The 230,686-nt window shown below is 50.2% G+C and carries 194 protein-coding genes, 27 pseudogenes and 2 riboswitches (1 of these 223 cut by a window edge); of the genes and pseudogenes, 48 read left to right on the top strand and 173 right to left on the bottom strand.

Translation table 11 applies throughout. The annotated features are described in order from the left end of the window. The 14 genes and pseudogenes from XI25_RS20100 to XI25_RS20045 all read right to left on the bottom strand — a co-directional run. On the bottom strand, positions 1–629 hold the 5' portion of the coding sequence (locus XI25_RS20100; RefSeq protein WP_046679921.1) for a nitroreductase family protein. The gene continues 7 nt to the left of window position 1, outside the view; the window shows 629 of its 636 coding nt (coding positions 1–629); the start codon lies at positions 627–629; its stop codon lies off the left edge, out of view. Between the two features lie 101 nt (positions 630–730). Beyond that, a complete protein-coding gene (locus tag XI25_RS20095) occupies positions 731–1,183 on the bottom strand; it encodes an RrF2 family transcriptional regulator (protein ID WP_235440005.1) in 453 nt (150 codons plus the stop codon). Between the two features lie 152 nt (positions 1,184–1,335). After that, positions 1,336–2,121 carry a hypothetical protein gene (locus XI25_RS20090; RefSeq protein WP_046679920.1) on the bottom strand — a complete coding sequence of 262 codons (786 nt, stop codon included), beginning with the start codon at positions 2,119–2,121 and terminating at the stop codon, positions 1,336–1,338. Further along, positions 2,121–2,288, bottom strand: coding sequence for a hypothetical protein (locus tag XI25_RS33450; RefSeq protein ID WP_160308939.1), 168 nt, complete (start codon positions 2,286–2,288; stop codon positions 2,121–2,123). The genes XI25_RS20090 and XI25_RS33450 overlap by 1 nt, the downstream gene beginning before the upstream one ends. 4 nt (positions 2,289–2,292) lie before the next feature. Beyond that, positions 2,293–2,826, bottom strand: a complete 534-nt coding sequence (locus XI25_RS20085; RefSeq protein WP_046679919.1) for an RNA polymerase sigma factor — start codon at positions 2,824–2,826, stop codon at positions 2,293–2,295. A 250-nt stretch (positions 2,827–3,076) separates the two neighbouring features. Beyond that, positions 3,077–4,357, bottom strand: a pseudogene (locus tag XI25_RS20080) (Gfo/Idh/MocA family protein). Between the two features lie 85 nt (positions 4,358–4,442). Further along, the gene (locus XI25_RS20075) at positions 4,443–6,110 is read right to left on the bottom strand and encodes a response regulator transcription factor (RefSeq protein WP_046679918.1); all 1,668 of its coding nucleotides are present in this window, start codon (positions 6,108–6,110) and stop codon (positions 4,443–4,445) included. Positions 6,111–6,123: 13 nt separating this feature from the next. Then, the gene (locus XI25_RS36450; RefSeq protein WP_327204833.1) at positions 6,124–6,561 is read right to left on the bottom strand and encodes a sensor histidine kinase; all 438 of its coding nucleotides are present in this window, start codon (positions 6,559–6,561) and stop codon (positions 6,124–6,126) included. After that, positions 6,546–7,853, bottom strand: a complete 1,308-nt coding sequence (locus tag XI25_RS20070; RefSeq protein ID WP_327204832.1) for a sensor histidine kinase — start codon at positions 7,851–7,853, stop codon at positions 6,546–6,548. The genes XI25_RS36450 and XI25_RS20070 overlap by 16 nt, the downstream gene beginning before the upstream one ends. A 39-nt stretch (positions 7,854–7,892) precedes the next feature. Next, positions 7,893–8,771 carry a carbohydrate ABC transporter permease gene (locus XI25_RS20065; RefSeq protein WP_046679917.1) on the bottom strand — a complete coding sequence of 293 codons (879 nt, stop codon included), beginning with the start codon at positions 8,769–8,771 and terminating at the stop codon, positions 7,893–7,895. Between the two features lie 18 nt (positions 8,772–8,789). Then, the gene (locus XI25_RS20060) at positions 8,790–9,695 is read right to left on the bottom strand and encodes an ABC transporter permease (RefSeq protein ID WP_235440004.1); all 906 of its coding nucleotides are present in this window, start codon (positions 9,693–9,695) and stop codon (positions 8,790–8,792) included. Positions 9,696–9,810: 115 nt separating this feature from the next. Next, positions 9,811–11,484: an extracellular solute-binding protein gene (locus XI25_RS20055; RefSeq protein WP_046679916.1), complete on the bottom strand. Its 1,674-nt coding sequence runs from the start codon at positions 11,482–11,484 to the stop codon at positions 9,811–9,813. 294 nt (positions 11,485–11,778) lie between these two features. Beyond that, positions 11,779–13,844 (bottom strand): annotated as a pseudogene (locus tag XI25_RS20050) (copper amine oxidase N-terminal domain-containing protein). 216 nt (positions 13,845–14,060) lie between these two features. Continuing rightward, positions 14,061–15,041, bottom strand: coding sequence for a copper amine oxidase N-terminal domain-containing protein (locus XI25_RS20045; protein WP_046679915.1), 981 nt, complete (start codon positions 15,039–15,041; stop codon positions 14,061–14,063). Positions 15,042–15,232: 191 nt separating this feature from the next. Here XI25_RS20045 and XI25_RS20040 point away from each other — a divergent pair, with 191 nt between their 5' ends. Further along, complete coding sequence (locus XI25_RS20040; RefSeq protein ID WP_046680001.1) at positions 15,233–16,438, top strand: cytochrome P450 family protein; 1,206 nt, start codon at positions 15,233–15,235, stop codon at positions 16,436–16,438. A 193-nt stretch (positions 16,439–16,631) separates the two neighbouring features. Here XI25_RS20040 and arcC read toward each other — a convergent pair whose 3' ends face one another. The 6 genes from arcC to XI25_RS20010 form a co-directional block, all read right to left on the bottom strand. Further along, positions 16,632–17,585: a carbamate kinase gene (gene arcC / locus XI25_RS20035; RefSeq protein WP_046679914.1), complete on the bottom strand. Its 954-nt coding sequence runs from the start codon at positions 17,583–17,585 to the stop codon at positions 16,632–16,634. Further along, a complete protein-coding gene (locus tag XI25_RS32365; protein ID WP_082112443.1) occupies positions 17,582–18,967 on the bottom strand; it encodes a tetratricopeptide repeat protein in 1,386 nt (461 codons plus the stop codon). Before XI25_RS32365 ends, arcC begins: the two co-directional genes overlap by 4 nt. A 31-nt stretch (positions 18,968–18,998) precedes the next feature. Beyond that, positions 18,999–20,570, bottom strand: coding sequence for a xanthine permease (locus tag XI25_RS20025; protein WP_046679913.1), 1,572 nt, complete (start codon positions 20,568–20,570; stop codon positions 18,999–19,001). Between the two features lie 83 nt (positions 20,571–20,653). After that, complete coding sequence (locus XI25_RS20020) at positions 20,654–22,081, bottom strand: DUF1116 domain-containing protein (protein WP_046679912.1); 1,428 nt, start codon at positions 22,079–22,081, stop codon at positions 20,654–20,656. A 1-nt stretch (position 22,082) separates the two neighbouring features. After that, the gene (gene fdrA / locus XI25_RS20015) at positions 22,083–23,627 is read right to left on the bottom strand and encodes an acyl-CoA synthetase FdrA (protein WP_046679911.1); all 1,545 of its coding nucleotides are present in this window, start codon (positions 23,625–23,627) and stop codon (positions 22,083–22,085) included. A gap of 3 nt (positions 23,628–23,630) precedes the next feature. Next, positions 23,631–24,611 carry a DUF2877 domain-containing protein gene (locus XI25_RS20010; protein WP_052759688.1) on the bottom strand — a complete coding sequence of 327 codons (981 nt, stop codon included), beginning with the start codon at positions 24,609–24,611 and terminating at the stop codon, positions 23,631–23,633. A 263-nt stretch (positions 24,612–24,874) separates the two neighbouring features. Here XI25_RS20010 and XI25_RS20005 point away from each other — a divergent pair, with 263 nt between their 5' ends. After that, positions 24,875–26,569 (top strand): PucR family transcriptional regulator, encoded by a 1,695-nt coding sequence (locus XI25_RS20005; protein WP_046679910.1) that lies wholly within the window; start codon positions 24,875–24,877, stop codon positions 26,567–26,569. Between the two features lie 115 nt (positions 26,570–26,684). On the opposite strand, the gene XI25_RS35060 is transcribed toward XI25_RS20005, so the two are convergent. The 5 genes from XI25_RS35060 to XI25_RS19990 form a co-directional block, all read right to left on the bottom strand. After that, on the bottom strand, positions 26,685–27,029 hold the full coding sequence (locus XI25_RS35060) for a sugar phosphate isomerase/epimerase family protein (protein WP_235440002.1): 345 nt from the start codon (positions 27,027–27,029) through the stop codon (positions 26,685–26,687). Next, positions 27,002–27,466, bottom strand: a complete 465-nt coding sequence (locus tag XI25_RS35055) for a sugar phosphate isomerase/epimerase family protein (RefSeq protein ID WP_235440001.1) — start codon at positions 27,464–27,466, stop codon at positions 27,002–27,004. The genes XI25_RS35060 and XI25_RS35055 overlap by 28 nt, the downstream gene beginning before the upstream one ends. A gap of 309 nt (positions 27,467–27,775) precedes the next feature. Beyond that, on the bottom strand, positions 27,776–27,943 hold the full coding sequence (locus tag XI25_RS33445) for a hypothetical protein (RefSeq protein ID WP_160308938.1): 168 nt from the start codon (positions 27,941–27,943) through the stop codon (positions 27,776–27,778). Between the two features lie 121 nt (positions 27,944–28,064). Then, the gene (locus tag XI25_RS19995) at positions 28,065–28,829 is read right to left on the bottom strand and encodes a phosphosulfolactate synthase (RefSeq protein ID WP_046679909.1); all 765 of its coding nucleotides are present in this window, start codon (positions 28,827–28,829) and stop codon (positions 28,065–28,067) included. Continuing rightward, on the bottom strand, positions 28,826–29,518 hold the full coding sequence (locus tag XI25_RS19990; RefSeq protein WP_235440000.1) for a 2-phosphosulfolactate phosphatase: 693 nt from the start codon (positions 29,516–29,518) through the stop codon (positions 28,826–28,828). Before XI25_RS19990 ends, XI25_RS19995 begins: the two co-directional genes overlap by 4 nt. Positions 29,519–29,743: 225 nt before the next feature. On the opposite strand from XI25_RS19990, the pseudogene XI25_RS19980 reads away from it, so the two are divergent. The 3 genes and pseudogenes from XI25_RS19980 to XI25_RS19970 all read left to right on the top strand — a co-directional run bounded on the left by XI25_RS19980 (position 29,744) and on the right by XI25_RS19970 (position 33,417). Then, positions 29,744–31,167, top strand: a pseudogene (locus XI25_RS19980) (spore germination protein). Between the two features lie 31 nt (positions 31,168–31,198). Continuing rightward, positions 31,199–32,296, top strand: coding sequence for a GerAB/ArcD/ProY family transporter (locus XI25_RS19975; protein WP_046679906.1), 1,098 nt, complete (start codon positions 31,199–31,201; stop codon positions 32,294–32,296). After that, on the top strand, positions 32,293–33,417 hold the full coding sequence (locus tag XI25_RS19970) for a Ger(x)C family spore germination protein (protein WP_046679905.1): 1,125 nt from the start codon (positions 32,293–32,295) through the stop codon (positions 33,415–33,417). Before XI25_RS19975 ends, XI25_RS19970 begins: the two co-directional genes overlap by 4 nt. An 88-nt stretch (positions 33,418–33,505) precedes the next feature. On the opposite strand, the gene purT is transcribed toward XI25_RS19970, so the two are convergent. Further along, complete coding sequence (purT, locus tag XI25_RS19965) at positions 33,506–34,666, bottom strand: phosphoribosylglycinamide formyltransferase 2 (protein ID WP_046679999.1); 1,161 nt, start codon at positions 34,664–34,666, stop codon at positions 33,506–33,508. A gap of 80 nt (positions 34,667–34,746) precedes the next feature. Further along, positions 34,747–34,826: riboswitch (ZMP/ZTP riboswitch) on the bottom strand. Positions 34,827–34,998: 172 nt separating this feature from the next. Between purT and XI25_RS19960 the strand changes: the two genes are divergently transcribed. Together XI25_RS19960 and XI25_RS19955 are read left to right on the top strand one after the other, a co-directional pair. After that, on the top strand, positions 34,999–35,235 hold the full coding sequence (locus XI25_RS19960; RefSeq protein ID WP_046679904.1) for a helix-turn-helix transcriptional regulator: 237 nt from the start codon (positions 34,999–35,001) through the stop codon (positions 35,233–35,235). Beyond that, positions 35,228–35,557 carry a hypothetical protein gene (locus XI25_RS19955; protein ID WP_046679903.1) on the top strand — a complete coding sequence of 110 codons (330 nt, stop codon included), beginning with the start codon at positions 35,228–35,230 and terminating at the stop codon, positions 35,555–35,557. Before XI25_RS19960 ends, XI25_RS19955 begins: the two co-directional genes overlap by 8 nt. 183 nt (positions 35,558–35,740) lie before the next feature. On the opposite strand, the gene XI25_RS19950 is transcribed toward XI25_RS19955, so the two are convergent. From XI25_RS19950 to XI25_RS19860, 19 genes and pseudogenes are all read right to left on the bottom strand, one after another. Continuing rightward, the gene (locus XI25_RS19950) at positions 35,741–36,460 is read right to left on the bottom strand and encodes a YebC/PmpR family DNA-binding transcriptional regulator (protein WP_046679902.1); all 720 of its coding nucleotides are present in this window, start codon (positions 36,458–36,460) and stop codon (positions 35,741–35,743) included. Between the two features lie 113 nt (positions 36,461–36,573). Then, positions 36,574–37,311 (bottom strand): hypothetical protein, encoded by a 738-nt coding sequence (locus XI25_RS31495; RefSeq protein ID WP_052759685.1) that lies wholly within the window; start codon positions 37,309–37,311, stop codon positions 36,574–36,576. A 112-nt stretch (positions 37,312–37,423) separates the two neighbouring features. Further along, the gene (locus XI25_RS19940) at positions 37,424–38,842 is read right to left on the bottom strand and encodes a sensor histidine kinase (RefSeq protein WP_046679901.1); all 1,419 of its coding nucleotides are present in this window, start codon (positions 38,840–38,842) and stop codon (positions 37,424–37,426) included. A gap of 1 nt (position 38,843) precedes the next feature. Beyond that, positions 38,844–39,503, bottom strand: a complete 660-nt coding sequence (locus tag XI25_RS19935; protein ID WP_046679900.1) for a response regulator transcription factor — start codon at positions 39,501–39,503, stop codon at positions 38,844–38,846. Between the two features lie 193 nt (positions 39,504–39,696). Beyond that, a complete protein-coding gene (gene ptsP / locus XI25_RS19930; protein WP_046679899.1) occupies positions 39,697–41,454 on the bottom strand; it encodes a phosphoenolpyruvate--protein phosphotransferase in 1,758 nt (585 codons plus the stop codon). Beyond that, positions 41,454–41,723 carry an HPr family phosphocarrier protein gene (locus tag XI25_RS19925; RefSeq protein WP_046679898.1) on the bottom strand — a complete coding sequence of 90 codons (270 nt, stop codon included), beginning with the start codon at positions 41,721–41,723 and terminating at the stop codon, positions 41,454–41,456. The genes ptsP and XI25_RS19925 overlap by 1 nt, the downstream gene beginning before the upstream one ends. Positions 41,724–41,786: 63 nt before the next feature. Further along, entirely contained in the window at positions 41,787–42,521 is a 735-nt protein-coding gene (locus tag XI25_RS19920; RefSeq protein WP_046679897.1) for an SIS domain-containing protein, read from the bottom strand. Between the two features lie 67 nt (positions 42,522–42,588). Then, positions 42,589–43,324: pseudogene (locus XI25_RS19915) on the bottom strand (creatininase family protein). Positions 43,325–43,336: 12 nt separating this feature from the next. After that, entirely contained in the window at positions 43,337–44,329 is a 993-nt protein-coding gene (locus tag XI25_RS19910) for a phosphotriesterase family protein (protein WP_046679896.1), read from the bottom strand. A 101-nt stretch (positions 44,330–44,430) separates the two neighbouring features. Further along, positions 44,431–45,726 carry a PTS ascorbate transporter subunit IIC gene (locus XI25_RS19905; RefSeq protein ID WP_046679895.1) on the bottom strand — a complete coding sequence of 432 codons (1,296 nt, stop codon included), beginning with the start codon at positions 45,724–45,726 and terminating at the stop codon, positions 44,431–44,433. Positions 45,727–45,749: 23 nt separating this feature from the next. Further along, on the bottom strand, positions 45,750–46,013 hold the full coding sequence (locus tag XI25_RS19900) for a PTS sugar transporter subunit IIB (protein ID WP_046679894.1): 264 nt from the start codon (positions 46,011–46,013) through the stop codon (positions 45,750–45,752). Next, positions 46,010–46,453: a PTS sugar transporter subunit IIA gene (locus tag XI25_RS19895; protein ID WP_046679893.1), complete on the bottom strand. Its 444-nt coding sequence runs from the start codon at positions 46,451–46,453 to the stop codon at positions 46,010–46,012. The genes XI25_RS19900 and XI25_RS19895 overlap by 4 nt, the downstream gene beginning before the upstream one ends. Positions 46,454–46,482: 29 nt before the next feature. Continuing rightward, entirely contained in the window at positions 46,483–48,597 is a 2,115-nt protein-coding gene (locus XI25_RS19890; RefSeq protein ID WP_268794545.1) for a BglG family transcription antiterminator, read from the bottom strand. A 408-nt stretch (positions 48,598–49,005) separates the two neighbouring features. After that, a complete protein-coding gene (locus XI25_RS19885; RefSeq protein ID WP_046679891.1) occupies positions 49,006–50,181 on the bottom strand; it encodes an MFS transporter in 1,176 nt (391 codons plus the stop codon). A 325-nt stretch (positions 50,182–50,506) separates the two neighbouring features. Then, entirely contained in the window at positions 50,507–50,977 is a 471-nt protein-coding gene (locus XI25_RS19880) for a DinB family protein (protein ID WP_052759684.1), read from the bottom strand. Next, positions 50,934–51,512 (bottom strand): HugZ family pyridoxamine 5'-phosphate oxidase, encoded by a 579-nt coding sequence (locus XI25_RS19875; RefSeq protein ID WP_327204831.1) that lies wholly within the window; start codon positions 51,510–51,512, stop codon positions 50,934–50,936. Before XI25_RS19875 ends, XI25_RS19880 begins: the two co-directional genes overlap by 44 nt. Then, positions 51,496–52,307, bottom strand: a pseudogene (locus tag XI25_RS19870) (ABC transporter ATP-binding protein). The gene XI25_RS19875 and the pseudogene XI25_RS19870 overlap by 17 nt, the downstream one beginning before the upstream one ends. A 3-nt stretch (positions 52,308–52,310) precedes the next feature. Then, positions 52,311–53,309 (bottom strand): iron ABC transporter permease, encoded by a 999-nt coding sequence (locus tag XI25_RS19865; RefSeq protein WP_082112442.1) that lies wholly within the window; start codon positions 53,307–53,309, stop codon positions 52,311–52,313. 19 nt (positions 53,310–53,328) lie between these two features. Further along, on the bottom strand, positions 53,329–54,369 hold the full coding sequence (locus tag XI25_RS19860) for a helical backbone metal receptor (protein WP_046679889.1): 1,041 nt from the start codon (positions 54,367–54,369) through the stop codon (positions 53,329–53,331). 193 nt (positions 54,370–54,562) lie between these two features. On the opposite strand from XI25_RS19860, the gene XI25_RS19855 reads away from it, so the two are divergent. Further along, on the top strand, positions 54,563–55,306 hold the full coding sequence (locus XI25_RS19855) for a spermidine synthase (protein WP_046679888.1): 744 nt from the start codon (positions 54,563–54,565) through the stop codon (positions 55,304–55,306). 73 nt (positions 55,307–55,379) lie between these two features. On the opposite strand, the pseudogene XI25_RS19850 reads toward XI25_RS19855, so the two are convergent. The 15 genes and pseudogenes from XI25_RS19850 to XI25_RS19780 form a co-directional block, all read right to left on the bottom strand. Beyond that, a pseudogene (locus XI25_RS19850) lies at positions 55,380–55,580 on the bottom strand (class I SAM-dependent methyltransferase); the annotation flags it as partial. Positions 55,581–55,766: 186 nt separating this feature from the next. Further along, on the bottom strand, positions 55,767–56,186 hold the full coding sequence (locus XI25_RS19845; RefSeq protein WP_046679886.1) for a VOC family protein: 420 nt from the start codon (positions 56,184–56,186) through the stop codon (positions 55,767–55,769). A 134-nt stretch (positions 56,187–56,320) separates the two neighbouring features. Beyond that, positions 56,321–57,124: a helix-turn-helix domain-containing protein gene (locus XI25_RS19840; protein WP_046679885.1), complete on the bottom strand. Its 804-nt coding sequence runs from the start codon at positions 57,122–57,124 to the stop codon at positions 56,321–56,323. A gap of 192 nt (positions 57,125–57,316) precedes the next feature. Beyond that, complete coding sequence (locus tag XI25_RS19835) at positions 57,317–58,807, bottom strand: DHA2 family efflux MFS transporter permease subunit (protein WP_046679884.1); 1,491 nt, start codon at positions 58,805–58,807, stop codon at positions 57,317–57,319. A 144-nt stretch (positions 58,808–58,951) separates the two neighbouring features. Then, positions 58,952–59,608 (bottom strand): bacillithiol biosynthesis deacetylase BshB2, encoded by a 657-nt coding sequence (bshB2, locus tag XI25_RS19830; protein WP_046679883.1) that lies wholly within the window; start codon positions 59,606–59,608, stop codon positions 58,952–58,954. Positions 59,609–59,630: 22 nt separating this feature from the next. Continuing rightward, the gene (locus tag XI25_RS19825; protein ID WP_046679882.1) at positions 59,631–59,975 is read right to left on the bottom strand and encodes a YojF family protein; all 345 of its coding nucleotides are present in this window, start codon (positions 59,973–59,975) and stop codon (positions 59,631–59,633) included. 175 nt (positions 59,976–60,150) lie between these two features. Next, a complete protein-coding gene (locus XI25_RS19820) occupies positions 60,151–60,531 on the bottom strand; it encodes a hypothetical protein (RefSeq protein ID WP_046679881.1) in 381 nt (126 codons plus the stop codon). A 136-nt stretch (positions 60,532–60,667) separates the two neighbouring features. Then, positions 60,668–61,066 carry a VOC family protein gene (locus XI25_RS19815; protein WP_046679996.1) on the bottom strand — a complete coding sequence of 133 codons (399 nt, stop codon included), beginning with the start codon at positions 61,064–61,066 and terminating at the stop codon, positions 60,668–60,670. 33 nt (positions 61,067–61,099) lie between these two features. Beyond that, positions 61,100–62,173: an AI-2E family transporter gene (locus XI25_RS19810; protein ID WP_046679880.1), complete on the bottom strand. Its 1,074-nt coding sequence runs from the start codon at positions 62,171–62,173 to the stop codon at positions 61,100–61,102. Positions 62,174–62,349: 176 nt separating this feature from the next. Next, a complete protein-coding gene (locus XI25_RS19805) occupies positions 62,350–63,312 on the bottom strand; it encodes a helix-turn-helix transcriptional regulator (protein ID WP_046679879.1) in 963 nt (320 codons plus the stop codon). 57 nt (positions 63,313–63,369) lie between these two features. After that, positions 63,370–64,902 (bottom strand): ABC-F family ATP-binding cassette domain-containing protein, encoded by a 1,533-nt coding sequence (locus XI25_RS19800; RefSeq protein ID WP_046679878.1) that lies wholly within the window; start codon positions 64,900–64,902, stop codon positions 63,370–63,372. Between the two features lie 375 nt (positions 64,903–65,277). Then, positions 65,278–66,324, bottom strand: a complete 1,047-nt coding sequence (locus tag XI25_RS19795; protein ID WP_046679877.1) for an ATP synthase subunit B — start codon at positions 66,322–66,324, stop codon at positions 65,278–65,280. Between the two features lie 320 nt (positions 66,325–66,644). Then, complete coding sequence (arsC, locus tag XI25_RS19790) at positions 66,645–67,064, bottom strand: arsenate reductase (thioredoxin) (RefSeq protein WP_046679876.1); 420 nt, start codon at positions 67,062–67,064, stop codon at positions 66,645–66,647. 29 nt (positions 67,065–67,093) lie between these two features. After that, positions 67,094–68,374 (bottom strand): arsenic transporter, encoded by a 1,281-nt coding sequence (locus XI25_RS19785; RefSeq protein WP_442950422.1) that lies wholly within the window; start codon positions 68,372–68,374, stop codon positions 67,094–67,096. A gap of 368 nt (positions 68,375–68,742) precedes the next feature. Then, on the bottom strand, positions 68,743–70,881 hold the full coding sequence (locus XI25_RS19780) for an Ig-like domain-containing protein (protein WP_046679874.1): 2,139 nt from the start codon (positions 70,879–70,881) through the stop codon (positions 68,743–68,745). Positions 70,882–71,191: 310 nt separating this feature from the next. Between XI25_RS19780 and XI25_RS19775 the strand changes: the two genes are divergently transcribed. Further along, on the top strand, positions 71,192–72,325 hold the full coding sequence (locus XI25_RS19775; RefSeq protein ID WP_046679995.1) for a phosphodiester glycosidase family protein: 1,134 nt from the start codon (positions 71,192–71,194) through the stop codon (positions 72,323–72,325). A 244-nt stretch (positions 72,326–72,569) separates the two neighbouring features. On the opposite strand, the gene XI25_RS19770 is transcribed toward XI25_RS19775, so the two are convergent. From XI25_RS19770 to XI25_RS19725, 12 genes and pseudogenes are all read right to left on the bottom strand, one after another. Beyond that, positions 72,570–73,208: a pyroglutamyl-peptidase I gene (locus XI25_RS19770; protein WP_046679873.1), complete on the bottom strand. Its 639-nt coding sequence runs from the start codon at positions 73,206–73,208 to the stop codon at positions 72,570–72,572. A gap of 120 nt (positions 73,209–73,328) precedes the next feature. Next, entirely contained in the window at positions 73,329–74,099 is a 771-nt protein-coding gene (locus XI25_RS19765) for a LamB/YcsF family protein (RefSeq protein ID WP_046679872.1), read from the bottom strand. Next, entirely contained in the window at positions 74,092–75,099 is a 1,008-nt protein-coding gene (locus tag XI25_RS19760) for a biotin-dependent carboxyltransferase family protein (protein WP_046679871.1), read from the bottom strand. Before XI25_RS19760 ends, XI25_RS19765 begins: the two co-directional genes overlap by 8 nt. Continuing rightward, a pseudogene (gene pxpB / locus XI25_RS19755) lies at positions 75,096–75,814 on the bottom strand (5-oxoprolinase subunit PxpB). Before pxpB ends, XI25_RS19760 begins: the two are co-directional and overlap by 4 nt. Positions 75,815–76,017: 203 nt before the next feature. After that, positions 76,018–76,389, bottom strand: a complete 372-nt coding sequence (locus XI25_RS19750; protein ID WP_052759683.1) for an inositol monophosphatase family protein — start codon at positions 76,387–76,389, stop codon at positions 76,018–76,020. Continuing rightward, positions 76,325–76,546, bottom strand: a complete 222-nt coding sequence (locus XI25_RS36995) for an inositol monophosphatase family protein (protein WP_442950419.1) — start codon at positions 76,544–76,546, stop codon at positions 76,325–76,327. Before XI25_RS36995 ends, XI25_RS19750 begins: the two co-directional genes overlap by 65 nt. Beyond that, on the bottom strand, positions 76,498–76,821 hold the full coding sequence (locus XI25_RS32995) for a hypothetical protein (RefSeq protein ID WP_052759682.1): 324 nt from the start codon (positions 76,819–76,821) through the stop codon (positions 76,498–76,500). The genes XI25_RS36995 and XI25_RS32995 overlap by 49 nt, the downstream gene beginning before the upstream one ends. A 54-nt stretch (positions 76,822–76,875) precedes the next feature. Beyond that, positions 76,876–77,964, bottom strand: coding sequence for an MFS transporter (locus XI25_RS19745; protein WP_160308937.1), 1,089 nt, complete (start codon positions 77,962–77,964; stop codon positions 76,876–76,878). A gap of 66 nt (positions 77,965–78,030) precedes the next feature. After that, on the bottom strand, positions 78,031–78,813 hold the full coding sequence (locus XI25_RS19740) for a TrmB family transcriptional regulator (RefSeq protein ID WP_046679869.1): 783 nt from the start codon (positions 78,811–78,813) through the stop codon (positions 78,031–78,033). Positions 78,814–78,919: 106 nt separating this feature from the next. After that, entirely contained in the window at positions 78,920–79,642 is a 723-nt protein-coding gene (locus XI25_RS19735) for a 2OG-Fe(II) oxygenase (RefSeq protein WP_046679868.1), read from the bottom strand. Further along, positions 79,635–80,204, bottom strand: a complete 570-nt coding sequence (locus tag XI25_RS19730; protein WP_046679867.1) for a methylated-DNA--[protein]-cysteine S-methyltransferase — start codon at positions 80,202–80,204, stop codon at positions 79,635–79,637. Before XI25_RS19730 ends, XI25_RS19735 begins: the two co-directional genes overlap by 8 nt. Position 80,205: 1 nt before the next feature. Beyond that, positions 80,206–80,874, bottom strand: a complete 669-nt coding sequence (locus XI25_RS19725) for a bifunctional transcriptional activator/DNA repair enzyme AdaA (RefSeq protein ID WP_046679866.1) — start codon at positions 80,872–80,874, stop codon at positions 80,206–80,208. A 149-nt stretch (positions 80,875–81,023) separates the two neighbouring features. Between XI25_RS19725 and XI25_RS19720 the strand changes: the two genes are divergently transcribed. From XI25_RS19720 to XI25_RS19705, 5 genes are all read left to right on the top strand, one after another. Continuing rightward, positions 81,024–81,956 carry a DNA-3-methyladenine glycosylase family protein gene (locus tag XI25_RS19720; RefSeq protein ID WP_046679865.1) on the top strand — a complete coding sequence of 311 codons (933 nt, stop codon included), beginning with the start codon at positions 81,024–81,026 and terminating at the stop codon, positions 81,954–81,956. Positions 81,957–82,069: 113 nt separating this feature from the next. Further along, complete coding sequence (locus tag XI25_RS33770; RefSeq protein ID WP_200901450.1) at positions 82,070–82,243, top strand: hypothetical protein; 174 nt, start codon at positions 82,070–82,072, stop codon at positions 82,241–82,243. Between the two features lie 261 nt (positions 82,244–82,504). After that, positions 82,505–83,761: an ABC transporter substrate-binding protein gene (locus XI25_RS19715; protein WP_046679864.1), complete on the top strand. Its 1,257-nt coding sequence runs from the start codon at positions 82,505–82,507 to the stop codon at positions 83,759–83,761. Positions 83,762–83,837: 76 nt separating this feature from the next. Further along, complete coding sequence (locus tag XI25_RS19710) at positions 83,838–84,713, top strand: carbohydrate ABC transporter permease (RefSeq protein WP_082112450.1); 876 nt, start codon at positions 83,838–83,840, stop codon at positions 84,711–84,713. Between the two features lie 65 nt (positions 84,714–84,778). Beyond that, a complete protein-coding gene (locus XI25_RS19705; RefSeq protein WP_235440024.1) occupies positions 84,779–85,549 on the top strand; it encodes a carbohydrate ABC transporter permease in 771 nt (256 codons plus the stop codon). Positions 85,550–85,610: 61 nt separating this feature from the next. On the opposite strand, the gene XI25_RS19700 is transcribed toward XI25_RS19705, so the two are convergent. After that, entirely contained in the window at positions 85,611–86,861 is a 1,251-nt protein-coding gene (locus tag XI25_RS19700) for an anaerobic sulfatase maturase (protein ID WP_046679861.1), read from the bottom strand. Between the two features lie 218 nt (positions 86,862–87,079). Between XI25_RS19700 and XI25_RS19695 the strand changes: the two are divergent. Together XI25_RS19695 and XI25_RS19690 are read left to right on the top strand one after the other, a co-directional pair. Further along, positions 87,080–88,305: pseudogene (locus XI25_RS19695) on the top strand (aminopeptidase). A gap of 186 nt (positions 88,306–88,491) precedes the next feature. Next, on the top strand, positions 88,492–89,343 hold the full coding sequence (locus XI25_RS19690; RefSeq protein WP_046679860.1) for an SDR family NAD(P)-dependent oxidoreductase: 852 nt from the start codon (positions 88,492–88,494) through the stop codon (positions 89,341–89,343). Between the two features lie 514 nt (positions 89,344–89,857). Here XI25_RS19690 and XI25_RS19685 read toward each other — a convergent pair. The 3 genes from XI25_RS19685 to XI25_RS19675 form a co-directional block, all read right to left on the bottom strand. Then, complete coding sequence (locus tag XI25_RS19685) at positions 89,858–91,015, bottom strand: PAS domain-containing sensor histidine kinase (protein ID WP_046679859.1); 1,158 nt, start codon at positions 91,013–91,015, stop codon at positions 89,858–89,860. Beyond that, complete coding sequence (locus tag XI25_RS19680; protein ID WP_046679858.1) at positions 91,008–91,661, bottom strand: response regulator transcription factor; 654 nt, start codon at positions 91,659–91,661, stop codon at positions 91,008–91,010. Before XI25_RS19680 ends, XI25_RS19685 begins: the two co-directional genes overlap by 8 nt. A 98-nt stretch (positions 91,662–91,759) precedes the next feature. Further along, positions 91,760–92,191, bottom strand: coding sequence for a GAF domain-containing protein (locus tag XI25_RS19675; RefSeq protein WP_046679857.1), 432 nt, complete (start codon positions 92,189–92,191; stop codon positions 91,760–91,762). Positions 92,192–92,471: 280 nt separating this feature from the next. Between XI25_RS19675 and XI25_RS19670 the strand changes: the two genes are divergently transcribed. Beyond that, a complete protein-coding gene (locus XI25_RS19670) occupies positions 92,472–93,254 on the top strand; it encodes a Crp/Fnr family transcriptional regulator (protein ID WP_235439998.1) in 783 nt (260 codons plus the stop codon). 210 nt (positions 93,255–93,464) lie between these two features. Here the strand turns inward: XI25_RS19670 and hemG are convergent. From hemG to XI25_RS19655, 3 genes and pseudogenes are all read right to left on the bottom strand, one after another. Further along, positions 93,465–94,862, bottom strand: a pseudogene (gene hemG / locus XI25_RS19665) (protoporphyrinogen oxidase); the annotation flags it as partial. A gap of 648 nt (positions 94,863–95,510) precedes the next feature. Beyond that, positions 95,511–96,251: a GTP pyrophosphokinase gene (locus XI25_RS19660; RefSeq protein ID WP_046679856.1), complete on the bottom strand. Its 741-nt coding sequence runs from the start codon at positions 96,249–96,251 to the stop codon at positions 95,511–95,513. A 116-nt stretch (positions 96,252–96,367) separates the two neighbouring features. Further along, positions 96,368–97,261: an EamA family transporter gene (locus XI25_RS19655; protein ID WP_052759681.1), complete on the bottom strand. Its 894-nt coding sequence runs from the start codon at positions 97,259–97,261 to the stop codon at positions 96,368–96,370. A 277-nt stretch (positions 97,262–97,538) separates the two neighbouring features. On the opposite strand from XI25_RS19655, the gene pdxR (XI25_RS19650) reads away from it, so the two are divergent. Together pdxR (XI25_RS19650) and XI25_RS19645 are read left to right on the top strand one after the other, a co-directional pair. Beyond that, positions 97,539–98,924 carry a MocR-like pyridoxine biosynthesis transcription factor PdxR gene (gene pdxR / locus XI25_RS19650; RefSeq protein WP_046679855.1) on the top strand — a complete coding sequence of 462 codons (1,386 nt, stop codon included), beginning with the start codon at positions 97,539–97,541 and terminating at the stop codon, positions 98,922–98,924. 109 nt (positions 98,925–99,033) lie between these two features. Further along, positions 99,034–99,795, top strand: a complete 762-nt coding sequence (locus XI25_RS19645; protein WP_046679854.1) for an HAD family hydrolase — start codon at positions 99,034–99,036, stop codon at positions 99,793–99,795. A gap of 31 nt (positions 99,796–99,826) precedes the next feature. Here XI25_RS19645 and XI25_RS19640 read toward each other — a convergent pair whose 3' ends face one another. The 18 genes from XI25_RS19640 to XI25_RS19555 form a co-directional block, all read right to left on the bottom strand. Then, positions 99,827–100,453: a TetR family transcriptional regulator gene (locus tag XI25_RS19640; protein WP_046679853.1), complete on the bottom strand. Its 627-nt coding sequence runs from the start codon at positions 100,451–100,453 to the stop codon at positions 99,827–99,829. A gap of 272 nt (positions 100,454–100,725) precedes the next feature. Further along, a complete protein-coding gene (locus XI25_RS19635; protein ID WP_235439997.1) occupies positions 100,726–101,679 on the bottom strand; it encodes a hypothetical protein in 954 nt (317 codons plus the stop codon). A gap of 114 nt (positions 101,680–101,793) precedes the next feature. Next, on the bottom strand, positions 101,794–103,542 hold the full coding sequence (locus tag XI25_RS19630; protein ID WP_046679852.1) for an RNA polymerase sigma factor: 1,749 nt from the start codon (positions 103,540–103,542) through the stop codon (positions 101,794–101,796). A gap of 107 nt (positions 103,543–103,649) precedes the next feature. Continuing rightward, positions 103,650–105,029 carry a polysaccharide lyase 6 family protein gene (locus tag XI25_RS19625; RefSeq protein ID WP_046679851.1) on the bottom strand — a complete coding sequence of 460 codons (1,380 nt, stop codon included), beginning with the start codon at positions 105,027–105,029 and terminating at the stop codon, positions 103,650–103,652. Further along, a complete protein-coding gene (locus tag XI25_RS19620; RefSeq protein ID WP_046679850.1) occupies positions 105,020–105,568 on the bottom strand; it encodes a discoidin domain-containing protein in 549 nt (182 codons plus the stop codon). Before XI25_RS19620 ends, XI25_RS19625 begins: the two co-directional genes overlap by 10 nt. A 30-nt stretch (positions 105,569–105,598) precedes the next feature. Continuing rightward, complete coding sequence (locus XI25_RS19615; RefSeq protein ID WP_046679849.1) at positions 105,599–106,612, bottom strand: glycoside hydrolase family protein; 1,014 nt, start codon at positions 106,610–106,612, stop codon at positions 105,599–105,601. Between the two features lie 17 nt (positions 106,613–106,629). Then, positions 106,630–108,945: a chondroitinase-B domain-containing protein gene (locus XI25_RS19610; protein WP_046679848.1), complete on the bottom strand. Its 2,316-nt coding sequence runs from the start codon at positions 108,943–108,945 to the stop codon at positions 106,630–106,632. A 42-nt stretch (positions 108,946–108,987) separates the two neighbouring features. After that, the gene (locus tag XI25_RS19605; RefSeq protein WP_052759691.1) at positions 108,988–110,115 is read right to left on the bottom strand and encodes a glycoside hydrolase family 88 protein; all 1,128 of its coding nucleotides are present in this window, start codon (positions 110,113–110,115) and stop codon (positions 108,988–108,990) included. 42 nt (positions 110,116–110,157) lie between these two features. Then, positions 110,158–111,048, bottom strand: a complete 891-nt coding sequence (locus XI25_RS19600) for a carbohydrate ABC transporter permease (RefSeq protein WP_046679847.1) — start codon at positions 111,046–111,048, stop codon at positions 110,158–110,160. Between the two features lie 11 nt (positions 111,049–111,059). Beyond that, positions 111,060–112,031, bottom strand: coding sequence for an ABC transporter permease (locus XI25_RS19595; RefSeq protein ID WP_046679846.1), 972 nt, complete (start codon positions 112,029–112,031; stop codon positions 111,060–111,062). A 91-nt stretch (positions 112,032–112,122) separates the two neighbouring features. Further along, positions 112,123–113,778, bottom strand: a complete 1,656-nt coding sequence (locus XI25_RS19590; RefSeq protein ID WP_046679990.1) for an extracellular solute-binding protein — start codon at positions 113,776–113,778, stop codon at positions 112,123–112,125. A gap of 117 nt (positions 113,779–113,895) precedes the next feature. After that, positions 113,896–116,262 (bottom strand): helix-turn-helix domain-containing protein, encoded by a 2,367-nt coding sequence (locus XI25_RS19585; protein ID WP_046679845.1) that lies wholly within the window; start codon positions 116,260–116,262, stop codon positions 113,896–113,898. A 151-nt stretch (positions 116,263–116,413) separates the two neighbouring features. After that, on the bottom strand, positions 116,414–118,675 hold the full coding sequence (locus XI25_RS19580) for a glycosyl hydrolase family 95 catalytic domain-containing protein (RefSeq protein WP_046679844.1): 2,262 nt from the start codon (positions 118,673–118,675) through the stop codon (positions 116,414–116,416). A 14-nt stretch (positions 118,676–118,689) separates the two neighbouring features. Continuing rightward, on the bottom strand, positions 118,690–120,318 hold the full coding sequence (locus XI25_RS19575; protein ID WP_046679843.1) for a response regulator: 1,629 nt from the start codon (positions 120,316–120,318) through the stop codon (positions 118,690–118,692). 2 nt (positions 120,319–120,320) lie between these two features. After that, entirely contained in the window at positions 120,321–122,108 is a 1,788-nt protein-coding gene (locus XI25_RS19570; protein ID WP_052759680.1) for a sensor histidine kinase, read from the bottom strand. After that, a complete protein-coding gene (locus XI25_RS19565) occupies positions 122,105–123,508 on the bottom strand; it encodes an ABC transporter substrate-binding protein (RefSeq protein ID WP_046679842.1) in 1,404 nt (467 codons plus the stop codon). Before XI25_RS19565 ends, XI25_RS19570 begins: the two co-directional genes overlap by 4 nt. A gap of 205 nt (positions 123,509–123,713) precedes the next feature. Next, positions 123,714–124,046, bottom strand: a complete 333-nt coding sequence (locus XI25_RS19560; RefSeq protein ID WP_046679841.1) for a DUF952 domain-containing protein — start codon at positions 124,044–124,046, stop codon at positions 123,714–123,716. A gap of 40 nt (positions 124,047–124,086) precedes the next feature. Further along, positions 124,087–124,980, bottom strand: coding sequence for a LysR family transcriptional regulator (locus XI25_RS19555; protein ID WP_046679840.1), 894 nt, complete (start codon positions 124,978–124,980; stop codon positions 124,087–124,089). Between the two features lie 125 nt (positions 124,981–125,105). On the opposite strand from XI25_RS19555, the gene XI25_RS19550 reads away from it, so the two are divergent. Continuing rightward, entirely contained in the window at positions 125,106–126,188 is a 1,083-nt protein-coding gene (locus XI25_RS19550; RefSeq protein ID WP_046679839.1) for a branched-chain amino acid aminotransferase, read from the top strand. 184 nt (positions 126,189–126,372) lie between these two features. Here XI25_RS19550 and XI25_RS19545 read toward each other — a convergent pair whose 3' ends face one another. From XI25_RS19545 to XI25_RS19535, 4 genes are all read right to left on the bottom strand, one after another. Further along, positions 126,373–126,714 carry a hypothetical protein gene (locus XI25_RS19545; protein WP_046679838.1) on the bottom strand — a complete coding sequence of 114 codons (342 nt, stop codon included), beginning with the start codon at positions 126,712–126,714 and terminating at the stop codon, positions 126,373–126,375. A gap of 42 nt (positions 126,715–126,756) precedes the next feature. Next, complete coding sequence (locus tag XI25_RS33440) at positions 126,757–126,924, bottom strand: hypothetical protein (RefSeq protein WP_160308936.1); 168 nt, start codon at positions 126,922–126,924, stop codon at positions 126,757–126,759. Between the two features lie 42 nt (positions 126,925–126,966). After that, positions 126,967–127,581: a GNAT family N-acetyltransferase gene (locus XI25_RS19540; RefSeq protein ID WP_046679837.1), complete on the bottom strand. Its 615-nt coding sequence runs from the start codon at positions 127,579–127,581 to the stop codon at positions 126,967–126,969. Positions 127,582–127,712: 131 nt separating this feature from the next. Beyond that, positions 127,713–128,597, bottom strand: coding sequence for a LysR family transcriptional regulator (locus XI25_RS19535; RefSeq protein WP_046679836.1), 885 nt, complete (start codon positions 128,595–128,597; stop codon positions 127,713–127,715). 130 nt (positions 128,598–128,727) lie between these two features. Between XI25_RS19535 and hutG the strand changes: the two genes are divergently transcribed. Together hutG and gltS are read left to right on the top strand one after the other, a co-directional pair. Further along, entirely contained in the window at positions 128,728–129,705 is a 978-nt protein-coding gene (hutG, locus tag XI25_RS19530) for a formimidoylglutamase (protein WP_152669179.1), read from the top strand. Then, the gene (gltS, locus tag XI25_RS19525) at positions 129,689–130,876 is read left to right on the top strand and encodes a sodium/glutamate symporter (protein ID WP_046679834.1); all 1,188 of its coding nucleotides are present in this window, start codon (positions 129,689–129,691) and stop codon (positions 130,874–130,876) included. Before hutG ends, gltS begins: the two co-directional genes overlap by 17 nt. A 112-nt stretch (positions 130,877–130,988) precedes the next feature. Here gltS and XI25_RS19520 read toward each other — a convergent pair whose 3' ends face one another. After that, complete coding sequence (locus XI25_RS19520; RefSeq protein ID WP_327204830.1) at positions 130,989–132,563, bottom strand: ATP-binding protein; 1,575 nt, start codon at positions 132,561–132,563, stop codon at positions 130,989–130,991. 326 nt (positions 132,564–132,889) lie between these two features. Between XI25_RS19520 and XI25_RS19515 the strand changes: the two genes are divergently transcribed. The 3 genes from XI25_RS19515 (at position 132,890) to XI25_RS19505 (ending at position 134,163) form a co-directional block, all read left to right on the top strand. After that, positions 132,890–133,186, top strand: coding sequence for a hypothetical protein (locus XI25_RS19515; RefSeq protein WP_152669178.1), 297 nt, complete (start codon positions 132,890–132,892; stop codon positions 133,184–133,186). A gap of 151 nt (positions 133,187–133,337) precedes the next feature. After that, positions 133,338–133,907: a thymidine kinase gene (locus XI25_RS19510; RefSeq protein ID WP_046679988.1), complete on the top strand. Its 570-nt coding sequence runs from the start codon at positions 133,338–133,340 to the stop codon at positions 133,905–133,907. Between the two features lie 43 nt (positions 133,908–133,950). Next, entirely contained in the window at positions 133,951–134,163 is a 213-nt protein-coding gene (locus XI25_RS19505; protein WP_046679831.1) for a hypothetical protein, read from the top strand. Positions 134,164–134,252: 89 nt separating this feature from the next. On the opposite strand, the pseudogene XI25_RS19500 reads toward XI25_RS19505, so the two are convergent. After that, positions 134,253–135,117: pseudogene (locus tag XI25_RS19500) on the bottom strand (YitT family protein). 313 nt (positions 135,118–135,430) lie between these two features. On the opposite strand from XI25_RS19500, the pseudogene XI25_RS19495 reads away from it, so the two are divergent. Further along, a pseudogene (locus XI25_RS19495) lies at positions 135,431–136,083 on the top strand (TVP38/TMEM64 family protein). A 103-nt stretch (positions 136,084–136,186) separates the two neighbouring features. On the opposite strand, the gene XI25_RS19490 reads toward XI25_RS19495, so the two are convergent. From XI25_RS19490 to XI25_RS19460, 7 genes are all read right to left on the bottom strand, one after another. Continuing rightward, complete coding sequence (locus tag XI25_RS19490) at positions 136,187–136,705, bottom strand: hypothetical protein (RefSeq protein WP_152669177.1); 519 nt, start codon at positions 136,703–136,705, stop codon at positions 136,187–136,189. An 81-nt stretch (positions 136,706–136,786) separates the two neighbouring features. Continuing rightward, positions 136,787–137,170 carry a monovalent cation/H(+) antiporter subunit G gene (gene mnhG, locus XI25_RS19485; protein WP_046679829.1) on the bottom strand — a complete coding sequence of 128 codons (384 nt, stop codon included), beginning with the start codon at positions 137,168–137,170 and terminating at the stop codon, positions 136,787–136,789. After that, complete coding sequence (locus tag XI25_RS19480) at positions 137,163–137,447, bottom strand: Na(+)/H(+) antiporter subunit F1 (RefSeq protein WP_046679828.1); 285 nt, start codon at positions 137,445–137,447, stop codon at positions 137,163–137,165. The genes mnhG and XI25_RS19480 overlap by 8 nt, the downstream gene beginning before the upstream one ends. Further along, on the bottom strand, positions 137,444–137,923 hold the full coding sequence (locus XI25_RS19475; RefSeq protein WP_046679827.1) for a Na+/H+ antiporter subunit E: 480 nt from the start codon (positions 137,921–137,923) through the stop codon (positions 137,444–137,446). The genes XI25_RS19480 and XI25_RS19475 overlap by 4 nt, the downstream gene beginning before the upstream one ends. A 5-nt stretch (positions 137,924–137,928) precedes the next feature. Then, positions 137,929–139,410 (bottom strand): Na+/H+ antiporter subunit D, encoded by a 1,482-nt coding sequence (locus XI25_RS19470; RefSeq protein WP_046679826.1) that lies wholly within the window; start codon positions 139,408–139,410, stop codon positions 137,929–137,931. Next, positions 139,403–139,741, bottom strand: a complete 339-nt coding sequence (locus tag XI25_RS19465; RefSeq protein ID WP_046679825.1) for a Na(+)/H(+) antiporter subunit C — start codon at positions 139,739–139,741, stop codon at positions 139,403–139,405. The genes XI25_RS19470 and XI25_RS19465 overlap by 8 nt, the downstream gene beginning before the upstream one ends. A gap of 2 nt (positions 139,742–139,743) precedes the next feature. Continuing rightward, positions 139,744–142,602: a Na+/H+ antiporter subunit A gene (locus XI25_RS19460; RefSeq protein WP_046679824.1), complete on the bottom strand. Its 2,859-nt coding sequence runs from the start codon at positions 142,600–142,602 to the stop codon at positions 139,744–139,746. Positions 142,603–142,864: 262 nt separating this feature from the next. On the opposite strand from XI25_RS19460, the gene XI25_RS19455 reads away from it, so the two are divergent. Then, positions 142,865–143,086: a hypothetical protein gene (locus tag XI25_RS19455; RefSeq protein WP_046679823.1), complete on the top strand. Its 222-nt coding sequence runs from the start codon at positions 142,865–142,867 to the stop codon at positions 143,084–143,086. 2 nt (positions 143,087–143,088) lie between these two features. Here XI25_RS19455 and XI25_RS19450 read toward each other — a convergent pair whose 3' ends face one another. The 11 genes from XI25_RS19450 to XI25_RS36440 all read right to left on the bottom strand — a co-directional run bounded on the left by XI25_RS19450 (position 143,089) and on the right by XI25_RS36440 (position 151,296). After that, the gene (locus tag XI25_RS19450) at positions 143,089–143,568 is read right to left on the bottom strand and encodes a DedA family protein (RefSeq protein WP_052759679.1); all 480 of its coding nucleotides are present in this window, start codon (positions 143,566–143,568) and stop codon (positions 143,089–143,091) included. A gap of 175 nt (positions 143,569–143,743) precedes the next feature. Then, positions 143,744–144,019 (bottom strand): hypothetical protein, encoded by a 276-nt coding sequence (locus XI25_RS19445; RefSeq protein ID WP_046679822.1) that lies wholly within the window; start codon positions 144,017–144,019, stop codon positions 143,744–143,746. Between the two features lie 22 nt (positions 144,020–144,041). Then, the gene (locus XI25_RS19440) at positions 144,042–144,266 is read right to left on the bottom strand and encodes a hypothetical protein (RefSeq protein ID WP_046679821.1); all 225 of its coding nucleotides are present in this window, start codon (positions 144,264–144,266) and stop codon (positions 144,042–144,044) included. A 157-nt stretch (positions 144,267–144,423) separates the two neighbouring features. Beyond that, positions 144,424–145,272, bottom strand: a complete 849-nt coding sequence (locus tag XI25_RS19435; protein ID WP_046679986.1) for a bifunctional 5,10-methylenetetrahydrofolate dehydrogenase/5,10-methenyltetrahydrofolate cyclohydrolase — start codon at positions 145,270–145,272, stop codon at positions 144,424–144,426. Positions 145,273–145,340: 68 nt separating this feature from the next. Beyond that, positions 145,341–145,419: riboswitch (ZMP/ZTP riboswitch) on the bottom strand. Positions 145,420–145,515: 96 nt separating this feature from the next. Continuing rightward, positions 145,516–145,701: a hypothetical protein gene (locus tag XI25_RS19430; protein ID WP_046679820.1), complete on the bottom strand. Its 186-nt coding sequence runs from the start codon at positions 145,699–145,701 to the stop codon at positions 145,516–145,518. Positions 145,702–145,815: 114 nt separating this feature from the next. Further along, positions 145,816–147,225, bottom strand: a complete 1,410-nt coding sequence (locus tag XI25_RS19425; protein ID WP_046679819.1) for a sucrose-specific PTS transporter subunit IIBC — start codon at positions 147,223–147,225, stop codon at positions 145,816–145,818. Between the two features lie 2 nt (positions 147,226–147,227). Then, positions 147,228–148,724, bottom strand: a complete 1,497-nt coding sequence (locus XI25_RS19420) for a glycoside hydrolase family 32 protein (RefSeq protein ID WP_046679818.1) — start codon at positions 148,722–148,724, stop codon at positions 147,228–147,230. 162 nt (positions 148,725–148,886) lie between these two features. Continuing rightward, on the bottom strand, positions 148,887–149,876 hold the full coding sequence (locus XI25_RS19415; protein ID WP_046679817.1) for a LacI family DNA-binding transcriptional regulator: 990 nt from the start codon (positions 149,874–149,876) through the stop codon (positions 148,887–148,889). A gap of 176 nt (positions 149,877–150,052) precedes the next feature. Then, complete coding sequence (locus XI25_RS19410) at positions 150,053–150,415, bottom strand: MmcQ/YjbR family DNA-binding protein (RefSeq protein ID WP_046679816.1); 363 nt, start codon at positions 150,413–150,415, stop codon at positions 150,053–150,055. Positions 150,416–150,496: 81 nt separating this feature from the next. Next, positions 150,497–151,006 (bottom strand): HAD-IIB family hydrolase, encoded by a 510-nt coding sequence (locus XI25_RS36445; protein ID WP_327204829.1) that lies wholly within the window; start codon positions 151,004–151,006, stop codon positions 150,497–150,499. Next, positions 151,006–151,296 (bottom strand): HAD-IIB family hydrolase, encoded by a 291-nt coding sequence (locus XI25_RS36440; RefSeq protein WP_327204828.1) that lies wholly within the window; start codon positions 151,294–151,296, stop codon positions 151,006–151,008. Before XI25_RS36440 ends, XI25_RS36445 begins: the two co-directional genes overlap by 1 nt. A 153-nt stretch (positions 151,297–151,449) precedes the next feature. On the opposite strand from XI25_RS36440, the gene XI25_RS19400 reads away from it, so the two are divergent. After that, positions 151,450–152,487 (top strand): hypothetical protein, encoded by a 1,038-nt coding sequence (locus tag XI25_RS19400; RefSeq protein WP_046679815.1) that lies wholly within the window; start codon positions 151,450–151,452, stop codon positions 152,485–152,487. Between the two features lie 127 nt (positions 152,488–152,614). On the opposite strand, the gene XI25_RS19395 is transcribed toward XI25_RS19400, so the two are convergent. Then, a complete protein-coding gene (locus XI25_RS19395) occupies positions 152,615–153,235 on the bottom strand; it encodes a LysE/ArgO family amino acid transporter (protein ID WP_046679814.1) in 621 nt (206 codons plus the stop codon). Positions 153,236–153,369: 134 nt separating this feature from the next. On the opposite strand from XI25_RS19395, the gene pdxR (XI25_RS19390) reads away from it, so the two are divergent. After that, positions 153,370–154,821: a MocR-like pyridoxine biosynthesis transcription factor PdxR gene (gene pdxR, locus XI25_RS19390; protein WP_046679813.1), complete on the top strand. Its 1,452-nt coding sequence runs from the start codon at positions 153,370–153,372 to the stop codon at positions 154,819–154,821. Positions 154,822–154,971: 150 nt separating this feature from the next. Next, positions 154,972–156,984, top strand: a complete 2,013-nt coding sequence (locus XI25_RS19385) for a S9 family peptidase (RefSeq protein WP_046679812.1) — start codon at positions 154,972–154,974, stop codon at positions 156,982–156,984. Between the two features lie 180 nt (positions 156,985–157,164). Here the strand turns inward: XI25_RS19385 and XI25_RS19380 are convergent, their stop codons facing one another. The 5 genes from XI25_RS19380 to XI25_RS19360 form a co-directional block, all read right to left on the bottom strand. Continuing rightward, positions 157,165–157,629, bottom strand: a complete 465-nt coding sequence (locus XI25_RS19380) for a hypothetical protein (protein ID WP_235439996.1) — start codon at positions 157,627–157,629, stop codon at positions 157,165–157,167. A 310-nt stretch (positions 157,630–157,939) separates the two neighbouring features. Next, positions 157,940–158,944, bottom strand: a complete 1,005-nt coding sequence (locus XI25_RS19375; RefSeq protein WP_046679811.1) for an HAAS signaling domain-containing protein — start codon at positions 158,942–158,944, stop codon at positions 157,940–157,942. Between the two features lie 18 nt (positions 158,945–158,962). Continuing rightward, the gene (locus XI25_RS19370; RefSeq protein ID WP_046679810.1) at positions 158,963–159,304 is read right to left on the bottom strand and encodes a PadR family transcriptional regulator; all 342 of its coding nucleotides are present in this window, start codon (positions 159,302–159,304) and stop codon (positions 158,963–158,965) included. Positions 159,305–159,593: 289 nt separating this feature from the next. Then, a complete protein-coding gene (locus XI25_RS19365) occupies positions 159,594–160,286 on the bottom strand; it encodes an aspartate/glutamate racemase family protein (RefSeq protein WP_046679809.1) in 693 nt (230 codons plus the stop codon). Between the two features lie 33 nt (positions 160,287–160,319). Further along, entirely contained in the window at positions 160,320–161,549 is a 1,230-nt protein-coding gene (locus tag XI25_RS19360) for a GTP-binding protein (protein WP_046679808.1), read from the bottom strand. Positions 161,550–161,770: 221 nt separating this feature from the next. On the opposite strand from XI25_RS19360, the gene XI25_RS33435 reads away from it, so the two are divergent. Both XI25_RS33435 and XI25_RS19350 read left to right on the top strand, forming a co-directional pair. Beyond that, positions 161,771–161,959, top strand: coding sequence for a hypothetical protein (locus XI25_RS33435; RefSeq protein ID WP_046679807.1), 189 nt, complete (start codon positions 161,771–161,773; stop codon positions 161,957–161,959). Beyond that, positions 161,925–162,596, top strand: coding sequence for a hypothetical protein (locus XI25_RS19350; protein WP_152669175.1), 672 nt, complete (start codon positions 161,925–161,927; stop codon positions 162,594–162,596). The genes XI25_RS33435 and XI25_RS19350 overlap by 35 nt, the downstream gene beginning before the upstream one ends. 795 nt (positions 162,597–163,391) lie before the next feature. On the opposite strand, the gene XI25_RS19345 is transcribed toward XI25_RS19350, so the two are convergent. The 12 genes and pseudogenes from XI25_RS19345 to XI25_RS35040 all read right to left on the bottom strand — a co-directional run bounded on the left by XI25_RS19345 (position 163,392) and on the right by XI25_RS35040 (position 176,416). Further along, positions 163,392–163,919 carry a hypothetical protein gene (locus tag XI25_RS19345; protein WP_046679805.1) on the bottom strand — a complete coding sequence of 176 codons (528 nt, stop codon included), beginning with the start codon at positions 163,917–163,919 and terminating at the stop codon, positions 163,392–163,394. Positions 163,920–164,004: 85 nt separating this feature from the next. Next, entirely contained in the window at positions 164,005–165,429 is a 1,425-nt protein-coding gene (locus XI25_RS19340; protein WP_046679984.1) for an amidase family protein, read from the bottom strand. A gap of 372 nt (positions 165,430–165,801) precedes the next feature. Then, a complete protein-coding gene (gene ltrA / locus XI25_RS19335; RefSeq protein WP_046679804.1) occupies positions 165,802–167,040 on the bottom strand; it encodes a group II intron reverse transcriptase/maturase in 1,239 nt (412 codons plus the stop codon). Between the two features lie 724 nt (positions 167,041–167,764). Beyond that, complete coding sequence (locus tag XI25_RS36990; RefSeq protein ID WP_235440031.1) at positions 167,765–167,920, bottom strand: hypothetical protein; 156 nt, start codon at positions 167,918–167,920, stop codon at positions 167,765–167,767. A 35-nt stretch (positions 167,921–167,955) separates the two neighbouring features. Then, positions 167,956–168,102 (bottom strand): annotated as a pseudogene (locus tag XI25_RS36985) (YrdB family protein); the annotation flags it as partial. A gap of 49 nt (positions 168,103–168,151) precedes the next feature. Next, positions 168,152–168,595, bottom strand: coding sequence for a DinB family protein (locus XI25_RS19330; RefSeq protein WP_046679803.1), 444 nt, complete (start codon positions 168,593–168,595; stop codon positions 168,152–168,154). A 20-nt stretch (positions 168,596–168,615) separates the two neighbouring features. Beyond that, positions 168,616–168,849: a DNA glycosylase AlkZ-like family protein gene (locus tag XI25_RS19325; protein ID WP_046679802.1), complete on the bottom strand. Its 234-nt coding sequence runs from the start codon at positions 168,847–168,849 to the stop codon at positions 168,616–168,618. Between the two features lie 297 nt (positions 168,850–169,146). After that, positions 169,147–171,258, bottom strand: coding sequence for an alpha-galactosidase (locus tag XI25_RS19320; protein ID WP_046679801.1), 2,112 nt, complete (start codon positions 171,256–171,258; stop codon positions 169,147–169,149). A 68-nt stretch (positions 171,259–171,326) separates the two neighbouring features. Then, positions 171,327–172,940: an ABC transporter substrate-binding protein gene (locus XI25_RS19315; protein ID WP_046679800.1), complete on the bottom strand. Its 1,614-nt coding sequence runs from the start codon at positions 172,938–172,940 to the stop codon at positions 171,327–171,329. A gap of 122 nt (positions 172,941–173,062) precedes the next feature. Beyond that, the gene (locus XI25_RS19310; RefSeq protein WP_046679799.1) at positions 173,063–174,898 is read right to left on the bottom strand and encodes a cache domain-containing sensor histidine kinase; all 1,836 of its coding nucleotides are present in this window, start codon (positions 174,896–174,898) and stop codon (positions 173,063–173,065) included. Then, positions 174,876–176,210, bottom strand: a complete 1,335-nt coding sequence (locus XI25_RS19305) for a response regulator transcription factor (protein ID WP_235439995.1) — start codon at positions 176,208–176,210, stop codon at positions 174,876–174,878. Before XI25_RS19305 ends, XI25_RS19310 begins: the two co-directional genes overlap by 23 nt. Next, the gene (locus tag XI25_RS35040; RefSeq protein WP_235439994.1) at positions 176,207–176,416 is read right to left on the bottom strand and encodes a response regulator; all 210 of its coding nucleotides are present in this window, start codon (positions 176,414–176,416) and stop codon (positions 176,207–176,209) included. The genes XI25_RS19305 and XI25_RS35040 overlap by 4 nt, the downstream gene beginning before the upstream one ends. 175 nt (positions 176,417–176,591) lie before the next feature. On the opposite strand from XI25_RS35040, the gene XI25_RS19300 reads away from it, so the two are divergent. Further along, the gene (locus XI25_RS19300; protein ID WP_046679798.1) at positions 176,592–177,569 is read left to right on the top strand and encodes an ABC transporter permease; all 978 of its coding nucleotides are present in this window, start codon (positions 176,592–176,594) and stop codon (positions 177,567–177,569) included. A 19-nt stretch (positions 177,570–177,588) separates the two neighbouring features. Beyond that, positions 177,589–178,482 (top strand): carbohydrate ABC transporter permease, encoded by an 894-nt coding sequence (locus tag XI25_RS19295; RefSeq protein ID WP_046679797.1) that lies wholly within the window; start codon positions 177,589–177,591, stop codon positions 178,480–178,482. A 277-nt stretch (positions 178,483–178,759) separates the two neighbouring features. Here the strand turns inward: XI25_RS19295 and XI25_RS19290 are convergent, their stop codons facing one another. From XI25_RS19290 to XI25_RS19220, 17 genes and pseudogenes are all read right to left on the bottom strand, one after another. Then, entirely contained in the window at positions 178,760–179,701 is a 942-nt protein-coding gene (locus XI25_RS19290) for a hypothetical protein (protein ID WP_046679796.1), read from the bottom strand. A 2-nt stretch (positions 179,702–179,703) separates the two neighbouring features. Beyond that, positions 179,704–180,189 carry a hypothetical protein gene (locus XI25_RS19285; protein WP_046679795.1) on the bottom strand — a complete coding sequence of 162 codons (486 nt, stop codon included), beginning with the start codon at positions 180,187–180,189 and terminating at the stop codon, positions 179,704–179,706. 1,060 nt (positions 180,190–181,249) lie between these two features. Continuing rightward, positions 181,250–181,405: a glycoside hydrolase family 95-like protein gene (locus XI25_RS36980; protein WP_442950421.1), complete on the bottom strand. Its 156-nt coding sequence runs from the start codon at positions 181,403–181,405 to the stop codon at positions 181,250–181,252. Positions 181,406–181,513: 108 nt separating this feature from the next. Beyond that, a pseudogene (locus XI25_RS36975) lies at positions 181,514–183,102 on the bottom strand (glycosyl hydrolase family 95 catalytic domain-containing protein); the annotation flags it as partial. Positions 183,103–183,190: 88 nt separating this feature from the next. Continuing rightward, positions 183,191–183,472: pseudogene (locus tag XI25_RS36420) on the bottom strand (glycoside hydrolase N-terminal domain-containing protein); the annotation flags it as partial. 216 nt (positions 183,473–183,688) lie between these two features. Beyond that, entirely contained in the window at positions 183,689–186,298 is a 2,610-nt protein-coding gene (locus XI25_RS19275; protein WP_046679794.1) for a carbohydrate-binding protein, read from the bottom strand. A gap of 16 nt (positions 186,299–186,314) precedes the next feature. Next, entirely contained in the window at positions 186,315–187,631 is a 1,317-nt protein-coding gene (locus tag XI25_RS35035; protein ID WP_235439993.1) for an alpha-galactosidase, read from the bottom strand. 29 nt (positions 187,632–187,660) lie between these two features. After that, positions 187,661–188,374 (bottom strand): hypothetical protein, encoded by a 714-nt coding sequence (locus XI25_RS35030; protein WP_235439992.1) that lies wholly within the window; start codon positions 188,372–188,374, stop codon positions 187,661–187,663. Between the two features lie 796 nt (positions 188,375–189,170). Beyond that, complete coding sequence (locus XI25_RS19260) at positions 189,171–189,947, bottom strand: sulfite exporter TauE/SafE family protein (protein ID WP_046679983.1); 777 nt, start codon at positions 189,945–189,947, stop codon at positions 189,171–189,173. 107 nt (positions 189,948–190,054) lie between these two features. Continuing rightward, positions 190,055–190,282 carry a sulfurtransferase TusA family protein gene (locus XI25_RS19255; protein WP_046679792.1) on the bottom strand — a complete coding sequence of 76 codons (228 nt, stop codon included), beginning with the start codon at positions 190,280–190,282 and terminating at the stop codon, positions 190,055–190,057. A 70-nt stretch (positions 190,283–190,352) separates the two neighbouring features. Beyond that, the gene (locus XI25_RS19250) at positions 190,353–191,480 is read right to left on the bottom strand and encodes an MBL fold metallo-hydrolase (protein WP_046679791.1); all 1,128 of its coding nucleotides are present in this window, start codon (positions 191,478–191,480) and stop codon (positions 190,353–190,355) included. A 94-nt stretch (positions 191,481–191,574) separates the two neighbouring features. Further along, positions 191,575–191,706, bottom strand: a pseudogene (locus XI25_RS32350) (sulfurtransferase TusA family protein); the annotation flags it as partial. A gap of 109 nt (positions 191,707–191,815) precedes the next feature. Then, positions 191,816–192,112 carry a rhodanese-like domain-containing protein gene (locus tag XI25_RS19240; RefSeq protein ID WP_046679789.1) on the bottom strand — a complete coding sequence of 99 codons (297 nt, stop codon included), beginning with the start codon at positions 192,110–192,112 and terminating at the stop codon, positions 191,816–191,818. A 23-nt stretch (positions 192,113–192,135) separates the two neighbouring features. Then, positions 192,136–192,495, bottom strand: a complete 360-nt coding sequence (locus XI25_RS19235) for a rhodanese-like domain-containing protein (protein WP_046679788.1) — start codon at positions 192,493–192,495, stop codon at positions 192,136–192,138. A 34-nt stretch (positions 192,496–192,529) separates the two neighbouring features. Continuing rightward, positions 192,530–192,959: pseudogene (locus XI25_RS19230) on the bottom strand (DsrE/DsrF/DrsH-like family protein). Positions 192,960–193,093: 134 nt separating this feature from the next. Then, positions 193,094–193,321 carry a sulfurtransferase TusA family protein gene (locus tag XI25_RS19225; RefSeq protein ID WP_046679787.1) on the bottom strand — a complete coding sequence of 76 codons (228 nt, stop codon included), beginning with the start codon at positions 193,319–193,321 and terminating at the stop codon, positions 193,094–193,096. Positions 193,322–193,410: 89 nt separating this feature from the next. Further along, positions 193,411–193,671 (bottom strand): metal-sensitive transcriptional regulator, encoded by a 261-nt coding sequence (locus XI25_RS19220; protein WP_046679786.1) that lies wholly within the window; start codon positions 193,669–193,671, stop codon positions 193,411–193,413. A 353-nt stretch (positions 193,672–194,024) separates the two neighbouring features. Between XI25_RS19220 and XI25_RS19210 the strand changes: the two genes are divergently transcribed. Together XI25_RS19210 and XI25_RS19205 are read left to right on the top strand one after the other, a co-directional pair. Next, positions 194,025–195,674 carry a CoA-disulfide reductase gene (locus tag XI25_RS19210; protein WP_046679784.1) on the top strand — a complete coding sequence of 550 codons (1,650 nt, stop codon included), beginning with the start codon at positions 194,025–194,027 and terminating at the stop codon, positions 195,672–195,674. A 219-nt stretch (positions 195,675–195,893) separates the two neighbouring features. After that, positions 195,894–197,646 (top strand): annotated as a pseudogene (locus tag XI25_RS19205) (alpha-glycosidase). Positions 197,647–197,827: 181 nt separating this feature from the next. Here the strand turns inward: XI25_RS19205 and XI25_RS19200 are convergent. From XI25_RS19200 to XI25_RS19180, 5 genes are all read right to left on the bottom strand, one after another. Next, positions 197,828–198,562: an ABC transporter permease gene (locus XI25_RS19200; protein ID WP_046679783.1), complete on the bottom strand. Its 735-nt coding sequence runs from the start codon at positions 198,560–198,562 to the stop codon at positions 197,828–197,830. Between the two features lies 1 nt (position 198,563). Next, positions 198,564–199,280, bottom strand: a complete 717-nt coding sequence (locus XI25_RS19195; protein ID WP_046679782.1) for an ABC transporter permease — start codon at positions 199,278–199,280, stop codon at positions 198,564–198,566. Continuing rightward, complete coding sequence (locus XI25_RS19190) at positions 199,277–200,197, bottom strand: ABC transporter ATP-binding protein (protein ID WP_442950420.1); 921 nt, start codon at positions 200,195–200,197, stop codon at positions 199,277–199,279. Before XI25_RS19190 ends, XI25_RS19195 begins: the two co-directional genes overlap by 4 nt. Positions 200,198–200,286: 89 nt before the next feature. Beyond that, positions 200,287–201,681, bottom strand: coding sequence for a sensor histidine kinase (locus XI25_RS19185; RefSeq protein WP_046679781.1), 1,395 nt, complete (start codon positions 201,679–201,681; stop codon positions 200,287–200,289). Further along, positions 201,678–202,388, bottom strand: coding sequence for a response regulator transcription factor (locus tag XI25_RS19180; RefSeq protein WP_046679780.1), 711 nt, complete (start codon positions 202,386–202,388; stop codon positions 201,678–201,680). The genes XI25_RS19185 and XI25_RS19180 overlap by 4 nt, the downstream gene beginning before the upstream one ends. 155 nt (positions 202,389–202,543) lie before the next feature. Between XI25_RS19180 and XI25_RS33430 the strand changes: the two genes are divergently transcribed. The 9 genes and pseudogenes from XI25_RS33430 to XI25_RS19135 all read left to right on the top strand — a co-directional run bounded on the left by XI25_RS33430 (position 202,544) and on the right by XI25_RS19135 (position 211,217). Continuing rightward, entirely contained in the window at positions 202,544–202,915 is a 372-nt protein-coding gene (locus XI25_RS33430; RefSeq protein WP_046679779.1) for a hypothetical protein, read from the top strand. Next, positions 202,801–203,661, top strand: a pseudogene (locus tag XI25_RS36415) (sensor histidine kinase); the annotation flags it as partial. The gene XI25_RS33430 and the pseudogene XI25_RS36415, both read left to right, overlap by 115 nt. 254 nt (positions 203,662–203,915) lie before the next feature. Beyond that, positions 203,916–204,359, top strand: coding sequence for a sensor histidine kinase (locus XI25_RS36410; protein WP_082112435.1), 444 nt, complete (start codon positions 203,916–203,918; stop codon positions 204,357–204,359). After that, positions 204,356–205,924 carry a response regulator transcription factor gene (locus tag XI25_RS19160; RefSeq protein WP_046679776.1) on the top strand — a complete coding sequence of 523 codons (1,569 nt, stop codon included), beginning with the start codon at positions 204,356–204,358 and terminating at the stop codon, positions 205,922–205,924. The genes XI25_RS36410 and XI25_RS19160 overlap by 4 nt, the downstream gene beginning before the upstream one ends. A 214-nt stretch (positions 205,925–206,138) precedes the next feature. Next, positions 206,139–207,425, top strand: coding sequence for an ABC transporter substrate-binding protein (locus XI25_RS19155; protein WP_052759678.1), 1,287 nt, complete (start codon positions 206,139–206,141; stop codon positions 207,423–207,425). A 78-nt stretch (positions 207,426–207,503) separates the two neighbouring features. Next, positions 207,504–208,385 carry a carbohydrate ABC transporter permease gene (locus XI25_RS19150; RefSeq protein ID WP_046679775.1) on the top strand — a complete coding sequence of 294 codons (882 nt, stop codon included), beginning with the start codon at positions 207,504–207,506 and terminating at the stop codon, positions 208,383–208,385. Further along, the gene (locus XI25_RS19145; protein ID WP_046679774.1) at positions 208,382–209,209 is read left to right on the top strand and encodes a carbohydrate ABC transporter permease; all 828 of its coding nucleotides are present in this window, start codon (positions 208,382–208,384) and stop codon (positions 209,207–209,209) included. Before XI25_RS19150 ends, XI25_RS19145 begins: the two co-directional genes overlap by 4 nt. A 19-nt stretch (positions 209,210–209,228) precedes the next feature. Further along, positions 209,229–210,011 carry an endonuclease/exonuclease/phosphatase family protein gene (locus XI25_RS19140; protein WP_046679773.1) on the top strand — a complete coding sequence of 261 codons (783 nt, stop codon included), beginning with the start codon at positions 209,229–209,231 and terminating at the stop codon, positions 210,009–210,011. 434 nt (positions 210,012–210,445) lie between these two features. Further along, positions 210,446–211,217 (top strand): annotated as a pseudogene (locus XI25_RS19135) (DeoR/GlpR family DNA-binding transcription regulator). 119 nt (positions 211,218–211,336) lie between these two features. Here the strand turns inward: XI25_RS19135 and iolG (XI25_RS19130) are convergent. The 11 genes and pseudogenes from iolG (XI25_RS19130) to XI25_RS36970 all read right to left on the bottom strand — a co-directional run bounded on the left by iolG (XI25_RS19130) (position 211,337) and on the right by XI25_RS36970 (position 225,385). Next, positions 211,337–212,353, bottom strand: coding sequence for an inositol 2-dehydrogenase (gene iolG, locus XI25_RS19130; protein WP_046679772.1), 1,017 nt, complete (start codon positions 212,351–212,353; stop codon positions 211,337–211,339). 29 nt (positions 212,354–212,382) lie between these two features. Then, a pseudogene (locus XI25_RS19125) lies at positions 212,383–213,979 on the bottom strand (solute:sodium symporter family transporter). Positions 213,980–214,031: 52 nt separating this feature from the next. Continuing rightward, complete coding sequence (gene iolE, locus XI25_RS19120; protein WP_268794544.1) at positions 214,032–214,940, bottom strand: myo-inosose-2 dehydratase; 909 nt, start codon at positions 214,938–214,940, stop codon at positions 214,032–214,034. Positions 214,941–215,014: 74 nt separating this feature from the next. Continuing rightward, positions 215,015–216,037 (bottom strand): inositol 2-dehydrogenase, encoded by a 1,023-nt coding sequence (gene iolG, locus XI25_RS19115; protein ID WP_046679770.1) that lies wholly within the window; start codon positions 216,035–216,037, stop codon positions 215,015–215,017. 145 nt (positions 216,038–216,182) lie between these two features. Continuing rightward, positions 216,183–217,023: pseudogene (fba, locus tag XI25_RS19110) on the bottom strand (class II fructose-1,6-bisphosphate aldolase). Positions 217,024–217,133: 110 nt separating this feature from the next. Further along, positions 217,134–219,045 (bottom strand): annotated as a pseudogene (gene iolD, locus XI25_RS19105) (3D-(3,5/4)-trihydroxycyclohexane-1,2-dione acylhydrolase (decyclizing)). A gap of 31 nt (positions 219,046–219,076) precedes the next feature. Next, positions 219,077–219,995: pseudogene (iolC, locus tag XI25_RS19100) on the bottom strand (5-dehydro-2-deoxygluconokinase). A gap of 82 nt (positions 219,996–220,077) precedes the next feature. Further along, on the bottom strand, positions 220,078–220,896 hold the full coding sequence (gene iolB, locus XI25_RS19095; protein ID WP_046679769.1) for a 5-deoxy-glucuronate isomerase: 819 nt from the start codon (positions 220,894–220,896) through the stop codon (positions 220,078–220,080). Between the two features lie 78 nt (positions 220,897–220,974). Next, positions 220,975–222,411: pseudogene (locus tag XI25_RS19090) on the bottom strand (CoA-acylating methylmalonate-semialdehyde dehydrogenase). 403 nt (positions 222,412–222,814) lie between these two features. Further along, positions 222,815–223,205: pseudogene (locus XI25_RS19085) on the bottom strand (tautomerase family protein). Between the two features lie 502 nt (positions 223,206–223,707). Continuing rightward, positions 223,708–225,385: pseudogene (locus XI25_RS36970) on the bottom strand (alpha-amylase family glycosyl hydrolase). Positions 225,386–225,979: 594 nt separating this feature from the next. On the opposite strand from XI25_RS36970, the gene XI25_RS19070 reads away from it, so the two are divergent. The 3 genes from XI25_RS19070 to XI25_RS19060 all read left to right on the top strand — a co-directional run bounded on the left by XI25_RS19070 (position 225,980) and on the right by XI25_RS19060 (position 230,365). Further along, positions 225,980–227,011, top strand: coding sequence for a LacI family DNA-binding transcriptional regulator (locus XI25_RS19070; RefSeq protein WP_046679767.1), 1,032 nt, complete (start codon positions 225,980–225,982; stop codon positions 227,009–227,011). A 300-nt stretch (positions 227,012–227,311) separates the two neighbouring features. After that, entirely contained in the window at positions 227,312–227,965 is a 654-nt protein-coding gene (gene pgmB / locus XI25_RS19065; RefSeq protein ID WP_046679766.1) for a beta-phosphoglucomutase, read from the top strand. A gap of 96 nt (positions 227,966–228,061) precedes the next feature. Then, the gene (locus XI25_RS19060) at positions 228,062–230,365 is read left to right on the top strand and encodes a glycoside hydrolase family 65 protein (RefSeq protein ID WP_046679765.1); all 2,304 of its coding nucleotides are present in this window, start codon (positions 228,062–228,064) and stop codon (positions 230,363–230,365) included. 106 nt (positions 230,366–230,471) lie between these two features. On the opposite strand, the pseudogene XI25_RS19055 reads toward XI25_RS19060, so the two are convergent. Continuing rightward, positions 230,472–230,686: pseudogene (locus tag XI25_RS19055) on the bottom strand (IS3 family transposase); the annotation flags it as partial.

Below are 230,686 nucleotides of genomic sequence, written 5' to 3'. Positions count from 1 at the left end.
TTATTCCAGGATACAACATCCTCCAGCGGAAGCCTTACGGTTGGACGCGCCTCGGAAGCTGCTTTGCCGATAGCGATTAACATGACGCTCCGGTAATGCGACGGAATCTTGAATTCTTCCATGAACTTCGCTTTGTTATATCCCCCCATAGGCACGGTGTCATATCCTCTTGCCCGCGCGATCAGCATCAGCTGCATGGAGATAAGACCGGCATCCACATCGATAATGCTTTCCTTTACGGAATCGTTCATATTTGCATATATATTTTCCGCAGTGTGAATAAAGCGCTGCTTGACTTCTTCCGTCATATATCCCGCTTCTTGAGACAGATTATAGATTTTCTCGCCTTTCTCATACCATTTCGTATCCCCTAATACGGCAATCACCGCCGAAGCCTGAAGAACTTGTTCCTGGTTGTTCGCAATGGGATACAGCTTCTCCTTCAATTCCTGCTCGTCAATGACCAGGAAACGCCAAGGTTGAAGGTTGCTTGAGGATGGAGCCAGGGTGGCATCCGCCAGGATCTCCTTCATCTCTTCTCGTGAAATTTTCACCGTGGGATCGTACTGGCGAACGGAATGGCGCTCCTGTATGACACTATAAAAATCCGGTTTCGTTAACGTTGACATGGATAAACACGCTCCTTCATAAAATGTGTAAAATAATGCACAGTTAAAATCAAAAAAATACTGTGTTTATTTTTGCACAGTATATTGTATATGTCAATACGCTAATTCGTTCTTTCGACCATGTCGGCAATCGTGTACGCTTTAAGAACCTTGAGGGTACTTTCCTCGACCTCGGATAAAATATCCGAAATAACGTTTTTCATCCGGCCTCCATTGCAATTCTGCTTTGCCACGTCGAGCATGCTGTCCGTAATTGCCCGATGAATATGCAGCGCCGTGTAAATTTCGGCCAGCGTGATGGAGTCGGCGCTTTTGGCCAGGTAATATCCGCCGTCCCTGCCTTCGCGCGATTCAAGGATCTTTTCGTTGGACAAGGTTTTTAGTATTCTTCTTAAGGCGGTCGGATCGGAGTCCAGGTAAGCCGCAATGTCGGCGCTCGGGCATTTTCCGGAATTTTTTTCGAGAGCAACGAGTGCTTGGATTGCCAGGCTAAATGTTTTATAGGTAGATGGGCAGGCCATTCCCGGTTTCTTGGAAGAAGAATCTTTACTCACAGAACATGTACCTCCCCTTTTTGTAATGATTCTAATATTGTAACCCAGACCCCGTCACTCTTTCAAGCTGAAACCGAAAGGCCGGAGACAAGCGAACAGGCGGGAAAAACATAATTCTGACCGATGATAAGGGAATCATCCTTATTGCCATTCTACTTATCCATTCGAACGAGTTTGTCCTCCCCCTTTGCGTATCGGAACACCTCAGTGCTCTTATCGCTGCTAAGCTGGAAGCTTTTTTCGTCGTGCAAATAACGAACGGTTTCCCCCGGTTTGGCTTCAAGAGCAGAATTTACATCCGCCCACGCGATATCGTCCCCTCTTTTTTTTATGACAAAGATCTTGTTGTGGAATTTAACGCCGGTTACCGCGATGATCTCCTTTACGCCATCGCCGTCCAAATCGGCTTCATAACCTTCCGAGTTCAACAAATATTTTGCTTTGACCCCATTCATGCCGACGGATAGAAAATAGGTGCATACGATATTCGGACCGCATTGGCCGGTTAATCGGTATAGGTCTTCGCCGAAGGCACCGCTCTTCTCCCATTTCACGTTTTTCATGGAGCCGTAACCCAGTTCAAAGAGCTCTCCAGGCTTCGAAATCCCCTTTAACTGGACGCCCTGATAGATGGTCGCCTCTTTTTCATCGAGCTTGGTATACGCAACGTAATTGCCTGCCCCATTCAGATTCATCGTTTCTATAGGTTGTATCGATGATTTGTTCACTTTGGAAAACAAATAATTTTCTTGATCGTCCCATAATTCGATATTGGTGTTCGTTATAAGGACAGGCTCATTGGTGAACGTTAGCTGTTTTGGTTTCCCGGAAGCCGAGGTTGCCTCATTAGCTTTCAGGGTTGGGGTATCCGCAGCGTTTTGAGAGACAGCGGATTGGAAGTTCCCGCTAAACAGGTTTATGCATACCACCAGCACCATTAGCTTACGCCGGCAGCCATGGCAAGCTTTTGGGTCCTACGACGCTTTCTCACGATATTATCATTCGTTTGAATTTGCTGAATGACGTTCTGTTTCATCTCCGATGTAAAGCTTCCCCTAAAATTTCCTTTGGCCTCCGCATACCAGTCCGGTTTGGCATGGTTCATTCTTTCATTCCTCCCTCTTCTCCAATTCTCTCTCCACGGCTTTACGCGCCCGGAATAACCTGGACTTTACGGTTCCCTCGCTCAGCCCCAACAGTATGGAAATGTCCTTGATCGTTAAATCATGCTCCAGATCAAGGACGAGCACTTCTCGAAGCTTGATGGACAGATTCATTACAATTTCCCATATTTCGGCTGCAGATTGATATTGCAAAAATACGGTTTCCGCGGAAGGGACGGTGTCCCGCAAAGCTACCCTCTCCAACAACAAAATCCTGCGGACATAACTCGACTTCAGCTCGTTGAGAGCCAGGTTTCTCGTAATGGCAAACAGCCACGTTTTAAAAGAGGACTGGCCTCGAAACGTATGAATTTTATAATATGCCTTGATAAAGGCTTCCTGGGCAATGTCCTTCGCCAGCTCGCGGTTCTTGGTAATCGCATAGGCATAGCTCCACACATCATCGCCATATAAAGACATGAGATCGCACAGCTCCGCGGATTCAACCGCGATGACATGATTCAGGTAACCCGTGTCCATTTTTTCACCTCCAACCTATTAGACAGCGCTTTTTGGGTAGAAGTTCCATGCAAACAAAAGAAATCGCCCCTATAGTCTAATGGAAGATCGAGCAACCATTAAAAGGAGCGATTTTCTTTACGCATTCCACATGCCCTGGACCAGCTCTGCCGGACGGTAGATTGGGTTGTCACAGGGGTGACAGAATTGAGTTGAGTTATAAAGATTCAGAGCTCTGGCATACTCCAAACTCATAGAAAAAAATATGAAGCTATGACTTGCTCTTCACCGCAACCCGGTTGACCATATCCCCCAGTTTAACGGGCATACCGCCATGAAGACGAGATTCTTCCGACGCGAAGGCAATCAAATGGCTCTGCAAAGATGCCGTCGCCGAAGTCAGCGCTGCTCTGCCTTGCTCCTTGTGCTCACGCACATGGTGGAGGAATTCAGCCATCATCCGGTCATCCCCGCCTCCATGGCCGTCTCCGGAAACCCCGCAATGAAATTCCACCCGTTCACTGGTGGCAAATCGGTGCAGCGTATATACTCCTTCCTCCATATCTCCGTAAATCTCGCCCTTTGTCCCCATGATGCGCACTTTCCGTACCTCCTTCTCGGTGAATGAAGACAACGTGAAGGTCGCATTGGCACCCCCTTCGAACTCCATGTTGACGATCTGGTGATCAACCACGTTGTTGTCGCAGCGGTAGACGCAGCGTCCAAACGGACCTTCCTTCACCGCCGCCATAATCCCTTCCGGAGATAGATCATGCGTAATATAACGCGCCCATGCGTGATCCGGCGCTTCGATATACAGCTTGAGGGCGGAGAATGGACATTCCCTCTCTACGCTGCAGCCGTCCGTGCATCTTTCGGCTGAGCCCGCGGGGGCATTCTCTTCCCGGAAATGCAGCAGCGAGCCTTAGGAACTGACGCTTGTACATGGCTGATCCATCAGCCATGAGATAATATCCAGATCATGGCATGACTTGGCCAGAATCATGGGGCTCGTCTCTTCCGAATTTCTCCAATTGCCCCGTACATAGCTGTGAGTCATGTGGCGGTAGCCTACATATTCCGAGTGCTGAATGGTTGCGATTGTGCCGACCTCTCCCGCTTCGATGCAGCGTTTGATGCCGGACCAGAACGGAGAATACCGCAGGACATGACTAACCGTCAGCACACGTTGATGAACGCGTGCTGCCTGTTCAATTCGAATGCATTCTTCTGCCAATGGTGACATGGGCTTTTCAAGCAAAATATGATAACCCAATTCAAGAGCCCTCATCGCCGGCTCAAAATGCATCCGATCGAGCGTGCTGATAATCATGACATCGGCGATGCGCCCGTTTTCAAAGGCCTGCTCCCACGAGTCATATACGTGTTCGGAAGGTATATCATGGATTGCCGCGATGCGCTTCCGGCGTTCATCATTGGGCTCCGCCACCGCAACGATCTTTAATTGCTCAGGATACTTCTCCGCATATGGACCGTAAATATATCGTCCTCTGCTGCCGGCTCCAAGCAATACAGCTGTTATTGTCTTCATATAAGTTCCTCCTCATGATGGTGATTGTGTTACCCTGATTGCTAATTCCCCTGGCCAAGAACCAGTAAGAGACTATTCCAAACATTCATAAATGGTCCTTGCCTTCCCTTGTTTGGCTCTGCATCCGGTATTCTTGCGGTGTCGTCTGATTCTGCTTCTTGAAGAAACGAATAAACGCCATAGCCGAATTGTACCCGAGCGCCGCCGCAATCTCATTGACCTTCATCGTGCTGTTCAGCAGCCATTCCTTCGCTTTCAGGTTCCGATATTCGTTGATATAGTCGGACAGGCCGATTCCGGTTAACTGTTTATACAGCCGGGAGAAGTAGGAAGGATTGAGCCCGACATGATCGGCTATGGCGATCAGCGATATATCATGAGCCAAATGATCTTCTATGTACCGGTGCACCCTCTTGACAAGATCACCAGGTACCTGCTCTCCCAGTGCAGCCTGCCTCGAGAAAAAACAGTCGGCCATATTCCAGAAATACTGCTTCACGTCCGGCCAGGAAACCGTTTCATCCTTATGGTACAGCAGCGCTGCATCCAGCCGCTCATATACATCCTGACGGAACAGCTCATTCTGATCCATGTAAGACAGGAAAATAGCCGCCATGGAATGATAGAGCTCCATCTTGCGTCCATAGGCATGCGAGTCGAAGGTCCATGCTGCCGTGAGTTGAAGGTACAGCTTGTTAAACTCTTCCCTCCGGTTATTTTCCATGCATTGCAGAAGCAGCTGCAGCCGGGTATGAAAGCAATAATCGTTTTTCTCTTCCTCGGACTCCTGCAATTTGAGCAGATCCGAATCTGTTACAATGACCGAAGGCAATAATCCCTGCCCGTATACAAAGCAATATTTCAAAATATGAAAACGCTCCGAGAGCGCGGACCAATCCGTCGGCTCACTGCCGAGGGCGAAGGATACCGATACATTCAGCAGCCGTCGGCTCGTCATTTGGATGTTCTCCAGCATAACGCTGATATGGGAGTGCCCTGTCTCCCATTCAACCAAGTCTCCTTGGCCTGTATCCCGTGGCTGCAGCAGCCATACCAAGCGGGAATGGTCATATGCGCAGGAAAAGCATTGCATGTACGACGATGCGTATTCCTCCGTTATATTTTGCACTCCATAAAGTAACAGCGCTTTGTCAAGCGGCGTAAAGGATTCCTTCCATGTGTCCACCCGGCCGAGCAGCAGCAGGATCGGACGTTCCGCGCAAAGCGAAATACCTAATTCCTTTAGATGGCGCCCAAGCTGCACGGGCCCCTCCTGCTTACCCTGAAGCAGCTCCCATATGTATTCCTTTTGCAGCATCGGGAGCGCCTGGCGCATTCGTTCATTGGCGAGCTCCAGCATCCGGAGCTGATCGACTTCTTCATCCAGCTTCGCCATCGCACGTTCGACCGAGCTTATGATTTTATCGTCGCTCTCTACCTTCAATATATAATCGAAGCCGCCGTAAGCCATTGCGCTCCGGATATAGTGGAAATCGTTATAACCCGTAAGGAATATCACTTTGCAAGCAGGCCATTCCGTCTGAATGATCTGAAGCAGCTCGATCCCTTCCAATCCGGGCATTTTGATATCCGAAATAACAATATCGACCCTTTGAGAACGCATCACCTGAAGAGCTTCTTCCCCGGAATACGCTTTCAATACTTCCAATTTCAAATGTTCCGTGCCCTGAAACAAATCCAGCAAACCGTCAACAATGATAGGCAAATCATCAACAATTAAAAGCCGACGCATAGCCGATTCCTCCCTATTTCACGCCAAGATGTATTTGCACTTTAAGTCCGCCAAGCGAAGATCTCGACACTTCAAGCCCATAGTCCGTACCGTAGTGAAGCTGAATCCGGCGATGAACATTGATAAGCCCGGTCGTCTCTTCAATGCGGTCGGTCGAATGCTTTAACAGGGTACGCAATTGCTCCAGTTTGTCATCGTCAAAATTGTTGCCGTTATCCTCCACGCTGATCGTAATCCCGTCTTCCTTGAGTTCGCTGTGCACAAGGAGTTCACCCTGTCCCGCCATGCCTCCGATTCCATGCTTGTAAGCATTCTCGATGATCGGCTGCAGCACGAGTCTCGGAACCCGCAGCGGCGGCGTTTTCACATCGAAGGAGACCCGGATTCGGTCACCGTAGCAGATCGTCTGCATATCGATGTAAGTTCGCGAATGCTTTACCTCCAGCTCCAACGGATGGTGTCCTCATCGTCCCGGGTTATGAATTGAAAATATTCTCCGATGTACAGGCAGAATTGATAGGCCTTTTCCTTATTGTCCGATTTGATGAGCCGGCACAGCACAAAGAAACAGTTGTACAGAAAATGCGGATTAATCTGCGATTGCAGCCGTTTCAGCTCAGAGCGCTGATTGCGGATCTGCTGTTCATAATTTTGTTCAATTAACGTTTTCAAAGATAGTACGGTATCATTGAAGGCCTGATACAAATATCCGAACTCGTCGCGTCTGCGATCGATTGTGACCGGTATCAATTCCAGCTTCTGCACACGCTTAAAACCATTAATCAGTCTCATCAAAGGTCGATACATCAGCTTCACCAGCGAATATGAAAAAAACGTTCCCAAGGCAACCGCTAGAGCGCAAGCCCACAAAAACCATTGCCTGTAGGTATGAATCGGTCCAAGAACCGCTGATTCGGGTATGCAGGTTACGGAATAGGAGTTCCATACTTCCGAATATTTAAATACGGTAAGATAACGCTCGCTTCCAAAATGGACCATCTCATACCCTTGTTTTATGCCGGATTGCTGCTTCTCCTTGATAAAGTTGTTGAGGGCATCCGTCATTTCCGATTTCTCATTGCTTCGAATGGCCCAGCCCCCATCCATATTCAGCAGCATGCTCTCTCCGCTGAGAGACTCCGTAATCTGTTCCAGCGCCTCCTTGATTTTGCCCGTAGACAACTCGACGCCTACTACGTACAACGGTTCCTTAAACGTATTCGCAGGGTAAGACATGGTGAGGAACAAGCGGTCATTCCAATGAATGAACGGCTCATCGTAATAAGGACCGTTCAGCTGTATGGCATCGTATTCCTCTTTGTCGATCCCTGTCTCATACTTCACGCTGAGAAGCGTTCGATTGATTTTGGGTACATAGGCTTTCGCTTCGCGAATGAACGGGCTGGAGTTCTTCATCAGTTCAAGTCTCTTTTGAATGAGCAGGATGCTTTGCGCTCGTTCGTAGAACGTCATGTCCGTCCCAATGGCAGCCAGCTCCATCAAATCATCGTCCATCACATAGTTGGGCAAATACTGCACGATGCGCTCGACTTCCTTATCCAGTGAATTTAAATAGAAGCTGGCCGTATTCAAGGTCGAGCGCGAAATTTCATTCTGAATGCTATCAGCCCCCCGCTCATTGATGAACCACGTAATCATCATGAGGGGGAGCAGCACGATCATAAACACAGCCATCATCTTCATAAAAATCGAGGGGTCTTTCAGCCGAAATAACAGTTTCATCTAAGGTTCCTCCAACATTCTGAGATGTTTAGTGAACTATTATTCTTTGACACTCCCCATGACAATTCCTTTAATGAAGAAGCGCTGCAGGAAAGGATAAATGATTAAAATCGGAAACGCAGCGACGAATATTTGAGCCGCTTTGCTCGTCCGGTCGGACAGCTTCTGCATCAGCTCAATATCCTGAGCCTTCAGGAAACGCAAATCCATCTTAATAATGATCGATTGCAAGAAAGTCTGAAGCGGGTATCGCTCTGGATGATTCATGAGCAGCATGCCGTCAAACCAGCTGTTCCAATGCCATACGATCGTAAAAAGCCCTGTCGTGGCCAGCGCTGCCACGGACAGTGGAGCGTATATTTTCCACAAAGTCGTGAAGTGACCGGCACCGTCGATCTTTGATGATTCCTCCAGCTCTTTGGGCAGGTTTCGATAAAAGTTAAGCAGCAGGATGATGTTGAACACCTGTACGGCGCTCGGAAGCACCATGGCCCAGATGGTATCGACAAGACCGACCGCCTTCACGGTCATATACCACGGAATCAAGCCGCCGTTGAACAAGATCGTGAACACGAATAACCATACATAAATCGTGCGCATGCGGAATTGCGAAGTATCCTTCGCCAACGGATAGGCTGTCAGTATAGTCAAAAACATGCTGATCGACGTGCCTAACACGACCCGCTGAATCGTAATCCAAAAGGCTCGCAGGTATTCCGGCTTACCGAATACGTTCTGATACGCCGCCGTCGTGAATTCCACCGGCCAGAGCGTAACTTTGCCTGCCGACGCCGCTGCGCCCGAGCTGAACGAAACGGCCAATATATGAATGATCGGCATGAGGCATAACAACGAAATGAAGGCGAGAAATACAGCGTTACAGACTAGAAACACGCGTCGGCCTAACGACTTTTTCATAATTGTGAGCCCTCCTTGCTAGAATATGCGATAATTGGCGAAGCGATAGGCCATGACATACGAAACGGATATCATAATGAACGAAACTACGGATTTCAGCAATCCAACGGCTGTTGCGAACCCGTATTGAGATTCGACGACACCCATTCGATACACGAACGTGTCGATAATATCTCCGCTTTCATAGACCTGAGGACTGTACAAGTTGAAAATCTGGTCAAAGCCCGCGTTCAGCACGTTCCCGATACTGAGCGTAAGCATCAAGACGATGATCGGCAGCATTCCCGGCAAGGTGATGTTCAGCGTCTGTTTCCAGCGCCCCGCTCCGTCAATTTCAGCCGCTTCGTACAGCGCCGGATTGATGCCTGTAAGCGCAGCCAAATAGATGATCGTACCGAAGCCGAATTCCTTCCATACGTCCGTAATGACCATGACGTAAGGGAACCAGTTGTTATCCCCAAGGAAAAATATCGGTTTCACGCCGAACAAGCCAAGCAATTGATTTAAAGCTCCTGTTGAAGGAGACAGCACGTCGATGATAATGCCGCTTAACAGTACCCACGACAGGAAGTGAGGCAAATAGACAAGCGTCTGAAACGTGCGCTTTACCCATTCTTTTCGAAGCTCATTTAACAGAATCGCTACCGTAATCGGAACGATCAGGCCAGCGGTAATTTTCATAACGGCAATGTATACGGTATTGAAAAAAATACGGCCGATGTCCGGGTAATCCAAAAGGAATTTAAAGTTTTTCAAACCCACGAACGGGGAACCCAGCAAGCCCTTTGTCGGAATATATTTTTGGAAAGCCATCAGAATGCCGACCATTGGAATGTAACTAAACACGATAATGAACACGAGTGCGGGAATGAGCATCACATGCAGCGGCCATTCGCGCTTCCACATTCGAGACAATCGATTCACAATGCATCACCTGCTTGATGTCAAATTGGAAAAAAAGGGGGGACGGATATGCGTCCGATCCCCCGTAATCGGTTAATTGCTGTCTAACCTCAACTGGCCCTTTTCTTCAAAAAGCTTATTTATTATTCGCATACCATTCGTTGACTTCTTTGGTCATGTCGTCTCCGCCGAGTTTCTTCCAATCGGCAACGTACTTATCGAATTCATCGATGGACACCTGGTTCATGATGATCTTCATGAATATCTCGTCGCGCTTGCGCTCCAAGAGTTCTTTTTTCTCAACCATGGTAGGGGTTGGCGCTCCATAAAATTTGTTCTGATGAAACAACTTGTGTTCTTTTAAATATGGAACGTGAGATACCGCTCCGTTCGGCCCGGAAATGAGCATTTCCCACCACATTGAAATGTCTTCGCCGTTCACGTATTTCATCGCGCGGCTATAACGTGTTTTTTGGTCTTTCGTTTTCAGCAAGCTTTCATCCTTTGTCTCGATCGCCTTTGGAAGCACGGAACCGTTATCGCTTGCCTGGTTGAACGCCATGACCGGGCTAAGCTGCCAATAGTTATTGCCTTTTTCTTTAAGGCCCTTACCGAATCCATAGACTTTTTGCTCTTCTGTCGGGTGATTATCAATGGCAATCCATTGGTTCAGCAGTTTAATCATAGCCTCTGGATGCTTTGCTTTCTTGGATACGACATTATACTTTTCCGTTCCCAACTCAATCTGCGTGGAAGCTTCCGTACCGTCAACCGAAGGAAGGCGATATACGCTCCACTCCTGTACAACCTTGCCGTCCTTCACTGCAGCTTGAGCCAAATGGGCGGGCGTCCATTCCGCGCCGTAAAGCACGCCGATTTGTCCGTTAAAGACTAACTCTGACGCTTTCATCATATCCTTGACGGCAAATTCCGGATCGATCAGCCCTTTCTTGAACATATCCTGCAAGGCGCGCAGGGCTTCTTTCATCTCTGGCTGAATGTCGCTGAACATCAGGCCGCCGTTGCCATCATCCATCCATTGATTCAGGTAAGCGTGATAGCCATTCATAAAACCAACAAGCCCTAGTGCGCCATCATTGAATTTCTTATTGATGGCCAGACCGTAGGCTTTGCCTGTTCCGCCAGGATCCTTCGCCGCAAACGTTTCCATGATTTTCATCAGGTCTTGCATCGTCTTCGGCTCAGGCAGATTCAGCTTCTTCATCCAATCGGAGCGCACCCATACGAATTGCGGCACAATCGGGTTGCCCGTCTCCGGGATGGCCATCAATTTTCCGTCAAACGTACCTGACTTCATCTGGAGGCCGCCGTCTCTCATCATGAACTCCTTCGTTTCATCTGTAGCATGCTTTTCGTAAACTTCCGTAAGGTCCTGAATCATGTCTGCTTCAATCAACTGCTGGACTTGAGTCGGAGTAGCCGGGAAGAAATCGGGCAAATCATCCGTGGCAATCGCCATCTTCAGCTTTTCTTGGAATTGGGGACCGTTCACGTTTCCGTCCACGACCCACTTATTGATGATCTTCACACCGGTGTCTTTCTCGTAGGCATCATACACGGCGTTCTTGTCGAAATTTTCTCCCTCGTCAAACTTTAAATACGGATCCTGCGCACGGACAGTGGAAATTTCCAATACTCCATCCGTTGAACCCGCCGGCTGTTCTGCCGTTTTTTCCGCCGGCTGCTCCGTTTCCGCCGGCTTGCTGCTGCAGGCCGATACTCCAAGACTTAAGACGAGCGTAAGAACCAATCCCATTTTGCGAAATTTTTGCACGTCTGACCCTCCCATTTCGTGATTGATATGATCATGTTTAGCTTTCTACCCCCATTATAGGTAACGGTGTCTTGCGCAGGCTATATACCTGTTTTTACTTCCGTATACACCTGTTGCTAGGCACAAAAAAACCGTGGCTCCCGAAAGAACAACACGGTGAAGGAGGCAATTCATGATGACTGTATTCCTGTTGACGTAAAAAAACGAAACGGTGACATCCTTGAAATTTTAAAAAGTTCCCCCGAAGCCTAACAAAGCCCGCATATCCATACGGGCTTTGTCATCGCTTAGAGGGACCTTCAAAATCGCTTAGTTAAGTTTATTAGGCATAGGCGTAAACAGCAGGTTGAAGGGAAGATTGCTTCCCGGAGCGGCCGTGAGCATAATTTCGACTTTTTGTTCGTAGTCGCCTGTACGGTACAGCACGGCTTGTTCATCCGGCGCTTTGACCTGACCGTTGGAATAGATAGGAACAATCTTTCCATTCACCGACGCGTAGCCGGAATATTTACCGCCGCGTGGATTGAAAGAGATTAGTGTATTGGGCGCTACACGCTCAAGCTGAATTTTATACAGAACCCCGAAGTTCCCTGCATTCGAAACGGTTTCGTTATACATCGGGTCCATGCCGTCCAAGTTCGGATCATCGGAGTTATCGCCGAGGGTAAGTTTCTGCGGCGTTCCTCCTACCTGATCGCTGTACTGGATCACGCGGGTCGAATTCGGGTATGTTCCCCGGTTGTGTATTCCGTCCCAATCCAGAAGCGGCAGCTCGTCCCACACCGTCAATGGATCGGAATTCTCGTCGATCATAATGACGTCGAATTGGATCGGATAGTCGCTGTGCATATCCGAAAACAGGGAAATAACGTCTCCCTGCTTCATTTTTACTTTGCTAAGCTCCGTCATAACCAGCTTGCTCTCGCCGGGCTGAAGGGTAGTGGTGGATTGTTTGGAACCGTCCAACATCGATTCGAAATAATAAAGAACCGACTTTTTACCGGCTGCCGTCGCAATGGGCGAAGGACCTGCAAAACCCAAATTGTCTGTTCTCAAGGTTGCCAGTGAAGCGTTCGTATTCGTTGCCACAACGTACATTTTCACGTTTTTGTTGAGATTGTTTACGTGGTGAATCATAAATCTCATGTTGCCTTCGGCCGTCTCACGGTACACGACGCCTTCGCTGTTGACCGTTTCCGGGCTGTTGCTGCGGATCAACGTGCTTGGTTCGTCGGTATAAGTATAGTTGATTTTGGCCCGGGAAGAGACCTCCGTCCCGTTAAACTCAAATTTTTCCCCTTCCGGTATAAACAATTTATTGAAGTCATCTTTCGAATACAGCGTATCATTCGTAATGTTGATGGTCGTTTCGTACGTCGAGCTAAGTCCTTTATTATCGGTTACGGTCAGCTTGATCGTTTGGGGACCCGGCGCGAAAAAGGCAAAGGCCTTGTTTTCCCACTGCACGGTTTTGATTCCCCCATCATCGGTGCTCTGGTCCGTATACGTGATGAATTCGCCCATTTTATATTCCGTCTTGTCTGTAGTGAACATGGCTACAGGAGGCAAATTGGGTTGAAGCACTTGAATGGTTTGCGTATACGGATCGCTCCAAGCGCCGCTTGCATCCTGCACGGAATAGCTGATTATGTATTCGCCCGGAGCGGCAAAAACCTCTTCCCTTCCTTCCCATTTCTCGTCAACGATCTCCAGGCCTTGAGAGGATGAAGCTTCCGTCTTGTAGGTAACCATGGTTTCGCCCGCATAAATGACCTTGGGTTCCACCGAGAATTTGGCCGTCGGTTTGATTACCAGGTTCATAATTACCCGTTTGCCGACGTTATCCGCTTCATATGGGATGTTCAATGCTTGCGTGATCGCCGTTAACGGAACCATGAAGGTGTTTTTCTCCTGGTAAGAAGTGCCTTTCATGCTTTGGTGACGCCGTTGACTTTATAATTGCTGCTGCCCGTTTTAAATCGAAGCTCCGTGCTCCCTTTTTGGATGACGGTCTCTTTCGTCTTCTTATCGTAAGTGACCTTGAGCCCTACACGGTCAACCAGTGTACGGATCGGCACGTAAGATACCCCTTTTTTCACTTGCATCGGCTGTGGAGCGTTGTAGGTTTTGCCCCCGTGTTCAATCTTTGTGCTGTTAAAGTAAAAAATAAGCTGATTAGGGCTTATGGAAGTGTTGGTTCCAGGAACTCCCTCAAGGGAATCGTCGGCGGGCATCGTAGCGTTGGGATCATAAACATCCTGTGTAACCGTCCCTGGCGGAAGTTCCGTGTTAATTGCCTCCGCTCCCGCCGGCATGGCCGTTGCAATCTGGGTTGCAGCTAGTACTGTGACAATCGATAGTTTCTTAAGTTTCATTACGTAACTCCTTCTGATTCTAGTTTTATTTTTCCAATATGGTCATAGTATTAAACGCGAATCTGTGAAAATAGTTTCTCTATTCATAAAATTATTAAGCAAGCGGCCCGATTTATGGGTATTCTTGGCGAAAATCGCAGAAAAAGGCCGCCAACCGCGATTCGGGAACAACAAAAAAAGCCCGTGCAAGAGATGCCGGGCTTTAGGCGCATTTCTCTATTTTTGCTCTTCCTCATAGACAACAACGGTTTGACTCTCCGGCTCCCATTTCACTGTCGCATCCAGTGCCTCGCTGATGAATCGGACCGGAACATAAGTGCTGCCCTTGGTAACGGTGACAGGCGCGTCCAAAGGCACCTTTTTGCCGTCAACCGTCGCCGTCTTGCTGTTCACGACCAGTTTAAGGGTTACTCCGTCCTTCTTGACGATGATCGAACGTTCTTCCGGGTTCCAGGTTACCTCGGCCTTCAAGGATTCCGCGATGGCACGGAACGGAACAAAGGTATTCCCTTTTTTGAGGAGGGGTTCAGCGTCTTGCGCCTCGCCATTGACATAAAGCTTAATGCCGTTATTTTTGCCGGCTTTGGCTTGGAGCTTGTCCATCGTTTTGTACAGATCCAGGTTTTTAAAGTTGGCTTTTATGGCTTCTTCCTGAACGTATACGGCATCCGTAACGTTCCCCTTGTCCTCAAGCATTTTGGCTGCGGCTTCAAGCGCCTTGTCCTTTTCCACGATGGCTTGGAGTTCTTTTTTCTGCTCATCGGTCAACTGTGCCTCATATTTAGAGAGAAGAATGTCCGCAAGCACGGCGCCGGCCGGTTTGTCCTTTACGTTTTCAATGGCATGAAGCAGGCCTTTATAGCCTTGGGGGCCCTTGTTTTTGGACTCGGTCGGTTCACTTGGTTCGCTCGGTTCTCCGGAATCAGTCTCCTGACTTTCGGTTTTTAATGACTTGGAATCCTCGACGCTTTTGTCTTCAATTTTAACTTCTTTGACTTCTTTGTCCTCTTTGACTCCTTTGTCTTCTTTCTCCGCTTTGTCTTCTTTGTTTTGGGCTTCTTCGGCCCTAGGCTCTTTCTCCGGCTTCGCCTTTTCGGCTGCGGCAGCGGGCATGTCACCCGGTTTGGCTGAGACTGCCCCGGCGGTTGTGCAGAGTACGAGCGCCAGGCTAGCGATGAAAATGGCTGTTTTTTTCACGATTCTTGTCCCTCCTGATGTTCATTTCGAAAGCATATCTTTTTATCGGTAGAAAAACCGGCAATCCGAATAGGAAAATAGTCATTTTGCGTGCTTTATTCTATCCTTATGGCGGTACATTTGGTTATGGCTGGTACAATGCCCTATAATTGAGTTGCATTCATTTTTATTTTCGAGAGGAGATCGGAATGTTGAACATGAATGAATCCCCTGAAGGTTTGCTGTTTACCGAATCCTTTACTCAAAACCCCTATCCGGTTTACGAGAAACTGAGAAAAAGCGACCCGATGCTGAAGCTCATGTTCCCTGACGGCCAGTACGGCTGGCTTGTCAGCAGCTATGAGGATGCCGTTGCCGTATTGAAGGATCCTCGTTTTGTTAAAGACATCAAAAAAATCCATGGTCCGGAACAAAGCGACGCATTCACGAGCAATATGCTGTTTTCCGATCCCCCGGATCATAAGCGTCTGCGCGGACTCGTTCAAAAAGGCTTTACCCCGCAAAGGATTGCCGACATGAGAGATCATATTCAAGACATTGCGGATAAACTCCTGGATGCCGTTTCGGAAAAAGAGACCATGAATCTCATCGACGACTATGCCTTTCCCCTCCCGATTATCGTAATCAGCGAGATTCTCGGCGTCCCGCATGAAGACCGCGATAAATTCAGAGTCTGGTCAAACTCCATTATTGGGGCTTCCAACCAGGAAACGGATGAAGAGGTTTATCGGCATATGAACGAGTTCCTTCAATATTTGAAAGATTGGTTTGCACAGGTCCGGCAAAATCCGGGCGACGATATGATCAGCCAGCTCGTCATTGCCGAGGAGCAGGGCGACCGGTTAACGGAGCAGGAATTGTACGGCGTGGTTACGCTTATGATCATTGCCGGACATGAAACGACGGTAAATCTGATCGGCAACGGAGTCCTCGCACTGCTCGAGCATCCCGGGCAGCGCAAGCTCCTTCAGCAGCAGCCGGAGCTTATACATGGAGCCATCGAGGAGATGCTGCGCTATAACGGCCCCGTCGAATTCAGCACTTCCCGGTGGGCGGGTGAAGATTTGGAGTTCCGGGGACACCGGATGAACAGAGGGGATCTGGTCATTGTTGCGCTGGATTCCGCGAACCGCGATCCCGAACAGTTCAGCGACCCTGATGTTTTCGATATTACGCGGGAGAAGAGCCCGCATTTGGCCTTTGGAAAAGGGATACATTTGTGCCTGGGCGCACCGCTCGCCCGGTTGGAAGGCGAAATCGCGATCAATACCCTGCTTAAAAGGTTTCCGCAGTTTGAACTGCTCGGGACGATGGACGAACTGGAATGGAGACCCGGCATGATCGTCAGGGGCGTTAAAGAAATGCCGTTATCCCTCGGAAAACGGGACGGTTTATAATTTATCGGATCCACGGGATTGCCGCCTCTCTATTCCGAATCGCCTGGGACATTTGCCGGGCCACCAAGGTTTAGCAATACAGGAAACCCGCAAGACAAACAGAGAATCGGAAACGGTTGGCAGTACGATTAAACTGCTCGAACAGATGAAAAAAAGCTCTCCTGCATTTTGAGAGGAGAGCTTTTCGTTCTATCTAGTTGATGATATGAGTGCCGGCTTGTTTATGGATTGCTTCTTTCAGGCTTTCCGGATTCGTGATAATGACTTTTCTGCCCGGTTTATTCAGAAAATTAAGGCTTGCTTCAATTTTCGGCAGCATGCTTCCCTTAGGGAAATGACCCTGATCGGCGTATGTCCGGATTTCGTCCGCCGATACTTCTTCCAGAGCCTTCTGCTCCGGCGTGCCGAAATTCACGAACACCCGGGGTACGCCTGTCGTGATAATAAGTGCCTCGGCGTCAACCTGTTCCGCCAGCAGACTGGTGGCAAAATCCTTGTCGATGACGGCGTCGATGCCCTCATAGGTGTTGTTTTCCGTTTTAATGACGGGAATGCCGCCGCCGCCGACGGCGATGACCACATAACCGGTCTGAATGAGCGACTTGATTGCGTCCTTCTCGACGATATCGATCGGTTGGGGCGAGGGAACGACCCTGCGGTATCCGCGTCCCGAATCCTCTACGAGCACCCATTCCGGATTGGCCTGTTTCATCTCTTCGGCTTGCTCTGCGGTATAGAAGGAGCCGACCGGCTTGGACGGCGCCCCGAAGTTCGGGTCTTCCTTGCTGACTTCGACTTGGGTGATTACCGTCGCAACTTTTTTGGATATGCCCCTCTTGATGAACTCGTTCGTCAGGGCCTGTTGAATCAGATATCCGATGCCGCCTTGGGTATCCGCCACGCAATTCACCAGCGGTACGGCATTCATTCCGGCAACTTCCGAGGCAACCTCGCTTCTTCTCAACTCGAATCCGACCTGCGGCCCGTTGCCGTGGGTCACAACCACGTCAACGCCTTCCTGCACCATATCGGCAATATTGGTAGCGATTTCGCACACCGCCTCATATTGATCGCGAATGGAATCACGGCCGTTGTCTTTTACGAGCGAATTTCCGCCGATGGCTACAACCACGAATTTTTTATTCATTGCGGACCTCCCGAACCGATCGAAGAGATGCCCAATTCCCGTCCCATTCGGCAGGCTCTGCCGTTCGAAGTGCTAATGGAAAGCGCGTGTTCGATCAGCGTCCTGGCTTCTTCGGTCTGTTGGAGGGCCAGCAAGGAGCTTGCCTTCTCGCAGTAAAAATCCGCATTCGAAGAGTTCAAGCCGATGGCCCTGTCAATCGCTCCGACAGCCCCCTCATGTTCCCCAAGCAGGTTAAGGGACTGGCCCTGATGATAATGATATAACGGATTGGAAGGATCGTGGGCGATCGCGTTTTCGATTGCCTCTACCGCTTCCCGGTGACTTCCCAGCGATCTTAAACTGTTCGCTTTATGGAACGAATAATCATAGCGGCCGGGCTGCTGTGCCAAAAGCCGATCCATGGCGGCCACCGCTTCTTCGTGCCTTCCCAGCTCCCTGAGGTAATTGGACTTATGATACAGGTGGAAGGTCTCGCCCGGTGCGAGTTCAATGGCCTTGTCATATTCCGCCAGGGCTTCCTCCGGCCGTTTCATCATCCGCAAAGCGTTTGCCGTATAGAAATAGAAATCAAGATCGTCCGGCTTGTGTTTCAACGCATCCCGGTAAGCCGCAAGCGCCTCTTCATATCTGCCGAGCTCGCCAAGGAAATAACCTTTATAATACAAGAACTCTTCCGTTGGGCCGCCGCCCTCCTGGAGCGCCTGCTCCATGGCGTAAAGGGCTTGTTCAAACTCCCCGGCCCTGGACGCCGCTTTCGCGCTTCGAATCGCCGGATGTTCGGGCGGATTCTCTTTCTTGAGAATATGAACGACTTTGCTTTGGCCTCTCTCCTCCGCATGCTGCAGGGATGATTTGCCGTCATGATCCGTCAAATGGATATCGGCTCCGGCATTCACCAACAGCTCGATGATATCGGAGTACAGTCGTCCCCCGTTACCGAGGATAACCGCTTCCAAAAGCGCGGACCACCCCAGGTTGTTGACATGGTTGACTGCCACTCCTGCCTCCAGGCAGACCTGAACGGTTCTCAGGTACCCTTTTTCGCTGGAAGGCAGCAGAGCCGTTCCCCCAAACCGGTTGACGCTGCCGATGTCCGCGCCCGCCGCAATCGTCAGCGACAGAATTTCATGGAATCCGTTGGCACCGGCGCACAAGTAAGGAGTCAGCATCGTGATGTCTCTGGCGTTAACGTCACTGCCCGCTTCGATCAGCCTGGCAGCGAGAGCGGCATCGTTTTTTTGAACGGCCGCCATTAACGCCGTGCGGCCGCCGGCATCTTGATAAAGAACATCGGCCCCATCGTTCAAAAGCCGTTCGGCGGCGTCCAAATCTCCGCGCTCGGAGGCCAAGATGAGTTGTTCATTCAGGTTCTGAGTATTCATGGATTGCCTCCCTTTCATTGATGGTTTCGGATCATGACTTGGCTTCGTTGGCTGCCGGAGTATCTTGCGGTTGCAATTTATGGGCCGGATCCCGAAGATCGGCAAAGTGCTTATAGACAAACAGCGCGGCTACCATCAGGTAGGCATAAACGAACGGCATTAGCGATGGTTGGGCAAAGCCTACGGTAGGCGCATGGATGATGCCCAATAAAGACAGTCCGGCCGCGATCACCGCGAAAGTTGCGGCCCGAAGCGGCTTGTTGAGGATGGCGAAAATCGTAATCGATCCCCAAATCAAACTGCTCAGCGGTGCCCCGTTGCCAAGGTGCATTAAGCCGTTATAGTAAACGCCCTTGCTTAAGAGCAGGTCGATTCCTACTTTGGAGGTCGAGGTTCCGGCCGCATTGAATATATTATTGGCGAGCGTCAAAGCCCAGTTGGCAATCCACGGGAACAAGGTGATAAAGATAACGGGCACCTCCGGTTTTGGCGTTTCCCGGACGACCTGGTTGGCGGTGACCACCCCGACGTAAACCAGTATCGGCACGATCGCCACAACCGGAATGATTGACAGTAGCAGCGCCCCGATGCCAAACAGGCTGATGATCAGCATGGCAAATCCCGATGCGATCGTATAACCCAATCCCGCACCGATGGATTTCCATCCGGCATGTCCGATATATACGGTCACGGGGAACGGATTTCCGGTAAATGCCCCGATGCTGGAAGCGATGCCATTGGTCATCATGACTTTGCGGGTATTGTAATTATCGCCTGCGGCATGCGCGCTCTCGATATTTTCCAAGTCGAAAATATAGTTGGCAAGTCCAAGCGGAATCGCCGATGCCAAGTAAGGAAGCGCGTGGGGAATTCCTTGAAGCAGGCTCGTAATATGCACTTCCGGCGGGTTGAATCCCAACGTTCCGAGCGCCGTCGAAATCGCTTCCGGATTTTGCAGCCCGAACACCCACGCCAGCAGCGTGCCTGCGAACAACAGCAGGAAACCTGTCGGAATTTTTTTGAATATCGGCGATTTTCCGAACCAGTTAATGAAGATAATGACCAGGACCACAAAAGCGACGATCGGCGTTTCAAAGGATTGCAGCATCGGGTTCATGGCGAGAAGCAGCAAGCCGAGTCCGGACAAACAGGACAAGAGTACGGTTCTCGGTATCAGCCTTCTGAGAAGATCGCCCAGGAAAGAGCCGACGACAAGGATCATCGCCTCGAAGAAACACCATACCAGGCCGATTTGCAGGGCGAATTCCGCATTGTTCGTTTCTCTGAAAACAGGTATCAATACCAGGAAGGTTACGGTAAAAATGGAGGGGGCGCTTGGGCCTGACGGCAGAGCGGTAATATCGGTTCGACCGGTTTTTTTAGCGAGCTGATAACCGAACCAGCCGTAAGCTATGCTCGCAATGAAGATAGCCAGACCGAATGCGGGAACCACTCTTCCGTACACCATATCCTCCGGGAACCCTACCACGAAGATCAACAGCGAGACCATGGTCAGCAAATTAGTCAAATTGTTGGCCAGCAAACCGAAAAATGCAGCCCAATCTCCTTTTTTCCATAACATTTTCTTTAATGCTTGATCCATTCCATTTCCTCCTCAGCTCGTTAGCAATGCAGTTCCGGAATAAGGATCCTCCGGCAGGGGAACTGCCGGATGGATGTCTTCGATTATTGGATATTTTCGCTTAAGGCAAGCAGAGCTTTTTCGAAGCAATCGACAGGAGGGTGCGTGATGCCGGCCCCGATCATTCCGATGCCGGGGGCCTTGTGCGCGATGGCGGTATTGATGACCGGCAGAATGCCGGTTTGAGCCACCTTGCGGATGTCGATCCCCGTAGGAATGCCGCTGAAATTCAACAACGGGATCGTGACATTCGGATTTTCCGCTGTCGTAATTTCCTTCATTTTGACCGAATAGTTCATCGCTTCATCCACGGTGCCGCCTACAAGCGCAACGATTGCGGGGGCCGTAGCCATTGCGAATCCGCCGATCCCGTAGGTCTCGGTAATCGCGCTGTCTCCGATATCCAGTCCCGCATCTTCGGGTTTGTACCCGGCAAACATCGGGCCGATTACTTTCTGGGCCGGCCCCGTAAACCAGGTGTTCCCCGGCATGCCGCTGACGCGGATGCCGAACTCCACCCCGTTGCGGGCCATCGTGGTGACAATCGTGCTGTGCTCGATGCCGTGCGCCGCATCAAGCGCGCATTTGCAGAGCGCCATCCAGGTCGGACCCGAGAAATAATCGCTGCTGGCCACGAATTCGAATACCTCGATTTTTTGCTCGGTCGTAAAACCGGTCTTTAAAATCAACGGCGTCAGTGCCTGTATCAGCAGCGTCGTGCCGGCATTGTTTCGGTTATGGCATTCGTCTCCCATATGAAGCGCCTGCGAGAGCATCAGCCGCAGATCGATGCCGTTCTCGGAATGTCTCATCGCCTCGCGCAGCATCGGCCCGAGCACATCCCGCATCCAGTTAAGGCGGGCGATAACCGTTTCGTCGTTCGCACCCATCCGCAAGATTTTGGACAGCTGCTCGCTCAGGTTGGTGTAGGCAATGTTGCCGTAAGTCCGGTTCTCGACGATATGCATGAACATCGAAGCCGAGGTGACGCCGGCCATGGAGCCTACGCAATTATGCTCGTGGCATGGAGAAAATGTAATTTCGCCCGACGCAGCCAGCGCTTCGGCTTCTTCCAAATCCTTCGCCAAGCCTTCAAAGACCAGCGCGCCGGTCACCGCCCCTTTCATCGGCCCGCTCATGCGATCCCAGGTTATCGGAGGTCCCGCATGGAGTATCGTCGTTTTGGTCATGCCAGGCACGACATTGATCGCCTGATCGAATCCGATCAAGACCGGCTGCGAATTGACGATCCGCTCTACGGCAAGCTTGTTGGCGGCTTCGATCTTCTCGAGTATTTCCGGTTTTTCAAGCCGGTCCAGAGCCGAAATCAGCTCGGGCTTTCCGCCGCCCGGAGGCCTCCATTCGAGATGGGCAACGCTGCCCTTCTGCTTCAGAATATCCTCTTTGAACATTTCCAGGCCGACGTTGATAACGTGAAGATTGCTCTTGAATAGTTCGTTGATTTTGTTCATGTCAAACTCCCTTCTCTACAAAACCCCGGGAAAGAAGACCGGCGTTCGTGCTGCTGCTGGCATAAGTTACCCCGGCCGAAACCAGCTTGGAGAGCTGCTCCTCGACCGACGGAGAATCCAAGTCGGTTCCCAGGACGTAACCCACGATTTCAAGATGCCGTCCTTCCTGCGCAGCCTCTTTCTTGGCTTCGATGATCGCCGGGAGCATAACCCCTACAGGGTCTTCATGTGCCCCGTAACCGAGCACGAAGTCCATCAGAATCACGCCGACCGAAGGATCTTTCGCTTCCTCCTTGAATCTGGCAATCCGCGTGGAAGGGTCGATCATCGGGTGCGGCTTGCCGTTCGTAAATTCGTCGTCCCCGAAATCGATGAAGGTGTGTGCCTGGCTGACATGGATATCGGCAAGCTTATATTCGGGATCTTTCGGAATGTTGCTGTACACATCGCCGTATTTCTCCATGGCAAGATACATGGCCTCGTCGCAGAGCGTGCCGCCGCAGAACAGGCCGCGGATATATTTTTGCTCCGGCTTCAATTTCGCCTTTACTTCCTCGATGAGCGGCAAGTTCAAAGGATGCTTGTCGATCTTGCTCTCATCCACGCCGGATAGGATGACGGCTTTCAGCGCGGCTTCCTTGGTTGTTTTGGCAAAATGTCCGCCCGCGTTCACAACCGCTTCTTCGGAGCCGCCGATAAAGCAGACCACGACAGGCTTGCTCATGTTTTGAATTTCGGCCAGCACCTTTTGTTCCACGCTTTTGGCCGGAGGTTTCGAAATCAGGACGATCACCTTGGTCGCTTCGTCATGGTTAAGCGCTCTCATGGCGTCCAGCATCATGATGCCGCCGACCTTTTCGCTCAGGTCCCTGCCGCCCGTGCCGATCAGTTGGGAGACGCCGCCGCCGAAATCGTGAATGCGGACGCTGATCTCCTGGCTTCCCGTACCGGAAGCGCCGACAATGCCGATACTCCCTTTCCGAACCTTATTGGCAAAGCATAAACCCACATTTCCAATGATTGCGGTTCCGCAATCGGGTCCCATCATGAGCAATCCGCGTTCATGAGCCAGCGTCTTAAGCTCAATCTCCTCCTCCACGCTTACGTTATCGCTAAACATCATGACGTGGAGATCATGTTCCAGCGCTTTTCTGGCCTCTCTGGCCGCAAAAGCACCGTTGACCGAAATCACGGCCAGATTGGCTGACGGGAGATGCTGAACCGCCGAATCGATGGTTGGAAATTGGAGTTCGCCTCCGCCCAAGCCGCTGTCTTTTTTGGCAAACAGCTGTTCAATGCTTTCATAAGCGCTTTCGGCAGCCTCGGGAGACTCCGTTTTGATGACGATCATTAAATCGCTGTTTTTGGCTTCCGCAAGCTCCTCGGTCATCAGACCGACATTTTCCAGGACTTCTTTGTTCATTTGCGTTCCCATGGCGATAAAAGCCTGCTCGACGCCGGCGATCTGGTTCGCTTTCGTCGATAGCGACATGAGGGAAACCGAATCGAAATACGTGTTTTTCTTAATGACTACTTTGGTCGACATATCTTACCTCCTGCTGAGTTTTAAGTTAAGCTCCAGCCCTTTCGCCAGTCCGAGGGCGATATCGCTTCCGGATGAGGACCCGATATCCAAAACCGCGGAAAGGCTGGAAAGCATCCCGTCCCTGCTGCCATGGATCAGGGAATGCGCAAGATCAACGATGGATTCCCTGACTTGGCCGATCGCTGCCTTTTTCATGGCCATGCAGCTGATCTCGTTCGTCATCGAGGCTGCCGCAGCCTCGACATCCCGGCACCAGAAACGCCGTGAATACAGCGGGCTCTTCGGCAGATTCATCGCCGCAAACAATCCCGTCAAAAAATCGTCGCCGGACGGAGTCAAACCGGGTCCAAGTCCGATTAGTCGAATTGCATAAGAAAAGGCTTTCTCCATACGGACTTGGGACAGCTCCCGAAGAAGGTCCGCCGTACGTTCGTTCAACAATCTTGCCGTTTCGATTTCAATGCTCCCGGCATCGGCCGAGCGGATCGTGCCGCCGCCTCTTCCGCGGCTTCCGATCTCCTTTACGGCCTCGGCCAAATTGGATCTCAGCGGCTCATCCGCAGTAGGATAGGCGGGCAATGCACAGCGCCAAACCGCAGCTTGTTCCACTGAAACAGCCAGCTTGGGACCAAGTAGAAGTTGACCATCCGTCAATATAACCGGGTCGCCAATGGCAAGTCCCCTTCCGGCGCAGCTGTCGATATCCGCCACGATCGTATGAGGAGCATTATCCGTTTTACGGCTTGCAACCGTATACAAATCGCGGGTGAAATCACATTTTATGTTTACCGTTCGATCGAAGATACTGTGAATAGTTCCGCGAAAGCCCCGTTCCCTTAGCCTCTTGATGAATACTTCGTCGCCGGAGATGGCAAAACTGGCATAAGGGTTGTCTTTGCTGCACATAAGCTCGGAATACTTCGTTTGATTTCCTCCTTCATCGATGGGATCCGGTTCCGCCGCGGCGCTTGTCTTGTCAGGCATCCTCTCCCCTTCGAGACAGGTTGCTCCAATCTTCTCCGGCTTGTAGATCAACGATCTTGAATGCTACACTGATATTAAAAAAGCGGGGGAACGTTTGTATCCGTAATTTTTGTGAATTATATCACATCTCGAAAGTTATGCCGTACCTGACACCCTTATTGTAGCCCTGGGCCATAAAACGGTCATTATACAGCGAAACTAAAAACCATGACTATTTATTGTGCACCGTGCACAATACAGGAATCGAGTTTGGGGGTATTTTCATGTTAACCGTAAAAGATATATTGAATATCAAAGCCATAGAAGGAATAAAGCTTGTAGCGGGGGCGGCGGGACTCGATAATCAAATCTCTATCGTCAATATCATCGAAAACCCGGACGTTTTCGATTGGCTGACCTCGAACGAGCTGCTATTATCTACGGGATACATTTTCAAAGACAGCGAGGAGCTGCAAAACAAGATCATTCAAGAGCTGGTGGAAAATAATTGTGCCGGCCTATGCATCAAAATCAAACGCTATTTCGACAAAGTTCCCCGGAACATGATCGATCTTGCCGACAAACACGGACTGCCCATCCTTGAGCTGCCTTTTGAGTATACGCTGTCCCGGGTGATTGCCATCATTAACGAGAAAACCAATGCGGACTATGACGCCATGAACCGGAGATCCCTGGATTTGCATAACGCCCTCTTCAAAATCGCGCTTGAGGGCGGCGGCATTGAGCAGATATCGGCGGAATTGGCCGATACCATTCATAATCCCGTCCTGATCCTTGACCGGGACTGGAATTTACTCGGCTACACGGATCATAAAGACAATGAAGCGCCCCTTCGGCAAATGCTTCCGCTCGTGCGCAATCGCCCCGTCTTTCCCGCGGAATTTACGGAAGCGATTCCAAAATACATCAGCGAGATCAAAAAATCGATCAAACGCACCTACCGTTACCGGGATCAAGCCTTCAAATGCCGAATCATGCCCGTTGCCGTGTCCAATCATGTATACGGCTATATCGTCGTGTTCCAAACCATCCGAATACTGGGCGAATTTGACTATATGGCTTTGGAACATGTATCGACCATCCTGGCGCTGGACCGGATCAAAGCCAAGGAGATCGAAGCGGTCAAGCTGAAAATCAAGCAGGATTTCTTTGATGACTTGTTGTCCGGCAACTTTACCTCGGTAGAGACGCTGCATTCGCTGTCGGACCTGCATGGGCTGAAGGTAAAATATGTTTATTACTGTATGGTCGTTCATATTGAAGCCGATAAGCTGGAGGATTATACGGATATCGTTTACAGAAAATATGAACTGGAGCATATCGCCAAAAAATGTGTAGGTCTGATCTACGGCCAATCCCATAAAGCCAACGGAGAGCTTACCTGTTACTACAGAAACCAGCAGATCATCATTCTGATCGGCAGAAACGAGGAGAAGCCGCCCATTGCCGTAAGCGAGACGAAAACATTCGCCCAGGAACTGCTCGAACTGCTGTCCATGGAGATGAGGGAAGTCCGGTTTATGATGGGCATCGGCAGCCAATACAAGACGCTGCCTTCCCTTCACCGAAGCTTTTTTGAAGCCCAGGAGGCCATGAGGCTGATGCAGAGGTTTAACGATAATCGGACGATTTCCCACTTCGAGGATTATTCGGTCTATCATTTCCTCGATTCCAATATCAAACCCGTCGAGATGGAGGCCTTCTTCCATAAGGTTCTAGGTGTGGTCCATAACCATGATCAAACGGCCAACACCCGTTTCATATCCACCTTGGAGTACTATTTTATGTATAATCAAAACATCACCGAAGCGGCGAAAGCCATGTTTATCCATCGCAACACGTTTATCTACCGCATCGATAAAATCAAGGAATTGTTGGGCACGGACTTAAAAAACGCCGACGAGCTGTTCCAAATCCAGTTGGCTCTAAATCTTTACCGGCTTATGGTTAAGGGATAACCGCTTTCAAATTCGCTATCTCATTGGAAACGGAACACGAAAAACATAAAAAACACTGACGACTCGTCAGTGTTTTTTAACGTATCCCAATACTTGGTTTCTACAATTGAACGTTTCAACCCCAAATATATTGATTTTCCAGGATATTCGTTATCCTGCTAACCAAGTTGGCGTAGCTGATGCCTAGGCTATCCATGACGGGCCCTTTGCATTCGTCCTGTTCGACAATGAACCATTCGACGCCGTTCTCCATCCCCCACTTCAGAATCGGATCAAAGTTGATCAAGCCGGTCCCGATCTCCGCGTAATCCCCGGTCCCGTCCTTAGCCATGTCCTTTAAGTGAAGCAACGGAGCTCGTCCAGTATACCGATTCAAATATTCAGCGGGATCGTAACCCGCTTTTCGGATCCAGTATACATCGGTTTCCGCCTTCACCCCTCTTGCATTCGAGTCGTCCAATAAATACTCCAGGGCCGGACGCCTTCGACACAAACATCAAATTCGAATGCATGATTATGGTAACTGAGCATGATTCCCTTGGACTCGAGGATATCGGCAACTTCCTGAAGTTTTTGCTTGACCAGTCGGTATCCTTCGGGGCTGCGGTATTCCATCGGAGTACCCGGACAAACCAGATGTTTTAATTCAAGGATCCAGGCCTCCTCGATCACGGACTGCAGTTCCCCTACGAGCCGTTCGTATCCGACATGCATTCCCGCTGCCTGAAGGTCCGTTTCTCTGAGCCATGCGGCAACTTGCTCGGGAGAATGTCCATGGTATCCCGCCAGTTCGACGCCTGCCCACCCCATGGATTTCAACTGCCGCAGCACGCCGGGAAAATCCAGATCCAATTCATGGCGCAAAGTGTAAAGCTGTACGGCTAATGAAGCCTTCATCTTATTTCCACCCTTCGATTCTGTTTGCGGCTCAGGCCTATATCGTTCCTATGATACAATATAGAAACAGTGGAAGGTTTGGGCTATATATCAGTATTTACTTTCGTATACAACTGTTGATAAGATCACGAATCCGATAAGGATATTGATTTTAAAGCTTCCTGAAGCGGGATCGGATTAAAATATTCGCGCCACAACGTAATACGGCCCTCGTGCAGCCGAAATAGACTGATGTAAGATTGTTCGTACGCGTAACCGCTGCCCGAAACGATGCCTTTGGCCATCATCTCGGCAAACAACAAATCCGGTTCACGGCGGCTGCACGATCACGGCATGTTTTCCCTTCTGCTCCCGATAAAAGGCTTGGTTTGGAGACAAACGCTCCCATTGCGATAATCTGAATGGATTCGCACCCGCTCCTCCGTCGGCAAATACGGGGATTTCAGCAAATGTTGGCACGTTGGCCGGATTATTCATGCCGTTCACCTCTTTTTAGCGTATTTACAAGGATTTGCATTATTAAAAAGCGTAATGCCAGCACTACGCTTTTTAATGATTATATGAATGAATACGTCCCCCTTGTCAATCCTGTTTTTGATTAATCAAAAGTATGGAACGTATCTGACCGAAGGCCCAAACGAAGCGTCTCAAGCCCGATGGGATCGGCGAACGGGATATTCCCCAGATTTACATTGGAACCGGCCAATCGGATAAAGCAAGTCTGGAGCATTTTGTTCGGCGCTTCGAAAATAACCCGGTCCAGGCTTATGCCAGAGCCTATAATCTGGTCTATGATATCCAGCCTGATCTCGCCTTTGGCATTGCATATCCCGCTGGTTCCGCTTTCTCTTGCTTCCGTGATGACCTTGTATGCCCCCGCGTCTAGATCCTCCATGATGGCCTCTGTCCATTCGGCGGAGTTTTGCTTGCACGATACCTCCGCATCTTTGTGCCCCACCTCGCTGAAGACGATGAATTCATGGCTAAAATCCTTGATATACCCCGCTTTTTCCCGGTTTGAAATGGAAAGCGTGCCGTTTGATATTTCAATATGCGAAGCATGACATCGCAAGCAGAAATCCCTAAACTCATCCAGCCTATTCTGGCTTAAAAATTTCTCGAATAAGGTGCCTCCAAAGAAAAATTCAATCTTGAACTCGCGCAAATGAGCAATTTTTTGTTCGAGATGCGGCGAAACGATGGATGTGCCCCAACCGAATTTGACGTAATCGATATACTCCGAAGCGCTTTCGATCGTATCCCTGAAAAAGTTAAGCGGAACTCCGTTATCGATCAGCACCGTCAAACCGTTCCGTCTGGGTTTGAGCTGCCGTTCGGGCAGCACAAGTCCTGTATTGATCATATGGGTACCCTCTCAATCCTTGGTATGTTATCAACGCGAACGACTTTCATGACAAATCCGCACTCCTGTTCCCGGATACAATAAGGAATGTCATCCTTATCAAATTCGGTTATGGTGTCGTCGAGGAACTTTTGGGCGGCTTCAGAAGCTATAATCCGAGCCGCCGTTTCTTCGGAGGTTGGACCGTTTACGTTGAGAAGAATGCTTTTCATGTACTGAGCGCATGCCAGATCATCGTCTCCCGACGGATGTGACGCGATGATTTTGACGGTCAAGCGGGGATCGTTCTTCAAGAGGCGATGCTTGATATGCAAAGCCGTCGTTTTCGCATTGGAAAAACCGGTTACATAGACATGGTCCGCATTCAAGGCATTCAGTACGGCCTTTACGCCATTGGTCGTCTTTTGAATCAAATACCTGCCCTCGACATCACGGCTGTTCAGGCGTGCCGGAGAGTTATCGAGATCAAAACCTTCTATCGGCAAACCTTCCGCTTCGCCGGCCAATAGAAAATCGGGGTTCATCTCTTTCATCCGGAACGCCTCATGAACGGTCCCTGCGAGCTCTATTCCCCGTACCCCTTTCATAAAAGCATAATGCGCTACCGTAAAGGCCCGAAGTACATCGATTACGATATGAACGTTCGAAAAATCCGGAAAGGGACCGCTCCCTTGCACTATCTGAACCACCGGCACTGAACCTCCGCTTCTTTTTTCGTCGTAGTCATCCGCTTAGGGGTGCAATGACAGTATATTCGCCCAGATGACAAACGGTGCCGTTTCTTCATCGCGTAACCTTATCAAGGTTCCCGTAAGAACGTCTCTGATCGGATCATGTTCGGCTAAACCGGAATACTGCTCCGGATTTCTGGAGATATTACCCTTATTAATTACTCCGGAAGGCGTGCTTAAATCATGAAACAAACGTATGGGGCTGATTCATCCTCACTGGATAAAAATGTGGACTTTATAAAGAATGCCTTGTTTCAATCCAATGACCTGAAAATCACCCGGCAGGATTATAAAGGATCGCGCGGAGTTTTGCTTTTTCTCGAGTCGCTGGCGGATCCCGAGCTCATTGAGCGAAATATTCTTACGCCGCTGAACCGGAGCGAGAACAAGGATCTCGATGAGGTTTTTACCACGCTTTCGCATACGCTCGAATCAGACCCGGATAAAGGCGTGCAAGGGCTGCTACAGGGCAGCAGTCTTTATTTGATGGAGGGGAACGAGAAGTTTTACATACTAGCCACGCCGGCTCAATATTCCCGGAGCATTACGGAGCCGGAAAACGAAGCCATCATTCGCGGAGCGCATACCGGATTTATTGAGGATTTAAAAACCAACTTATACCTGATTCGAAAACAGATCAGCAGTCGCAGTCTTACGGTCCGTTATTTATCGGTGGGAAAGACCGCTCCAAAACAAGTTGCTTTGGTTTATATGAACGATCTTGCGGAACAACAAACCATTGAAAAAGTGGAGTCCCGTTTAAAAGAAATCCCTCTCGATAAAATCGTTTCCACTGGATTCATTCAGGAAATGATGGAGGATAACCCTTATTCCATCTTTCCTCAGCATTTGAACACGGAACGTCCCGACCACGCGAGCGCTTATTTGCTTACAGGACATATTGCAATCATGCTGGAAGGAGATCCTACCGCCTTGATTGTGCCCGTCAGTTTTTTTGCATTTTATAAAACCCCCGACGACTATAACAACCGGTGGATGATTGCTTCATTCGTGCGCATTATACGGCTAATCAGTTTTGTCTTGGCCTTTCAATTGCCAGCCATCTATATCGCAACCGTTTCCTTTCATTCCAACGTTTTGCCGCTCCAGCTTTTCTTTACGGTTCAAGGATCGTTAACCCGTATTCCCTATCCGCCTCTGGTCGAGGCGATGTTTCTCGAATTAATATTCGAATTGCTCAGGGAAGCCGGACTTCGTCTACCAAGCCGGGTTGGGCAAACGATCGGGATTGTGGGCGGTCTGGTCATTGGCGATGCCATCGTGAAAGCCGGTTTGATCTCTTACACCATGATTATTGTTGTTGCCTTAACGGCCATCGCATCCTTTCTTATCCCTTCCAATGAAATGGGCGCAGCATCCGCATATTAAGGTTCCCCCTTATGGTAGCCGCCTCCATTTTTGGATATATCGGCATTTCTTTCGGATTAACCATCCTGTTCGTCCATTTATGCAAGCTGGAATCGTTCGGAAAGCCTTACTTAACGCCTCTGTCTCCCCTTCAATTCAGCGGATTAAAGGATACCTTTTTGCGATTTCCCATTTGGAGCATTCGGAAATTCAAGGGAAGACTAAACGCTAAAAAATAGCCACATTCTCAATGTAAAGGATGACGCTCCCATGACCCAAATCCCCAAAAAAATCTCGCTCAGACAATTGTTTTTGTTCATTATCCAGGCGCAAATCGGGGTTGGCGTTTTATCCATTCCTTTTAAACTGAGCGAAGACGCCAAGGGCGGAAGCGGTCTTTCCGTGATTGTGGCGGGAATAATCACCCAAATCCTCATTCTCATGTTATGGGGATTGATGAATCGCTATCCCGGACAAAACTTGTACCGTATTTTCATTCAATTTGCAGGCCCTTTTCTGGGACGGCTTTTGATCGCATTGTACATCGGTTACTTTATCGTGCTCGGCGCCAATATTATGCTCAGCGCGGTGGAAGTCCTTCAACGGTGGATGCTTCAATCAACCCCAAAGTGGATTTTATTGGGCCTGTTCAGCATCATGACGCTCAATCTTGCCCGAGAAAAGTTCAATGTTTTGGCCAGGTTCTATACACTGGCGTCATTCCTGTTTGTTCCCTTGATCCTATTAATCAGTTACGGTTTGACGCAAGCGCGCCTTGAATATACGTTACCCATCTTTGAAGCGGGTTTCCCGGGTATTCTTAAAGGTGCCAAGGATTCTACCATTTCCATGTACGGGTTTGAAATCATGCTCATCATTTTGCCGCTTGTCGAAGGAACGAGTAAACAAAAGGTGTTCAGGATTTGCATGGCAAATGTATTTGTGACGCTTTTCTACTTCTTTGTCGTGACGACCTGCCTTATGGTTTTTAACTCGGAGCAACTAAGGATCATTCCCGAGCCGGTCATTTATCTGATGAAAACTTTGAATTTTTATATCTTTGACCGGGCTGATGTTTTGTTTTTGCCCATATGGTCGATCACGCTGGTTTGTTCCATAGCCAGCTACTGTTATGCGGCATCGGTAGGGTTAACCGAAATGTTCAATCAAAAGAATCACAGAAATTTTGCTCCTTATGTCATCCTTTTGATTTACGGCATTGCGCTAGTCCCGGTAACCCCGACGTCGATACGCATGCTTGATCAAATTGCCGAATATTTGGCTTATTCGTTCATCGGCATTTTACCTGCAGGAATGATGTTGCTTTCTTTTTTAACCAAAAGGAAAGCGGGTGAAATTCCTTCATGAAGGCTGTATTTTGTCTCTTGTCGATGATTCTGGCCGCCGTCTTCTTGGCAGGGTGCTGGGATCGCGAATATCTTAAAGACCTGAATTTGGCCTACAGCGTGGGCTTTGATCTTACCGAAGAAATGAAGATGCAGGAAACCGTGGAAATCATATTTCCTCCCGAAGCCGAGCAGATGAGTACAATCAATGAAATATATACCTGCACAGGGCAGACTCCGCGAGACGCAAGCAACAGAATTCGTAATAAAGTTCGCGGAAATATCAGGTTTATTAAAAATGGGATCCGCTTGATCGGGAAGCCCTTGGCTGAGCATGGCATTTATTCGACGCTTAACGTGAATTTCAGGGATCCAAGCAATCCTACATCGAATGTCAGGGTCATCATTACAGACCAAAAGGCCTCGGATATTCTTTTTATGCAAAAAGTGGGCGAATTAAAAATCGGCGAGTTCATTACGCAGAAAATCAAAAGCCTGGAAGAAATGAGTCTGTTTTATCCGCCGGAAACGGTAGACTCCTTATTTCGCTCCCTGAAGGATCCTGGCCAGGACTTTGCTCTCCCCTATATTGGCCAAGAGGGGAAAGATCTTGCAGCCAAAGGGGTTGCTCTCTTTCATAATGAACATTACACCGGATTGTTGAATACGGATCAAGCCATCATGTTGACCCTGCTCAAGGGAGGATCCGGCGATAATGCACGGTTTACCAAAAAAATCGAAATGAAAGACCCCAACCCCATCCTCGGTTCCATCAGTTTTAATGTCGGCCAAAAAAAAATAAGACGGTCTTTCAAGGTCAAGGTATCGCCGCAAGGCGATATCGATGTCTATCTGGGCATAAAGCTGCATGCGATCATAGAAGAATACACGGGGCAGCATTTGCTGACCGAAAAAAACATAAACAGCATGAACAAAAAACTGTCCGAGATGTTGACGGAACAAGCCGAAGAAGTCATCCGAAAGGTTCAGGAGGCGAATTGCGATATTTTTGGAGTAGGAAGGCATCTCATTGCTTATCACAACAAAATTTGGAGAAGCAAAAACTGGTCTACGGATTATAAAGAGGTTCGCTTTCACGCCAAAGTCGACTTGAATATCGTGGATACCGGAGTGCTGCGTTAAACCAAAGAAAAACCATAAAAACTGCCGTCACGGCAAGCTTTTATGGTTTTTGGCATTTACAGCATCAGCCGGATGTTATGGCGCACGCCTAAACATCCTCTACGGCAAGACAGTCCAAAGCCTGTTTGGCCCGCATCCGTGCCACTTCCGTTGTCTCGCCCGCAGATAACGCAACAGCCATTCGCCGGCCGGGTTTCGTAATCGGTTTGGCGAAAATTCGAAGCTGGGTATTAGGTACCCTCAAAGCCTGTTCCAACCCCGTAATCGAATAATTTTCAAGCTCCCGATCGGCCTTTAGCGGCCGGCTGGACCCGGGCGTTACCAAAAGTATTTCAGGGATCGGGTACCCCAAAATTGCCCGGACATGAAGCGCAAACTCGGACAAATTCTGCGTGGCAAGCGTCACCAATCCGGTATCATGAGGACGCGGTGAAACTTCGCTGAAATAAACCTTGTTCTCCGCGAGAAACAACTCAACCCCGAAAAGCCCGTAACCGCCCAGTTCGTCGGTAATGGCTTGAGCAATATGCTTGGCTTCCGCAATCTGGGCTTCCGTCATGGCATGAGGCTGCCAGGATTCAATATAATCGCCGCTCTCCTGAACATGTCCGATCGGAGCGCAAAAGCTTGTTCCGCTGACCGATCGTACGGTGAGCAGTGTTATCTCCGATTCGAACCGGATGAACTCCTCAACAATGACACGGCCGTTTTGCACCCGTCCGCCTTCCATGGCGATGACCCAGCATTTCTCGATGTCCCCCTCTTCCCGGCAAACGCTCTGCCCTTTCCCCGAAGAGCTCATGAGCGGTTTAATCACGCAAGGGTAGCCGATTTCTTTAACTGCCGCAACAAATTCTTCAAAAGTTTCCGCGAACCTATAACCGGCTGTGAGCAAGCCGAGTTTCTCCGCAGCCAAACGTCGAATCCCTTCCCGATCCATCGTCAGTTTTGCCGCCCGTGCCGTAGGAATAACCCGGTACCCTTCCTCTTCCAGCTTCACCAGTTCCGAGGTGGCAAGCGCTTCGATCTCGGGGACGATCAAGTCCGGGTTCTCAAGCTCGATCACCTCTCTCAACCGCCGGGCATCCAGCATATCGATCACGTGGCTGCGATGGGCAACCTGCATCGCCGGAGCATGGGCATAGCGGTCTACCGCTATCGTCTCAACCCCGAGGCGCTGTGCCTCGATCAAAACTTCCTTCCCTAATTCTCCCGAGCCGAGCAGCAGCAATTTCTTGGTTTGAAACATGGTATCATCCTCCGCTAAATTTAATGGTTCTGCAATGGAAACAATCAAAAAATGAAAAAGAGGCAAGGAAATAAACTCCTTACCTCTGCCCAGGCGTACGGCCGTTTCATTTATGTGCTCCCTCATGGTTGCCCATGCTACGCCAGTCACACATAAATCTTTCTATTGTCACGTAAATCATACTGAAAACCGGATAGGTTTGCAATATGATCGGTTATTTTCTTTGTTGTTTGCGTGCTTAATCCAATCCGCAAAAATTTTGAATATCATTTTCGTATAACTTTACTTTACTTTTTTATAAGAATATTTTATTCTGTTCTTGGGGGTGGCCAATATTGGAAAATAAATCAGACTCCATTGTTAATAAAGTTTATGAATTCAGGGTGTTGAAAAAAATGTCTCAAAGCGATCTTGCCAAGGCTGTGGGAGTATCTAAACAAACCATATTTGTTATGGAAAAAAATAATTACTCTCCATCTTTGCTGCTTGCTTACAGAATCGCTAATTTTTTCGAGGTAAGCATTGAAGAAATTTTCACTTATGAAAAAGGGGGAAGTCAAAATGATTAATCATTTGGATGTGTGGTTGGGCAACAACAGCAACTTTAACTTGTTTGTCGGGATTATTTCTTCTGTTGGATTAATAAGCGCCATTATTTACACTTACTTTCTCAGTAAAATTGGCAAAAAAGATGAATACAGTCTACAGATCAGACTAAATGTAACGAACAAAATGTTTATATCGCTTACCATTTTATTCATTCTTTTTGCCTTGTTCGTTCCAAGTGAAGTGGTGTACGTTAAACAAATCATTTATATGTGTTTTTCAATTACAGTACTGGTTGGCGCTATTTCAGCTGCTTACTATTATATTAGAGACTTCAAAAGTTAAAGAGATCTACCCTATCGGTATCATAGAAACATGAAAATTTTTATTGTTTTTGGCCGCACTCCATACAGCAGCATTTTTTTGTTTCCAATTGAAAAATAAAAGAGGCAAGGAGAAAGAAATCTCCTTACCTCTTTCCAGACGTGCGGTTGCTGCTGAGCACGTAGGATAGTCGCAAACAGACTCCTAATCCTCCAGCTCCACATTATGATAGACTTGCTGCACATCTTCCAGATCTTCGAGTGCATCAATCAATTTCTCGAATTGAGGCACCGCATCCGCCGGAAGCTCGACGTAGTTCTGAGCAAGCATCGTTAATTCCGCAACGGTAAACTCGGTGATGCCTGCGGCGCGGAATGCTTCCTGCACTTCATGGAATTGATCCGGCTCCGCATATACGATGACGGCATCTTCTTCCTCCAGAATATCGCGCACCTCTACGTCCGCTTCCATCAGCAATTCGAACACTTCATCCAACGTCTTGCCCGTAACGCCGATGACGGCCGTCGCATCGAACATGTATGCCACCGATCCGCTTACGCCCATGTTTCCGCCGTTTTTGTTAAAGGCAGCACGTACCGCCGAAGCCGTACGGTTCACGTTGTTGGTCAAAGTATCGACGATGACCATGGCGCCGTTCGGTCCAAAACCTTCGTAACGGAGCTCCGTATACGTTTCTTCGGCGCTTCCTTTCGCTTTATCCAGGGCCCGGTCGATGATCGCTTTAGGTACATTATATGTTTTGGCACGCTCCAGAACGACTTTCAGGGCGCGGTTCGATTCGGGATCCGGCTCGCCCTTCTTGGCAGCCACATAAATTTCAACCCCAAATTTAGCGTATATACGGCTGGTATTTGCGTCCTTCGAGGCTTTCTTCTCTTTAATATTATTCCATTTACGACCCATGTTGTTCCCGCTTTCTATATGAATTTACTTTCCTATTATATCATCATCTCCCCAATTGAAAAAATGCCGGATTGCAGAAAAAGAAAAAGACCGCCGTTCGGCGGTCGTCAACCTTAGTTGGAGCTGCTTGGCAGCAACCAATCCCCCTCTTGAATCGCGCGCACCGTGTCAATCTCTCCGGTTCCGCGGCTCAGATCGGCGTGATTGAAATGTACGAAATATACCGTACCTTCAATCAAATTGACCGGACCGATCCCATCCCAACTGTTCGGATACCAATTGATCTCAACCTCACCCGTGCCTTTTTCAAAATACTTGCTGCTGACCCAGTATCCCTGCTCGGGAACGTTGATTCCCTTCTCTTTTAATGCTTTAAGAGCCGACTGGATGAAAGGGGCAGCTTGTTCGTCCGTCATGCCGGTAGGAAAAATCATTTTGCCTTCTTCGCCGGTAGCCTTTAACTCGGGAGCTGCAGCGGCGGCAGGTTCGCTCTTTCCGCTGGCCGATACAGGCTGCTCTGCGGTTTCATTTCCTTTTTCCGGGATAGGTGCGGATTCGCTGCCATTCTTCGCCGCAGGTTGCGGAGCGGATCCGCTTTCTTTTTGCAAGACAGGGGCAGTCTCGATGCCATTATCCGCCGCGGGTTGCGCAACGAATCCGCTCCCCGGGACCAGTTCGGGCTGCACATCGAACGTTTTGGCTGGCGCCGATTCTGTCAGAACCACGTCCTTTTTGGCATCGATCGGCGTCTGGGCGAACGCCGGGAGCGAGAAGCATGCAACGGCCAAAGCCGCTCCCAGGGAAGTAAGCATAAAACCCGTTTTCTTTTTTCTGGATGGATGGTTATTCATGATATTTCCTCCTTGGCTTATATGTCTCGAAATTCCGGAATTTCGACAAGACCAGAATAGCACCGGGCTGTCAGGAATAAATCTTGGAGATGACAAGAAATTGTAAAAACTTCTAACCCGGAATCTTCACGATCACTGTTGTGCCCAAACCCTCTCGGCTGATTAAGGAAATATTCCCGCCATGCGCTTCCGCAATCGCCCTGCATAACGACAGGCCGAGACCATGCCCGTTCTTCTTGCGGTCGCGCGAGCGGTCCAGCATGAAAAACGGCTGAAACACATCCTCCAGGCGCTCCTCCGGAATACCGTATCCCCGGTCGATCACCCGGAATACGACATATGCGCCTTCACGGTTCGCCCGAAGTTCAATCACGGAGGCTTCCGGCGAAGCTTTAGACGCATTTTCAGCCAGGTTTCCAAGCAGGATCAGCCACAATTCAGGGTCTACGGTCACTTCGGCAACATCGATGTTTACATCCAATCTCTGGCCTTTGCGCGAGAGCACATAGGAGGAGGCCCTCTCCAATTGTCCGGTTATTTCCGTTACCTGAACGGTTCTCCTGGCAACGGTTTTCCCGTCGGATATGCGGAATAGATCCATCAGCTTGACCGCCAGCTCATCCAGGCGTTTGCTTTCCGATCGGATAAAGCCTACTGCCTGTTTCTGGTCTTTTTCATTCAAATTGTAAAGCTCCAACAGACTGGCATATCCCATAATCGAGGTGAGCGGCGTCTTCAATTCGTGCGCAAAACTCGCGATAAACGTCTCTCTTTCATCGATCATTCGCTGGAGCATGCCGGTTTTTACCTGAACCGCCTCGGCCATATCGTTAAAATCAGCTGCAAGGCGGCCAACCTCATCGTCCCGCTCGACCTTGATCCGCTGTTCATATTGTCCTCTCGCAATTGCTTTTGCGTTTTGCCACAGTTGGTCAAGCGGACGGAGCGCGCGTTTCAAAATGATAAACAGGCCTCCGGCGACAACCGTCATGCCCCCCGCGAGCCATATCGAAATTTGGGCTGCGAGTTTTTTCGTATCCTCCTTCACCGCCGTAATGTCCCGCTCATAATCAAGCCGGTATTTGCCGTTTCCCAACTGGACCCATCCGGAAACGAAAATAACCGATCGGCTGCCTACGGAGCGCATGACATAGCTGCGTTCCCCGGTATATGCCGGTTGGAGAGCCATGCTGTTCTCGTCGACTGCAGCCATACTGCTGTAGAGCTTTTTTTCGTCCCGGTTGGTTACGGCGATAAAACTCGACTTGTCCGTATAATAACGGCCGTAATTTTGCACGGCTTTACGGATCAGCTCGCGTTCCAGTTCCGGGTTTCCTTGGTACAGCGCCTCATTCGCATTCGCATAAATCTGCAGCGCGTCATTCAGCATGGCATGCTTGTCCAATGCATTCTCATACTCTTTTTGAAGATTATGTTCCCCGGTAATGGCTACAATCCGGAAGGAAAACACAAAAATAATAAGCATGATCCAGGCAAATACCGTCCAATAGATCTTTAACCATAAAGCCATGTCAAAGCTCCATCCGGTAGCCGAGTTTATGTATGGTATGGATGCAGTCCGACAGCCCCAGTTTCGTTCTCAGGTTTAAAACATGCGTATCCACCGTGCGCGTATTGCCGTAAAAATCGTAGCCCCACACTTCATTCAGCAGGCTCTCCCGGGAAAAAGCAATATTAGGGTTTTTCATTAAAAATTCGAGCAGCTCATACTCTTTAGGCGTAACGGTAACCTGCTGGCCGTTCTTGAATATTTTCCGGCTGCCGGCGTCCAGCGTGACATCTTTTACCGACAGGGTTTCCGTCGGTTCCCGTTCTACCCTGCGCAGGACCACTTCCACTCTGGCCAAAAGCTCCAGCACTTCAAACGGTTTGGTGATATAATCTTCGGCACCCAGGCGCAGCCCCCGTACTTTGTCGGCTACCCCGGCCTTGGCCGTTACGAAAATAACCGGGATTTTCCGGGCTTGGTAAGCCTCCAGAAGGGCGTACCCGTCCATTTCCGGAAGCATGATGTCAAGCAGCGCCAGATCGAATGCTTTTTCGTCCAAGGCCCGCAAGGCCAGACTGCCGTCCTGCACGATGGTGCATTCGTAACCGGAGGAACTCAGCGTCATGTTGATCAGCTCGGATATGGATGGGTCGTCTTCCGCCACAAGGATGGAATAAGCCATCTTCTTCACCTCGATTCATTGTCAAATCATTATATTAGCATATTACCGCAAATTTCTTGTCAAGGAATTGTAAAAGGCTTCACGGCTTCCCGTACCGTTTTGCTCACTTTGATTACAGGCAAAAAGCCGCTCTCCATCAGCTCCGATGAAGAACGGCTCTTCGTATGCATTTTGCCGGTTTTATGTTTCGTCGTTACAGGGAACCGCTGCCGGTAAATTCTGCAAGCGCACTTCGCACTTCTTCCGCCGTTGACAAGCTGAGCACATGCTCCGCCAGCTTTTCGCAGCGGTCGCGATGAAGACCGGAAAGCACCGACTTGATCCGGCTGATCCGTGCGGGTTCCATGCTCCATTCGTCAAGGCCCAGCCCCAGAAGGAGCGGCGTTGCCAGAGGGTCGCCGGCCATGCCGCCGCACATGCCGGTCCATTTGCCCGAGGCATGGGAGGCTTTGATTACGTTTGCGATAAGCTGCAGAACCGCCGGATGGAAATAATCATACAGACCGGCCACGTGCTCGTTCATGCGATCCACAGCAAGCGTATACTGCACGAGATCATTGGTGCCGATGCTGAAGAAATCGACCTCTTTCGCCAATCGGGAGGCCATGATGGCCGCGGAAGGAATTTCGATCATGATGCCCGCTTCGATCTCTTCGTCGAAAGGAACTCCCTCGCTTCGCAATTCCTCCTGCGTCTCCATAAGGATCTGCTCGGCCTGCCGCCACTCGGGCAGCCCGGATATCATCGGAAACATCACTTTCAGCTTGGCCCCAGCGCTGGCTCTCAAAATCGCCCGAAGCTGCGTACGAAGCAGTTCGGGCCGGTCAAGCCCGATCCGGATGGCACGGTACCCGAGGAAAGGATTGGCCTCCTTCGGCAGCTTCAGATACGGCAGCTCTTTATCGCCGCCGATATCCATCGTGCGGATGATGACCGGACGTCCGTCGAAAGCCTTCCCCGCATCCAGGTAGGCAAGGTACTGCTCTTCTTCTCCGGGCAACTCGTCGGCATGAAGAAACAAAAATTCCGTACGGTACAGTCCCGCGCCGTCCGCTCCGCTTTGTACGGCAGCCGCGGCTTCGGCAGCCGATCCGATGTTGGCGGCAAGCTCCACGTATGTACCGTCCGCCGTTGCCGCCCGGCGGCCTTTAAATTGCTCAAGCTGCCGGCTCCGCTCCTGCTCGAGCTCCATGAGGCCGGCGTAACGGGTCTGCTCGTCCTCGCTCGGTCCGGAAACGCAAATGCCGGCCGATCCGTCAAGAATCAGGAGATCCCCATCCGAAATGGCGTCGATACCGTCGCCGGTGCCCACAACGGCCGCAATCCCGAGCGAGCGGGCGAGGATCGCGGTATGCGAGGTGGCCCCGCCCGTTCTGGTTATGAATCCGACCACGGAAGCCGGATCCAGCTGGACCGTATCGGAGGGGGTCAAATCATCCGCCACCAGGATGACCTGGCCGTCAATCCCGGATAATTCTCCGGATGAGGCCGGATCCAGCAGACAAGCCAAGAGCCTTCCCCCCACATCGCGGATATCCGCCGACCGCTCTTTCATATACGGTTGATTCATCCCTTCGAAAAGGGCGGCCACCTGGTTGAAGACCGCCGAAACCGCCAGGTTGGCCGGTTCCAGCTGTTCCCGTATCCTGGCTTCCATTTTAGGATAAAAAGACGGATCATCCAGGAGCATCCGATGTCCTTCCATAATGCCGGCCTGCTCCTCTCCAACGGCAGCTTTGGCTTTTTGAATCAATCGATCCAGCTCGGCGGCACACCGATTTTTCGCCTCCCTCAGCTTGGCGAGTTCGGCTTCCACCTCATCAGATCGAAGACGATGTCGTTCCGCTACATCCGTTCGGTTCGCCCCGTGTCGATGCGGCCTATGCACGAAGGCCCTCGCCATCCGGATTCCTTCGGATACTCCGATGCCTTGGATTCGTAAGCCTCCCATCAGGCTTCACCAAACTTGCTTTCGATGAGCTGGCAAAGCGCTTCAACCGCTTCCTTTTCCCCTTCGCCTTCCGCCTCGACCAACACCGCCATGCCCTTTTCCAAGCCGAGCGTCATCAGATCCAGCATGCTCCTGGCGTCAGCCGTTCTCCCATCTTCCGTCTTGATGCGTACCGCTGCCGCATATTGGCCGGCCGCACTCGCTACAAGCTGCGCCGGACGGACATGAAATCCCTGCTCGTTTTGTATGGTTGCCGTCTGCATAAACATGTTGTCGTTCCTCCTGATCCTAAGTTTATTGTGTTACCCGCGAATGACTGTCTTCGTCCCCGTTTACGTCAACAGCGCAATCCGTGATTTATATTTGTCGATTAGGGCTTGGTTATGATCATCCGCCCCGTCTATGTTCCCGCTCAGAAAAACCGGGGGTTCATATCCGTGAGACAGCATGATATCGATCGATTCGGCAAACACCGCATTCAGAATGGCCGCGCCGATGACCGTGGAGCTTGGCGTAAAAGGAACTTTCATCGCCGGATGGCTTAACACCGCATCCCCTTTGGCGGACATGTTATCGATGACCAGATCAACCGCTTCGGAAAGCCGCTTTCCGCTGACATGCCGGGATGTCTGGCTGCCGGAATATTCGAGGGATGTCACCCCGACGACAAACGCGCCTTTTTCTTTGGCGATCAAGGCCGCATCCACTGGAACCGGGTTGCGTCCCGACGTCGACAGGATAATCACGACTTCGCCCTCCCGGATGTCCTGCTCCGTCATAAAGCGCTCGGCCAGACCGTTTTGCCGCTCCAGGTCCGACGAAGTGACGGCTCCTTCATGCAGCATCAGTTTCTCATAAAAGATGGGATGAATGGGAGCGAGTCCTCCCGCACGGTAAAAAACCTCTTCCGTCAAAATATGCGAATGCCCGCATCCAAACAGATGAATGATGCCGCCCTTTTCAATGCACGAGGCAACTTTTTCGGCGGCTGCACGCATATGTCCGCTTTGTCCGGCCCGAACTTGCTGGAGTTTCTCGTGGATCACGTCAAAATAAGTGTTTATCATGTTCATACTCCTCATCGCTTCATAATTTTCGGTCCAAGAGACTTCAGACTCCCATGAACCTAAAAAATCAAGATTTCGTTAACGCTTCTTTCGCGTTCCGCATCATTTCGGACATCACCTCAAGGCATTTCCGGATGATGACCTCTCCTTTCTCCCTCGTGGCCAGCGTTGCGTCGCCGAGCACGGCCGAAGCGGTTATCTCTTCCCACGCGTCGGCGTGAAGTCGGCATCGGCCGGTATGACGGGCGCGCCGTCAATCGCCTTGCCCATATCCACGTATTCCCCTGCCAGATAAAGCATGTAGGAGGTTTCGATCTCATCCGCGTGCATGTAAACCGCATGCGCGGCAGAGGTTTCCCTGACTTCCGCTATGATCTCTTTGGTTCCAGGGTAAAAGAAATAAAACACTTTCAGCTCGGGAACTCTTTCGTACAATATCCTAGCCGCTTCCTTTAAAGCGACGGCATTCCCCAAATGACCGTTGACCATGGCAAAAATCCGGAATCCCTGATGATACAAGCTCTCCCCGATATCAGACAGAAGCCGGATCAAGGCTTCGTTGGAAACGTTGATGCTTCCGGGAAAATTCCGCAAACTCCACACCTGTCCAAAGGGCAAGGTTGGCAAAACAAAGCTCTGCGTCCGCTCCGCCAATTGCATAGCCAATCGTTCGGCCAGGATGTTGTCCGTACCGAGCGGAAGATGAGGTCCGTGCGCCTCTACAGCCCCGATAGGCAATATTGCGCCCGGTATTGTCGGATTTTTTGCGATACTTCAACTGAATTTTCAAGCTCAAACTTCATGGTGCGCCCCCCTTACTTTTTGAATGAGAAGCAGTTGGCAGGGTTGCTTATGAAAAATTTTTCGATCAGCTTTTGTCCGTCAAACCCGTTCCGTCCCGCCTCATCCACAAAACGCGGTACCCACTTGGCAATGATATATTCCAGTCCGGGACCATAGTCATAATGCTTGTAATACGTTTTGCGGGCCGTATCACCGCTGATAAGGATCTGGTCCTCATATCCTTTGCGGACAAGCTCCAGAATGAGTGCGATGCGCGTGCTTTCGGGTGCATACTTGATTTTGCCGATGCCGTCAAAGCTCAGATAAGCCCCGCTTGAAGCAATCTGTTCATGATAGTAAGGGTCCGGATTCCGGTCCATGTGGCCCAGGCTTAAATAACTCAGGTCCACCCCTTCGCTCTTCAGCAGTTCCAATTGTTCAAGCGCCATGGTCCCCACTTCCGTATGGGAATGAATCGGCGCTTTCGTTTCGTGATGCGCACGGGCTACCGCCCGCAGCGTTTTTTCCTCCAACGGGGTAATCCGGTTGTAACCGGTGCCGAATTTAACCTGGCCTGCTTTGAAGGGAGTGCCTTCCAACCCGTTCTCCACTTCGCGGATGACGAAATCGGCAAGCTCATTAATGCTCTTGGCATCGATCCACTCGGCATAGGTGCGGTAACCGCCGAGAATCGGACGCAGCTCTTCCTTAATGGGAGCATCCCACAGGAAGCTTTTGTTGAATCCGGCAGTGCCGACGATCCGGATCCCCGTTTCCCTTGAAATTTCCTCGACGGCACGCACATCCCGTCCATAATCGACTGCCGTCGCATCAACGATCGCCTGTCCGCCGTGATGTTTAAAATCCAGAACATCCTTCATGGATTTATCCTTGTCGTCGAGCAGGAGATCGTCCTCTCCGCGCACCTGCCAGAAGGATGGCCGGCATACGATATGCTCGTGCGAATAGGTAAATCCGAGTTCCTCTTTCGGTATGTCGCCATGAAACGTCCGTATAAAACCCATATTCCTGCCTCCTTAGGACCGTCTTTATGCCTTTTAATGTTTTTTGAAAAAGGAAGACGGCAGATACGCATCGCCGTCTTTCTAAATGGTGAATCCCTCAATTAAAAGATCAGCTTTGCCAAGAAATGAAGAATCGGACCGATGATGAACATATCCGAGTCTGCCGCCCACATGGCCGTATCCGGCACGGTGGAAGCGATAAAGAATTTAACCATCAGAAACTGTCCCCAAGCCACGATGGTCGACGTGATAAATCCGCCGAACACGGCTCCTCTTACGCCGCCTGTGGAGTTGCCGAAGACGCCCGCCGTCGCGCCGTGGAAGAAAAGCACGATCATGGTCGGGACGAAAATATAGGAAACGGTATTTCCCAATACCAACAGCCAGAGTATGGCACCCGCAAAAGCCCCGATGAAGCCCAGCACCACCGCATTCGGCGCATATGGATACACGATGGGCGCATCCAGGGCAGGCTTCGCGCCGGGAACCAGCTTGGTCGCAATGCCGTTAAAGGCCGGAACCAGCTCGCCGATGAACATCCGAACGCCCATCAGGACAATGGCGATGCCTCCCGCAAACGTGAAGGACTGAATGATGGAATAGATGATAAAGTTCTGATCTCCGGATTTGGCGATCAACTCCGCTGCGGCCGGGGTACCTTTTGCGGACAAAATGAGTGCTCCGATCAGGAACAGAACTCCCATGCTTAAAGCAGTGATGACATTGGAATCCCGCAGGAATTCAAACCCTTTCGGAACTTTGATTTTCTCGGAATCGTTGTTTTTGTTGCCCACGATCTTGCCGGACAGCGCAGCCAACAGAGCCACCGAAGCGGAAGTATGCCCCAGGGCAATGTTGTCGTTGCCGGTGATTTTACGCAGGAACGGCTGCACGATCGCGGGCTGGAAGGTCCAGTAGAAACCAAGCACGACGGATATCATCAGAACCAGCTTCCAGATCGAAACATCCCCCGCGGCATGAACGACGATACCCGCGAAAATGGTCGATGTCCAAAACATCATGTGGCCGGTCAGGTAAATGTACTTAAACCGGGTAAAGCGAGCTAAAGCGACGTTGATCAGGAAGCCGATCAGCATGGCGAGCGTTACCGCGCTGCCGTATTTGGCGCTGAACGCCTCCTGGCCCATAAAGCTGCCCAGAGATTCTGCCGTCAGGCCGAATACTTCTTTCCACATGGGTTCAAAAACCAAAAGCGCTTTGACAATGACATCCGCACCCGCACCGATGATCAGAAAACCGATGACGGCCTTAAAGGTACCGCTTACAAGCTGACTTACGGATTTCTTCTGGAGCATGAGGCCAAGCAGGACGATAATGCCAAGCAGAATGGCCGGCGTTCCAAAAATGTTGGTTGCGATCCAAAAAAGAACATCCACCTAAAGACCCCTCCTAAATAGGTTTACAGCACTTCCTCAAATTTTTGTTTGATCTCGTTCGTGTCAAAGTAATTGTTGACGATCAAGATCTTGGCTTGGTGGTTCCCAAGGCTTTGGGCAAGCTCGTTGCTGGTCACGATATAATCCGCCGCCGAGCCCGAAGCCGTGGAAACGTCCGTGTGCTCAACATCGGCTTGAATGCCCATCCCGGCAAGCACGTTCTCCACGTTCATTCTCAAAATCAGGCTGGTTCCTTGTCCCAGTCCGCATACGCACAAAATTTTCATTGTTCGTTCCTCCTAAGAATTTGTTGAACGCTATCCACGTCGGGCGCGTTTTGAAGGTCTTCCACCACGCCGGGGCTGCTAAGCAGCGTTGTCAGCTTTCGGAGCATTTGGATATGCTCTGAGCTTGTGGAACCGCCCAGTGCAAACACAAGCTGTACAGGGTCATTTACCGTATGGCCGAAAGGCACCGGATGGTTTAATCTCAGCAGGGACACGCAGGGTTCCTTGACTCCGTCCTGGGCCCGTGCATGGGGCAGGGCGATGTGCGGGGCAAGGACGAAGTACGGTCCCTTCTCCCGGTAAGAATCGATCATGGCGTCTATATAACTCTCCTCAATCGCACCGGTATTGCACAGCAGAGAACCGGCCAATCGTATGGCGTCTTCTGCCGATTCGGCTTCCAAATCCAATGCAATGGAAGATGGCTCCAAAAATTTCACTGCGTAACACTCCTTCATCCGTTATCTCTCTAGTTTTTGCTCCCGAACTGTATCTGCTGAAGAATCTGTTGCTTCGTTTTGGCCTGTTTCAGACGGGCCAGGCTTTCCGGTGCTCTTAAAAGGCTGGTCAACTCGGACAACGCTTTCAGGTGAGTCTCGCTGTCTATGGAAGCGAGTACCAAAACGGTATGAACCTGATGCCTCGACTCTTTCGAGAAGGAAACCGGACGGTTCAGCTGCAAAAGGCTGATTCCAAGCCGTAACACCCCATCCTGCGGTTTGGCGTGAGCGATGGCGATCCCTGGCGCTACCACAATGTATGGGCCGAGCACCTCCACCTTCGCAATCATTTCGTCGACATAACGATTCTCTATATAACCCTGATTCAAAAGCGGCCCGGCCGCCGTTCGAATCGCCGCTCGCCAGTCGGCAGCCTGCTCCTTGACGGTAATCATATCGCCGGTCAGCAAATCCGAAAGCGAAGGCTTGGGCTTCTCTAGCATCCAGGCTCTCCCCGCGCTCATATAACAGTTCAGTTCTTCCATGAGACCCGCTTCATCCGTGATTTCGGCATATTTCCGGACGATGTCCAGGACAGCCTGTACGGAGCTTGTCTGGGTTCTCGATTTGCGCCCGGCCAAGGCGTTGATCTGGTTGAGCAGGTGCTCCTTTTCCTTGTCGCTCAAGATCGGATTCACGATAAATACCGGGATATGACTGTCCGGCAAAGGAACCGTCGAGAAAATAAAATCCGCTTCGCCTCGAAAGGTTTCATATTCCCGAAGGGATAATACGGCCGTAATATCCAGCGCTGAAAACAAGCTTTCCAATTGCGATTTAAGCATTCGCGAGGCGGAAATTCCGTTAACGCACACAATAGCCGCCTTTCGCCGTTCGGCCGGTTTTGTATTCTCCCGGCGGAGCCAGCCGCCGAAATGCATCGCCAGATAACCGATCTCGTCATCATTCAGTTTGCGGCCGACCAACTTCTCAAACGGAGCCGCTGCACGCCGGGTCAGATCAAACACTTCCCTGTATTTCGTCCGGATGATGTCAAGCATCGGATTATCCAGTCCGAGGCCGTAAAGAATCCGATAGTAAGCAGGCTTCAAATGGATCATCAGCTGATGTTCCATGTCGTCCTTGTTCGGCAGAAAGACGCAGGCGTGGCGTTGAAAGGCGTCCGTCATTTCTTTGGCCGTCTCCCTCAGCTTTTCGTTCATGCCGTCCGATCCGGTCATCGGCTGTGCCTTGTTTACCCTCGCACCCAGAATGTGCATGGTAAAGTAACAAACTTCTTGCTCCGGAATAACGACGGCAAACAAACGCTCAAGACCTTTGGAGATTCGTTCTACCGCCCCATATTCAGGCATGCGGCATAAAACCCTCTGTTCTTCGCCATCGATGGAAATGATGTCGCCTCTCTGAATCCGACGGACATAAATCAGGAACCGGACGCTTAAGCTGTACACCATCTCATCCGTCATTTGGACGCCAAGCGCTTCTTCGCTTCCGTTAATCAACGTATATAATTGATGGGAACGCTCTTTCGACAACTCCGGCAGAAGGCCTTGCGTAAAGTCGAAGAAAGGAAGGTCCGGATTGTGATAAAGAAGCTGTTTCCAGCCGCCTTCCCCAATGATTTGCCCCAAGTAGTGCGTAACCGTTTTCCGGATATCGCTTTCTTCCCCGGAAACCCCATAGCCGTTTTTTCGATCATAGGTGACTTCGAGATGGAAACTCTTCATTTCCTCCCGCACGTATTGGAGATCCTTAAGCACCGTCCCCCGGCTTACCTGCAGCATGTCGGTATAATGGTATACAAACAACGGGTCTGTGGTGGAGATCATATAAACGGCCATTAAGGCGATCCGCTGTCTTAGCGAAAGGTAAAGCTGCTCCTTCGGCACCCCATCCGCCATGCTTGGAATGTTCTTGCGGCTTTCATCAGGCAGGTAGTAACCAACCGACCGCACGTACTCCACCGCCGGGAGATTGAGGTTTTTGAGCCAATCATTGATTTTATCCATATCGTAATAAACGGTTCGCCTGGAGATCTTAAGTTTCTGCATCACCTCTTCGATGGAGACATGATCGACTGTCTTCTGCAGCATAAACAGTATCTTGGTACAACGTTCATCCAGAATACGGCATCCACTCCTTTTGCCGTGCTGTCGTTTATACTTGTTGGTTCATTTTGATTATAACAATGGACCCAGAATCGAAGACAGTTCAAATAATGGATGCGCTAATGTGCAAAATTGAATGCTGCTTTTTCTTCAGAGGTCCTCACAAAAAAACAGGGAATCCGTTTTTGGATTCCCTGCCTTTATTCATTAAATGTTTACATATTATCAAATAGGTAAACCTTATCTTTCTTATTCATTTCTTGCTCCTTTACGCTATCCGTTTTGATCGGAGGAAACCGGGTGCACCCCGCCCTGATTCTAAGAAAAACGTCTATCGACGTACTTCCTCAGAAGACAGACCGCTTTTAGCGGATGTTTTTCTTGCGAGATAAGGAAGCCTCGTCTTTCGAAGCTTATACTTTCTTATCTCTTAAATAAAGGCGCCAGCAGCGCCATGCCAACCAACATAAGCACACCGCTTGCGGTGAAGACGCCGAATAAGGAAAACGCTCCTTTCAGGTAGCCGGAAAACGACATTCCCAGCACCATCATTCCCATAAAAATCGGTGTGATGGCACCGCCGACCCTCCCGATAAAAGCGGCTTCCGTATTCTTCATAATCATGGTTTGTATCCCCACCTGAATGCACGGGTAAAAGAAACCGGTTAGGGTTTGCAACAGGACCGTTATCAAAACCGACGTCGACACGCCGATTCCAAAGGTCCCGATCCCGCTTACAAAGAGACCGATCGCAAGCAAAACATGGGGCTTTACATTTTTGGCCGCGCTCATGATCACCATTCCTCCCAAGAGCATGGCCGAACCGTTTGCCATTAGCAGCCATTGCAGAAAGTCTTTGTCCCTTCCCAAATTCTCAATGGCAATAAAGAGCATCAGCGGTTGAATCAACCCGACGGCCAACCCGCTGGCGGCAAAAGTGGCGCTAAGCGTTCTTAATGAAGGGTTATCCCACATGTAACGCAGGCCCGCTTTCATTTCGCCCCAGAAACTGCCCGACTCCCCTCGTGCGGTTTCCTTGATATCATTCGGCAAAGTAGTCAAAACAAGGGAAGAGCCCAAGAAAAAGACAGCCGTTAATACCAAAGAAACGTGAATCCCGAATTGAAGAAACACAAAGGTTCCGATAACCGGTCCAAGCACCATGAAAATGCCGACGAGCGTTTGGGTAAGGGCCATGACGCCTTGGATCATCGTTTCGTGCACATGCATTTTATACAGCTTGAATGCCGAAGGTTGCGAAAACTGGGATAAGCTTGCGGATACCAAGGTGCCGAACAGCAATCCATACCAAGCCCCGTCCGCGAGGAGCAGCAGCACAGCCCCGACGGAAAGCGCGGACAGCAAATCACACCACACCATCGTTCGCTTGGGCTGCCAGCGGTCGGCAAACGTGCCGCCGACAAAGGCAAATATAAAGATGGGCGCATATTCAACGGCCGATATGAGAGATACATACATCGGGTCATTGTTTGTCAGGTCGGTTACATACAGCAAAATGGCAAAATTTCGAATCCAGATGCCAAGCTGCAGCATGACCCTGGAAATTAAGACGGTTTTAACGTACCGGTTTTTCAACATTGAACATCATCCTTTTCATCCGGAATTAAAAGCTTTTACCGCTGCCTTCCGGTTCAGAACATAAAACGATATAATCCCCCAATGCACAAACAACACTCCTAATTTTCAATTTAATACCTAGACATTATATTAAATTGTCTATGAAATTACAACGATAGGCCATTGAAAATTTTAAACGAATCCGTTTTTTGTTTGTTTATTAATAAACATTAGTGCCATTGTTTGCTTTTTTAGCATAAGGAGGAAAGAGTTTTCCATATCGCAGAATAAAAAAAGAATCAACCGATCGGTTGATTCCGAAGGTTGATTCTCATCGCCGGCTCTGTTACGTTGCTTGCTCGGCCGTCTTGGCATATTTCTGAATCAAGGAAATCTGGCCGGCATGAAGGCCGGTATGGTATAGCAGACGGCTGGCCGCCTCAAGCGGCGTCGAAGCGCCCATCGGCGAATCGACCGGCACATGCCAAGCCTCCTCGGGCAGCTCTCGCATCGCTTCCGTTACGTGAAGATTCGAGGCGCGCAGCAGGGCCAGCAGCCCTTCCCGGTCCATGAACTCCACGCGGTCCCGGCCTGCCGCCGGTCCCCGGCTTGTCAGGATGTCCAAACCGGGAGGCAAAGCGCGCCCGAAAAACCACTCGGCGAACAAATACTCGACTTCCGCATTATGGCGGAGCATATAGCCGATCGAGGCGGCTCCGATGCGCAAGCCCAAATCTTGCTCCGACAAGCTGTCAGCCATGTTGTAGAAACGTTCATGAAGCGTATTCCACATCACGGCGACGGTTGAATAGGTCATTGCATTCGGCTCCTTCCATTAATCGCCTATGATTTGGCGGCCTGAGTGTGCCCATCCCTGGAGACAAGCTCGTACCGATCGCGCCCAGATCGATGTCGTATGCCTGGCCGAAGCCTGCCACATACCGCCCCTCCAGCAGGGTAAGCTCGAACAGTGAAAAATCGAGCCCCCGAAGCATGCGGATCATCGGAGCGCCGAATGAAGTTTCGAACAACGCGAATAGATCGTCATGGCCTTCATTGCCGATATTAACGGCATGGCACACGAAGCGGGCACGCTCCCGAGCGAACAGGTTCGCGGAATCGGATTCATCTTCAATCAGCATGACATCGACGTCCGGACTAGCCTCCAAATGGCGATAATGATTGGCAATGCGGCTAATGTAAATATACAGCTTTCCTTCCTTCTTCACGAACGGCGCATAAGAGATAAAGGGCCTGCCGTTCTCGTCGATCGTGCTCAGCATCAACGTCTTCACACCATCTGCCAATTTAGTATATTGAAGTTTAATCGTATGGTTATCCAATGGCTTCATGAACATCCCCCGCTTTTCTATTCCATTTTTGCAATACATGTATTCTTGGACAATCACTGTCCGGTCCGTATTGAATCTCGGTGTCCACGCCGTACACGCTGCGGATAAGCTCCTTCGTGAACACGTCCTGAGGCGTGCCGTACAGGCGCAGACTCCCGTCCTTGATCACGCAGACCCGATCGCTGTATGCGCTCGCATGGTTCAAATCATGCAGTACCATCACGACCGTAAGCCCCAATTCGCGATTCAAGGTCCGGACGAGCTCCAGCACTTCCAATTGATGCGCGATGTCCAAATACGTGGTCGGCTCATCAAGCAGCAGTACTTTCGGACGCTGGGCTAATGCCATCGCCAGCCAAGCCCTCTGAGCTTCTCCCCCGGATAAGGAGACGACGAGCCGATCCTTGTACGCCTGCATCCCCGTCTGCTCCAATGCCCATTGAATCACCTCTTCATCCTCCAAGTCGAGGCGCTCATACCATTTTTTATGCGGCATGCGGCCGTAGCGACCAGTTCCCCTACCGTCATGTCCGCCGGGCTGGCGTTTGACTGGCAGAGCATGCACATGAGACGGGATACTTGCTTCGTGCTGAGCGAACGCAGTTCCCGATCGGCAATGCATACCCGACCGCTCGTACAAGGAATGAGCCGGGTCATCGCTTTCAGTATCGTTGATTTGCCCGATCCGTTCGGACCGATAATCGAGACGACTTCACCTTCCTTTACATCGAGGGAAAAGTCATGGACAACCGTTTTATCGACATAACGGATGTTCAGCGACTGCACTTTCAGCATGGATTATGTTCCTCCTTTCCGCATCAGATACAGGAAGTACGGCCCTCCCACCATCGCCATGACGATGCCCGCCGGTATCTCCAACGGGGCGAATGCCGTGCGCCCGATCGTGTCGGCCACGAGCAGGACGAGCGCGCCGAGAACGAGACTCAGTGGCAGGCGATAGCGATAGTCCGAGCCTACCATCATGCGTGCGATATGCGGCACGACAAGTCCGACGAATCCGACCAGACCGACGGTCGATACCGAGATGGCGGCCAGATACACCGCGATGAAAGACAGCACGAACCGGATGCGGTTCAGATTTTGCCCGAGATTATGGGCGGTCTGTTCACCCAAGCGCAGTATATTCGCCTGACGGATGCAGAGCAGCGCGGCCAGCCAGCCAGCTAGCGAATAAGGAAGAAGGACGGCGACGTCCCTCATCCCTGATCCCGACAGGCTGCCGTTCAGCCATTGCAACGCGGATGGCAGCTTATCGCTGTACAAAATCGACAACAGGCCGATGATGCCTCCGAATACGGCATTGACCGCTACCCCCGACAAAATAATTCGAACCGGCGTAAATCCCCCTTGCAGCTTCTTCCAGGCCAATGCATATACCATAACGGCTGCAAACCCGCCGCCAACAATCGCGGCCAGAGGAATCATGAAAGCGTAACCGGGTACGACCAGCATGATGAACAGCACGGCAACGGCGGCGCCGCTGGAAACGCCCGTCAAGCCCGGATCGGCCAGCGGATTCAGCATGACGGCTTGCAGCAGCGCACCGGATACGGCCAAATTGGCGCCAATCAAAAGGGCCATGAAGACACGCGGTATCCGAATGTCCCATAAAATCGTATCGGAGGCGGCATCCCCGCGTCCGAACACGGTCAAGAGCGTGTCGAGCGGAGACATGGCGACGCTCCCGAAGCCGATGGAGATCAGCACAGCCACTCCCAGCAATATGGCCGCTCCCCCCACCAGGGCTGTCTTTCGCATCTGTTTGTTCGCCGTCACAGTCCCGGGAACCTCCGTCTTAGTCATATAAAATGCGCGCCATTTCCTTATAGGCGTCGGGCGCCTTGACAATCGAGGCGATTCCGAACAGTTCGAAGTCAAGGGATATCATCTTCCCGTTTTTGAAGGCGTTCAGCTTCTCCCAGGCACCGTTCTTCTTCGCGTCATCCTCGAACTTTTTCGCGACGGTTTCAGGGTCGCCGTGAGCGACCAGCAGAATGACGTCCGGATTTGCCGCGACGACGCTTTCCATATTGAACGGAACATAGGCCTCTTTAAGCTTCAGCTGTTCGGAGACGACATTGACCGCCCCCAGATTGCGGGCAAAACTTCCTGCGAACGTATTGTCGTTCATCAGCATCAGCGCTTCCGCCGAGCCGAAGAGGAACATCACCTTTGGCGCCGGCTTGCCCTTCACCCGCTCGATCGCTTCTCGCTCCTGCCGATCGACGTCTTGAAGAAAAGCGTTAGCCTGATCTTCACGGTCCAGCAGTCGGCCAAGGGTCTTCGTCGACAGTTTCAGCTCCTCCAAGGAATCGACAGGCAAGTATGCGGTCGGCAGCGAGGCCGGTCCGAGCTTTTTCTCCATGCTGTCCCTGATCGAAGCCGGACCCAGGACGACATCGGGCTTCAGCTTGGCAATCTGCTCGAGATCGGGCTGATGGGATGAACCGATGCGCGGAACATTTGCAAGCGACTCCGGAAGCTTGCTGTTCGTCGTCGGCACCCCGGCAGGCTCGATGCCCAGTTCGTGCAAGATTTCGGTAATCGAGACGGACAAGGTCACGATACGGGCAGGCGGCTGCTCGCCGAACTGTTTCAGCAGCTCTGCCATGGCCCCATCCCCTTCACTCGAAGCTCCACCGCCGCCGGCTCCGCTCTCATTGCCTTCTGTTCTTTCGGCTGTCTTGGCGGTGCCGCCGTTCGAGACGTTTTTATCCTCCGCAACGACTTTCGGCGCCTCGTTTCCCGTTTGATCCGATCCCGCTTTGCCGCAAGCCGCTACGATCAGCACCATAAGCAAGATGATGACGGCCGTTCTTCCTCTTCTATGTATCATTATATGCGCTTCCCTCCTCGTAAATGATAATGAGAATCGTTATCTATTAGGTGATAACGATTCTCATTATATATCGAGTGAGAATCTTTTTCAATTAAAATTTGAAGAAAATTCCTCCTCGTTCGGAATTCGCGTTTTTCTGATATACTCAATGACGCGGCAACAATGAGTTACCAGGGAGGTCGGACCTACTTTGCGCATTCTGTATCAAGTTGCAATTGAGGATCAGGAAGTAACCGTTTGTGATGTAACGAATTTATTCGGAGAAGAGGGGGACTTTCGCGTTCTGCAATTTTCCGACGAAGCGGCTCAAGGGGCAATAGATCGAAGCGATCCGAAACGCATCCTGTTTGAGTATCCAAGAGCTATCCTTCACCTAATGGACTATAACGACCGTGCATACGAGGATGTATTCGTCATCGGACATGGAATTGGGACTCTGGCAGGCTCCGTTCCCGACAAACGAGTTAGCGTGGCGGAAATCAGCAGCGAAATTGTCGAGATAAGCCGAACCTATTTTGGGTACGATCAGGATAATGTGCGGATTGGCGACGGACGCGAACTTTTGGAAGAGGAACCTCCGGAAGCATACGATTATATCGTGGTGGATGCTTTTACGGAGAAGGGAACGCCCCCTCATCTTACATCGCTCGAGTTTTTTCAATCAACCAAGGAAAGGCTCGATCATGAAGGGGCGGTCATCCTGAATCTGATCGGGAAGCATGGGAACGACCGCAGGCTTAATGCCATACATACCACGCTTTCTGCCGTCTACCCTTATACAAAAGCCTTCTCTCTCCCCTCCAATAATGCCAGCGATATCCAAAACCTGATCATCATGGGCCGAAATATCCCGATCGCATACCAGGAACGGAATATGGCCGGATTTATAGAAACCCGTTTGGGCGAGGGGCATTTGATTTCGGATCGAAAATGAAAAGGAGCCCTCGTTTAAGAAGGCTCCTTTTTTTCTATACAGGTCGCGATTTTATGATAAACCGATGCTGTTACAACTTGGCTAAGAACTCGCCGCCGCCGGTTCCCATATCCAAGAGAGAGTTTGCTTTCCGGACAAGGGGAACCGCCATGCTGCCATAGGACCAGGAGAGCAGTTGGCTCCCCATCCGGCCAGTCCCGGTAATATATGAGAAATCCCAACCGGAAAATTCCTGATTGGCGCTTAATAAGTAATCCTGGAATGGCTTATCCATCAACCCGTTACCTCCAATATGATCAGTATTTGCCATTTATCTAGCAAATCCGTAATTAAGGAGGTCCTCTTATAAGGAAATATTGCCCTATCCGGTTCGACCAGCCGCTTCGACGAACATACGCAAGAAAAAAACATCGCATGCGCATGCGATGTTTTTGTTCGATCATACCTGTTGCTCTCGTAATTACTGTTGCCCTTCTACAACGGCAGGGTCCATGTACATGACTTCCCATAAGTGTCCATCGATATCCTGGAAGCTCCATGCATACATAAATCCATGATCCTTCGGATCGTAGGATTTCTTGCCTCCCGCAGCCAGAGCGCGGTTTACCAGCTCATCCACCTGCTCGCGGCTGTCGGCGGACACGGCCAGAATGACCTCGGTGCTCTTGGTTGCATCCGACAGATCTTTTGGGGTAAAGGTTTTGAAGAAATCCTCTACCAGCAGCATGACATAAATATGATCGCTAATTACCATGCAGGTGGCATTTTCATCCGTAAACTGAGGGTTAAATTCGAATCCGATCTTTGAAAAAAACTCGATGGACTTATTCAGATCTTTTACCGGGAGATTCACGAAAATTTTATCCAATTTTACTGCCATTTGTTTTCACCTCTATGTTTTGTTTAATTGCTAATGTTAATGTAACACGATCGGAACCTGGATATTTCTTATCGATTGCTATTCTAATATGTATAAGGCATGAAAGTGAGTTAACGGCCTTTCTTGATCCATCATCAGTGGCTTATGTCCATCTTGGCGGAGATCCGGCTTAAAAATCTTTGCATGAGCAAAGACAAGGAGATCAGAATAGGGGGATCGTCCAGGCTTGGAGGATATAACATGACTTGCTGTTTAGGGACGGTCAATCCCGGCCTGACCACGATAGGATCTCTGGACCTGGTACGCAGGGTGGCTTGCGGCAGTAAAATTTCATTCGTTCCCATTCCCCAGGACACGCTTGTCGCCATCAGGTAATAAGTGCCCGGCTTTACATTGGCGAAGCTGAAATATCCCAACGAGGACAGCAGCGTACCGTATAAGGGAACCCCTTCGGGGATCGGTTTGGGGAACAACCCGATTAAAATAACGCCATGAAAAGGCTCGGCTGCCTGTACGATTCCCTCGATCTTTCCGGCAGAACTGGAAAGCAGGTATTCCGGGGTCCATGACTTCAACTTGTGCAATGTGCTGAAATGATCGGATGCATCTACCGCGGAACACCGAAATTGAGCCGGTGAAATTCCGACGCGCTCCGTGAAACGGGTGGTAAAGGTGCCCAGGCTTTGTTGGCCGATCTCCATCGCAATATCCCGGACGCTGAGACGGGTGTGCAAGAGCAAATGCTTCGCTTTCTGCAGACGGATGGACGAGACATAATATAATGGGGATAGCCCCATCTTTTCCTTAAATAACCGCGAGAAATGATACGGACTGTAAGAAGCATATTCAGCCAGCCGGGACAATGGAAGCGGATCATAGATATGTTCATGTATATATGCAATTACGGCATCGATATCGGAAAATGTCCCGGTTGTCATTTCTGCACCTTCCCTCAAGGTAAATAAGGAACAACTGTTCGCCATTATACTACCATAATCCCCTTCGTTACGGAATAAAAAAATTTAGTTTTTAAAAAATAAAATGCACACGCCTATTTCAGGCATGTGCATTTGTTTTTCGTCAAACGACCTATGAAGTGTCCCAATCTTTCATACCGCAAATTTATATTTTCAGTGAGCTGTCGCGCGCTCAATCTCTACCCCGTCCTCCGGCTCCGGATCGACCGGTTTTTTCAGCAAAAACGCGGCTAGCCACGCGAGAAGAACAAGGATAAAGGCGGCCGTAAACGCGTTTTTCATTCCCGATAAGAGAGCCAGCGATTGGATATCCTGTCCACCGTTCCCTTTCGACGCCCTGCTTAAATAACGCTCGGCTCCCTTGGTCATGATCGTAACGAGAAGCGCCGTGCCGACGGCTCCCGACACCTGCTGGATCGTGCTGATCACAGCCGTGCCGTGAGCGTACAGCATACGCGGCAGCTCATTCAAAGCATTCGTCATCACCGGCATCATTAACATGGACACCCCCAGCATCATAAGCGTATTAAGCACCATAATGAAGCCGTATGAAGTGGCCAACGTAATGGTGGAATACTGCCAGAGGGTATTTGCGATGAGTGTCAGACCGATAACGGCGAGCCATTTTGCACCGAATCTGTCGAATAACCTTCCCGTTACCGGAGACATCACCCCCATAACCAATCCGCCGGGAAGCATGACCAGCCCCGCCTGGAAAGAGCTGTAGCCCATGGCATTTTGCAAAAAAATCGGAAGCAGCATCATCGCGGAAAACATGGCCATCATAACGACGATCATGATCATCGCGGACAATCGGAATATCCGATGCTTGAATACCCTCAAATCCAGAAGCGGCTGCTCAAGGGTTAACTGCCTCCAAGTGAACAAAAGCAAAGAGACGGCTCCAATGATGGCGGGAATGAGCGCCTCGCGGTTTAACCAGCCTGCATGGCCTTCGCCCGCGCTGCTGAATCCATATACGATCCCGCCAAAGCCGATCGTAGACAGCAATAATGACAAAACATCCACCTTCGGCTTCGTCGTTTCGGTCACATTTTTCAGCTTAAAACATGCAAACAGGATGACGAACAACGCGATCGGAAGGACTCCGGCAAAAAGGACGCGCCAGCTGTAATGCTCAACGACAACCCCGGACAGCGTCGGTCCGATGGCGGGTGCAAACGTGATTACGATCCCGATCGTACCCATCGCGGCCCCTCTCTTCTCCATCGGAACCATTGCAAAGACGACATTCGTCAGCAGCGGAAAAAGCAGTCCTGTCCCGGCGGCTTGAAGCGCCCTTCCGGCCAGCAAAAGCCCGAATCCTGGAGCGACGGCCCCCAGAAAGGTTCCCAAGGCAAACAGGATCATGGCCGACAAAAACAATGCCCGCGTCGTAAACCGCTGTATGAGAAATGCGGTAACCGGTATGAGAACACCGATGACCAGCAAATATCCCGTCGCAAGCCACTGGGCCGTAGCCGGCGTTATCCCGGTGTCCTCCATGATTTTCGGCAGCGCCACATTAAGCAGCGTCTCATTCAGAATCGCCACGAACACGCCGAGAATCATGACCATGATGACGAGCGAGTTGCTCTTGCTGCCGAATGTTCCGGTACCCGTACGATTGTCCCGTTTTTCCATCTTCATCTCCTCTCTTTCTTTACAGGTGAACCCCATTCTATCAGCCGCAGAAGCCGAGGATTTCTCTTCAATTGCGATGTTTGGTCCGGTATGCAAGAAAAAACGGCTTCGCTCACCCAATAGAGGTGGCAAAGCCGTTTTCATTTAAGCAAAGGGATAGGTCCAGAATTTTTCCGTCCCGAACCGGTTTCGAATCTGCTCCGGCGACAATTTTTTGCTGCCTACCAGCTCGGCCGCTTGAAATTGGGAGCGATGCGCCTGGATCGACGCCATTTTTTGCTTCAAATAACCGGAAACATCGTTCAAGACGTCGGGCTCCCCGATGAATTTCTCGCATTCGTGGGAGAACGCGATGCAATGGACAAGCGGTCTTTTCTCTACCGGCAGATTTTGAATCGTGCGGATGACCGCAGCCCCGGTCGCATCATGATCGGGGTGCACGCTGTAGCCCGGGTAGAAAGTAATGACGAGTGACGGGTTCAACTCCTCCAGCAGTGCAGAAATAGCACCGTCCAGCACCTCGTGCTCCTCGAACTCCACCATCTTATCATGGAATCCGAGCATTCTTAAATCCTGTATGCCGATGGCACGGCAGGATTCCTCAAGTTCTTTTTTTCGTATCGATGGCAGGGTAACGCGGCTTGCAAAGGGAGGGATGCCCATATTTCGGCCCATCTCCCCCAAGGTCAAACAAGCATATGTAACCGTCGCCCCTTGATCCACCAGCTTCGCCAGCGTACCGGATGCGCCGAAGGCTTCATCATCAGGGTGCGGAAGAACGACCAACACGCGATTTTCCATTTTCTCTCTCCTCTCCTTTACGTCAAAAAGGCTCCGGACTAAGCTGCAGCGCCACAACCAGTTTTCCCTGCGAGTCATGTCCGGCCATGATCAGCCGTACCGTTTCGGACTGTTCATAATGGGTCAAGCCTTCGGCATAAACCCAGCCCAGCTCTGTTTTCAAACCGACGCGGTAAGGACCGGTTCCCGATATTTTTCCGTTGGTATAACGAATCACGGCATTGGTAATAAAATTGGCGGCTGGATGCTTGGAGCTGTCAAAATGGGCGGCATAAGCCCCCGTCGTCAGTTCAAGATGTATATAAAGCTCTTGATTCTCCAGCTTGTTCAGCATTTGTTGCACTTCTGATAGATTGATTGGCTCCATGTTTCCCCTCCGCTTTGCAAACTTAAAGTAATATTAGTTCACGCTAATATGATTATTTTAGCATACTTGTGCCTTTTCCGGATAATCAAACAAGCAGAAGCCTTGCCGATTCGTGACAGGGCTTCTGCTTGTTTTAAAATCAGGATAACCTTATTGCACCGCTTTAATACCAGTCCTAGAAAAAGCAGGAAAACGAACTGATTCTCCTCAAGTCAACCCCGAAATAAAACCAGAACCGGCCGAACCACCTAAATCCGGATACCGAGGTGCGTCCGACAAATACCGGGTAAAACCAGAAATTGTCCCCGTTCGTCAGCCATACGTACGTATACCGGAACAGACAGCCCGAGATCGCACCGGGATCAACGGCCAATAATGACGGCGACTGTTGAGGCGTGAACTGCGGCGGAGGCGAAGCAGGAAACTGGCCCTGTGGCCCCTGAGGGCCTATAGGGCCAAAGGGACCTTGCGGCCCAAACGGACCCGGACCTTGACCCGGACCTCCTGGCGGAAAGAACCCTCCGGGTCCCGATGGTGTTAACGGTTGAAAACCCATTCCCAAACACTCCTTATTCAGTAGGCTAACACACAATATGCCGTAAAGCCTGTTTGTGTCTGGGCGGGAGCCCTTACGGGCCAAAAAAATATGGGTGTTTAACCAGTCGGGCCCATCCTGATTTCGGAAGCGGACATTATTTTTTAGGAAGATTCAATTGCCAGGAAACCCCGTACTTATCCGAAACCCAGGCGAATTTTTCGCTCATGGGCAGCGGAGACAGCGGCATGAGGATCTGTCCGTTGTCCGACAAGGCGCCGTATACTCTCTCGATTTCTTCATCGGTATCGCAGTTTACGTACAGCGACATGGCGGGCGTGAACGTGAAATCGTGTTTAACATTGCTGTCGATGCACATGAACTCTTGTCCTTTCAACGAAAATACGGCATGCATCACGCTGCCCTCGGTTCCCGGTTCTCCGGGCCCGTAGCGCAGTATGTTGACGACCTCGGATTGATCGAACAAAGACGTGTACAGATTCATCGCTTCTTCGGCCTGCCCGTCGAACATTAAAAACGTCGTGATTTTTTGCATGATGATCTCCTCCATAAATGAATTGACGGTGCATCACGCTTCCTCCCATTTTTCCTTGAAAAAACGGATGTAAATGCGGGTTACGACAATCTTGATAATCATATAAACCGGAATGATGACAATGATGCCGATGATGCCGAACAAGTCTCCGCCCGCGAAAACCAGGATAATGGTCATGAGCGGATGGATGTCCAACTGCTTTCCGAAAATATAGGGTCCGATCAGGTTGTCCTGAATTTGCTGGGCAACCAGGATGACCACCAGGGACCAGATGGCCACCGACGGAGACTCTACAAGACCGATAATCACGATCGGCACGGAAGATAGAATGGCCCCCACGAACGGAATAAAGTTCATGATCACCGCGATGATCGTAAGCAGCAGGGCATAAGGCAGCCCGATGATGAGAAATCCGACGTACATGAGGACGCCGAGCGCCAGGTTCACCAGAACTCTTCCGATGATAAAACCGCTGACGGCTTTATCGATGTCATTCATCGTTTCGGTGCCTTCCTCACGGAATCGTTTCGGCAGGAAACTGACGATTTTTTGCCCAAACTTGCTCCCTTCCTTCAGCATGTAGAACAAGAAGATCGGGAAGGTAAACAGAATGAGCGCAAAATTGGAAAAGAACGAAAACAGGCTCGTCAAATAATTGGAGAGAAATACAAAGCCTTGTTGCAAATATTCCGTGATCTGCGTAAATAAGCTTTTGTCCCCGGGGAGCAGATCGGACAGGAACGGGTTGTTTTCCAGCAGCTCCAGCTGCTTCCCCAATGCGATAAACAGGTTTGGAGCATTCTGCGTCAGGGCTTCTACCTGCGTGTTCAACGAGGGCCATACTCCCCAGACGAACCCCGTGATCACGACGGCAATGACTGCGTAAATGAGCAGTATGGCCAGCGAACGGTTCAGCTTATGCCTTTCCAGCAGATCAACAAGCGGCCTGAGCAGGTAATAGAAAAATGCGGCCATCAGGACCGGTACGATGATCAGTACATTGAATAATGAAAGCACCGGTTTGAAAATGAAATCCACCAGCGAGCCCAGGTAAATAATAACGAGCACTAAAATGATTCCGATACAAACTTTATAAAACTTGTTCATGAACTCAGCGCGGCCCCCAAAACATTGATTTGATTCCCCATTTTTTTGTACTAGAACATTATAGCAGAACATGCCCCCCCATCCCTAATTTTTGAATTAACAGAGCCGCAACTTACAATGAATTTACCATACCGCCGGCCTTTGCATTTCTTACGGATTGCCGTCGAAGCCGAGGTTTACCCATGGTCATCGGAATCATAGACGGATAGTATGGATTTGGCCTGTTGTATTATCTTTTCCCGCAGTTCCCCTGGCTCCACGACTTTGACGAATGGACCAAGCCCGAGCAAAATGTCGCAGGCCGATTCGAGCGTATGAAACTCCACCTCGGCCTGCATCCATTCATTCTCCGTTGTGTCGGCATGTGTGATCTTCATATAGCGCTGCTGTTTTATTCTCGAATATACGTTTTTATTAAAACGAAGTTTCGCGGGATAACGCGGAAGATTGGCCTTGAACCGTTGGGTGGATTGTTCCCAATACATCGCAAGATCAAAAGGCTCCGGCCTGTGGAAGGATTCTTCCAGCAGCCGGGCTTCCGCCACCTTCGAAATGCGGTACGTCCGTACTTCTCCTTCGCATGCCGCGGCTAAATACCAGATGCCTCCTTTGGCTACCAAACCGAGAGGCTCGACGATGCGTTCGATCGTCTCCTCTTCTTTGCGGTACAGCATATGCATTTTCTTTTCCCGCCAGACCGCGTCCTGTATCAGAGGCAGATGCGGCAGTTTTTCATGGGACTGATGCCAGCCTGCCCCATCCACATGGATACGTTCGCGGACCATTTCGGCGTCTTTGGAATAGCCGGAGGGGAATGCGGCGAGCAGCTTCTCCAATGCCTGGTGGAACACTTGTTGAAGGCCCAAATCTTTGATGACGGTTGTGGGATGCGCCAGAAGAAGAGTTTGCATTTCTTCGGCTTTCATCCCGGTCAGATTCGTCCGGTAATCCTCCGGCAGCAGCCACCCTCCATTCGCCCCCCGTTCCGAGTAAACCGGGACTCCTGCCATGCTCAGAGCCTCCATATCCCGGTGTATCGTGCGTTCGGATGTTTCCAACTTATCCGCCAGCTCCCGGCTTGTCATCCGGCCGTAATTCTGCAATAGAAGTACAATGGTGATCAGTCTGTCCGCCCGCATATCCATCCTCCTTGCCTTTTTTCAAACAACCCGCTCTTGAATATAGGGTAACCTTTATTAGCTCCAGTCCTCAACGGACCAGATTCGGGTAACCAAGTCTTCATAAAACTCAGGCTCGTGCGAAACCAACAATACAGTCCCTTTATATTGGGCCAGTGCCTGTTTCAAAGACTCCTTGGCATGAACGTCCAGATGATTCGTCGGTTCGTCCAAAACCAATACGTTGGCGGGGGTCAGCATCAGCTTGCTCAGCCGTACCTTGGCTTGTTCGCCGCCGCTAAGCGTGGATATCGGCTGCCGGATATGCTTCTCGGTAAGTCCGGCGCTGGCGAGCGTCTGCCTGATTTCCTTCTGCGTCAAATCCGGACGAAACGACCACACATGCTCCAGCGGAGTTTCGTCCGGAGGCGACTGTTCCTGGGCAAAATAGGCCGTTTTCACGCGATCGCCGGCTTTTATAAGACCGCTTAAAGGCGGCGATACGCCCAACAGCGTTTTGAGCAGGGTCGATTTTCCGATTCCGTTTTGACCGGTAACGGCAATTTTCTCGCCCCGCTTCACCAGAAGATCGACCGGACCGAATAGAACCTTGGAATAACCGACGCGAACTTGACTTGCCTCCATGATTTTATTCACCGGCTCCGCGTGAACGGAAAAAGCAAAACGCGGCTTGGGAGCGGTTCGATGGAGTTCGATGCTTTCCATCCTTTCCAGCGCTTTTTCCCTGCTTTTGGCCTGTTTGGCCTTCCTGTTCCGGTTTTTCTGAATAAAGCTTTCCAGCCGGGATATTTCCTTCTGCTGCCGTACATAAGCATCTTGAACGAATTGCCGGTTTTGTTCGTACTGTTCTCTGAAGGCGGCATAGTTGCCGGTATATCGTTTAACAACTTGATTCTCCAGATGCAGGATGGTTCCGGCCACATCATTCATAAAAACTTCGTCATGCGATATGACGAGAAATGCGTGTTCGTACTGTTTCAGATAACCGGTCAACCACGCAATATGACGGTCATCCAGAAAATTGGTCGGCTCATCCAACAGCAGGATCTCGGGTCTCTTTAAAAGCAGCTTTCCGAGCAGGAGTTTGGTTCGCTGCCCTCCGCTCAACTGGCTCACGTCCCGATCCAAACCGATGTCCGCTAAGCCCAGACCGGCTGCAACCTCCTGGATTCGCATGTCCAGCTGATAGAAGCCGCCGATGTCCAGAGCGGCCTGGCAGTCCGCGTATAATGACAACAGCCGATCAAGATCCTGATCGCCCGAGCCCATCCGGTCCGCGAGATCGTTCATTTCGCGCTCCTTGTCGTATAAATCCCGGAAGACATCGCGCAGCGCCTCCAAAATGCTCGTGCCGGGCTGCAAATGCTGATGCTGCTCCAAAAATCCGGCCTTGATGCCGGGATGCCACCGGACGGAACCGGAGTCCGGCAGGATTTCCCCTGTCAATATGCGGAGCAGAGTCGATTTCCCTGCCCCGTTATTTCCGACTAAAGCGGCATGTTCGCCTTTAAGTAGCCGGAATTCAAGTCCCCGAAACAGCTGTTTATCTCCAAAAGAATGGTTTAGCTGTTCTACGTGTATGATGCTCATCCTCATTCTCTCCTTCGGTTTATATATTGGCAACCAACCGGGAGAGCAATAGGCAAGAACGTTATTCAATTCTTCATTATGGATCCGGCAAAACATACAGGCAATAAAAAAACGGGTAGGTGAATGCACACCTTACCCGTTATCCACGCTCATCGGCATGGTTATCATAAGGAGGAATCACGTTCTTTATCTACTGTTCATCGGTTGGAATAGCTAAAAATGGGCAGACTTCTCCCGTTTATCCCAAATGCCGAATTAAAACAGTAGATAAAAGAACATATCCATCCTCCTTCATCATCGTTATGACACAGCTGAATGCTGCTAAATTAGAGTATATCCCCCTCATTTGGAAAAAGTCAATATATTTCCAACAACTTAGAGAAGTCTGCCTATGAAATACAGGCTCTCAACGGGGGCATCATCCCAACTGCCGTTCAAAATGGCTTGGACATCGTTCAACGTATCCTGAAGGCTGACAGACTCCCCTTTCTTTCCGGTATAAGGTTCGGCTACGGTAAAGGGCTGTGTTAGATATGCCTCCAAACGCTCTCCCCGGTGGTAGGTCTCTACCTCCGAGCCTGGAATGCCCGCAATTCCTTTTACATTCACGAGGGCGCGAAGCTCTCGATAACGGCGCAGCAGCTTCTGTGCTCTCTGTTGAACCGATAAATGATTTTGATCCAGATGGGCGCCTTCAAGCACGGACGAAGTCGAATACAGCGGGTTTAAAGCCGGGAACATCCGTCTGGCCGTAAGATCCGCATCAAAGTACCACAATGTTTCCAGCGGACCATAAGGCATATCTTCATCCATCACATTTCCTTTTAAGTCCACCAGGAAGGTCGTCACGTGAAGAATGCCTTCATTCTGCAGGCGTTCTTGCAGCTCATAGATCTTTCCGGTAAGCACATGCTCGCGGTCGACGGCTAAAACGATCTTTTGGTCCGGATTCGCCCTCGTTATGATGCCGTAAGCCTCTTCCATGGAATGGGCAACCTGTTCTACGTCATCGAGCATATCCTGAAGCTCCGGGTAATTCCCGTTCGGCTTGATCATCATGGTCAAAAAACCGTTCAATTTGAAATGGTGAAACAGTTCACCGAGAATAACCAGCTGTCCCATGCCTGGACGGGCAACCAGACCGACCGTCCCTCCCATGGCTAAAGGAGCAAATAAATCAAGCGTCTTTATCTTCGTTTCAATCATTTCGATTGCCTCCCCTCGAATGATCAGTTCGTCAAGACTGCACTTGGCCAGCGACGCTAACGCCGCGATCGTGCGGACTTCCGCCCGGCCAACGGGTATTTTTCCGGTACAAAGATTGGACACGGTGGCCGGCCGAAGTCCAACGGAACGGGCAGCCGTCGTCAGATTCGGAACCCTCTGTCTTAGTAGTGAAACATTTAATTTTAGCTGATCCATAGCGTATCCCTGCCTTTAAGGTCTTTAATCGTTTTCATGGTGAACCCACTTCGCATTAACCTAAATATCACTCCTCCTTTCTATTCGGATTAGGTTTAAGCCGGGCTGGATTATGAATTTCCATGTTGTTACTTTATAAAGTAATATAAATTACTTTATAAGTCAATATACAATTTACCTTTGAAAGTATTTATTTTTGTCCTCAAGAGAAAAACAAACGTTTGATTACAGCACAAATAAACCATCGACAACCTATCGATGGTTTACTTTAGGCAAAAATATAGGCTAGACGTTGGCACTAAACGCTAGATGACGTTTGATTATTCCCCGGTTTCCGCAAATTTGCGGATCCGTTCCCCGATTTGATCCCTTACTGTTTGGAACACTTCCCACTTTTCTTCTTCCGACCCCTTAGCTTTGGCCGGATCATCGAAGCCCCAGTGCTCCCGGCGCACATGAGGAGGGGTCATGGGGCAGCGGTCCGCGGCATCTCCGCACAAAGTAACGACCAGATCCGCCTGGCTTAACAATCCCGTGTCAATGATATCCGAGGTTTGGTGCGAAATATCAATGCCGGCCTCGTTCATTGCCTTTACCGCGTTAGGGTTCAAGCCATGAGCCTCAATCCCGGCGCTGTAAACGTTCCATTCCTCCGACAAATGCTTTTTGGCCCACCCCTCAGCCATTTGGCTGCGGCAGGAGTTTCCTGTGCATAAGAAATAAATCGTTTTTTTATTCATTTCGGTTTCTCTCCCTCTTCATTCCCGATTTAAATGATCAACAGCCATAGATAAAGGCCGATCAGCGTAATGGCCAAGGTTGGGATCGTCAAGATCAGACCAGTTTTAAAGTAGATGCCCCAACGGATCTTCACGCCTTTCCCGGATAGTACGTGCAGCCATAACAAGGTAGCCAACGATCCGATCGGCGTGATTTTCGGTCCGAGATCGGAGCCGATCACGTTCGCGTAGATGAGCGCTTCTTTTACGGCGGCTGTCGTGTGGGTTGCGTCAATGGCAAGCGCATCGATCATCACGGTCGGCATGTTGTTCATCACGGAAGACAGAATCGCGGCGATAAAGCCCATGCCGAGGGTCGCGGCCATCAAACCTTGGTCGGCCACGGTTTGGATAACGTCTGCAAGCACATCCGTGAGCCCTGCATTACGCAGGCCGTACACGACGACGTACATGCCGATGGAGAAGAACACGATGGCCCACGGCGCCCCCTTGATCACCTCCGCGGTTTGCACGGCCGGGCTCCTTTTGGCCATCAAAAGGAAAAAAACAGCAATAACGCCCGCTACCAAGGAAACCGGAATATTGAAAAACTCGCTTACAAAGTATCCTGCAAGCAATACGGCAAGAACAAGCCAGGATAAACGGAACATCTTATGATCGCGAATCGCGCTATCCGGATGCTTGACCTGTTTACCGTCAAACCGTTTTGGAATACTTCGGCGGAAGAACAAATACAGAACCAGAATGCTTGCCGCCAAAGAAAACAGGTTGGGAATCATCATATGGCCCGCATATTCCATAAACGTAATTCCGAAAAAATCTGCGGATACGATATTAACCAAATTGCTGACCACAAGCGGAAGCGATGTGGTGTCCGCAATAAATCCGCTTGCCATGATGAACGGCAGCACTTTTTTCTCGTCAAAATCGAGTGCCCGTACCATCGCCAGGACGATCGGCGTTAAAATCAATGCCGCCCCGTCATTGGCGAACAAAGCAGCGACAATCGCTCCAAGCAGGGTGACAAAAATAAACATCCGGACTCCGCTGCCCCTTGCGGCTAATGCCATATGCAGCGCCGCCCACTCAAAAAAACCGATCCTGTCCAGAATAAGCGAGATCAAGATAATCGCTATAAATGCAAGCGTTGCGTTCCAGACAATCAACGTGACATCCCATACATCGGTAAAATCCACGACCCCCACGAGCAAAGCCAGTACGGCACCGCCGCAAGCAGACCAACCGATGGATAAATTTCTGGGCTGCCATATCACAAGGATCAGTGTAATCACAAATATCAAACCTGCCATAATCACGGAAACCAATGCGCTGCCCTCCCACTATCGGATTGTATTCATTTCTTGTACGAAACCCATTATATAATCATCCGATTATATATTCAATGAAATTTACCCTGGTTAAAATGAACCTTGTGAGGAAATTGCCGGATCCGTCCGACAGAAGCCAAGCGGGGGATACCGGTATGGTCATAGGTGTCGACATGGCACCGATATGCTCTCCCGTGCCCGCAGAAAGGGAAAAAGGAAGTTTTACCAATACCGAATTCCGCTTGGAGCCTCTATCGATCGATACATCGTCTCGGCCATCATCCAGGCCGTCAAGTCTTAACTATAAATAACAGCCCCGCCTCTGACCAAGCAGAGCGGGGCTGTTCATTTTATTTGACGCTGACTGTGATCGAAACGGTTTTTGAACCGAACTTGGCTTTGATGCGGGCAGTGCCCTTGGCAACCGCTTCGATTTTTCCTTCCGTTACTTTGGCAACGGAAGGTTTACTGCTGGTCCACAGCACGTTGCTAGTGACGCTGTTCGTCTTTCCTGTGTCATACTCTGCTGTCAGCGATACGGTTTTCACCGCGCCTGGCGCCAGAGTTATTTTTTTCTCGCTTGGGATCAGCTTCGTCAGTTTCGGCACGACTTTGACCTGCACACTGGCTTCTTTCCCTTGATAGGAGCCCGTTATGGTTGCGCTGCCCTCGGCAACGGCTTTCACGGAAGATCTAGACGTGGTGGCAACCGACGGATTGGATGAAACCCAGTTCATCTTAGATGACAAATTTATCGTTTTGCCATTGGCAAAATAACCGGTAACTTTAATGGACTTGCTCTTCTTGAGGTTAAGCTCGACGGATTCCGGCTCAACCTTGATTTTTACAATCTCCTGCTCGACAGTGACCGGAATTTTGAGCGATTGATTCAAATAAGTTCCTTTTAAAACCGCGGAACCTTTAACCAATCCCCTGATGCTGCCGTCCTTGACAACAGCCGTTGTTCCGGTCATCGACCATTCAACGGTGGATACTTTTTCTTCGCTCCCATTCTCAAGAACAGCCGTTACTTCCGGCAGGGTAGCCGATTTTCCGGTAATCAGCTGATACTCTTCGACGGAAGGCATCAAAACCAGCACTTTATCGCGAACGGACACCGTGATTCCGGCTACTTTCTTTGAACCGATCGTCCCTGTCAGCACGGCATTCCCTTCGGCTACGGCCTTGACTTTCCCGTCATCGACTACAGCAACCTTCTCGTTATCGGTTGTCCACTGAACCGACTTGCTGAAATCCTGAGTTTCATTGTCCAGCAAAGTGCCGGTAACTTTTGGCGTTGATTTGCTCTCGCCTTTGACCAACTCCAGTTTGTCGACATCGGTTTTGAAAGCAGTAACCGTTGGATGCACCGTGACACGGAATTCCTTGCTGATTCCGCGATAGGAAACCTTGACGCTCGACGTGCCCGTGGCTCTTGCTTTGATCGTTCCGTTATCAACGGTTACCGAAAGAGGGTTGGACGAAGTCCATTCGGCCGTTATCGGAACGGATTCCTCCGGCAAGTTACGCACGGTTGCCTCGACCTTCACTTCATCCTGCAGGAACATGACCGGATTTTTTATAAACTCTTGATTGCTCAAAATCAGCGCTTCGTACGGATTACGTACATAAACGTCGATCGTTGCCTTCGATCCGAGATATGTAGCCGTGATGGTTGCTTTGCCCAATGCTACAGGCTCCAGCTTGCCGTCAACGATCTTGGCCACCGAGGTGTCGGAGGATTTGAGCTCTGCCGAAGCGGTAACATCCGTGCCCTGGCCGACCTCTGAATCCGACGTTTTGGCATAAACCGTAAGCTGAACCGGACTATCGCCGACGAGCATTTCCTGAACATCGCCCGGAGCGATCGAAAGCTTGGTATAAGGGGATACGACTTTGATTTTGTACGAATCTTTGAGTCCCTTATACGTTGCCGTAATGGTAGCCTCGCCTTTGCCTATCAGTTTCAGTTTGCCTTTATCCACCGTGGCTACGCCTTCGTTGGAAGAACTCCATTCGGCAGCCGTCGTCACGTCGTTGGTGGAATCGGCCAGCGCCTTTACTTCGATGCCTTCCGTTCCAAGCTTGTACTCGACCTCTTTAGGCTGATTGATTTTGAACTCTTCCGCAGCATACTTCGAAACGACTTTAATCGTGGTCACGGAAGTTTTGTATTTGGCGGTGATCGTAACCGTACCTTGATCAAGAGGAGTTAGCAGGCCTCCGTCTACCTTGACGATTTTGCTGCTGGAGGAAGTCCAGCTGGCTTCATTGGTTACGTCCTTCTTCGTTGTGGATCCTTCGAATGCCGCCAATACGCGAAGTTGTTTCGTCGTCTCGGCTACGGTTAGTTGAATCTCGCTCTCGCTCGTGTCGAAACCGATGGATGTCAGATCTCCGCTAGCGGCAAAGACCGATGCGGGAAACACCATTGCCAGCATAAGCACGACGGCAAGAAAAAACTTGCCCGTTTTCCTGTTCACGATCATTCATTTCTCTCCTTTGCTCTCCACATTTCATGTTATTTACCAGTACTATACCAGTTTATCGACATTTATCACGCAGAATGTTACCTTTTCACTAAAGTTAGGAAAATAGAACCAAATTAAATGGAGATAATTGTATATTTACAGACCAATATTTTACTTATACTGCTAGCATTTCTCTCGTGTTTTATTCTCATTTTCTGAAAATCTCTTTTTTTATGACTTTAGGCCTACAAAATAAAATGCTGCCAGCCGATATAACGTTTGTTAGTTGTTATTTGACACCGTACATAAAAGGAGACTCCGTATGTTGATGAAACGAATCGCCGCTTTACTTGCCGCAGCCATGCTTGCACTCGTTACCCCCCTCTCTGCCGCTTCCCCTGGCAAAATGGCCGCCTATGTCGACCAGAACAGCCAATCCTTCATACCTGTCGGTTCTTTGAAAAGTTACGAGGGGGTATCCGTAAAGGTTGTTCCAGCCGAGAAGAAAATCGAAATTTCCAAAAACGAGACCCATTTGACGATGTATGTCGGCCGGAAGACAGCCTTGGTTAACGGAAAAAACACTTCCCTGAAAGCCGCCCCCTTCCGCGATAACGGCACGGTATACGTCCCGCTTCCGTTCGTCAGCCGGCACTTAAATCTCGCCCTCGCGTGGCAGAAAGACTCGTCTTCCGTGGATATGACGCTGGATGAAAAGTCGCTTTCGCTTCCGGTACAGAGCGGTAAAATAATTCCCGCATCCGAAAAAGCCATCGTTACCGCACGTAAAACCTTTAAGGTAGGCTCCCGCTCGATGAGCGCGCAAACCGTGACCATCTCGCTTTTGCATCCCAAGGTCGAGCTGGACGTCGCCATGGCAGGCAACAAAGCAGGGAACGTGGAAGACTTGAAAAGCCTGGCCAAATGGAACCACGCCGTCGTTGCCATCAACGGTACTTTTTTTGACGCTTATTCGAAAGGCTCCTATAAAGCCCCGTACGGTTACGTGTTTGGGGGAGGACAGATGCTCAAGGACAGTCCCGGCGACCGGCGTACCGTGTTCACCTTTGATCAGAACCATTTGGCACGGCTGATTCCCGGATTGGATTTCAAGGGGCATTATTCGAAGGATCAGGTTAAAGGCGCTGTTCAAGCCGGACCGCGGCTGCTCGTGGACGGGAAGATATCCCTTAACGTCACGAAGGAAGGGTTCAAAGATCCCAAAATCCTTACGGGCGGAGGCGCACGCAGCGCTTTGGGCATAACCAGAGACCATAAACTCATTCTGCTAACCACGGGCGGCGCCACGATTCCGCAGCTGGCCGAAATGATGAAACAGGCCGGCGCTTACCAGGCCATGAACCTGGACGGCGGGGCCTCCAGCGGACTGTATTGCAACGGGGCATACCTTACCTCGCCCGGCCGCAAGATCAGCAATGCCATTATTGTCAAGTTGAAATAAAGCCCGGCTTTCCACGCTGGCGCGCTTTGCTTATAAGGTGAGGACTTCAACGCTGGCATGTATCATTAGCAGCATAACAAAGAAGGGACTGTCCGCCGAATGAACCACACCCGATTGTTTGTCATGCCTAACAATTGGGTGTAGTTTAATGCCGCTGGACAGCCCCTTATTTTTTACAGGATCACGTTTGGATAACCAACAAGTGCTTTTCCCGGTTTACGATTAAGAAGATGCATCGAAATAATTATTTTGAACGGGCCTTCAGCTCGTCCATCGTCGTTTGAATGATAATCTCCAAGCCTTTGAGCATCGTTTCGTAACTTAACGTCGGCAGGGACGGCTTGCCGGCCGCCATCTCCGTTGATGCCGGAAAGTGCACAAATCCACCGATGGCGTTCGGCTTGCTGGTACGGATTTCATCGAGAAGCGCGTACATGGTGTTGTTGCAAATGAAGGTTCCGGCGGTGTAGGAAATCGATGCGGGAATTCCGCTGGCCGTCATACGGTTCACCATGTCACGTACCGGCAGGCTGGAGAACAGTCCGTCCGGACCACCCGGACGGATCGGCTCGTCTTGGGGTCTGCGGCCTTTATTGTCGGGATATGGCGCATCCGGAGCAATATCCTTGATATTCACGGCGATCTTTTCCGGCGTAATGGCGGTTCGCCCGGCCGCCACGCCGCATGCGATGACGGCATCGGGTTCAAATGACCGGATTTCTTCCAGCAATATTTCGGCGCATTCATCAAAATGAACCGGAAGGAGTTTCGTTTTTATTTCCGCTCCCTCCATGGGAACCTGGACGATATCCTTTATAAGCTGTTCCGTCGGGTTGATGCTGCTGCCTCCGAAGGGCACGAAGCCCGAAATCAATATTTTCATGGTTTCTCCTCCTTATAACGTTAACGCTATCAATATGTACGTAAACGACACTAACAACGTAAGTATGAAGTCATCCTTATGAAAGCGCGTGGTGACTGACTCAGGAATGGCTCATTCCCGTTAATGATCTTTTCGGCGAATCGGTTCAATCGTTATTCCTTCATGCTGCAGCCGAGTCCGCAGCTCGCTTGCAAAGGATACGGCAAAATCCCCATCCCCATGTATGCACACCGTATCGGCCTGAATCGGCAGGCTGCCCCCTGACAAAGTCATGACCTTCCCTTCCCTCACCATACGGAGAACCTGATCGACAGCTTGCCCAAGGTCCGAGATCACTGCACCCGGCATTCGTCTTGGCGTCAGGGTCCCGTCATCCTGATACGTTCGGTCCGCAAACACCTCCGCCGCCGTTTGAAGACCTGCTGCTTTCCCTGCGCGGATCAGCTCGCTGCCGGCCAGCCCGTACAGGATAAGATTACGGTCGAATTGCTGAACAGCTTTAACGATTGCGTCCGCAAGAGGCCTTTGCGCCGACGCCATATTATAAAGGGCTCCATGCGGCTTCACATGATGAAGCGTTCCGCCTTCCTGCCTGATAAAGGCATCAAGGGCACCGATCTGATAGGTAACCATATCGCAGGCTTCGGTTGGCGAAACGTCCATGTTGCGCCTGCCGAAGCCTGCGATATCCGGCAGGCCTGGATGCGCCCCGATCGCTGCTCCGGCCTTCAATGCCTCTCGAACCGTCTTCCTCATGACCGAAGGATCGCCCGCATGGAATCCGCAGGCTATGTTCACGGACGTAACATGGGCAAGGATCTCCTCATCCCTTCCCAACCGGTAAACCCCGAAGCTCTCCCCCAAATCGCAATTCAAATCCACCTTAAGCATGAAAATCCTCCTTTAGCCTGAATCGGATCATGGTTTTCAGGCCGCTGATTTTTCGGTTCCAATCGAGATAAGCGGCTTCCGCCTGCGCCAGCGTAACCGATCGGAAAGTGACGGATGCGCCTGGAGGAATCTGGGCGATGACCGGGATATCGATGGAAGTTACTTGCGCAATTTTGGGATAACCGCCGTGGGTTTGCCGATCCGCCATCAGGATGATCGGCTGTCCATCGGCGGGGACCTGAACCGTACCGAGCGAAACAGCTTCGGAGATGTACTCCCGTTCAGAGCGCAGACGTAATTTCGGGCCGATTAAACGGTAACCCATACGGTCCGATTGCGGACCTACCTTATACGTTTGGCTGAAGAACAAAGCCCGGCTATCCTCATCAAAATTATGATACTGATTTCCGTAGATCGCGCGAATAACCGGAGACTCATCATATTCGGGAAAGAGGGACGGCGGAATGGACCAGTTTACCGCAAAAAAAGACCCACTCCCCTTCCAAGTGTTTTTCCGGGGCGGATTCAAGGCGCTCTTCCCGATAGAAATTTCATCTCCGGCCGCAAGCGCCCTCCCCTTCATTCCGCCGATCCCTGCCCGCATATAGGTACTACGGCTGTTTAATACGACGGGGACATCCATTCCCCCGGCTGCCGCCAAATAAGACCTGAAACCCGAAACCGGCTTCTGAAAAGACAGCATGCTCCCGGAGCGAACGTATACAGGACGCCACATCGGCACGGGCATTCCCGAAATGACCGGACCCAAATTCCCCCCGGTCAGGGCAATCCACATATCCTGCTCAAACCTGGCGGAGAAGCCGGACCAGGTTATCTCTATCGCGGCTTCCGCTTCATCATTTCCGGTCAGCCAGTTTGCGGCGCGGTGCGCGAAGGCGTCCATCGCTCCCGATACGATAACCCCGAGCTTGCCGTATCCGGGTCTCCCCAAATCCTGAATCGTGGACAATATTCCCGGCTTTAAAATCGTGAGGCTCATAAGACACCTCCCCTAAACATTGAGAACTCGGCCTCGGTGATGGGGCGAAAGCGGATGTAATGCCCGCCTTGAACCAGAACCGGTGGCGAGCCTCCGGCCGAAACAAGGTTAAGGGCGTGCGGCCGATAATCTGCCAGCCTCCCGGCGTTTCGATCGGATATATCCCGGTCTGGTTCCCCGCGATGCCCACCGATCCCGGCGGGACTTTAAGCCTCGGCGTTTGCTTCCTCGGCGCCGCAATGGAATCCGGCATTCCCCCGATATAGGGGAACCCTGGCGCAAACCCCAGCGCGTACACCAGGTACGGGCTTTCCGAGTGAAGGCGGATGACTTCTTCCTCCGTCAATCCGTTAAAGGAAGCCACGTATCCCAGATCGGGACCGTACTCGCCGCCGTAACAGACCGGAATATCGATCACCTCGGGACTTCCCGGGTCAACTTGATGAAGCATGACCAGCCTTTCCTGAAGCAGCGAGCAAACATAATCGTGTATCGTATTGAAATCCTCCGTTTTTTCCACCTTAGCAAGGTCATAATGGACGCTGAGGGTTGTGTAAGAGGGGATACATTCGATAAAACCCTGAAAAGGCCGGCTTTCAATCAACCGGACCGCGGCATAGACCCGCCGGTGCGCCTTATCGCTGATTTCCGCGCCCATCCGGATGATTACCGCGGAATCTCCCAACGGCCGAATCTCAAAAAGTTGGCCTGACATGTCTGTCGCCCCTCCTTCTGCGCAGCGATAAATTCGCTTGGATGTTTATTTCCATGATATCAGACCGAAGGCGGTTTAGAGTGAAAAATATACCGGGCCGCAGCGTGATTCCAATCGGACTATTTCATATTAAAAAGCCGAACCCAAGCAGAAACGCCCGTCTTCATAAGACGAGCGCTTTCCACGAGAAATAGGCTTTTGTATTATTGAATGCTATGCAATTGTTCACTTATGCGTCGATGGATGCCGGCGTTTGCGGCAATGATTCCGGATGTTCCCCAGCCAAACCGCTCACCCGAAACGTCGGTTACGACTCCGCCTGCTTCTTTTACCAATAAAGAACCCGCCATCCAGTTATATAACTCAGAGCCGTATTCATAATAGCCATCTACCCTCCCGCAAGCCGCATAGGCGAGCTGAAGCGAGACCGATCCCAGCATTCTTACGGCAAAAGCTTTCGGCAGGACTTGCGAGAGCGCGTTTAAAGTAAGCCGTGTTTGCTCCGTATCTTTACCCGGAAAAGACGGCGGCGTTGTGGCCAGGATCGTATCGCTTAATTTTTTTCTTTTGTGCAACCTGAATGCGGCTCCCGTTCAAAAAGGCCCCTTGACCGGCAACGGCATGAAACAATTCCCGATGTACCGGATCATATACAAAAGCCAGTACGGGCTCCCCGTCGCGAATTAGACATAAATGAATGGCGTAAGATGAAATTCCTTGTAGAATCTGCACCGCCCCATCAATCGCGTCGCATATCCAATACTCCCCCTGGTACTCTGACTCATTCTGGTTTGAACATCAAACTCGGATTCGGACCATGGAATATGCGGATATTTTTCCGCCAAAGCATTCCTGATATGACCCCCGGCCCAATCGTTGGATTCTTTGAATTGTTTGAATAAACCTTCCGCGGTCGAAGCCCGCTCCTCCCGTTTCGAGATCCGGCATAATCGCTCCCCTACCTCTTTAAGCATTTCCTCGCAAAAACGTATATTAATTGAAGTCATTGTATCATCCGCCTTTCAATGTTATTTTGCAGTAATCGATTTTTTTACAAAAAACTAATCAGCCATTTTGACCGGATGCAGCGCTTTGTTATGCCGGACGCGGCCATGCAGGTAAAAAATCAGAATAAAAGTAACGATCGCAAGGGACAGGCTGCAGAGCAGCGACCAGTTAAACGAAGTGAGATGAGATTCGATCCATGAAGGGGAAGGATTTCTTTTTTCCTGCAACGTTATGGAAGAAAAATATACCGTACCGATTAAGGCCACGCCGAATACATTGGCAATCTGCATAAAGGTACTCAAGATGCCGGAAGCCGAACCCGCAAAATTGCTGCGTACCCCGGATAGTATGGTTCCCATTAACGGAGCACCCACTAACCCCTGTCCCAAACCAAGTAAGAGGAACGGCACCACGAGCTGCCCCCAATGGATTTGTTCCCCGGAAGAATAAGTAACGGCAAGAACGGCGATGTATCCCATCGTTAATATGAAAGCCCCCCATTTTAGAACTGCTTCATTATTCCTTCTGGACCACTTGGGAGCGATTAAGCAAGCCATGAAGAATGCGCCGCCGATAGGGGAGAACGCAAGGGCCGAATCCATGGCGGAAAGCGACAACCCATCTTGCAAGGTCAAGGAAACAATTAGGAAAAAGCCGCCGTTTCCTATTTGATACGCTAGAATCGTAAATATCCCGGAACGAAACGAACGCTCCTTGAAAATTTCAACCGGGATTAGAGGGGTTTGCTTACTCCGGTTCAAGCCCTTCTCCTGAAATAAGAAGATAAAAAACAAAAGCAGCGAGCCTGCAAAACTGATGTATACCCATAACGGCCATCCGGATTCCCTTCCCGTAACCAGCGGGTATGTTAGCAGAATCATGCTGCATGTCAGCAGAATCGCGCCGATCCAGTCCATTCCCTTTTCACCCTTTGAACGCATCTCCGGAATCAAAGGAATAATGAGGAGCACCGCCAATAAGCCGATCGGGATGTTAATCAGAAAGACCGATCGCCATCCCAATCCCCACGCGTTCCAATGGATTAACATGCCTCCGATCATTTGCCCGGCAATTAACCCCAGACCGCTTACGGCGCCATATAAACCAATGGCTTTCCCCCTCTCTTCGGGAGGGAAGATCACTTGGATAATGCGAAGTGTTTTTGAATACTACTATTGTTTTGCCAAAAAAAACGGAAATACAGTCGATCAACGAAGTATTTCCATATAGGGTTCTATGATTTTTTTATAATGCTCTCCATACTTCTCATCCAGCTCGCCGGAAAAATCCCGTTCGATTTGCTCCATGACAAGATCGTGATAGAAGCCGTTCTTCAACAGTTCGATGATAGCGGGGTGGTCGGTCTCAAGCGCGGAAAGCTTCAGCCTTCTGCCAAAGCTGCCGATCATCGCGGATCGGGAATCGCAGAGAATGGAAAATTTTCTGGATTCGACATCCTTCCACTCATCGCTCCGTTTATGCGTCAGGACATTTTTCAGACGGCTGTGGCTGTCTCCAATCGTAATCAGCGTCACCGCTGCTCCTCTTCTCTCCGCTTCCAATAAAGACTCCTCGAACCAGTGAACGTCTTCCGCCCAGATGTCAACTATGACGCTCTGATCGGCATTGGACACCAATCGGCGAATCGCCGCTTCCAGCGCCTTGTCGCCCTGCCAGTTATAAAATGAACTCGTATCTCTTGGCGGCGTATTCAATTCCTCCAGCAGAATCTGGGCGCTTTGTTCGAAATCCGATTTCAACAGGCGGACCAGCTGGTCAATCGGAACGGCATTGTACAGAACGGGATTGGCCTCAATCACGCGGCACATGCCCTTATCCGCCAAGGATCTCAGGGCCGCATAAACGTTGGTGCGCGATACGGATACTCTTTTGGCAATTTCATACCCCGACAGATTAGCTTCCCCGTGCAGCGTTAAATAACACCTGGCCTCCAAATCCGACATGCCGATTTTGCGAAGCTGTTCAATCAAGTGTTTCCCCTCCCTTCAGAATCATTTTTAAAAGTAGTATGCTCAAATACTACTTCGATCAAAAGGAAAAGTCAACCCCTCTTTACTCCCGGTTGGGTCCATGGCTTTATTTGGCGTCGTGGAATATAACTCCAAGAGTATACCGGCTTCCCGTCAACAGTGTGCTTACCCCATGTTTCATCGTCGTCCGGTAATACCCGCGTGTCCCCTGAACAGGCCGGTATTGCGTAGGGAAAATAAGCCCCTCCCCTTGTTCGAGCGTAATGGCATGGCCTCTGCTCTGTGCCCGCGGACGCTGCTCCACCAGCAGAAATTCACCGCCGGTATAGTCGGTCCCCCGTTGATTCAACGCAATAACGACCTGAAACGGAAAGTAGACCTCTCCGTACAAATCCTGATGCAAGCAGTTATAGCCGCCCTCTTCATATTTCAGGATTAAAGGCGTTGGTTTGAACTGTCCCCTGCCGTGGCAGATTTCCAAAAACTCCTGCAAGCCGGCCGGATAGGAAGCCTCAAGCCCGAGCCTTTCGAACCAACGGTTCGCTGCCAGAGCCAGCCCTGGATATAAACCTTCTCTCAGCTGCTGCAGGGTCTCCGGGAGCGGAACGTCAAAATATTTGTACTCTCCTTCGCCAAACCGGTACCGGGCCATATCAATCGTATTACGATACTGTATATCGTCCCGGTAGCCTTCAATCAGTTCCGTGCATTCCCCCTTTTCCAGCAGAGCGTTTAGCTTCGCGAATCCCTGTTGGTCCAAGTCCTCATAAACGTTCTCCCAGTCGATGCGGGAAAGCCGATCCTGAATTCCAAGATGGGGTTCAGGCATGCGCAATGCCTCCTCCGTTAATCGACAACGTTACATTGGCGCCCTCGAGTTCCAACAGACTGCTTTTCATGGCAAGTCCTCCCCTGTAACCGGTAAGGGTTCCGTTCTTCCCGATCACCCGGTGGCATGGCGTGACGATGAGCAATGGATTGGCCCCGATCGCTGCCCCGACGGCCCGCACGGAGGCCGGTTTTTGAATGGCATGGGCGATTTCCGAGTAGGTTGCCGTATGGCCGTACGGTATCGCCTCAAGGGCATGCCAAACCTCTTTTTGAAAAGGAGTTCCGCGATCATCCTTGGGCATTGCAAACTCCTTGCGTTTACCCTGCAGATATTCCATGACTTCATCCGCATACGGACGAAGCATAGTGTCATCCCTCCAGATAGAGATTCTAGGAAAACGGACGCCAGCCCATGCCTCGAGCTCTGCCAAGCCTTGGCCGCTCGATCCTACAAAACACAGGCCCGCTGAAGTTGCGGCAATCAGAATATTCCACGGTCCTGTTTCAGTTTGCGTCCAATAGAGGTTTTCAGCCTGATCGGTTGTACGGATAGTTTTCATCTCATTGTACCTCCCCGTTTGATGATATTTTGTAAATTTCTTGTCTCTCATTTAAAGTCTTCAACCGTCCCGAAAAGTTGCGGTTTCCATTCTGCTTGTTGGCCTGTCTGTACTCCTTGGGCGTATAACCGGTCTTTTTCTTGAACAGAGTTATAAAATAAGGGACATTGGACATTCCGACATTAAGCGAAATGTCCGACACGGACTGATCCGTATGGATCAGGTCAAACACCGCCCGTTCCATTCTGATCTGCTGAAGATATTCAACGGGACTTAATCCCGCTACGCGTTTAAAGGTTCGCTGCAAATGATAAGGACTGCCATGGCAAATCTCCGCCAAGTGTTCCAGGGTTATCGCCTGGTCATAATGACTGTCGAGGTAGCTTCGGATCTGTTCCACCCATTCCCTGTCCGGCAACCGTTCCCCGGTAGGCTTACATCGTTTGCAAGGCCGGAAATGGGCGGAAAGCGCCTGCTCGGCATTGTCGAAAATACGCACATTGGATTTATTCGGCGGCTTGGATTTGCAGGACGGCCTGCAAAATATCCTTGTCGTTTTTACCGCATAAATAAACTTCTCGTCGTAACCTGAATCGTTGCTTACAATGGCTTTCCACTGCTCATCCGTCAAATTGCCCTCCGGCCGCCCTTCTTGAAAGTCGCGCTCCATTTCTTGTTCACCTCCACCACCAGTATAACCCCGCAAAGGCACGTATGTACGGATTTTGGAATGGAAAAGCAAGATTTTGAAATTTTTCGAATTTCAATTGTGATACAACTAAGATAAGAACGGACAACCGATGTTGGAGGTTAATCACGATGAATGAAACATGGACATGGCAGGAGCCCGAAAAACAAATCAAGCTTTCCCTGCCCCTGGAATTCAGCTTTTCGCAAAATTTGAACTATTTGGCGGACGCCGCCGGCGAATGTCTGTACCGAATACAGGACAACGCCCTCTATAAAGCTCTTCCGATCGGAGAACAAATTTACGTCGCCAAAATATGCGAGGCCCCCGAATCCCCGGGTATGCTTGTGATTTCATTCCTGGGCGGGACCTATCCGGAGCAGCCGTCCGAACGGGAAGCCGTGGCAAGTTACGTCCGGGACTGGTTTGACCTGAATGCCGATTTGGGTGCATTTTATGAAATGGCTGGACGCGACCCACTGCTCAAAGCAACGGTGGACGCCTTTTACGGGCTCCGCAGCATGGGGATTCCGGATTTGTTCGAAGCGATCTGTTGGGGAATCCTCGGGCAGCAGATTAATTTAAGCTTTGCGTTCACGCTCAAAAGGCGGCTCGTTGAAGCCTACGGCAAAAACGTAACATTGGAAGGCGAGACATATCATGTGTTTCCGACGCCGGAGACCATTGCCGCCCTATCGGTCCTCGAGATGGAGGAACTAAGAATGACCGTGAAAAAAAGAGAGTACCTGATCGGCGTTGCCAAACTATTAATGGAGGGAGAGCTGTCGAAGGAAGCGCTGCTGCAGATGGGAGATCATCAAAAGATCGAAAAAAAACTGGTCGGCATCCGCGGGATCGGACCCTGGACCGCAAATTATGTATTAATGCGCTGCCTGCGCATTCCGACGGCGTTTCCGATCGACGACGTCGGTCTGCAAAATGCGGTAAAGCATGCTCTCGGCTTGGAACAAAAACCGACCAGACAGGAACTGCTTAAACTTGCGGCCGGCTGGAAAAACTGGGAGTCTTACGCTACGTTTTACCTGTGGAGACTGCTGTATTAGAAGGATGACCAAAGGAAGATTCCTCGACAAAGGCGTGCTTTCCCTTTTTTGCATAATATTCCGGCGTTTAACGGAAACTAGGGATGCTGATCGTTACTAAAGGAGGTGTCCATATGAGCAAATCCCATTCCAACGAACCAACGAAATCCGAAGTGTATAGAACCAAACTGAACAGAATGCCTGTACCGGGCGAAGGCCTGGACAACACGGAATTTTCGGCTGAAGAAGCGGCCGAGGTTTTTAAGAACAATCCGTCCGCCGGTAACAATGTTAAGGATCGGGAGTAGTAGGTAGTTATTCCAGATCGTTATACAAAAAGATGGGGGTGCCTCTGAAGGTCCATTAGACCCGGGGCGCCCCTTTGTTCATTCATTCGCTACTTTTCCATCCGATATCTTCAACAAAGAGAAACAAAACCATTCAACTCCTCCTACGGGGGAGTACTTTTTTGGGCGCTCCCATAAACAAGTCAAAAAATTTCACAAACGATTCCGATTCTTTGATCATACACTGTAAAACAGTCACTTTTTCAGATAGGAGGTTCAGCTATGGTCAAATGCCGTTTCGTTTCATGTTTGATCATTTGCATCGCCCTATTTGTAAGCGGTTGCTCAGCGGGTTCGCCAAACCCGGATTCGAAAACGCTTACACTTTGGTATTGGAACCGAAGCCTGGATGACAATCTGATCAAAGCGGTGGAAAAGGAGTTTCCCGGCATCCGGATTCAGGCCCAGAAAATCGGCGGCGATTTTAAATCCAAGCTGAAAACCACGCTCGCCGCGGGAAAAGGCGGTCCGGATATCGTTGCTTTCAACGACTGGGTTGCAGAGCTGTTTACAAGCTCGGACCGGTTCTACGATCTGTATGAGCTTGGCGCGAAGGAGATCGAGAAGGACTATCTCGATTGGAAGTGGCAGCTTGGCGTAACCCCCGAAGGCAAAATGATCGCGATGCCGATCGACACCGGACCTACCGCGCTGTTCTACCGGGCCGACCTGTTCGAACAAGCCGGCCTGCCCAGCGATCCCGAAGAGGTTCACCGCCAGCTCGCAACCTGGGAGGATTACTTGAATGCCGGGATAAAGCTGAATGAGGCTTTCGGCGGCAAGGTTAAGCTCACGGATAACATTACCAACGTTTACAATCAGGTCAACTCGCAATCCGGGCACATTTATTTCAGCAAAGACGGCAGCTTCATCGGCGAGGATACTTCCTCCTCCATGAAAACCGCATGGAATACCGCCGTAAAAGCGTCGCACATGGAATTGCTGGCCAACGCCGGCAGTTTCTCGTCGGAGTGGAACGCAGCGATGAACAACGGAAGAATCGCTTCCTTTGTCGGAGCGGTATGGGCGAAGGAGATCCTTATGGACGCCGCGCCGGATACGGCAGGCAAATGGCGGGTAACGAGGGCGCCCGGGGGCGACGGCAATAACGGAGGGTCTTTCCTGGCCATCATGAAGACAAGTCGTTATCCCGAGGAATCCTTCGAAGTCATGAAATGGCTGCTCAATCCGGAAAACCAGGCCAAATCTTACGAAACCATCAATCTGTTTCCATCGGCATCCGGCGCTTTGGAGTCCCCTGCCATGCTGCGGAAGGACCCTTTTTTCGGCAATCAGCCGACAGGCGAAATTTTCACGGCATCCGCCCGGCATGTTAAATCGGCCTATTTTGGCGGAAAATTTGCCAATCTGAACGGGATTGCGGGCCGTCAGCTCCAGTCCGTGGCCCTTGAGGGCAAAGACCCGGATACGGCCTGGGAAGACGCGATCAAGCGCATAAAGAGAGAGCTGCTGCGTTGAACCTTTTTGGCCCGTCAAATAAAGGATAACTCTGGAGGTGAATTCCTTGGAGAAACGAAAAGGCTTGGCTGCCGCGATGTGGAAACACCGGAAAGAATACCTGGCGATATCGCCTTTTTATATTCTGTTTGCCGTCTTTGGCTTGTTTCCGATCGCTTTCTCCATGTACCTTTCTTTCCAAAAATGGGACGGCATCGGCGAAATGACGTTCAACGGACTGAACAACTACCGATTCATGCTCACCGATCCCGAATTCTGGAAAGCGGTAGGCAACACCTTGGTCATCTGGATTTACTCCACGATCCCCATGCTATTTTCCGCACTGGTTATCGCTTTTTTGCTGAACGCGTCTTTCGTCAGATTCCGGACCTTTTTCCGCATCGGCTACTTTCTCCCGAATGTCACGTCGCTCGTAGCCGTCGCGATCGTATTCGGCACGTTGTTCTCGAACAATTACGGCCTGTTGAATTACGTTCTGAACCTGATCGGCCTGGAATCGGTCGAATGGCTGAACAAAACCTGGGGCATCCAGCTGGCCGTTTCCGTCATGGTCATCTGGCGCTGGGTCGGATATAACGCCATCATCTATCTCGCGGGTCTGCAGAGCATACCGACGGTATTGTATGAAGCCGCCAAAATCGATGGCGCTACCGGAATCCAGGCCTTTTTCCGGATCACCATCCCTAATCTGAAACCGATCATTTTGTTTACCGTGATCACCTCGACGATCGGCGGCATGCAGGTGTTTACGGAACCCCAGGTGCTCGTCGGCAATGACGGCGGCGTCGGCGGGGGCGGAATGACCATCGTTCTTTATTTGTACCGTGAAGCCTTCGTCAACAACTACTTCGGATACGGATCCGCCGTCGGCTGGGGAATGTTCGTGCTGATTGCCCTTTTCTCGCTTTTCAATTGGAGAATGGTCCAGGGCAAGGGTTCAAATGAATCATGACGGGAGGGGAACATAGCGTGAAAGGTAAATCTCTTCTGCTGCATTTGGGGCTGTCTGCGGGTCTTATGGTGTCGATCTTCCCCTTCTACTGGCTTCTGGTCATGTCCACGCGGACCACAGCGGACATTTACAGCTTCCCGCCCAAAATGTGGTTTGGCCCGCATCTATTCGATAACATCGCCGGAGTGCTGGACAGCATTGATTTTTTCGGCGCGTTCTTGAATACCCTATTTGTCGCTTCTGCCTGTACCCTGCTGGTGCTGTTCTTCGATTCGCTTGCCGGGTTTACGTTCGCCAAGTTCAGCTTCCCTGGAAAAAGATGGATGTTCATCGTGCTCCTGGCCACCATGATGGCGCCTGCCCAGCTGTCGCTGGTCCCTTCTTTTGTGATCATGGCCGCTTTTGGTTGGGTCGGCACCTTCAAAGCGCTGATCATCCCGGGGATGGCGAACGCGTTCGGCATTTTCTGGATCCGGCAGTACGCGGAAGAATCGGTTCCTTCGGAGTTGCTGGATGCCGGGAGAATCGACGGCTGCGGATTTTTCCGCCTTTACTGGAATGTGGCGCTGCCGATTCTTCGTCCGGCCCTCTCTTTCCTTGCCGCCTTTACGTTCATCGGGGTGTGGAACGATTACCTGTGGCCGCTGATCATCTTGACCGATGAAAACAAATTCACGCTCCAGATCGCCCTTTCTTCTTTAAACGGGATTTACACGACGGATTATGCCATGGTCATTGCCGGCACGCTGATGGCGGTCATTCCGCTCATCGTCCTTTTTCTCTTCATCAGCAAGCAATTCATATCCGACATCGCGGCAGGCGCGATCAAAAGCTAAAAGCTAGGGTGCTCCGGTTACCAACAGGCAGGCAGCACCCTTTTTTCGTTCGAACCCTTGGCTAATGTATAAGACCGCAGCACTTCTTGAATTTTTTTCCGCTTCCGCAGAAACACTCTTCATTTCTTCCCGGCAACGGGAGGCCCGACAACTTATACCGTTCCAGCTGTTCCTCCCTCAGGCGGTCCGCAATCTTTTTCATGCCCGGGTAAGCATGGCGGTAGAATTCCTGGTAGCTTTCGCAAAAATAATCCTTTTGACTTCGGTCATTGACATCCAGCCAGTTCCGGTTGCGCGGACATCCCCCATGGCAAAACGCAATAAATTCGCATGCCCGGCATGCTTCGTTCACGGCCGGCTTCATCGCGAGGAAGGATTCGTATACCGGATGCTCAAGCAGCTTGTCGAGACCGCTCTCCCCTATGTTCCCTAGTTTGTGCCCCTCATCCATGAAAAAGTCGCAAGGGTACGCATCGCCGTTCGACTCCAGCATCATCATTTTCGGACAGCTCTTGCGATGTACGCAAAGCTCCGGTTCGTGGTTCATCAAGACCGCAAGCATATTATCGAAGATTCGCACGGAAAAGTCGGGCCGGCCATCGTTGTACCATAGATCAAATACGCGGCAGAGAAAGTTTCCATACTGCTGGGGCGTAATGCGAAACCGTCCCGGCAATCCGGATGTCCGGGAATTGAAATCCATGCACGGAATGAACTGAACAAACCCGAATCGATGTTCGCGGTAAAACGAAACAAGCTCTTCCGGTTTGGTTACGTTATCCTCATGGATCACCGACAAAATATTAAAATCAACACCGGCCTCGGTTAAATGCCGGATTCCCCGCATGACCAGATCAAAGCTTCCTTTGCCGGATCCCGTTACGCGGTGGGCGTCATGAATCGTCTTGGGTCCGTCCAGGCTGACGCCGACGAGGAAATTGTAAGTTCGGAAAAACTTCGCCCAGCTCTCGTCGATTAACGTTCCGTTCGTTTGAAGGGCGTTTCCGATGGAGGTATAGGGTGGGGCATAACTCGCTTGAAAAGACACGGCTTGTTCAAAAAACGGAAGCCCCGCCAGCAGCGGCTCCCCTCCCTGCCAGGCAAAAGAGGCGGAGCCGTTCGTCTTTTTCATATACTCTTGGATAAAACGCTCCAAAACCTCAGGCTCCATCGTTCGTGCCGGCTGATGTATCTTTCCCCCGCAGGTGCTGTAATAGCAGTAATCGCAAGCCAGATTACAGTCTTCGGATACGGTTTTCAGCATGACGCCAAAGCCTTTCTGTCCAGGGGATGTTTGTCCGCAGGTGCTCATGGTTAGTCCTTCTTCCTTATGATCGTTGTCTTGAAAATGTTGTTGTTTGTGATATCGGTTGTTATCAACGTTAGAACATCTGCGCCTCTTTCTCCGTGAACAAAGTTACTAGACCTGGAGGAAGTTGAACCATCTCTGGCAGGAACCTAAACCTACTCGCCATATTCATGATAAAATAGGTTCTGTATTGATTTGATTTGCGATGGAGGAACGTACATATGAGCTTTGAGAAAATGTTGGAAAAATATGCGGAGCTTGTGGTTAAAGTGGGCGTTAATGTTCAGCCCGGCCAGGTGCTGCTGGTGCAATCCCCCTTGGAAACCGCCCAGTTCACCCGCCTGGTCGTCGGCAAGGCTTACGAGGCCGGGGCAAAACTCGTCCAGGTCGACTGGGAGGATGAAACGACGACCCGCATCCGCTACGAAAAAGCGCCGGACGATTCATTCGGCTATTATCCGCAGTGGCAGGCCGACACGATGGAACAGCTGGCCGCGGGCGGCGGTGCCCTTCTGCATATCAAGGTGCCTGACCCCGAGCTGTTCCGTGGAATTGACGCCGCTAAAGTATCTACCGCGGTTAAAGCCGCATCCGTGGCCCGGGAGAAGTTTCAGACTTATGTAAGAAACAATAAGATCAGCTGGTCGCTCATCAAGGCCCCTACCAAGGCTTGGGCCGACAAAGTCTTTGCCGACCTCCCGGAAGAACAGCGGATCGACGCGATGTGGGATGCCGTGTTCCGAATGAACCGGGTCGATACAGAAGATCCGGTAGCCGCTTGGCGCGAGCATATCGCGGAATTGAAGAACCGGCAGGAGTTCATGAACCAGAAGCGGTACAAAAGCCTTCGCTACCGCGCACCCGGAACCGATCTGCGGGTCGAAATGCCGGAAGGCACCTCTGGCTTGGGGGTGGCGATTATAACGAGGCGGGCGTCTATTTTGTCGCCAATATGCCGACGGAGGAAATTTATACGATGCCGATGCGGACAGGCGTCAACGGAACCGTCCGCAGCACGCTGCCTTTGAACCTGAACGGCCGGCTCGTGGAAGGCATCACCTTCGCGTTCAAAAACGGCAAAGTGGTGGAATATGACGCCGAATCCGGGCGGGAACATCTGACTTCCCTGCTGGAGACCGATGAAGGAGCTTCGTATCTTGGAGAGATGGCGCTGGTACCATACGGCTCCCCGATATCCTCGCTGAACCGGGTATTTTACAATACGGGCGTCGATGAGAACGCCTCCTGCCATTTCGCGCTCGGCAGCGCCTATCCTGTCAATATCGAAGGCGGGACCAAGCTGTCGAAAGAAGAATTGCTCGCCAAAGGAGCGAATGTCAGCCTGACCCATGTCGACTTCATGATCGGCTCGGCCGAGCTGGAAATCGACGGCGAGCTTCCGGATGGAACCGTGGAGCCGGTATTCCGCGGCGGAAAATGGGCTTGACGAGGTAAAGCACGGCTAACCTGCCAGCCATATATGACATTTTAATGTAGAGGGTGTTTCCAAAGTGGAGTGATTCTGCTGAGGAATCGCCCTCTTGTTTTTTCACAAATGAATTCATCAAATATGACAATAGATGTCATATAAATCCTTGTATACTGAAGTCAATGTAAAGGAGGACTGATATCCATGAAAGCATTGGAAGGGAAAATTGCACTGGTTACCGGCGGAAGCAGAGGCGCCGGCCGCGGAATCGCCATTGAGTTGGGAAAGGCGGGTGCTACCGTGTACGTAACCGGCAGAAGCACACCAGGGAAAACCACCCATGATCGGCCTGAAACGATCGACGAAACCGTTTCCCGAATTGAAGCCTGCGGCGGAAAAGGCATCGCGGTTCGTTGCGATCATACCCAAGACTCGGAGACGCAGGCCCTGATAGATCAAATCCGTTCGGAACAAGGCCGGCTCGATATTCTCGTCAATAATGTATGGGGCGGAAATGAATTGCCGATTGAATATGCCCCCTTTTGGGAACAACCGCTCAAGCATTGGGATCATATGTTTACCTCAGGCGTACGCGCACAATTAGCCATGAACTTTTTTGCGTTGCCCCTAATGCGAGAACATGAACAAGGTGTTATTTTCCACACAACCTTTTGGGATGATCATAAGTATCTAGGAAATTTTTATTATGATCTGGCCAAAAATGCATTGACCCGCATGGCCTATGGATTATCCGTGGAGCTGAAACCGGACAAGATCGCGGTTCTTGCGATATCGCCAGGCTGGATGAGAACCGAATTGGTGCTTAGAAGCCTGAACACGGATGAGGAGCACTGGCAGGAGGTGGATGAGCTAAAAAGAACCGAAAGCCCTTATTATATCGGTCGAGCCATCGCGGCTTTGGCCGGCGATCCCAAGGTCATGGAGAAAAGCGGACAAGTGCTGCTGGTGGGGGATTTGGCAAAAGAGTATCGATTCACGGATATCGATGGCCGGTATATCCCGCCTTTCAAAGCAACTTATACGGATATGCATTAATCCTTCAATACGTACTTTCTCAGAATACAGGCCGCGTTTTGAAGAAGTTTTTCTTGCGAGATAAGGAAGCCGCGTCTCCGAAGCTTATACTTTCTTATCTCTTAAAAAAAGACGCCTCTGGATCATCCTGCGATAAATCCAGAGGCACCCTTATAATCGTGGGAAACGGTTATAGGCATATCGAGCAATCTTGCAAATTGCTAAAGAATTTACCTTGTTATCCGCTGAAGAAGCCGATGGGCTTCCCCAGAATTAGATACTTCAATGGAATCAATCCTTTCGGAAAAAAACGACAACCGTCAACTTTTCGTTCCGTCCACAATGGCTTCAACCGTTTCCCACTTATTTTTTATATACCACTCTCATTCGAGATGAAACGGAAAAATTATAATTCCTATGATTTCTTTAAAACGCCGTCGTGCCTATCACTAACAACATATCGGCCATAAGTCGTTTGCTCCTCTGATGAACGCGGCGGTTAAAAAAATGCCTGCGTTCTGCAGGCATTTTTTGTTTATGGCATAGGAATGGATAAACGTATGAACGTCCCTTCTCCCGGTGCCGACTCTATGCTGAACCGTGCGCCGATTCCACGGGCCCGTTCCTCCATGCTGAATAAGCCGACACCCGTCTTCCCTTCTTTTCTTGTAATTCCCGCTCCCCTGTCCATAATGGCGACATCGATCGAATGCTCGTGCTGATGAATGGTAACTTGAGCCTGATCCACGTCGGCATATTTGCCGGCGTTCAATAAAGCCTCCTGTATGATCCGGTAGACCACCGTCTCCTGCTGATGGCTAAGACGCTTGGTCAGATTGGATTGGAAATCCACCGTGATTCCATAATGCTCGGTAAAATTCTCAATGTAGGTTCGGATGGCGGGCACGACGCCAAGATCGTCCAAAATGGATGGCCTCAGCTCCCAGGCGAGTCCGCGCACATCTTCGATGATGTTGGAAACCTCGCGTCGGATCGCGCTCAGCTCTTCGAACCCCGATTCCCGGCTCGATCCGTCTGATTTCCATGCTTCCTCCGAACGTTCCCGCTCGGCGACAAGCAAACGGTCCATGCCGATCAGGAGGGAGAACAGGCTTTGCCCGATTCCGTCATGCAGCTCGCGCGAGAACCGCTTCCGTTCCTCCTCCTGAATTTCCATGACTTTAACCATCATTTGCTTCAATTCTTCCTCAACCGCTTTCAGGCGGGTCACTTCATGCCGAATGGCCAAAAACTGCTCGGGACGGCCGTCTTCGCCAATGAAAGGAACAATCGTCGTATCGACCCAATAGAAGCTTCCGTCTTTGGCTTTATTCCTTATCTCTCCATGCCAGACGGAACCGGACAGGATGGTTTCCCACAGATTTCGCATGAACGATTTATCATGAAAACCCGAGTTGATAATCCGGTGATCCTTGCCCAGAAGCTCGTCGCGGGAGTACTTGGAAATCTTGCAGAATTTATCGTTGACATAAAGAATGCGGCCTTTACGGTCCGTTACCGCCACAATCGAGGATTCATCCAGCGCGATTTTCAGATCGTTCAGCTGCCGGAGCGAATTTTTCACATTTTCCAAAAGAGCCGGCTCCGCATCGATCCCGTCCAGCCGGTTCAAGAGTGACAATACATGCTGACCGATAACTTCGGGGTAATGTGAAGTTTGATCGTTATTCAAATTGAAGCAGCCCCTTTTTCATGGCGTATTTAATCAGATCGGGACGGGTTTTGAGCCCTAACTTCTCCATCAGGTTGCTTTTGTGGGTTTCGACCGTTTTGACGCTGATAACCAGATTCTCCGCGATTTCCTTATTGGAGTAACCCTTGGCCGTCCAGGTCAGGACCTCCTTTTCACGTTCGGACAAAGTGCTGAACTCATCGGCGCTTTCCCCGTTTTTAACCTTTTCTATGTATTGGCCCATCAAGCGCTTGGTGGCCAGCGGCGTTAAATAAGCATTGCCCGCTGCCACGAAGGAGATCGCCGTCAGCAGCTCCTCATGCGGGGCGTTCTTCAAAATATATCCGGAAGCGCCCGCTTGAATCGCGCGGAATAAATACTGCTCATCATCATGCATCGTTAAAATCAAAATAAAAATATCGGGAAGCAGCTTTTTCAATTCTTCGGTAGCCGTCATGCCGTCTTTGCCATGCGGCATGCTCAGATCCATCAATACTACATCCGGCCGCAGCGCTTCGGCTTGGCGAATGGCCTCGTCTCCGTCCGCTGCCTCCCCGACCACTTCAATGTTCTGTTTCTCTCCGAGCAGCAGCTTGAGCCCGGATCGAACGACAGCGTGATCGTCAACTATCAACAGACGTATCATAATTCCCTCCCATATCCGTTCCACAGGTGTGATTGATATCATAATATAAGAAAAAAACAATCCCGGCAATCGCAGATTGTTTTTTCTGAAGAAAGCTGTTATATTTTAGCGTTTTCATAAATTCGGGCGGCTGCGTCCTCCAAAAGCTCCAGATCGTGCTTCGTATAAGGTAAAGACGTTCTTCGTCCGATCAGGATGACTCCCCTTGCTTCTCCGTCTGCTCCACGCAAGGGAACCGCGACTGCAACCAATAAATGTTCGGCAACCATTATAATATCCGGAATGCCCGGTTGTTCGTCCGGTTTATATGTTCGGTGAATCGTCCGGCCAATTCGAACGGCTTCACCGGCCATCCCCTGTCCCGGGCGGTCGACCATATGGCGATACCGTTGGTTCGTATTGCCCGATGCTGCAACCCACCGGATTTGACGGGTATCTTTATCATATAAAGCGGTAGCACAAAAGTCGCTGTCCGTACTCCCGCGAAGCATTGCCAGACGGCTTTCCCACTCCGTATTTTCGGGATTCATGTGGGTTCCTCCCCTATATACAATGTATCCTTACCTATTGTAGACCTTGGAGGTCGGATTGTATCTCAGGGAATTCCCTGAAAATTAAACTCAGGGAGTCGTCACCATTGAGGTACTGAATCACCGAAAGTTTACGGGAAAACCTCTCCGTTTTCTGTGATATACCTCACAAAGCCTGGGGGTATCCCCGCAGAAAAAGTTCAGCGCGCTCCCCGATGTTCAAGGACTCCCGAATTTACTATGATAAATTTAACAAAAGCGAAAGCGGGAGGCTAATATCATGGCCATGACAATAGAGCATCAGCAAACCTTTAAAACTTGCGGAAAACATACGGGAAACAATAACGGGAGCGGATCGGACCAAAAGGGAATCGGGCAATATTTAACGAAGGATCAGTTCGAATCCTTGAAAAGCATCATGAATATCAGAAAAATTCCCAAGGGCTCCTGCTTGTTCTGGGAAGGCGATGATGCCGACAAGCTGTATTATATCGTCTCAGGCCAGGTAAAACTCCTAAAGTCAAACGAGGACGGCAAAGATCTGATTCTATCGTTTCTTCAAAAAGGTGACCTGATTGCCCAGTTCAACGGCTTTAGCGGCGCCCAATACGGTTACGGCGCTGAAACGGTGACCAATGCAGAACTCGGCGTTATTTTACGAAAGGACCTGGAAGAACTGCTTGTGAACAGCGGGGATATGGCCTTGAAATTCATGTATTGGCTCGGTCTGAACAATCAAATCATCGAGTCGAAACTTCGCGATCTTTTGTTATACGGCAAAACGGGCGCATTGGCGTCGACATTGATCCGGATGAGCAACAGTTATGGGATCCCGGGCATTGACGGCTCGATTCATATTCAGCTTAAACTGACCAACACGGAGCTTGGCGAAATGATCGGATGTACGCGAGAAAGCGTAAACCGTATGCTGGGGGACTGGAAAAACGACGGCACGCTGGATATCGAGCAGGGCAAACTCATCATCCGCCAGATCGAAAATTTGCGCGAATACTGCAGATGCCCTGATTCGCCCCGTTGCCCGGTTCAAGTCTGCCGCCTCTAAAACCTGAATATATTGCACAAAAAGACACCGTCCGAAGACGGCGTCTTTTTTAAGAGATCAGAAAGTATAAACTTCAGAGGTTTGCCATCCTGATCTCGCAAGAAAAACTTCCTGATCTCGCAAGAAAAACTTCCGCTGAATGCGGTTTGTCTTCCGAGAAAGTACGTCGATAGGCGTTTTTCTTAATCTAGAGACCTTATACGAGGAAGTTTAAGCCTTATCCGAATGAAGGCCATGGGAAACCCTGTCTTCCCTTTTATGCTTTAGCCGTTCCGCAATAACATGAGCGGTCCTCTCGCCGTTCGCGATGCAGTCCGGAATCCCTACTCCATAATACGAGCAGCCGGCCAATATGACGTTGGGATAGCCAACCTCCAATTTATGCTCCAATGACTCTACGATCTCGCGATGCTTAAGATGGTAATTCGGCATATTTTCGTGCCATTTGGTCACTTCGGCCGAAACCGGCTCCGCCGTGATTCCGAGGCTTTTCGCAACGTCCTTCAGAGCCACCGACTTCAGCTCTTCATCCGAAAGCTTTGCCAGCCTTCCATATTCCGGATTGGAGCTCTTGTAGAACAGCCGGAGCAGAAGCTTCCGTGCTTTCGACGTATGCTCCCATTTTCGGCTTGTCCATGTGCAGGCGTCGCATGTCAAATCGCTGTCCCGAACCGAAATGAAACCCGTTCCGTCACTCGGCAACCGGGAATCCGGGACATCAAAGCCAAGATAAATGCTGATCATCGATTTGGTATTGAGCTGGTCAAACTCCGCTTCCAGTTCCTTGTCTTTCAGAAGCTCCTGAGCCTGCCTGCTGCTGTTGCTCAGCACGATGTAATCCGCCTCGATGGTTTGCCCATCTCCCATGGTGACGGTATAACGTTCTCCGTTAGACTCGACGGACACCGCCTTGGTTCCCTTGTAAATGTCCGCATCCGTTTTTAGCAGCTCTTCCAGCCGATCGATCAGAACGGACATGCCGTTTTTGAAAGAGATGAACTTTTTGTTTGCAGCGCCCAAATAAAGCTGTTTATTCTCGGACAAGCCTTGAATGATGCTGCCGTATTTGTTTTTGTAATCCAGCAGGTAAGGAAAGGTGGAAGCGATGGTCAAATCGTTCAATTCGCCGGAATAAACGCCGGAAACCACCGGCGCGATTTGCTTCCGGACCAGTTCTTCCCCGAGAAAAGCCTCCAAAAAACGTCCAAGCGAATCATCATGGGTAAACGTTTCGTTTGGGGTATAAAAATCCTTCAGCGCCTCCACTTTTCCCTCGGCGGACACCAACTCGCCCTCCGCCAGGGATTGAAGACCGGTAGGAATGCCGAACACGGCGCCTTCGGGTATTTTTTCAAGCCTTCTTCCGTATAGATGTATGAAGTGCCCGTGGCGTTGTACACGACCTGATCGTTTAAACCCAGCTCTTCCAGCCATGGAGCCACATTGGTTTTACGGGCTACGATGGAATCGGCCCCCGTCTCCATGGTAAATCCGCCTTCGGTCACGGTCCGGATTTTTCCGCCCAGGGTGCCGCTTGCCTCAATCAGCACCAGTTTCGTATCGAGCCGGTGTGCACGGACTTCCTTTTGCAGGTAATACAAGGTTGATAGACCGGTAATGCCTCCTCCAATGACTACGGTTGTTGTCATCATTCATCCACCTCGATCGGTATGTTTCAACATTGAATTTTGTTTTTCGGCTTTAATCCATAACATTCTTTCCAATTTATAAGTATACCATAGGGGAGTGACCCCAGACTCCGCTCTCTCCCTTCAATTATGTGAACATCCTTCATAATCCGTCGTCATGTTTAACACGGGAATAAAGAAAAGGCTCCGCGAAGCCTTCGCGGAGCCCTTAGATCGTGGGAAGCGGTTATATTCTATTCTAAAGCGATCTCTAGATCGCTGAAGCGTTTAGCCGGAACCATTCGATTCAGGACCGAATCCGTTCCTCATTGGTGTCCATGGGTATCAACAACCTTTCGGTAATGACGATCCGTCAGTTATCCGTCTGATGATGATAGGGTTCCACTTCCCACTTGTTATAAGAAAAACGTCTATCGACGTACTTTCTCGGAAGACAGACCGCATTTAGCGGAAGTTTTTCTTGCGAGATAAGGATGACAATCCTCTGAAGTTTATACTTTCTTATCTCTTAAATTTACCCGTACCGGGCCGATTGAAACAGGATAACGGAGAACCTGATGATTTTTACGTTAAATCGGCGACCAATCCGTAGGGAACGATGTATAAATCATTCCTTGGTCAGTACTTCCAGCAGGCCGGCCGGCAGCTTGAACTGGTGATTGCTGATCTGGATGCTCTTAAGCTCCTCCAGCAACGATTCGTCCTGCTGAGCGTCTTTGATCACCTTGATCTCGCGATGGAGTCGCTCCATTTGGTGGTCCAAAGCATTGGCGGTATCCGCGGCCGCTTTCAATTCATGAAGGAGCCGTTCCGGCACGAACTGATTGTATTTGTAGAAAATTTTATGCTCGAGACTTGCCCAGAAGTCCATGGCAATGGTCCGGATCTGAACTTCCACGCACACTTTTTCCACCCGGTCGGACAGGAAAACCGGAACCTCCACCAGCAGGTGCAGGCTTTGATAGCCGTTTGGCTTCGGATTTTTGATGTAGTCCTTTACGTTCAGGATTCTAAGGTCGCTCTGACTAAGAAGCATGTCGCTAACTCTATAAATATCGGAGATGAAGGAGCAAGTGATACGAAGTCCGGCAATATCCTTGATGTGCTCCTCGATCGATTCCAGCGATATTTCCTTGCCCTTCCGGTACAGCTTCTTCAGGATGCTTTCGGGGGATTTCAGGCGCGATTTCGTATGCTCAATGGGACAATAATCATGAAGCGACTGAAACTCTTCTTTTAAAATCTCGATTTTTGTTTCGATTTCATCCAGCGCGAATTTGTATTTCATCATAAACCGTGTAATTTCGGTACGCATAACCTTCAGCTCTTCCAATTGCTGTGTTTTCATGACAAACGTCCTTTCAGTTACTTAGTAAAACGATAAATTTATGAAGTCAGCCATCAACCCTATCTAAATTGTAATCGGTAGAACTTGCAACTGCAAATGGACCGGTGTCCGCATCATCATCCTTTGCCGGATGCCTGCGCTCGGTAACCCGTTATTTGCGGATACGCGATCCCCAGCAAAATGATCAGCACCCCTGCCCACTGCAGCATCGCTAAATGCTCCTGCAGGATGATGACGGATACGATGACGGCCACGGGCAGTTCCCCCGCTCCAAGGATGGTCGCCAGACCCGTGCTGATCTTCGGTGCGCCCAGAGCGAACAGCAACACGGGCAAGACAACCCCGAAAATGCCCAGGATCAGACCGTAAAACCACAAACCATTCGACGGAGTTACCTCGACAAACACTTTGGGCGTGAACAGGACCGTCAGCAAAAGCAGGCCTCCGCATGACATATAGAAACTGCGTGTCACCGAGGGCATTTGGGTCTCCACTCTCCCGCTGAAAAAGACAAACAATGCCATCATCAGCGCGGCGGCGAGTCCCAACAGCGTCCCCTTCCAATTCAGCTGCAGGTGATCCGCTCCGATCACGCCCCCCGCCAAGACCGTCCCGAGAAGCAGGATGGCGACAGAGACAATGGACCGTTTCGACGGCCTCGTCCGGTGGACAATGGCTTCGATGACTACCCCCATCCAGGTAAACTGGAATAAAAGGACAACGGCAATCGAAGCCGGGATGCTTTGCAGCGAGAGGTAGTAAAACACACCGGTTAAACAGGTGCAGCAGCCTACTCCGGCCAGTCGAAAAAATTGCCGCAGCGTGATTTTGACCCTGCCGAACAGGAGCATCAAGGCAAGCAGTATCAACCAACCCGTCCCGATCTGGCTGATCATGACCTCCTGGAACTCAAAACCTTTGCCGTAGGCAACCTTGACGATGGTCGACAAAATGCCGAAGCTGCAGGCGCCCAAAAAAACATACATCGAATTCTTTAACAACTGAAACATGATTCCTCTTCTCCTCCACAAAAAAACCCCGCTTCCTTTTTGTTTTGGATGCCAGAAAACAAAAAAAAGTGGGGTCAAGATTTAAAATATCAAATTACGTTATATTGTAAGTCAAACTAACGGGAAAGTAAACGGTTTGAAACCCGATTGTACGGCTCGGTCATCGGGACCCTGCCGGTCCCTCGATGCACATTCCCTCAAAAAACGGTATCATGGATTAGGATATTTCATGGCATTCCAATGATCATTTTACACAATGAAGAAAAGAGTGAGCGTTATGCGCGAGTTTTCTTTAAACTTGGTACCGGATTCGAAGCAGCAACCGTTATTCGTGCAGATTTACGGTTATTTTAAAGACGAAATCATGCAGGGGAAGCTGTCGGGCGGTGATTTTTTGCCATCCATTCGTTCATGCGCGGCATCTTTGCATGTAAGCAAAAATACGGTCGAGCTTGCCTACCAGCTATTAGTATCGGAAGGTTATGCAATAAGTCTTCCTAAAAAAGGTTATGAGATCATCGGAAGGACAAGCAGCAGCCCATCCTGCAAAGTTCTGTCAGATGCAAAAAACGCGAACGGCGGGTCTGCCGGCATCGATTTTCGCTACGGGAATATCGAGCTTGCCGCGTTTCCTTTTGCCCGATGGAATAAAGTCCGCAATGCCATTATCGCCGACCATCAAAGCAACTATCCGGTGGACGGCGATTCCCAAGGGGAGTACGTTTTAAGGCGCGAACTATCCCGGTTGCTTTTCGAATCGAGGGGGGTGATCTCGACCCCGGAACAAATCATGATCGGGGCAACTCCCCAGCAGCTTGTATCCATGTTATGTCAGCTTCTGGACGCAGCCTCGTACCGCGTTGGAGTTGAGAACCCCGGTTACGACGGAGCGAGAAATACGTTTTTGAACCTTGGTTTTCAAGTCCATCCGATCCCTTTGACCCCGGATGGGGTATCCATGAACATTCTGGAGGCCAGCGGCGCCAATGTTATGTATGTCAGTCCTTCCCAGCAATTCATGAATAAAATGTCCATGTCTCCCGAAAAAAGAAAACAGCTGGTTTCCTGGGTGGATTCAAATCGGTACATTATCGAGGACGACTACGAATGGGAATATAGATACGATGAAGGATATCTGCCTTCGATTCAAAGCATGCGTCCCGAAAAGGTCATCTACCTCGGCCGGATCTCCAGAACGCTGCTGCCCGTGACCAATATCAGTTATATGGTGCTTCCCAATGAGCTGCTGTCACGGTTTTATCGCAACATACCGGAATACGATCAGCCCGTTCCCAGGATCGACCAATTGACTTTTTCGCGGTATTTGTCCGACGGTTACTGGTACAAGCATTTAAAAAAGCAGAGAAATCAATATGAAATGAAACGAAGTTTTTTTAACGAAGCCGTTGCCCGATATATGGGCGAAGTTGCGGATATTCAAAGCAAGGATTCGGGGCTTCACGCATTTCTGACGCTCAGGACGGAGAAAACCGAATCGGAGTTGATCGAACTGGGCTTGCAGCGAGGCGTTAAAGTATACGGAACCGACAGATATTGGGTGAATCGAAACGGCAAGCACCCGACCGTGCTTCTCGGGTACGGGGCTTTAACCATCGATCAAATCCGCCAAGGCATCATTATGCTTGCAGAAGCTTGGGCTTAGCCGGATGCGGCATTTCGGTTGTCCCGCTCACTTTTTCCATTCTGTCCCTACAGCTTTGAACCGGATCCCTTTATGCTTGATTCAGATCATAATGTAAGGTGGGGAATCAATGAATTTTATTTTTGATTTGGATGGGACGATATGTTTCAAGGGACAGCCGATCTCCGCGAATATTCTGGATCTTCTCCTCGAGTTGGAGCGGGCTGGACACAGGGTCGGCTTCGCTTCGGCAAGACCGTGCCGGGATATGATGCCGGTTCTGGATGAACGGTTCAACAACCATCTTCTCATCGGGGCGAACGGGGCCATGACGTATTACCGTGGAGAGCCTCTTGGCTTTACTCCTTTGCCTGCAGCTCTAGCCGAAGAAATCATTCGAGTCCTGAACGACGCCCAAGCCGAATACCTGATTGATGACAAGTGGAATTACGCCCATAATCTGAAAAGCCATCACCCTTTACTGCTCCATGTGGATCCTCTTCAATCGGCCTCCCGGGTCAGCCTGGAACAGATTGAGTCTTTCATCAAGATCGTGGTGCTGTCATGTCCCGACTTTGAACAGTTATCCGAAACCATGAAAGGCTTGGATGTAACGATCCATCATCACTCAACGGAGGGCATTTTGGACATTACTTACAAAGGCGTAAATAAAATGTCCGCTCTGGAGCAATTCGGCCAGTATAGCGAGAAATTTATTTGTTTCGGCAACGACATGAATGATCTTCCGCTGTTCCAAAAAGCGTTTCATTCGGTCCTGATCGGAAATTACGAGCCTTTGCTGCACATTGCTAAAGAGCAAATCATGCTGGATGATCAAATCGAGAAGAACATCGTTTCAAAGCTTCGGGAGCTTCACTCACTGTATGCCTGAGACATGAATGCCGCGGGCACCGTCTGACAGTTTACCCTTGTTCTTCTTTTACCGGGCATAACATCTGTTCCAAAGAATATCGAAAAACGGACAATTGTCCATCCACGTTCGTTGTTTCCGTTTTTAACTGAAAGGTGTTCAGCATTAAACCGTCAATAAAGGAAATGAAGTAGAGCGATATGTGGTCAGCGGGCAAACGGGGCCGGAACTCTCCCCGCTCTACCCCTTTTTCAATAAATCCTTTGATTGTATCTTTCAAATTGTTGTAGCGCTGTTCTAAGAAAGGTACATGATGCTGACGTACATATTTCGAGGTCAGAAAAAACTCGGCTTTGGCCCGAACCAGCGAATCGTTGATCCCTTCTATGCTTTTCCGCTGAACATCCACCCAACGGGTTAACCGATTCCACAGCGGCGAATCGTCATCCGGTTCGAAAAGGAAAATGTCTTCCTGATCGTCAAACTGCAGCACATCGATGAATACGTGATCAATGTGATCAAAATAAGCATACAGCGCGCCTCTGGAGATTCCGGCCTCATCCATAATGTCCTGCATGGTGGTATCCGTGTATCCTTTTCTGACGAACACTCTTCTGGCCGATTGCAGCAGCTCTCTTCTCTTTGCTTGTTTATAGGCCTCGCTTACTCGGGGTGACATTTGATTTAGCTCCTTTTCGTGCACATTCGTTTCATATAAGACATCCATGTCGCTTTTCTTTTGCAAGTATAAACAACTTCGCGGTTCCGATCAAACCGCGAACGCGAGAAAGGTACGGTTACTCGTGGAGATGAGGTAACCGTACCTTTTTTTGTATTATTAAAGCCTGGCGAAGAGGGTGAAGTTCGATAATACAACAACCGGCAACAAACACCGATTTTTTTAACCTGGTTATTCCCAAGGATGTCGGTAAAAATGACCGGTTCACGACACTAACTCCGACTTTCCAGCGCCTCCCTAAGCTTGTCGTATGTCGGCGCGAGTACCCGAAGCGCAGATGCGGCATCCGCATCGTTACCAGTAACCAACGGATACTGCATCGAACCGATCAGCCTTGCCTGCTCCGCCGCAATCCGCGCGGCCCCGGCGTATCCGGCACGTTCTAGGCAGCGCGCGGCGTCCGCTGCACGGCGCGCCCCGACCCGAACCGCAAAGTGAACGAGAAGACCGCGCAGTTCCTGGCCGCAGCCGGACTCGATGAGCCCCGCCAGAGCCTCGGCGGCTTCGCCGTTACCGAGGCTGCCCGGCGGCATGTCGTGGCTGCCGTCCATCGACAGCCACCGGATCGCTGATGGAATCGACGCTTTGATCACGTCCACTTCGGATACTTCCCTGAGCCGTTTGAAGCCGGTCCGCATCGTGAACGGCCCGCCATAGTTGATCGTCTCGGCCCGCCATGCGGTCATGAAATCGTGCAGCGGCAGGGTTGCATAGGGGTAGCCATGCGGGTCATGCATGAGCACAGAGTCGTGATTCAGAGCCAGTACCACGACATAGTGGTCGGATTCGATCGGCCCGGTCATGCCCGGTTGATGCCGCAAATGCCCCATCTCCACCGGACCGATCCATACGGGACCGTCTTGAAGGGATTCTCTGAGGCGCTCAAGAGCGTCTTCGGCATTGCCGCCTCTGAACATCTCCGAGGTCCAGCCCAGCGCCGCCAACGCACCGTCGAAGCCGGCTTCGGGATTCCAGCCGTACGGGTCGAAGAACGGCATCGCGCCCCCGATCAGCTGCATTCCGAACGGGCTGCCTGTAGCGAACTCAATCACTGCCGTGGAAGGCGCAGCTGCGCCAAACATCATCGCAAAGGAATTGGTGTAGCAGTACGGGCCGGAGCCGATATAGGGATAGCCCTGCGTCATCGTTGAATTAATCATCGTCATAGTAAATCTCCTCCTAAAAGAAACGTAGCTAATGGTTTGACTGTCCATAAACCGAGCATTAGTCGCGCATTTTCACGAGCAACGTCTCGAACGATGTGAAAAGATGATGCAGGATTAATTGAGCGCGTTCATGATGTTTCTCAAAATCTCAACCGCCCTGATTTCCTCAGCTTTAATCCGTTCCAAAAGCCGGATCGCCTCCTTGCCGTCTACTTCGTTCGGTGCCCCGCCTTCCGGATAAGGGAAACGTTCGTGCAAACGGTCATAGTCATTGGAAATCCGGCGGTATGCCGCTTCGGCATCTTTGATCAACCCCGTTATTTTCGCATCCCCGTCATGATCTTCCATCCGCCAAAGGTCGGTCAGCTCCTTGAAAAACAAAGCCGCATAATTTCGGGCATCCCGGTAAACGGCTATATTATAGGCATTCCCGTTCGGCTCGATCGCCCCCTTCTCAAAGGAATCCATCCATGCATCATATGCGGCAATTCCCTTCACACTATCTGCAGGAACATTTTTCTCTTTCCCTTCATAATGCTCTATAGTCATGGCCAACGCTTCTTTCAGTTGCTCCCTTAATGTAGTCTCACGGCCGCTGCCAATGCTGAGCACGAATAAATCCTCGCACACGCCGCGCCCCAGATTTTCATAGGATAGCTTATCCTTTCTTCCGCATTCTTCGGTATGGAAAACGCGCTCATGATCATCGTAACCGTAAATGATGCCGAACTCGGGAAAGAAAAGATCCCAGGCCATCACCGGGATTCCACGGTCCAGGGATTGGTGGATCAGGTCGAGCGCCTCGGGAAGAGCCCGATGGATATCCCGTTTTTCCATGGCTTTCACACCCTTTTGCTCCGGCGGAAGCAGGTTGTTGTTCTGCCCGATGTCCGGTTTCATCCCATCCACGAAACTGGCATGGAAGCCGATATGATGAAATCCTTCAACCAGTATTTCCGAAAAATCGTAAGCCGTCGGACCGGCGATATGAACGTTGTCCGGAATGATGTTTATTCGAAAAGCATGGCCTGACAGGCCCATCACCATCGGCATGGATAGAGGCTTATCCGTATATTGAAGCATTTTATACATCGTTTCGGCCGCTGAAGTCCATGTTCTTGCCGCCATTAAAGATTCCTTATAAGTTAATACCGTGCTAGCCATCGTCCCCAAATCCCTTCTCGATTTGATATAAGAGTCAACCGTGAAACGGATCTTTTGCTGAACCACTTTTTTACGGGACCGGGATAACACCTGATACACGTTCGATGGGGAAAGCTGAAAGAGCTTGGAAATTTCCGCAGGCGACAGCTGATCAAAAAAATGGGCTTCGAAGATACGCCGTTCGCGCGGCTTCAAGCATTGAATGATCCCGGTCAAAACCTCCAGGTTTTCCTTTTGGATCAACCGGCTCTCCGGAACATTAACGACTGCGCTCTCTTCATCCCTGTATTTCCGCAGACGGTAAAGTATTTCGTCAAGACGGCTCAAATCGTCCTGCTCATGTTCCTGGGGCGGCATGAAGGAAGAAAGCGTCGTAAACGTCTGTTCCTTCGCAACCGGAGCGCTTTTCATTTTCGTAAACGCCCGGTTACGAACGATCCGGTGAACCCAGGGCAGGAAGCGGTGCTCATCGACCAATTTCCCGAGATGCAAAAATGCGCGCATCAGCGCCTCCTGCACGATATCCTCTGCCAGATAAGCCTCCTGGGTATAGGCTCTGGCATAACCGTACATCTTGGAACGGTGGCGTCTGACGAGCTCGCCGAATGCCTCCCTCTCCCCTGCTTGCGCCAACTTTACCAGCTCGCCGTCTTCAAGCTCATCCCATGCCGTGATCTGTTTCTCTTCCGTCGTGTTCAAACCAAAACCCCGCTTTCAAAAAGTTGACCTGTAGTATAGACTCGGGACGTTTATCATTTCTGACAGAAATCCGTAAAGTTTTCGAAAAAATTTTGAAATCCTATTCATCATGACATAAAAACGCTGCCGCGGCAGCCGTTTGGGAAAGAAAGACGATACAATTGAACAGCTTTATCAATCCGTGCCGCAGCGGAATCATTGGCGGATTCTCCGGTGGACGGAATCACGATGATCCCTTCTGGCGTGTTGGGCGATTGAATGTCAATCCCGCCACCGTATACCATGTTCCTCTCAAACTTGTTCGGCTTAAAAACGAACTTGGCGAGGGGTTCGGCCGTATCCTGTTTCGTGGTCTGAATCGCAATGCCCCCTGAAGGTTTGTAAATGATGTTGCCGCTAATTTGATTATCTTCCGGCAGCAGCACCATCTGATAGCCAGGCCAATGATTTTTATAAAAGAAGCCTAACGATATGTCGGTACCCCGGTTATTCACGAAAACATTGCCCGAGACCAGGCTGTTTTTCACCCAACCATAATGGCCTACATAACCGTAAGGAGATCCGGCCCGGGGCAGGGGCTGAAAGTCGGGCGTTAAATAATCCAGCTGATGGTTCTCATCAAATACATGCTCGCCGGTTGTCAGCCTTAAAGCTCCGTCGGATACTTCCTGAATAAAGTTGCCTTGAACGGTATGATTGTGTCCGCTGATTCGGATTCCTGTGCTCTCCGGATAATCGCCGCCCAGAATGATATTGTTCTCAATCGTATTCGTATTCCCGCTGCGACCCACGATTCCGCCCCGCGACTCGAAAATCGTGTTGTAACGCACCACATTGCGGTTGGATTTAAGCGAAATGATTTCATCGTCGCCGTCCGCATGCTCAAACAGGTTGTATTCGATCGTAAAGAACGCTCCGTCGTCGCCCAACTCGTCATTGCCGCCATATCCCCAGATTCGGAAAGTTTCCATGCCGTTAGGGTTGGTATGCCGGATATTTTTGAAGTAACAATGGTCCACCTTGTTGTATTTCTCGTTCCCGCTTCCGTTATTGCCGATCACCGGCTGCATATGGTTTTTGCCTTCAAAGCGGCTGTTGTCCAACCGGTTATTCGCGCCTTTGAAGAAAACCCAGTAATATTTAACCGACGTATCCCCGGGGTTAAAATCGACCACAGCGGTATTCGTGATTCTGCCGTAATCGCTGTTAAACGTAATGACGGCCTCTTTCCCCGCCGGAGCCCTCCCGTTCGTAAACAGCAGACCGTCCACGATCAGATGCGGCCGGTTCAGGGACAGACCGGATTCCCCGCTTAGAATCACTTTTCCGGGCGTTTCCGCAGCCAGCCTCACGGGACGCTCGGCTGTCGCGTGAGCGGAAAAATCAATATACGTATGATTCCAGATTCCATCCGCCATGATGATGGTGTCCCCGGGCAGCGCTTTTTGAATGGCATCGTTCAGTTCGGATTGGTTAGTTACCCGCATGTTTCCCCTCCCTGAGGGATTTGGCCGTAAATTTCGAACTCATAAACCGATACCCCGCTGCTCGCCGCATCCACGACCAACTTCACGTATCTGGCCTGGATCGGGCTTTCCGGATTGAGCGTCGTGTCCGTATCGGTCGGGCCGGGTGCTTTGGACCCGGATGTTGCGGTCTTCCAGGTCACGGCATCCAGTGAATATTGAATGGAGTAGGAGGTCATCCGGCTCTGATACTCGCGAACGATGAATTGATCCGCCACATGCTCTCGTCCGAGGTCCACCTGCAGCCAATAGGAACCTCCGGAGGTGTCGGCAGCCCATCTGGTAGACGACTGACCGTCCACGGCTTTAGCGGCGCCGTATTTGGGATTGTTTTGATAGACATTGCTGGCCGCAGCCGTCTTGCCCACCGCTAAATTAGTTCGTTCGGCAGCAAGCACCGCATTGTGGCCAATCGTCCATCTATCACCCGCACCCCAAACCATTATCCATGCCAGCACCATAATAGCCGTTTTGATTGGTGCACTCTTGCCGATTCTCATCCTTTCCTCTCCTTACGAACCCTGCGCTTGTCACCCTTTTATCGGTATCACCATGTTCCACGTATGCGTGGCATCGGCGAACCCCTGCTTCCCGTCTGAAACCGCCGCAAACAGATGCGTCGGCACTCCGTCCCGGAATAACAAACATGGTCGTTCCAAACTCCCCATGGTGCGAATGCTCCCGTCATCCCAGGCCACAGTCCTGGAATAAGCCTTTGGGTCCGGGCACAGTTCCCAATGGATACCGTCCGAAGAACGGGCATGAACGCCGCCATGCCGCTCCCCGGTTAAATCCCCGTCCATATCTTTGGCCATCAGCTCGTAACCGTCCCCCGCTTTCCATATAAACGGGTCCTCGATATGGAATTTTCCCGGCGGGAATAAGGGTTCCTGGCTGATCACCCGGTACGGTCCGCTCCAATGGTCGGCGCAAGCCGCTCCTATCGTCATTTCACCATGTACATTGCCCTCATATTGACGGGCCTTGTAAATTAACAGGACCGATCCGTCGTCATGTACGCACGGTGCAGGGTTCGAGGTCAGAAAGCTGTCGAAACGTCCGGGGCGCGTCGGCAGAATCGGCCTGTCGTCACGGGTCCATGGTCCGTATATGCTTGTGGACGTGGCCAACCCGACCCGTTTATTCGAGCGGGAAACGATGCATCGCGGATCTTTAAGCCCATAGCCGTCGCCCGGCACAGGATCCGGCAGCGGGTGCGTTGAACCCGTGTAATATAAAAGATACGTGTTTCCGGACCTCGTGATATGAGGGTTATGGGTCATGCGTCCATCCCAATATTCCGCTCCTCGGGCCGGCAGCACAACTTCCTGAAATTCATATGGTCCTTCCGGCGTTTCCGATACCGCCCGTACGATTTCCGAAGATGACAGCCACCCCGGATGCATGGGCAACCACTTCGGCCAACGTGAGGCAAACATGTGATAACTCCCTTCTTCTCCCCGGATCACCGAGCCGCACCAGACCCAGTAATCCTCCATGCGAAAGCCGCCATTCACCGGCGCAGATAAAAATTCCCCAATCATTACTTTATCCACTCCGATTATTTTTTCGTCAACGCGCCCGGCCCGACATCGCCTGCGGTCAGGGGACGATTTCGATTGGCGTTCCATGGCGCATATTCATCCGCACCAACGTCCGGGATATTTCTCAGTTCGCCGTCCATGTCGTCCGAAGCTGTATAAGGTGAAACCGCTGCGTCAATGGCCGGACTGTTGGCCGACAACCGGAAGAGGCCGTCGTCTTTACAGCGAACCAGCTTCAGCGGCTGCTTCGTCACCGAATCGTTCACGACCGGATTGTTGGAAATCTGAGCTGTACCTTCAACCAGGTTGCCTGCATATACCGGACGCTCATTGGACGGTGCTTGAATAACAGCATTCGTCTCGTTGAACACGGTTCCGGCATTGCTGGAGATCAGGTTGTTGTAGATTTTGGTTCCAACGGGCTGATAGGTTCTACCTCCGAGATTGAAGGTCGTTGTGTTATTGCCTACATCTACAATGGTGTTGTTATAAATTTGAACGTTGTACTGTCTCCAATGACCGCGCAATACCTCCGTTCTCTGATCGGCGGGCAGGTCGTTCAATCGGGCCGACTGTTCATTGCTACCTCCCCAGCGGACGATGGGGTTCTCGCTTCCATCCGGGCCCCCGTCATGCGAGCCACCGTCGAGCCGGATGATTTTATCCGTAAGCCCTTCCATATAGTTGTTGTAAATTTTGTGGTCGTTCCCATAAATCCGGAAGCCGCTGCGCCCCGAGGATTTTCCGTCGCCTATAATGTAGTTTCCGTAAAAGCTGTTACGGTTGCCGTGCCGGGATACAATTCCCCCATAAGAATTGAGGATCGTGTTATAGCGGATGATATTATCGCTGCTCTTTACCGAAATGACTTCGTCCTCTCCGTTAAACCCGTCAAACAAATTGTATTGAACGGTTATATTGCCGGATGAAAGAGAGGTGCTGGAAAGTCCTACACGTATCGCTTCCAAACCGTTCGTCACCCGCGGTCCGATGCCGTGGAAGTAGTTGTATTCGATCATGTCATGCCGGGAAATATATTTTCCACTGTGTCCTTCGCCGTCATTGATTACCACCGCGCCGAAGCCTTTTTTGGGACCGATGTCGTTATACGCAATCCGGTTATGGCTGCCGGTGCCTTCCACGCGAATATAATGCCGATGCGTCCCGTTGTCGGTAACCAGCTTCGGATCTTCAAACGGCGTCGGTCCATTATAAATCTTCCCGTTCGGGTCATAGCTGCTGCCTCCGTATCGGCAGCTGTTCTTTACGTCCAGCAGGCACCACACCTGACCTGAACCGGCCTTGAACGCGTATGGCTGCCCCGTCTCATTCAGGGCAAATGTATTGCCGATGATCGAAACCCGGCTGGAGCTCTGCAATTGAACACCGGGATGAACACCCGTTCGTGCACGGTGGCCTAATCCCCGCTTGATCAGGCTCTCCGTTCCTTTCGCATCGCCGATGCCGTTCCGGAATGCCAGACCGCTTACCTCAATGTAGCTTGAGTTCTCGATATGCATGTAGCTGTTGCCGGTGATGACGGCTTGGCCTGGATTTACCGCCGTAATGCGGATCGGAGAGTTTGCCGTACCCTGCTTATCCTTAACGACAAACGGCCCGTTCTGTTCGTAATTCCCGCTCTTCAGTTCAATGACGGTGCCGGGGGTCACCTGATCTAGCGCCTTTTGAAGCTGTTCCGCCGTGCTTACGGGAACCACTTTCAGGTCGGGATCCGGGACCTTGCCCCCATACAGCTCCACTTCCATGATGGAGTTCCAATTGCCGGAACTTCCGCCGGCATTGTTCCCGTATCCGACAAGCCGTAAATATCTGGACTTCATCGGTTGATCAAGCACGTAGGTCTGCAGGATGCTGTCATCAGGCTTCAGCTGGCGGCTGAACTGTTTCTTCAGAACGACCGTGGGGGAACGGAAATCGGCCGAATTCGACGCCAGAATTTCAAAGCTGGACAGCCTTTCTCTTGCATTCAGGAACGCGATATTGACTGAGGTGACGGTCTGCTCTTTCCCCAAATCAAACTGCAGCCACTGGCCTTGGCCCGAAGCCGACCAACGGCTCAGCTGAGCCTCGGAATCTTCTCCCCAGATCCCGTCCAACACATTGGCCGGGACAAAATTCGTGTTCGGCTGGTAGGTGCTTGCCGTTACCGTGCTTTCGATCCGATCCATGCCGCTCCCTCCAGTCCCGTTTGCATCTCCCATGGCCTCCGAGGACGGTATTGCTACCGAGCCCAGCAGAACCATCAACATCAAACTTAGATAAAAGAGTTTTATCGAACGCTGCCTTAATCCTTTGTTCTTGAACGTGTTCACATTCCCCACCTCTTTTTCGAATATTTATGGTTCACAAATGAATCAAAATACCCGGGTTCTCCAGCCCCGAAGCTTAGCCAGCGCCTCCACGTAATAATAATCGCCATAGATCAGGGACACGCCGACGTTCGTATTTTCCGGTTTATGGCCGGTTCCGCCATGCAGAATCCCGTCGTGCTCCGGCTCGTTGAAAGCCGCGTACTCCGTAGACAGGGCGAAAATAATGCGTTCGGCCGCTTTTTTGTATCCTGCTCCGATTTCCGGCGAGGTCAATGCGGCGAGCTCCAGCAAGCCCGAGGCGGCAATCGCCGCGGCAGAAGTGTCCCGGGGTTCCCCGTCCGGGTTCGGTACGCGGAAATCCCAAGGCGGAACCATACTTTCCGGCAGCGACGCGATAAAATGATTGGCTACGCGTTGGGCGGCAAATAAGTACTTTTCTTGGCCCGTGAACCGGTATGCGTTGGCCATCCCGTATAACGCCCATGCATTTCCCCGCGACCAGCAGGAATCCGGGCCATATCCCTGCCACCCGTTATATCCCTGCAGCTCCCCGCTGGCCGGATCGAATACGGCGACATGGCAGGTCGAGCCGTCGGCTCGGATCATATGCCGCAAAGCCATGTCCGCATGCGCATTCGCAATATGCGAGAACCTGGGGTCCCCTCCCTCGTCCGATGCCCAATGGAGCAAGGACAGGTTCATGAGGCAGTCAATGATGGCCCAGCCCGGCAAGTCCTTATTCCAGGCCCTTATAAATTGTCCTGCTAGATTAAAACGTCCTGCAAGGAAGCCCGCGGCCGCCAGTCCGCGCCTTCTTCCGTCTTGGTCTCCGGTCAGCTTGTATTTCAGCACGGCCGTCGGCAAAAATTGAAACCCGACGTCGTGATGAAACCGGTTCTCCTCCAGGGTCAAGCGCTCCATGCGAATGTCCCAATCCCATGCCGCATCCCGGTATTTCATATCTCCCGTCATTTCATGATAAATCCATAACATGCCCGGCCAAAATCCGGATATCCAGTTATCCAGGGTAATCCCGTCATACTCGCCGGCTTTGGTGGCATGAGGCGCCAGCTCCAATCCCTTGGACAGCATCCGGTCCACTTTCGATTGGGCTTGACTCCACCAGACCTCCAGCTTGGGCTCGGGCTTGGTCACTAGTTTGTCGTTCATAGCTTCCTCCTTATAGGTGTCCGAAATTTGGGCCAACAGCCGTTACCCCTTGATCGCTCCAATTAATGCGCCTTTCACGAAATATTTTTGCAGAAACGGATATACAAGCAGTATCGGCACCGTGGCCACGATAATGGTTGCATGCTTCAGCGTCTCCCCGATGACGGCGACTTCCCCCCCGCTTGCGCCGGATGCCATCGAACTCGCTTCGTTCAGCAGAAGGAGTTCTCTCAAAACCAGCTGAAGCGGATACAAGGAGCGGTCCTGCAAGTAAATCATCGCCTGAAACCAGGCATTCCAATGGCTGACGCCGTAATAAAGCAGCATCACCGCAATGACGGGCATGCATAGCGGCATCATGATGCGGAACAGGATCACGAATTCATTGGCGCCGTCAATCTTGGCCGATTCCTCCAGACTGTCCGGAACCGCCTCAAACGCCGTTCTCATGATGATTAGATTAAAAGCCGATATCGCCTGCGGAATAATGAGCGACCATAAGGTATTCGTAAGTTCAAGACCCTTTACGGTGAAATAAAGGGGGATCAATCCTCCGCTGAAGAACATGGTGAAAACGATAAACAACATAAGCTGCTTGCGGTAACGAAGGCTTTTGCGGGACAGCGCATACGCTCCGAACGCGGTAAGCGTGATATTGATCGCCAATCCGACCGTAACGATGATAAACGTGTTCATATACCCTTGAATGATCATCGGATTGTCAAATACGAGCCTGTAAGCATTCAAGCTGAAATCCAGCGGCTTCCAGAGGACTCCGGAGTGCTGCATGTAAAGCGTCGGATCGCTGAGCGAAGCAAACAGCACATACATTAATGGATACATCGTGCAGATGGTTATCAGGGTCAGCAGCGTGTAGTTAAAAGCGTCAAACAGCTTCTCGCCGAACGACTTTCTCCCGGCTCTCCATTCCATGGTTTAACCTCCTACCATAAGCTGGTTTTGTTCATTCTGCGGCTTAGCCAGTTGGATCCGATAACCAGCGTGAAATTGATCGCAGAGTTGAACAATCCCACCGCCGAGCTGAAGCTGTAATTGAATTCCTGCAGCCCGACGCGGTACACGTAGGAGCTGATCACGTCCGCGGTGTCATAAGTCGACGGATTATACAGAAGGATTATTTTTTCGCTGCCGACATTCATCAGCCTGCCGATCTCCAGAATGAACAGAATCGTAATCGTCGGCATGATCCCCGGCAAAGTCACGCTGAGCATCTGCCTCCAGCGGTTGGCTCCGTCTATTTTTGCGGCTTCATACTGCTCCTGATCGATGCCGGCCAAGGCGGCCAGGTAGATGATCGTCCCCCAGCCGATATTTTGCCAGATGCTGGAAGATACGAATATCGTACGGAAATACTCGGGCTCAAGCAGCAGGGATGCCCGTTCCCGACCGAAAAAAGCCAGGATATCGTTAATCAAACCGTCGCTCATCGTAAATTCCTTGATAATCCCGCAAACGACGACCAGAGAAATAAAATGCGGCATGTACGTGATCGTCTGAACGGTGCGTTTAAACACCGTCTTCCGCACTTCGTTTAACAGCAGGGCCAGAATGATGGGTGCCGGAAAGCCGAACAGCAGCTCGTAAAAGCTGATCAGCAGCGTATTTTTGACGACGCGCCAGAAATGGATGCCGTTAAAGAACGACTCGAAATGCTCCAATCCTGCCCATGGGCTCCCCGTAATGCCAAGTCGCGGGGTGAAATCTTTAAAAGCAATGGACGCGCCGTACATCGGAAAATAATGAAAGACGGTGAAGTACAAAAGTACCGGGATTAACATGACATACAACAAGCGATTTTTGCTGATGTCCTTAAGCAGGCCCCATCTGAGGCGGGTTCCCGATTTTGAAGCGGTTTCCCGAGCTGCTGCAGGCGCCGGAGGCGGAAGCTCAGCCATGCTGTTCTCACTCCTTACTTTACGTCTCAATCTTGATCGTCAAAGGGGAGAGTGGTTCTTCATCACAGCCCCCCTTTGCTTTTCGTTGAATTTATCTCTTGTTATAGCGTTCCATGGCGTTTTGATAAATTTCCACGGCCCGCTCGATGCCAAGCTTTTTGATCTGCTCCACGTAATGGTCATAACTCTCCATCGGCTCTTTGCCGACGATAAACTTAACGAACATTTCCTCTTTGTAGCTGTTCACTTCCGTCATGATCTTGCCAAGCTCCTTGCTCTCTTCCTCGGTCGGGGTAATGAAAGCCGGCAGGATATGCTTCTTGGCATCCGTCTCGCGCCATATTTTCACGGCCTCATCCTGCTCGGGGTACGTGTTCCAGTTCCGCCGCTCATCCGCTTCATAAGGTCCATTCGGCTTCGAATATTGGGAAACCATCTGCTGCAGGCTGTATTTCTCGTTCTTTTTGATCAAATCGGTATATGCCGGCTTCCCGTTTTCCATGGCGTAGCTCTCTCCTTCAATGCCGAAGTTGAAGAGCATCGCGCCCTCGTCGCTGTATGCGTAATCAAGCCACCGCGCTACCAATTCCGGGTTTTTGGCGGCTGTCGTTATCGCTTTGCTCGGGCCGGGATTGTATTTGAAATCGAGCTGTCCCGTAAAAGGGACTTCGCCTTTTTTGAGGGTCGGATAAGGTGTGGCCGCAAGCTTGAACTTCGGATCCTGTTCCTTCATGGCATCCATCCATTTTCCCAAGCCGCCGCTGAGCAGATTCACCGTGGCTCCGGTCTGTCCGGTCAAAATCTTGTTATCCAGCGCTTTCGTATCGGTCAGCGCAAAATCCTTATCGAATAAACCTTCGGCAAACCATTTGCGGAACAAAGACAGAAAATCCTTATACTGCGGATCGATCGGACCGTATTTCACTTTCCCGCTGTCATCGACATAGAACGTATTCGATGTGCGGTAGGCTCCGATAAACGCGTCCCGAATTTCGAAATTCCCGCCGGTGTAAGTAACGCTAAGCGGAGCTTTTGCCCCCTTTTTGTCGCGGAATTCGATCAACGTCTTCTCCCATTCCTCGATGGTAGTCGGGACCGGCAGATTGAGCTCGTCGAGCCAGTCCTTGCGGATCATCGGTCCGCGGAACACAAGACCGGACGGGTTGCGGATCATGGGAAACACGTAGTATTTTCCGCTGTCGGTCTTAACCATCTTGTCGAGCTCAGGATCGGCTTCGAGCTTTTTCTTCAGGTTTGGCGCATATTGATCGATCAGATCATTCAGCTCCAAAATCACGCCGTCTTTTATGGCTTTCTCCGGCCCGCCCGGATAAGAGCCTGCGCTTCTCCCGGTCCAATCGTACTCGATGACGTCCGGAAGCTCATCCGAGGCAATCATGAGATTGAACTGCTCGGCTGTCTGTTGTTCATTCGGGTGAACGTATTCCACCTTAACCCCCGTTTTCTCGGCAAGCGCTTTGCCGAAAGGCGTATCCGCGAGGTTCGAATAAAAAGTTACCGCGTTCATGTTCAGGACTTCCCATGATTTGATCGATTCGTTCGTGTTCAACGGATACGTCGAACCGATCTCCGTGCTTTTTCCTCCCTCCGCCTTTTTGCCGTCCGGCGTCTCCACGGTACCGCCTTGAGAACATCCCGCCATGAAGAGACTCATGAGCATCACGGCGGCCAGCCCCGTTTTCAAATGTCTGGTCAAATGAACTTTGGTCTGTATACGTCGTATCATAATCATCCTCCGATCCGATAAGTAAGCGGACACCTCAAATTCGATGTATCCGCTGTCATTGTTCAGCAAAAACGCCCTCGGTGGATATAGTCAAAATGTAAAAACGCAAGCAAATCCTTAAATCGTTGCCTTTTGCCTGCCGGTTTCAAGTATTGCAAGGCTTTTGGTATACATTCCCGGCGTCATTCCTTCGAATTTCTTAAAGATCCGCATGAAGGTGCTTACATCCGCATACCCTACGCGGCCGGCTATTTCGCTCACGGTCAGGGATTGTTGCGCCAAAAGCCGCTTCGCTTCCGATAAGCGGGAACGGTTGATCGTGTCCAGCAGCGTCTCGCCCGCGTGCTCCTTATACAGCCGGGACAGGTAAGACGGCGTCATTCGGAAAGCTTCCCCGATCATCGAAATATTCAGGTTGGAATCGTACAGATGCTGCTCCAAATATCGTTTGATGTCCTCAATCAGATACCGGTGATGGCTCCGCTTTTCGCTTTGAATCCACTCGCAGACCTCGCGCAGCTTTCGTTTCATCAAATCCTTCATCCGAAAAACATGTTCGCAATCCATCATCTGCTCCACTTCGGCAAAATGGTCCTCCCACAACGGCTTGCTTCCGGTGCTTACTTCTTCCAGCGTATTAAGCAGGGTGCTTCCCAAGTTATAGATAAGGCATTTGGCAATCGGTACGGAGACGGGATGAACCGAAAAATTTTGCTCGAATATGTCTTCAAGCAGCCTTTCCGCTTTGTGATAATTCCCGCTTTTTACCGCATAAATCAGCTGCTGCTCCACTGCCAGCGGATAATAATAGCGATGGGAAAGGGACCTTGAAGCCAGCGTATCCCCGTAAGCGATATATTGGCCGCCACCGAGCACAACCTTGTACTCCAGCGCGTCCAGCGCTTCAGCATAAGACCGCGCGATCCCTTCGATTCCGTGATGGACGCTTCCTCCCCCTATCGTTACCTCCGATTGGATATGCTCCCGCATAAAGCCGATAACCTGATGGGACATTTCCGACAAAAAGCGGCTTTTCTGCTCCCCATCATTCTCTACGTTAAAATTAGCGATGCAGGCCAAAACATCATTCGCTTCCGCGGTGTAAACGACGGCTATATCGGAAGCCGCATCCTGCATCACATTGGTCAGAATAAAATGAATCATCTGCTGTTCGTGCTCCCAATCCCCGCCAGTCCGTCCGGATGGTTCGAACTTCCCATAATGGTCTACCGAGATCAGCATGACGGCGAAGCTGTCGGACGGAAAATACATGTCGTGGGCGGAAAGGGATTCCTGTATAGGAACGTTTTTCTCTGAATATCCCTTTAGAAGCCTGCGGATAAAGTGGGTTCGAATCGTGCTTCGGTGTTTATGGAAAGCCGCAACCATATCTTCTTTTTCCGCAAAAAAATGCCGGATGGCATGCTCCATGAAAGAATACTCGTTCCCTCCCCCGTCATAACGGGTGCCGGAATGTTGGGAAAGGCTCTGAAGCATGGAGCGAACAGGCGTATAATTTTTGCGGAGGAATAGGAAAGCGATCAGGCCGCCCAGCAAAAAACAGACCGAGATGCTGATCCAGGTCAGTCTCCGCATATTCTCCATCTTTTCGTTAAAAACGGCTGCCGGGAGTACGGATATGTATTTCCACCCGGTTACCGGGGAGGTTATAAACGAGACGGCCGCCTCTCCCTTGTCGGAGCTTTTATAGATGACGCCCTGTTCACCCTGCAGCTGATCGTAGGTTAAATTCGCCGGCAAGCTGCCGGCATTGGGCGAAGCGGCGATAAGCCTGTTCCGGTCATCCAGAATAAACAGGCTGCCTTCCTTTTTCTGTTGAGGTACGCTCTCCATTAATTTGCTGTCTTTCATCATAAAAAGAACGGTTGCGGGCGGTTGTCCCGGGGTATTGAACACAAGGGAGTGGGCGAATACGACGACCGGGACGGAACGGGATCCGTCTTTAAACTGCATAGGCGTGTAGCTGTTGATATATTTTTGCTCGAACGGTTCGCTCCACTCCTTGAATGAAGCGGTGTCCTTCTGACGAAGCTTCTGAAACAGCCCTTCCCGGGTAGTGTGGTCAAAGGTGGAGATGACGGTATCGCTATTGCTGTACATGACGTAGATATCCTCGATGTAATCGCTTGCATTTTTGTAAGTGCGAAGGCTTTCCGATATTTGAAACAGGTCGTAATAATGCTCGTTCTGCAGCGGCAGCTCCACGCTTGAGAACCTGGAGATGTTTTTGTTCAGCGCAATTTCGAGGCTTAACCGCTTCAGCCCCTTGAACCGGTTATCGATGGTCATCTCCATTTGCTGCAGCAGCAGCGCATTGGCCCGGTTGCTCTCGGCCTTCACCTGCTCGAAAGTGACGGAATACAGGACGAAGCTGATAAGAATGGGGACAAGCAGCACGGAAACATAGGATAGCAGCCAAGTGACGACTACGCTCCGGTTATACTTGCGTAAATGCTTAAACATTCGTTTTGGCCTCCCTTCGGCTTTGCTTACGCAGGTAATCCATGGACAGATAAAAACGAGTTCATCGTCCTTTTCAAAAGGCGATCGTGTTTCTGAGAGATAAAAAGCAGCCCGTGTATGGGACAGGCTGCCTGGAACAAAAAAGTTTGCGTTATTTCGGCAATCCGTACAATCGCCAAGGCTTTCGTCCGCCGAATACATTGCATTTCCCCTGCTCCGCCGGAACTGGAGCCACTTTAAGCGGCAGTTTCCCGGATAGGCCGGGTGCATATAGCAGGGCCTCTTCGCCCTCCCTCAGCCTTAGGCAGAGAGAGCCGTCCGCTTGCGCTTCACCGGAAGCCGTGCAACTTCCATCCATTTCAAGCACATATCCTTCCGATGATGCGATCAGATCATTCGCGATCCTGCATGGCTCCCCGGCCAGACTCAAAATTCGAATCCATTCCGTACGGCCCTGCTTCCGGACCGCACTGACCAGAAACCCGCCCTCCGCTCGAAGCTGATGAAAAACGGCTTCCTCCCACGCCTCCGGCACGGCGGGAAATATCCGGATCACGTCTCCCCTGCTTTGCAGCAGCATATCGTGAATCGATTCCGCCGCGGCCAGAGGCGTCTCGATAACGGGCCCGGCTTCTTTGTACATCGTGTTCGGCTTGATCATGTGCATCAGGCTTTTGAGATAGGCCAGAGCTTCGTCGCCCATCCCCAGGAATGCCGCGATTGAGGCAGCTCCGGTCAGACTGAACCCCCGAAGGTCGCCCTCCATGCCAATCCAGTGCCGAAGCGTGCGGATAATAAGTTCGCGTTCCTCCTCACGGTCTCCAATCATATGCAGCGGAAAAGCGGCAAGCAGATGGCTGAAATGCCTGTGGCCGAATTCCAGGCTGACCCCGCTTCCAATTCGATATCCGGTTTCATCTACAGGAAACGGAACCAACCGCTCCAGCGTATCCTGCCAACGGCCAGCCAAAGGATCGTTTATACCGAGCCGTTCCGCAGCCTGAAGCAGCGTCCGGCAACCCCAACGCAGCAGTGCAAGATCGTAGTGGGTATCGGGTGCTTTCATCTGCAAAAAAGACCCGTACTCCGGCGAAACCATCGGAGGGAGATGCAGTTTACCGTTCTCAGCCTCTTCCAGCAGATGCAGATACAAGTTGACGCTGCGCCGAAGCAGAGGGAACAAAAACTCGCGCAGCATATGATCGTCCATGGCGTGTCTGTATTGCCGCCAGCAGTTATGCAGCGCCCATGTCAAATTTCCGAACTCATCGGTTACCGGACAGTTTAAATCATAGCTGCAGCTTCTTCCGAGCCCCGCCGAATCGGCACGATAAGGCTCAGGCACGTTTTGGATCAGTTGCGCTTGGTTGCCCCTCAATGATGAAACCAGAGAAAGTCCCAGCTCCAGGCGGTTGGCCGTATATACGGGGGAATAACTCATCTGGACGTTCATGTTGAACCACAGCCCCGGCCACGGGGTTGAAGTCATCCAAGGGCCCTGGTTGTCGATCGGAAGCTGATCCTCCCGCGTTGCCGCGGCAAGCTTATACATCTGTATCCAATAAAAGCTTTCGAGCGGCGTATCCGGTACGGACACAAAGCTGGCGGGATAATAATCGTGCCACCAGTTGCGGTGGGCTTGAATCCACGAGACCCATGCCGGATCGGCCAGAGGCACCTTTTCAATCTCGGTTCGTGCAGCTGCTTGAATTTCTCCGGATATGCCGTTCGACACCGTTACCAGGCAAATCTGTTTCCTATGGATTTCCGGGCCGTCACCATCCGCAGGATTATTGGATGCGGGGCCGGCTTTCCAAACGGTGGTGCAGCCCATATCCTCCCCGTAGCTTTGGACGCCTACCGATAGACCGCCATCCGATACATGTTGTACCTCGATTTCCGGAATAGGCTGGCTCAGGTTGATTCCATCCGAGTTTTTCAGAATCGGGTCCACCTCTGGGTATGCATACCATTGAAATTTGGCTCCTTTCTCTCCTTCGTCCGTTTCGGCTTCGACGGCCAGCACGGGGGACAAGGCATGGATAAACGCCCTTAGCTTAACGTAACCTTTTGTCGTTGGAATCAAGGCCCTCAGCTCGGCTTCCCACAGATCCAGCCGGATTTCGCAGGGCTGATAAATCCAGCCTTCCAGCTCCAATGCCAGCTCGCCGATCGGTACGCGGACGGGAAACCCTTCTCCGCCCGGCCGCTTGGACGTTACATCGCATCTTCCCAAAACGAACCGCAGTACGTTTCGCTTCATGCGATGTTCTTCTCCGTATACCATCGCTCCCAGCATTCCGTTGCCGAGAAAAACGCCGTCGTCCCAGCTCAAAGGCTTGGTTTTCCACAAAGGATCATGCCGGGATAAAAACGAAGGCCAATCGATATCGGTGCGGATCGGGCTATTCATCACGATTTCCCCCCTCACAGGTTTAAACTGTTCCCGACATGAGCCTGCTTGAACTCGGAAGGCGTCAAACCGGTATATTTTTTGAACACGTCGCTGAAGTACCTTCGCTCTAAATATCCCAAGGACTCGGCGATATCCTGAACCTGCCGGTCCTCCAGCAATAAGCGCTTGGCTTGCTCCATCCGTTCCTGGATGACAAACTGATTGAACGTCCGGCCCGTCACTTTCTTGAACAAATGGGCGAAGTAGCTTGTGCTTAGATGAACATGCCTCGCGGCATCGGCGCTATGCAGTTCCCTGTTCAGGTTTTCTCTTACAAAGAGCACGGCTTCTTGAATGATGTTGGCGGCTTGCGACCGGGTTCTGCGTTCGATGAGCCGACACCCCTGGACCGCGATATCCTTTAACATGTGCTCCATATCGTCTACGGAAGCCAGCGAGGCTATCGGCCTCTCGCGGATCATTATGTCCAGGTCTTCAAGATCGCCATAGGGGACTCTCTCCTGAAGCGCCCGCAGCATGATGAAGGAAATTTCATAGAACAGGCTGATCAGGTACTCGGGCTTGGGCAGCGGCTGCTGTAACGACTGTTCGTGAAAAAGCTGGTCCAGTATTTCCAGAGCTTCATCACGGCCCCCCGCCTGAAGCGCCCGGATGAGTTCCTGTTCCTTATTCCGCAGATGGGGAGGCGGAACGGCGGCCGTGAACTTCACGTCGGCGTAAGACATGACCGCGTCTCCACCCGTGTATAAATGGTATGACAAAGCCTGTATGGCTTGTTCGTAGGAAACGGAGAGATCATGGGCATGAGTCGGCAGGCCGATTCCGATCGAAACGGTATAGCGTGTAAACCTCCGGACATTGGAACAGCAATCTTCCGCAAGGTCCATGGCGGTTGCGCCCGAGGGCATGTTCAGAACAGCCGAAAAGCGGGTGGCCGTGTCCCGAAGAATGAAAACTTTGGCGCTAAGCGTTATCGTATCTTCCAGGATATTTTGCAGCGTGAACCGGACCAGCTCGCTTTCGCCAACGGAGATTCGGCTGCTTGCATCCCTGAATCCGTCGATCTCAATCACCATGACGAATAAATGACAGGGGTCCAAAACCGGATTCAAGTACGCCCACCGTCGCTTTGTCTCTTGCGGATCGGCTTTATGATGCAATAAGTAACGAAAGAATTCCTGGCGCAGAATCGGAAGACCCTCCATCACTTTTCGTTCCATCTCGGCCATCCGGTTTTCTTTGCGGCGTTCGTTCTGGATTTTTTCTTTGGCTTTCAGCACGACCTCCTCAATGCCCGACAATGAGAACGGTTTGGTGATAAAATCGAAGGCACCGAGCTGAATGGCCTTTTGGGCATATTCGAAATCGCTGTAGCCTGTCAATAAAATGACTTCGGACTGCGGAAGCAGTTCTTTGACGCGTCTCGTCAATTCCAGGCCATCCAGCTTCGGCATCCGGATGTCGGTCAGAATAATGTCCGGCCTGCAGTCATGGATCAGCGTCATGCCTTCCAGGCCATTGATCGCGGTTCCGCAGACGGTAATCCCGTGCAGGTCCCATCGGATTTGGCGAGCCATTCCCTCGATCACGGTGCGGATATCATCGATAAAACAAATTTTCAGATTCGATTCCGGATTCATGGTTATTCGCCCCCTTCCGCGTTCGTCCAACGGGGAACAACGATTCTTGCCTTGGTAAACAAGCCCGGTTCGCTTTCCAGCTGAAGTCCGGCCTTGTCCCCGTATTCCAGCTTCAACCGCAAAGACACATTATGGAGGGCATAGCCGGATGAAGCAGAGACGGGATCACGGGGCAACTCCGTGCGATCCTTAACGTGACCGGGTTCCGGCAAGCCTACTCCGTTATCCTCCACCTCCAGATATACCGCCCGCTCATCCTGCCAAATATGAATTCGAATCAATCCCCCATCGCTGCGGTCCTTGAATCCGTGCAGAATGCTGTTTTCCACGACCGGCTGAAGCAGTATTTTGAGAACGGGCTGCTGCAAATCAACATCGGCATCGACCTCTATGGAATAGTCAAAAAGGTCCTCGTAACACTTTTTCTGAATTTCAAGATATTGACAGGCATGTGCAAGCTCCTGCTTCAGGGTGGTCATCTCGCTCCCGCGATTCAGTCCGAGCTGAAACATCCGGGATAGGGAAAGAACCATTTCCTGGACATCTTCCAGCTGCTCCAATTGGCATTTCCAATAAATCGTGTTAAGCGTGTTATACAGAAAGTGAGGATTAATTTGGGCCTGCAGCGCTTTCATTTCGGATTTTCGTTTGTCTTTCTCCGCTTGCTTTACAAGATCGAACATCTGTCCGAGTTCTTCCAGCATCCGGTTAAAACGGTATCCGACCTGGGTGATCTCATCCCTGTATTCGCTTTCATAACGGACGTTCAAGTCGTTCATCTCCACCCTTTTCATTAATGATTGAAGATGATTCAGCGGTTTCATGAGAAACCGGGTCAACATTTTGGCGAAAGCAAACGAAATCAATAGGCAGCCGGCAATCACGGCCAGAATGACCATTTTGATTTGGTCCATCTGTTTCATCAGTGCGGATTTCGGGATCAGGCTGAACAGCGTCCATTCTTTGATGCCGGTCAGCTTAGTGAAGTTCACGAGATATTTTTCGGCGACGTCCTTCATCTCAAAGCTTCCGCGTTCCTCCTTTAGCGCCTTACGGTACTCCCCTTCTTGTCTTAATTTCGCGATTAACGAAGACCCGGAGGATAGTACATCCTCACCATCCGCAGCGGCAAGAAAATGCATCCCTCTCCGGTGCCCTGCCGATGAAGACAGAAGGGATTGCAGCGCATTTACTTTCACGTTCGCGGCTACGAAGATATCGTCTGCCGTTCCCGAAGAAATCCCTTCCATGAGAAAGGTGACGACCTGCTCCCGGCTAGCGAACAAAGGGTCTTCGTGGCCCGGTATCCACAGCTTCCGTTCATCGTTCTTCATCAACAGGTCGTATATCCCGGATTGATAAAAGGAATTTTCGAACAGCCGCTGCTGGCTGGTCTGATAATAATCTCCCTCGGGAGTCGCAATAAGAAGGGAGTCGATGAGCGGCTCGTATAATTTGGCTTGGACAAACGCGGCCTGAAGCGCCGATAAATGCGTATAATAGTTGTCCGCTTCCGAATAGCTGCCGTCTATTCCCACAGCCTTCCGGTATGCGGCGCTCACCATGACGGAATACACGGACTGCATCACGTGGTTAAGCTTTTCGTCCAGGACTTGAGAGGTTTTATCGAGGGTTTCCCGGCTGAGCTCATAAGCGTTGCTTTCCACCACTTGTTCGGCAATGGTATAGCTTAAGATGCCTGCGGCCGATACCGCAAAAATGACGAGGAGTATAAATGCGGTCCAGATTTTTTGTCTAAACGAAAATTTGCCCGGCTGGATCGTCATCATTCGAGCACGCCTTTGCCTTGGGGGTTCATCGGGTCAAAGTCTGGTATCGCTTTCATTTTTATCCTGCCTGCCGCCCTTTCCTGCTCCAAAGCCGCATTGTATCGAAAATTCAGGTCGGAGATGATCGAATCGAGATCGCCGCCAACCATAATGTACCTGGCAAACTCCTCCTCCCACTTCCTTCCCTGGGGTTGAACGCCATAAGGGATGGCCGGCCAGATGCCGTCATATCGTCCCGGAAGGAACGGCTCCATGCCTTCAAGTTTCGGTTTTCCCGCTTTGCTTGCCAGCGAATCCACGGACAATATTCCCAGCCCGGCCTCCTGATAGCCGGTAAGCACTTCTTCGCTGTACATGTAGCGGAGAAACTTCCAGGCGGCTTCCTTATGCCGCGACTTGCTGCCGATCGCGAGCCACCTCGTAGCTCCGATTCCTTGGTTGATCACTCCTTTATAGACGCCGTCAACAGATGGGGGCAGCGCCGCGTTCCATCGGATTTTCGCGGGGAACTGAACCTTGTAGATGCTCGGCTCGGATGAATAAGACAAGTACATGCCGATTTTGCCGTCCGCGAACTGCGCCCGCAGCGGATCGATATCAAGCGATTCCGAGCCGGGCAGCGTGCTTCCGTTCTCCATCATGGTTCGGAATGCCTGAATGACGGGTTTTAATCCGGCAAAATCATAGGTTCCGGTCGAATAATCATACCCTCGCCCGCCGATACCGCTGATCTCCGCAATAGGGACGACGGAACGGCCGAGCGCGCTGGAGGGATTTTTATAAGGAAGGGCGAAGCCGTAAATGCCTTCCGACTTTCCGAAACTTGCGATTTTCTTGGCCGCCTCCACTAACGACGGAAGCGATTTCGGAGGAGAATGAATGCCGGCTCTCTCAAACAACTCCTCATTGTAAATGAGCCGCAGCGTGGAACCGCTGCTGGGGAGGCTGTAGATTTTTCCGTCAAACATGTTGTACCCTTCAACAAAATGGTGTTCGGCAAAGCGGGTTTTGTCCTCGGGAGTCATAAATCCGTTCAAAGGAGCCACTTCTTTCCGGTCAACCATGTCCGCCAAATCGATCGGCGTAAATACATCGGGCGACTGTTCGCTGATAAAGGATAAATCCAGCGACTGGGTAAAATCGTCGGCAATGACCGTCATCTCAACCTCTATATGATCCTTGTTCGAGGCATTGAAACGTTTGACGGCCTCAAGAATATATTGGGCGTCGTGCCGTCCGGACGACCAGAACCGCAGCTTCGTTTTTCCCTGATTAAGGGCCGCTTCCGGTGATAACTCCGACCCGGTCTTGCCGAATTTGCCGGCTTCTTCATTCAGGCACCCTGTCAGCGCCAGCACCAGGCAAAACGCAGCCGTTAGCATACATCTCCCTTTTACCATAACGTTTTAACCCTCCTTGGGCTTGTAACGTATCATAACCTATGCCTGAATTACAGGGAGTGGGGAAATTGATCTGTAAAGGGAAGAAAAACAATGTTTTTTCAATTCCCCTCCACTGTAATGCTCGTTAACCTTCATGCTGTACTGCGCTGAAAGTGCGAGATGCGCACTGCGAATTCAAAGTTTCATCCCTGTCGTTGCTCCATCATTGCCGGTCCAGCTTGAAGGTCCCATCCGCCTGGGGCGCAAATTCGACCATACGCTCGATGGCGTCCATGTTCAAGGGGCCGTAGATGTGGGGAAACAGCTTTCCGGTTTCGTATAAATCCTCGTATACGATTTCCGGAACCACCTTACTTTCATCGATACAGAGCAGGAAGAGGCCGCTCTGTCCCTTATAGATGGCGTTGGCGACATCGATTACCTGCTCCGGGGTGGAGCAGTGAATAAAGCCTTCTTTCTCAAGGCTTTCCGGGGCGTATTCCCCCTCTTGCAGAGCTTTTTTCAAATAAGAATAGTGCATGATATGCAGAATCATGAATATGACCGCCTTTCAATTTTGAATGATGATAACCGCTTCAATGCTTGAAGCTGTCGATAAAACGTTTCGCGCTCTTGGACAGATAGTGGTCCTTTAACCAGACGATGCCGACCTCCGATTGAAAGTCCGCGTCCTCGATGTCCAGCATGGTGACCACGCTTCCCGGAAAGGAGGACATGACCGACTTCGGAAAGATGGTGGCGCCGATCCCGCTGGCTACAAGCGACATGATGATGGCTACGCTGGAGCATTCGCAAATGATGTTCGGTTCAAAGCCGTGGCGCCTGCATTCGTTCATCACCTGCTCGTGCATCCGGGTCGTCTTGTCCGTTTTCAGCGTCAAAAAGGGAAACCCCGCGAGATCTTTCATCGGAATGGATTGCCTGCCTTCGTAATGCGAGGTCCAGGAGCTTGGGATAACGGCAACATAGGGGTCCGACGGAAGCGGAAGCACTTCGCAGCGATCCGGGTGAGTCATGGCTTCAAAAGGCAATCTTGCCACAACCAGTTCAATCACCCTTTTTTGCAGCAGCTCTCCCAGGTAAATATGGTCCCCTTCCAAAATCTTAAAGGTAACCTGGGGATACGTTTCTCTGAATAACTCAATTCTGTTAGGCAAAAGGGAGATGCAGGATACCACCGCTCCCAATGAAAGAACGCCCCGTACGCCTTCCTCGGTTTCCTTGACTTCCTTCAGCGTTTCTTCGAACTGCGCCAATAGAATTTCCGTCCGCTGCCTTAAAAGCTCTCCTGCCTCCGTCAACTTTAAACGTTTGGAGGTACGGTCGAACAGCCGGACGCCTAGCTCCTCTTCCATCAGTTTCAACTGTCGGCTTAAAGGGGGCTGCTCCATATTCAGCTGTTTGGCGGCTCTTGTCACCTGCCCTTCCCTTGCAATGGCCAGGAAATATTTCATCTGCCGAATATCCAAAGGCCTCATCCTTCCATATATACCAGAAAGGTATGGTAATTAAACAAAATAGATACTTTAAATATACTTCTTAAAATGGTAGCATTTCAATTAAGAATATTCCGAAACAGGGAGCGATGGGAACGATGGCTAAACAGATTAAACAGATAGATATTCAATTAACCACTCAAAAAAAAGAAAAGCCGCAGCAGGATAAGCTCGGATTCGGCGTTCATTTCTCGGATCATATGTTCATCATGAATTACGCGGCCGACAAGGGCTGGCATGAGCCTCGTATTGTACCGTATCAACCGATTGTTCTGGATCCCGCTGCCAAAGTATTTCATTACGGGCAAACCATATTCGAGGGATTGAAGGCTTTCAAGACTTCGGATGGACGGGTGCTGCTTTTCAGACCGGAGCGCAACTTCGCGCGTTTGAACCGTTCCAATGAACGGCTCGGGATTCCCGCAATCGACGAGGAGCTTGCTTTGGAAGCGTTAAAAGCTTTAATCGCCGTCGATCAGGACTGGATTCCAACGGAAGCCGGCTACTCCCTGTATATCCGTCCTTTCGTCATTGCGACTCAACCGGCGCTGGGCGTGGACGCATCCACCCATTATCAATTTATCATCATCTTGTCGCCGGTCGGCAACTACTATCCGGAAGGCGTCAATCCGGTCAAAATCTACGTTGAAAACCAATACGTGCGTGCCGTAAGAGGCGGTATCGGGGCGGCCAAAACGGCCGGTAACTATGCCGCGAGCCTGAAGGCGCAGGAAACCGCCAAAGAAAAAGGCTATTCCCAGGTGCTTTGGCTGGACGGCGTGCATCAGAAATACATTGAAGAGGTCGGCAGCATGAACGTGTTCTTCAAAATCAACGGCACGGTCTACACGCCCGCATTAAGCGGAAGCATATTGGACGGCATAACGCGCAGCTCCATCATCCAATTGCTTCGGCATTGGGGAATCCCCGTTGAGGAAAGCGTCATTTCGATTGAAGACCTTTTCGCCGCAGCCAAAAACGGTGAACTGGAGGAAGCGTTCGGTACGGGAACGGCCGCCGTCATCTCCCCGATCGGCGAGCTCAACTGGCAAGACGAGCAAGTCCGAATCAACGGCGGGGTAACCGGCGAGATTTCCGGCAAGCTTTACGATACGCTGACGGGCATTCAAAGAGGCATCATCCCGGATCCGTTCGATTGGATGATCGAAGTGGAAATTTAACAAAAAAAGGTTTTCCGGGTCCTCCCCGGAAAACCTTTTTTACGTCCGTCTTGATTTTTCCATGCTTACCCCTTCACGGTTGTGCCTCACCTTAGGTTCAGGTTATAACATATTCCACAAATTGTATAAACAATGCTTTTAATCAAGCGGATTATTTTTATTTATGCGGGGTGCAATGAAAGGTTCATTGAGAGAAAATCGACATCTTGTTCCCCTGCTTTACTCTTGAAAACAATGCCCCTTTTAAAGCCAACGCGTTCATATACCTTGATCGCCCGTTCATTAAATGTAGCCACGGCAAGCTGAAAATCATGAACATCAGCACGCGGGCGGAGTTCCCCTTGCAAATAAACCCGATGAGTTCATTCTCCGGATTGAGCGCGTAGAAATAATCGCCATTCATGAAATCTTCCATCGTTTCTTCGCTGTCTTCCATATTATAAAATGAGTAAGGCCCTTCATAATTCCATTTTGCGATAGCAGATGCATGGGCCTCGATCATTCGAAAAAAACGGTACGTCATCATTTCAGTGAAATATCCTTTCAAAATGTAGTTGATGCCTTGGAGTCAGACCTCTTCTTCCAGGCGATCCCGAGCGGGCAATTCGATGGAGAAGAACAATGAATTTCCCGAAACCGCATATCGACCCTGCGCAAACACTTCACCGTCTTCGCTCTCGTTTATGGGCAGATCGCCGATAGGCGAAATCCAAACCTCATCATTCGTTTCCCGCACCCCCGTAGTTATCATCCATAGCATAAATTTTGACGGGTATTCTCACACAACCGGCCCCTGGGTCAAATATTCTTTAAAGAACCTTTCCTTGATCTCCTTCCATTCCGGCTGAATAATGCTGAAGTACACATCATCCCTGCCTTCGCCGTCCGCATTCACATAGTTGTGCCTAAAAACGCCTTCTTGGGTGGCCCCCAGCTTTAAAACGGCCTTTTGAGATCTTGCATTCTCATGATCCACGCTGAACTGAACCCTATTGAAGTTCATCGTCTCAAAAACATACTTAAGCAATTCGTACTTGCAGGCCTTGTTAATTCCGGTTCCCCGGTATTCGCTGCCGTACCACGTCCAGCCTATTTCCAACCGTTTATTCCCGAAATGAATATTCCCCAGCCTGGTCGTACCGGCGACCCCACCGCGATTCTTATCGATCACGATAAAAGGATAGCCTTGCTTCATGGCTCTTAATTGTTTCATTTCGCGTATATAGTTCTCATAGTCTTCTTCATTTTTCATCCGGTCTCCGGAATACCGCGTAATCTCTTCATCATGCAGGATCATCCGCAGTTCGTCTGTTATGCCTTCGTCAACGGGGATCAACTTTACGCGATCATTTTCCAATACAATATCCTGTCTATAAAAATCGGTATTCATCATTCATCATCCTTCTTATGGGTTGTTTTAAACATACCCCCGAGAAGGCCCGAGCGGAATGGATGGAATGTCCCTTTTTTTGTAATCCGTTACTATTTTCCCGCCCGGTATTTGTCATAGATGACAGTTTGCGTTCAAGAAGCAAAGTTTCGCTGAATATCGTCCAAAAAGCTTTGGACCGCGGGAGCCAAATACCGATTTTTCATATACGTCAAATATACCGTCCTTTTCAGGGCAGGCGAATCTATCGATTTCCGGACAATGGCGGCATCCTGCGGCTCGAACAAATAATTTTCGGGGATGATGGCAATCCCCAAATTTTCTCTGACCAAGGTCAACGCGGTCTCAAACCGTTCAATTTCAAATTTGATGTTCGGGGACGCTTGCTCCAGCCGGAAGGCTTGCAAAATATCCTCCCTCGTCTGGAATCCTTCCATGCTGATGATGAAAGGCTCCCGTTCCAGCTCTTGAAATGTAATGGACTCCTGCCTAAAAAGCGGGTGATCCCTATGCATCACAAGCACCAATCTTTCTTCGTATAAAGGGAGCGATTCAATATCTTCCTCGCAAATAGACTGGTTGGTAATGATGAAATGCGTATGGTATTTCCGCAAGGAATCGATGACGGCCTTTCTGCTCAGCACTTCGATCAACTTGATATGGATGGAAGGAAACCGATTTTGATACTCACGGATCACCTTGGGAACCCAATGCCTTACGGACTCGATCATGCCGATGATAAGCTCGCCGCTGCCCGTCAGCTTTACTTCTTCCATCTCTTTTTTCAGGATGTTCATTTGGGACAGAAGAAGAACCGATTTTTGATACAAAACTTTACCGGCGTCCGTCAGTTCGATTTTCCTCGTGCTTCGTTCAAGCAATGGCGAACCGACCTCACGCTCCAGGTTTTTAATGGCGTTGCTTAAAGAAGGCTGTGATATATGCAGCTTTTGCGCAGCTTTGGAATAACTCAACTGATCGGAGACCGTCACGAAGTAATATAATTGCTTGATGTCCAACTCGATCTTCCTTTCTCGATTTATAACTTAATGCTATAAATTTATTAATATTATATATTTTAAATAATAAGAATGTCATCATATAATAACAACAAAATATAGCTCAGCAAACGCAGAAAGGATGGGGAACATGCTAAAGAAAGTTGGAGCTGATGTATGGACCGGCCGAACGGATCATACGGAAAAAAGAAGCAGCTTTCGCTACCATCAAGTTGTTGAAGAGATAGACCTCGATCAATGGAAGGCTTCCTCTGATCCTACTTGCGCGATCCTCGGTTTTGAATGCGAGGAAGGCGTTCGGCGCAATCAGGGCAGATTGGGTGCGGCGAAGGCTCCGAACGCAATCAGGAAGGCGCTCGCAAGTCTCCCTTGGCGATTACAGGAAGGGAAGCGCATTGTCGATGCCGGGAATGTGATTTGCAACGACGAAGAGCTTGAAGCAGCCCAGGAATCGCTGGGGAATGCCGTATCGCATCTTCTTTCTAAATCGGCGGTTCCCATCATTTTGGGCGGGGGACACGAAACGCTGTACGGGCATTATTTGGGTGTCCGAAAACATATAGGAAGCGAGGCAACGCTTGGAATCGTCAATATCGACGCCCATTTCGATTTGCGCTCTTACGAGCATCAGCCTTCATCGGGCACGATGTTCAGGCAAATCTTGGAGCAGGACAAAAACAGCCGTTATTTCGTGCTTGGCATCCAACGCTTCGGAAACACGCAGGAGCTGTTCGACAAAGCGGACGAGCTCGGTGCCCGTTATATTTTGGAAGAAGATATGCATGAAGGGCGGATGGATGACATCGCTTCTGCATTGCGCGAATTCATAGAACAGCAGGATTATGTCATACTAACCCTGTGTACCGATGTCTTGAATGCGGCTTTTGCGCCGGGAGTCAGTGCTCCATCCCCATTTGGACTAACGCCGATGGTTGTCCGTACCCTGATCCGCGACGTGACAGCCAATGAGAAAACGCTTTCTTTCGATATCTGCGAGGTGAATCCGGCAGTGGACGAGAACGGCAGAACCGCAAAGTTAGGCGCCTACTTGACGAATGAAGCGATTACAGCATTTATGGGGAGGAATCTTGATGACATTAGCCCTTAATCAAGTAACTACGATATTTCTGGCGGTAGCGCTGTTAGCCCTAGGGACCGTCATTGTCAAAAAGGTCGGATTGCTCCAAAAGTTTTGCATTCCGGCCCCGGTCATCGGCGGCCTGCTGTTTGCCATCCTGGCTACAGCCCTGAAATCCGCTGGACTCGTGGAGTTCACCTTGGATACCTCGCTCCAAAGCCTGTTTATGATCACGTTCTTCACAACCGTAGGGTTGGGAGCAAGCTTTCAGCTCATCAAACTGGGCGGCAAGCTGCTTGTCATCTACTGGCTTGCCTGCGGATTCCTGGCCCTGGCGCAAAACGTGATCGGCGTCTCCCTAGCTTCGTTGTTCGGCATCCATCCCTTGATCGGAATGATGGCCGGAGCGGTATCCATGGAAGGCGGCCATGGGGCCGCAACCGCATTTGGACAAACCCTTGAAGACATGGGAATCCATTCAGCGCTGTCCATCGGGGTAGCGGCCGCTACCTTCGGTCTCATTGCCGGCGGCTTGGTTGGCGGTCCAACCGTCAAATATTTGCTCTCCAAATACGATCTGAAGCCGACCGAAACCGTTGAAGAAACCAAAAACGTTGAAGAAAACGTTCAACCGATTACCACGAATACGTTCTTCATCCAGGTACTGCTCATTACGTTCTGTATGGCCCTGGGGACGTATTTGGGAGAGCTGTTCACGTCGGCAACGGGTTTTGTTCTTCCCGGTTATGTCGGGGCCATGTTCGTGGCCGTCATCGTCCGCAACATCATGGATAAACTCAACCCGAATGCCATAGACATGAAAAGCATCAACCTGATTAGCGACGTGACCCTTGGCATTTTCCTGTCCATGGCGCTCATGAGTATCAAATTGTGGGAAGTCGCCGACCTTGCGCTGCCTATACTGGTGATCGTATTCATACAGGTTGTGTTTATCGTTCTGTTCGGCATTTTCATTCTGTTCCGTCTGCTGGGCAAAAACTATGACGCGGCCGTAATGGTTGCGGGTTTCACGGGACACGGACTCGGGGCCACGCCTAATGCCATGGCCAATATGTCCGCGGTCACGGAGCGCTTCGGGCCGTCGCGTAAAGCGTATCTGGTCGTTCCGATTGTCGGCGCTTTCCTGATTGATCTGTTCGCCATGCCCATCATCATTACGACGATCAATTTATTGAAATAACATTCCCTGAGTGTTACATGAAAGGACTTCTTCCTTCGGGCGTTTTGGCGCAGTTGCCCCAAGACTTCAAGTTGGGGAGAAGTCTTTTTTTCGCGCAATCCAAGTTAAACCTTTAAACCTCTTCCTCCGCAACCGGGAGTTTTACGGTAAATATGGTACCTACCCCGAACTCGCTGTGCACGGAGATCGTGCCGCCATGGTCCTCCACGATTTTTTGACACAAAGACAAGCCCAATCCGGTACCATCCTCCTTAGTCGTATAAAACGGGTCGAATATTTGCCCGATTTCGCTCTTGGCAATCCCCTTCCCGGTGTCTTCGACACGGATCATCGCCGCTTGCTGCTCAAGGCTTAAGCTGAAATGGACATTCCCCGTGGTCTCCATTGCCTGAAACGCGTTCCGGATCAAATTGATCAGGACCTGAATCATCTTGTCCCGGTCCATAAAGACCATGACTTGCTGTTCCGGCAGCTCCATCGTGAAAGTATGGCCGCGCGAAGCCGCCTCGGACTCGCATAAGGAGAATACCCTCGTCATGCAGCCGATTAAGGAATCGACCTTCATATTGCTCATATGCGGCTTGGAGAACTGCAAAAATTCGGCCGTCAGCTCTCCGACCCTCGTTATTTCGCCCATGATCACCTCATACCATGGCTCTATGTTATAGTTTTGCAGCTTGGACAGCTGAATGAAACCTTTAATGGCCGTCAGCGGATTCCGTATTTCATGAGCCATGCCGGCAGCCAGCTCCCCAACCGTTTTCATTTTTGCCGAACGCATGAATTCCTCCTGGCTCTTAAGCCAGCTTTCCCTGCGCATCTGAAAGATTCGTTCTTCCGCCATGCTGATGACCTCCTGGAAGGTAGAGGCTTCCTGCGGATAATGCGTAATGCTGTATGTAACCCTGAGACCTAAATCATCGAAAGACCTTAAATCCTTAAACGGCTCCGTTGACGGCAAAAGAACGGCAAAACGATCCCCCGCGTAACGGGCTGCGGCCAGCATGTTGGTGAAATGATTCCGGATGCTGATCGAAAAACTGATGAGTATCTCGTTCGCCGTGGCGATATCCTTGGCGTTCAAGGACTTGAAATTGTTAATGTCCAGCAGAATGAGCTGAAAGCTGCCCGGGCTGTCGGCGAGCCCCCGGACGGCTCGCATATAGCCGTCGTAATTGAGGAATCCGGTGAGCGGATCGTGGTTGATCAGGTACTTGTTTTGCTTGAACAGCGTTTTTTTCTCGGTTTCGATGCGGACGATTATGTGAAACATGAAAATAATGACGATGGAAGAAAGAATATCAAAAACGGCAACGAGTACGGTGTACATATTAAACGGAGTAAACGTAAACCGGATGAGGGAATATTCGCTGATCATCAGTAACGCGTACGGCATCATCTGCCCTAACTTGCTTTTATGCTGGATCACGTTGATGGTCAAAATGTAATACAGCAGTATGCACCAGTTTAAATGGCTTGCATACTGAAAAACCCCCAATATTAAAAACTGAAGCGCTTTAATCCAGGGGTATTTTTTATCGGCAATGACGCTGACGAACAGAAGCAGCGCCGAACCCGCCATAAGCGGAAGATTTGCGCCCTTTCCTAGGGTAACGGAGGAAAGCATGATAAACAGCGAAATGAAAGGAACGAAGACAAGTTTCAATAAATGAATGGACAAGGGCACTCACTCCAGACGGCTTGCGAATGGTTATTCACTACCTTCATCTGTTATAACATAATATGGGGATAATAAGCAGAAAAATCCAACAAAATAAGCCGCGGAATCCGCGGCTTTATGTCTATTTTTGTTTTTTTAGGTAATTGGCTCCATTCCTTCCGTCCCATCTTTTTTTAAAATTTAATATAAAAGCCAGCTATATGCATCGTACGAAACGAAGGAGCCCATTCTTGGCTCCATGGGTATATGCACAGGTACACCCAACCACTTCTTCATAATATAAACCCAGTTAGGCAACACCAAAATCGAAATTGAAGGAGTTGTTGTCAGGCATGGGAGAAAGCAGCAGCATGCCCGGAAAAGGCACGGCATACCATTCAGGCATCAAAGCTGGAGCAATGGAGGTAAAAGTCAATGTCGGCGGGACACCTGGCTATGGCGCATACCCTGGCTTGGGTTACCACTCAGCTCATAACCCTTATCATCATCACCATCTTCAACATTACGCCCATATTCAAGGATACGCCTGCCCGCCTGTCCATTGTTATTCGGGCCGGCCGCGAGTTGTGGCTGCCGAGCTGGTATTGTTCATTCTTTTGGTCATCGTTATCCGCCAGTGGCAGGGCTAAACACAGTTATGATATTCTGGACTGCACCGCATGTTCCGGTCACGGTCGGCGGGTGCAGTCCCTGCTTTCACATGATTTGTTATTTACATATGCCTTCGGATAATGAGACAATAAGATGGATTTTGACTTGCAAACGGGAAAGGAAATGAACATGGCACAACTATTTTTTAAGTATGGATCGATGAACAGCGGTAAATCCATTGAAATCCTGAAGGTAGCCCATAATTATGAAGAGCAGAACAAGCCGGTTCTCATTTTTACATCCGCCGTCGACGACCGGGATGAAGTCGGATTTGTCTCTTCCCGAATCGGTCTTCGGAGACAGGCGATTCCGATCACCGAGAGCACCGATATATTTGGCATTGTACAAAGCCACATTCCCAAGCCCTACTGCGTCCTTGTCGACGAATGCCAGTTTTTATCGAAGGACAGCATTCTTCAACTGGTCCGGATTGTGGACGAGCTCCATGTTCCCGTCATGGGATTCGGCTTGAAGAACGATTTCCGAAACGAACTGTTCGAAGGCAGCCGCTGGATGCTTGTATATGCCGATAAAATCGAAGAAATGAAAACCATCTGCTGGTTCTGCGAGCGCAAGGCCACCATGAATTTGCGTCTGAAGGACGGCAAGCCGGTCTACACCGGCGAACAGATCGTCATCGGCGGGAACGATTCGTATGTCCCGGTCTGCCGCAAATGCCATGCCAATCCTCCGCTTTGATCATGCGTAATCCAATTTCTCGGGAAAAAGGAGATTCAAAAACATGCCAATTGTGCGCCCGCTAATAACGGACCAGGATTTCCAGGAAGCCGTGGATCTTCAGTATCCGATAAGGGTATTCAAAAATGACCATATGATCGATTCGGGAACCAAAGTCATCCGCTTTACGAGCGAAACCATTGTTACCCAATCGAGCGTAAGCAGCGTGGATTACCATCGCCGGGCGGAATGCGAGTTTTTTGAAATACGTAAATAATAAGGCCCGCCGACAAAACGGCGTTCCCATAAACCTACCAAAGAGGGTGGGGCAAACCTTTCGTTTGCCCCACCCTCTTCTGTTGAACCCTAATGTATGCTCTTTTTCGCAAGATTGCCGCCGAGAACATCCGCCACGTTTTGTATGGAAATGAACGCGTTTTTATCGATCTCCTGGACAACCGTCTTAAGCTTGGACACCTCAAGCCTAGTGACCACGCAATAGATCATCTGCGTTTCCTCCTTGGAGTAACCGCCCCTGCCGTAAAGGAGCGTGGTGCTCCGGCCCAAACGATCATTGATGGCTTCGGATATTTCCTCATACTCGCTGGATATGATCGTGACGGATTTGGACTCGTCCAAACCCTCCACCACGATATCCATGACTTTGGCTGCGATATAATAAGTGAATATGGAGTACATGGCCGAATCCGGACCGAACACGAATCCGGCTACTACGAAGATAAATACGTTAATGAACATGATGATTTGGCCGACAGGGATACGGAATTTTTTGGAAATCAGGATCGCGACGATCTCCGTCCCGTCCAAGCTCCGCCAAAACGGATGACGAGACCGACCCCGCTTCCGAGAATGAGCCCCCCGAACAATACGGCCAGGATTTTCTCATTCGTAAAAGGCTGAACATCGTGAAGCAAAGCCGTAGAAACAGACAAAACGATAATTCCGTAAAGCGTGGAGAAGGCAAACGTTTTGCCGATCTGCTTATACCCGATGAGAAGAAACGGAAGGTTGAACAGGAACAGAAACGCCCCCAGGGCGATCGGCGTGATTTTGGAAAGTACGATGCTATGCCGGTAATCCCTCCGTCAATGATAGTGTTCGGAACAAGAAACACCTCAAGTGCCACGGCCATCATAATAGCTCCAAGCGTAATGAAAATGATCCGTTTGATAATCTCTCCTGCAGATAAATTCCGGTGTTTTTTAGGCATGTACTTATAAAACCCTTTCTGTAATTAAATTGTTCGCACATTGGCAATCTTATAAAATGGTACACGATTCTGCCCTATCTGACCACCCTTGTCCTTCATCGGGTTGATCCTTTCCCGCGCGTTCAGGATTAGATTTTCCACCGTTAAGTGAGACCTATCCCTTCCCTCGTTGGAGAAGATGCGGCCACCAGGTTTAATATGCTATAATAAAAGTCGCTGCAATTTTACATAATTCTACAAATAAAAAATAACCTCGGACATATATAAACATATGGTTTTACGGGGGGTAGGATAGGGAGAGATCGGCTTTATCATGTGGGACTGGTTTGAACAAGCTTTGCATTTTTTGAAGAACATTGATATGAATCAGGTGGAAGTTTTACTCCAAAAATATTCCAGTCTCGGTCCGGTGCCGGGTATACTGCTTTCCTTTATCGAAGCGTTTTTGCCGTTTCTGCCGCTGATCGTCATCGTCATGGGGAATGCGGCGCCTACGGTTTATGGCTGGGCTTCCTGTTCTCCTGGATCGGCGTATGTGCCGGAGCCGTTGCCGTCTTCTGGCTGGCACGGAAACTTGGCGGCAAGCTCGGAATATACATTCAAAAACGAATGCCCGGTACCCAGCGCTTTTTTCACTGGATCGAGGAAAAAGGGTTTACGCCGATCTTCATATTGTACTGTTTTCCTTTTACTCCATCCGCCCTTATCAATGTGGCCTCCGGCATCAGCACGGTATCCATGAGCACTTTCATCATCGCCGTCATGGCCGGCAAATCGGTGATGATCTTTATGGTTGCCTTTATCGGTCACGATTGGCAGGGTTTCATCCATCAGCCTTGGCGGCTCCTGATCGCCGCCGCGGTTCTCTGGCTGCTGTGGTTTATCGGTAAAAGGCTCGAAAACCGCTACCATCATACGGATAAAACCGTTTCCTTGCAATCATCCCAGGAAGACCCCGCAAACTAACATGGATCGGGTATGCGTAAGCAGGCCGCGTCAACCAAAAAACGCCATCCCCTTTTTGAGAAGGGAGATGGCGTTTCTGCATGAGATATAAGCCGAATGAAAGTCAGTCAATCGGGATAAATTGCTCCGGATGCCTCCTAATATACTCGGCAGCACCATGAACGACTTTTGATGTGGCTGGTTGAAGTCTTTCGTATATTGAAGCAAATGATTGCTTCAGCCCAGGGTCTTTCTCCAGGTCCGAGCGGAGTACATGAAACGATTCCAAACGAAGGGCGTAATCCCGCTGATCAAGCTCTTTTTCAACGGCGTTCAGCAATTCTTCCGCTTCCTCCCCTCCCAGGGTCCTGAAGGAAGATTTTAATGCTGACCATTTTAGCGGTTGAGCGATAAAATAGGCGCTCCACCAATAAAGCTCCTCCGTTGAATGAAACACATGGTCGTAATACACCCGAAAAATGAACAGCAGCCGCTGGCCCTTATTCAAGCCTGCGTAAAAAGCAGCGTCCTCCTCTCCGCGCATGCGCCCTTGCTTGAACGCATCGAGCAGCGGATCAAAACATGCGGATACGAGGGACATGTCATCCAGCAGTTCAAAATCTTCGCGAAACATTTTATCCATCAATGATAGGTTCAGCTCCTTTAATGCCGATTATATCATTGATCCTTTCTTCCGGTTGAAATATATAGGAATTTCACTTGATTATTTGTGCTCCTTCCCTCCTTCTCCCAAGGATGCCTGCTCCTTTTTCAACGCCGGACGCAAATCGTCATACTCGCTTTGTTCCCACAGCGGGACGCCGGACCGGTAAGCGGCTCTACCGTTCAAATGTCCCGCCACCGGCGAGGTAATGAACACGAAAATGATGCCGAGCAGCAGTTTGGCGCTGACATGCTCCACGTAAAACATGAAGTAAAGAAAGGCTCCGGACAAGATAAGCAGCACGCCCAAGGTCGCGCTTTTGGTTGCGGCATGGGATCTCAAGTACACATCCGGCAGGCGGATGAGCCCGAAGGCGCTGACAGCGCTCATGAGCGCGCCGAACAGCACAACGAGGCCGAGCAGCAGCTCGCCGATCTCACTCATCGTTAGACCGTTCAATGACGTCACCCCTTTCGATATATCTCGCGAGCGCGGTTGTTCCGATAAACGTCAGGATCCCGATCAGCAGGATGATGTCAAAATACGCTGTCGTCTTGAACAGCATGGACAGGACCGCGATCATGGACAGAAGGATAATCCCGATCGTATCCAGCGCCATAATTCGGTCGTTCATGGAAGGACCCTTAATGAGGCGATATAATGACCCCAGGATCGCCAGGGACAGAATCGCCAGCGAAGCCATCAACAATGTAATCATCATCGCCGGGTCACCTCCATGATTGCTTTTTCAAACGTGTCTTTGATTTGGCGGGATACGGTTTCTTTATCTTCAATATCCATGGCGTGGATGTATAAGGTACGCTTGTCGCGCGAAACCTCCATCGTCAAGGTTCCCGGCGTCAGGCAAATGAGGCAGGACAGCACCGTGATTTCCCAGTCGGTCTTTAACTCCGTTTCATACGCGAAAATACCGGGCCGGATATTCAGTTTCGGACGCAGTACTTGGCCGATCACGGTAAAGCTGGATATAACCAGCTCTTTCAAGAACAGCAGGAGCAGGCGGATCAACGACCAGAGTTTCCGCAAATAGAAATCCTGCTCCCAAAAACGGTTCAGCAGACCGATGAGAACCGCGCCGATCAGATAACCGAGAATAAATCTCTGGGGCGACCAGTCCGAATACAGGAACATCCAGACAAAAGCGATGATTAGATTTAACAGGATTTGATGGCCCATCTGCACTACTCCTTTAAGACTGCTTCAATATAAATGGACGGATCAACCAGAACGTCTGCTGCCTGACCCGTATAGGAATAAACCCATTCCGAACCGAGTCCCAGGCCAATGACGAGCATAAACAAGGCAACAGCCGAAACGTATGCGGCGCCGTGCCATTTCTTTTTCTCACTTGCCGGCAGCAGAGGATCCTCTCGCCAAAAGGCCCCCATGAACACCCGGATCAACGAGTACAAGACAAGCAAGCTTGATGCCACAGCCACGCCCGTCAGCCAAAAGTGCCCTTCTCCAATGCCGCCGCGGACCAGCAGTACCTTGCCGGGAAAACCGCTGAGCGGCGGAATGCCGACAAGGGCCAGAACCAGAATGAAGAACATCCAGCCGAGCGCCGGGTACTTCTTGATCAGACCACCCATCTCGTTCAGCTTGTTCGTTCCTGCCGCGGCAATGATCATGCCTCCCAGGATGAACATCAGCGCTTTGGCAATCATGTCATGAATGAGATACAAGACGGTGCCATCCAGGGAATCCTTGGTCGCAACGGCCAAACCGAAAGCGATAAAGCCGACGCTGATCACGACGTTGTAGTTTAAGATCCGGGGAAGGTCTTTGTAAGCAACCGCGCCAAGACCGCCCAGAATCATGGTTGCTGCGGCCATCCAGGCGATGACCGTATGCGTAAATCCGGCGTCGTGGTAAAAAATCAGCGTAAATGTACGGATCATGGCATACAATCCGACTTTGGTCAGCAGCGCGCCGAATACGGCAATCACCGCCGTAGGGGGAACGCTGTAGGAACCGGGAAGCCAGAAGAACAGAAACAGTCCCGCCTTTAACGCAAATACAATCAGAAACAGGATCGCAATCACGTTTAGAATGCCAGCCTGCTGCGCTTCCGCCACCCGCAAAGACAGATGCGCCATGTTCAGGGTGCCTACCGTACCGTACAGATAAGCCATGGCCGCAACGAACAGCGTCGACGAAAGGATATTGATCAAAATATATTTCAGTGTCTCGCGCAGCTGCCTCTTGGTTCCTCCAAGCACGATCAGCGCATAGGACGAGATCAGCATCACCTCAAAACAGACGAACATGTTGAACAGGTCGCCGGTCAAGAACGATCCCAGCACGCCTGCGAGCAGAAACTGAAAGAACGGATAAAAATAATACTTTTCCCGCTGGTCCCCGACCGTCCTGAAAGCGAACAGCAGGCAGCCCGCGGCGGCGACAAGAGTCGTCAGGACAAGGAGCGCCGCGAACATGTCGGCGACGAACACAATGCCGTAAGGCGGCAGCCAGCCCCCCATGTACAGCGTTTGGATTCCCTTCTCCTTCACCTGTCCGATAATGAGAAGAGCCGAAACGATGTTGATCGAAACGCTGACCAGGCTGATCCAGCGCTGAACCTTTGTTTTTTTCTGCAAAAAGATGAGGACAACCGCCGTGACCAGCGGAATCAGCAAGGGCAGAACGATCAGGTTATTCATCCCCATTCCCCCTCAACTCCTCCATGTCGTCGGTTCCCAGGCGCTGGTAGGCTTTGTAAGCCAGTACGAAGAAGAAGGACGTCACCCCGAAACTGATGACGATCGACGTCAGAATCAGGGCTTGGGGAAGCGGATCGACATAGGATTCCGCCTGCTCCCCCAGCAGCGGAGCCGCCCCCGTTTTCAAGTTCGCCGTCGTAAGCAGCAGGAGATGAACGCCGTGGGTCAGGAGCGATGTGCCCAGGATAATCCGCAGCAGGCTTTTGGAGAGAATCAAGTAAACCCCAACGGCAAACAAGACGCCGATGGCGAGTGCCATATACAGTTCCATATCTAGTTGTCCCTCCCGATGGAATAAATGATCGTCATGGTGACTCCCACGACAGCCAGGTAAACCCCCAAATCAAACAGCACCGCGGTAGCCAGCTCCGTATCTCCTAACAGCGGCAGATCAAAATGTCCGAAAGCATGGCTTAAAAACGGAACGCCGAACAAAAAGGATCCCATGGCCGTCAGCAAGGCAATCAGCAGGCCTGCGGCAATCATTCTCCGGAAATCCACGGGGATCACCTTCTCGCTGACATTCATGCCAAACGCCATGGACAGCAGCACGAGCGCCGCGGCCGTCATCAATCCGCCGATAAATCCGCCTCCCGTACTGTTGTGGCCCGACAGGAACAAATACACCGCAAAGGTCAACACGATAAAAATGACGACCTTGGATATCGTCCGCAAAATCACGTCGTTGCTGTGCGGAAGCATGATGTCCAGTCTCTTCTCCCGCTTCCCAAGAATGACGTCGCCCGGATCGATTTTGATCAGGGCGTAAATGCCGAGCGCGGCGATACCGAGCACCATGATTTCCAGCATCGTATCAAAGCCGCGGAAATCGACGAGGATCACGTTTACGACGTTTTTGCCGCCTGCCGATTCGTAGCTTTCCTTGATGAAGAAATCGGAGATCGGTTCAAACATCCGGGCGCTGCTCGCCCCTAGGGCAATCAGGGTTACGGTAACCCCGACCCCGATGGAAATGAGGGCATTGGTCCATTTAAAACGCAGCGGCACCTCTTCTTTTCTCAGCTTCGGCAGATGGTAGAAGCAGAGCAGGAACAGCATGACGGAAACCGTTTCGACGATCATCTGCGTCAAAGCAAGATCCGGCGCGCGGAACAAAACGAAGAACAGGGTTACCATGTACCCGGCCATGCCGGTCAGGATAATCGCGACCAGACGCGTCCGGACCAAAGGCAGGACGAGCACCGAGCCGATCAATGCAATAATCACCATAGCCTCGTAAAACGATATCGGCGCGAACCCCGACATATCGATCCGGATTCCGCCCGTATAAAGCGCGGCATAGGCCAGCAGGGCAATCAGAAACGCAAAAATATAGATGACGTAATGACGGATCGAACCTGTCATATAAAACCGGGTCACCCGGTTTCCTCCCTTCTCAAGCGAAGAGAGTCCGCGTTCATAGGCACGGTTTAAGGTAACGCGCTGAAACCAAGGACGGCTGAAGAGCTTTGACCTGCCGTACAGCTTGTAAAGAATCGTGCCGAGCACGATAATGCCGATCGTCATGAAAATCTCGGCGGTCCATCCGTGCCAGAACTCGATATGCACCAAAAATTGATCTCCGGGTCCGAGCATATCGGGCAGAATGGCGGCCATGGCCGGCTCGATCAACGAATACGACAGCAGGTTCGGGAACAGCCCGAACCCGACGGCAAGCGATGCCAGGATCACCGGAGGAATCAGCATGCCCAGCGGTGCCTCGTGCGGCTTTTTGTCCAGCTTCTCCGGCTGCAGTTTGCCCGTAAACGTTTTGAACACCAGGATCATGCTGTACAGGAAGGTAAATACGCTGGCAATCCAGGCGAGAACCGGAATCAGCGTTCCCCACGTCTGCACGTTCCAAATATCCATATGAGCGGCTTGGAGCACGGCGGTAAAGAACATTTCCTTGCTTAAGAATCCATTAAACGGCGGCAGGCCCGCCATCGAGAAAGCGCCTATGGCCGCAATCGTGAACGTCACCGGCATGAGCGCCATGAGTCCGCCCAGCTTCCGGATATCCCTTGTCCCCGTCTCGTGATCGACGATGCCGACAACCATAAACAGCGCGCCTTTAAAGGTGGCATGGTTAATCAGGTGAAAGATCGCCGCTGTCGTGGCTTTGGTGTATAACAAGGAATCCGGGCTTCCGGCATAAAAGGCCGCGGCCGAGCCGAGGCCCAGCAGACTCATGATCAGGCCTAGCTGACTGATCGTCGAGAAAGCCAACAGCGCCTTTAAGTCCGTCTGCTTCACGGCCCGGAAGGAGCCGTATATCAATGTGACAAGCCCGGCCCCCGTCACCAGCCAGAACCAGACGGCTTGGCCGGCAAACACCGGGCTGAAGCGGGCCACGAGGTAAAGTCCGGCTTTGACCATCGTTGCCGAGTGCAGGTAAGCGCTGACCGGCGTCGGGGCCTCCATCGCATCGGGCAGCCAGATGTGGAACGGGAATTGGGCCGACTTCGTAAAAGCACCCAGCAGGAGAAGAATCATCGCCGGAAGAAACAAAGGGTTTTGCGTTATGTCTCCCGCCTGGGATATGATCTCTCTTACGCTCAGGCTCCCCGTCATGATGGACAGCATCAGGAAACCGGCAAACATCGCCAAACCGCCGAACACGGTGATCAGCATCGATTTCAGCGCCCCATAACGGGATCTTTCCCTTTGGTACCAAAAGGCGATGAGCAGGAAAGATGAAATGCTGGTCATTTCCCAGAATCCGTACAGGACCATAATGTTATCGGAGAGGACCACCCCGAGCATGGCTCCCATAAAAAGCAGCAGGTATATGTAAAACCGGTGGATCGCTTCTTTGTTTTTGTCCATGTAATAAATCGAATAAAAAACCACCAGCAAGCCGATGCCGGAGATCAGCAGGGCAAAAAGCAGACTGAGCCCATCCAGATATACCGTAAAATCGATGCCGAGCGAGGGGATCCATGGCAGGGTTGAAAGTCCCCCTTCCCCTCTCTGTACGGTGGGGATTCGACCAAGGAAATAGGCAAAAATCATGGCCGGCAGAGGAAGGACAAACCATCCCGTATGAATTTTATCCTTCCATTTGTAAAACAGAGGTACCAGAACGGTATAAATAAAAGGAGCCATGATAGCGATGTGAAGCAGCGACAAGTTGATTCCTCCTTACCCGCGGTGTATGTCTTTCCTCATTATTGCCATCGTCAGAAATCGTAAGACCAAAAAAACGCAAAAAAAGCCCGCTGTTGGCAGGCTCCTCCGTTTTGTTGCTTATGAAATTATGATTGGCGTTACACTTACGATTCCATGTACAAAGCTGTGAACCAGTATATCGTATGCAAGACTATTTTGTCAAAAGAAAAATGAATGAAAGGCCGGAAAGTGGGCATCACTCTTGGAAGAAGGAGTGATCACGATGGCAGCACGCAAGTCCGCGGCATGCGCTTTCATTTTTATACTGCTTTTGATCGGAGCCGGCCTGCTGGACAGAAACGTCCGGCCCGTGGACTACCCGCCCGAATCCATGAGGGTCCCTGGCAATGACATCAACGCATTACACGCAAAAGAAACCGGCCAGCCGGCCGGTCCCTTTCTTCCTAGGGAATACGTTCGAATCATTCGCAGGGCCGACGATTAACCTTACCCGAACACGAACATCCCGATATGAAAATAGATCGCCGACCAGATGAGGGATGCCGAATAGCTGTACACTGCGAATCTTCGGTAAGACATGCCTCTCATCCCGATCACGTAAGGCGTAAAGGTACGGAATACCGGCAGAAAAACGCTGAGGCTGATCGCATAGTTGCCGTACTGGCGGTTCAAATGCTCATATTTGCCCATGAACTCCCCGAGCCTGCCGCCGGCGGCACGGTTCAGCAGCGGGCCGGCACCATAGCGGCTGACCAAATATCCCGTGGTTGCTCCTGAGCATAGGCCGAGAAAAACCATGGCAAACGCCGGAAGCGGATCCAGGAGGGAGGAAGCGGACAATGCACCTCCCGTCACGGCCACAACCTCATTCGGCAGCGGCAGGCCGACGATTCCAAGGCAAAGTGCCATAAACAAAGCAATGTGGCCGATTTGGCCGATATATTGAATCAAAGTCTCGTATCCCAAAGAAAAGCCCTCCCGGCAGTTGCTTGATTGCGTTCATATTCTGACTGTAATCAGTTTACAAAAACAACAATCCGGCAAAAACCTGCCGCGGCCGAGTTTTTCATCCCGACCAAAGTCCAGTAGCATTCCGGACCCGGAACCTTCATGCCTTCCGGAGGGATTCGCGCCTCGTCCTTTACAAACTTTTGTAGGCGCGGATAAAGCGTTCAGGGTTATCCTTAACCAGGTAAGAGTACACCCCGTATTTCGTATGAAGATACAAAAGGCCTCCCGACTCCCCCAATGGCCGGAAGGATAGGTCAAACACGTCATCCATGGAAAACTCCCGGTAATGGGTTACGATTTTGTCGCGGCTTAAATACAGATGCCGGCCATCCTCATAAGCAACCTGTTCCGTGCTCATGACCTTCCTCTGTACTTTGTAATAGGGCTGAATCGCCAACCACTTCAATTTCCGCCCTCCTTGCATTTGCTTATTTTCCGAGCGAAGCGGCATACTCCCCCATGTTAATGACGGCGTCCGAAAGCCTTGCTTCTTCCGCCGCAAAGCAGATCAAATGGCTGTCCAACGAATGCTTGGCGTCCGTGCGTCCCTTCAGCCTGCCGTCCGCTCGGACGAGATGGACAAAGTCACTAACCATCGTCATGTCCCCGCCGCCGTGTCCAATAAGCATATCCGCATCCTCAAACGTAATCAATTCTTTTTTGCCTGTGCCGAAGCGGAAAGTCCTGTTGTGTGCAAAATCAAATACTGCTCTTCCATCAGCATAACATGATTCCGCCGTAACCTCCTGCCAAATTTACGCAAAAAAACGGCTTTTTCGCCATGCAGCGTCCAAGCCGTTGTGAATTGGTTTATTTCAGCGTTTTTTCCGCGGAATCGACGGTTTGCTTCAGCAGCGTTGCAATGGTTACCGGCCCTACGCCTCCGGGAACCGGGGTGATGGCGCCCGCTTTTTCATAACACGTTTCGTAGTCGCAGTCTCCGACATTCCCTTCGTTATAGCCCGCATCCAAAATTATGGCGCCCGGCTTGATCCATTCTCCCTGGATAAAATTCGGTTTGCCGACGGCGGCAACGACAATGTCCCCTTGGGCTACAAGCTGATCCAGATTCCGCGTTTTGGAATGGCAGGTCGTTACCGTCGCATTGCGGTTCAGCAGCATGAGGGAAACGGGCTTGCCCAGGATCGGGCTGCGGCCGACCACGACGGCATGTTTCCCTTCAACCGGAATATCGTAGTAATCCAGGATCGCTATAATGGCAGCAGGGGTACAGGACGGGTATGCCGCTTGCCCGAAAGCATTTTGAGCAAAGCCCAGCATGGTAACGCCGTCAACGTCCTTTTCGATCGATATCGCTTCGAAAGCCGCCCGCTCGTCGATATGGTGCGGTACGGGATGCTGAAGCAGGATGCCATGCACGGCCGGATCGTCGTTCAGCTCTTGAATGGCGGCAATCAATTCCTCCGTCGTCGTGGAAGCTCCCAGAACTACGCGTTTGGATTCAATGCCGAGCTTCTTGCAGGCGTTTCCTTTCATGCGCACATAGGTCGCCGAGGCCGGATCGTCCCCGACCAAAATCGTGGCGAGACACGGGGTAACCCCCTGTTCTCTCAGCCGCTCAACGCGGATCTTCAATTCCTTTTTGATGCTGTCTGCTACCTGTGTTCCGTCCAAAATAACCGGTTTGTTCAAACTCATGTGATCAGCCCTTTCGTCTTCGTATGTTATAAAAACATAAAGAGGCAAGGAGATTCATCCAATCTCCTTACCTCTGCCCAGGCGTACGGCCGTTATCTATGTGCTCCCTCATGGTACGTCCATGCTACGCCAGTCACACATAGTTTGTTTTTTTTAATATACCATGTTTGTGGGCTGCTGCACCACCGTTTGGCCCGAAATTGTTCATGATTTGACCGTCCGCCGACGTTCAATCATCTTTTTTCAGGAGTCCTTCTTCTTTTTGCCGTTGATCTTGTCCATGAATTCGAGCGCCGCCACAAACAGTACGAACAATGTAAAAAGAGAAAGAGATCGTCCGTAGTCGATCAGGCCGAACCGAGGCGCAATGATTGCCGTCAGCCCGACAATGACGATGCCGAGCACCGACAGCTTCCAACCTTTAAGCATATGGTAAACTCCCCGCTTTTCTATCCTTATAGTGGTTCCATTATACTATGATGACGGGAGCAAGGGATATAATTTAAACGATTGCTTCAGGATTGGCTTTTGGAATGTTGGGGCTTACTTCTCCGTCTTCAATTCCTCAAGCATTTTATCGTTAAAGCCAAACAGCCACGTCAGCACAAACGCGATGGCCATCGCCGTCAGGTTGCACAAAATGTACAGCGGAAGCTGGCTGTTCAAATACAGGAGCGTCCCCGGAATGACCGTGATCGCCATCCCTGTCGCCTTCAGGTGGAAAACGGATGCCATGAATCCGCCGATGCCGCCTCCGATCAATCCCATGATAAACGGTTTCACGTAACGAAGGTTGACGCCAAAAATAGCCGGCTCGGAGATCCCGAGGAAAGCGGAGAACGATGACGGCAAAGACAAGGCTTTCAGCTTCTTGTTCCGCGTCTTTAAGCCGACGGCGAGGCATGCTGCGCCCTGTGCAGCCATAGCGCTGGTAACGATCGCGTTAAACGGGTTGCTTCCGGTCTGCTCAAGCAGCTGGATCTCCAGAAAGTTAAAGATGTGATGGACGCCGGTTACCACGATGATCTGGTTGAAGAACCCGATCATAAGTCCGGCGATGCCGAACGGCAGATCCAGCAGGAAGGTTGTTGCGTGAAGCACCACTTCCTCCAGGGAGTGGAATACCGGACCGATGGCAAACAAGCCTAGAACAATCATGACAAGCAGCGTAAGGAAAGGCGTTACGATTAAATCAATGGCCTCAGGAATGCGCTTTCTTAGATACCGCTCAAATTTCGCGCCGATCAATCCCATGAAGAAAGCCGGCAACACGGAGCCCTGATAACCGACGACCGGAATAAATCCGAATATCGTCAACGGTTCCGCCGATCCGTTAGCGACGCTGTAGGCGTTGGGAAGCGCCGGGTTAACCAGCATTAAGCCAAGGACGATGCCAAGCACCGGACTTCCGCCGAATACCCGAAAAGCGGACCAAGCCACAAGCGCAGGCAAAAAGGCAAACGCCGTATCCGTCAGCACCTGCGTGAACAGCAGGAAGTTGGGCGAAATATCAGCCGGAGCGGCACCGAACCAGGCGAGCACCTGCTCCTGCGTCAGCAGTCCGCGAAGCCCCATGAATAAGCCCGTTGCGACCAAGACCGGAATAATCGGCACGAACACGTCGCCAAACGTTCGGATAGCCCGTTGGAACGGGTTGCCTGTCTTTTTGGCCTCCGATTTCAGCTCTTCCTTGCTCGTGCTCTCCAGGCCAAGACTTTCCACCGCTTCGAATATTTGATTGACCGTACCGGTACCGAAAATGATTTGATACTGGCCCGAGTTGAAAAAGGCCCCTTTTACCTTTTCAATGTTTTCTACCTTTTTCTGGTCGATCTTTTTAGGATCGTTGACCATAATACGCAATCGGGTTGCGCAATGGGCAAAGGAAGCCATGTTCTCCCTGCCGCCGATGGCCTCTACGACCTGTCTGGCGAGTTCACGATTGTCAGCCATGCCTATTCAATCCCTTCTGAATGATTTACGGCCCGGGCAAGATCCCATTTCACGGCCTTCAGGCCGACGCTGCCGTTTTCCGCAAAAAACGATATTCCCCTGCTGTCCGGATCCGGAAAAATCCGGCTTGTAAACACCTCTTCGCCGTCATTGATAAATATTTCAACGGAAGAGGTATCGACAAACAAATGAAATTTGACATGATCGCCGTTCGCCCGGCATGCTCTGGTGCTGCCGTAGCCGCTCCCCACGGCTTCGCCGGACCGGGAACGGTCAAGGATCACTTTCCGATCCCGCCTATCGTATCGAAGAACGGTTTTCTGACCTCTGCCGGATCGGAATTCAATTCCGACAGCCTCTCCATGAATGTTTTCGAAATCGCAAACCATCTCATAGACGGTTCCTTCGAAGCCTTCAAAGACCTTCTTCTCATGGGAAAGAACGCATTCGATTTCCAACGGATCCCGCCGCAGCTTCTGCAGCTCTGCCACCGGCCGCTGCATCAATTTGCCGTTCAGGACAATAAGCTCTCTCGGAATCGTCAGACAGTGCGCCCAGCCTTGGCTGTCCGTCGGATACTCGACCTCCGGCAATCCCATCCAGCCGACCATGATTCTCCGTCCTTTCGCGTCTTGCATCGTCTGAGGGGCATAGAAATCGAATCCCCGGTCAAGCTCCCGAAACTCACCGTGTTCAAATTCAAGCGTGTTCCGGTTCAGGGGCTTTCCCGTGAGATAACCCGACTGATAGATATTGCGGCAGCTGTCTCCCCGAGGAGTCAAACCCTGGGGACAAATGAGAAGCACGCCCTGTCCTTCGAGCTCGAAATAATCCGGACATTCCCACATATACCCGAAATCCTGGAGCGTTGTGCGGATCTCTCCCTGAAAATCCCATGACCGCAAGTCATTCGACTCATAGACAACGGCGGCTCCGGTGTTGTCCGTTCTTTGGGCCCCGATCACGCAGCGGTATTTATCTTCGTCCTTCCATACCTTGGGGTCCCTGAAATGGTCCGTGTAGCCATGGGGAACATGATCAATAACCGGCAAGCGCCATTTGTCAATTTCGCCTTCGGGATTCATGACGGCCATACATTGATAGGGTTGCCTCTCCCACGAGCCGTCCCTTGTGTTGCCGGTATACATCAGAAAAAGCCTCCCATCCTTTACGATGCCGCTCCCGGAATAAGCGCCATGGGAATCGTAACGGTCCCCCGGTTGTATCCCGATGCCGTCATCCTCCCAATAGGCCAGATCCTTTGATTTGGTATGATACCAGTATTTAAGGCCATGATACGTTCCCAGCGGAAACCATTGATAAAACAGGTGGTATTCGCCGTTGTAATAGGAAAATCCATTGGGATCGTTCAAGAGTCCGGTGACCGGCTGGATGTGATAAGTCTGTCTCCACGGACTCCGTTTCACTTTCTCGGTCAATTCGCGGACCTCTTTGGAAGAAGCCTGATCCAACCGCCGGTATTTCTGTTCTCTGTCCATATACTTCTTCTCCTCCGGTGTTAGCTAAAACCATGGAACAGGCATTCGCCAATGTTAAGCGGAACCGGTTCCATTCGAGGCTAAAAATAATGAACTCGGTTCCAGGGATAATGAGTTCAACCCCGTTTGGAACCGGTTCCGTTTTTAGTATATCGAATCTTTTTACTTTTTGTCAACGCTTTCTCGCTCAATAAATTGATACCCCAGTACGGTTAAGGGTTCTACCTGTTGGTCGTTAACCAGCTTTACGATATGCTTTGCCGCCAGATGTCCCGATTCGGCATAGTTGTATTTTACCGTCGTCAGGCCAGGATGAATGATCTCGGTCACGTCATAGCCGCCGAAGCCGGTAACCGACAAATCTTCCGGAATTCTCAGCCTGCGCATGCTTGCCGCCTTCATGACCCCTAAAGCGATGTTGTCCGTCGCACATACGATAACGGAAGGCTTGCTGGACCCCAGAACGGCTGAAGCAGCGCTTACCGCTTCGGACATTTTGAATCCGCTCTCGTAAAAACTGACCATGACGTTCGGATCGGCACATTCAGCCAGCGCCTTGCGAAAGCCCTCTTTCCGCTGAACGCCGACCGCCACATCACGCTCGGTTACCCCCAAATAGGCAATTTTCCTATGGCCCATGGAAAGAACATACCGTCCTACCTCGTATCCTGCCATATAATCGTTATAAACGAAGCTGTGAACCTCATTGTGCTGCTGACCCAACAACATGACCGGAACGTTAATCTCCCGGATGGCCGTAAGGTGTTTCTCCGTTACCTGGGTGGCGAACAGAACAATTCCGGATATTTTCTGTCTGGCCAAGTCATGCAGCGCTTCGATTTCCCTCCCCAGATCCTGGCCCGTGTTTATGATTAACAGCTGGTAACCCAGTTCCCTTAATTCTTCGTCCATGCCGGTGACCGTTTGCGAAGACGCAAAGGAATCCAAGCGCGGCACGATGGCGCCGATCATGCTTGTTTTTTTCGCTTTTAGGCTCTGGGCGAACGTATTGGGAATATATCCCGTATCTTTGATGACCTGTTCGATTTTACGGCGTGTCGCTTCGCTGACCGAACCTCCGTTCAAATAACGGGAGACCGTGCTTTTTGCCACACCCGCGATCCTTGCGATATCGGCTATATTTTTTTTCATTATGTCCCTCCCATGCACTCCTGCTTTTGGGTATCCCTGTTGATTCCCATATCTGATTCTAGCTGCTTCAACCTGTTTCTTTCTTTACTATACTCGATAGCATTCATTTTTTCACGGCAATAAAAAACCCTGACACCGCTCCCGCCGGGAGCTTGCCAGGGTATATCCGTCTTGGGTTACACCGCTTCGCTTATGGAATCGCGAACGGTTTTGGCCAAGCTGCGAAATACAAGATCATACGAATGATCGATCATATCCTGCAGATCGGCAAAGGATAGGCTGCCGTCTACGATGACGGTATTCCAATGCTTTTTATTTAAGTGGTAGCCGGGTTGAACCGCTTCATGCTGTTCCCGAAGGTTTTCGGCTATGACCGGATCGCACTTCAAGGATATATGAACCCATCCGTTCTCTCCCGGCTCCGTCAGAAGCGCGAACATTTTTCCGCCCACCTTCATGACGAGCGGGGCCGGACCGAACGGGTAATCCTGGGCGGCTCCCTTTTTGGCCGTACAATAGGCAACCAGCTGGCTGTACACGGACATTCTCTCCTTTATCCTGTATTTTCCTGCTGTAAATATACCATGAACGGCAAAGATATCAAAACACGAAAACACGTTTTAGGAGACGTTTGCCGCCCGAATCAATCCGAGGTGGCGCAGGCCATGGAGGATACCGTCCCGGTCGACATCCGTGGTAACATGGGAGGCGATTTTTTTGACTACGGGCAGCGCATTTCCCATGGCGACTCCATGGCCTACGTATTGCAGCATTTCCAGATCGTTGAGATGATCGCCGAAAGCTACCGCGTCTTCCGGTTTTTTGCCGAGCTTCTGGATCAATCGGGCAATGCCGGCCGCCTTCGATCCTCCCATGGGCAGGACGTCCACCGCATGGTCTCCCCATCTGACGAATTGAAGCTTGTTCGCGTATTTGTTTAAATAGAACCCCTCTTCCTCCTGCGTGCAAAAGACAATAGCCTGATAAATGTCCCTCTCTACATAGTAGCCCGGATCATAGCCGGGTACAGGGATTTTTAGAGGCTCGTAACTGGAATCGACTCTGGCATGCTGCTGCACGTTCATTTTCATGTCGAGTTCGTCCAAATACAAAATGGGCTGACTGTTCATCACGCATCGCCCGTAAGCTGTTCCAGCAGTTGCCTGGATATCGGATTCGCGTAGACCACCTCGTTGCGGTATACCACGTATTGACCGCTCAGGCTAACGTAGGTATCGATGCCGAGTTCTTCCCGGATCTCCTTGAACAGAAACGGAGCACGGCCGGTGGCAATCGCAGCCTCATGACCTTCAGACCTCAGCTCCCGAATCGCCTCTTTCGCGGACCGGGGTATTTCTTTGTTATGATCCAGCAATGTGCCGTCGATATCGAAAAACACCAGTTTTTTAGGTTTACTCATTCTTGTTCCACCCCTTCTTCTGTCTCATCTGTTGTCCATCGTAAAGGATGAAAAGCATTTCAGGTCAAGCAAATTTTTTTCAAAAAGCCTTTGCATAAATTGGTTAAATTTGTGATAATGCACATAAAACGTTGCTCTGAAAGGATTTATCAAATGAATGTGAACATCATTTTGCTCATTATTATCCTTGTGTTTGCGGTTCTTTACTTCCAGTCCAAAAAGAAACGCTCCGTTCCTCAGCGAAAGACAAAGGCTCCGGACTTCCGGAATGCTCCGCCTCCTCCACCCGTTGCGGAAGAAGAAAGCCCGGCTTTCCGGTTAGCGGGCAGAATGAAGCAGTCCATTCCCAAGACGTACAAACAATCGGTAAAACAGAGAGTCATGGGACAGCACCCCGGCCTGTCCGAACGGGAATACGAATGGCGTTGGCTTGAGCTTCAGCGTTTTTTTGTCATGTGCGCCGTTCTGGACCGCGTGCCGATGTTCAGCAAGGCCGTGGACGAGGTGTGGCACGAAATGCTTATGTATACCCGCGATTATCAGAATTTTTCGGACGAATACCTTGGCCGGATGCTGCATCATGCCCCGAATGTCTCCGAATCCGTTCCCATGCCTGGCGAACGTGCCTGGTTTGATCTGGTTTATGTGGAACTGTTCGGCTGGAGTCCTTACAGCGAGCTTTTATGGGGACCTTTCTTCCGTCACCCGATACCGCGGCAGGAACTGGAGCATTATCGGCATCCATCCCTTACGGCTCCCGAAGACGGAAGGTTTAATACGTGGGCTTATGATCAGATCCCCGAAGCACGCGCTGCCATTCAGGCTGTAAGGGACGGACTGCAAACGCGAATCAACATGGCAAACGAAGACAGGCATCAGGAACGCAGGAACGTAAGCTTCTCAAATCCCGAAGTTCTGCTTGCTTCCGCGGTTTTCTTTTCCTGGAACGACCCTGAACATTTCTCCGACCATATGATTCCCGAAGAGCAAATCAAGCGGGATATGTCGGGATCAAGCGCATGCTCCGGAACCGCATGCAGTTCGGGAAGCGACCATTCACGGGATTCGGACGGCGGTTCGGGCTCCGACCATAATACTTCATGCAACAGCAACTCCTCCTGCAGCGACGGATCCTCTTGCAGCAGCGGCTCATCGTGCAGCAGCTGCGGAGGCGGAGGCTGCAGCAGCTGAACAAGGAACACCGAATATATTTGACCAGCCGCTGTTTCATGGGCTGGTTTTTTATTTTTTCAACGATAAAGGACATACAACTCTAACCGGTTCCCCAATTTCAGGTAATTCTTTCATATTCTCGGTTTTAAAACGACTGTATTAGGCTGTAAGCCAGATAAATGGCCGTTCCCCACATGATCATGGCAGAGCTCACGTTAATTACGGACAGAAGCTTGCCTGAGGGATCGGCCTTCCCTGCAGCCCTTCCCGCAACTCCGAGGCCTAGGAACCACAACCAGGATACCGTTATGCAAGCAGCTGAAAAGGCTGCCTTCTCAAGGCCCGTATATTGAAGAGAGCTTGTGCCAATGACGCCAACGGTGTCCAGAATCGCATGCGGATTCAACAAGGATACCGACATGGCAAACGCGATTTGCTTCTTCGGAGTGAACGAACCGGCAGCTTCCCGATGTTGTGCCGGGGGCTTGCTTCTCCACGTTACGAATCCCATATAGATGAGAAAACCGATTCCAATGGTTAATAATGCGAGCCGGATCCATTCATACTCAAGCACCACGACGGATACGCCAAAAACGGCGAGCGAAATTAACAGCATATCGCACAGGGATGCGGTTATGATTACGGGCAGTGCTCGAATGAAACGAGGCTGTACCGCTCCCTGATTGAATACAAACACGTTTTGCACGCCCAGCGGAAGAATCAGGCCAAGCGCCAGAATGAATCCATGAATGATTGCGTCGAACATAATCTGCGAAACCTCCCATGATATTTTCATCATTGTATGGGAGGCTTAAGAACCCGTCTCCATCCAATGGGTTGGAACCGGCCCCAACCAATCGGTATAATAAAGCAAATATGACGTGAAAGATGGTTTTACGGATGACGGAAAAATGGAGATTGAATACATCATCTGAGGTGCCTCTGCATCAGCAAATTTACGATTTTATAAAGAACAGGATCATGAATGGGGAATGGCCCGTCGGCACAAGGATTCCCCCGCAGCGAGAGCTCGCGCTCAAATTTCAGGTGAACCGCAGCACGGTCGTTTACGCGCTCAGCGAGCTTGCTGCCGACGGACTGATCGAAGCAAAAGTGGGACAAGGCACCGTGGTCGTTAACAACACCTGGAGCCTGCTTGCCGCCGCTCCGCCGCCTGATTGGAATCAATACGTCAAATCCGGAACGTATCAGCCGAATATCCGGATGATCCAGCAGATCAACCGTGCAGAGGCCGATCCGGGCATGATCCGTCTCGGGACGGGCGAACTGTCTCCGGACCTGCTCCCAACCGCCGATATGCGGGAAATGTTCAACAGCAATATCGCCGATAAATTTACGCTGGGATATTCGGAGCCGAAAGGGAGTCTCTATTTAAGAGAGATTATCGGAGGGTATTTGAAAAAGAAAGGCATCGACGCCTCCCCCGCTTCCATACTGATCGTCTCCGGCGGACTGCAGGGATTGCAGCTGATTTCGGTCGGATTACTCCACCATGGCTCTGCCATATTCGTCGAGAATCCATCCTATCTGAACTCGATTCATGTCTTCCAGTCGGCAGGCATGCATTTGCATGGCATTCCCATGGATCCTGCAGGGATCCAAACGGAGTCCATCGGAAGATTGAAACGCCAGCTTGAAGCAGCTCTGCTCTATACGATCCCTTCGTTTCACAACCCGACCGGAACCTTGATGTCTTCCGAACGGCGGGCCGATCTGCTGCAGGTGTGCGCCCAGGAACGGCTGCCCGTTATAGAGGATGATGTGTACGGGGATTTGTGGTTTGCCGAACCCCCTCCCCCGCCGCTGAAAGCCCTGGATCAACAAGGGCTGGTTCTCTATATGGGAAGCATGTCCAAAACGCTCGGTCCAGGCCTTCGCATCGGCTGGATTGTCGGGCCTGAACCGGTGATCGACCGGCTGGCGGATATCAAGATGCAGACCGATTACGGCTCGAGTTCCCTTTCGCAGCATGCCGTTGCCGAATGGTTGTCAAGCGGAAGATACGAGAACCACCTGCTGCACATCCGATCGGAGCTCATGAAACGAAGGGATTTCACGATAGCGATGCTGGAGCGATATTTTGACGGCATCGCGGAATGGGACATTCCGCAAGGCGGTTTTTACATCTGGCTTCGGATCACGCGCTCCGTGTCCATTCGCCCTTTATTCGAACAGGCGCTTAAGGAAGGCATTTTGCTGAACCCGGGCAATATCTATGACCGCAACGATCACCAGCACCTTCGAGTATCGTATGCTTACGCATCGTATGATCAACTGGAGCAAGGGCTTATTCGACTTTCCGGGTTCATTCTTGCTTATCCTGCTAATTAGCTTGATGGCAGCGGGGAACGGCTAAGCGTACAATTATTTTAAAACAGCCAATCCCCTGCGTCGGAAGCTGTTCGCTTAAGTTTATGGATTTTTTGAAGTTTATCTGGGATAATGTGGGTTATCAAGCTATCGATGATAAGGAGGAATTTCATGACTGCCAAACGACTAATTACCCCTGAAGACCTTTACCGGATGCATTGGGTCAATGACCCGATGGTATCGCCGGTAAGCGGAGCGATCGCCTACGTGCAAAAGTCGGTCAGCGATAAGCATGACGGATACCGCTCGCATATCCGCCTGACGACGTCGGACGGAAGCCGGGACGTTCCGTTTACGTCCGGCGAACAAGATGGAGCGCCGGCCTGGTCCCCCGACGGAACGAAACTTGCCTTCACGCGCAAAAAAGACGATCGCCGCCAAGTATGGATCATGCCTGCAGACGGCGGAGAAGCCCGGCCGGCAACGAACCTGGAACATGGAGTGAACGCCTTCAAGTGGTCTCCGGACAGCAAAATGCTTCTGGTTAGCAGCGAGGTTTCCGATACTGAAAAAGAGGATGGCAATAACGAGAGCAAAGACGCTGTCAAGGACGACGCAAACAAACATCCCGAAGAAATCATCATCGACAGGATCAAATATAAAGCGGACGGCGGCGGAATCTGGAACGGGCGCCGCACTCATCTGTACACCGTCGACATAAAGACGGAAAAAACAGAACAAGTCACGACGGGCAATTTTGACGTATCCTCCTTCAATTGGTCTCCGGATGGCCGACGCATCGCTTACACCGCCAAAATCCCGTCGGATCGTTACCCGGATCCGGATCTCAGACTGACCAACGATGTGTTTATCGTCGATCTGTCGGACTCTTCCGTTTCCCGGATGACGGACGGAACGTTATCGGTCGATACGGTGGCGTTTACGCCCGACGGACAGTTTATTCTCATCCTTGCGGACGATTTGTCCTGCGGTTTTGCCACGCTTACCAAAATTCATCTGATTCCCCTGCAAGGGGGAGAATCCCGCGTGCTGTTCAGCGATATGGACGTTCAACTGGGGCACAGCTGCATCAGCGATATGCGGGCCGGTGCCGGAACGCCACCCCTCTTCAGCAAGGACGGAAAATCCGTTTATGTGCAGTTCAGCCGGAACGGAAGCGTGAATATTGGACGCTTTGCTCTTGACGGCTCGTCCCATGAGGTCATCGTCGGCGGCGAACGCGAAGTCTATCAGTTTGCCTTGACTCCGGAGGAAAATCTGGTTTTTGCGGCAGCCGATCCCCTTCAGCCGGGAGATTTGTTTACATACGATGCTGGCAGCGGCGAGGAAAAACAGCTGACCCGCTGCAACGAAGAGCTGTGGAAGGAGCTTGACTTAAGCAAGCCCGAAGCCTTTACCTTTAATACTTCCGATGGCTGGCCGATTCAGGGCTGGATCATCAAACCGGCGGAGTACAAAGCTGGCGAGAAGGTACCGGCGGTACTGGAAATTCACGGCGGGCCGCAGGCCATGTACGGCCATACGTTCATGCACGAGTTCCAGCTGCTGGCCGCGGCGGGGTATGCCGTGTTTTATACCAACCCACGGGGAGGACATGGGTATGGACAGGTACACGTGAATACTGTCCGGGGAGACTACGGCGGACGCGATTACCAGGATCTCATGGAGGCCGTGGATTATGTGCTGGAGGCTTACCCGTACGTCGATGCTTCCCGCCTCGGCGTTACCGGCGGAAGTTACGGCGGGTTCATGGCCAACTGGATCGTCGGCCATACGGACCGCTTCCAGGCTGCGGTAACGCAGCGCTCGATATCGAACTGGATCTCCTTCTACGGCGTCAGCGACATCGGCTATTATTTTACGGAGGATCAGATCTGGGGCAACCCATGGGATGATCTGGAGAAGCTGTGGAAGCATTCCCCGATCGCTTACGTGAAGAATGTTCATACCCCGCTATTGATCCTTCACGGCGAGCAGGATCTCCGCTGCCCGATCGAACAGGGGGAACAGATGTTTACCGCCTTAAAGCGCATCGGAAGGAAAACGCAGCTGATCCGCTTCCCGGGCGCGGACCACAACCTGTCCCGCAGCGGTCATCCGGTGCTTCGCGTTCAGCGCCTTGCCCATATCGTCCGCTGGTTTGTCGAGCACATCGAGCGTTAGGCCGGAGCGGGGCTTCATGCCATTATCGAATTGATTTTCTTAATACACCAAAGTTTAAGTTAGAGCAGGCTTGTAATACAGCCTGCTTTTTTTCATGAAAGAGCGCAATGCAAAAAACGGCATAGCCTCCATTTGGCCATACCGTTTTTGCGTTATAACGAAAGTCTCTTTCCTTACCTGCTACGCCTCGATAAGCGGAGACTGCGGGCCCATTTTGTAAACCTCGATGTTATTCAACTCCGCCCATCTCATAATCTCGCGAACCCCTTCGCATCGGGAATCCAGAAATTTGAAGGTGTAGCGCATCGCCGGTCTTTTCTTGCCTTTCAGTTTGAAGCCGAAAGCCGCGCTTCTGCAGCCGGACACGCGAATGACTTCGATTTCATCGGCACGGATGGTTTCACCGTTAATGACGATCATATTGGAATCGCTTTGAATTTGCACCCCGCGTTTACCGAACCGGGCATACGCCTCGATCGCCAGCGCCGTTACCAGCACGATATTGACCGCAACCTGGGCATAAAACAAAACGGGATACGATTGCTGCGTCCATACTCCAATCTGAAACATAATGACACTTAAAAGAAAAGATAGAACAATGATTTCCTTCATTCTGGTGGCATATTTGATTTGGTAGTTCATCATAAGATCCACTCCAATCCTGTAGTAAAAATGAGTCGTGTAAGTGCTTACAAATACATCCTACCTCATTATACCACCATTGTACATAAATTAGTCACATTTAGGTCACATTTTTGTCAAAAAATTTTAGAAACAGACCTTGCCTTTAAGTTGATATCATGTTTTGAGTATGCGTTCTCGTTCGACTAAGCCCTAAAGACGCAATCCTAAACAGAGCTATCCGGTGCGGTAATTGGGGACATGCGTAAAAAACCCTCCTTTCCGCTTTTGCAGCAGACCTGAGGGCTTTTCAAAAAAAATGGATAACACCAGGCTATCTGTTATTTTTAAGTTTCAATCCTACGGTGACGGAATCGATGACCGTAATTAACCCGATGATCCCAATGAGCCCCTTCGGTGAGCCGTTCCATATAGACGACACAACTTCGTAGGCCTCGCTTCCGACTGAAATCATGCCGGATTGTTCAAGCTCATGCATGAAGCCGGGATTCCAGATCCCAGGGTCGGACAGCATGATAACCATGAGTATAAACGATAGAACATTAAAGAACAGATGGCACACGACAATATTGGCCGTCCATTTACCGGATATGATTCTCAGGCAATCCCTGAAAATGCCAAGTGCGGCAAGGGCCCAAATAAACGGGAGGTAGCTGCCAAAAACTTCCTTATTAAATACGGGAATAATCCATGTACCCTGTTCCCCGTATCGATAGGCGCCGATGAAATCGAGCGAGAAAGTGAACAGGACGAGAAACAAAATGGAGAAAACAATGCCAAGAATCGGGTCAACGATTTTTATTTGATTTTTCGGATTTGGAACGGCCGGCAAATCTGCAGGCTTCCAAGACTTTTTGACATCTTTTTTCGCCCCGGCTTGCCCGTGTTTATAATCCAGCACCGCAAATATGAAAGTGACCCACGCGAATCCCTGGACATTGACGGAGGCTAATGATGCCAGGTATTTTACAAACGAATCGATAAACGTATCGGAGCCAAACCAGATTTCAATCGCATAACTCACGGTTATGGCAATGGCAACGGACGCCGTTACGATCTTAAGAACCGTTAAATAGGAATCAAAATGCTCCGGACTGATCAGGTAGCGCCCGGATTCCCGATATTTTGCGGCGAGCGTGGACGGATCGCCCAGCTCCATAAGAACGGCCTCCACGTCGGCCTCTTGTATTGAAGCATTTTGAACCCTTTCCTCCAGCATATCCTCGATTAACCCCCGGAGCTCCTTCTCAATATCCGCCCTCTGCTTTCGCGGAAGCTTGTGGGTTACGGCATAAACGTACCTTTCAACCAACTCCATCGACTCAAAACCTCCCGATCATCTAGGATCATCCATTATTTTTTGCAGGCTTGACATCATGGTTCTCCATTCCTCGCACAGCAGCTTATAAACCTCACGCCCCATGGAAGACAGCAAATAATACTTTCTGGGACGTGTCTCGTTCGTATCCCATCGGCTTTCCAGCAACCCTTGCTTCTCCAATCTGCGCAGCAGGGGATAGAGCGTTCCCGGATCGACATGTACGCCCTTCTCTTCCAAAACGGGGACCAGCGAGTAACCGTACTGCGGTTCGCCCAGCTGACTTAACACGCCAAGAATGATCGTTCCTCTCCTTAATTCCTGAGTCAGTCCAGCGATGATATCGTTCATGTCGCTCATGTTATCAACTCCTGAACACATTATACTGTATGTCACACACTATTGTAAATAAACTATTATCTGTTATCGCATATCTTTTGGTTATTCATTCCCGAATGAGAAGGATTGTTAAGAAAAAAACGCCAAGAGCTTCGTCCGTTCCATGTACAGACGAGCCAATGGCGCTTTTCATATTTTTGTTTTTCCTTATGACCCTTTGGAGCTTTTGGCCTTTTACCAGCTTGCTCTTAACTGATGTACTTGATTTACAAAATGGCATCCCTTAACGGACCGGTTCAATTCGTTTGTTTTATATTTCTAACGCCACATTAACGGATTCCATGGCATGGATAATCGTTGTGTCAAATAGCGGAACTTCCGAATCCTCAGGTTTGATTAATAACCCGATCTCCGTGCACCCCAGTACGATTCCTTCCGCGCCGGCGTCCACGAGTCTCCTGATGACCTGCTTGTAATCTTCTCTTGACGACTGCTGGATTTTTCCCAAACACAACTCTTCATATATAATCCTGTTCACCATCTCCCGATCAGGGGTTTCGGGTACCAAAACCTTGATGCCGTTTGACTCCAAACGCGATTTATAAAATGCTTGCTCCATCGTATATTTCGTCCCTAACAGGCCTATCGTTTTAAGGGTTGATTGTTTGATTCGATTTGCCGCCGCATCCGCGATATGCAAAACCGGTATGCTTATATTTTCCTCTATTTGTTCAATGACTTTATGCATCGTATTGGTGCAAATAACGATAAAGTCCGCTCCTCCCTTCTCCAACGATTGAGCGGCCGCACCGAGCAATTGGCCAGCCTTCTCCCACTCATCCGCGGCCTGATAACGTTCAACCTCTTGAAAATCAACGCTGTACAGCAGACATTTTGCCGAATGCAAGCCGCCCAATCTGTTCTTTACTTCTTCGTTAATAAGCCGGTAGTAGTTAATCGTTGATTCCCAACTCATTCCGCCGATTAATCCGATCGTCTTCATATGTTCCTCCTAATTGAACTCCAGATTTCAAATTCAATTATACCTTAATTCCGGGGCCGCTTCGGCCGGTTCCTCTTCATGAATCCATGGCAGCGGATTGCGGAACAACGACCAGTCCGACTCCATTTCGGTATCCGTTAAAAGACATTCGTCAAGCTCGCTCTCCAACAGCTGCCGATCCATCCGAATGCCGATCATGACGATCTCATTCAATCGGTCCCCCCATCGAACGTCCCATCGGCTCTCCACCTGCGGCTCATGCTGCAGCACCTCTTTGCGCTCGTCTTCGGGAAGTGCCGCCACCCAGTATCCGGCTGGGCCGAACTGAATGGACGGACCGGCCTGGCTGATCGTCGCGGCCCAGTCTTCTGGAACGGCGAGCCAGACAAGCCCTTTGGCGCGGACGACCTCTTCGGGCCACATCCCCATAAATTCAGCCAATCTTTCCGGATGGAACGGTCTTCTCCGGCGGTAGACAAATGAGCTGATTCCATATTCGTCCGTCTCCGGGGTATGATGATCTTTCTGCAATTCCTGAATCCATCCCGAGGCTTGGCTCGCCTTCTCAAAATCAAACAGCCCGGTATTCAGGATCTCGGTTGGGTCCACTTGTCCCCTTACCGTCCGTATGATTTTGGCGCCCGGCTGCATCCTGCGCAGAATGCCTTCCAGCTTATTGAGTTCTTCCGCCGTTACCATATCGCATTTGTTTAACAGAAGCACGTCGCACATTTCGATTTGATCGATCAGCAGATCCGCCACGTCCCGGGTGTCTTCCTCTCCGGCTGCCTCCTGCCGGTCCAACAGGCTTTGCCCGGAGGCAAAATCCTTCCAAAACCGGTTCGCATCCACAACCGTCACCATGCAGTCAAGTTTAGCCAAATCCGACAATTGAACTCCCGACACCTCGTCGGGGTAAGTAAATGTCTGAGCAACCGGCACGGGTTCGGAGATCCCTGTGGACTCGATCAATATGTAATCAAATTTTCCTTCTTCAGCCAGTGCCTTCACTTCCTGAACGAGATCTTCGCGCAGCGTGCAGCAAATGCAACCATTTGACATTTCCACGAGCTTCTCCTCGGTCCGCGACAAACTGCCTTCTCCTCTGACAAGATCGGCGTCAATGTTAATTTCGCTCATGTCGTTGACGATGACGGCAACCTTTAGCCCTTTCTTATTATGCAGTACATGATTGAGAACGGTCGTCTTGCCGGCGCCAAGGTATCCGCTAAGGACGGTTACCGGTATTTTTTGTGATGTCATTCGTTGATCACACTCCATATCGTTTATTCGTAATAATTACGATTTACTTAGAATGATCCTAACGGGTAACCCGAAGCTTTGTCAAGCGAATATTATCCGTACTGCATGAATCGTTTCATTCAAAGGTTTCTATAAATACCTTTACTTATTGACCATCTGTTAAAAAACCATTTATAATAGTATAAATTGCTACTTATTGTAATTTTAAGGAAGTTATACCTTTGCTAGAAAATACTATATTAGTTGACGAAATAGATAGTGACACTTTAGTTAGTATGATTAAAATGGCATATGCTTTTGAAAACTGGGAGAAGGTGATTTCTTTATCTGACGATCTTCTAGAAATGTCTACACCAGCAAACAAAAAAGACGCCAATGAAAAAACCGCTTGTTTATTATTTTGGTTATAGCCATTTAATGAAAGGTCTGGCACTACAAAAACTAAAGAACTACAAAGAGTCAATGGCATGTGTTCACATTTACTCGGATTTAAATTGGATAGACAACAGCCAAGAAGGGAAATATTATATCGATAGTTTTCAGACTTTTGCTAAAGCAAATTCGTTAACCTTGGAACTATTAATGGGTAATAGAAATAAATTAACGGAATACCTAGACATACTAATTAAGAATCCAGATGAAATATTGCCTGGTTTAATCACAATTATTGAATCATCTCTAGTACATAATTTTGATGTAGATAAAGAAATATCACTCTTACTTCCTTATATTTCTGAATACAGTCATCAGAACAGGCCTATTCGTATAGCTTATTATTTGACAGTACACTACCTATTAGCACTGTATTACTACAAAAAGAAGAAATATTCTGATGCGATAGTTTGTACTTTACACAATATTACAGAATCTGATAAACTTAGCAATGAGAGATACTTCAAAAGATCTATTGCTTTATTTGATGTACTTAAATCACACGCATCGGTCCCACAAATGGCAGAGTATTCCGATACACTACATTTAATTCTAAGGAGAGTGATTGAAAATGAAGAAGACTTTGATTTCGATAGTGTTATTGGGTTTAATTAGTATTGTTAATTTGAACTATATTATCCCAGAAGACCAACCTTATGTTACATACTATAATCATGGAGCAGATTTTTAACCTTTCCTATAAGCGAATTATTTCTTAGAGATAATTCGCTTTTTTTTTGTAAAAGATCTATTACTCAATATCAATCTTATAGTACTCACAGCACACTGCACAAAACGCCAATTCTGTTGGATGCCCCCATATTTCATTGTTCATCATTGAATAGTTAATGAACCTGCATGATTAGGACATTTCCACGAAGACTCTTTTATATATCTGATTTCTTGATTTCTAGTGGCAAGTACAGTAAGGCCCGTAGAAGAACTTCATGTGTAAAACCCTTTCGCAATGCCTACATGAGTTCGCTTGGGGCAAAGGAATACTATTACCGCAAACGCAAGAAGGAAAGAGTCATCATGTGGCGATACGTTCCTTAGCTAACAACTGGGTACGTATTATTTATGCATTGTGGAAGAAACAAGAACAGTACGACCCAGCTATCTTTAAAGCAGCTCAGTTGAAAACACTTCCATAAAGCGGCATAAAATCTTGTGGAATTAATCCCGGGTTGTTTCCACCCTAGAACCGGAACGTATATTCTATATTGACATAGAGGGTTTGCCCTTGGCTAACGGTAGGCGCTCGCCAGCCCCCGTTCGGCTCTCACCCTAGAGATGACCCCATGCTGGGCGTGCACTAAAAAAGCCCCGAAGAATACTCGGGGCTTTTCCCTTAAAGAATCATGTCGGATTTTATGGAAATCCTTACCCGATATCCATCTATAATGCGGTTCATGCCTGATCGTCTGCGCTCCACCGGCTTCCATACTTTTCCAGACGCGGATGGATGATTTCCGGCTCTGAGGTCAGTATCAATCTCAGCTTGACGATCCACTCCTCAAACGAGGCATAGGAGGCAAACGTATTTGCCATCTGAGGCGACATATAGACAAAATGGGGTGCCGAATATTTCTCGGTCAAATGGCGGAGCGCGGCTTCGACCGGCGTGTATTTCTTCCGCTTTCCTTCCCAGCTCTCCACGACGATGTTGGGGGTGCCCAGCTCCTCGCACCAGGCAAGAAGCGGTTTTTCCCGTTTATAAAAGGCTTCCGTGTGCTGTTTGGTCATTCGCTTTACCGTTTCCTCATGCAGCGGGTACAAGACCAGCTTGGCGAAGGCCCGTTCTTTCATCATCTTGAGCGCCTGATTCAAATCCTCTTCGGACGTTTCCGCAAACGTATCATAATAGATCAGAGTCCCTTTGGCTCCTTCTCTTGGAGGCTCATAGCCGTATGGAACGTGCTGCAGGTTGCGTTTCATCAGAACTCCTCCCTTTTTATCCGGCAGGTTAAAGCCGTACGGTTTATCTATTTATCCCCGGGCCGCTTGATCCATAAACAGCGGGTCACCATTCCATCCTCGGAGGAACCCGGTGTCTTGTCGCCTGCTCAAAGCCATAAGCCAAGCTGAACAGCGTCGGTTCGCTAAAGGCCCCGCCGACAAACGTAATGCCCTGCGGTCCTTTCGTGTTGTATCCCCCGGGGGCGATTACGCCCTCTTTGGCATAACCGCCCGGAACCGTAATCGAGGGATATCCTAACTGAGCCGCAAGGTCGTTGCAGGCTTCGTCTCCCAGGAACATGATCGCATCCAAACGGTGCTCCCCCAGCGCATAATCGATCCCTTTCGTGCCGGCAAGCTCTTGGTTTTGCCGCAGACTATCAAGGTATTCCGGCTCCGACAGGTCACCTCGCGTCTCCTCGCACCAGATTAACAAATTTTGTCCATACTTCAACGCCTGCTCGGCATTTGCTTCATTGAAGGCGATGAGCTCGGCCAAGGAGTGTACCGGAATTGAGGGGTCCAGCTTCTCCAGATAGTCGTTCAGATATTTCTTGAATTCATACCTTAGCACGGAGGAATTCCAATTCGTTTCCTGACAAGGAAGATTCACGGGATCAACAATGGTCGCGCCCTGCTCCCTCATGACCTGAATCGCGTTTTCCATCACTTCGAGCCGGTCGGGATCCAAAAATTGAAAATAATGACGCGGAATGCCGATACGGGCTTCTTTCAAGAATTCCGCATTCAAAAAAGCGGTATAATCCAGGCCAGCATGCGGTCTGCTTGCCAAGGTTTTAGAATCCCGCTCGTCCACTCCCGACAATGCCGTCAATAGAATGGCCGCATCCTCGACCGTACGCGTCATGGGGCCGGGAGAGTCCTGTGTAAAGGTTAGCGGAATCATGCCGGTCCGGCTGACAAGTCCGACGGTCGGCTTGATGCCGACAAGACACGTCTGGCTTGACGGACTGATAATGGAGCCTGAGGTCTCCGTACCTATGGCGGCAGCGCACAAATTGGCCGCCACCGCGGCGGCGGAGCCAGAACTGGAACCCCCGATAAACAAATCGCCCGGTCCGTAAGGATTCAGCACAAGTCCTCCTCTGGAGCTGTATCCTGCCCACATGGTCGTGGACATGAAGTTGGCCCATTCCGTCATGTTCGCTTTGCCCAGGAGCACGGCTCCGGCTTCCCTGAGCCTCGCGGCCACGAATGAGTCTTCGGCGGCATACGAATCCGCCAAGGCCAAGGACCCCGCACTCGTATGCATCCGGTCACCGGTGCCAATGTTGTCCTTCATCAGAACGGGGATTCCGTGCATCTTACCGCGGGCGCCCTTGCCGCGGCGTTCCGCGTCCAGAGATCTCGCGATATCCGCCGCATCCGGATTCAGCTCCAAAACCGAGCGGAGCTTGGGATCATACGTCTGAATGCGCTCTATATATAGGTTAACGATCTCCTCCGAGCTGGTCCATCCTTTTTCCATGGCGTCCTGCAGCTCTGAAATCGTTGCTTCCACGATCCAAACCTGTTTGTTGTCAATCAATTGCTTTGCCTCCTCGCTGGTGCTTATATACGATACTTTCGATTCGTTTAAAGTGTCACGCTATCGCCTCCCGATGGGCATGATTCCTATATGTGTTCAAGCCGGACACCCTTAAATCCTTTAAATGCACTTCATTTCAAAGGGGGAACCTCTGCTCTCCCCTTGGTCTCCCTTCCCAAAATCGGATAGGAGGCCACCCATTAATTGAGTAGCCGACCTCTCAGTCGAGTAGCCCGAAGGGGTTTCACCTTCAGGCTCTCACAGAACCGTACGTGAACCTCTCGATTCATACGGCTCTTATCATTCGGCCAGTTACGGTACCATTCCGAGAACCCAGTGTGGAAACATATTGGGTTCTCTTTTTGCGAGTTCTTTCAGCCATTTTTCCGCTCGACTGCGATGTCCCCTGAACCTCTTGTATTTGCACATTGCCCATTTGATCAGTCTGCGGTTCAGACAGTCAATGGTGTACTTTACTGCTGATGGATTGAATTTCGTGAAGTAGTTAAGCCAACCGCTGACCATTGGAGATAGCATTTCAGCGATCATTTCGATTTTACTACCGGTGTAGCTATGAATTCGCATCGATTTTATTTTGTCTCTGAATGCTTTGGCCGATTTCGCGCTCACTGATGGCAGGAAGTTGAACTGCAATCTCCCCAGTCTGTCTTTGATGAACATCCTTCGAAAGGTGTACCCCAGGAATTCAAACTCAGTGACTGGATACTCCTTTACTCTGTCCTTATCCTTGCAGTATACAATCTTGGTTTTCGTTGGATGCAATTCAAGCTTGCATTCCTCTAGTCGTTCCTTGAGTTTTCCCAGAATCTCCTCAGCTTCCGCTTGCGTTCTGCAGTGGATAATGGCGTCATCTGCATATCTTTCAAACGGTGCGTTTGGATTTGTTCGTTTCATCCACAAGTCAAAAGCGTAGTGCATAAACAGATTCGCAAGTACAGGACTGATGACACCACCCTGAGGGGTTCCGCTTTTGCGTTCGATCCATCGACCTTCTGCATTTATGAACGGTGCTTTGAGCCATCTTTCGATATACATCAGTATCCATGACTCGCTGATGTGCTTTCGCACTGCACGCATTAATAATTCGTGATCGATGTTGTCAAATAGACCTTTGATGTCAAATTCTAAGACATAGTCATTTTTCCAGCACCTTTTCCTCGCTTGTCTTATTGCATCAGTCGCTGACTTGTTGGGACGGTACCCATAGGAATCTGTATGGAAGATGGCCTCTACTCGCGGCTCTATATACATTTTCACTACCATTTGAGCCACTCTGTCTCCGACTGTCGGAATGCCGAGTCCTCGCTTTCCGCCGGATTTCTTTGGAATTTCGACCAATTTAACCGGTGGAGGGAAGTAACTTCCGGAACTCATTCTGTTCCAGATCTTATACAGGTTTCCTTTGAGGTCTTGTCCAAAGTCCTTGATGTCCAGACCGTCGATCCCTGCACTTCCTTTATTCGCTTTGACTCTCTTAAATGCTGTCATAACTACCTGCTTTGGAATGTTAAATGGCTTGCTCTCTTTCATCGAATCCTCCTGTTAACCAGTTGTTCTCTGCTTCGAGCTGAATGATGGCGCCCCTTCGCTCCATTGCCATTACAGCAATTTCATGACTACTACAGGCGCCTCCGCCCCTGCATCAACGCTTTGCTATTTCGACCTCGCCTTTCTGTGACTTGTGTCTTTTCACTTACCATCGTGATGCAGGTTCCTGTGTTTCACATCAGAGCCTGTTATGCACTCATGCTGCCTTAATACCGTTTGCCGAGCAGTCAGCCTCCAGGTCTACTTCTGCTCTTTTCCCTGCCTAGTGGTGAACAACAGGTTTTGACAAAGTTTTACGCTATCGATACTTCATCGGCAGTTCACTTTCGTTCATCTTTGCATATCCCACATGATTGCTTATGGCAACCTTTTCCCTAAACGCTCACTACCACAACTCTTTATTGCAGCAGCTTAGGGCTGTTTGACGGATTCGCCTGACTCGATCCCCGTCGAGGGGCCTTCCCTCATCTCTGATGTGCCTTTCACAGCACACCACCACCGTACGTACCGTTCGGTATACGGCGGTAAGCGTTCAGCGATTCGTTGAGCCTGCTGCCTCCCCTCCCCATTAAAGAGGAATATCGCTTCTTCCCTGGGCCTTATTCTGAACATTTCAATCCGTTATTCCGTGTCTAATAAGGCCGATGGCAGCCGTTTCATCCACCTCCCGCAAGGTGCATCTCCATGTAATTCTGCAATATACTCTCTACGGCTGCATTCGCCATTTTATCACGATGAAGCGGTTGGCCAGAGCCACAAGAGCAAACACGATGGCAAACGTAATAAAGCCCGAGTAAATCTGGCATGCCACTGCGGTTGTAAATATAAGAAATTCGATAAGCAGCACCACGGCAAGCGGCACTTGATCCTTGCTTTCGGAGAGATGGTCATGCCCCTGATGACGGCTGCAAGCAGCGGAAGCCCAATACCGAGTGCAACCTGTGCCATGAGCCCGGAACCATAATGGAAGCCCCAGTAACCTATCGAAAATAACAGAATCAATTCCAATATAAATCGGACGGCGAGATTCAGTACTTTGAACATGGAGGGACACCTTCCGTTTCATGTCATGAACCTATTTATACTGCAGGCATTAAAGCTCGATTTGCTCCAAATGATAAATCAGGTGATCAACATAATCGTTAAACAACCACTCCAGCGTGACCTCCGTTTTATCGGGCAGCACGCATTTCTTCTGGAAGTCGGATGAATCGGCTCTTTGCATGACCCGCAGAATCATCCGGTTAACCTGCTGCCACAGTGCCAGAACATCCGATTGATCATATTGATTCTGGTAATCGTTCACCCGGACCCAATCGTTCTGCGCGTAACCTTGAATCGCAATAGGGTAATCCGACACCAATATTTTTATAAATCGGATATGGTTATTGACCGCCGAATCGCATAGATGGCCCAGGATCTCCTTCTTGGACCATTTATCAGGCGTAAGCTTCAGATTGAATTCCACCTTGTCGATTGCCGTTACAATCTCTGTTACTTCAGAAATCAAAGATTCCAGCTTTATAATGGATTCCATGCGTTATTCCTCCTTCTCGTTCATGATTCTATTCGTATAATCGGCAGTCCTAAGAAATCACTGTAATGCTTAGCCACTTCCCGAAACTCCTGTTCTCGATCGATCAACGGCGAGAACGGGCTTAACGTGATTTCGATGCCGCTGCGCTTGATCTCCCGCTTCCAGATACCGACCACTTCTCCTCCTGCAACCATAATAGGTTGGAAAACCCCGTTAGCGAAAGGGAGCGATTTTGGCATCATGCTCTGACTCAATAATTGCTCTCCCGATCCTTGTCCCCCAAGTAATATTCATCAAAACCCGGAAGCAGAACCGCCGGACCCGAATCAACGGACGCGAACGGGACAGAAACCGGGCTCCATCAGTCTGGGACAGGATACGGGGGTACGGCCGCTAAGTGCGTCGCCATCCACATTTCGCCCCTCCTTTATGTCCATGATGTAATCTAATATCATTCATAACATGGACGTTAACGTGGAAGTCAACGGCAAAAAAAACGCCGCATTGTCTATCAGACAAACACGGCGCCCTTCGTTCCGGGTACATATGATCTATTGTTGAATCTGTATCCGATACACCAAGCTGTCAAAATCCCCGCGCAGCGGCAGCTCGATCCCGATGTTCATGAGCGCCCTGCCGCTCCATGTACCGGCCACCCCCTCAATGGCATACGACTGATCGGCTTGCAGCCCGGTCAGCCGCAGTCTCGGGAGCGGCTCGCCCAGCTTCTGGCTGTGCAGGAACGCAAACAGCACGTTGTCGCTGCCGTCTTCGCTGCCGTACTGCACGGCCGTTACGCCTTTATGCCGAAGCGAGTCTAGGCGATACTGACTGCCGAACTGAACCAGATGGCGAATGGATTTATACTGCGCCACATATTCAGCCGATTCCGCAATCAGCTCATCGCTCCACTCATTCAGGTTGGAGCCGATGCCGAGCGTCCCCATCATGGCGCTGTGGAAGCGGTATTTCAGGGATACCTCTCTGCGATTCATCCCTGTCGGCGACTCCGTCACCCAGCAGGTCATCATCCGCGGAGCATACGTGTACGAGAAGCCCTCCTGAATGCTGAGGCGGTCAAAGGCATCGGTGTTATCGCTCGGCCAGGATTGGTCGGCATACCGGAAGATGGCAAGATCGATGCGCGCTCCGCCGCCGGCGCAGGTCTCAAACGCCACATGCGGGAATTTCCGCCGGAGCTCCGCCCAAATCTCGTATAGGCTCTGAACATGGCGAATCCAGATCTCCTTCTGGCGGTGAAGCGGATGGTCCTTCATCCCGGGTTCGGTTACGGTCCGGTTCATGTCCCATTTAATGAACTTGATGTCATGCTTCTCCAGCAGGTCCGTCATAAACTGCAAAATGTAAGCCTTAACCTCCGGCTTCGAAATGTTCAGCAGCAGCTGATTGCGAAGCTCCGAGCGCTCCCGCGTCTCGAAATGGTACACCCAATCCGGGTGCTCCCGGTACAGGTCGCTGTCCGGATTGACGGCCTCCGGCTCCACCCAGATGCCGAAATCCATGCCGAGCTCATGCACCTTGTCAATCAGCTCGCCGAGACCGTTCGGGAACTTCTTCCGGTTCACGAACCAATCGCCAAGCCCGGCGCGATCATGGTTGCGCCCGCCGAACCACCCGTCGTCCACGACGAACAATTCCACGCCCAAACGCGCGGCTCTTTCGGCCAAAGCCATTTGATCCTTGGCATTGACATCGAAGTACGTTGCTTCCCAGGAGTTATACAAGACCGGTCTCGTTTCGCGGCCCGGCAGGACATCCGAATACTGATAGCGGTGCAGCCCCCGGCTCATCCCGCCAAAGCCGCCGCTGCTGTATCCCCCGACGAAGCCGGGCGTATCGAAGGCTTCTCCCGCTCCCAGCACCCACTCGCTGTCGAAATCATTGATGCCTCCGGTCACCCGAACATGATCGAAGACCGTCCGCTCGGCCGTAATCTTCCAGTTCCCGCTCCAGGCCAGCGCCCCGAACCAGACATGCCCCGCCGACTCCGTGGCATGTCCGTCATCCATCGCAAACCACGGGTTGGCATGGCTGTCCGTAAAACCCCTGCGGGATTCCAGCACCTTCTTTCCTTCGGTGAGGAAGGTGCTGCGCAGCTGAAATTCGCCGGACCATTTTCCCGTCACGTGCGTGAGGCGGTAATCCGCCAGATAGGGGATGACCCATGCCGCGGATTGCGCGTTCTCCAGCACGATATCCGCCTCGCCGCGGTTGACAATCCGGGCCGAACGTTCGATCAGGTCGCACTCGGGAATCGCCCGGTAGGACAGCTCCACTTCAAGCGGGTACGCTTCGTCCTTCATGACGATGATCAGCGTCTCCCTGCCTTCCGTCTGCAGCGTGCGGTGCCCGGCATAACGAACCGCCAAGTCGCGCACACCATCCGGCATGCGGACCTTCAGGCTGGGCTCGCTGTATTTGACGCCGCCCCAGAAGCCGTATTCCTCCACCTCCGAATGGACTTCCGCGTCAAACGAGCTGTGCGATCTCGGCCGCAGCAGCGACGCCGCATCTTCGATCGCGACCGGCTCCCCCCAGTAGAGATGCTGCAGGTTGCCGCTGTCATTGATGCCGAACAGATAGGAGCTGTTATCGGTTTGTATCGCAAACACGCGAAACGGTTCTTGGTATTGAATGGTCACAGAATATCATCCTTCCGATTCGTGTTGATATGGTAAGACGAAGCATCTTTTGACTCCCCTTGGCCAGATCATTTGCCCCACAGCTCTTGACGTTTGTTGAAGTTGTCCGTATAAATCTTTTCCAGCTTGGCCAGGCCAGCCGCCTCGATCTCGGCCATCATCTGGTTATAGGATTCCACCACTTGTTCCTCGGACGGCGACAGGGCCATCTTCAGGAAATATTTATTGATGGTGTCGTTCACCTTCGTTTCCATAATGGCATCCGGCGTTCCGCCAGCCGGACCCAGATTGTCGTACGGCGCCGTATCAAACGACGTATCGGCCAGGTTCTTGATCGCCAGATCCGTGACCGGATCGGTCTGGTAACGGCCCATCAGGTCATACGGGGTTCCGTCCTCGCCAGGACCGTTCTTGATCATCCAGGTCCACTTGCGAATGCCCGTCGTACGGGAAGCTTCGTCCCAATTCTTCTTGAAAGCGTCCAGCACTTCTTGTCTTGGCACATGCTTGCCGTCCTTCATGTCCCAATGCTCGCCCTCTACTCCCCACATCAGGAGATACTGGCCTTCCTCGCTGGCCAGGAAATCCAGCAGCTTCATCGTCCGGACCGGATCCTTGTTGGAGCGGCTGATGGCGATGCCGTCCCAGCCCAGGGAGCTCTTCGGCCCGTAAGTGGCCTCTTCCGGTTTCACGCCCGGGGCCAGCACTTTATATTGGTAGAACTGACGCTCCTCCTCGGTGGCTTTATCGGCTGCTTCGGTTTTGAGCAGCGCATTCGCATTGCCTACATTCCAGAGCGCTTCCGCCGTGGCAAATACGTTGCCGTTGCCGAGCTTCTGCTCGAACTGCTTGGTCTTCATCGTCGCCCATTCCTTATCGAGCAGGCCTTTGCGGTAAAGGGAATTCAGATATTTGACCATTTCGAGATAGCGCGGATCGCGGACGTCCTTCTTCAGCTCTCCGTTCGTTTCATAATACGGCATCATGCCGTACATGCCCTTGAAGCTGCCGGTCACCGCTCCGACATTCTCGCCGCCCAGCGTCATCGGAATGCTTTCTTTTCCGTCGATGGTTGGATATTTCTCCTTGAACTTAACCAGCAGCTCTTCGAATTCCTCCGCGGTAAACGGTTCGCCGTTGCTCACCTTATCGCCGACGCCCAGCTCCTTCATGATGTCCATGCGCATCATGAATCCGAATACCGGGTACTGCTCCAAGCCGTACCAGTTGGAGAAATAATAATTGTTGCCGTCCTCGCTTCGCGTTTTGGCGAGCGTGTCGCCGTACATTTTTTGGATATTCGGTCCGTGCTCTTCAATCAGGTCATTCAGCGGGATCACCGCGCCCGAGGTAATATACTTGTTCATGATATCGCTTCCACGACTCATCAAAATAACGTCCGGAAGATCGCCGCTGGCCAGCATCAGATTCAGCTTCTCAACCGGATTGCCCGTAGGCTGCTGGATCTCGACGGTCACGCCTGTTTTTTCCGTAATCACTTTAGCGACCGGATTGGTAAAGGCATCCCCCGTGTTTTGGTCAAACCAGGTTAACGTGATCGGCGCGCTGCTGTTCGCATTCGTACCGCTGTCTCCGCCCGATGCCGCCTTCTGGTTGCCGCCGCAAGCCGAAAGCGTTGTCATAACGAGCGCTGCTACCAGAATCAATTTTAGTTTCTTCATTCCCTGAACCCCTTTCTAAGGTCGTCATATTCATGTGCTCGAATATATCTATCATTGTAAAAATCGGGAGTTCATTGATCTATAACGCAATCTTACAATCCATGATGCAAAATGTCTTTCATTCAGGGTAACGCCTGCTGCGGGTCCCGTTCGTTTGCAGGATGCCTATCGGAGATTACAGGTATCCGAATGGTCACCGCGGTTCCGATGCCTAGCCGGCTGAAGATGCTGACGCCATATTCTTCACCGTAGGTCAGTTTGATCCGGTCATCCACGTTTTTCACGCCGTAGCCTGACAGATTATCCGATTTGTTCAGCGCGTGATCGAGCTGTTCGGGTTTCATCCCGATGCCGTCGTCGATGACCTGGAGCAAGATGTCGTCTCCCTCCTGCCTGAGCTTCACGTTAATGTTGATTCCCGATTCGTCCCCAATGGCATGATTGATGCAGTTCTCGATGAACGGCTGCAGAATCAGCTTGATCGTTGTGTTCCCGAACAGCTGCTCATCCAGGTCGTAGTGCATATGAAGCTTGTCCCGGAACCGGATCTTCTGGATCGCGACATAATTCTTCACCAGATTGATTTCCTGCTCCAGCAGAATGATGCGCTTTCCTTTGTTCAGCGACACTCTGTAATACTTGGCCAAATAATTGACCATCTGGTACACCTGCATAGCCCCTTCTTTGATCGCCAGGGAAGAGATCGAGGACAAGGTGTTGTACATAAAATGGGGGTTGATCTGGGCCTGGAGCGTATTCAGCTCCGACTCCTTCCTTGCGATTTCCTTCACGTATACGTCATGGATCAGGGACTGTATCGTCGAGGCCATCTTATTGAACGCAAAAGACACCTGACCGATCTCGTCATGCCCCATCGGCTTAATCGACAGCCGGAAATCTCCGCGCTCCACCTTCCGGATCTGCTGCAGCAGCACCTCGATCCGCTTGGTCATGACCTTGGTCGTAAAATAGAGCAGCAGGATGGCAATGCCAATCGCCAGCACGGAGAACCAGATAACGTTCTTGGTCGCCTGATTCGCATTGGCCAGCAGCTCGTCGTAGGGCACGGTGATGACCGTGGACCAACCGTTGCTGAGCTTTTTATACGTGAAAAAACGCTCCTGGCCGTTAATCTTCATATCGAATGAGCCCGCATCCTGGGTCATCCGCTCCTGAATCGGAAACACGTCGAACAGCTGGTTCGATTGGAGGTTCTGATCCCCCGTACTGATCACGCCGCCAAACTCGTCGATAATATAGACGCTTTTGTTGTCGTTCTCCATTTTGATCAGGGAGTAGAATTCGTTCGCGTTAATATCCATGGTCAATATCCCGTACGGATGCTGCAGGCTGAAATAACTTAACGAACGGGCAATGGTGATATGTGCATCATCGGCCTTGAAATTCCCGGAATGGAAGTACACCGTATTGCCGGCGGCATCCAGCACCTGCTCCTCCATCGCCCGGGGCAGCTCTTCCGTATATTTGACGTATTGACCGTCGGAATAGAGGGTATGGTTCCCCGTATAAATCGTGATGCCCAGAATGTTGGCATTCAGGGTCATCAGGGACGGCAGCGTCCGGTTGATATATTGGAAGGCATCCAGATAATAGTACGCCTGCTCATAATCAGTAGACAGATAATTGCGGAGCTGCGCATCCATGTAGAGGATGTTCGACAGCTGATTGTAATACTCCAGCCGCTTTTCCACGTTAGTGTTAATCTGTGCCAGCGATCCGCCCAGCGCCGTATAGGTATGCTCCGTAATCGTGCTGCGGGTCGAAGAATACGAATAATAGATCAGCAGCGAGAACGGAAGGATGATCACGATCAGAAAGATGAAAAAGAATTTGTGCCGGAGCCGCCAATTGGTGTATGCGCGTAAGTGCGCGAACGGGAAAGCCCCTGCCAGCCGGCTCCACGGGCCGGACGGGCTAGATGTTTTTGCGGTATTCATTCGGCGTAACTCCTTGGCTTTTTAAGAATAAGGAAATGAAGTAGGATGTGCTCTCATAACCGACCCTTTGGGCGATGTCCTGTACTTTAAGCGAATCGTCGGCCAGCAGCTCCTTGGCTTTGTTCAGCCGGATTCTCGTTAGGTAATCATGGATCGTCATGCCGGTTTTCTCCTTAAAGATGGAACGCAGGTAGTTGGGAGACAGATACACCTGATCGGACAAGCTGTTGATCGTGATGGCCTGGTGATAGGTCTGGTCGATCGTCGTGCGCACCTGGTGCACCAGCCTTGCATTTTTGTCCATGAACCGGTGTTCCAGCGTCCGAATCGCATGCCCGGCAAAATCCATGATGATCGCTTCGATTTCGATAATGGTTCGGCACTGATAGATGGCATGGTAAAGCTCCGCCCGCTTGTGGCTCTCCGTGATCGGTTCGTGAATCCCCTCCAGCAGACGCTCCACCAGTCCGATGGCGAAGTCGCACACTTCGGTTTTTCGGATTCGCAGCATGACCAGCCGGTTGAAGTAATCCCGCAGCTTCTGCGCGGCCTGATCGGACGCCAGCTGATGAATATCCTCGAAATAGGCCGCTTCTTGGAAAGGGGGAATTTGCCGGCTCTCCAGCTGCCGCAACACGTCCTTGGCATAGATGACTCTCCCGTTCCCGACGTAAAACATCTCCTCCAGCATCTGCCGCGTCTCCCGGTATACATCCTGGATGCGGGACAGCTCTTCCGGCTCCTCGTTCACGGCCGCGGTCATCGTAAAGCCCAGCGTATGCTGCATCTGCTTCAGCAGATCCTCCCACGTAAAGCGGCTCAGATGGCTGGCGGCATCCATGAAGATGCCCAGCTCACCTTCCCGGCAGATGACCAGATCCGCCTCGAGTTTCTTGTCCGCAAGCCACTCCTCCATAAACGTCTGCAGGCGCGCCATACCATCCTCGAGGGACAGCCCCGGCTGTGCAGCGTGCGGAGCATCGATGCCGAGCAGCGTAAGGGTATACGTTCTCGGCTCCGTATGGCGGGACAGCTTATGGTAGCTGGCAGCAAGGTTTCGGAATCGCTCCTCATTCTGCTCGAATATCATCTCTCGTACAATATTGGATTTGGTCACGCGAATGGAGCGGTTCTTCATCCGCACTTCCTCGCAGCGCCGCTTGACTTTATCGATAACGCTTACAATTTCGCTCAGATCCAGCGGCTTCAATAAATAGCCGACGGCTCCCACGTTTAAGGCCGACTTCACATAATTGAATTCATCGTGTCCAGTCAGGAAGACGAACTGAATCCAGTCGAATAACTCACTCACCCGTTTCGCCATATCAACCCGTTCATGACGGGCATCTGGACGTCCGTCAGTACGATATCGGGCTGAATCACCTCGATTTTCTCCAGGGCATCCCTGCCGTTCAGGGCTGTTCCGGCTACATATATCCCCATCTCTTCCCAACGAATATAATCTCGGATCATCTCAAGCTCCAGCTCTTCGTCATCTACGAGAAAAATGCTATACATGCTCATACCCCCTGTGTCGGCTTTATCCCTTCATATTATAGCGACTTCGTTTTTTTTAACTATGGGAATTCGCGATGTAAGTCATTTTCAAGCATCTTTCGTTACATTGTCATATCGACACTCATTTTTTCCGAGTCTTATAATTTGAGTTAACTTGAGATGCGAGGTGCCCCATATGAAACCTGCTACAACCTTACAGACGCGGAGTGACTTGAACTTGAGTCCTCATCGAAAAAGCCGCTGGGCCATGCTGAAGCAGCAGAAGTATCTATTCCTGATGATGCTGCCCGGACTAGTCTGGGCCATTGTGTTTGCGTATACGCCCATGGTTGGCCTATACATGTCCTTCGTCAATTACCAGCCGACGCTCGGCGGCTTCTGGTCCACCCTGTTCACGAGCGAGTTCGTCGGCCTGGAATGGTTCCGTTACTTCTTCAACAACGGCGACTTCTGGATCGTCATGCGGAATACGCTGGCCTCCACGCTGATCACGCTGCTCTTCTCCTTCCCGATGCCGATCCTGATCGCCATCGCAATTAATGAGATCAAGAACGTGAAATTCAAAAAGACGGTGCAAACCGCCTCCTATCTTCCCTATTTCATATCCTGGGTTATCGCGGCCAACATCATCGTGACCCTGCTCTCCTCGGACGGCGCGATTAACGGCATATTGAAATTCCTACACATCACCGATGAAAGCGTTTTATTCCTGCAGAACGGCAAGTATTTCTGGTGGATCGTTGCGCTCGGCAATACGTGGAAGGATATGGGCTACAGCTCGATCATGTATTTGGCGGCCATCTCGTCCATCAACCAGGAGCTCTATGAAGCGGCCAAGGTCGACGGCGCCAACCGTTTTAAGCAGATCCGGTACATCACCCTGCCCCACCTGAAGCCAACGATTGTCATTTTGCTGATTCTGGCGCTTGGCGGCATCCTGAACGCGGGCTTCGACCAGCACTTCCTGCTCGGCAATGACCTGACGCGGGATTACTCTGACGTCCTGTCCACCTATTCGTTCCGCTATGGTATCCAAAACGGCATGTTCTCCTATGCGGCAGCCGTCGGCATGTTCAGCTCCGTGGTGGCGTTCATCATCGTGGTTATCGTCAACTATACGGCGAAGAAGCTGAACGGGCAGTCCCTATTCTAAACCATTAGGAGGTACATCCATGTTAAGCAAAAAAACCGTGCCCGAGCGTATCTTCGATGTCTCTTTATACCTGTTCCTGACCGGCATCTTTCTCGTGACCTTCTATCCGTTCTGGAACATTCTGGTCATCTCCTTGAACGATGCGACCGATACGATGCGGGGCAACCTGTACTTCTGGCCGCGCGTGCCAACCATCGAGAGCTACCTGACCATCTTCCGGAATCCGGAGATCTGGAGCGCCATCAAGATCACCGTGCTGCGGACCGTCGTCGGGACGGCGGCATCCATCTTCTTCATCACGCTGCTCGCTTATCCGCTCAGCAAGCGCAATCTGCTCGGGTGGAAATACTTCTCCTTCTTCTTTGTGTTCACGATGTATTTCGGCGGCGGGCTGATCCCGACGTATATGATCATCAAATCCCTGGGGCTGATCGACTCCTTCTGGGTCTATATCTTCCCTGGCTTAATCGGCGTGTTCCTGATGATTCTGGTGCGCACCTTCATGGAGCAGATCCCCGGCGAGATCGAGGAATCCTCCAAAATCGACGGCGCCAACGACTTGCAGACGTTCTTCCGCATCATCATGCCGCTGTGCGTGCCGGTGCTCGCCACGATCGGCCTGTTCCTGGCCATCGGCCACTGGAACTCCTGGTATGACTCCTATGTTTACACCTATATGCCGGAGCTCAAGACCCTGCAGGCCGTCCTGGTCAAAATCCTGAACCAGTTCCAGACCGCCGGCATGATGTCCGATGCCCAGCAGCTGGCGCAAGGCTCCAAGCGGATCCCGGTCTCCAGCGAAAGCATCCGGATGGCCGTGACCATGGTCGCTACGCTTCCGATTATTATGGTGTATCCTTTTGTGCAAAGGTATTTTGTGAAGGGGATTATGATGGGGGCTATAAAGAGTTAGGGGTTTTGTTGGGAAATGGAGAAAGCCCTTACCCGGGAAGGGGTAAGGGCTTTCTCTTTTGTATTATAAAGATCTGATATATCATTCAGCTGCTAATCTATAGTCGAAAATGACATCTTGTAAATAATATAAAAAGACAAGTCCCATGTGTTCTCCTCAACCTTTCCATGATTTACATCATACTGGATTTTAGGAGTTTACAAATTTTTATTTTACAACTCATACACGTATTCTACATCATCAGTTCAAAACAAAATCCTGGGACTAAAATTTTTTTTTACAATATCTGTGACTTTGTAGCTACCCAGACATGTATAGATTTGATTAGTTGGATCACTAACAAGAAATTGGACAACGCTATCTCTGATGTTTTAATCCAAGGATCGCTAGTTAGCTTATCCCTATCATGGGCAGAACTATTTCTAATACTAGCGACAGATTTTGCAATATCTCGATGTCGAGGATGTATTATCAGCCTTCCTTTCCCAGCAAGATAATCAGCAATTTGACCCAATCCATCACAACTTGTTAAATCCTCACCTGCATTAATTCCAATAAACCTCAGATAATTTTCTAGTGCTTGACCAGCATATTGACATGAACTTTCAGGATCAGTTTTGTAAAACAGTATTGCTTTTGTAAGTCTGTCTTTTTCAGGAGTATCTAAAGAGTGAAACAACTCAGGAGTTAGTGTCTTAGTCAGAAATAACTTTGCCGCCATTTCTGAATTAAGATTTGCTTCTAATAATTCTGTTTCATGGGGGGTGTGTTGAAATGTATCGTTTGTCGAGTATTCTTGCCCGTCGAAAACGAGAATACCAAGATCCGCAGCAAAATGAAGCATATTTTTCATACCTGATGAATATTTGTTATCTATCTTACAAAATGCTAACGTTTTTCTAATAGCCGATGCGTAACCATCAGAAGTGACAAGAAATCCATAAAGATTCTGAAACATTTCCCATTCTTGAAGTTTTTCTCTTAAAATAACTTTTTTTGCTTCATAAGTAAAATTCCTATCAAAATTGTCTGAAATCCCGTAAGTCTGCTTATTCTCTTTTACTAAATCGAGAAAAACTGAGTTTCTTATTGCTACTGCAACAGTCGGTTTACTCAATCCTGTAAAAGACATTATATCACTAAGAGTACAATTTTTATTCCATGCAATTGCATCTAACACCTCCAATAGTGATTTTAAACTTACACGACCAAAATTCAAATTTATGCCTCCTCTACCTGTAGTTCCAATAACTCAATCTGTTTACTAATAATAAGAATGTCTTTCGATTTTAAACCTACAGGAACAACTAGTTGTGCAAATTTCCCATCAGTTAAGGCAAAATTGAAAGTCTGTTTTCTTTCATCACTATTGTAAATACTAGGTGAAACATCTCCTCTATAAGGTATCATATCAACCACGTTATCATCAGTACTCTTCGACTTATCAGGTACATATATAGTTGTCTCTGATTCTTCTACCTTTTCCTCGTCATCAACCTTACTGTTTAGTATGAATTCTCTATTACTATCAATAATTTTGGCAAAAAGAGCTGACTCAATAAACTTTCTTGATGCTTCTCGACTGGCATTACTGGTTATATTATAGTCTCGAACCAGTATATTTTCTAAATGTTCAGGTATATGTCCATCATCACTATACTTGTTTAAAAGCACTAAATATAAATCGGGCTTTTTTGAATGCTTCAATTACAGCGTCTTCTTGCTCTGTTTTGTTTTTTTGGATGTGTTATTTTTTTCGCTCAAGTCACTTAATGAATATCCTTGCTTCTTGTCTAATAGTCCAAAACTGAACCATAGCAGAAATTCGCGTTCCAGCTTTACCATTATAATTCGGGTATCCCATAGCAATAGCTATTTGATTCTTGTCGATTTTTACCTCTCCCCAATTTTTAATCTAACTTGTTTAGCATCCTCGATTGCTTTTTTCTAGATTGACACCAGGATAAGAACTGCTTCTCTCACGTTTAACCATATTTTCCCCTCCACTTTTCAATTACCTAAATTATACCATTCGGAGTTTAAATTATTAACCAATTACATTTCAATTAGATAACTATAGGTGATTACAGTGTGAAATAAGTGTTAAAAAATTGTACTATATGATTATCCTATACTAGTGTATAAACTCAATTCGACATGCTTCCTTATTATTCCTACTCGATAAACTTTCTTTTCATATCTATTAATACATCTTTATTTCGTTTACTCTTAAGTTAAAAAGCCATGCTGGAAAACGCATGGCCCCACAATAAGTGTCTAATTACCTTCTAATATCAAATATTAATCCTACACAAATCTCTTCCTAATTATTATCACTCCGCGCCATAAGCTTATTCAACATCCCGCTCTTCTCTTAACTTCTTACCACAACACTCCACAACTCCCTAAACTGTCCAACCCTCTCATAAATCTGCGCCACAGTCGGATCATAGCCTTACTACCACTTTATAAAAATCCTTCACGCCTCTATATCTGTCCTGGCCAAACAATGTTCCTATCCTAAACACTTGTTTATATCCACTTCATACCATTTAAACCGCAGATTCTTCTAATCTGTATGAGTAAACCGATCACGCAGAGCTTTGAGAGATATCAGAATCTATCAATACGCCACTTTGGCAGTCATTAACCAGGATAACAACTTTATCAAGACGTTGACGTTGCGACTGCTTCTTGTCAGTACTCGCTCCTTTATTTATACTCTTTCAGTATCACTTATAACAAACCGTCATCCCCACCTCAAGACCTACCTCCACCTCCCTCCCCCCCATAAAAACACCCGCACACTCTTATCCTCATTCCCCTTCACCCTCGCCTCAACCAACTTCCCATCTTCCCAGCTCATATCCACCTCAATATTCCCTTTCGCCTTCAGCCCTGTCACGCTACCTGTCGGCCACATCGTCGGCAGTGCGGGCAGGAGATGAATCTCGCCTTCGTGGCTCTGCAGCAGCATTTCCGCAATGGCGGCGGTGCCGCCGAAGTTGCCGTCGATGACAAAGATGTTGGCCTCGGCTCCGGCCACGCCGGGTTTGGAGTAGGTGAGCATGTTGTCGAAGCACAGCTCCCCGATCAGGTGAGCAATATGCTGGACGGCTTGGTCTCCGTCATACAATCGGGCGTAGAAGAGTCCGAACAGCGCCGCGGTAAATTCGATATCTTCCAGGTCCGCCCGGCTGTTCCGGTTCTCCAGTGTCACTCGGGCTGCCGCAGCGAGTTCCGGCGTACGATGCGGCGTGATTTGGCTGCCGGGATACAGGGCATATAGATGCGACAGATGGCGGTGCTCCGGCTGCGCCTCCTCGTAGTCCTCCAGCCATTCCTGCAGCTGCCCCTTCTTGCCGATCATCAGCGGAGGCAATTGATCCAGCGCCGTCTGCCACTTCTGCCGAAGCTCCTCATCCACGCCCAACGTCTGTGCTGCCTTCACGCAGAACGCCAGCAGATCCCGTACCAGGACCTGATCCATGGTCGGGCCCATGGACAGCTGCTGATGCCCATCCTCCGGATGGCCGGTATAAAAGCTGTTCTCCGGCGAATTCGACGGACCTGTCACCAGCCAGCCATACTTCGGATGCACGGTCATATAATCCATGAAAAAGGCTGCGGCCTCCTTCAGGACGGGATAAGCCAGCTCCTCCAGAAAAGCCTGATCGCGGTTGTACGCGTAGTGCTCCATCATATGCGTCGCGATCCATAATCCGCCCGTCACGTTCAGCCCCCAGGAAGTCCCCCACCCCGGTGACGCAAATCCCCAAGCATTGGAGAATACATGGGCCACCCAGCCTTCGGCATCGTAATAATGGCGCGCGCCGAGCGTCCAGCCTCCGACAGCTGCTGGATATACCGCATGAGCGGCTCATGGCTCTCGCTCAGGTTCGCGGCCTCCGTCGGAAAATAGTTCATCTGGGTGTTCACGTCCAGGTGATAATCGCAGCTCCAGGCCATTTTGTTGGCTTCGCCGTCATTCCATATGCCTTGCAAATGCATGGGCAGGATGGAGTCTTGTCGTGACCCGCTAATGGTCAAGTACCGGCCGTATTGATAAAACAACGCAAACAACGCCGGATCGTCCCCGTTGCTCTGCTTAAACCTGCCGATCCGCTCGTCCGTAGGCAGACTGGCATGTTCGGAGCTTCCCAGGTCCAATCGTACACGGGCATACAGCGGCTGATAATCCGCCAGATGCTTGGCTCTCAGCGCGTCATATCCCAGCAGCACAGCCTGTTCTAGCTGCAACGCGCTTTTCTCACGCCAGCTCTCACCTTCTTGACGGTAATCCGTATTCACCGCAAAATAAATCGCCGCCTCATCCGCTCCGGATACGTTTATGGTGTCATCCGTGCAGCTCACCTGCCCGCCTTCCGCTACGATCCGAAGCTGGCCTTGGCATAACACCCCGCACTCCCCATTGCTATGTACGCCTTCCAATGCCTGCCCCCGGAATTCGATCGTATCCTTCCCAGTAACGACAGCATGAAAAGGACCATTCTCCCCTCGAATCGAAATGCAGAATGACACACCTAACGAGCCATGGCTGCTGCGGATTCGCGCAACAATGACCTGATCGGCATGGGAAGCAAAGACCTCTCGCGCCATCTCCGCTCCATCGATCTCGCAAAAAAGAACGTACCTCCGCCTCCTCCAGATCCAGTTCCCGATGGAACAGCGGCGCGGCTGCTACATCTTGTCTCCCGCCTTCGGATAGCTTCACGTCATGGTCAAACTCCAGAACGACTTGGCATAGTCCCAGATTGGTGCCAAAATTCAATTTTTCCGGCTCCAGGTGCTTCTTGGCCAGTCGATCGCCTTCGCGATAATTGCCCTGGAAGAAGTGTTTCCGCATATGCTCCAAATCCGCTTTGCTGTTGCTTCGCCCTTGAGCCGGCTCCGGTTGGCCGGACCAATAGGTGGTTTCGGTGATATTCCATATTTCTCTGTTTGGAGTAGATACCACCACATTCCCCATTCGGCCATTGCCGATCGGCAGTCCTTGCGACCAGCCCTGGGCCGGTTTCGTATACCAAAGCTTCATATCTGACATGTTGTTTTCTCCTCTTCATATGATTTTCCAATATAGAGACAAGCACTACCCTTACAGCAAAAGCAAGAAATCGCGATCCCCGGATGGAGCCGAGAACCGCGATGAACTTGCAGATGAACATGATGAATCGATGACTTCTTGTTATGGATTAGGGACGATTTTATAAAGCTTGGATTCGGCCGCTTTTAGCGTCACATCTAGCGAAGAGCCAGACACCGTCTGCGGTTGGCCGCTCCATACATCCGTCACCGTATAGGACGCCGCCCCTTCCGAAGCGATTCCTGCCCGAACGAGATCCACGGTGTGCTGTGCCGCATTTTGCGTATAGTTAAACACGGCAACGTAGTGGGTTCCCTGATCGTTTAGCACGAATACGTTCGCTGCCTGCGTGCCCGTGTTGCCTTCTACCGGCCGGAACGCCTTGCCCTTCATCGCTAGCCCGTTCACTTCCGGGTTGGTCAGCAGCGTTTCCATGTACTGCCGTGCCGTCGCATCCGTTACGTCATCCGAATTCAGGAAGACCGTGCCGGAGATCGCGGCCGCATTGACGCGAGACTGCGCGCCTTCCATCGATCCGCCTTTGGTTAAGTGCATATAGTCCGGATCGGTATAATGGTAGATCGTTCCGTTCTGCCACCAGCCGTACGTGAGATTGTTCAGCTGGTATTCCGTGCTGCCGATGCTGCCGTCGATATCGCAGGAGATGCGGCGGCTGTGCGCATATTGGCTAGGGAACAGCGGTGCGATGGAGGCGCTGATGAACATGGAGCCGTCCAGCACTTCATTCACGTAAGCCATTCCTTGGTTATAGGCCTGGATGCCGGTTTGAACGCTAGGGTCATCATGCTTGCCTTCCATTGCCCCATGGCTCAGAAAATCGATTTTGATATATTCAAAGCCCTTGCTCTTGAACTTATTCATGTAATAATCGATCCGCTGCTTCGCGCCCGGATGCGTCGGATCCACGGCGTAAGCGCCGTCCAGCGTCGGCAGCACGTTGCCGTCCAAATCGCGCAGCACGATATCGCCGTATTTGTATTTACCGTTCGTCCCTTCGACTTCCTGCTCCATATTGTTGCCCCAGTACACGAACGGCGAATAATAGATGCCGGCCTTCTGTCCATTGCTATGAATGAGCTGAACCAGATCCGTCAGCTGCTGATCCGTCATGTTATCCCAATAGGAATCGAGATTGATGTAGATATGGCCTTCATTGTTGAAGGAATGGTTCTGAATATGGTCTTTAACATAATTCGAGACCGAAACCGCCTTGTCATAGCTTAAATCGCTGGCATACGCTCCCCAGCTGTTCCAGCCGACCGGAACGCCTTCAGGAATGTCTTCGCCAAAGGCCAACGGAGGCTGAATCGCTGCATTCACCTGGCCAAACTCCTCCAGCCCGGTCCGGTAATCCTCGAAAAAGCCGACCATGATTTTCGGCGAAGCAATTTGCTTGCCCGTTACTTTTCCATGCGGGATCGTGTCCCACGTGGAGGTGGATGACGTAAATCCGCCATATACGCGCAATTTGTTCAATTTGTCATTCGAGCCGCTCCAATAGATGCCGGTCTTCCACGTGTCATGCGTCACCGATCCGATGACGAGACCGTTCCGGCTCGTATTGTCATAGATCGCCGTCAGCTCCGAGCTGACATACAGCCCGTTGTTGAGGCCGGTATTCATCGACTTCGCTTGGTATCTGGACCAAGCATCGTTGTCGAAAGGAACGACGAGGACCCGGTTATCGTCATAGCTGCCGATGTCGATGCCGCCTCTCGCTTCCATCGCGATGGGTGCTATGTTCCCCGTAGAAATTGCGGAATGATGGGAAGCGACCGTTTCCGTAAGCAGATACGGCCCGTCTTCATAGACGTAATAGATTTGGCTGAGCGATGGCATTCCCCCATCCTCATTCACGACCGTCACCTTGATGCCCTTGCCGGTGGCATCCTGGAATGGGACTACTTGATTTTTATAGAATTTATGATGTTTATAATCTGTACTTGCAACCATCCGGTCGAGCTGGATCTCGCTGAATAACCCCTTGGCAACCGCTTTGCCGTTCCAATTGTATTGCGACAATCCGGTCGAGGTGTTGTACAGCAGCTCATACGTCGGATTGGATACCTCGAAGCCGTTGGCATATTCGGTTAAGGTGATGGAGCCATAGCTCGTGGCTTTCTTTTGCTTGCCTAAATCGCCAATGCTGCCATCTGGGCCTGTTCCGTTTTCGCCGGCTGAATCAAAGGTCAGCTCAATCTTGTCAAAATCGGGCGAGTATCCGCCTGCGTCATCGAACAGAATCGTGTTGCTGCCCTGATTCAAGTAAATTTGAATCTGATAGGTGCCGATCGTGTTCCAATCCGCCGTTTTCGGAAAACTGAAATTCTCCTTCTCCGCTCCGTTTACGGAGATCGAAGCCGCGCGGGAATCCCCGGAGATGTAGAACATGTTCATATTGTAGATACCGGCCTTATCAGCCTGAATCCCGTTGAACGTCAGCGTGGAGCCGCCGTATAGATTGCCGGCTTTTTGCCCGCCTGAACAGAAGCCGCAATCGACCGCTCCTGCATTGCCGGTAAACGTGTTCTGAGATGCCTCGGCCTCGTAGGAAAGGATGCTTCCGGCCGCCTGACTCGGCTGCTGCGGTTCTGCCGAAGCAAAGGAGTTGCCTAGTACAGACCCCGATAACAGAATCGATAAGAAGAGCATGAATGGCTTTTGGAAGAATTTGAACGGATGAATACGCACTGAACTTCTCCTCCTTTTATTGATTTCGGATTAATTTCAGGATTTTCGATTCGGCTGGCGCCAGCTCGACCACAAGCGTGCCTTCCGATTGACTCGCCGTTCCTTCCCACACATCCAGAACCGTGTAAGAAGCGTGCGCCTCGAGGCCGCAGCGTTCCAAGGAAACCGTCTTCTGTACGAACTCGGCCCCGTCAAAGTTAAATACGGCAATATACGTCGTTCCCGCTTCTCTTGGATGGGTCAGCACAAACGTATCCGCAGCCTGTTTTCCCAGTTTCCCCTCTACGGGCACAAAGGTTCTACCCAATCGGGCAATCTCGGTGATTGCCTCATTTCCAAGCCAATTCTTGGCGCGCCATGCCGCTTCCTCATGCCGGAAGTCATCGCCCAGAAGCAGCACCGTTCCCGAGATCACGGACGCGGTCAGACGGCTTCGCCCTTCTTGGCGGGTCGTCGAATCCTGGTTGAAGCTTTTATAGATCACGGCATGGTCCGGATCGTTAAAACGGTACAGCGTATCGTTCATCCACCACCCGTGCGTCAGCGAGTTCAGCAAATATTCCGTATCCTTGATCGTTCCGAACACATCGCAGGAAATTCTGCGGCTGTGCGCATAGGAATAAGGAAACAGCGGGGCAATCGACAGGTTGATGAAGAACGGTCTGCCGATCCGCTCCGGGGAGAGTTTATCCGTTAGATACGACAAGCCGTAATTGTATGCAGCGATCCCTGTCGTAATATTCGGGTCGTAATGCTTGCCTTCCAGAGCCCCGTGAGCCATGAAGTCCAGCTTGATATACTCAAATCCCTCGGAGATGAATTTATCCATGAACCAATCGATTCGCGCCAGGTTCCCGGGATGCGTAGGATCAATTGCAAGTCCGCCGTCAACATCCGGCAAAATCTCGCCATCCTGGTCGCGAAGCAGGATATCGCCATAGGTGTACTTCCCATCGGTGCCCTCCACGGGGTTCCCGAACCCAGCCGGACTTCCCCAAAACGCAAACGGCGTCCAGTATGTACCGGGTTTGTGCCCGTTTTCGCTGACCCTTTTCAAGGCATTCTCCATCTCGGCAGGCGTCAGGCGATCCCAGAACGCATCGAAATTCATGTACAAGGTATCCTCGTTATGAAAGCCCTGCGGCTGAACCTCCCGCTTCAGAAAATCGCTCGTCGCCACATAGAGATCGTAATCCAGCGTGCTCATGGCGGCCGACCAGCTGTTCCAGCCGATCGGGACGCCGCCTTCCCAGCTCAGAGCAGGCGCTATCTTCGCATTCTCTTCCCCATACGCTTCGAGTCCTGTCCGGTAATCGTCGTAATCCCCTACCATTACCAGGGGAGATTCGACGCGCGTTCCTCTTACGTACCATGCGGCTGGGAATCTCGGGTCATGGTGTCGGCCGCGCCAGCGTACAGTTCCAGTTCATCCAGCTTGCCTGCGGTTTCCCCTTTGACGCGAATGCCGGTCTTCCACACGTCATGACTGATCGATCCCAGAATCAATCCATGGCGGCTATCCGGCTGGAACAAGGCCGTCACTTCGTAGCTTTCCGTCTCCAGCGGGGCCGTCTCCGTCAGGTAGCGCACCCATTTGTCATTGTCATACGGCACGCGCAGCACATGCAGCGCTTCTCCCGGAACCGTCTCGCTCCCGCTCGATACGCTATCGGTTTTCACCACCGCGATGCGGTTTACCTTCAATTCCTCTTGACCGACTATGACGACCCGTGTGATGAAAGATGAAGCCCCCTCATAGACGTAAAAATGCTGTTCCAGGCCTGGGAGCAGATCGGATTCATGCTTCATCACGGCATGGATTCCGGTTCCGAACGGATCTTGGATCTTCTCCGGCTGCCCCATCATATAGTGGCGGTCATAATGTCCCGTATGGTATTCCCGGCCCTGCCATCGAAAGCCGCTTCGTACTTCTTGCAGAGCGAATCCCCTGCTGCCTGCGTAGGCGTAACCGCCTTTTTCCAAATCCACCTCAATGGCCACAAGACCATTCGCCAAGCGAATGTGAGTTTCGGCATTCACCCCCACGTTCACCGCCGTATCGCTGCTTCCTAACATCTGTGGATTGCCTCCTTCTGCGTGCATCTGTGCTGCATTCAGGACGCTATCGCATCAAGCGCCTTTTACAGCTTGCTATCATTATAGAAGCGCGGGTAAAGCGCTTACTATACAACGATCTTCCGATCCATATCGGGATATAACGCATCTGGAGCGACCCATTTGTTAAAATGCAATATGGGGTTTCCTGCCATGAAATCAGCCGTTAAAAAAAGGCTGCAAAGGCTCTCCTTCCTGTATGTACTCGAGAGTTACGATTGTTCAGCCCTTCCCGAAAAAAAAATTCTCGGTAGTATGCTTCTGCTGACTTCTCACAGCGAGCTTTACTCCGTCTTTCGGATTTTTTTCTTACTTGGCGTTTGTGAGATCTCCCCGGGTAAGAGCGATAACCTTCCCCTCACCCATCTGCCACATTTACAGGATTGGATTCGGGTAGTATTGGACTTTGCTTTGTTATGCAAGCTCGTCCGTCCCATCTTGCCTTGTATGTGATTTCTGTCCGTCAGACCGAGGGTTTGCCGCCGGCTTCCTTCAGATTCCGTCCCGCGGCGGACATCCTTGCCCTTGGCTAACCGTTCATACTGCCAAGCCTGTAGCGGACTTTCACCGCCAAGTTATCGCCCATGCCGGGCGCACATACAGAAAGGCTGCACGGAAATGTACCCGTGCAGCCTTTTCTGCCTCATTCTGGACGCGACATATGGTTATTCAGTCATTCACTCACTTTGAACAAGCAGCTTGCCCAGATTCTCCCCGGTAAACAGACCCAGGAACGCATCGATCGTGTTTTCAAAGGTTACAAAATATCAACCCATATCTTAATGGCGGTCGCCAGGATCAGGACGGCAAGTATGATTTGAAGCACCTTCGTGTTGATCTTTTTGCCTGCGGAAGCACCAAGCGGAGAAGCGATCAGGCTGGCAACGACCATAATCAGCGCGGGAAGGTAATTCACCTGCCCGGTCGTCACCTTGCCGACGGTGGATCCGATCGAGGAGATAAATGTTATTGCAAGTGAGGATGCAATGGTCATCCGAGTCGGAATTTTAAGCACGACCAGCATGATCGGCACCAGCAGGAACGCCCCGGCCGCACCGACAATGCCGGCACCGATGCCGACGATAAGAGCGAGCGCTGCGGCAAGCCACTTGTTAAATTTGACCTGATCCAGCGGAATGTCGTCCACGCCTTTTTTGGGAATGAACATCATGACGGCTGCGCTCAGGGCCAAAATACCGTATATCATGTTGATGCCGCTCTCACTCATCATTTTGGAGCCGAATCCGCCCAGGAAGCTGCCGGTCAGTATGGCCGCACCCATGCAGAGAATGAGCGTTTTGTTCAGGTATCCGCCTTTGCGGTAGGCCCAAACGCCGCCGATCGTGGCGAACAGTACCTGAACGGCGCTGATGCCGGACACTTCGTGCGCGGTAAATGCCGCAAGCCCGAACAGCGGAGGAACGTACAGCAGCATCGGATATTTGATAATGGAACCGCCGATGCCTACCATGCCGGAAATATAGGAGCCGATGAAGCCGATCAGAAATATGGTGATGATATATGGCAAACTCATTTCCATCACGATACCTCCTTATTTGATTTAGAATGTCATTTACAAAATGAAAACTGATGCTCTCTTATTTTCTTTAGAAAAGGGAACCGGACCCGGTTCCCTTTTCGTCAGCCTTTTTTAATCCAGAATTTCAGGACGCCCCCTTCTTCTTCCTCTCCGACAAGCTCATGCACGCCCGCCTGAACCCAGGCCGCGATGTCCTTTTTGGACCCTTCGTCTGTCGTATGAACCTCCAACACCTCGCCGGGCTTCAGCTCATCCATCGCTTTTTTCGTTCTGACGATCGGCATCGGGCATGACCAGCCCTTAGCGTCCAATACTTTCGTTGCTTTCATTACAGCAAAATCCTCCTTTAGTTACAGCATCGGCTGTTAATCCTGAAATGTGCTAACCGCAAGATATGAGTTAACGGACTGCGCAGCGGTTCGGTCCGATTTCCATTTCACGCTGCTGTTCTTCGTCCGGCGTGATTTTGCCCATATTGGCTTGACGGATTTCTTGGTATGCGTTCGGCTGCGGCGGCAGATTTTTGGTAACCAGGTTTCTGAACTCGTCCTCGTCGGCAATGTTCAAGCCATGGTTGGTTGCATACAGCTCGCCCAGCCTTTTGGAAACCGTACCGTCTTCATTCAATTCGTCCATGATCATAAAGTGCGCCGGCAGAACGATCAGTTCGTCGGACAGCTCCTTATAGCGGGAATAAAGGGTTTTCCGCAAATCCCCGACCCAATCCTCGGCAAGCCCGGCAAGGTCCGGACGGCCGATGGAGTCGATGAACAAGATATCGCCTGTCAGAAGATAACGGTCATCGATCACAAACGACGTGGATCCGATCGTATGGCCCGGAGAATAAAGCGCCTCAATGCTGATTTTGGTACTGCCGATCATCACTTCGTTTCCGTCCTCCAGCGGCTCATAATCGAATACAACCTCGCCGGCGTCTTTTGGCGGAAGCCAGTATTTCGCGTTTGTCTTTTCGGCAATGATCCGTCCGCCGGAGATATGGTCCGCATGCAGGTGGGTATCAAAGACGTGTTTGATCTCCGCGTTTATGCTTTTTGCGAAATCGAGATAGACGTCAGTCATGCGGGTAGCATCAAACAACGCCGCCTCCCCGTTCGAAATCGCCATATAAGACAGGCAGCCCTTTCCGATCCGAACGAACTGGTACAGCTCGCCGCCGTCTTTCATGTCCCCGGCCTTCAAAGGCACCAGATGCTCGCTCCAGGCCTTCATGCCGCCTTTCAGGTAAGCCACGTCGCGTCCGTGCTCAGCCAGCATTTCAGCCACCATGACGGAAGATCCTTCTTTCGCGCACACAACCAGGACTTCGCGGTCCTCCGGAATCTTGTCCAGGATATCCTCCACGCCGTCAATCAGCTCGAAGTACGGAACGTTCAAATGCTCGATGCCGGCACCTTCGATTTTCCAGTCTTCGAAATCGGCCGTATTCCGCACATCCAAAATGAACAGTTTTTCTTTGCGAATGGCTTTTTCTGCCGCTTCCTTCGGGTGCATTTCTCTTACTGCCATGTTGTTATACCTCCTTCTCAAAATATTCGTTTATTTATTCGATGCCTGTCGTCCGTCCCGTCCAGCCGCTCATACCGGGTACCACGTTGACCACTTTGGAAAAACCTCCGACCTCCAGTACTCGACCCGCTTCAAGGTCCTTCATCGCCTTTTTGGTGCGCACGATCGGCATGGAACATGCGAGTCCTTCCGCGTCCAATTTCACGTTGGATTCAATCGTTGCCATTAAGGCTGAAACCTCCCGTTTCCCCCCTCCCGAATAACCCATAGGGGTATATTTTCGTTTAAAAAAAGGCGCATCAAACACACCTTTCGACATCTTCTCGCTTGCTCCCTTACTCCGTCTTGCCTTCCCAAGCCAGCATTCCACCGACCATGTTGATGACATTATAGCCTTGATACTTCAGGTATTCGGCTGCACGGGCGCTTCTCCCGCCGGACCGGCATACCATGATATATTCCTTCGATTTATCCAGATCCTGCTTGCGGAATTCGATCAATCCAAGCGGAATGTTCACGGCGCCGGGAATTTTTCCCTCCGCAACCTCTTCTATCTCCCGCACGTCGATAATGTTCAAGCTTTTTCCTTCATTTAGCTGGTTCTCTACTTCTTTAGGCGTTATTTCCTTCAAATTAAACACTCCCCTGTTTGGTTTTAAGACCAGGCGCTCATGCCGCCTTTGACGTTGGTGACCTTGGCAAACCCGGATTTCTTTAACATTTTGCTTGCTTTCCCGCTTCTCATCCCGCTTTGGCAGATGACCACCACTTCCCTCTCCTTCGACAGCTCACCGGTTTTCAGGGCAAGCTGCTGCAGAGGAATGTTGCGAAAGCCCTGGATGCGGTTTGCTTTGAATTCGCCCGGCGTACGGACATCAATGAATTGTTTGTTACTGTCCCCGAGCTCGTTTTTCAGCTCCGCTGTTGTAATTTGCCGCACGCCTTTGGCCGGAAGCAGGCGGGAGACCGAAAACAGGACGATCAGCGCTATAATGATGATGCTCAGCGTATCCATTATGAATCCTCTCCCTTAAGGGGTTTCCCCCTGATTAGATGAACAAGTTTACATTACCGTCCTGGGCGTCCGCCAGGTAAGCCGCTACACCCGCATATTCGACGTTATCCATCAGCTCCTCCTTCTGCAAGCCGAGCAGATCCATTGTCATGGTACAAGCCACCAGCTTGATCCCCTGCTCTTTGGCCATTTCGATGAGCTGCGGAAGCGGAACGGCATTATGCTTCTTGATCACGTCTTTAATCATTTTGGGGCCCATGCCGGCAAAATTCATCTTGGACAGGCCCATTTTATTCGCTCCCCGAGGCATCATTTTGCCAAACATTTTTTTCCATGAAGCCTTTCCTTTTGGGCACGATCACATTCTCATCCTTCCGAAGCGCATTCAGTCCCCAGAAGGTATGAAAGATCGTAACCTCATGGTCATACGCCGCGGCGCCATTCGCAATGATGTACGCCGCCATGGCCTTGTCATAATCGCCGCTAAAAAGCACGATGGTCGTTTTTTTTATGAGCTGTCACGTTATGGATTCCCCCTATTGATTGGTTATTCCTTCCCTCTAATTACCCCTTGGGGTATATCGAATTTTAAAAAAATTTAGCCTTTCTTAATCCAAAGTTTGAGTATATCCTCTTCCTCTTGGTGCCCAAGCAATTCGTGACCGCTAGATTTAGCCCATGCGGAAAGATCGTTTTTCGCACCTTGATCCGTAGTATGAATCTCGAGCACCTGCCCGGTTTCCAATTCGTTCATCGCCTTCTTCGTTTTCATGATCGGCATGGGACATGCAAGTCCTTTGGCATCCAGGATTTTATCTGCGTTCATCATGAATTCCTCCTTATCCGTATATAGGTTTGAAATTACCCCCATGGGTATAATATTGGATGCAGAAAGGGGTGTCAACCCTTCTGTTATTATCTGCTTTTTACCAGCAGGTTGACCGCCTCAAGGACAAGCTCTTCCGTGTTTTGCCCATTCTCTTCCGCTTGGCGGACGCATTTCACGAGATTTGAGCTGACGACGACGCCGATGGTCCGGTCGATCGCGGTCCTAGCGGCGGAAAGTTGGGTGATGACATCCTTGCAGTCCTTGTTTTCTTCCATCATTTTGAGAATGCCGCGCAGCTGCCCTTCGATGCGCTTCACCCGGTTTTTCATCTGATCGTTGTAGTCCACTATGTTTCCCTCCCGTCAACATTGATTATATAGGACAAGCCGGCTTTTGGAACTCTTATTAAACCTATTACACGCCTTATTTTATACCCCTAAGGGTATGAGGTCAAGTTTCGGAATATATCTTTCTAAGAGCGGACCTTTGAAATCCCTCTTTCGTAGAATGACCGTACGAATTATAGTATGGCCGAATTCCGGCATCTCTTCCCCATGCCCAAGAAAGAGATCATCTTTGACGCTCGTCAGATGATCTTTTTTCGTTCGGATATTTGTCACTTTCTTTTTCCGTCCAATATGTTATTATACCCCCATAGGTATGTTATATTGATCCAAATCAACCAGAGGAGGAACCCATAATGACCAAGAAAATCGTTATTGTCGGCGGCGTGGCCGGAGGCGCCTCAGCGGCGGCGCGGCTGCGGAGATTGGACGAGAGTTCGACGATCGTGCTGGTGGAACGCGGTGAATATATTTCTTTTGCCAACTGCGGGCTGCCCTATTATATAGGTGAGACCATCCAGGAACGCGGAAAGCTGATGGTGCAGACCGTCGAGGGGATGAGCAAACGATTCAACCTCGATATCCGCAATCTCAGCGAGGCCGTCTCCATTCAGCGCGAGGACAAAACCTTGTCGATCCGTAATTTGGTTACAGGGGAAACGTATGAGGAAAGTTATGACTACCTCATTCTCTCCCCCGGGGCCAAGCCGATCGTGCCGAATATTCCCGGTCTGTCCGAAGCACGTGACGTGTTCACCCTGCGCAACATCCCGGATACGGACCGGATCAAGACGTTTGTCGACGAACAAAATCCTGCGAAGGCCGTTGTGGTGGGCGGCGGATTTATCGGGCTTGAGATGGCCGAAAACCTGGCGGACCGCGGCGTTAAGGTGACCATTATTGAAATGGCCAACCAGGTGATGGCGCCCCTTGATTACGAAATGGCCTCTGTCGTCCATACCCATCTGAGGGAAAAGGGAGTAACCCTCATTCTCGAAGATGGCGTCAAAGCGCTGCATGATCAGGGCAAAAGCATCGAGCTGTCCAGCGGTAAAAAAGTAGCGGCGGACATGATCATCCTGTCCATCGGGGTGCGCCCGGAAAACGGGCTGGCTGTCGGTGCCGGGCTGGAGGTTGGAGATCGCGGCGGCATCAAGGTCAATGAATTCATGCAGACGAGCGATAAAAGCATTTACGCCATCGGCGACGCGGTGGAAGTGACCGATTACATCCACCAAAGCGCCAGCATGATCCCGCTGGCCGGTCCGGCAAATCGCCAAGGCCGCATGGTAGCGGATCACATTTACGGCAAGAACATATCCTACAAAGGCACGCTCGGCACATCCATCGCCAAGGTCTTCGACCTGACGGTTGCCGCGACCGGAAGCAATGAAAAACGGCTTAAGCAGCTGAACATCCCATACCGGGCTGTTCACATTCACCCCGGTTCGCATGCCGGTTACTACCCCGGGGCGTATCCGATTTCCCTGAAGCTGCTGTTTCACCCGGAAACGGGACAAATCTACGGCGCTCAGGCGGTCGGCAAAGACGGGGTCGACAAACGGATTGACGTCATTGCCACGGCGATTAAAGGAAACCTTGACGTATTTGATCTGACCGAGGTGGAACTCTCCTATGCTCCACCATACTCTTCCGCCAAAGATCCGGTCAACTATGCAGGTTATGTCGCTTCCAACATCATGGAGGGCAAGGTCGAGACCGTTCAGTGGCATGAGATCGACGAGCTGGTGAAGAGGGGCGCAACCCTGATCGACGTCCGCGAGCCGGGAGAACGAAAGGCCGGTTATATCGAAGGCTCCGTCAACATTCCGCTGAACGACCTGCGCAGCCGGCTGAAGGAACTGCCTAAGAACGAAACCGTCTACGTTACCTGCCAAGTCGGACTCCGAGGATACCTGGCATCCCGGATCTTGGCCGAGAACGGCTTTGCCTCGAAAAACCTCGACGGCGGCTGGAAGACTTACTCCTCCGTGTTCCGGCAGTAAAATAAACCGAAAACGCGGGTTGTCATCGCCAGAAGGCACTTGTCTCCCGCAATAAGCCGTGGTATATTTACAAATATCAGGGCCCCGGACAACATCCTCGGCTTGCTGATGCAAGAAATCGATAATTTAAAGGCAATGTTATCTTTTAAAAGGTACAACCTCGGCTAATACTTAGTCAGGGTGTACCTTTTTTATTTTATCTCTAAGGAGGACTAATCCATGTTTCTTGAAGCCATTTACCACCGTCCCCGCAAAAACTGGTCCTACGCCTACGACGGCCGCACCGTCCATATCCGAATCCGCACGAAAAAGGACGACATGACCGAGGTCTTCGTCCTTGCGGGCGATAAATACCTCTGGGAGGGGACGATGGAGTACATACCGATGTACAAGCTGTCTTCCGACGAGCTGTTCGATTACTGGGAGTGTGAAGCCCGGCCGCCGTACCGCCGCCTGAAATACGGATTCCTGCTGCAGCAGGGCCGCGAGAAGCGTTGGATGACGGAATACGGCTTCCAGACCGAGCCGCCGGCAAATCCGGACCGTCTGTTCGAGTATCCGTTCATCAACCCGGTCGATGTATTCGAAACCCCGGAATGGGTAAAGGATGCGGTATTCTATCAAATATTCCCGGAACGCTTCGCCAACGGCGATCCAAGCAACGATCCGAAAGGAGCACTTCCTTGGGGAAGCACGGAGCCGACGCCGGCCAACTTTTTCGGAGGCGACCTTCAGGGCGTGATCGATCATCTCGACTACCTAAGCGAGCTCGGCATCAACGCCATCTATTTTACGCCGCTGTTCAAGGCAACAACAAACCACAAATACGACACCGAAGATTACATGATGCTCGACCCGCAGTTCGGTGACAAGGACACGCTGAAAAAGCTGGTGGACCTGTGCCACGAACGCGGCATCCGCGTCCTGCTTGATGCGGTGTTCAACCACTCCGGCCGGACCTTCGCTCCTTTTGTGGACGTACAGAAGAACGGGGAAAATTCCAAGTACAAAGACTGGTTCCATGTCCGCTCCCTTCCCCTGGAAGTCGTGGACGGCATTCCGACTTACGACACCTTTGCGTTTGAGCCCTTGATGCCGAAGCTGAACACCGAGAACCCGGAGGTAAAAGAATATCTCCTGAAAGCCGCGGAATACTGGATTAAGGAAACCGGCATCGACGGCTGGCGCCTGGACGTGGCCAACGAGGTCAGCCATCAATTCTGGCGCGAGTTCCGCCAGGTCGTAAAAAAAAGCCAAGCCGGACGCCTACATCCTCGGCGAGGTTTGGCACGAATCGTCCATCTGGCTTGAAGGCGACCAGTTCGACGCGGTCATGAACTACCCGTTCACCAATGCCGTGCTCGACTTCTTCATCAACCGTACGGTCGATGCCGAACAGTTCTCCTTTATGCTCGGCAAACAGCTGGCCGGCTATCCGCGCCAAGCGAGCGATGTGGCCTTCAACCTGCTGGACAGTCACGATACGGCCCGCCTCCTTACGCAGGCGAAAGGCGACAAGCGCCTGATGAAGCTGGCGGCTCTGTTCCAGTTCACCTATTCCGGAACGCCTTGCATTTACTACGGCGACGAGATCGGCATGGACGGGGGACATGACCCCGGCTGCCGGAAATGCATGGAATGGGACGAGAATAAACAGGATAAAGACCTCTTTACCTTCTACCAGAAGCTGATCCGGCTGCGCAAAGGCCATACCGCTCTGCGCACGGGCTTCTTCCAGCTTTTGACCGCGGAGCATAACGGAGGCAAGCTGGCCTATCTTCGCGAGGACGATCATGAACGCATTATCGTGCTCGTCAACAACGACAAGGTTTCCCAATCGATCACCGTTCCGGCCGAGGAACGGGAGTGGACCCATCTATGGACCGGCGAAACGGTACGGACCAAAAAAGGCGAGCTCAGCGTGAACCTGCCGGCATACGGTTTTGCCATACTAAAGGCGGTTCAGGACTAAGAAGGCCAAACGACCGATCCGGTTAACACCAAGGGGCAGCCCTCGAGTAGATCACTCTACTTAAGGGCTGCCCCTTTCTAATTTTATGGCCGCCAACGGATTCCCCCGCATGCCGGCATTTTCTTTGTATAGCACGATCAACCTGAAGCTATTTATCCTGCTGTTGATTCTCCCATGAAGCCTATACTTCCTTACGCTGAAAATAGATCATTCCCGATACAAAAAACAGGAGGAAGCCCCCAATCACGACCAGCATCAGCGTCTCGAACGGCACGAGAAAGGCGCCGAAGTCATTCTCGGTCGAAGGAGCCATCGCCAAAAGAGGCTGCGTCCATGGATAATACGGCCCGTAGGTTTGCGAATTCGCTATAAGCATATTCGGAATCGTGAATATGACGTTGAGTGCCAGCGGGGCGGCAAAGCTGCTCCACGCGGTGGACACGAACAACTGCAGCGCCGCAAGCGGCAGGCAGGCCGCCCATCCCCCCAGCAGGCTGGTGGCGATCATCTCCCACGGAACAGGCGCCTGAACGCCGTGATGCCAACCTGCTGCGAAGACCGCACCTAGAAATAGCAGCTGAACCGCACCCATCAGTACGGCTACCACGGACAGCTTGGCGCAATATACCGCGCCGCGGCTGACCGGCGTCACAAGCAGTTGCTTCCATCCGCCGCCCAAATGCTCATAACGGCAGACCATCGCCCCGAATACCCCCGTCAATATCGGCAGGAACAACAGCGCATGCATGCTGGCCATCGTCCCGACGAGAACATGCCAAGGCAACTGGCTGCCGGGATTTCCGCTCAATATGCCGATGGCAAGCGCGAGCACGGGGCTTAAAAGCACCTGCAGCCATATTCTGGACCTGGACAGCTTCAGCCATTCGGAGGACATTGCTTTAAAATAAGCTGCCATCTTAATCCACATCCTTTCGGTTGAAATGGATTAAACCGGCAAGCGCGATGACTGCCCCCAAAAGCAAACCCGCTCCGATGATTTTCGTCTGACCAGGGCCCAAATAGGCAAGCAGCGGCCATTTCAACGGCATATAGTCCGGAAACTTAAGGGCAAACAGCGAGACGACGGAAGCCGTTACGCCGATGCTGACAGGGATGCCCTGATTTTTGCTTGTCAGCGACAGCCACAGCTGAAATCCAAGCAGCGGGATCGTCCCCATGAACGGGGCGAAGCCAAGCCGCAGGATGTCTCCGTAAGGCATGTTCTCCTGACCCATGCCAAGGGCCAACCCGAGAACGACCGTTCCGAGGGACAGCAGCAAACAGGATACGCACAAAATCATAAAAACCAGCACAAATTTGGCGCTGAAAACGGCCGATCTTGTAATTGGAAGAGCCAGCAGCTGTTTCCACGAGCTCAGCTGGTGCTCCACGTTCGCCATCAGGGAGCAGACAAGCGTGATTCCTAGATAAATCGCAATCGGCACGAACATCAGGATGTTTTCAAGCAAGCCCCCCCATGGATCGGCCGCGTAGATCTTCATCAGATAGTCATATCGGAGCCCAAAGTTGAGAGCCTGCATGGCAACCAGACCTATCGGGGCAATCACCGCGAGCAGCCAGATGCCTTTGCCGCGGATTTTCAGAAAGTCGGCGGACAATGCGCGGGCCATCATAAGCTGTTCCCCTTCCCGACGATCTCCATGAAGATGTCTTCAAGCGATTTCCGCTTCTCCTCGACGCGGTAGACCATGTGCTCATTCTGCACCAGTCTCTTAACGAGCAGCGCAACCTGGGCGTCCTGCATCGGCTCAAACTCCAGCACTTCATTCCGCAATCTGCCGTCACAGCCAAGATCAAGCGCCAGGTGCAGCGCTGTTTCCGGTTCGGATACGGCAAGGCGGAATCCTCCGGACGATTGGGAGACGAGACGGTCAATCGTGTCCTGAAACACGAGCTGCCCTTCGCGGATAATGCCGACCTTGCCGGCCATCTGCTCCACCTCGCTCAGCAGGTGGCTGGATACCAGCACGGTAATGCCGTGCTGTTTCGGCATATTTTTGATCAGCTCCCGGATTTCGTGAATGCCGGAAGGGTCAAGACCGTTCGTCGGCTCGTCCAGGATCAGCAGCTCGGGATTGCCGAGGAGCGCCGCCGCGATGCCAAGCCGCTGCTTCATGCCCAGCGAATATCCCTTGACCGGGCGCTTGGCCTCTTTGGTCAGGGAAACAATGTCCAGCACTTCGGCGATCCTCGATTTCGGAACCCCGATGATCCGGCGCAGCGCCTCCAAGTTTTCAACGGCCGTCAAATGCCCGTAATAGGACGGATATTCGACCAGAGAGCCCGTCCGGCGCAAAATATTCATTTTCTCCTTCGTCAAATCCTTGCCGAACAAATGGATCGAGCCGCGGGTCGGCTTCACCAAGCCCAGCAGCATCCGGATCGTCGTCGTTTTGCCGGCTCCGTTCGGTCCCAGGAAGCCGTAGATATCCCCTCTTGCAATTTCAAGATTCACATTTTCAACGGCTGCGCGCTTGCGGTACAGTTTATACAGCCCTTTTGTTTGAATGACTAATTCAGACACGATCATCACCTCGGAATCCACTATAGACCCCGAAGGTTAAATCCCGGTCTGCCCGAAGTTTAAAAAATGGTTAAGAGACGGACCCGCGCCGAATGTTATTTCGCGGACAGCGTAATAAACGTCCCTTCCGCCGAAGTATCCACCGAATACCGAATCCCCATTTCCTTTGTCAAAACGTCGACCACGGCCAATCCGATTCCGGCCCCTTTGGCGGACGTTCCCCCTTCCATGCCGGGTCCCTTGTCCGAAATGACAAGCGCAGGGCCATTACCCTGGAACTCACCCCTATGGATGCCGATATACCCGCCGGACTTCGCGTGGCGGACAACATTCTGGAACAGGTTGTCCAGAATCCGCTTGAACCAGAGCTCATCCACCATCCAGACGAGCGGCTCGTCGCCCAAATCGATGTCCGCCTCGATGCCTTCCTTCTCCCACACCGCGTACCAGGCGGCTGCGCTTTCCCTTACCAGCCTGGATACGTCCCTCGGTTCGAGTGCCAGCTGAACACGGCCGCTTGTAAGCAAGCTGTAGGACAACAGATTGTCGATCAACCCGCCCAGATCGCCGATTTTCGATTCCATGAGCGCCAGGGACGCCTTGCCTTTCTCCGTCAACGGCTCATGCTCCAGCGAGAAGATGTGACTGCGGATAACCGTTAGCGGTGTTCTAAGGTCATGCGAAAGACTGGAAATGAGAGATTTGCGAAGTTCTTCTTCTTCTTTCTCGCGTCGCTTTCCATCCTCCAGCTGGGCAACCATATCGTTGTAAGCCGCCTCCAGCTGGCCGATTTCATCCGGCTTTCGAAGGACGACAAGTTCCGGAATGCCGTTCGCCCCAGGTGAGGTCATCGCTTCCCGCAAATGCAGCAGCCGCTTCCGGATCCGGGCGAAGAACAGCCAGGAAACCAGAATGAAGGACAACAGCATGGCGACAAGAAACAAAGTGAAGATCGTGGCTTCGCTTGTGATTTCATCCGGATTGTTCAGGAAGCTCCTTGGAAGCTGGAGCACCATGAACCCCTGCCCCGCGAGCTCCTTGCCCCCGATATAAGCGACCACCGTGAACGGGTCAGAGTCAATTGAATTTTTCATAAACGCCACGGTGCGAAGTGCCGACCATTGCTCAGGCACCTCTAAATTTTCCGGCAGCTTGAGCCGGGTCCGGTTCTCCCCGTCCACCCAAAATATCGACGTTTCGGGGTATTCCCGTTTAAACCGCTGCAGGCGTTCGTTAATCATATCGGGCTTCATTCCGGACAAGGAGGCGGCCTCCTTATGCCACTTGCTTTCAAGCAGTTCGCCGCTGGGATATTTCACGGAGGGGGCCGTTATCCGCAGCTGGTCGTTCACAAACCAGTAAAACCCCGCAGCCAAAGGAAACACAATCGGCATAAATATCATCGCAATCAGAACAATCAGCAAATACCTGGAGGTAAGCGAATTACGGAACCGCACCTTCCCTCCTCTCCATGTTCTCTTTACCCTCATGCCCTCACCCGGTAGCCCAAACCGCGGACGGTTTCGATGATTTCAGGCGACGCGGGATTCTTCTCCAGCTTCTCGCGCAGATAGCGGATGTGCACCATCAGCGTTTTGTCCCCTTCGATGTAGGACTCGCCCCAGACCGCTTCATAGATCTGCTCTTTGGTCATCACCCGGCCCTGATGTCGGAACAAGTACATGAAAATTTGAAACTGCTTGCCGGTCAACACCAATTCTTCCCCCGTTTCGCCGTTGACCACCCGGTTCTCGTCCTCGTAAACCGTCAGATGCTTAAGAACAACCGGCTCGGCGACAACAGCGGCCGACCGCCGCAGCAGCACTTCCACCCTCGCGGCCAGCTCGTCCGGATGAAACGGCTTGGTCAAGTAATCATCCGCAAACTGCAGCCCCTCCAGCTTGTCGTCGATGGACGTCCGGGCGGACAGCATCAAGATGGGGAGTCCGGGATAAGCCCGCTTCAGACGATGCCCGACCGTAAAGCCGTCAAGTCCGGGCAGCATGACGTCCAGAATGGCCAGACTGCAGTCTGCCGCGGCTTCCACCGCTTTTTCCCCGCCCGTCAGCCAGGTCACCCCGTACCCTTTGTCCTTTAAAAATTCGCTTACCCATCCGCCGATTTCGCGGTCATCCTCGATATATAACAGGTCCTTGCCCACGAGCGACCCTTCCCTTCCGCCTTTTTTTATGCTCATCTGTCTTGCATTATACCACGGGGAGAAGAGGAGCCTGTATCCGTCCCGACAAAACATGTTGAAATGTCGCGCATTATGACAAATAATGAAGCTGATTGCCAACCCGTTGGTACGCGCAGCCCGTTAACGACGACAAACCAGAGAGAGGTTATCCCATGACACCGTCCTACCTGCTCCGAAAATTTCACAGATCGAGCTTTCGAAGCAAGCTCGTCCTGACCTATGTTTTCATCATTGTCATCCCGGTCATTTCCGCCATGTTTCTCTCCGGAATGCAGCTGTACAAGCAGACCCATTCCGATTACGAGGAAATACTGAAGCAGCTGGATAAGCGCACCAACGTGACGATCAACGAATTTTTCACCAATCAGGCACGCTATTCTTTTTTTTTATTTAACGAATTGGAAACAGAATGCCATCATGGAAAAAAAAGAGGCCCTCTTCGGAAAAGACCTATATGGAGGACGCCAATTACATGCACGGCTCCATGGAGCAATACGTGCTCATTAACGGAAACATCGCCATGATTTCGGTCCTCGCTCCCAATGGGAGCATCTACGGCAGCAAGCCGGAAAAGGCGGGAGAAATCGTTAGAACGATTGCCGAGATCGGCAGGAACCGCCTAAAGAACAGCCATTTCGTCGTGCAAATGCCGAATGATGCCCACTTAAGGGAGAAAACGAACCACAGCATCTCGATCGTTCGATATTTATCGGATTTGAATCTCGGGGATGCCCGCGAGGCTTACGCCAAGATCGATATTTACAACAAAGCCGTCGAAAATATGCTCGGCGGAATCTCGAACGACGGATTGAAGCTCGGAACCGCCGTTCTTTCAGGAGACACGGTCGTTTACAATTCGAATGCCGCCCTAACCCGGCAGGGCACGGAGGAAGCCGATCCTTTTCCCTCCCAGCTTGTCGGCAAAGCGGGAGACGAACAGATCCAGCGCTTGAAATGGAACGGCCAGCTTTACATGATCAGCAGCACCGTCAATCCGGTGACCGGCTGGACCATCATCCACTATATCCCGGTGACCCAAATCACGGACACCTTCCTGAGCAATACGCTCAATTACGTGTTCTTCAGCATTCTGGCCCTCATGGCGGCGCTCGGACTCGCTTTCTTCTTTTCCCGCTATTTCGTCAATCCGATTTTAAAGCTGAGCAGTTCGATGCGGACCGTGGATTCGGAACACTTGGCCCATAACGTCATCGTAAGCGATCGCGAGGATGAAATCGGCAGGCTCATCAACAACTATAACGCGATGATCGAGCGGCTCAAGACCAGCCGGGAGTCGGAAATCATGGCCAGCAGCCTTCAAAAAAAAGGCCGAGCTGAAAATGCTTCAGTCGCAGATCAACCCCCATTTCTTGTACAACACGTTAAACGCGATTCATTCCATTTCGGAACTGCACCGAATGGACCATATTTCCGCCATGACGAAGAGCTTGTCGAGCATTTACCGCTACAACATCAAATACGGCGACGTCGTCACGGTCGAAAAGGAACTCGAGCAGTTGAAAAATTACATTACCATTCAGCAGATTCGTTTTTTTTAACAAGTTCGCGGTCGAGTATGACATCGATGAAGACACCCTGGATTGCCAAATCATCAAGTTCCTGCTGCAGCCCATTATCGAAAACTCCTTCTACCACGGCCTGGAGCCTAAGGGCGGGACCGGCCTGCTCCGGCTCAGCATCAAACGGCGGAGGCAGTTTCTCTATATTTCCGTTTATGACGACGGAATCGGCATTCCCGAAGACAAGCTGGACGAACTGCAGGCCATGCTGAAGCAGGATGAGCACGCGCTGGTAGAGGACCTTGACCGGAATTTCGGCATGAGAAACGTTTATGCGCGGATCAAGCATTTTTACGGCGCCAGCTGCTGGATGAACATCATGAGCGAGGAGCAGTCAGGCACAACGATCCGGATTCATATTCCCTTCAACAAGGAGACGCACAAATGAGAATCTTAGTGGCAGACGATGAATTTTTCGCCAGGAAGGCCATCGTCCAAATGATACGGGATTGGGACGAAAGCACAGAGGTGATGGAAGCGGAGAATGGCACCGACGCATTGAAAATCATCGATGAGGAAATCCCTGACCTGGTGATGACGGACATACGCATGCCCGGCATGGACGGGATTCGGCTGGCCGCGTATGTGCGCGAGCAGCATCCCTCCATGCTGGTCACCATCATCAGCGGTTATGATGATTTCACATACGCCCGCAAGGCGATTCAACATAAAGTCGAAAGTTACCTGCTGAAGCCCGTAGACCGGCAGGAACTGAGCCCCTTGCTGGATCAACTGAAGTTGCGCGCGGCGGAACGGCGGGAACACTCCTTGGAAATGGCGATGTCCGCCTGCTTTTATGGCGAGTTCGACACCGGGCGACTGCCCTTGGAGGCCGCCTTGGGCCGCGGCAGCTACCAGACGGTCGTCTTCCAGCACCGCCCTTCCCGTTCCAAGGAGTTGACGGCCGTCGCCAAGGAAACCTTCCACAAAAACAACCTGCAGGCCCTGATGTTGACCGACAAATTCCAGCCTCAGCTCCTGATCGCCTGGGTACGCTTCGAAAAGAATCTGGAGCAGCATCAGCTTGGCGGATTGCATTCGCTCTGCGATAAAATCAGCCGCAAGCTGGAACATATTGCCGGGGAGGCTTGTGCCGCCATCGGCTTCAGTTCCGCTTTCAAGGATCTTCGTCAGCTGGACGTTTCGCTGAAGGAGGCAAAGCTCGCCGCATTGCAATGCTTCGTGCACGGGCACCGCAAAACGGTCGGTATCGGACAAATCGGGGAGGATTACCACTACGATGCCGCATTGATTCAAGAATGGACCGGAGCATTCACCCGGAAGGCCGCCAATTATCAAGCGAGCGAGATGGCCGGGATGATCCGTTCCTGGCTGGACGATGCCGCAAGCAAACGGTTTTCCGTCTACATGGTGCAGGACTGGCTTGCCGCGACCGTAAACATCGTCAACACGCTGATCGGCAGCGCGGACCACGAAGCCCCTCCGATCTACATGGAGCAGCGGAGCCTGTTCGAATTCGGCACGATGCGGGAAGCCTGCGATGAATTGATCGCGAAGCTCGACAAGGTAATCGGGCAACTGAAACGGAGCGAAGCTAAGGGGGACATGGTTCAGGACATCAAAAATTTCGTCGAGGTCCATTACAAAAACCGGATCGTGCTGGAGGAGCTCGCCAAGCACCGCTACTACGTCGATCCCAGTTATCTCAGCCGGCTGTTCAAACGAAAATGCGGAACGGGATTTACCCAGTATCTTTTATCCGTAAGGATGGAGAAGGCCAAAAAGCTCCTTGAGACCTCCCCGCTTGAGCTGTCCGTCGCGGAAGTGGCGAGCGAGGTCGGGTTCAATGACTACTCCTATTTCATTCAGATGTACAAAAAAGGTTTACGGCGCCACGCCCGGAAAGGTCAAAAACGAGAAGCAGCCCAAAGCGCTCCGGAATACGGAAGAATTGACGGAGTGAGAGGAAAGAAAGCAGGGAAAGCAGCGTAGGAGACGGAATCGATCTGGAGAAGCGGAAACGATCGGAAGAACGATCCGTAATCGTTGAGGTACCTAGCAGAATGCCAAAACTCATTTCGCGTTGGCCGGAAAGATCAGTTTTATCCTATTCATTCGGTCAGTTCTCTCCTATTTTCAGCTCCCGGCGGCTTGCTACAATGAACCCGTAACGCATTACATAACCAATTCCAAAGGAGCTGAAGAAATGAAAAAGGGGTTTATCAAAAGCGGAATGGCCGCACTGGTCTCCCTGGCGTTGCTGACGGCGGCCGGCTGTTCGGGCGGAGGCACGAACAGTGCGGAAGGCAACTCGCCGGACAGCGGCAGCACGAATGCCGGAGGCGTGCCCGTCAAGATCGAATATTTTCAAATGAAACCCGAAGCGGTTAATATCGTGGGCGAGCTCATCACGAAGTTTCAAAACGAAAACCCGGGCATCACCGTTGAGCAGAACAACGTTCCCAACCCCGAAAACGTATGGACCATGAGGGTCTCTACCGATGATGCTCCTGCCGTCTTCACTCACTATCCGCATAACTCCATTTTTCAAAAAATGGCAAAAGAAGGACGCGTCGTGGATCTGACGGACGATCCCTTAATGGAAAACGTACAGCCTGCCATTGCGGATTTAAGCAAAATCGACGGCAAAAACTATCTCGTTCCGATCGGGGTAGCCACCCTTGGCATGTACTATAACAAAGATATTTTCGAAAGCCATAACATACAGATCCCAACGACTTACGATGAACTGCTCCAGGCCGCGGAGAAGCTGAAGGCGGCCGGCGTTACGCCATTCTACTTCCACGATAAAGACTTCAACGGCATTCGCCAGGAAGTCGTTTATAAAATGGGACAAACCATGCCGGACATCGAAAAGTTCCTGGATGATGTGATGAACGGCAAAGCGCATATTACGGACAACCCGGATTTCAAACCGTTTGCCGAAAAGCTGCTGGCCCTTCGCGAATACGGGCAAAAGGATAACATGGGTACCGGGTACGAGGACGCTCTCCGAGAATTCTCAAACGGCAATACGGCCATGTGGTTCACCGGAATCTGGGCCATCAAGGAAATCAAGGAGTCCAATCCTGATTTGAAGTTCGCCATGTTTCCGCTGCCTACGGAAAATGCGGCAGATTTGAAGACCCAAGTATCGGTGGATACGGCCATCGGCATACCGGCGAGCGGAAAAAATAAGGAAGAAGCACGAAAATTCATCGAGTTCATGTCCAAGAAAGAAAACGTGGAAACCTACTTGAGCATCGGCGGCTACCCTTCCGGCATCAAGGACGTGAAGAGCGGCCTTCCGGAAATCACCGAGCTGACGCAGCTGATCACGGACGGCAAGGTATATCCGACGATCGAGCGCCTCTGGCCGCCGGGCACGAACGCCGAAGTAGGCAAGGCGACGCAGGAAATGTTCTTGACGAAGGATATCGATCAGTACCTGAAAACGCTGGACACGATTTTCTACAACAGATTCAATCAATAAGACGGCCAATGAGGCGGAAGGTACTTGGTTAGAAACACTCCAGGGTTTTCCGCCTCTTTTGCTTGATGGAGGTCGATTATGAACATTCGAGGATTTAAACCGGGTACCGTATTTTTTCTGTTTACCCTGCCTGCCGTAGTGCTGTATTCCCTCTTTTTTCTGGCCCCGGTCTTTATCGGGTTCTATTACAGCTTGACGAATTGGGACGGTTTTTCACGGTCCTATGACATGGTCGGCTTGCAAAACTATATTTCGATTCTGCAGGATAAACGTTTTATGGACGGCCTTTCCTTTACCTTGCTGTATACCGTTATCATCGTGATCGGAAAGCTGGGCATTGCGCTCATTCTGGCCTTGCTGCTGAGCCGCTCCCTGAAGTTCCGCGGTTTTTTCCGCTCCGTTTATTTCTTTCCTGCCGTGCTCAGCATGATTACCGTCGGCTTGATGTTCAACCAGTTTTTCTATTCCCTGTTTCCGCCGATCGGCGAGAAACTCGGAATCGAATGGCTGTCCCGCAACCTGCTCGGCAACCCCGATACCGCTATCTTCGGGATTGCGTTAACCAATATCTGGCAGGGTTTTGCCGTTCCCATGGTGATCTTCATTGCCGGCCTTGCGAGCGTCCCGAAGGATATCAAAGAGGCGGCCGTCATTGACGGAGCCACTCCGATGCAGCGCTTTTTCTCGGTAACGATCCCGTTCCTTATTCCGATGCTTACCGTCAACGTGGTGCTTGCCATTAAAGGCGGGCTGACGGTGTTCGATTACATCGTGGCCATGACGAACGGCGGTCCTTCGCAATCGACCGAATCCCTTGGCTTTCTCATTTACCAGCACGGCATGAACGAAATGAAATTCGGCTACGGAACGGCGGAAGCGATCTACGTCTTTATCTTGATCGGCCTGATCTCGTTCATCCAGATTAAGCTGTTATCGCGAAAGGAGGCCGGACAGCAATGAAGACGAGACTGCCTTTTAAAATTCTCGGCTATGCCTTTTTGGGGATCGGGGCGTTATTCATCCTGGCTCCGATCTACCTGACCCTTTCGATTGCGCTGAAAACGCGGGCCGAAACGACGGCCAACTTCTTTTCGCCGCCAACGCGCCTGTATCTCGATAATTTCATTTCGGTTATTAACAAGGCCAATTTCTGGTTAATGGTTCAAAATTCCGCGTTTATTACGGTCGTATCCCTGCTGATCATGCTGATCGCCGTTCCCATGGTTTCCTATGCCATTTCGCGCAACGCAAGCAAGGCGTACTACAAATGGGTGTACACGATCATTCTGATGGGAATTTTCGTTCCTTTTCAGGCCGTAATGCTGCCCATTTACAGACATATGGGGAATCTCCATCTCCTCAACCATGCCGGATTGATCATTATGTACGTCACGTTATCGTTTGCCCAAGGACTTTTTCTCTGCGTAGGCTTTCTGAAAAATATCCCGCTTGAGCTGGATCAGGCGTCGAAGATCGACGGATGCGGCGTCGGGCTGACCTTCATCCGAATTATTTATCCGTTGATGCTGCCCATTATTGCGACTATATTAATATTAAACAGCCTTTGGCTCTGGAACGATTTTCAGCTTCCGCTCATCATGCTGAACCGCCATCCGGACTTCTGGACTTTGCCGCTGTTTATTTACAACTTCAAAACGGAAGTCAGCTTTGATTACAATCTGGCCTTTGCGGCGTTTGCGCTGTCCATGGCTCCGATTACCATCATGTATGTTTTCACGCAAAAATATATTATTGGTGGTTTGACCGAAGGGTCTATTAAATAGAGATAGGGATGAATAAGACATGAGCATGACAACGATGACATTCAATCTGCGGGTTAACGTGCAGGGAGACGGCAGCAACGCGTGGCCTTACCGGAAGCATCGTGCGGCTTGCGCCATTGCGGCCGTCTCGCCCGACCTTTTTGGCACGCAGGAAGGAACCGGCGCCATGCTGAAGGATCTGGATGAAGTTTTGCCGGACTACAGCAGAATCGGAACCGGCCGTGTCGGCGAAGGGGACTCTTCGCAAGATGAGCACTGTGCCGTCTATTACAAGCATGCGGAAGTAACGCTCCTCAAGCAAGGACAGTTCTGGCTCTCCGAAACCCCGGATGTGCCGGGAAGCATCAGCTGGGACAGCTGTCTCCCCCGCATCTGCACCTGGGGCTTGTTTCAGAGCAAGAACGACGGCTTGCGGTTTTATGTGATGAATACGCATTTCGATCATCTGGGCGTCACCGCCAGACAGGAAAGCGCCAAGCTTATGCTTGAGCAAATCCGGCTGTTCCGCGGGGAAGAAGAGCTTCCGGTCCTTCTCATGGGCGATTTGAACGCCGAGCCCGGCGAACCGGAAATCTCCCTGCTTCGGGAGCAGCTGCAGGACGCTTATGCCCTTCTCGGCGAGCCGGCCGGATGTACTTTCCACGATTTCAAGGGAGGCACGGAAGGCGATCCGATCGATTATATCTTCACCACGTCCGATATTGAAATGACCGGAACTCTCATCCATCGCGAGAAGTTGGACGGAGCCTATCCGTCGGATCACTATCCCGTCTCCGTCTCCTGGAAAACGGCAGGCGAATGATAGGATACTTAAACCGGCGAATGATGACGCAGATTCCGCTATGGGCCGCGGAAACGCGGATTTTACCGTTGAAATGATGACACTGGTTCCGCTATTTGGCCTCGAAGGGGGCTGGCGTCCATTGATGGTGTTATTTCCGAGGGATTTTGAGAGGATAGGGCTATTGGAGGTTCTCCAGTAGCTCTTTCTTGTGTTTTTCGTATTCCCATGCTTTCTGTTTCTGGATTCCGAGTGATTGCAACATCGCGAACTCCAACAGAACAAATGTTCTTAAAATTTAAATATCAACAATATAGATTAACATAGCCTTTTATTAAATAAAACCTTAATTATATGATGAAGTTTTGATGATTTGTTGATAATATATAATTATATGGATCTATTGAGAGGGGTACCAACTAGATGTACTATTTGAGAACAAAGGGTGAATAGGAATGATTAAAGATAAACGGATCAATAAAATTGAGGAATATATTATAGAACACAAATCTGTGTCTTTAGATGAATTAATGGAAGTGTTTCAAGTATCTAAAAACACGATTCGGCGTGATGTTCAGGAACTCGTTGAAAAAGGGGATTTTAAAAAGGTTTACGGTGGTGTAGCAGTCAACGAGGACAATCGTGCAAAATTAGAATCTTTCCATGACCGTCAAGTACGTAATCAAACAGAAAAGGAAATGATCGGAAAAGCAGCAGCAAATTATGTTCAGGATGGCGATATTATTTTTATCGATTCAGGAACGACTACAATTGAAATGATTGAATATATCAATAAAAAAACAGGTCACGATCATTACCAATAATCTCGATTTTATCGTTCGTGCCCTTCCTTTTGAAAATTTAAATGTGATTACAGCGGGAGGAATCCTGGAAAGAAAAACAAATTCATTTGGAATTTTGAAATATATGGATATCTTAAATGCCTATAATATTAATAAGGCATTTATGGCGTCAACTGGGGTTTCCTTATCAAATGGTGTGACGAATGCCTCGCCGCTTGAAAGCGAATTAAAAGCTTCTATTGTTAACAGAAGCTCTGAAGTATTCTTATTAGTCGACCATGATAAATTTGATAAATATGGGTTAATGACCTATTGCAGTTTAGATAAAATTGATTACCTTGTAACGGATATCATACCTAATGAAGTTTACCAGAATTACGCGAAAAAGAACAACATTCAACTTGTTATTGCTGAATATAGTTAAAAGTGTTTCCCTGAAGGTGTCAGGCACCATGTGAATTTTTTGCATGGTGCCTGACACTTTTTTAACAAACAAACAGAGGGATGTCCAATTCATTCAGACATCCCCCTGTTATTTTTAGATTATGATAATTTATCAACCTTCACTGGCTGGCCGGTTTCCAATGATTTTTTGGCTGCCATGGCAATTCTTTGTGCCATAAAGCCGTCTACGAAATTGCATGATACCTCCGTGTCACTCTCGATTGCTTCAAAGAATTCCTTTACTTCACGAATATACGCATCATAGTATCTTTCTAAGAAGAAATGTAATGGATTATCTCCTATCACACCTTCTTTAGATAAAACTTCTACTCTTGATTCCGTTTCATTGTTTGCGATAGCAGAACCATTTGAACCGAATGCTTCAAGACGTTGATCATAGCCGTAAACCGCTTGACGGCTGTTGTCAATCACCCCGATTGCCCCATTAGCGAATTTCATCGAAATAATTGCTGTATCAATATCACCTAATTCAGCAATTTTTGGATTCACCAGGGCGGCTCCTTGAACATACACTTCTTCTACTTCGGAACCTGTGATAAAACGTGCCATATCAAAATCGTGAATGGCCATATCAACAAAAATCCCCCCGGAACGTGATACATAATCTAATGACGGCGGCTCAGGGTCCCTGGAGGTTATTTTTAAAATATGCAGGTCGCCAATTTCTTTCGTTTCTACCAAATTTCTGACTTTACTGAAGTTGCGGTCATATCTTCTATTAAAACCAATTTGAAATTTAACCCCGGTTTTCTTCACCACTTCGTAAGCTTCCAACGTTTCTTCATCCGAGAAGCTGATTGGCTTTTCACAGAAGATGTGCTTTCCGCTATTAGCTGCTTCTTTAATAATACTTGTATGTGTATCGGTTGGAGAACAAATAAAGATGGCATCGATTTCCGGGTCATTGATAATATCATGGTAGTCTTTTGTCATATTTTCGACACCGGATGATTTGAACCACTCTTCCAATTGATCGGCAAAAACATCGGAAACGGTTTTAAGACGTACATTTTTCATGTTTTTCATGTTATCTATGTGTAATTTACCAATTCTGCCTGCACCAATAACCCCGACTACATTCTTTGAATCCTTCATCTGTAAGACATCCTTTCCTACTATCAACTTTATTCTGCAACACCTAGTGGGGAGAAGAAGATATACATACCAATCATCGTAATAATCACCAATGCTGCCACCCATTTTCTATGCTTCCATGGAGTTAAATCAACTTTGTTAATATTTTCCCGAAACTCAAATGGAGCATCCAATGGTTTGATTATTCCAACCAACCACATGATCAGCACATCTGCCAGGAATAAGTATCCTAATACATATAGATAATGAATGTCTGCTAAGAAAAATTTTGACAATCCATAGATTGCAATGTGGAAGACAAATGTTATTTTCGCTGCTAGCGGCGTTACACGTTTTGAATAGAATCCTAGTAAAACTAGCGCCAATAATGGCATGCTATATATTCCGTTAAACTCTTGCACAACGGCATACAGTCCATCCGGTGCGAATGAAATGAGAGGAGCGATACAAACGGAAATTAATCCGACTATAATTGTAATAAATTTTCCTGCCCTAGCAACCTGCTTATCGGCTGCATCCTTTTTAATAATCGGTTTGTAAAAATCAAGTGTGAACAATGTAGCTGTTGCGTTCAAGGCGCCAACAAATGAACTTAAGATGGCACCAAAAATAACTGCTGCGAAAATTCCGTATGCCCACTCAGGCAATACATGGGTAACCAAAGTTGGGTACGCATCGTCCGGTGTTGCAAGAGTGTCGCCAAACATATTAAATGCAATAATTCCCGGGAATACTAAGAACAAAGAGCCAAAGATTTTAAAGAAGCCAACATATAATGCTCCTTTTTGTCCTTCCTTTAGACTTTTTCCAGCTAATGTTTTTTGAACGATCATTTGGTTTGTACACCAGAAGAAGAGGTTATTGAATAACATCCCTATAAATAGGGTCGGCCATGGAACAATTTTTGAATCAACAGCACCAATGGCATTTAATAATTGTGGTGTTTGATCTTTAACTGTTTCCATTCCGCCAAAAAGGCTGCCGTCACCCAGAATCGTCAAGCCGATAACAGGGATGGATAGACCGCCGATAAGCAGTCCGACACCATAAATCGTGTCACTAAAGGCACTCAATGATAATCCGCCAATTAACAAATATAACATGCCGAAAATACCAATCATGGCCGAAATGAGTGCAACTGCTACTAACGGGTCAATCCCTAACGCTTTATCGATGTGGAATATCTTATTAAAAACAAGTGAGCCTGAATATAAAACCAACCGGTAAAAATGAAGTCATATAGGTAAAAATAAATAAAGCGGATACAATTCTTTTCGTGGTTGTATCATAACGGATCTCAATGAAATCGGATACCGTGTTCACGCCATATTTTAAATATTTCGGAAGAAAGACAAGGGCCAAAAACACACAAGCAATCGCGGCTGTAACTTCCCACGCCATTACTTCCATACCGCCAGCAAAACTTTGGCCGTTTTGGCCAACAATTTGCTCTGTTGACAAATTGGTCATAATAATCGTACCGGCAATTGTAATCCCTGTTAAACTTCGACCGCCAAGGAAAAACCCTTCCGAACTGCTATTATCAACTGCTTTACTTCTCTTAAAGGCATACAGCCATATGACACCAATAAGGATAATAAACGAAATAACTGAAAAAATGACCAAAGTATACCCTCCCACTGTTGAAAAATCTTGCTGCGAACTAACGCTAGGATGCTCATTTGCTTACTAAATTTTTAGACCGGCTGTTTTGGGGCATTAATTGCTCAATATACTTTCTTCCCTTTAATGCATATTCAAATGGATTTGCCTTTGCCGGATCTTGCTCTGCCTCTACAACAATCCAGCCTTTGTATCCGCTTTCGGTAATCGCTTTCATAATTGGAGCAAAATCAATTATGCCGTCGCCAGGAACCGTAAATACACCTTTTTTAACTCCTGTCAGGAAGCTATCTTGATTTTCCTTAACTTCTTTTGCAACTGTCTCCCGAATATCTTTAAAATGGACATGTTTGATCCGTGATTGGTATTTGCGATAGATTTCAATTGGGTCCTCACCAGAGAATACAAGATGGCCTGTATCAAATAACAAGGAAACTTTCTCAGGTGATGTGTTTTCCATTAGCCGTTCAATTTCGGCAGTGGTTTGAACGCCTGTACCCATATGGTGATGGTAAACAATTTCCATTCCTTTCTCATGGGCTAAATCCCCCAACGCCTCTAATCCCTGCGTTAATTTAACCCACTCAGCATCCGTGAATACTGGTTTTTCTTTAAATACTGGTGTATCCATCTGCCCTTGAACACTATGTCCTTGTTCAGATACAACAATTACTTTTGCCCCCATGGCATGCAAGAAATCACGATGCTCTATAAAGGCTTGTTTTGTCTCTTCAAATGGCTTTGTTGTTAAAAGTGCACTAAACCAGGCGCTGGCTACTTGAAGATTTCGAAGTTCTAAATAGTTCTTTAATGTTTCAGGGTCACGAGGATACTTATTGCCAATTTCTGTACCTGTATAGCCGGCTAGGGCCATTTCACTAATACATTGTTCAAATGTATTTTCCCCGCCTAATTCAGGCATATCATCATTTGTCCAGGCAATAGGAGCACAACCGAACTTGATTTTTTGTTTCTGATACCATGTTTATTTCCTCCCTAGAAATGTGTAAGTTTGCAAATTTATGAATCTAGGTTATATTACTTCACTTCAACAATTTGATTTGTTTCGACAGATAACTGACAGGAAATGGAAACTTTAGTGCTTTGCAGACCATCAAAAGCGCTTACTTCAGGTTGACGTTTTTCTTTAATGCAAGAAATAAACTCCTTCATTTCATTGACAAACGCATCTCTAAACCGTTCTGGGAAGTTTTGTGAAGTAGGTCTAACTGCACCATTTTCATCAAAAACTGTTACCAGGTTTTTCTCCGGAGCAGCAGCAACACGAAGCATTCCTTTTGTTCCAATCAATTCTGTTTCAACATGATAACCATGTACCGCATTTCGTCCTGCCACTAAAATCGCCATGGTTTTATCTTCTAATTGCATCATAGCGGCACCGGTTTCTAATTCATTTAATTCATTCAACTCCGGATAAGCAGCATTTTTACCCATTGCCCAGACACGACTGACTTCTTTTTTCGTAAACCATCTAACTATATCAATATCATGGATAGACATGTCCGAGAATAAACCGCCGCTATTGCTGTTACGGGCAAATTTAACGAAGCTCTCCAACCCTGAACTTGGGTCGATGCCGTAGCAGCGAACTATAGTTAATTCGCCTAATTGGCCTTCGTCCACCATTTTCTTGGCATATTGATAGGATTCATCGTATCTTCTCATAAATCCAAGTTGGAAGATTTGTTCCGGATGAGCGTTTATGACTTCGATTGTTTTTTCAATATCCTCAATATCTAATCCAATTGGTTTTTCACTGAATACATGTAAGCCTTTTTCCATCGCTAAACGAATTTGTTTCGGATGGAAGCCGGATGGCGAAACAATACACACAGCATCAAGGTTTGGACTATCAACCATTTCTTCATAGGATGTATATGTTTCTGTTACACCTAGTTCATTCTTGGCATATTCCAATTCATCCTCTACAAAACTGCAGGCTGCTACCAGTTTCGCACCTGGAACATTTTGCGCTAAATTGATGGCATGTGTTCTTCCTAATCTGCCTAATCCGACAATACCTACTCTTACTTCGTTCATGGTGTTCCTCCCCGGTTTATCTGAATTAATAAACGCTTTCATAGTTTCAAAAAAAATCAGATTGCAGTAAAATACTCAAGTATGTATTAACTTTTGGTTATATTTTGATTACTCCTACTTGAATATACTGTTCATAACACTTTCATTATGCCTTATGACTTGATTTAAATTCCCTAATTTTTGCTATGACGGTCTGTTTTACCGCTTCTTTTCCTGGAGAAAGGATGGCACGTGCATCATATATTTTCTTGTCGTGATTCAGTACCTCACGAACAGCTTTCGTCCAGGCCTGCAAACATTCTGTATTCACATTAATCTTCGCATGACCAAGTTCAATTGCCTTTTGAATTTGGTAATCAGGGATACCGGAGCCGCCATGTAACACGAGTGGTACATCGGTCTTTTCTGAAATCTCCTTCATTTCCGAGAATCCTAACTTTGGCTCACCTTGATACGGACCATGAACAGAACCAAGTGCAGCCGCTAACGCAGTTATCCCGGTTTCATCCACAATACGTAAACATTCCTCTGGATCTGCATATTGAATTCCGCCAATAAGACCGTCTTCGTTACCACCTACTGTCCCAACTTCTGCTTCGACTGAAACACCGTGACGTCTTGCATAATCCGTCACTTGCTTGGTCATTGCAATATTTTCATCAATTGGATGGTGTGATCCATCAATCATGACGGAAGTGTATCCGGCATCAATCGCCTCTTTACATCGATCCACACTGCTTCCATGGTCTAGGTGTAAAGCGACTGGAACGGTAATATTTTTTATGCTCGACAATACTATTAATCATAGTTGCAATTGTTTTAAATCCGCCTAAGTAATCTACAAGTCTATCAGAAGATGCTACAATAATCGGAGATTGTTCTTCTTGAGCCGCTTCCAAAATGGCTTCGGCCCATTGAAAATTATTAATATTAATTTGCGCAACTGCATATTTTCCTGCTTTCGCTTTTAAAAGCATCTCTTTCATCGAAACTAATTTTGTTGCAGCCAAAGTCACTTCTCACCTCTCTTGTGAAACCAGTTATAAGTACTAATATAAATAGACCAAACTAATAAAATTGATACGATTACATCCAATTAGAATTGTCTAGCCATTTCTAATTTTTGCTTTCTTAATTCATATACCTTTTGAATGCTTTCCCTATTGGATATTTCTGCCACACCGACATTCCACCAGCTGTCATAGCCGTCCGTCATCGTTTTTGGAAGTACTTTTATATCGATTAATGTTGACACTTCCTGCTTCTTCGCATCTTCCAAAGCTTCTTTCAATTGTTCAATCGTATTCACGCGGTACGTTTTCGCCCCATAACCTTCAGCAACTTTTGCATAATCAATGTTCAAAATTTTGTTGTCATGGGTTCTAAATTCGCAGAAATAGCTGCCGCCGCCATTCTCCATTTGCAAGTTATTAATACAGCCAAAGCCCGAATTATCAAAAAGAACAACATTAATTTTTTGTCCATATTGAATAGAAGTAATCAGTTCAGAATGCAGCATGAGGAAGCTTCCGTCACCAACAAGTGAGTAAACTTCTTTATCCGGTTCAGCCAATTTAACGCCTAAGGCACCAGATACTTCATAACCCATACAGGAATAACCATACTCTACGTTATACGTATTCGGCACAGTCGGATTCCAGATCCGCTGGACATCGCCAGGAAGTGATCCGGCAGAAGCAATAATCGTACTTTCTGGAGCAATTGTCTCATTGACAGCGATTAAGGCTGTTGTTTGTGCCAGTTCCGTCTTTAAGGCATCGGCATATTCATTTAGGATTTCCTGTGTGAAGTGGTTCTTGATTTCCGGATCAAAGCTTTCACGAGTAAAGGTTACTTTGCTTAAGCGATCACGCTCAAGCTTCCATTCCTCTTTCAATTCAATAATCGTTTGTCCGAACTCGCTCTCATATCCTTCTAACAGTGGTTCCAATTGCTCTAATGTTACTTTTGCATCGGCAACGACTTGGAAGGCATCCAATTTGTATGCTTGCAAGCGGCTGACGTTAATATTTAAAAACTTCGTTGTTTCAAAGTTGAATGCTGTTTTAGATGATGTTGCGAAATCTGTATATCTCGTACCAATACCGATCACTAAATCTGCCATGCGGGCTGCTTTATTTGCGGCAAGCGTACCAGTGACGCCTATCCCGCCAAGATTATTTTTTAAAAGTAGATTCGACAGTTGCTTTACCAGCCTGTGTTTCTACTAATGGAATATTGTGTTTTTCGGAAAGTGCGATTAAAATTTCGCGGGCTCCTGAATATTTAGCTCCCCCACCAACAAGGATTAACGGATTTTCACTTGCTTTAATCAGCTCTGCTGCGCCTTTTAGTTCACGTTCCACCGGCGCTTTCCGATCTAAATAGTGAACACGTTTTTCAAAGAATTTTTCATCATAATCAAACGCTTCCCCTTCAACATCCTGCGAAAGGCAAATTGTTGCCGGACCAGCTTTGCCTTGATCTGTCATCACTTCAAACGCACGAATCAAGCTGGACATTAACTGTTCTGGGCGAGTGATTCGATCCCAATATCTTGAAACAGGTTTTAGGGCGTCATTTGTTGTCACAGCTAAGCTATATTCTTGTTCAACCTGTTGTAAAACTGGGTCAGGTTGTCTTGATGCAAATGTATCACCCGGCAAAAATAATACCGGAATATTGTTCGCAAGTGCTGTTGCTGCTGCTGTAGCAAGGTTAGCAGATCCCGGGCCAACAGAGGTTGTTACCGCATAGATTTTTTGGCGGAGCATTTGCTTGCTGTAAGCTATGGCCGCCAAAGCCATACCTTGTTCATTTTTCCCTTGGATGACCTTTAAATGGCCTGCATCCTGCTCAAGCGCCTGGCCAATTCCTAATACATTCCCGTGGCCAAATACACTAAAAATCCCCTCGACAAAAGGAAATTCCTTGCCGTCAACATGAATATATTGCTGGTTTAAAAATTTGATTAAGGCTTGCGCGGTTGTTAATCTGATTTTTCCCACGAGCTTTCACCTCTAGTTAATTTCTAATTTTTTACGATCTTTCAGCAATTAATTGCTCGATTTCCTCAACTGCTGGCATTGCTTCAGAAGAACTGTGCTTGCTTACAACAATAGCTGCGGAGGCACTGCCGTATTTTAGAGCTGTTTCAATATCTTTACCAGAGATTAAAGCATAAAGAAAAGCGGAAGCGTATGAATCACCAGCACCGAAAGTTTTTAATACTTTTGTTTTATAAGCATGACCTCGGAACGACTCTCCTGATTTTGTATATGCATATGAGCCTTCTACACCGTGCTTAATCACGATTAGTTCAGGAGACTGCTTGAATAGAGCGGCGATCGTTGCTTCATTGTTGCCTTCTTCGACATTTTCCAATACATCAAATTCATCACGGGTACCAATAACAATATCTGCTTGCTGTGCAACTAATGTATAATAGATGGATGTTTCTTCTTTGGATGCCCATGTATAACCACGGTAATCCAACTCAAAAATAACCTTTACATCATTTTTCCTTGCCAGCTGAACGGCTTTTAAGACAGCTTCACGAGATGGGCTTTTTGCTAGAGCTGTTCCGGAAACTAAAAGGATTTTTGATTGTTTAATATAGTCTTCACCTACTTCCGAAGGGTCCAGGTAAAGATCAGCCACTTCATCGCGGTACATTAAGATGCTGCACTCTTCCGGACTTTTAATTTCGGTAAAAGTCAAGCCTGTTTTATGTCCTTCTTGATCAACGACCATATTGGATGTGTCTACACCGACAGCAGCCATATATTGTTCAATAAAACGGCCATGCTGGTCGTCCGCCAGCTTCCCGATAAAGCCTGCTTTTAAGCCAAGCTTAGATGCTCCAATCGCAATATTTGCTGGAGAACCGCCGACATATTTTTTTAAACGTCATTGTTTCTTCCATTGAACGGTTATATTCAACAGCATTTAAATCCATACACGCGCGGCCAATGGCAATAATGTCAAACTTTCTCGTTGAATTAAATTCCACTTTCACTCTAATGACAACTCCTCACGATTTATTTACGGTCTAAAATCCACTCATGTGCCGGTTCATTATGGAATTTCCAGATACGCTTCGGTCCTGCCATAATGTTCAAATAGTAGGATTCATACCCATCCGGAACTGCTACTGGATGATATCCTGCGGGAACTAATACAACATCGCTATGTTCCACCGCCATCGTTTCATCAAGCGAGCGATCATCTGTATACACGCGTTGGAAAACAAACCCCTGTCTGGGATTTATTTCATGGTAATATGTTTCTTCTAAAAATGATTCATGTGGTAAGTTGTCTTGATCATGTTTATGAGGCGGATAGCTGGACCAGTTTCCACCTTCAGTAAATACCTCTACCACTAGTAAACTATTTGCAGATGGATCCGAGTCCGGTAAAATATTGTGTACCAACCGTTTATTATGATACTTTCCTCGATGTTCAATGCTGTTATCTTCCGCTTTTATAAGCCTGGTAGGCAATTGCTTTTCTGATGGAGAATAGCAAAGAACAATCCGCGCTCCCGAAACCGCTTCCACCACGAAGAAACGATCGTTTGAAACATAGACACTATCTGTTGGTTTCTTTTCAAAAACATTTTCTCTCGTTCCGATATTTGCAAAGGTTTCTTTATCATCGGTTACATTTATTTTTCCAGTTAAGGCCACAATGCAGCATTCTACTTTTCCTAATTTTTCTCGGTAGCTTGACCCTGAAGCTAAATCGACAACTTTCATTGCGACATATTCTAATGGTGCATTCTCTTTTGTTACTTCATGAACGATTTTGACACCTGGTGACGTTTCTACCAAATTGGGTTTTCGGAGTAATTTACTCACTTTATGATCAACTCCTATGTAGTTCATTTTGGAATAGCTATTACCCTAGCCTTAAGCAGCTGGGATAATAGCTTGTTCTTATTCAAATGATGGTGCTTTGTAGTTTGCTGTAACTACTTTTTTACGAGTGTAGAACTCAACGCCATCTTTTCCGTTTGCAGGTAATGTTCCATAAAAGGAAGACTTCCAGCCAGAGAATGGGAAGAACGCCATTGGTGCCGGAACACCCAGGTTAACCCCTAACATACCTGCATCGATATTTTCTCGGAAGTAACGAATCGATGAAGCGTTTGAAGTATAAATACATGCACCATTTGCAAATTCTGATTTATTTGTTGTTTCAACTGCTTCTCTTAAATTTTTAACACGAATGATGGATAATACAGGTGCGAAAATTTCGTCTTTCCAGATGTTCATATCTGTTGTGACACCGTCGAAAATAGTTGGTCCAACAAAATATCCTTCTTCCGGTTGTCTTTCGCGGCCGTCGCAAACTAATTTTGCGCCTTCATCAATACCTTTTTGGATATAGCCTAATGTACGTTGATGGTTTTGTTCTCTAATTACCGGTCCTAAGAACACGCCTTCATCCAGGCCGTTTCCGATTGTTACATCTTTTGCTTTTCCGATTAATTTTTCAAGGAAGGCATCGGCAACGCTTTCTTCTACGGTTACAACAGAGCAAGCCATACAGCGTTCACCTGCAGAACCAAAGGCAGAGGCAATGACATTTGTTGTTGCATGGTCTAAATCGGCATCATTTAAAACGATAGAGTGGTTTTTTGCACCTGTTAGAGCTTGAACACGTTTTTAGGTTCTCGCTGCCGCGTTTGTACACATATTCACCAACGGGTTGTGACCCAACAAATGAAATAGCTTTCACTTGCGGGTGATCCAGAAGTCCGTTTACGACATCGTGTGCACCATGAACGACGTTGAATACACCTTTAGGAAGGCCGGCTTCTTCTAATAATTCTGCTAATTTTTGTGCTAATAATGGAGTTCTTTCAGATGGTTTCAGGACAAATGTATTCCCTACTGCAATCGCCATTGGGAACATCCAGCAAGGTACCATCATCGGAAAGTTGAATGGTGTGATGCCTCCGACAACCCCAATTGGATAACGGTAGTTCGTCACTTCTACATCTTTTGCAATCGTTGTTAATGAGTCACCCATCATGAGAGTAGGAGCTCCAGCTGCGAATTCAACATTTTCAATACCGCGTCCCACTTCACCTAATGCTTCGCTTAGATTTTTACCATTTTCAATTGTAATAATGCGAGCTAGCTCTTCTTTATTGTCTTGTAATATTTGTTGGAATTTTAAATAGTATTCTTGCCCGTTTTTGAACAGGTTCGTTTTTCCAATCTTCAAATGCTATCGCTGCTACTTCTACGGCATAATCAAGGTCTTCTTTTGTAGAGATTGGAACTTGGGCAATGATTTCTTTTTGTAGCTGGATTGTATACATCTTCGTATTGAGTAGTTTTACTTTCTACCCATTCACCATTTATATAGTTTTTTTAGCTTTTCAACTTGTACCTTTACTTCGGACATTTCTTGTTCCTCCTTAATTGTCGCTTCTCTTTTGTAGGTTAATAAATCGATAACCTTATGGATGGTATTTACGTTTTTAATCAGTCGCATTTGTTATGTTTTGGTTATATTTTGGTAATCTTGATTACATCTTAATACTAAAAGCGCTTTCAATCAACACCCTTTTCTTGGTTTTTATTATATGTTGGGTATTTCCCGACATATAACTGCATTAAAATGAAGGCGATTTCAATTAAACTTCTATACAATTAACCTTTATTACATAAGATTCTCTAACAATCAGATTATCTTACATGACATCTTTTTGATCCCCCCCTTGTTCCGCACATTTTAGAGCCTAAAAGAAAGAACGCGGGACAACTACAATTTTCCTGTTAAAAACTGAGCCTCACCAAAACCAAAACTCCAGTCTGCCGCTCCGTTTGTAATAATAGATATCATAATGTTATTAGGTTCTATTCCACAACTTTCACCTAACTCTTGAACAACTATTTGATAAAAGTCTTTTTTTATGCTGGATGCTTCTTTCTGTACTCGTTACACTAATCACTACAACATCACGGCTTCTTTCAAATCCTAAACCCGTATCTTGAATGATTAATTCATTTGCAGGATGCTGGGTAACAATTTGATATCGATCTCTTTCTGGTACCCCAAACGCCTTTACCACAGCTCGATGGGCTGCATCCAATAACACTTTCAAAGACCTTTCATCTCGGCCTTCTATTAAATCAAATCTTATTAACGGCATGTAAGAACCTCCTAAAAAGACTAACTATTTGTTAATTATTGATTATGTTTTGGTAACATCTTAATTAAGCATAATATAAATGGCTGATTCAGTCAATGTTAAATGGTTAGCAGTTTGATAATACTGATTAACTCTTGGTTGTACAAACAGCAAAATTGTTGTAATTTTTCATTAACTGGCGGAACACGATGTTAAAATAATTGGTTTTTAGTTCGTGTTTACTCAACTTTCGCAGAGCCAAGATCGCTTAAACTCCAAGTACAATAGGATCAATTAAATGTAGTGCTTGACTAAAATAGAACAACACCGCTTCGTTTGGTAAAGTGAGAGTACGACCAATCACTACCACACAGAAGAGGGTTCAGCCCTCACGATGGACACCCTTGCTCTTGGCTAGTGGTTAGTAACTACAAACCACCGCAGCGAACTTTCACCGCCTAGTTAATCGCTATGCGTGGCACACGTAAAAGAGCGGTCCCCGGATCGGGGATCGCTCTTTTTTTCATTCCAGTACCGCCGTGGTATAGGCTGGCAGGGCCAGTATGCTGCCCTTCAATACCGTTTTGTCCGATGTGGTTTTGGAAAGAACCGTAAAGGATTGCCGCCCGCTTTTGGCCGCCAGATCGACCGTCGCCTCCCCGCCCGACAAATTGTGAACAACCAGCGCCTGTTTATCCTTCGTCAGACGGACATAAGCCATGACCTGCCCGTTTCCGGACGTATACTGCTGAATCGTCCCCTCACGCAAGGCCGGCATCTCATGACGCCAGCGAATGAGCTTCCGGTAGCGGGAAAGCAGGGAATCGGGATCTCCCAGCTGCTGCTCCGCGCCTCGCGTGCGTTCCCCCTTGTTGTATTTCAGCGGCTCCCAGGTCGTCTGTCCGGGCATATTCTCCGCATTCGACCAAATCATCGGCTCGCGGATTTGCTCATCGGGCTTGCCGCCCTGCATGCCGATCTCCTCGCCGTAATAGATAAACGGGTTGCCCGGCAGGGTCAACAAAATGCCCGCTGCCATTTTGGCCTGGTCCATATTCGTGCCAAGCTGGGTCATGACCCGGTTTTGATCATGGTTGGTCAAAAATACGGCGTCCGTAAACGCTCCGCCGGAAACGCTGCCGAACAGGCCGTATGTCCGCTCCAGCGTAAAGGCCAGATTGTTGTCCTTCCCGTTTTGAACCGCGCCGATGATGCTTTCTCCAAGCCCGAAGTTAAACCCCGAGTCAAATGCATTGTTGAGGTATGGCGCAATGGAGCTTGCCGAGTTTTCCCACACCTCCCCCACAATGTAGGCCTCAGGCTTCACTTCATTCATGCCGGAGCGGAACTCCTGCCACCAGGCGGCGTTTTTTGGCCGTTGTCGCCTCCGACTTGTCGGTGGCTAGGTCTTCATAGATATGCTTCGCCGCGTCCAGCCGGAAGCCGTCCGCTCCCTGTTCCAGCCAGAACTTGCCGGTATCCTTCATCTCCTCGCGCACTTTCGGATTGTCGAAATTCAAATCCGGCATGCCGCTCCAGAAGGTGCCCATATAATGCGTCCCGTTCATTTCGTGCCAGGGATTTCCGCTGCCGGCAGCGCTGGACCCTGCCGCTTCTTTCCCCTGGTCTTCAGCCCAGACGTACCAGTCCCGCTTTTCCGAATTCTTATCGTCAGCCGCTTCCTTGAACCATGGATGCTCGCTGCTCGTATGGTTGACGACAAGATCCATGATGACCTTGATCCCCCGTTTGTGCGCCTCGGCCGTGAGCGTCCGGAAATCCTCGATCGTACCGTAATCCGGATGGATCGACCGGTAATCGGTCACATCATAGCCGTGGTAGGAGGGCGAAGGATTAACCGGCATCAGCCATATACCGGTCACGCCCAGATCGTCCTCGGTTTCGGAATTTCCGTCGTTTAAGTAATCGAGCTTTTCGATGACGCCTTTCAAATCGCCGATTCCGTCCCCGTCCGAATCGTAGAAGGAACGGACAAAAATTTCGTAATACACATCCGACGGCTGTTCGTCGATCTCCACATTCGTTTTCGAAGAAGGCGGTTTGTTCCGCTGCTCCTGCGTCTTTGTCGCAGGCGTCTGGCTTTCTGCGGTATTTCGTTGTCCTCCGTCCCCGCATGCGGCCAGCAGCCCGCCCAGGACAATCGTGCTTGCCGCCAAAGCGCCCCATTGTTTTAGATTCATCGGTTTGAGTTTCCTCATGATCCTCTTCCTTTCCGGTTCATAACATCATGGTCTCGGCCCTCTCATCCATGCAAACGTTTGATTAATATTTAGGACAAATTAGTCCTTAACTGGTAATCAAAGGTGAATTTCCATTTTGCCGACTCACTTCGGGTCTTTTTTGAATTCGCTTTCTTTGTAATTCCATCATAACCCAGCGAGCGGAATTGTTAAATCGTTTGCACAAGTTCAAAATGAGTTGTTTTTTGCGTTTTTTTCCTTGATAACAAAAGCATTTCTCTGCTTTTCTAGGGCTTTCTTTATTTCTTGTAATGTTTGTGAATTTGTTCCCCTGCAGGTTTCAATACGTATTTACAAGGACGCGGATAAGCGATAAGATAGCATTGTGAAACCGTTTAACAACCTGCAATACCTGCGGTCCTTGCAATCCCGGGAAATGACGGGATATGCTATAAGCAGCAACGTTTTTTGCCGCTTGTCGCAACGGATTTCGCTCCCGCCGGGAACCTATGGTTTCCCGGGGAACATGCGGATCGACGATGATTGCATCTATTCGCGTTTCAATAAAAGCAAACGGTTCCACTGGAGGTCATTATGTCTGTAACCATTAAAGATGTCGCAAAGAAAGCGGGCGTATCCCCCTCCACCGTGTCCCGGGTGCTCTCAGGCCATCCCAGAATCAGCCGTGAAACCTCACGAAAAGTGAAGGAAATCATGGAGGAGATGGGCTATCACCCAAACATCATGGCCAAAAGCCTGGTCTCGAAAACAACCGACAGTATCTGCGTCATTCTCCCCAAACCTGCGGAGGAGCTGTTCCTGAACCTGTTCTTTATGGAATTGATTCGGGGTATCGTTGCCCAGGCGAACCGATCCGGCTATGACGTGCTGATCAGCTCGGGGGCCAATGAGAAAGAAGAAGTCGAAGCCGTGTCCCGGCTTTTGAACGGCCGCCGGGTGGACGGGGCGATTCTCCTGTATTCCCGGCAGGAAGATCCCGTGGTGGATTTCCTGAAAAGCAACGGCTACCCGTTCGTGCTCGTAGGAAGAAGCGATAAACATCCGGACCTGCTCTCGGTCGACACCGATAACGTTCAGGCCGCATACGACGCGACGAAACATCTGATTTCTCTCGGCCATGAGCGCATCGGCTTTGTCAGCGGTCCGCCCAATCTGGTCGTTTCCCAGGACCGGCTGAAAGGATATTCGCGGGCGCTGGCCGATTCCGGCCTGGTCATGCGCAAGGATTGGATCGTTGAGGGTGAGTTCCTTCAGGACAGCGGATACCGCGCGATGTCCTTTTTCATGAATCTGCCCGAACGGCCGACGGCCCTCGTCATTGTGGACGATATCGTCTCTTTCGGCGTGCTCCGGGGACTGCGCGAGCTGGGGTACCGGGTGCCTGAGGATGTGTCGATCATCAGCTTTAACAACATTTCGCTTACCGAGCTGTCGACCCCGCCTCTGAGCAGCGTGGATATCGGGATTTATAACCTGGGATATACCGCCTCTCAGGCGCTGATCCAGAGCATCCGCCATGACGGTCAAACCGTACTGCCCAATCGCTATATTATTCCGCATCGGCTGATGATCCGGGAGTCATCGATGTATTCTTTGCCGAAGTAATCTTCCGAGCAGAGACGGCCCCGAACATCCTCTCGAAGGACGTTTGCGTTTTCGCCGGCAAAAAAAGTCCCGCCTCACGAAGAGCGTGCCTTTCCCCGTCATTCGTGGCCTGCATTTTGTTGCGATTAAAGAATGGTTCAACGCTGAAAACCCATGCATTCTTTAATCCAAGCAGAAACGACTCGCTCGCCCTTCTCAAGGGAGACAGCCGTTTCTGCTATATATAAAGAAGCATATCCCATGCTTCCTTTATTTTTGCTTCTTGGTTCAAACGTTTGCACTTAATGAAGGAGGGTCTCTATGTCAACAATCAAAGCCTGCCTGTTCGATCTGGACGGTGTCCTTGTCGATACCGCCAAGTATCACTTCATCGCCTGGAAACGCCTGGCCGAAGAGCTTGGCTTCGCGTTTACCGTGGAAGACAATGAGCGTCTCAAAGGCGTAAGCCGTATGGCTTCGCTTGACATCCTGCTGGAGCTCGGCGGACTGGAAATGAGCGAAGACGCTAAACTGCAGCTTGCTGAGAAGAAAAATGCATGGTACGTCGAATACATCACGCGCATGGATTCATCTGAAATTTTGCCTGGAGTGCTGAAGCTTCTCGAGGAGCTAAAAAATGAAGGCATACGAGTCGCGCTCGGGTCTGCCAGCAAAAATGCGATGACCATCCTGGACAATACCGGACTGACTCCTTATTTCGACGCCATTATCGACGGCACGAAAACCGCAAGCGCCAAGCCCGATCCCGAGGTATTTCTTCTCGGTGCCCGAGAACTGGGCGCCGTTCCTGCGGAATGCGTGGTTTTCGAGGATGCCGAAGCCGGGATCGAAGCCGCAAACCGCGCCGGCATGCGCTGCGTTGGAATCGGATCGCCCGAGCAGCTGGGCCGCGCGAATCTTGTCGTGCCGTCCCTTGCCGACTTTTCGGTTGACCGCCTGAAGGAACTGGAATAAAGCGGCTAACAGCTGCCAACTCTATTCCCAGTGCCAGGGGTATCATCATATATTTTTTTAAATCATCTATTTTCCTACAAAAAGGAGCCGGTGAGTGTGAAACAATATTTAAAGCTTGACGAGTGGTCGATCATCGAAGAAGGATTCGACCCGCATACGCATGAGATTTCCGAAAGTATTTTCAGCATCGGCAACGGCTATATGGGCCAGCGCGCGAACTTTGAAGAGCGGTACAGCGGGCCTTCCCTTCAGGGCAGCTACATGGCCGGCGTTTATTATCCGGACAAAACGCGGGTCGGTTGGTGGAAAAACGGTTACCCCGAATATTTTGCAAAAGTGCTGAACAGCACCAACTGGATCGGCATCGACGTCGAGGTGGACGGCACGCCGCTGGATCTGGCGAATTGCACGGTGAAAGACTTCGTTCGCACCCTGAATATGAAGGAAGGATACCTCTCCCGCAGCTTTACGGCCGTACTGGAAGACGGCAAGGAGTTGAAGGTCGAGGCGGTCCGCTTCGTCAGCATCGTGCGTCACGAGATCGGAAGCATCCGCTATTCCGTAACGCCGCTCAACTTCTCCGGCAAGCTGGCCTTTACCCCTTACCTCGACGGCGATGTGAAGAACAAGGACTCCAACTATGACGAGAAATTTTGGCTGGAAGTGTTCAAGGAGGCCGGTCAAGGCACCGCCGCCCTCACGGTAAAGACGAAAAAGCTGGACTTCCATGTGACCTCCGTCATGAGCTGCGAAGTATCCAAAAACGGAGAGAAGCTGAGTTTGACCGCCGAAACGATCGAGAAAGAAAAGTACGCGGGCAACCGGGTACTGGTTGAAGCCGGTCAAGGCGAGGTCGTTACGGTTTATAAATACGTGGCAAACGTCACTTCCCGTGATCACGGCTTGGGCCAGCTGGTCGATGCCGCCCGTGAAGCATTGCATCAGGCCGTGCAAGCCGGGTTCAACGAGCTGCTGCGCGAGCAGGCGGCCGCTTGGGCCGACAAATGGAAGGAAAGCGACATTGTGATCGAAGGCGATGTCGCCGCCCAGCAGGCGATCCGCTTTAACATTTTCCAATTGAACCAGACGTACAGCGGCGAGGACGACCGCTTGAACATCGGACCGAAGGGCTTCACCGGCGAGAAATACGGCGGCAGCACCTATTGGGATACGGAAGCTTACTGCCTCCCGTTCTACCTGAGCACAGCCGACTCCAGCATCTCCCGCAATCTGCTCATCTACCGTTACAAGCATTTGGAGAAAGCGAAAGAGAACGCCAAGAAACTCGGCTTTGCCAAAGGGGCGCTTTATCCGATGGTGACGATGAACGGCGAGGAATGCCACAACGAATGGGAAATCACGTTTGAGGAAATCCACCGGAACGGCGCGATCGCATACGCGATCTACAACTATGTCAATTATACCGGAGACTTCTCCTACCTTGGCCAGTACGGCCTCGAAGTGCTTGCGGAGATTTCCCGCTTCTGGGAGCAGCGCGTCAACTATGTTGCCGCCAAGGACAAATACGTCATGCTCGGCGTAACCGGCCCGAACGAGTATGAAAACAACGTCAACAACAACTGGTACACCAACCGGATCGCCTCCTGGACGATGGAATACACCCTGGACGTGCTGAACTATTTGGAGCAGAATGAGCCTGAGCGCTACGCCGAGCTTGTCGGCAAGCTGAAGCTTCAGGATGAGGAAACGGCGAAATGGCAGGACATCATTAACAAAATGTACTATCCGGAAGATCCGGAACGCGGCATTTTCCTGCAGCAGGACGGCTTCCTGGATAAAGAACTCGTAGCCGTAAAGGATCTCGACCCGTCCCATCTCCCGCTGAACCAGAACTGGTCCTGGGACCGGATTCTCCGTTCCGTATACATCAAACAGGCGGACGTGCTGCAGGGGCTGTTCTTCCTCGGCGATCGCTATGACCTGGAGACGAAAAAACGGAACTTCGATTTCTACGAGCCGTTCACGGTGCATGAGTCCTCCCTCTCCCCTTGCGTGCATTCCATTCTTGCCTGCGAGTTGGGATATCAGGAGAAGGCTTATGAAATGTATTTGCGCACCGCCCGCCTGGACCTCGACAACTACAACAACGATACGGAAGACGGCTGCCACACCACGAGCATGGCCGGCACCTGGATGTCCGTCGTTCACGGCTTCGGCGGCCTGCGCGTCAAAGACGGCGTGCTGAACCTGAATCCGTTCATTCCGGGACACTGGAGCTCGTTCTCCTTTAAAGTGATGTTCCGCGGGTCGCGTCTGAAAGTGAACGTGACCGACAAGGAAATCGTCATCCTGAACGAGACGGACGTTCCGGCCCAGCTGAATGTGGCGGGCAAAGAGTACGGCATCAGCGGCATGGGCGAAGTAAGAGCGTCCAGATAACCTCGTGCGACTCACCGTACCGCCCATATTTTTTAAAAAAAAGAGCATCCCTGGGGCCTGAACTGTGACCCGGTTTGTGGACAGTTTGAAAAAAACCGCCTAGAGCTTAGCTAGCAAGCAGATGACCTCTGAATTCATCAGGGGTCATCTTTTTTTAATGTCCACTGGTACCGTTCTGAGTTGTAGTAGCTTATGTACTCCTTGACTCGCACTCTCACTTCATCAATAGTTTGGCAATCGCTAAAATCAACGTCGTCTTTCAAGTGACCGAAGAATGATTCCATCGGGGCGTTGTCCCAGCAATTGCCTTTGCGCGACATC

This window comes from Paenibacillus sp. DMB20 (assembly GCF_000987955.1).
Taxonomy (GTDB): domain Bacteria; phylum Bacillota; class Bacilli; order Paenibacillales; family Paenibacillaceae; genus Paenibacillus_AQ.
The sequence above is the reverse complement of the archived record's forward strand: the minus strand, read 5'-3'. Positions and strand labels throughout refer to the sequence as shown.

Bases quoted from the DNA above. Each gene is read 5' to 3' on its own strand.
- XI25_RS20090 (WP_046679920.1), bottom strand. From the start codon at position 2,121: ATGGTGCTGGTGGTATGCATAAACCTGTTTAGCGGGAACTTCCAATCC.
- XI25_RS33450 (WP_160308939.1), bottom strand. From the start codon at position 2,288: ATGAACCATGCCAAACCGGACTGGTATGCGGAGGCCAAAGGAAATTTT.
- XI25_RS20085 (WP_046679919.1), bottom strand. From the start codon at position 2,826: ATGGACACGGGTTACCTGAATCATGTCATCGCGGTTGAATCCGCGGAG.
- XI25_RS20075 (WP_046679918.1), bottom strand. From the start codon at position 6,110: ATGCGTCGGCTTTTAATTGTTGATGATTTGCCTATCATTGTTGACGGT.
- XI25_RS20070 (WP_327204832.1), bottom strand. From the start codon at position 7,853: ATGAAACTGTTATTTCGGCTGAAAGACCCCTCGATTTTTATGAAGATG.
- XI25_RS20065 (WP_046679917.1), bottom strand. From the start codon at position 8,771: ATGAAAAAGTCGTTAGGCCGACGCGTGTTTCTAGTCTGTAACGCTGTA.
- XI25_RS20055 (WP_046679916.1), bottom strand. From the start codon at position 11,484: ATGGGAGGGTCAGACGTGCAAAAATTTCGCAAAATGGGATTGGTTCTT.
- arcC (WP_046679914.1), bottom strand. From the start codon at position 17,585: ATGAATAAAAAATTCGTGGTTGTAGCCATCGGCGGAAATTCGCTCGTA.
- XI25_RS32365 (WP_082112443.1), bottom strand. From the start codon at position 18,967: ATGAATACTCAGAACCTGAATGAACAACTCATCTTGGCCTCCGAGCGC.
- XI25_RS20025 (WP_046679913.1), bottom strand. From the start codon at position 20,570: ATGGATCAAGCATTAAAGAAAATGTTATGGAAAAAAGGAGATTGGGCT.
- XI25_RS20020 (WP_046679912.1), bottom strand. From the start codon at position 22,081: ATGAACAAAATCAACGAACTATTCAAGAGCAATCTTCACGTTATCAAC.
- fdrA (WP_046679911.1), bottom strand. From the start codon at position 23,627: ATGTCGACCAAAGTAGTCATTAAGAAAAACACGTATTTCGATTCGGTT.
- XI25_RS20010 (WP_052759688.1), bottom strand. From the start codon at position 24,611: ATGCCTGACAAGACAAGCGCCGCGGCGGAACCGGATCCCATCGATGAA.
- XI25_RS20005 (WP_046679910.1), top strand. From the start codon at position 24,875: ATGTTAACCGTAAAAGATATATTGAATATCAAAGCCATAGAAGGAATA.
- XI25_RS35055 (WP_235440001.1), bottom strand. From the start codon at position 27,466: ATGAAGGCTTCATTAGCCGTACAGCTTTACACTTTGCGCCATGAATTG.
- XI25_RS33445 (WP_160308938.1), bottom strand. From the start codon at position 27,943: ATGAATAATCCGGCCAACGTGCCAACATTTGCTGAAATCCCCGTATTT.
- XI25_RS19995 (WP_046679909.1), bottom strand. From the start codon at position 28,829: ATGATCAATACAGGACTTGTGCTGCCCGAACGGCAGCTCAAACCCAGA.
- XI25_RS19975 (WP_046679906.1), top strand. From the start codon at position 31,199: ATGACCCAAATCCCCAAAAAAATCTCGCTCAGACAATTGTTTTTGTTC.
- XI25_RS19970 (WP_046679905.1), top strand. From the start codon at position 32,293: ATGAAGGCTGTATTTTGTCTCTTGTCGATGATTCTGGCCGCCGTCTTC.
- purT (WP_046679999.1), bottom strand. From the start codon at position 34,666: ATGTTTCAAACCAAGAAATTGCTGCTGCTCGGCTCGGGAGAATTAGGG.
- XI25_RS19955 (WP_046679903.1), top strand. From the start codon at position 35,228: ATGATTAATCATTTGGATGTGTGGTTGGGCAACAACAGCAACTTTAAC.
- XI25_RS19950 (WP_046679902.1), bottom strand. From the start codon at position 36,460: ATGGGTCGTAAATGGAATAATATTAAAGAGAAGAAAGCCTCGAAGGAC.
- XI25_RS31495 (WP_052759685.1), bottom strand. From the start codon at position 37,311: ATGAATAACCATCCATCCAGAAAAAAGAAAACGGGTTTTATGCTTACT.
- XI25_RS19940 (WP_046679901.1), bottom strand. From the start codon at position 38,842: ATGGCTTTATGGTTAAAGATCTATTGGACGGTATTTGCCTGGATCATG.
- XI25_RS19935 (WP_046679900.1), bottom strand. From the start codon at position 39,503: ATGGCTTATTCCATCCTTGTGGCGGAAGACGACCCATCCATATCCGAG.
- ptsP (WP_046679899.1), bottom strand. From the start codon at position 41,454: ATGGGAGGCTTACGAATCCAAGGCATCGGAGTATCCGAAGGAATCCGG.
- XI25_RS19925 (WP_046679898.1), bottom strand. From the start codon at position 41,723: ATGTTTATGCAGACGGCAACCATACAAAACGAGCAGGGATTTCATGTC.
- XI25_RS19920 (WP_046679897.1), bottom strand. From the start codon at position 42,521: ATGATAAACACTTATTTTGACGTGATCCACGAGAAACTCCAGCAAGTT.
- XI25_RS19910 (WP_046679896.1), bottom strand. From the start codon at position 44,329: ATGGGTTTTATACGGACGTTTCATGGCGACATACCGAAAGAGGAACTC.
- XI25_RS19900 (WP_046679894.1), bottom strand. From the start codon at position 46,013: ATGAAAATTTTGTGCGTATGCGGACTGGGACAAGGAACCAGCCTGATT.
- XI25_RS19885 (WP_046679891.1), bottom strand. From the start codon at position 50,181: ATGTTGAAAAACCGGTACGTTAAAACCGTCTTAATTTCCAGGGTCATG.
- XI25_RS19880 (WP_052759684.1), bottom strand. From the start codon at position 50,977: ATGACCTATTCAACCGTCGCCGTGATGTGGAATACGCTTCATGAACGT.
- XI25_RS19875 (WP_327204831.1), bottom strand. From the start codon at position 51,512: ATGAAGCCATTGGATAACCATACGATTAAACTTCAATATACTAAATTG.
- XI25_RS19860 (WP_046679889.1), bottom strand. From the start codon at position 54,369: ATGATACATAGAAGAGGAAGAACGGCCGTCATCATCTTGCTTATGGTG.
- XI25_RS19845 (WP_046679886.1), bottom strand. From the start codon at position 56,186: ATGGCAGTAAAATTGGATAAAATTTTCGTGAATCTCCCGGTAAAAGAT.
- XI25_RS19840 (WP_046679885.1), bottom strand. From the start codon at position 57,124: ATGACAACCGGGACATTTTCCGATATCGATGCCGTAATTGCATATATA.
- XI25_RS19835 (WP_046679884.1), bottom strand. From the start codon at position 58,807: ATGGAAAAACGGGACAATCGTACGGGTACCGGAACATTCGGCAGCAAG.
- bshB2 (WP_046679883.1), bottom strand. From the start codon at position 59,608: ATGGAAAATCGCGTGTTGGTCGTTCTTCCGCACCCTGATGATGAAGCC.
- XI25_RS19825 (WP_046679882.1), bottom strand. From the start codon at position 59,975: ATGGAGCCAATCAATCTATCAGAAGTGCAACAAATGCTGAACAAGCTG.
- XI25_RS19820 (WP_046679881.1), bottom strand. From the start codon at position 60,531: ATGGGTTTTCAACCGTTAACACCATCGGGACCCGGAGGGTTCTTTCCG.
- XI25_RS19815 (WP_046679996.1), bottom strand. From the start codon at position 61,066: ATGCAAAAAATCACGACGTTTTTAATGTTCGACGGGCAGGCCGAAGAA.
- XI25_RS19810 (WP_046679880.1), bottom strand. From the start codon at position 62,173: ATGAACAAGTTTTATAAAGTTTGTATCGGAATCATTTTAGTGCTCGTT.
- XI25_RS19805 (WP_046679879.1), bottom strand. From the start codon at position 63,312: ATGCGGGCGGACAGACTGATCACCATTGTACTTCTATTGCAGAATTAC.
- XI25_RS19800 (WP_046679878.1), bottom strand. From the start codon at position 64,902: ATGAGCATCATACACGTAGAACAGCTAAACCATTCTTTTGGAGATAAA.
- XI25_RS19795 (WP_046679877.1), bottom strand. From the start codon at position 66,324: ATGGATCAGCTAAAATTAAATGTTTCACTACTAAGACAGAGGGTTCCG.
- arsC (WP_046679876.1), bottom strand. From the start codon at position 67,064: ATGAATAAAAAAACGATTTATTTCTTATGCACAGGAAACTCCTGCCGC.
- XI25_RS19785 (WP_442950422.1), bottom strand. From the start codon at position 68,374: ATGGCAGGTTTGATATTTGTGATTACACTGATCCTTGTGATATGGCAG.
- XI25_RS19780 (WP_046679874.1), bottom strand. From the start codon at position 70,881: ATGATCGTGAACAGGAAAACGGGCAAGTTTTTTCTTGCCGTCGTGCTT.
- XI25_RS19775 (WP_046679995.1), top strand. From the start codon at position 71,192: ATGAAACGAATCGCCGCTTTACTTGCCGCAGCCATGCTTGCACTCGTT.
- XI25_RS19770 (WP_046679873.1), bottom strand. From the start codon at position 73,208: ATGAAAATATTGATTTCGGGCTTCGTGCCCTTCGGAGGCAGCAGCATC.
- XI25_RS19765 (WP_046679872.1), bottom strand. From the start codon at position 74,099: ATGCTTAAGGTGGATTTGAATTGCGATTTGGGGGAGAGCTTCGGGGTT.
- XI25_RS19760 (WP_046679871.1), bottom strand. From the start codon at position 75,099: ATGAGCCTCACGATTTTAAAGCCGGGAATATTGTCCACGATTCAGGAT.
- XI25_RS32995 (WP_052759682.1), bottom strand. From the start codon at position 76,821: ATGACTTCAATTAATATACGTTTTTGCGAGGAAATGCTTAAAGAGGTA.
- XI25_RS19735 (WP_046679868.1), bottom strand. From the start codon at position 79,642: ATGCCTGAACCCCATCTTGGAATTCAGGATCGGCTTTCCCGCATCGAC.
- XI25_RS19730 (WP_046679867.1), bottom strand. From the start codon at position 80,204: ATGAAAACTATCCGTACAACCGATCAGGCTGAAAACCTCTATTGGACG.
- XI25_RS19725 (WP_046679866.1), bottom strand. From the start codon at position 80,874: ATGGAGCGCGACTTTCAAGAAGGGCGGCCGGAGGGCAATTTGACGGAT.
- XI25_RS19720 (WP_046679865.1), top strand. From the start codon at position 81,024: ATGAATGAAACATGGACATGGCAGGAGCCCGAAAAACAAATCAAGCTT.
- XI25_RS33770 (WP_200901450.1), top strand. From the start codon at position 82,070: ATGAGCAAATCCCATTCCAACGAACCAACGAAATCCGAAGTGTATAGA.
- XI25_RS19715 (WP_046679864.1), top strand. From the start codon at position 82,505: ATGGTCAAATGCCGTTTCGTTTCATGTTTGATCATTTGCATCGCCCTA.
- XI25_RS19710 (WP_082112450.1), top strand. From the start codon at position 83,838: ATGTGGAAACACCGGAAAGAATACCTGGCGATATCGCCTTTTTATATT.
- XI25_RS19705 (WP_235440024.1), top strand. From the start codon at position 84,779: ATGGTGTCGATCTTCCCCTTCTACTGGCTTCTGGTCATGTCCACGCGG.
- XI25_RS19700 (WP_046679861.1), bottom strand. From the start codon at position 86,861: ATGAGCACCTGCGGACAAACATCCCCTGGACAGAAAGGCTTTGGCGTC.
- XI25_RS19690 (WP_046679860.1), top strand. From the start codon at position 88,492: ATGAAAGCATTGGAAGGGAAAATTGCACTGGTTACCGGCGGAAGCAGA.
- XI25_RS19680 (WP_046679858.1), bottom strand. From the start codon at position 91,661: ATGATACGTCTGTTGATAGTTGACGATCACGCTGTCGTTCGATCCGGG.
- XI25_RS19675 (WP_046679857.1), bottom strand. From the start codon at position 92,191: ATGAATCCCGAAAATACGGAGTGGGAAAGCCGTCTGGCAATGCTTCGC.
- XI25_RS19670 (WP_235439998.1), top strand. From the start codon at position 92,472: ATGGCCATGACAATAGAGCATCAGCAAACCTTTAAAACTTGCGGAAAA.
- XI25_RS19660 (WP_046679856.1), bottom strand. From the start codon at position 96,251: ATGAAAACACAGCAATTGGAAGAGCTGAAGGTTATGCGTACCGAAATT.
- XI25_RS19655 (WP_052759681.1), bottom strand. From the start codon at position 97,261: ATGTTTCAGTTGTTAAAGAATTCGATGTATGTTTTTTTGGGCGCCTGC.
- pdxR (WP_046679855.1), top strand. From the start codon at position 97,539: ATGCGCGAGTTTTCTTTAAACTTGGTACCGGATTCGAAGCAGCAACCG.
- XI25_RS19645 (WP_046679854.1), top strand. From the start codon at position 99,034: ATGAATTTTATTTTTGATTTGGATGGGACGATATGTTTCAAGGGACAG.
- XI25_RS19640 (WP_046679853.1), bottom strand. From the start codon at position 100,453: ATGTCACCCCGAGTAAGCGAGGCCTATAAACAAGCAAAGAGAAGAGAG.
- XI25_RS19635 (WP_235439997.1), bottom strand. From the start codon at position 101,679: ATGACGATGATTAATTCAACGATGACGCAGGGCTATCCCTATATCGGC.
- XI25_RS19625 (WP_046679851.1), bottom strand. From the start codon at position 105,029: ATGCGGGTAACTAACCAATCCGAACTGAACGATGCCATTCAAAAAGCG.
- XI25_RS19620 (WP_046679850.1), bottom strand. From the start codon at position 105,568: ATGAGAATCGGCAAGAGTGCACCAATCAAAACGGCTATTATGGTGCTG.
- XI25_RS19615 (WP_046679849.1), bottom strand. From the start codon at position 106,612: ATGATTGGGGAATTTTTATCTGCGCCGGTGAATGGCGGCTTTCGCATG.
- XI25_RS19605 (WP_052759691.1), bottom strand. From the start codon at position 110,115: ATGAACGACAAACTAGTGACCAAGCCCGAGCCCAAGCTGGAGGTCTGG.
- XI25_RS19600 (WP_046679847.1), bottom strand. From the start codon at position 111,048: ATGGAATGGAGAGCCGGGAGAAAGTCGTTCGGCGAGAAGCTGTTTGAC.
- XI25_RS19595 (WP_046679846.1), bottom strand. From the start codon at position 112,031: ATGGCTGAGCTTCCGCCTCCGGCGCCTGCAGCAGCTCGGGAAACCGCT.
- XI25_RS19590 (WP_046679990.1), bottom strand. From the start codon at position 113,778: ATGATACGACGTATACAGACCAAAGTTCATTTGACCAGACATTTGAAA.
- XI25_RS19585 (WP_046679845.1), bottom strand. From the start codon at position 116,262: ATGTTTAAGCATTTACGCAAGTATAACCGGAGCGTAGTCGTCACTTGG.
- XI25_RS19580 (WP_046679844.1), bottom strand. From the start codon at position 118,675: ATGAATAGCCCGATCCGCACCGATATCGATTGGCCTTCGTTTTTATCC.
- XI25_RS19575 (WP_046679843.1), bottom strand. From the start codon at position 120,318: ATGAATCCGGAATCGAATCTGAAAATTTGTTTTATCGATGATATCCGC.
- XI25_RS19570 (WP_052759680.1), bottom strand. From the start codon at position 122,108: ATGATGACGATCCAGCCGGGCAAATTTTCGTTTAGACAAAAAATCTGG.
- XI25_RS19565 (WP_046679842.1), bottom strand. From the start codon at position 123,508: ATGGTAAAAGGGAGATGTATGCTAACGGCTGCGTTTTGCCTGGTGCTG.
- XI25_RS19560 (WP_046679841.1), bottom strand. From the start codon at position 124,046: ATGATTCTGCATATCATGCACTATTCTTATTTGAAAAAAGCTCTGCAA.
- XI25_RS19550 (WP_046679839.1), top strand. From the start codon at position 125,106: ATGGCTAAACAGATTAAACAGATAGATATTCAATTAACCACTCAAAAA.
- XI25_RS19545 (WP_046679838.1), bottom strand. From the start codon at position 126,714: ATGATGACGTACCGTTTTTTTCGAATGATCGAGGCCCATGCATCTGCT.
- XI25_RS19540 (WP_046679837.1), bottom strand. From the start codon at position 127,581: ATGATGAATACCGATTTTTATAGACAGGATATTGTATTGGAAAATGAT.
- hutG (WP_152669179.1), top strand. From the start codon at position 128,728: ATGCTAAAGAAAGTTGGAGCTGATGTATGGACCGGCCGAACGGATCAT.
- gltS (WP_046679834.1), top strand. From the start codon at position 129,689: ATGACATTAGCCCTTAATCAAGTAACTACGATATTTCTGGCGGTAGCG.
- XI25_RS19515 (WP_152669178.1), top strand. From the start codon at position 132,890: ATGGGAGAAAGCAGCAGCATGCCCGGAAAAGGCACGGCATACCATTCA.
- XI25_RS19510 (WP_046679988.1), top strand. From the start codon at position 133,338: ATGGCACAACTATTTTTTAAGTATGGATCGATGAACAGCGGTAAATCC.
- XI25_RS19505 (WP_046679831.1), top strand. From the start codon at position 133,951: ATGCCAATTGTGCGCCCGCTAATAACGGACCAGGATTTCCAGGAAGCC.
- XI25_RS19490 (WP_152669177.1), bottom strand. From the start codon at position 136,705: ATGGATAAAATGTTTCGCGAAGATTTTGAACTGCTGGATGACATGTCC.
- mnhG (WP_046679829.1), bottom strand. From the start codon at position 137,170: ATGAGTGAGATCGGCGAGCTGCTGCTCGGCCTCGTTGTGCTGTTCGGC.
- XI25_RS19480 (WP_046679828.1), bottom strand. From the start codon at position 137,447: ATGATGATTACATTGTTGATGGCTTCGCTGGCGATTCTGTCCCTGGCG.
- XI25_RS19475 (WP_046679827.1), bottom strand. From the start codon at position 137,923: ATGGGCCATCAAATCCTGTTAAATCTAATCATCGCTTTTGTCTGGATG.
- XI25_RS19470 (WP_046679826.1), bottom strand. From the start codon at position 139,410: ATGAATAACCTGATCGTTCTGCCCTTGCTGATTCCGCTGGTCACGGCG.
- XI25_RS19465 (WP_046679825.1), bottom strand. From the start codon at position 139,741: ATGGAACTGTATATGGCACTCGCCATCGGCGTCTTGTTTGCCGTTGGG.
- XI25_RS19455 (WP_046679823.1), top strand. From the start codon at position 142,865: ATGGCAGCACGCAAGTCCGCGGCATGCGCTTTCATTTTTATACTGCTT.
- XI25_RS19435 (WP_046679986.1), bottom strand. From the start codon at position 145,272: ATGAGTTTGAACAAACCGGTTATTTTGGACGGAACACAGGTAGCAGAC.
- XI25_RS19430 (WP_046679820.1), bottom strand. From the start codon at position 145,701: ATGCTTAAAGGTTGGAAGCTGTCGGTGCTCGGCATCGTCATTGTCGGG.
- XI25_RS19425 (WP_046679819.1), bottom strand. From the start codon at position 147,225: ATGGCTGACAATCGTGAACTCGCCAGACAGGTCGTAGAGGCCATCGGC.
- XI25_RS19420 (WP_046679818.1), bottom strand. From the start codon at position 148,724: ATGGACAGAGAACAGAAATACCGGCGGTTGGATCAGGCTTCTTCCAAA.
- XI25_RS19415 (WP_046679817.1), bottom strand. From the start codon at position 149,876: ATGAAAAAAAATATAGCCGATATCGCAAGGATCGCGGGTGTGGCAAAA.
- XI25_RS36445 (WP_327204829.1), bottom strand. From the start codon at position 151,006: ATGAACAGTCAGCCCATTTTGTATTTGGACGAACTCGACATGAAAATG.
- XI25_RS36440 (WP_327204828.1), bottom strand. From the start codon at position 151,296: ATGAGTAAACCTAAAAAACTGGTGTTTTTCGATATCGACGGCACATTG.
- XI25_RS19400 (WP_046679815.1), top strand. From the start codon at position 151,450: ATGAATGTGAACATCATTTTGCTCATTATTATCCTTGTGTTTGCGGTT.
- XI25_RS19395 (WP_046679814.1), bottom strand. From the start codon at position 153,235: ATGTTCGACGCAATCATTCATGGATTCATTCTGGCGCTTGGCCTGATT.
- pdxR (WP_046679813.1), top strand. From the start codon at position 153,370: ATGACGGAAAAATGGAGATTGAATACATCATCTGAGGTGCCTCTGCAT.
- XI25_RS19385 (WP_046679812.1), top strand. From the start codon at position 154,972: ATGACTGCCAAACGACTAATTACCCCTGAAGACCTTTACCGGATGCAT.
- XI25_RS19380 (WP_235439996.1), bottom strand. From the start codon at position 157,629: ATGATGAACTACCAAATCAAATATGCCACCAGAATGAAGGAAATCATT.
- XI25_RS19375 (WP_046679811.1), bottom strand. From the start codon at position 158,944: ATGGAGTTGGTTGAAAGGTACGTTTATGCCGTAACCCACAAGCTTCCG.
- XI25_RS19370 (WP_046679810.1), bottom strand. From the start codon at position 159,304: ATGAGCGACATGAACGATATCATCGCTGGACTGACTCAGGAATTAAGG.
- XI25_RS19365 (WP_046679809.1), bottom strand. From the start codon at position 160,286: ATGAAGACGATCGGATTAATCGGCGGAATGAGTTGGGAATCAACGATT.
- XI25_RS19360 (WP_046679808.1), bottom strand. From the start codon at position 161,549: ATGACATCACAAAAAATACCGGTAACCGTCCTTAGCGGATACCTTGGC.
- XI25_RS19350 (WP_152669175.1), top strand. From the start codon at position 161,925: ATGAAAAAACCGCTTGTTTATTATTTTGGTTATAGCCATTTAATGAAA.
- XI25_RS19345 (WP_046679805.1), bottom strand. From the start codon at position 163,919: ATGAAACGCAACCTGCAGCACGTTCCATACGGCTATGAGCCTCCAAGA.
- XI25_RS19340 (WP_046679984.1), bottom strand. From the start codon at position 165,429: ATGGAAAAAGGATGGACCAGCTCGGAGGAGATCGTTAACCTATATATA.
- ltrA (WP_046679804.1), bottom strand. From the start codon at position 167,040: ATGAAAGAGAGCAAGCCATTTAACATTCCAAAGCAGGTAGTTATGACA.
- XI25_RS19330 (WP_046679803.1), bottom strand. From the start codon at position 168,595: ATGGAATCCATTATAAAGCTGGAATCTTTGATTTCTGAAGTAACAGAG.
- XI25_RS19315 (WP_046679800.1), bottom strand. From the start codon at position 172,940: ATGAAGAAACTAAAATTGATTCTGGTAGCAGCGCTCGTTATGACAACG.
- XI25_RS19310 (WP_046679799.1), bottom strand. From the start codon at position 174,898: ATGAATACCGCAAAAACATCTAGCCCGTCCGGCCCGTGGAGCCGGCTG.
- XI25_RS35040 (WP_235439994.1), bottom strand. From the start codon at position 176,416: ATGTATAGCATTTTTCTCGTAGATGACGAAGAGCTGGAGCTTGAGATG.
- XI25_RS19300 (WP_046679798.1), top strand. From the start codon at position 176,592: ATGAAACCTGCTACAACCTTACAGACGCGGAGTGACTTGAACTTGAGT.
- XI25_RS19295 (WP_046679797.1), top strand. From the start codon at position 177,589: ATGTTAAGCAAAAAAACCGTGCCCGAGCGTATCTTCGATGTCTCTTTA.
- XI25_RS36980 (WP_442950421.1), bottom strand. From the start codon at position 181,405: ATGTGGCCGACAGGTAGCGTGACAGGGCTGAAGGCGAAAGGGAATATT.
- XI25_RS35035 (WP_235439993.1), bottom strand. From the start codon at position 187,631: ATGGTAGGGGATTACGACGATTACCGGACAGGACTCGAAGCGTATGGG.
- XI25_RS35030 (WP_235439992.1), bottom strand. From the start codon at position 188,374: ATGTTAGGAAGCAGCGATACGGCGGTGAACGTGGGGGTGAATGCCGAA.
- XI25_RS19260 (WP_046679983.1), bottom strand. From the start codon at position 189,947: ATGAGTTTGCCATATATCATCACCATATTTCTGATCGGCTTCATCGGC.
- XI25_RS19255 (WP_046679792.1), bottom strand. From the start codon at position 190,282: ATGAAAGCAACGAAAGTATTGGACGCTAAGGGCTGGTCATGCCCGATG.
- XI25_RS19250 (WP_046679791.1), bottom strand. From the start codon at position 191,480: ATGGCAGTAAGAGAAATGCACCCGAAGGAAGCGGCAGAAAAAGCCATT.
- XI25_RS19235 (WP_046679788.1), bottom strand. From the start codon at position 192,495: ATGGATACGCTGAGCATCATCATTATAGCGCTGATCGTCCTGTTTTCG.
- XI25_RS19225 (WP_046679787.1), bottom strand. From the start codon at position 193,321: ATGAACGCAGATAAAATCCTGGATGCCAAAGGACTTGCATGTCCCATG.
- XI25_RS19210 (WP_046679784.1), top strand. From the start codon at position 194,025: ATGACCAAGAAAATCGTTATTGTCGGCGGCGTGGCCGGAGGCGCCTCA.
- XI25_RS19200 (WP_046679783.1), bottom strand. From the start codon at position 198,562: ATGGCAGCTTATTTTAAAGCAATGTCCTCCGAATGGCTGAAGCTGTCC.
- XI25_RS19195 (WP_046679782.1), bottom strand. From the start codon at position 199,280: ATGATGGCCCGCGCATTGTCCGCCGACTTTCTGAAAATCCGCGGCAAA.
- XI25_RS19190 (WP_442950420.1), bottom strand. From the start codon at position 200,197: ATGATCGTGTCTGAATTAGTCATTCAAACAAAAGGGCTGTATAAACTG.
- XI25_RS19185 (WP_046679781.1), bottom strand. From the start codon at position 201,681: ATGAGGGTAAAGAGAACATGGAGAGGAGGGAAGGTGCGGTTCCGTAAT.
- XI25_RS19180 (WP_046679780.1), bottom strand. From the start codon at position 202,388: ATGAGCATAAAAAAAGGCGGAAGGGAAGGGTCGCTCGTGGGCAAGGAC.
- XI25_RS33430 (WP_046679779.1), top strand. From the start codon at position 202,544: ATGACACCGTCCTACCTGCTCCGAAAATTTCACAGATCGAGCTTTCGA.
- XI25_RS19160 (WP_046679776.1), top strand. From the start codon at position 204,356: ATGAGAATCTTAGTGGCAGACGATGAATTTTTCGCCAGGAAGGCCATC.
- XI25_RS19155 (WP_052759678.1), top strand. From the start codon at position 206,139: ATGAAAAAGGGGTTTATCAAAAGCGGAATGGCCGCACTGGTCTCCCTG.
- XI25_RS19150 (WP_046679775.1), top strand. From the start codon at position 207,504: ATGAACATTCGAGGATTTAAACCGGGTACCGTATTTTTTCTGTTTACC.
- XI25_RS19145 (WP_046679774.1), top strand. From the start codon at position 208,382: ATGAAGACGAGACTGCCTTTTAAAATTCTCGGCTATGCCTTTTTGGGG.
- XI25_RS19140 (WP_046679773.1), top strand. From the start codon at position 209,229: ATGAGCATGACAACGATGACATTCAATCTGCGGGTTAACGTGCAGGGA.
- iolG (WP_046679772.1), bottom strand. From the start codon at position 212,353: ATGAAGGATTCAAAGAATGTAGTCGGGGTTATTGGTGCAGGCAGAATT.
- iolG (WP_046679770.1), bottom strand. From the start codon at position 216,037: ATGAACGAAGTAAGAGTAGGTATTGTCGGATTAGGCAGATTAGGAAGA.
- XI25_RS19070 (WP_046679767.1), top strand. From the start codon at position 225,980: ATGTCTGTAACCATTAAAGATGTCGCAAAGAAAGCGGGCGTATCCCCC.
- pgmB (WP_046679766.1), top strand. From the start codon at position 227,312: ATGTCAACAATCAAAGCCTGCCTGTTCGATCTGGACGGTGTCCTTGTC.